Annotated in this window: 210 protein-coding genes (2 of these 210 only partly in view); 99 read left to right on the top strand and 111 right to left on the bottom strand. The window is 70.1% G+C overall.

Annotated features, from left to right (window positions below):
* The 4 genes from lanKC to QRN27_RS11405 form a co-directional block, all read left to right on the top strand.
* A protein-coding gene (gene lanKC / locus QRN27_RS11420) for a class III lanthionine synthetase LanKC (protein ID WP_285042348.1) crosses the window boundary here: on the top strand, positions 1–711 show its 3' end. The gene continues 1896 nt to the left of window position 1, outside the view; only the last 711 of its 2607 coding nucleotides appear in the window; its start codon lies beyond the left edge, outside the window; it ends in the stop codon at positions 709–711.
* A 145-nt stretch (positions 712–856) separates the two neighbouring features.
* Complete coding sequence (locus tag QRN27_RS11415; RefSeq protein WP_056780476.1) at positions 857–1579, top strand: ABC transporter ATP-binding protein; 723 nt, start codon at positions 857–859, stop codon at positions 1577–1579.
* Positions 1580–1581: 2 nt separating this feature from the next.
* The gene (locus QRN27_RS11410) at positions 1582–3504 is read left to right on the top strand and encodes an FtsX-like permease family protein (protein WP_285042347.1); all 1923 of its coding nucleotides are present in this window, start codon (positions 1582–1584) and stop codon (positions 3502–3504) included.
* Between the two features lie 59 nt (positions 3505–3563).
* Positions 3564–5231, top strand: coding sequence for an ABC transporter ATP-binding protein (locus tag QRN27_RS11405; protein ID WP_285042346.1), 1668 nt, complete (start codon positions 3564–3566; stop codon positions 5229–5231).
* A 178-nt stretch (positions 5232–5409) separates the two neighbouring features.
* On the opposite strand, the gene QRN27_RS11400 is transcribed toward QRN27_RS11405, so the two are convergent.
* Entirely contained in the window at positions 5410–6579 is a 1170-nt protein-coding gene (locus QRN27_RS11400; RefSeq protein WP_285042345.1) for a low temperature requirement protein A, read from the bottom strand.
* Positions 6580–6698: 119 nt separating this feature from the next.
* Here QRN27_RS11400 and QRN27_RS11395 point away from each other — a divergent pair, with 119 nt between their 5' ends.
* From QRN27_RS11395 to QRN27_RS11375, 5 genes are read left to right on the top strand one after another with little or no spacing between them, the layout of a single operon-like run.
* Entirely contained in the window at positions 6699–7787 is a 1089-nt protein-coding gene (locus QRN27_RS11395; protein ID WP_285042344.1) for an ABC transporter permease, read from the top strand.
* The gene (locus tag QRN27_RS11390; RefSeq protein WP_285042343.1) at positions 7784–8206 is read left to right on the top strand and encodes a hypothetical protein; all 423 of its coding nucleotides are present in this window, start codon (positions 7784–7786) and stop codon (positions 8204–8206) included. Before QRN27_RS11395 ends, QRN27_RS11390 begins: the two co-directional genes overlap by 4 nt.
* Positions 8203–8427 carry a helix-turn-helix transcriptional regulator gene (locus tag QRN27_RS11385; protein ID WP_285042342.1) on the top strand — a complete coding sequence of 75 codons (225 nt, stop codon included), beginning with the start codon at positions 8203–8205 and terminating at the stop codon, positions 8425–8427. The genes QRN27_RS11390 and QRN27_RS11385 overlap by 4 nt, the downstream gene beginning before the upstream one ends.
* Positions 8424–9383, top strand: coding sequence for an ABC transporter ATP-binding protein (locus tag QRN27_RS11380; protein ID WP_285042341.1), 960 nt, complete (start codon positions 8424–8426; stop codon positions 9381–9383). The genes QRN27_RS11385 and QRN27_RS11380 overlap by 4 nt, the downstream gene beginning before the upstream one ends.
* A complete protein-coding gene (locus QRN27_RS11375) occupies positions 9380–10177 on the top strand; it encodes an ABC transporter permease (RefSeq protein ID WP_285042340.1) in 798 nt (265 codons plus the stop codon). The genes QRN27_RS11380 and QRN27_RS11375 overlap by 4 nt, the downstream gene beginning before the upstream one ends.
* 10 nt (positions 10178–10187) lie before the next feature.
* On the opposite strand, the gene QRN27_RS11370 is transcribed toward QRN27_RS11375, so the two are convergent.
* The gene (locus QRN27_RS11370; RefSeq protein ID WP_285042339.1) at positions 10188–11153 is read right to left on the bottom strand and encodes a LacI family DNA-binding transcriptional regulator; all 966 of its coding nucleotides are present in this window, start codon (positions 11151–11153) and stop codon (positions 10188–10190) included.
* Between the two features lie 154 nt (positions 11154–11307).
* Between QRN27_RS11370 and QRN27_RS11365 the strand changes: the two genes are divergently transcribed.
* The 8 genes from QRN27_RS11365 to QRN27_RS11330 all read left to right on the top strand — a co-directional run bounded on the left by QRN27_RS11365 (position 11308) and on the right by QRN27_RS11330 (position 19662).
* On the top strand, positions 11308–12825 hold the full coding sequence (locus QRN27_RS11365; RefSeq protein ID WP_285042338.1) for a mannitol dehydrogenase family protein: 1518 nt from the start codon (positions 11308–11310) through the stop codon (positions 12823–12825).
* Complete coding sequence (locus QRN27_RS11360) at positions 12822–13826, top strand: L-idonate 5-dehydrogenase (RefSeq protein WP_285042337.1); 1005 nt, start codon at positions 12822–12824, stop codon at positions 13824–13826. The genes QRN27_RS11365 and QRN27_RS11360 overlap by 4 nt, the downstream gene beginning before the upstream one ends.
* 61 nt (positions 13827–13887) lie before the next feature.
* A complete protein-coding gene (locus QRN27_RS11355; RefSeq protein ID WP_285042336.1) occupies positions 13888–15279 on the top strand; it encodes an MFS transporter in 1392 nt (463 codons plus the stop codon).
* Between the two features lie 29 nt (positions 15280–15308).
* Positions 15309–16550, top strand: a complete 1242-nt coding sequence (gene manD / locus QRN27_RS11350; protein WP_285042335.1) for a D-mannonate dehydratase ManD — start codon at positions 15309–15311, stop codon at positions 16548–16550.
* Positions 16551–16712: 162 nt separating this feature from the next.
* Positions 16713–17804, top strand: a complete 1092-nt coding sequence (locus tag QRN27_RS11345) for a hypothetical protein (RefSeq protein ID WP_285042334.1) — start codon at positions 16713–16715, stop codon at positions 17802–17804.
* A 40-nt stretch (positions 17805–17844) separates the two neighbouring features.
* Positions 17845–18357, top strand: a complete 513-nt coding sequence (locus QRN27_RS11340) for a hypothetical protein (protein WP_285042333.1) — start codon at positions 17845–17847, stop codon at positions 18355–18357.
* A gap of 32 nt (positions 18358–18389) precedes the next feature.
* Complete coding sequence (gene rarD / locus QRN27_RS11335; protein WP_285042332.1) at positions 18390–19295, top strand: EamA family transporter RarD; 906 nt, start codon at positions 18390–18392, stop codon at positions 19293–19295.
* A gap of 85 nt (positions 19296–19380) precedes the next feature.
* Positions 19381–19662 carry a hypothetical protein gene (locus tag QRN27_RS11330; protein WP_285042331.1) on the top strand — a complete coding sequence of 94 codons (282 nt, stop codon included), beginning with the start codon at positions 19381–19383 and terminating at the stop codon, positions 19660–19662.
* 92 nt (positions 19663–19754) lie between these two features.
* Here QRN27_RS11330 and QRN27_RS11325 read toward each other — a convergent pair whose 3' ends face one another.
* Positions 19755–20369 (bottom strand): amidase domain-containing protein, encoded by a 615-nt coding sequence (locus QRN27_RS11325; RefSeq protein WP_285042330.1) that lies wholly within the window; start codon positions 20367–20369, stop codon positions 19755–19757.
* 267 nt (positions 20370–20636) lie between these two features.
* Here QRN27_RS11325 and QRN27_RS11320 point away from each other — a divergent pair, with 267 nt between their 5' ends.
* Positions 20637–21218, top strand: a complete 582-nt coding sequence (locus QRN27_RS11320) for a hypothetical protein (protein WP_285042329.1) — start codon at positions 20637–20639, stop codon at positions 21216–21218.
* Positions 21219–21223: 5 nt separating this feature from the next.
* Here QRN27_RS11320 and QRN27_RS11315 read toward each other — a convergent pair whose 3' ends face one another.
* Complete coding sequence (locus tag QRN27_RS11315) at positions 21224–22246, bottom strand: LacI family DNA-binding transcriptional regulator (protein ID WP_285042328.1); 1023 nt, start codon at positions 22244–22246, stop codon at positions 21224–21226.
* 151 nt (positions 22247–22397) lie between these two features.
* Here QRN27_RS11315 and QRN27_RS11310 point away from each other — a divergent pair, with 151 nt between their 5' ends.
* The 5 genes from QRN27_RS11310 (at position 22398) to QRN27_RS11290 (ending at position 29726) form a co-directional block, all read left to right on the top strand.
* Complete coding sequence (locus tag QRN27_RS11310; protein ID WP_285042327.1) at positions 22398–24407, top strand: beta-galactosidase; 2010 nt, start codon at positions 22398–22400, stop codon at positions 24405–24407.
* Positions 24404–25348, top strand: a complete 945-nt coding sequence (locus tag QRN27_RS11305; RefSeq protein ID WP_285042326.1) for a carbohydrate ABC transporter permease — start codon at positions 24404–24406, stop codon at positions 25346–25348. Before QRN27_RS11310 ends, QRN27_RS11305 begins: the two co-directional genes overlap by 4 nt.
* Positions 25345–26214, top strand: a complete 870-nt coding sequence (locus QRN27_RS11300; RefSeq protein ID WP_082456000.1) for a carbohydrate ABC transporter permease — start codon at positions 25345–25347, stop codon at positions 26212–26214. The genes QRN27_RS11305 and QRN27_RS11300 overlap by 4 nt, the downstream gene beginning before the upstream one ends.
* Before the next feature lie 79 nt (positions 26215–26293).
* Positions 26294–27616: an ABC transporter substrate-binding protein gene (locus QRN27_RS11295; RefSeq protein ID WP_285042325.1), complete on the top strand. Its 1323-nt coding sequence runs from the start codon at positions 26294–26296 to the stop codon at positions 27614–27616.
* 7 nt (positions 27617–27623) lie between these two features.
* Positions 27624–29726 (top strand): alpha-galactosidase, encoded by a 2103-nt coding sequence (locus QRN27_RS11290; RefSeq protein ID WP_350224096.1) that lies wholly within the window; start codon positions 27624–27626, stop codon positions 29724–29726.
* 66 nt (positions 29727–29792) lie between these two features.
* On the opposite strand, the gene QRN27_RS11285 is transcribed toward QRN27_RS11290, so the two are convergent.
* The gene (locus QRN27_RS11285; protein WP_285042324.1) at positions 29793–30206 is read right to left on the bottom strand and encodes a peptidoglycan-binding domain-containing protein; all 414 of its coding nucleotides are present in this window, start codon (positions 30204–30206) and stop codon (positions 29793–29795) included.
* 97 nt (positions 30207–30303) lie between these two features.
* Positions 30304–30843: a hypothetical protein gene (locus tag QRN27_RS11280; protein ID WP_285042323.1), complete on the bottom strand. Its 540-nt coding sequence runs from the start codon at positions 30841–30843 to the stop codon at positions 30304–30306.
* 81 nt (positions 30844–30924) lie between these two features.
* On the opposite strand from QRN27_RS11280, the gene QRN27_RS11275 reads away from it, so the two are divergent.
* From QRN27_RS11275 to QRN27_RS11265, 3 genes are all read left to right on the top strand, one after another.
* Positions 30925–31446, top strand: a complete 522-nt coding sequence (locus tag QRN27_RS11275; protein ID WP_285042322.1) for a GNAT family N-acetyltransferase — start codon at positions 30925–30927, stop codon at positions 31444–31446.
* A 1-nt stretch (position 31447) separates the two neighbouring features.
* Positions 31448–31867, top strand: a complete 420-nt coding sequence (locus tag QRN27_RS11270; protein WP_285042321.1) for a DoxX family protein — start codon at positions 31448–31450, stop codon at positions 31865–31867.
* An 86-nt stretch (positions 31868–31953) separates the two neighbouring features.
* Entirely contained in the window at positions 31954–32328 is a 375-nt protein-coding gene (locus QRN27_RS11265; RefSeq protein WP_285042320.1) for a hypothetical protein, read from the top strand.
* A 64-nt stretch (positions 32329–32392) separates the two neighbouring features.
* On the opposite strand, the gene QRN27_RS11260 is transcribed toward QRN27_RS11265, so the two are convergent.
* On the bottom strand, positions 32393–33742 hold the full coding sequence (locus QRN27_RS11260; RefSeq protein ID WP_285042319.1) for an MFS transporter: 1350 nt from the start codon (positions 33740–33742) through the stop codon (positions 32393–32395).
* 83 nt (positions 33743–33825) lie between these two features.
* On the opposite strand from QRN27_RS11260, the gene QRN27_RS11255 reads away from it, so the two are divergent.
* The 4 genes from QRN27_RS11255 to QRN27_RS11240 are packed head-to-tail and all read left to right on the top strand — an operon-like array spanning position 33826 to position 38891.
* Positions 33826–36252, top strand: a complete 2427-nt coding sequence (locus QRN27_RS11255) for an FAD-dependent oxidoreductase (protein ID WP_350224095.1) — start codon at positions 33826–33828, stop codon at positions 36250–36252.
* 54 nt (positions 36253–36306) lie between these two features.
* A complete protein-coding gene (locus QRN27_RS11250) occupies positions 36307–37089 on the top strand; it encodes an IclR family transcriptional regulator (protein WP_285042317.1) in 783 nt (260 codons plus the stop codon).
* 41 nt (positions 37090–37130) lie between these two features.
* Positions 37131–38099, top strand: a complete 969-nt coding sequence (locus tag QRN27_RS11245; RefSeq protein WP_285042316.1) for an acetylxylan esterase — start codon at positions 37131–37133, stop codon at positions 38097–38099.
* 48 nt (positions 38100–38147) lie between these two features.
* Positions 38148–38891, top strand: coding sequence for a YoaK family protein (locus QRN27_RS11240; RefSeq protein WP_285042315.1), 744 nt, complete (start codon positions 38148–38150; stop codon positions 38889–38891).
* Positions 38892–38903: 12 nt separating this feature from the next.
* Here the strand turns inward: QRN27_RS11240 and QRN27_RS11235 are convergent, their stop codons facing one another.
* Together QRN27_RS11235 and QRN27_RS11230 are read right to left on the bottom strand one after the other, a co-directional pair.
* The gene (locus tag QRN27_RS11235) at positions 38904–39305 is read right to left on the bottom strand and encodes a RidA family protein (RefSeq protein WP_285042314.1); all 402 of its coding nucleotides are present in this window, start codon (positions 39303–39305) and stop codon (positions 38904–38906) included.
* A gap of 37 nt (positions 39306–39342) precedes the next feature.
* Positions 39343–40224: an endonuclease/exonuclease/phosphatase family protein gene (locus tag QRN27_RS11230; RefSeq protein WP_285042313.1), complete on the bottom strand. Its 882-nt coding sequence runs from the start codon at positions 40222–40224 to the stop codon at positions 39343–39345.
* Positions 40225–40301: 77 nt separating this feature from the next.
* Here QRN27_RS11230 and QRN27_RS11225 point away from each other — a divergent pair, with 77 nt between their 5' ends.
* The 3 genes from QRN27_RS11225 (at position 40302) to QRN27_RS11215 (ending at position 44816) form a co-directional block, all read left to right on the top strand.
* Positions 40302–40781, top strand: coding sequence for a hypothetical protein (locus QRN27_RS11225; RefSeq protein ID WP_285042312.1), 480 nt, complete (start codon positions 40302–40304; stop codon positions 40779–40781).
* 70 nt (positions 40782–40851) lie between these two features.
* A complete protein-coding gene (locus tag QRN27_RS11220) occupies positions 40852–42255 on the top strand; it encodes a 3' terminal RNA ribose 2'-O-methyltransferase Hen1 (RefSeq protein WP_285042311.1) in 1404 nt (467 codons plus the stop codon).
* Positions 42252–44816 carry a polynucleotide kinase-phosphatase gene (locus QRN27_RS11215; protein WP_285042310.1) on the top strand — a complete coding sequence of 855 codons (2565 nt, stop codon included), beginning with the start codon at positions 42252–42254 and terminating at the stop codon, positions 44814–44816. The genes QRN27_RS11220 and QRN27_RS11215 overlap by 4 nt, the downstream gene beginning before the upstream one ends.
* 2 nt (positions 44817–44818) lie before the next feature.
* Here QRN27_RS11215 and QRN27_RS11210 read toward each other — a convergent pair whose 3' ends face one another.
* Entirely contained in the window at positions 44819–45250 is a 432-nt protein-coding gene (locus QRN27_RS11210) for an Lrp/AsnC family transcriptional regulator (protein WP_056010076.1), read from the bottom strand.
* A 162-nt stretch (positions 45251–45412) separates the two neighbouring features.
* On the opposite strand from QRN27_RS11210, the gene ocd reads away from it, so the two are divergent.
* Both ocd and ctlX read left to right on the top strand, forming a co-directional pair.
* Complete coding sequence (ocd, locus tag QRN27_RS11205; RefSeq protein ID WP_194668472.1) at positions 45413–46441, top strand: ornithine cyclodeaminase; 1029 nt, start codon at positions 45413–45415, stop codon at positions 46439–46441.
* Between the two features lie 7 nt (positions 46442–46448).
* Entirely contained in the window at positions 46449–47426 is a 978-nt protein-coding gene (ctlX, locus tag QRN27_RS11200) for a citrulline utilization hydrolase CtlX (protein ID WP_285042309.1), read from the top strand.
* A 10-nt stretch (positions 47427–47436) separates the two neighbouring features.
* Here the strand turns inward: ctlX and QRN27_RS11195 are convergent, their stop codons facing one another.
* Positions 47437–48219: a glucose 1-dehydrogenase gene (locus QRN27_RS11195; protein ID WP_285042308.1), complete on the bottom strand. Its 783-nt coding sequence runs from the start codon at positions 48217–48219 to the stop codon at positions 47437–47439.
* Between the two features lie 128 nt (positions 48220–48347).
* Positions 48348–49001 carry a GNAT family N-acetyltransferase gene (locus tag QRN27_RS11190; protein WP_285042307.1) on the bottom strand — a complete coding sequence of 218 codons (654 nt, stop codon included), beginning with the start codon at positions 48999–49001 and terminating at the stop codon, positions 48348–48350.
* A 145-nt stretch (positions 49002–49146) separates the two neighbouring features.
* On the opposite strand from QRN27_RS11190, the gene QRN27_RS11185 reads away from it, so the two are divergent.
* The gene (locus QRN27_RS11185) at positions 49147–50136 is read left to right on the top strand and encodes an aldo/keto reductase (protein WP_285042306.1); all 990 of its coding nucleotides are present in this window, start codon (positions 49147–49149) and stop codon (positions 50134–50136) included.
* Here QRN27_RS11185 and QRN27_RS11180 read toward each other — a convergent pair.
* Positions 50124–50831, bottom strand: coding sequence for an NAD(P)H-binding protein (locus QRN27_RS11180; protein ID WP_285042305.1), 708 nt, complete (start codon positions 50829–50831; stop codon positions 50124–50126). The two genes, QRN27_RS11185 and QRN27_RS11180, sit on opposite strands and share 13 nt — an antisense overlap.
* Positions 50832–50897: 66 nt before the next feature.
* Between QRN27_RS11180 and QRN27_RS11175 the strand changes: the two genes are divergently transcribed.
* The 4 genes from QRN27_RS11175 (at position 50898) to QRN27_RS11160 (ending at position 53377) form a co-directional block, all read left to right on the top strand.
* Positions 50898–51530, top strand: a complete 633-nt coding sequence (locus QRN27_RS11175) for a TetR/AcrR family transcriptional regulator (RefSeq protein ID WP_285042304.1) — start codon at positions 50898–50900, stop codon at positions 51528–51530.
* A 60-nt stretch (positions 51531–51590) separates the two neighbouring features.
* On the top strand, positions 51591–52127 hold the full coding sequence (locus tag QRN27_RS11170; protein ID WP_285042303.1) for an AAA family ATPase: 537 nt from the start codon (positions 51591–51593) through the stop codon (positions 52125–52127).
* 233 nt (positions 52128–52360) lie between these two features.
* Positions 52361–52813: an NUDIX hydrolase gene (locus QRN27_RS11165; RefSeq protein WP_285042302.1), complete on the top strand. Its 453-nt coding sequence runs from the start codon at positions 52361–52363 to the stop codon at positions 52811–52813.
* Positions 52814–52876: 63 nt separating this feature from the next.
* The gene (locus QRN27_RS11160) at positions 52877–53377 is read left to right on the top strand and encodes a GNAT family N-acetyltransferase (protein WP_285042301.1); all 501 of its coding nucleotides are present in this window, start codon (positions 52877–52879) and stop codon (positions 53375–53377) included.
* Here the strand turns inward: QRN27_RS11160 and QRN27_RS18375 are convergent.
* Positions 53305–54132, bottom strand: a complete 828-nt coding sequence (locus QRN27_RS18375; protein WP_502929519.1) for a MerR family transcriptional regulator — start codon at positions 54130–54132, stop codon at positions 53305–53307. The two genes, QRN27_RS11160 and QRN27_RS18375, sit on opposite strands and share 73 nt — an antisense overlap.
* Before the next feature lie 41 nt (positions 54133–54173).
* On the bottom strand, positions 54174–54671 hold the full coding sequence (locus tag QRN27_RS11140) for a CGNR zinc finger domain-containing protein (protein ID WP_285042300.1): 498 nt from the start codon (positions 54669–54671) through the stop codon (positions 54174–54176).
* A gap of 83 nt (positions 54672–54754) precedes the next feature.
* Between QRN27_RS11140 and QRN27_RS11135 the strand changes: the two genes are divergently transcribed.
* Positions 54755–55627 carry an alpha/beta fold hydrolase gene (locus tag QRN27_RS11135; protein WP_285042299.1) on the top strand — a complete coding sequence of 291 codons (873 nt, stop codon included), beginning with the start codon at positions 54755–54757 and terminating at the stop codon, positions 55625–55627.
* A 98-nt stretch (positions 55628–55725) separates the two neighbouring features.
* On the opposite strand, the gene QRN27_RS11130 is transcribed toward QRN27_RS11135, so the two are convergent.
* From QRN27_RS11130 to QRN27_RS11115, 4 genes are read right to left on the bottom strand one after another with little or no spacing between them, the layout of a single operon-like run.
* Positions 55726–57423, bottom strand: a complete 1698-nt coding sequence (locus QRN27_RS11130) for an endo-1,4-beta-xylanase (protein WP_285042298.1) — start codon at positions 57421–57423, stop codon at positions 55726–55728.
* Between the two features lie 36 nt (positions 57424–57459).
* Positions 57460–57924: a hypothetical protein gene (locus QRN27_RS11125; protein WP_285042297.1), complete on the bottom strand. Its 465-nt coding sequence runs from the start codon at positions 57922–57924 to the stop codon at positions 57460–57462.
* 56 nt (positions 57925–57980) lie between these two features.
* Positions 57981–58226, bottom strand: a complete 246-nt coding sequence (locus QRN27_RS11120) for a hypothetical protein (protein WP_285042296.1) — start codon at positions 58224–58226, stop codon at positions 57981–57983.
* Between the two features lie 10 nt (positions 58227–58236).
* Positions 58237–58848 carry a uracil-DNA glycosylase family protein gene (locus QRN27_RS11115; RefSeq protein WP_285042295.1) on the bottom strand — a complete coding sequence of 204 codons (612 nt, stop codon included), beginning with the start codon at positions 58846–58848 and terminating at the stop codon, positions 58237–58239.
* Between the two features lie 39 nt (positions 58849–58887).
* On the opposite strand from QRN27_RS11115, the gene QRN27_RS11110 reads away from it, so the two are divergent.
* From QRN27_RS11110 to QRN27_RS11095, 4 genes are all read left to right on the top strand, one after another.
* Positions 58888–60438: a deoxyguanosinetriphosphate triphosphohydrolase family protein gene (locus tag QRN27_RS11110; RefSeq protein ID WP_285042294.1), complete on the top strand. Its 1551-nt coding sequence runs from the start codon at positions 58888–58890 to the stop codon at positions 60436–60438.
* Between the two features lie 141 nt (positions 60439–60579).
* Entirely contained in the window at positions 60580–60912 is a 333-nt protein-coding gene (locus QRN27_RS11105; RefSeq protein WP_056010042.1) for a DUF7882 family protein, read from the top strand.
* An 88-nt stretch (positions 60913–61000) separates the two neighbouring features.
* A complete protein-coding gene (locus QRN27_RS11100; protein ID WP_285042293.1) occupies positions 61001–61372 on the top strand; it encodes a hypothetical protein in 372 nt (123 codons plus the stop codon).
* A gap of 76 nt (positions 61373–61448) precedes the next feature.
* Positions 61449–62402 carry a helix-turn-helix transcriptional regulator gene (locus QRN27_RS11095; protein WP_285042292.1) on the top strand — a complete coding sequence of 318 codons (954 nt, stop codon included), beginning with the start codon at positions 61449–61451 and terminating at the stop codon, positions 62400–62402.
* Positions 62403–62420: 18 nt separating this feature from the next.
* Here QRN27_RS11095 and QRN27_RS11090 read toward each other — a convergent pair whose 3' ends face one another.
* The 3 genes from QRN27_RS11090 to QRN27_RS11080 all read right to left on the bottom strand — a co-directional run bounded on the left by QRN27_RS11090 (position 62421) and on the right by QRN27_RS11080 (position 65862).
* On the bottom strand, positions 62421–62705 hold the full coding sequence (locus QRN27_RS11090) for a hypothetical protein (protein ID WP_285035315.1): 285 nt from the start codon (positions 62703–62705) through the stop codon (positions 62421–62423).
* A 104-nt stretch (positions 62706–62809) separates the two neighbouring features.
* Positions 62810–64498: an ABC-F family ATP-binding cassette domain-containing protein gene (locus tag QRN27_RS11085; protein ID WP_285042291.1), complete on the bottom strand. Its 1689-nt coding sequence runs from the start codon at positions 64496–64498 to the stop codon at positions 62810–62812.
* Positions 64499–64797: 299 nt separating this feature from the next.
* Positions 64798–65862 (bottom strand): phosphotransferase family protein, encoded by a 1065-nt coding sequence (locus QRN27_RS11080; RefSeq protein WP_285042290.1) that lies wholly within the window; start codon positions 65860–65862, stop codon positions 64798–64800.
* A gap of 70 nt (positions 65863–65932) precedes the next feature.
* Here QRN27_RS11080 and QRN27_RS11075 point away from each other — a divergent pair, with 70 nt between their 5' ends.
* From QRN27_RS11075 to QRN27_RS11065, 3 genes are read left to right on the top strand one after another with little or no spacing between them, the layout of a single operon-like run.
* Entirely contained in the window at positions 65933–66901 is a 969-nt protein-coding gene (locus tag QRN27_RS11075; RefSeq protein ID WP_285042289.1) for a DMT family transporter, read from the top strand.
* Positions 66902–66959: 58 nt separating this feature from the next.
* Positions 66960–67760 (top strand): carbon-nitrogen hydrolase family protein, encoded by an 801-nt coding sequence (locus QRN27_RS11070; protein WP_285042288.1) that lies wholly within the window; start codon positions 66960–66962, stop codon positions 67758–67760.
* Positions 67757–69085, top strand: a complete 1329-nt coding sequence (locus QRN27_RS11065; RefSeq protein ID WP_285042287.1) for a M20/M25/M40 family metallo-hydrolase — start codon at positions 67757–67759, stop codon at positions 69083–69085. The genes QRN27_RS11070 and QRN27_RS11065 overlap by 4 nt, the downstream gene beginning before the upstream one ends.
* Positions 69086–69290: 205 nt before the next feature.
* Here QRN27_RS11065 and QRN27_RS11060 read toward each other — a convergent pair whose 3' ends face one another.
* The gene (locus QRN27_RS11060) at positions 69291–69974 is read right to left on the bottom strand and encodes an NUDIX domain-containing protein (protein WP_285042286.1); all 684 of its coding nucleotides are present in this window, start codon (positions 69972–69974) and stop codon (positions 69291–69293) included.
* Between the two features lie 168 nt (positions 69975–70142).
* On the opposite strand from QRN27_RS11060, the gene QRN27_RS11055 reads away from it, so the two are divergent.
* Positions 70143–71558 carry a glycoside hydrolase family 30 protein gene (locus tag QRN27_RS11055; RefSeq protein WP_285042285.1) on the top strand — a complete coding sequence of 472 codons (1416 nt, stop codon included), beginning with the start codon at positions 70143–70145 and terminating at the stop codon, positions 71556–71558.
* Positions 71559–71656: 98 nt separating this feature from the next.
* Positions 71657–72226, top strand: a complete 570-nt coding sequence (locus QRN27_RS11050; protein ID WP_285042284.1) for a dihydrofolate reductase family protein — start codon at positions 71657–71659, stop codon at positions 72224–72226.
* A 27-nt stretch (positions 72227–72253) separates the two neighbouring features.
* On the opposite strand, the gene QRN27_RS11045 is transcribed toward QRN27_RS11050, so the two are convergent.
* Genes QRN27_RS11045 through QRN27_RS11035 form a run of 3 tightly spaced genes read right to left on the bottom strand, consistent with a single transcriptional unit; the run spans position 72254 to position 74846 of the window.
* Positions 72254–73426: an acetyl-CoA C-acyltransferase gene (locus QRN27_RS11045; protein WP_285042283.1), complete on the bottom strand. Its 1173-nt coding sequence runs from the start codon at positions 73424–73426 to the stop codon at positions 72254–72256.
* The gene (locus tag QRN27_RS11040; protein ID WP_056780312.1) at positions 73423–74115 is read right to left on the bottom strand and encodes a CoA transferase subunit B; all 693 of its coding nucleotides are present in this window, start codon (positions 74113–74115) and stop codon (positions 73423–73425) included. The genes QRN27_RS11045 and QRN27_RS11040 overlap by 4 nt, the downstream gene beginning before the upstream one ends.
* Before the next feature lie 5 nt (positions 74116–74120).
* Complete coding sequence (locus QRN27_RS11035; RefSeq protein WP_285042282.1) at positions 74121–74846, bottom strand: CoA transferase subunit A; 726 nt, start codon at positions 74844–74846, stop codon at positions 74121–74123.
* A gap of 160 nt (positions 74847–75006) precedes the next feature.
* Between QRN27_RS11035 and QRN27_RS11030 the strand changes: the two genes are divergently transcribed.
* Positions 75007–75792: an IclR family transcriptional regulator gene (locus tag QRN27_RS11030; RefSeq protein ID WP_285042281.1), complete on the top strand. Its 786-nt coding sequence runs from the start codon at positions 75007–75009 to the stop codon at positions 75790–75792.
* Positions 75793–75829: 37 nt separating this feature from the next.
* On the opposite strand, the gene QRN27_RS11025 is transcribed toward QRN27_RS11030, so the two are convergent.
* Positions 75830–76699, bottom strand: coding sequence for an aldo/keto reductase (locus tag QRN27_RS11025; RefSeq protein WP_285042280.1), 870 nt, complete (start codon positions 76697–76699; stop codon positions 75830–75832).
* Positions 76700–76820: 121 nt separating this feature from the next.
* Entirely contained in the window at positions 76821–77714 is an 894-nt protein-coding gene (locus QRN27_RS11020; RefSeq protein WP_285042279.1) for a LysR substrate-binding domain-containing protein, read from the bottom strand.
* Between the two features lie 88 nt (positions 77715–77802).
* Here QRN27_RS11020 and QRN27_RS11015 point away from each other — a divergent pair, with 88 nt between their 5' ends.
* The gene (locus QRN27_RS11015) at positions 77803–81276 is read left to right on the top strand and encodes a bifunctional proline dehydrogenase/L-glutamate gamma-semialdehyde dehydrogenase (protein ID WP_285042278.1); all 3474 of its coding nucleotides are present in this window, start codon (positions 77803–77805) and stop codon (positions 81274–81276) included.
* A gap of 240 nt (positions 81277–81516) precedes the next feature.
* On the opposite strand, the gene QRN27_RS11010 is transcribed toward QRN27_RS11015, so the two are convergent.
* On the bottom strand, positions 81517–82521 hold the full coding sequence (locus QRN27_RS11010; protein ID WP_285042487.1) for an aldo/keto reductase: 1005 nt from the start codon (positions 82519–82521) through the stop codon (positions 81517–81519).
* 97 nt (positions 82522–82618) lie between these two features.
* On the opposite strand from QRN27_RS11010, the gene QRN27_RS11005 reads away from it, so the two are divergent.
* Both QRN27_RS11005 and QRN27_RS11000 read left to right on the top strand, forming a co-directional pair.
* Positions 82619–83086 (top strand): NUDIX hydrolase, encoded by a 468-nt coding sequence (locus QRN27_RS11005; protein WP_285042277.1) that lies wholly within the window; start codon positions 82619–82621, stop codon positions 83084–83086.
* Between the two features lie 10 nt (positions 83087–83096).
* Complete coding sequence (locus QRN27_RS11000) at positions 83097–84197, top strand: hypothetical protein (protein ID WP_285042276.1); 1101 nt, start codon at positions 83097–83099, stop codon at positions 84195–84197.
* Here the strand turns inward: QRN27_RS11000 and QRN27_RS10995 are convergent.
* Positions 84115–85365: an acyltransferase family protein gene (locus QRN27_RS10995; protein ID WP_285042275.1), complete on the bottom strand. Its 1251-nt coding sequence runs from the start codon at positions 85363–85365 to the stop codon at positions 84115–84117. The genes QRN27_RS11000 and QRN27_RS10995 overlap by 83 nt on opposite strands.
* 129 nt (positions 85366–85494) lie before the next feature.
* Here QRN27_RS10995 and QRN27_RS10990 point away from each other — a divergent pair, with 129 nt between their 5' ends.
* The gene (locus QRN27_RS10990; RefSeq protein ID WP_285042274.1) at positions 85495–87228 is read left to right on the top strand and encodes a NosD domain-containing protein; all 1734 of its coding nucleotides are present in this window, start codon (positions 85495–85497) and stop codon (positions 87226–87228) included.
* 66 nt (positions 87229–87294) lie between these two features.
* On the opposite strand, the gene QRN27_RS10985 is transcribed toward QRN27_RS10990, so the two are convergent.
* The 3 genes from QRN27_RS10985 to QRN27_RS10975 all read right to left on the bottom strand — a co-directional run bounded on the left by QRN27_RS10985 (position 87295) and on the right by QRN27_RS10975 (position 92954).
* The gene (locus tag QRN27_RS10985) at positions 87295–89376 is read right to left on the bottom strand and encodes an ABC transporter ATP-binding protein (RefSeq protein ID WP_502929518.1); all 2082 of its coding nucleotides are present in this window, start codon (positions 89374–89376) and stop codon (positions 87295–87297) included.
* Between the two features lie 2 nt (positions 89377–89378).
* A complete protein-coding gene (locus tag QRN27_RS10980; RefSeq protein ID WP_285042273.1) occupies positions 89379–91115 on the bottom strand; it encodes an ABC transporter ATP-binding protein in 1737 nt (578 codons plus the stop codon).
* A gap of 273 nt (positions 91116–91388) precedes the next feature.
* Positions 91389–92954, bottom strand: coding sequence for a molybdopterin-dependent oxidoreductase (locus tag QRN27_RS10975; protein WP_285042272.1), 1566 nt, complete (start codon positions 92952–92954; stop codon positions 91389–91391).
* Between the two features lie 90 nt (positions 92955–93044).
* Between QRN27_RS10975 and moaA the strand changes: the two genes are divergently transcribed.
* Both moaA and QRN27_RS10965 read left to right on the top strand, forming a co-directional pair.
* Complete coding sequence (gene moaA / locus QRN27_RS10970; protein WP_056009996.1) at positions 93045–94112, top strand: GTP 3',8-cyclase MoaA; 1068 nt, start codon at positions 93045–93047, stop codon at positions 94110–94112.
* Complete coding sequence (locus QRN27_RS10965; RefSeq protein ID WP_056780293.1) at positions 94105–94362, top strand: MoaD/ThiS family protein; 258 nt, start codon at positions 94105–94107, stop codon at positions 94360–94362. Before moaA ends, QRN27_RS10965 begins: the two co-directional genes overlap by 8 nt.
* A 30-nt stretch (positions 94363–94392) precedes the next feature.
* On the opposite strand, the gene QRN27_RS10960 is transcribed toward QRN27_RS10965, so the two are convergent.
* The 5 genes from QRN27_RS10960 to QRN27_RS10940 all read right to left on the bottom strand — a co-directional run bounded on the left by QRN27_RS10960 (position 94393) and on the right by QRN27_RS10940 (position 98978).
* Positions 94393–94863 carry a BLUF domain-containing protein gene (locus QRN27_RS10960; protein WP_285042271.1) on the bottom strand — a complete coding sequence of 157 codons (471 nt, stop codon included), beginning with the start codon at positions 94861–94863 and terminating at the stop codon, positions 94393–94395.
* A 34-nt stretch (positions 94864–94897) separates the two neighbouring features.
* Complete coding sequence (locus tag QRN27_RS10955; protein ID WP_285042270.1) at positions 94898–95440, bottom strand: hypothetical protein; 543 nt, start codon at positions 95438–95440, stop codon at positions 94898–94900.
* Positions 95441–95475: 35 nt separating this feature from the next.
* Positions 95476–98076: an excinuclease ABC subunit UvrA gene (locus QRN27_RS10950; RefSeq protein ID WP_285042269.1), complete on the bottom strand. Its 2601-nt coding sequence runs from the start codon at positions 98074–98076 to the stop codon at positions 95476–95478.
* A gap of 130 nt (positions 98077–98206) precedes the next feature.
* Positions 98207–98644, bottom strand: a complete 438-nt coding sequence (locus tag QRN27_RS10945) for a GNAT family N-acetyltransferase (RefSeq protein ID WP_350224099.1) — start codon at positions 98642–98644, stop codon at positions 98207–98209.
* A 58-nt stretch (positions 98645–98702) separates the two neighbouring features.
* Positions 98703–98978 (bottom strand): type II toxin-antitoxin system TacA family antitoxin, encoded by a 276-nt coding sequence (locus QRN27_RS10940; protein WP_285042267.1) that lies wholly within the window; start codon positions 98976–98978, stop codon positions 98703–98705.
* 64 nt (positions 98979–99042) lie between these two features.
* Between QRN27_RS10940 and QRN27_RS10935 the strand changes: the two genes are divergently transcribed.
* The gene (locus tag QRN27_RS10935) at positions 99043–99615 is read left to right on the top strand and encodes a dihydrofolate reductase family protein (protein ID WP_285042266.1); all 573 of its coding nucleotides are present in this window, start codon (positions 99043–99045) and stop codon (positions 99613–99615) included.
* A gap of 95 nt (positions 99616–99710) precedes the next feature.
* On the opposite strand, the gene QRN27_RS10930 is transcribed toward QRN27_RS10935, so the two are convergent.
* The 11 genes from QRN27_RS10930 to QRN27_RS10880 all read right to left on the bottom strand — a co-directional run bounded on the left by QRN27_RS10930 (position 99711) and on the right by QRN27_RS10880 (position 107919).
* Positions 99711–100139 (bottom strand): molybdenum cofactor biosynthesis protein MoaE, encoded by a 429-nt coding sequence (locus QRN27_RS10930; protein WP_056011786.1) that lies wholly within the window; start codon positions 100137–100139, stop codon positions 99711–99713.
* On the bottom strand, positions 100132–101121 hold the full coding sequence (moaCB, locus tag QRN27_RS10925; protein ID WP_285042265.1) for a bifunctional molybdenum cofactor biosynthesis protein MoaC/MoaB: 990 nt from the start codon (positions 101119–101121) through the stop codon (positions 100132–100134). Before moaCB ends, QRN27_RS10930 begins: the two co-directional genes overlap by 8 nt.
* Positions 101118–102353 carry a molybdopterin molybdotransferase MoeA gene (locus QRN27_RS10920; protein WP_285042264.1) on the bottom strand — a complete coding sequence of 412 codons (1236 nt, stop codon included), beginning with the start codon at positions 102351–102353 and terminating at the stop codon, positions 101118–101120. Before QRN27_RS10920 ends, moaCB begins: the two co-directional genes overlap by 4 nt.
* 58 nt (positions 102354–102411) lie before the next feature.
* Positions 102412–103551 carry a ThiF family adenylyltransferase gene (locus QRN27_RS10915; RefSeq protein WP_285042263.1) on the bottom strand — a complete coding sequence of 380 codons (1140 nt, stop codon included), beginning with the start codon at positions 103549–103551 and terminating at the stop codon, positions 102412–102414.
* A 37-nt stretch (positions 103552–103588) separates the two neighbouring features.
* Positions 103589–103966 (bottom strand): VOC family protein, encoded by a 378-nt coding sequence (locus QRN27_RS10910; protein WP_056011783.1) that lies wholly within the window; start codon positions 103964–103966, stop codon positions 103589–103591.
* Between the two features lie 55 nt (positions 103967–104021).
* Positions 104022–104603, bottom strand: coding sequence for a TetR/AcrR family transcriptional regulator (locus QRN27_RS10905; RefSeq protein ID WP_285042262.1), 582 nt, complete (start codon positions 104601–104603; stop codon positions 104022–104024).
* Positions 104596–105432, bottom strand: a complete 837-nt coding sequence (locus QRN27_RS10900) for an alpha/beta fold hydrolase (RefSeq protein WP_285042261.1) — start codon at positions 105430–105432, stop codon at positions 104596–104598. Before QRN27_RS10900 ends, QRN27_RS10905 begins: the two co-directional genes overlap by 8 nt.
* Before the next feature lie 126 nt (positions 105433–105558).
* Positions 105559–105819 (bottom strand): DUF6510 family protein, encoded by a 261-nt coding sequence (locus QRN27_RS10895; protein ID WP_285042260.1) that lies wholly within the window; start codon positions 105817–105819, stop codon positions 105559–105561.
* Positions 105816–106544, bottom strand: coding sequence for a ferredoxin reductase (locus QRN27_RS10890; RefSeq protein ID WP_285042259.1), 729 nt, complete (start codon positions 106542–106544; stop codon positions 105816–105818). The genes QRN27_RS10895 and QRN27_RS10890 overlap by 4 nt, the downstream gene beginning before the upstream one ends.
* Positions 106541–107134 carry a sulfite oxidase-like oxidoreductase gene (locus QRN27_RS10885; RefSeq protein ID WP_285042258.1) on the bottom strand — a complete coding sequence of 198 codons (594 nt, stop codon included), beginning with the start codon at positions 107132–107134 and terminating at the stop codon, positions 106541–106543. Before QRN27_RS10885 ends, QRN27_RS10890 begins: the two co-directional genes overlap by 4 nt.
* 89 nt (positions 107135–107223) lie before the next feature.
* Positions 107224–107919: an HAD hydrolase-like protein gene (locus QRN27_RS10880; protein ID WP_285042257.1), complete on the bottom strand. Its 696-nt coding sequence runs from the start codon at positions 107917–107919 to the stop codon at positions 107224–107226.
* Positions 107920–108026: 107 nt separating this feature from the next.
* On the opposite strand from QRN27_RS10880, the gene QRN27_RS10875 reads away from it, so the two are divergent.
* Together QRN27_RS10875 and QRN27_RS10870 are read left to right on the top strand one after the other, a co-directional pair.
* On the top strand, positions 108027–108908 hold the full coding sequence (locus QRN27_RS10875) for a sugar phosphate isomerase/epimerase family protein (protein WP_502929517.1): 882 nt from the start codon (positions 108027–108029) through the stop codon (positions 108906–108908).
* A complete protein-coding gene (locus tag QRN27_RS10870; RefSeq protein ID WP_285042255.1) occupies positions 108905–109963 on the top strand; it encodes a Gfo/Idh/MocA family protein in 1059 nt (352 codons plus the stop codon). The genes QRN27_RS10875 and QRN27_RS10870 overlap by 4 nt, the downstream gene beginning before the upstream one ends.
* Positions 109964–109993: 30 nt before the next feature.
* Here the strand turns inward: QRN27_RS10870 and QRN27_RS10865 are convergent, their stop codons facing one another.
* A complete protein-coding gene (locus QRN27_RS10865; RefSeq protein WP_285042254.1) occupies positions 109994–111208 on the bottom strand; it encodes an ROK family protein in 1215 nt (404 codons plus the stop codon).
* A 147-nt stretch (positions 111209–111355) separates the two neighbouring features.
* Between QRN27_RS10865 and QRN27_RS10860 the strand changes: the two genes are divergently transcribed.
* From QRN27_RS10860 to QRN27_RS10845, 4 genes are all read left to right on the top strand, one after another.
* On the top strand, positions 111356–112855 hold the full coding sequence (locus QRN27_RS10860; RefSeq protein WP_285042253.1) for a glycoside hydrolase family 36 protein: 1500 nt from the start codon (positions 111356–111358) through the stop codon (positions 112853–112855).
* 95 nt (positions 112856–112950) lie between these two features.
* A complete protein-coding gene (locus QRN27_RS10855; protein WP_285042252.1) occupies positions 112951–113913 on the top strand; it encodes a helix-turn-helix transcriptional regulator in 963 nt (320 codons plus the stop codon).
* A 28-nt stretch (positions 113914–113941) separates the two neighbouring features.
* On the top strand, positions 113942–114319 hold the full coding sequence (locus QRN27_RS10850; protein ID WP_285042251.1) for a Rid family detoxifying hydrolase: 378 nt from the start codon (positions 113942–113944) through the stop codon (positions 114317–114319).
* Positions 114320–114452: 133 nt separating this feature from the next.
* Complete coding sequence (locus QRN27_RS10845; RefSeq protein WP_285042250.1) at positions 114453–115208, top strand: alpha/beta fold hydrolase; 756 nt, start codon at positions 114453–114455, stop codon at positions 115206–115208.
* Between the two features lie 36 nt (positions 115209–115244).
* Here the strand turns inward: QRN27_RS10845 and QRN27_RS10840 are convergent, their stop codons facing one another.
* The 8 genes from QRN27_RS10840 to QRN27_RS10805 all read right to left on the bottom strand — a co-directional run bounded on the left by QRN27_RS10840 (position 115245) and on the right by QRN27_RS10805 (position 122996).
* Positions 115245–115772 carry a GrpB family protein gene (locus QRN27_RS10840; RefSeq protein ID WP_285042249.1) on the bottom strand — a complete coding sequence of 176 codons (528 nt, stop codon included), beginning with the start codon at positions 115770–115772 and terminating at the stop codon, positions 115245–115247.
* The gene (locus QRN27_RS10835) at positions 115769–116851 is read right to left on the bottom strand and encodes a LacI family DNA-binding transcriptional regulator (RefSeq protein WP_285042248.1); all 1083 of its coding nucleotides are present in this window, start codon (positions 116849–116851) and stop codon (positions 115769–115771) included. The genes QRN27_RS10840 and QRN27_RS10835 overlap by 4 nt, the downstream gene beginning before the upstream one ends.
* 86 nt (positions 116852–116937) lie before the next feature.
* Positions 116938–117819, bottom strand: coding sequence for a sugar phosphate isomerase/epimerase family protein (locus QRN27_RS10830; RefSeq protein WP_285042247.1), 882 nt, complete (start codon positions 117817–117819; stop codon positions 116938–116940).
* On the bottom strand, positions 117816–118913 hold the full coding sequence (locus QRN27_RS10825) for a Gfo/Idh/MocA family protein (RefSeq protein ID WP_285042246.1): 1098 nt from the start codon (positions 118911–118913) through the stop codon (positions 117816–117818). Before QRN27_RS10825 ends, QRN27_RS10830 begins: the two co-directional genes overlap by 4 nt.
* 51 nt (positions 118914–118964) lie before the next feature.
* Positions 118965–119783 carry a sugar phosphate isomerase/epimerase family protein gene (locus QRN27_RS10820; protein WP_285042245.1) on the bottom strand — a complete coding sequence of 273 codons (819 nt, stop codon included), beginning with the start codon at positions 119781–119783 and terminating at the stop codon, positions 118965–118967.
* A 38-nt stretch (positions 119784–119821) separates the two neighbouring features.
* Complete coding sequence (locus QRN27_RS10815; protein WP_285042244.1) at positions 119822–120766, bottom strand: carbohydrate ABC transporter permease; 945 nt, start codon at positions 120764–120766, stop codon at positions 119822–119824.
* Positions 120763–121734, bottom strand: coding sequence for a carbohydrate ABC transporter permease (locus QRN27_RS10810; RefSeq protein WP_285042243.1), 972 nt, complete (start codon positions 121732–121734; stop codon positions 120763–120765). The genes QRN27_RS10815 and QRN27_RS10810 overlap by 4 nt, the downstream gene beginning before the upstream one ends.
* Positions 121734–122996 carry an ABC transporter substrate-binding protein gene (locus tag QRN27_RS10805; RefSeq protein WP_285042242.1) on the bottom strand — a complete coding sequence of 421 codons (1263 nt, stop codon included), beginning with the start codon at positions 122994–122996 and terminating at the stop codon, positions 121734–121736. The genes QRN27_RS10810 and QRN27_RS10805 overlap by 1 nt, the downstream gene beginning before the upstream one ends.
* A 190-nt stretch (positions 122997–123186) precedes the next feature.
* On the opposite strand from QRN27_RS10805, the gene uxaC reads away from it, so the two are divergent.
* From uxaC to QRN27_RS10780, 5 genes are all read left to right on the top strand, one after another.
* Positions 123187–124599, top strand: coding sequence for a glucuronate isomerase (gene uxaC / locus QRN27_RS10800; protein ID WP_285042241.1), 1413 nt, complete (start codon positions 123187–123189; stop codon positions 124597–124599).
* Positions 124596–126065, top strand: coding sequence for a mannitol dehydrogenase family protein (locus tag QRN27_RS10795; protein ID WP_285042240.1), 1470 nt, complete (start codon positions 124596–124598; stop codon positions 126063–126065). Before uxaC ends, QRN27_RS10795 begins: the two co-directional genes overlap by 4 nt.
* A 60-nt stretch (positions 126066–126125) precedes the next feature.
* Complete coding sequence (gene manD, locus QRN27_RS10790; protein ID WP_285042239.1) at positions 126126–127364, top strand: D-mannonate dehydratase ManD; 1239 nt, start codon at positions 126126–126128, stop codon at positions 127362–127364.
* A gap of 112 nt (positions 127365–127476) precedes the next feature.
* Complete coding sequence (locus tag QRN27_RS10785) at positions 127477–129066, top strand: NosD domain-containing protein (RefSeq protein ID WP_285042238.1); 1590 nt, start codon at positions 127477–127479, stop codon at positions 129064–129066.
* Positions 129067–129202: 136 nt separating this feature from the next.
* On the top strand, positions 129203–130426 hold the full coding sequence (locus QRN27_RS10780; protein WP_285042237.1) for an ATP-binding protein: 1224 nt from the start codon (positions 129203–129205) through the stop codon (positions 130424–130426).
* A gap of 19 nt (positions 130427–130445) precedes the next feature.
* On the opposite strand, the gene QRN27_RS10775 is transcribed toward QRN27_RS10780, so the two are convergent.
* From QRN27_RS10775 to QRN27_RS10765, 3 genes are all read right to left on the bottom strand, one after another.
* A complete protein-coding gene (locus QRN27_RS10775) occupies positions 130446–130850 on the bottom strand; it encodes a RidA family protein (protein WP_056009933.1) in 405 nt (134 codons plus the stop codon).
* Between the two features lie 94 nt (positions 130851–130944).
* Positions 130945–131709: an IclR family transcriptional regulator gene (locus QRN27_RS10770; RefSeq protein ID WP_285042236.1), complete on the bottom strand. Its 765-nt coding sequence runs from the start codon at positions 131707–131709 to the stop codon at positions 130945–130947.
* On the bottom strand, positions 131706–132755 hold the full coding sequence (locus tag QRN27_RS10765) for a sugar kinase (RefSeq protein ID WP_285042235.1): 1050 nt from the start codon (positions 132753–132755) through the stop codon (positions 131706–131708). Before QRN27_RS10765 ends, QRN27_RS10770 begins: the two co-directional genes overlap by 4 nt.
* A 154-nt stretch (positions 132756–132909) precedes the next feature.
* On the opposite strand from QRN27_RS10765, the gene QRN27_RS10760 reads away from it, so the two are divergent.
* From QRN27_RS10760 to QRN27_RS10745, 4 genes are read left to right on the top strand one after another with little or no spacing between them, the layout of a single operon-like run.
* On the top strand, positions 132910–134214 hold the full coding sequence (locus QRN27_RS10760; protein WP_285042234.1) for a type III PLP-dependent enzyme domain-containing protein: 1305 nt from the start codon (positions 132910–132912) through the stop codon (positions 134212–134214).
* Positions 134215–134238: 24 nt separating this feature from the next.
* A complete protein-coding gene (locus QRN27_RS10755; protein WP_285042233.1) occupies positions 134239–134898 on the top strand; it encodes a bifunctional 4-hydroxy-2-oxoglutarate aldolase/2-dehydro-3-deoxy-phosphogluconate aldolase in 660 nt (219 codons plus the stop codon).
* Entirely contained in the window at positions 134895–136535 is a 1641-nt protein-coding gene (locus tag QRN27_RS10750) for an N-acyl-D-amino-acid deacylase family protein (RefSeq protein ID WP_285042232.1), read from the top strand. The genes QRN27_RS10755 and QRN27_RS10750 overlap by 4 nt, the downstream gene beginning before the upstream one ends.
* Before the next feature lie 37 nt (positions 136536–136572).
* Positions 136573–138042, top strand: a complete 1470-nt coding sequence (locus tag QRN27_RS10745) for a GntP family permease (protein WP_285042231.1) — start codon at positions 136573–136575, stop codon at positions 138040–138042.
* 200 nt (positions 138043–138242) lie between these two features.
* Here the strand turns inward: QRN27_RS10745 and nucS are convergent, their stop codons facing one another.
* Entirely contained in the window at positions 138243–138938 is a 696-nt protein-coding gene (gene nucS, locus QRN27_RS10740; protein ID WP_285042230.1) for an endonuclease NucS, read from the bottom strand.
* Between the two features lie 115 nt (positions 138939–139053).
* On the opposite strand from nucS, the gene QRN27_RS10735 reads away from it, so the two are divergent.
* Positions 139054–139503 carry a hypothetical protein gene (locus QRN27_RS10735; RefSeq protein ID WP_285042229.1) on the top strand — a complete coding sequence of 150 codons (450 nt, stop codon included), beginning with the start codon at positions 139054–139056 and terminating at the stop codon, positions 139501–139503.
* 20 nt (positions 139504–139523) lie between these two features.
* On the opposite strand, the gene QRN27_RS10730 is transcribed toward QRN27_RS10735, so the two are convergent.
* Positions 139524–140765, bottom strand: coding sequence for an MFS transporter (locus QRN27_RS10730; protein ID WP_285042228.1), 1242 nt, complete (start codon positions 140763–140765; stop codon positions 139524–139526).
* A 124-nt stretch (positions 140766–140889) separates the two neighbouring features.
* On the opposite strand from QRN27_RS10730, the gene QRN27_RS10725 reads away from it, so the two are divergent.
* The 4 genes from QRN27_RS10725 to QRN27_RS10710 all read left to right on the top strand — a co-directional run bounded on the left by QRN27_RS10725 (position 140890) and on the right by QRN27_RS10710 (position 145060).
* Entirely contained in the window at positions 140890–141957 is a 1068-nt protein-coding gene (locus QRN27_RS10725; RefSeq protein WP_285042227.1) for a LacI family DNA-binding transcriptional regulator, read from the top strand.
* Between the two features lie 80 nt (positions 141958–142037).
* Positions 142038–143324, top strand: a complete 1287-nt coding sequence (locus QRN27_RS10720; protein ID WP_285042226.1) for an amidohydrolase — start codon at positions 142038–142040, stop codon at positions 143322–143324.
* Positions 143321–143722, top strand: a complete 402-nt coding sequence (locus QRN27_RS10715; protein ID WP_285042225.1) for a YbjQ family protein — start codon at positions 143321–143323, stop codon at positions 143720–143722. Before QRN27_RS10720 ends, QRN27_RS10715 begins: the two co-directional genes overlap by 4 nt.
* Before the next feature lie 33 nt (positions 143723–143755).
* Positions 143756–145060, top strand: a complete 1305-nt coding sequence (locus tag QRN27_RS10710) for a glycoside hydrolase family 125 protein (protein WP_285042224.1) — start codon at positions 143756–143758, stop codon at positions 145058–145060.
* 49 nt (positions 145061–145109) lie between these two features.
* On the opposite strand, the gene QRN27_RS10705 is transcribed toward QRN27_RS10710, so the two are convergent.
* The 7 genes from QRN27_RS10705 to QRN27_RS10675 all read right to left on the bottom strand — a co-directional run bounded on the left by QRN27_RS10705 (position 145110) and on the right by QRN27_RS10675 (position 153977).
* On the bottom strand, positions 145110–145739 hold the full coding sequence (locus QRN27_RS10705; protein WP_285042223.1) for a response regulator: 630 nt from the start codon (positions 145737–145739) through the stop codon (positions 145110–145112).
* Complete coding sequence (locus QRN27_RS10700) at positions 145736–146986, bottom strand: sensor histidine kinase (RefSeq protein ID WP_285042222.1); 1251 nt, start codon at positions 146984–146986, stop codon at positions 145736–145738. Before QRN27_RS10700 ends, QRN27_RS10705 begins: the two co-directional genes overlap by 4 nt.
* Positions 146987–147021: 35 nt before the next feature.
* The gene (locus QRN27_RS10695) at positions 147022–147912 is read right to left on the bottom strand and encodes an ABC transporter permease (RefSeq protein ID WP_285042221.1); all 891 of its coding nucleotides are present in this window, start codon (positions 147910–147912) and stop codon (positions 147022–147024) included.
* Positions 147909–148826 carry an ABC transporter ATP-binding protein gene (locus QRN27_RS10690; RefSeq protein ID WP_285042220.1) on the bottom strand — a complete coding sequence of 306 codons (918 nt, stop codon included), beginning with the start codon at positions 148824–148826 and terminating at the stop codon, positions 147909–147911. The genes QRN27_RS10695 and QRN27_RS10690 overlap by 4 nt, the downstream gene beginning before the upstream one ends.
* Positions 148827–148994: 168 nt before the next feature.
* Positions 148995–149570, bottom strand: a complete 576-nt coding sequence (locus QRN27_RS10685; RefSeq protein WP_285042219.1) for a hypothetical protein — start codon at positions 149568–149570, stop codon at positions 148995–148997.
* A gap of 99 nt (positions 149571–149669) precedes the next feature.
* Positions 149670–151010: an MATE family efflux transporter gene (locus QRN27_RS10680; protein WP_285042218.1), complete on the bottom strand. Its 1341-nt coding sequence runs from the start codon at positions 151008–151010 to the stop codon at positions 149670–149672.
* Positions 151011–151019: 9 nt separating this feature from the next.
* On the bottom strand, positions 151020–153977 hold the full coding sequence (locus tag QRN27_RS10675) for a VTT domain-containing protein (protein ID WP_285042217.1): 2958 nt from the start codon (positions 153975–153977) through the stop codon (positions 151020–151022).
* A 149-nt stretch (positions 153978–154126) separates the two neighbouring features.
* On the opposite strand from QRN27_RS10675, the gene QRN27_RS10670 reads away from it, so the two are divergent.
* Together QRN27_RS10670 and argG are read left to right on the top strand one after the other, a co-directional pair.
* Positions 154127–156106 (top strand): M13 family metallopeptidase, encoded by a 1980-nt coding sequence (locus QRN27_RS10670; protein ID WP_285042216.1) that lies wholly within the window; start codon positions 154127–154129, stop codon positions 156104–156106.
* Positions 156107–156459: 353 nt separating this feature from the next.
* Positions 156460–157899, top strand: a complete 1440-nt coding sequence (gene argG, locus QRN27_RS10665; RefSeq protein ID WP_056009903.1) for an argininosuccinate synthase — start codon at positions 156460–156462, stop codon at positions 157897–157899.
* Between the two features lie 395 nt (positions 157900–158294).
* Here argG and QRN27_RS10660 read toward each other — a convergent pair whose 3' ends face one another.
* From QRN27_RS10660 to QRN27_RS10640, 5 genes are all read right to left on the bottom strand, one after another.
* On the bottom strand, positions 158295–159431 hold the full coding sequence (locus QRN27_RS10660; protein WP_285042215.1) for an NAD(P)/FAD-dependent oxidoreductase: 1137 nt from the start codon (positions 159429–159431) through the stop codon (positions 158295–158297).
* The gene (locus tag QRN27_RS10655; RefSeq protein WP_285042214.1) at positions 159428–160513 is read right to left on the bottom strand and encodes a Gfo/Idh/MocA family protein; all 1086 of its coding nucleotides are present in this window, start codon (positions 160511–160513) and stop codon (positions 159428–159430) included. The genes QRN27_RS10660 and QRN27_RS10655 overlap by 4 nt, the downstream gene beginning before the upstream one ends.
* Positions 160513–161283, bottom strand: a complete 771-nt coding sequence (locus tag QRN27_RS10650) for an amino acid ABC transporter ATP-binding protein (protein WP_285042213.1) — start codon at positions 161281–161283, stop codon at positions 160513–160515. Before QRN27_RS10650 ends, QRN27_RS10655 begins: the two co-directional genes overlap by 1 nt.
* A complete protein-coding gene (locus QRN27_RS10645; protein ID WP_285042212.1) occupies positions 161280–162068 on the bottom strand; it encodes an amino acid ABC transporter permease in 789 nt (262 codons plus the stop codon). Before QRN27_RS10645 ends, QRN27_RS10650 begins: the two co-directional genes overlap by 4 nt.
* Positions 162069–162143: 75 nt before the next feature.
* Positions 162144–163013, bottom strand: coding sequence for an ABC transporter substrate-binding protein (locus tag QRN27_RS10640; RefSeq protein ID WP_235522597.1), 870 nt, complete (start codon positions 163011–163013; stop codon positions 162144–162146).
* Positions 163014–163222: 209 nt separating this feature from the next.
* On the opposite strand from QRN27_RS10640, the gene QRN27_RS10635 reads away from it, so the two are divergent.
* Positions 163223–164293, top strand: a complete 1071-nt coding sequence (locus tag QRN27_RS10635; RefSeq protein WP_285042211.1) for a LacI family DNA-binding transcriptional regulator — start codon at positions 163223–163225, stop codon at positions 164291–164293.
* A 354-nt stretch (positions 164294–164647) separates the two neighbouring features.
* Here QRN27_RS10635 and QRN27_RS10630 read toward each other — a convergent pair whose 3' ends face one another.
* A complete protein-coding gene (locus QRN27_RS10630; protein ID WP_285042210.1) occupies positions 164648–165292 on the bottom strand; it encodes an SAM-dependent methyltransferase in 645 nt (214 codons plus the stop codon).
* Positions 165293–165769: 477 nt separating this feature from the next.
* A complete protein-coding gene (locus QRN27_RS10625; RefSeq protein WP_285042209.1) occupies positions 165770–167314 on the bottom strand; it encodes a leucyl aminopeptidase in 1545 nt (514 codons plus the stop codon).
* A gap of 87 nt (positions 167315–167401) precedes the next feature.
* Here QRN27_RS10625 and QRN27_RS10620 point away from each other — a divergent pair, with 87 nt between their 5' ends.
* Positions 167402–168178, top strand: coding sequence for a hypothetical protein (locus QRN27_RS10620; protein ID WP_285042208.1), 777 nt, complete (start codon positions 167402–167404; stop codon positions 168176–168178).
* Between the two features lie 51 nt (positions 168179–168229).
* Here QRN27_RS10620 and QRN27_RS10615 read toward each other — a convergent pair whose 3' ends face one another.
* The 6 genes from QRN27_RS10615 to QRN27_RS10590 all read right to left on the bottom strand — a co-directional run bounded on the left by QRN27_RS10615 (position 168230) and on the right by QRN27_RS10590 (position 174713).
* Positions 168230–169369, bottom strand: a complete 1140-nt coding sequence (locus QRN27_RS10615) for a Gfo/Idh/MocA family protein (protein WP_285042207.1) — start codon at positions 169367–169369, stop codon at positions 168230–168232.
* A complete protein-coding gene (locus QRN27_RS10610) occupies positions 169366–170145 on the bottom strand; it encodes a ThuA domain-containing protein (protein WP_056009885.1) in 780 nt (259 codons plus the stop codon). The genes QRN27_RS10615 and QRN27_RS10610 overlap by 4 nt, the downstream gene beginning before the upstream one ends.
* A gap of 59 nt (positions 170146–170204) precedes the next feature.
* The gene (locus QRN27_RS10605) at positions 170205–171086 is read right to left on the bottom strand and encodes a carbohydrate ABC transporter permease (protein WP_056009883.1); all 882 of its coding nucleotides are present in this window, start codon (positions 171084–171086) and stop codon (positions 170205–170207) included.
* Positions 171087–171101: 15 nt separating this feature from the next.
* Positions 171102–172100: a carbohydrate ABC transporter permease gene (locus QRN27_RS10600; protein ID WP_194668563.1), complete on the bottom strand. Its 999-nt coding sequence runs from the start codon at positions 172098–172100 to the stop codon at positions 171102–171104.
* A gap of 5 nt (positions 172101–172105) precedes the next feature.
* A complete protein-coding gene (locus QRN27_RS10595; RefSeq protein ID WP_285042206.1) occupies positions 172106–173365 on the bottom strand; it encodes a sugar ABC transporter substrate-binding protein in 1260 nt (419 codons plus the stop codon).
* A 100-nt stretch (positions 173366–173465) separates the two neighbouring features.
* Entirely contained in the window at positions 173466–174713 is a 1248-nt protein-coding gene (locus QRN27_RS10590; RefSeq protein ID WP_502929516.1) for a Gfo/Idh/MocA family protein, read from the bottom strand.
* A 144-nt stretch (positions 174714–174857) separates the two neighbouring features.
* Here QRN27_RS10590 and QRN27_RS10585 point away from each other — a divergent pair, with 144 nt between their 5' ends.
* Positions 174858–175874, top strand: coding sequence for a LacI family DNA-binding transcriptional regulator (locus QRN27_RS10585; RefSeq protein ID WP_285042205.1), 1017 nt, complete (start codon positions 174858–174860; stop codon positions 175872–175874).
* 63 nt (positions 175875–175937) lie between these two features.
* Here the strand turns inward: QRN27_RS10585 and QRN27_RS10580 are convergent, their stop codons facing one another.
* Positions 175938–178403: a bifunctional lysylphosphatidylglycerol flippase/synthetase MprF gene (locus tag QRN27_RS10580; RefSeq protein ID WP_285042204.1), complete on the bottom strand. Its 2466-nt coding sequence runs from the start codon at positions 178401–178403 to the stop codon at positions 175938–175940.
* Between the two features lie 368 nt (positions 178404–178771).
* On the opposite strand from QRN27_RS10580, the gene QRN27_RS10575 reads away from it, so the two are divergent.
* Positions 178772–180163: a glycine--tRNA ligase gene (locus QRN27_RS10575; protein ID WP_056009877.1), complete on the top strand. Its 1392-nt coding sequence runs from the start codon at positions 178772–178774 to the stop codon at positions 180161–180163.
* Positions 180164–180260: 97 nt separating this feature from the next.
* Here QRN27_RS10575 and QRN27_RS10570 read toward each other — a convergent pair whose 3' ends face one another.
* The 10 genes from QRN27_RS10570 to QRN27_RS10525 all read right to left on the bottom strand — a co-directional run bounded on the left by QRN27_RS10570 (position 180261) and on the right by QRN27_RS10525 (position 196203).
* Positions 180261–181004, bottom strand: coding sequence for a dienelactone hydrolase family protein (locus QRN27_RS10570; protein WP_285042203.1), 744 nt, complete (start codon positions 181002–181004; stop codon positions 180261–180263).
* Between the two features lie 158 nt (positions 181005–181162).
* On the bottom strand, positions 181163–182794 hold the full coding sequence (locus QRN27_RS10565; protein ID WP_285042202.1) for a beta-N-acetylhexosaminidase: 1632 nt from the start codon (positions 182792–182794) through the stop codon (positions 181163–181165).
* Positions 182795–182819: 25 nt separating this feature from the next.
* Positions 182820–183170 (bottom strand): hypothetical protein, encoded by a 351-nt coding sequence (locus QRN27_RS10560; RefSeq protein WP_285042201.1) that lies wholly within the window; start codon positions 183168–183170, stop codon positions 182820–182822.
* 390 nt (positions 183171–183560) lie between these two features.
* Positions 183561–185303 carry a DUF5605 domain-containing protein gene (locus QRN27_RS10555; protein ID WP_285042200.1) on the bottom strand — a complete coding sequence of 581 codons (1743 nt, stop codon included), beginning with the start codon at positions 185301–185303 and terminating at the stop codon, positions 183561–183563.
* A 120-nt stretch (positions 185304–185423) separates the two neighbouring features.
* Positions 185424–188252: a family 78 glycoside hydrolase catalytic domain gene (locus QRN27_RS10550; RefSeq protein ID WP_285042199.1), complete on the bottom strand. Its 2829-nt coding sequence runs from the start codon at positions 188250–188252 to the stop codon at positions 185424–185426.
* Entirely contained in the window at positions 188249–190726 is a 2478-nt protein-coding gene (locus QRN27_RS10545) for a beta-glucosidase family protein (protein WP_285042198.1), read from the bottom strand. Before QRN27_RS10545 ends, QRN27_RS10550 begins: the two co-directional genes overlap by 4 nt.
* A gap of 176 nt (positions 190727–190902) precedes the next feature.
* A complete protein-coding gene (locus QRN27_RS10540; RefSeq protein WP_285042197.1) occupies positions 190903–191754 on the bottom strand; it encodes an ATP-binding cassette domain-containing protein in 852 nt (283 codons plus the stop codon).
* The gene (locus tag QRN27_RS10535; RefSeq protein WP_285042196.1) at positions 191751–193610 is read right to left on the bottom strand and encodes a dipeptide/oligopeptide/nickel ABC transporter permease/ATP-binding protein; all 1860 of its coding nucleotides are present in this window, start codon (positions 193608–193610) and stop codon (positions 191751–191753) included. Before QRN27_RS10535 ends, QRN27_RS10540 begins: the two co-directional genes overlap by 4 nt.
* Positions 193607–194548, bottom strand: coding sequence for an ABC transporter permease (locus tag QRN27_RS10530; protein ID WP_285042195.1), 942 nt, complete (start codon positions 194546–194548; stop codon positions 193607–193609). Before QRN27_RS10530 ends, QRN27_RS10535 begins: the two co-directional genes overlap by 4 nt.
* 134 nt (positions 194549–194682) lie before the next feature.
* The gene (locus QRN27_RS10525; RefSeq protein ID WP_285042194.1) at positions 194683–196203 is read right to left on the bottom strand and encodes an ABC transporter substrate-binding protein; all 1521 of its coding nucleotides are present in this window, start codon (positions 196201–196203) and stop codon (positions 194683–194685) included.
* Positions 196204–196451: 248 nt separating this feature from the next.
* Between QRN27_RS10525 and QRN27_RS10520 the strand changes: the two genes are divergently transcribed.
* Complete coding sequence (locus QRN27_RS10520) at positions 196452–197012, top strand: TetR/AcrR family transcriptional regulator (protein WP_235522595.1); 561 nt, start codon at positions 196452–196454, stop codon at positions 197010–197012.
* 8 nt (positions 197013–197020) lie between these two features.
* Here QRN27_RS10520 and QRN27_RS10515 read toward each other — a convergent pair whose 3' ends face one another.
* The 3 genes from QRN27_RS10515 to QRN27_RS10505 all read right to left on the bottom strand — a co-directional run bounded on the left by QRN27_RS10515 (position 197021) and on the right by QRN27_RS10505 (position 198936).
* A complete protein-coding gene (locus QRN27_RS10515) occupies positions 197021–198151 on the bottom strand; it encodes a VanZ family protein (RefSeq protein WP_285042193.1) in 1131 nt (376 codons plus the stop codon).
* 72 nt (positions 198152–198223) lie between these two features.
* Positions 198224–198619, bottom strand: coding sequence for a DUF7882 family protein (locus QRN27_RS10510; RefSeq protein ID WP_285042192.1), 396 nt, complete (start codon positions 198617–198619; stop codon positions 198224–198226).
* 2 nt (positions 198620–198621) lie between these two features.
* The gene (locus QRN27_RS10505) at positions 198622–198936 is read right to left on the bottom strand and encodes a DUF7882 family protein (RefSeq protein WP_285042191.1); all 315 of its coding nucleotides are present in this window, start codon (positions 198934–198936) and stop codon (positions 198622–198624) included.
* A gap of 214 nt (positions 198937–199150) precedes the next feature.
* On the opposite strand from QRN27_RS10505, the gene QRN27_RS10500 reads away from it, so the two are divergent.
* Positions 199151–199738, top strand: a complete 588-nt coding sequence (locus QRN27_RS10500) for an NAD(P)H-dependent oxidoreductase (protein ID WP_285042190.1) — start codon at positions 199151–199153, stop codon at positions 199736–199738.
* A 71-nt stretch (positions 199739–199809) separates the two neighbouring features.
* On the opposite strand, the gene QRN27_RS10495 is transcribed toward QRN27_RS10500, so the two are convergent.
* On the bottom strand, positions 199810–200547 hold the full coding sequence (locus QRN27_RS10495) for a FadR/GntR family transcriptional regulator (protein WP_194668585.1): 738 nt from the start codon (positions 200545–200547) through the stop codon (positions 199810–199812).
* 202 nt (positions 200548–200749) lie between these two features.
* Here QRN27_RS10495 and QRN27_RS10490 point away from each other — a divergent pair, with 202 nt between their 5' ends.
* The 8 genes from QRN27_RS10490 (at position 200750) to QRN27_RS10455 (ending at position 209717) form a co-directional block, all read left to right on the top strand.
* Complete coding sequence (locus QRN27_RS10490; RefSeq protein ID WP_235526781.1) at positions 200750–202129, top strand: MFS transporter; 1380 nt, start codon at positions 200750–200752, stop codon at positions 202127–202129.
* Positions 202126–203886, top strand: a complete 1761-nt coding sequence (locus QRN27_RS10485; protein WP_285042189.1) for a dihydroxyacetone kinase family protein — start codon at positions 202126–202128, stop codon at positions 203884–203886. The genes QRN27_RS10490 and QRN27_RS10485 overlap by 4 nt, the downstream gene beginning before the upstream one ends.
* On the top strand, positions 203883–204353 hold the full coding sequence (locus QRN27_RS10480; RefSeq protein WP_056009848.1) for a ribose-5-phosphate isomerase: 471 nt from the start codon (positions 203883–203885) through the stop codon (positions 204351–204353). The genes QRN27_RS10485 and QRN27_RS10480 overlap by 4 nt, the downstream gene beginning before the upstream one ends.
* The gene (locus tag QRN27_RS10475; RefSeq protein WP_285042188.1) at positions 204353–205135 is read left to right on the top strand and encodes a triose-phosphate isomerase family protein; all 783 of its coding nucleotides are present in this window, start codon (positions 204353–204355) and stop codon (positions 205133–205135) included. The genes QRN27_RS10480 and QRN27_RS10475 overlap by 1 nt, the downstream gene beginning before the upstream one ends.
* A complete protein-coding gene (locus tag QRN27_RS10470; RefSeq protein ID WP_285042187.1) occupies positions 205132–205929 on the top strand; it encodes a sugar phosphate isomerase/epimerase family protein in 798 nt (265 codons plus the stop codon). Before QRN27_RS10475 ends, QRN27_RS10470 begins: the two co-directional genes overlap by 4 nt.
* Positions 205926–206798 (top strand): phosphogluconate dehydrogenase C-terminal domain-containing protein, encoded by an 873-nt coding sequence (locus QRN27_RS10465; protein WP_082455984.1) that lies wholly within the window; start codon positions 205926–205928, stop codon positions 206796–206798. Before QRN27_RS10470 ends, QRN27_RS10465 begins: the two co-directional genes overlap by 4 nt.
* A 242-nt stretch (positions 206799–207040) precedes the next feature.
* A complete protein-coding gene (locus QRN27_RS10460; protein WP_285042186.1) occupies positions 207041–207793 on the top strand; it encodes an SDR family NAD(P)-dependent oxidoreductase in 753 nt (250 codons plus the stop codon).
* Positions 207794–207800: 7 nt separating this feature from the next.
* Positions 207801–209717: a D-apionate lactonase family protein gene (locus QRN27_RS10455; protein WP_285042185.1), complete on the top strand. Its 1917-nt coding sequence runs from the start codon at positions 207801–207803 to the stop codon at positions 209715–209717.
* A 7-nt stretch (positions 209718–209724) separates the two neighbouring features.
* Here the strand turns inward: QRN27_RS10455 and QRN27_RS10450 are convergent, their stop codons facing one another.
* Positions 209725–210240 carry a GNAT family N-acetyltransferase gene (locus QRN27_RS10450; protein WP_285042184.1) on the bottom strand — a complete coding sequence of 172 codons (516 nt, stop codon included), beginning with the start codon at positions 210238–210240 and terminating at the stop codon, positions 209725–209727.
* Positions 210241–210373: 133 nt separating this feature from the next.
* Between QRN27_RS10450 and QRN27_RS10445 the strand changes: the two genes are divergently transcribed.
* Together QRN27_RS10445 and QRN27_RS10440 are read left to right on the top strand one after the other, a co-directional pair.
* Entirely contained in the window at positions 210374–210652 is a 279-nt protein-coding gene (locus QRN27_RS10445) for a hypothetical protein (protein WP_139382353.1), read from the top strand.
* Positions 210653–210662: 10 nt separating this feature from the next.
* Positions 210663–211973 carry an MFS transporter gene (locus QRN27_RS10440; RefSeq protein WP_285042183.1) on the top strand — a complete coding sequence of 437 codons (1311 nt, stop codon included), beginning with the start codon at positions 210663–210665 and terminating at the stop codon, positions 211971–211973.
* A 24-nt stretch (positions 211974–211997) separates the two neighbouring features.
* On the opposite strand, the gene QRN27_RS10435 is transcribed toward QRN27_RS10440, so the two are convergent.
* Positions 211998–213008, bottom strand: a complete 1011-nt coding sequence (locus QRN27_RS10435; protein ID WP_285042182.1) for a diacylglycerol/lipid kinase family protein — start codon at positions 213006–213008, stop codon at positions 211998–212000.
* A gap of 170 nt (positions 213009–213178) precedes the next feature.
* Between QRN27_RS10435 and pdxY the strand changes: the two genes are divergently transcribed.
* On the top strand, positions 213179–214027 hold the full coding sequence (pdxY, locus tag QRN27_RS10430; protein WP_285042181.1) for a pyridoxal kinase PdxY: 849 nt from the start codon (positions 213179–213181) through the stop codon (positions 214025–214027).
* 243 nt (positions 214028–214270) lie between these two features.
* Here pdxY and QRN27_RS10425 read toward each other — a convergent pair whose 3' ends face one another.
* From QRN27_RS10425 to QRN27_RS10390, 8 genes are all read right to left on the bottom strand, one after another.
* Positions 214271–215779, bottom strand: coding sequence for a PucR family transcriptional regulator (locus tag QRN27_RS10425; RefSeq protein ID WP_285042180.1), 1509 nt, complete (start codon positions 215777–215779; stop codon positions 214271–214273).
* Positions 215776–216834: a DUF917 domain-containing protein gene (locus tag QRN27_RS10420; RefSeq protein WP_285042179.1), complete on the bottom strand. Its 1059-nt coding sequence runs from the start codon at positions 216832–216834 to the stop codon at positions 215776–215778. Before QRN27_RS10420 ends, QRN27_RS10425 begins: the two co-directional genes overlap by 4 nt.
* A gap of 9 nt (positions 216835–216843) precedes the next feature.
* Positions 216844–217992: an S-methyl thiohydantoin desulfurase family protein gene (locus QRN27_RS10415; protein WP_056009826.1), complete on the bottom strand. Its 1149-nt coding sequence runs from the start codon at positions 217990–217992 to the stop codon at positions 216844–216846.
* Positions 217989–219092 carry an S-methyl thiohydantoin desulfurase family protein gene (locus QRN27_RS10410; RefSeq protein ID WP_285042178.1) on the bottom strand — a complete coding sequence of 368 codons (1104 nt, stop codon included), beginning with the start codon at positions 219090–219092 and terminating at the stop codon, positions 217989–217991. The genes QRN27_RS10415 and QRN27_RS10410 overlap by 4 nt, the downstream gene beginning before the upstream one ends.
* The gene (locus tag QRN27_RS10405) at positions 219089–220642 is read right to left on the bottom strand and encodes a hydantoinase/oxoprolinase N-terminal domain-containing protein (RefSeq protein ID WP_285042177.1); all 1554 of its coding nucleotides are present in this window, start codon (positions 220640–220642) and stop codon (positions 219089–219091) included. The genes QRN27_RS10410 and QRN27_RS10405 overlap by 4 nt, the downstream gene beginning before the upstream one ends.
* Positions 220643–220699: 57 nt before the next feature.
* Complete coding sequence (locus tag QRN27_RS10400; RefSeq protein WP_285042176.1) at positions 220700–222052, bottom strand: purine-cytosine permease family protein; 1353 nt, start codon at positions 222050–222052, stop codon at positions 220700–220702.
* Between the two features lie 178 nt (positions 222053–222230).
* A complete protein-coding gene (locus QRN27_RS10395) occupies positions 222231–222959 on the bottom strand; it encodes an alpha/beta hydrolase (RefSeq protein ID WP_285042175.1) in 729 nt (242 codons plus the stop codon).
* 57 nt (positions 222960–223016) lie between these two features.
* On the bottom strand, positions 223017–223304 hold the full coding sequence (locus QRN27_RS10390) for a hypothetical protein (RefSeq protein ID WP_285042174.1): 288 nt from the start codon (positions 223302–223304) through the stop codon (positions 223017–223019).
* Between the two features lie 52 nt (positions 223305–223356).
* On the opposite strand from QRN27_RS10390, the gene QRN27_RS10385 reads away from it, so the two are divergent.
* Together QRN27_RS10385 and QRN27_RS10380 are read left to right on the top strand one after the other, a co-directional pair.
* Positions 223357–223914 (top strand): GNAT family N-acetyltransferase, encoded by a 558-nt coding sequence (locus QRN27_RS10385; protein WP_285042173.1) that lies wholly within the window; start codon positions 223357–223359, stop codon positions 223912–223914.
* Between the two features lie 189 nt (positions 223915–224103).
* Positions 224104–224307: a hypothetical protein gene (locus QRN27_RS10380; RefSeq protein ID WP_157580297.1), complete on the top strand. Its 204-nt coding sequence runs from the start codon at positions 224104–224106 to the stop codon at positions 224305–224307.
* Positions 224308–224333: 26 nt separating this feature from the next.
* On the opposite strand, the gene QRN27_RS10375 is transcribed toward QRN27_RS10380, so the two are convergent.
* From QRN27_RS10375 to QRN27_RS10365, 3 genes are all read right to left on the bottom strand, one after another.
* On the bottom strand, positions 224334–225314 hold the full coding sequence (locus QRN27_RS10375) for a cyclase family protein (protein ID WP_285035461.1): 981 nt from the start codon (positions 225312–225314) through the stop codon (positions 224334–224336).
* Positions 225295–226086, bottom strand: a complete 792-nt coding sequence (locus tag QRN27_RS10370) for an IclR family transcriptional regulator (RefSeq protein ID WP_285035463.1) — start codon at positions 226084–226086, stop codon at positions 225295–225297. The genes QRN27_RS10375 and QRN27_RS10370 overlap by 20 nt, the downstream gene beginning before the upstream one ends.
* 65 nt (positions 226087–226151) lie before the next feature.
* Positions 226152–226722, bottom strand: the 3' portion of a protein-coding gene (locus QRN27_RS10365) for an extracellular solute-binding protein (RefSeq protein ID WP_285042172.1). 560 nt of this gene lie beyond the right edge of the window; the window shows 571 of its 1131 coding nt (coding positions 561–1131); the start codon falls outside the window, past its right edge; its stop codon occupies positions 226152–226154.

Here is a 226722-nt window from a genome sequence, read left to right as displayed (position 1 = left end):
CTCGCCGCCCGTGTCACAGGCGGAGGGGACCTCCGTAGCCCTCACTCGGAAACCGGTAACACCATCGGGTTGTTCGACGGGTGGTCGGGTGTCGGAATGGTCTGCCGCCAGCTCGCGGAAGTCACCGGGGACGCCTCCTGGGATCACCTGATGCACCTCTGCTTCCAGCGCGAGCTGCAGCAGCTCACCGAAGCGGACAACGGGACCCTTCGAGTGGACTACTCGCGTGTCTCCTACGGCTACCTGTCGGAGGGTGCCGCGGGGATCGCGTTCGCTCTCGCACAGTGCGCGCCGACCCACTACCGGGACGAGATCGCACGACTCGCTCAGACGGTCGACGGCATCATCAGCATGAACGGCGGCCTGTTTCGGGGGACTGCTGGCATCGCCTGCGCGCTCCTGTCAGCTCCGCTCTCTTATGGGGGCAGCGAACGGGTCCGGTTGATGTCCTTCACCGCCGAGAACTTCCTCTTCCGTGGGAGCGACCCTGACGCGCTGGTGATGCTCGGAGACAACGGATACCACCTCTCCGCGGACTACTCCACGGGAGCTGCCGGCTACGTCGGCGCGCTCCTCGCCTTATTCGAAGAGAACCCGGACGACTGGTTCCCGGTGACTCTTCCCAGACCACTTGACGATGACATGGAAGGAGGTGAACACAATGAGCGCATTGCTTTCTTTGCAGGGCCTGTCGAACGAGTCCGGGCCTGAGGTCGGTGTCTTCGGATCCGGCATCAGCATGTGGTGTGACGGCGACAACAGCGGTATCAGCATCTCCTGCGGACCGAACTGATACACGGACGTGTGGGGCGCGCGGCGACGCGCGTCCCACCCTTCTTCTACGAAAGGGCAGCACATGCTCACAGCAACCGGACTCGGGCACACGTTCTCGAACGGGCGGGTGGAGACGCTCGCGCTTGACGGTGTCAGCTGCGCATTCGAGCCTGGTTCGTTCACCGCCATCATGGGCCCGTCTGGCTCCGGGAAGTCCACCCTCCTCTACTGCCTCGCCGGTCTCATCCGTGCGTCAGCGGGATCCGTCACCTTCGACGCCACGGAACTGACCACCGCGAAGCAACGTCAGCTCGATCTTCTCCGACGTGACGAGTTCGGTTTCATTTTTCAGAGCTTCAATCTCATCGATGCTCTGACAGCGTTGCAGAACGTCACACTGCCCTCCCTCTTTGGGGGAGCGGCGATACCGCGTGAGCAGGCCGTGAATGCCCTGGCCAACGTTGGGCTCTCTGAGAAGGTCAAGTCGTACCCGGCAGAGCTTTCCGGTGGGCAGCAGCAACGCGTGGCCATCGCACGCGCCCTCGCTCAGACCAGGCGCGTGATCTTCGCCGATGAACCGACTGGAGCGCTGGACCGCAAGAGCGGTTTCCTGGTGATGGACCAGCTTCGTCGGTTCCGGGACGTCGGCACTGCTGTAGTCATGGTCACTCATGATCCCCAGATCGCTGCATACGCCGACCGGGTCCTGTTCCTTGTCGACGGGCGACTCGTGGACACGATGGACGCCCCGACTGCGGAGGCCGTCAGCTCTCGCATGACGGGGCTGGAGAGCGCCGCGCGATGACTATGGCTCAGCAGCTGCCCGTCTCTCTGGCGTTCGTGCGTCGCCATCGAGCGGCGTATGTCGGGGTCGCCATCCTTCTCAGTATCGCCACGGTCGTCGCGACCGCGGAGATGGTCTTGTTCACCGGCCTTGCAAGCGGGCAGGCGGTCCGGATCGATTCGATGTCGGAGTTCGATGCCCGCGTCGTTCGGGCCGCTGTCAGCGCATCGCAGGGCATCCTGCAGGTCATGTGCTTCACCACGGTGGTGATCGCACTCGTGCTGGTCTACTTGGGCTTCCGGAACATGCTCGCCTTGCGGCGCAGAGAACTCGGCCAGCTTCGTCTCGCAGGAGCGAGTGTGTTGCGCGTTCGCGTATTGGTCACCGGTGAGGCGTTCGTCTTCGCCACGTTGGTCGTGATCCCGAGTGTCCTCATCGGTGGGCTGCTCGCCCACCCCTTCTATCTCCTGCTCCAGGCCGTGGGCGTGTTCGGGAAGACCCTGCGGGTGGATTTCGGTTTCCCGGTCCTCACTCTGGGCCTGGTCGCGGGAGGGATGATCCTCTGCTCTATGCTCGCCGCGTGGTTGAGTCTTCGCTCCAAGCAGACCAACGATGTTCTCGCCGCTCTCGAGGCGTCTGCGACGGGCACACAGGGCAAGAAGATGAGCGCGATTCGTATCGTCATCGCAGCCGCGTCCGTCGTCGGGCTCGCCGCATTCCTCATTTTCATGCCGGACACCGGGAGTGAGAACCCTGTCGCCTCAATCATCGTCCCGCTGCTGATCATCTTCCCCCTCGGCGCACTTGCACCAGTCCTCGTTCCGGTGGTCGCGCGAGCGTTGGGCTGGCTCCTCAGGCCCCTGATCGGCGGCTCGGGTGTCCTCGTCGCGCAGCGCGCCTCCCGCGACTCGCAACGGTTCGCATCCAACGTCCTCCCGCTGCTCATCCTGATGGGCGTCATGGGCGGGTTCGCCATCGGTGCAGGGCCTGATCAGGCGACCATGCAGGATGACTATCACTCCAAGCTGGATGCCGACCTCATCGTCGAGCCGTCATCCGTCAAGGATGCCGACACCGTCACCGGCGACATCGGGAATATGCAGGGCGTGAAGGCGGTGGTACGTTCCGCAGCAACTACCCGGCTCATCGAACAGGGGCGCGCGGACGGCACCTTCCTCACCGTTTTCAACTTCGTAGACCTCGACGCTTACCAGGACGTCTTCGAGACGGACATGACAACAGGCGACTTCGACAGCGCCGGTGGCGCGGCCGTCGTCTCCACACGGGAGAGCGACAAGGTCGGAGACACCGTCACGGTCGAGGCACCGAGCGGAACCACGGCCACCCTCACCGTCGCCGCCGTCATCACCTCCCGGATCTACACCGGACTCCTCGTCGACTGGGAGATGCTGCAGACCCTGGACCCGGAGGTGTGGGACATCCGTGTATTCGTGAGTGCGGACTCCGCCGCCGTCTTCGACATCACCGCGCGCGTCGACGACCTCGCCCCGACGATGACGAAAGACGAGTTCATCCAGACGCGTGTCGAGCTTCGCCAGAGTAACGCCGCCACCGGAAACATCGCCTTATTCGGCACCATCTATGGTCTCGCCATCGTCGCCATGATCCAAGGCCTCACCGCGTCCGTCATGAATCGCCGGGGCGAGTTCCGACTCCTGAGCCTGCTCGGGATATCCCGCGCTCGGACGATAGGCACACTGCTCTCAGAAGCCCTCGTTCTCATCGTGTCCAGCGGTGTGCTGCTTGCCGGCGCGTTCGCCTTCATTGCATGGCGATATCTCGCGCAAGACCCGACGAAGATGGCCACCGCTGTCGGCGCCATTCCATGGGGCGACATCGCTCTCGCGTTTGTGGGTATGGGTCTCCTTTTCACCGCCACAGTTTTCATCGCCGCAGTGGTCGCGACCAGGAACACCCAGCGATGATCCGAAGCAACACCCTCCGAGACTTCATCCGACGCCATCGTTGGCGACTCGGAGGACTGGTGGCGCTGTCCCTCGTGGGGGCGGGGCTGGGGCTTGCCCAACCGTTGCTGCTGCAACAGATGTTCGATGCCTTGACTTCCGGGTCAGTGCCGCTTCCTGCGGTGCTGATCCTGACTACGGTGGTTGTCGCTCAGGCGCTACTCGCCGGGGTGGAGTCGTATGCTCTTGCTCGCACCGCACACGACCTCATCCTCGAACTGCGGACACGCGTGTCGGCACGCATCGTGTCGTTGCCAATGAGTCGCGTGCAGCGGGTGCCACAGGGTGAGTTCCTCTCTCGAATGATCTCCGACACCGCCGCCTCATCATCCGTTCTGACGACGGGTGTATTCAAACTCCTCGCTGCGGTCGTCACCTTCGCGGTCGCGGCCGTCCTCATGGCCACCATCGACCCGATTCTGTTCGCTCTGTCGTTGGTGATCACCGTTGTTGCTACGGTGCTGTCCACCGTCATGGGGCGACTGGTGCGCTCAGCGTCCGGGAGAACTCAGGCGGCGACCGCGACGCTCGCAGGCAGCTTCGAACGCACGCTGACTGCGCTGCCGCTGATCCGAGCCTACGGAGTGGGCGGACAGCAGCTTGCCCTCATCGCAGCCGACGCCAGTGACGTCAGGACGAACGCAATCAAGGTGGCGCGGTTGGGTGCATACATGCAACCAGTCATGACCCTCGCCACCCAAGCACTCCTCATCGTCACGCTTGCTCTCGGCGGCGTCCGAGTCGCTGAGGGCAGCCTGTCACTCGGAGGGCTGATCGCGTTCATGATGTACCTCATGATGATGGTCGGACCGGTCTCTCAGGTCGGTTCGACGTTCGTGAGCATTCAGACGGGACTTGCGGCGATAGACCGCGTCGATGAAATTGTCTCCGCGCCGCAAGAGAGCGATCTCCTGTCGGATGGCACTCACGCCGACTTGGGGTGCGCGGGTGAGGTGCTCGTCGAACTCGAGAGCGTTACTTTCGAGTATCCGCAAGTGTCGGCCGGGTCGGCGACTCGCATCGGGCCGCTCGATGTCACGATCCGTGACGGTGAGCACGTCGCTCTCGTGGGCCCGTCCGGGTCTGGGAAGTCCACCGTGTTCGCTCTTCTCGAGAGGTTCTACGAACCCAGCAGTGGCACCATACGGATGCGTGGAGTGCCGGCTCACGACGGCCCGCTCGGCGATTACCGAGCTCGTATGGCGTGGGTGCCGCAGAACTCGCCTCCGGTGGGAGGAACCGTTCGAGACAATCTCGACATCGAGCACCGCGGCCTTCCGGACAGTGCGCTCTTGCAGACGTTGGCGGACGTGGGGCTGTTCGCCAGCATAGGCGGGGATGTCCTCGACCGACCTGTCGCAGTGTCAGGTAGCAACCTCTCAGGAGGTGAGCGGCAGCGGCTGGGTGTTGCCCGAGCGCTGCTATCGGACCGAGAGATGCTGCTCCTTGACGAACCGACATCGAGCCTTGACGCCATCTCCGCCGAGGGACTGTCGTCGCTGCTGCGGGAGCGTGCGCAGGCGAAGACCATCGTTATGGCCTCCCACCGTCTGGCGGAGGTACGCGACTTCGACAAGATCATCGTGATGGAGCACGGACGCATCGTGGACGTCGGTGCGCACGACGAGCTCCTCGACAGATGCGAGCTCTACCGGACACTGTGTGCGCAGCAACACGTTCCTGCGTGAAGGCAACGTTCATGGCAGCATGAGCACACGACCCGGGGCTTAGCGTGGAAAGCGCCAAAAACCCCCTTCTGCGAGCCCTACTCCCGACTGGGATCGCGGATTTTATGAACCCTCCCACCAGTGGATGTGACACGAAGGCCCCCGAGGAATCGGGGGCCTTCGTCGTGTCCGGGGTCGCTCAGCGAGCGGGCTCCCGTCGCTCACGGACGCGTTGCACCTCGAGGACGACGACCGCGATGCCGACCGCCGTAGCCGTCCCGAGCACGGTCACGATCGGGAGTGCCGCCGACGCGAGGACGATCGCCGCAGCGACGAGGAACAGTGCGGAGGCTCCGGTGGAGATCCGCCCGCGGAGGAGGACGAACCACACCGCGACCATGAACACGGTGACCGGCACCGTGAGCGAGAACGAGGCGTCGGCGGCGGTGAGATGTTCACCGGCCTCGGTCAGGAGGTCGAGCTCCACCTCGATCCCGGCTGAGACGGCGCCGGCGGCCGCGAAGACGAAGTAGTGCGCGTACCCGAAGGTGAAGCCCTGCCGTGCCGACGTCAGTCGATCCGCCTGCTCGCGACTGAAGTACATCCACCACATGCCGGCGGCGAGGACGATCCCGGCGACGGCGAGGCCGACGAGGCCGTCGATGCGGCGGTCGGCGTTGGCGGCGTCGATGATGGCGTTCGCCGAGCCGAGCAGGCTCTCACCGAGCAGGATCAGGGTGAAGAGGCCGTACCGTTCCGCAACGTGGTGGGGGTGCCACGGCGTGCGGTGGACCCGCTCGGCCCACACGGGCACCAGTACCTCGAGGAGCATCGCGGGCCAGAAGGTCCAGAACTGCCCCTCGACCGGCAGGGCCAGGCGGGCCACCCAGAGCACCTGCACCAGGCTGATGCCGATGGCGAACCGGAGGGCGACGGCCCGCTGCTCCGGGTCGGAAAGCGCGAGCCGGAGCCACTGCGCCACCATCGCGAGGCGCATGATGACGTAGCCGACGGTGATGATCGCCCAATCACCCTCCACCATGGCGTCGTGCACGCCGGCCGCGAGCACGAGGACACCCGCCATCTGCACGATGGTCGTCAGCCGGTAGAGCCAGTCGTCGGTGTCGAACGCGGAGGCGAACCAGGTGAAGTTCATCCACGCCCACCAGATGGCGAAGAAGATCATCGCGTAGGAGATGGTCGTCTCCGCGGCGTGGCCCTCGACGATGCCGTGGTGGAGGTTCTGCGAGGCCTGCGAGACGGCGACGACGAAGACGAGGTCGAAGAGCAACTCGAGCGGACTCGCGACGCGGTGGCCCTCGCCGGGGTCGCGGCCGGACATGCGGAGGAGGCCCAGTCGGTTCAACATGGTCTCAGTGTGCCGCCTCAACGGATGCCAAGGGGACTTGACACTCCCGGGGATGACAAGCACACTTGACGCATGTCAGGTTTCCTTGTCACTCCGGTCCTCGTCGTCGAGGTGCCCCGGTGAGGCCCGCGACCGGTGGACGCGAGGGTCACGGACGCGAGGCCTTCCTGCGGCTCGCGGCGATGAGCGCCCGCGACGTGCTCAGGAATCCCCTGACCGGGGTCTCGATGTGGTTCATGACCGGCATCATCCTCGTGATCTACGTGTCGATGTGGCTGGCGTTCGTCGTGCTCGGGCCCGCCCCTGTCGCCTCGGTGGACGCCGCCGACCCTCGCATCGCGTCCGCCCTCGAACGGGCCGGCGTCCGCGTGGTCGCCGAGGACGCACCCGAGCGGAACACCGTCGTGACGGTGGCCGATGGTCGGGCCCTGGTCGTCCTCGACGCGTCGGACCAGGCGGCATGGGATCCGATCTGGCTCGGCCTCCGCGACGCGGGCGTCCGTGCCGACGCCGTGACCGTGGTGGACGACGAGGGCGACGTCGAGCTCGACCCCCTGCAGGAGAACCTCGGGATCGTGGTGCTCGTCGGGGTCGCGAGCGTCGCGTTCATCGGGACGACCGTCCCGCTGGTCGCGATGCGGGAGCGCGGACTCCTCCGTCTGCTCGGGACGACACCGCTCCGGCGCTCGACCTTCCTGCTCGCGCAGCTCCCGCTCCGCGCGCTGGTCGCCGTCGGCGTCCTGCTCCTGACCGCCGGGATCGCGGTGTGGCGCCGGTACATCGACGGGCTCGACCTGCTGACCCTCGGCACGTCCTTCCTCCTGGGGACGACGATGCTGTTCGCCGTCGCACTGGTGTTCGCCGCCCGATCGCGGAACGCCGAGGCGACGCAGCAGACGATGGTGATGGTGACCCTCGGACTCGTCTTCGCGTCCGGGGGGCTGCTGCCTCAGGCGATCCTGCCCGCTGCCGTGCAGTTCGCCATGAACTGCTTGCCGACCACCTGGTTCGCGGCCGCCACCAGTGCCTCCCTGACCGGGGCCGAACCGTTCCTGCCCGTGCCGGCGCTGTGGGGGCTGATGGCCGTCGTCACCGTCGCCGCCGGGGCGCTCGCCGTCCGGCGGTTCGAGTGGGATCAATCCGAACGCCGGCCGGGCACGGACGACACATCCGAAACAGCCGACACACGAAGCGAGGTCACAGCATGAGAGCGAACACCGACCGGGGATCGACACCGCAGGAGCGACGAGCATCCATGCGGTACCTGTGGGAGATCGCAGCCGGAGCCGTCGGTTTCCTCGTGACCTTCCTCTTCCTGCCGGAGGTCGTCCCGACCGAACCGGGCTCCGCCGCAGGCGTGGTCGTCGCGCTCGTCCCACTCGTGCCCGTGATTTGGATCGCGGTCGCGCTGATCCGACACGTCGGCCGGGTCGACGAACTGCAGCGCGGGCTCCTGCTCCTCAGCCTCGCGATCGGGTTCGGCGCGGCGATGCTGATCAGCCTCGTGGTCGTGTTCCTCTCGACCGCGGCGATCGTCGTGGATCAGCCCGAGTGGTGGGTGTTCATCGGCGGGATGGCCGTGTGGGGCGTCAGCATCGGCGTCCTCTCGTTCCGGGCGAACCGATGAAGAACGACGTCCGTGCGTTGCGCACCGAACGCGGATGGACCCAGGTCCAGTTCGCGGAGGCCCTCGGGGTCTCCCGGCAGACCGTGAACGCCCTCGAGACCGGCCGCTACGACCCGTCGCTGCCCCTGGCGTTCCGTGTCTGTGCCCTCCTCGCGCGCCCGATCGAGGAGATCTTCTTCCCCGGCGAACACGATGCCCCGCCGTCTGGAGGACGACGATGAACGACCACGCCAAAGCCGTCATCACCGTCGATCGGCTCAGCAAGCACTACGGCGACCGGACCGTCCTGCGCGACGTCTCCCTGAGCGTCCGAAAGGGCGAGGTGTTCGGACTCCTGGGACCGAACGGAGCCGGGAAGACCACCACGCTGGAGACCATCGTCGGACTCCGTCGACCCAGCGCCGGAACCGTCCGGGTGCTCGACCACGACCCCGCGAGCGACCGCCGCTTCGTGACGGAGCGCCTGGCGGTGCAGCCGCAGGCCGCCACCCTCTTCCCGACGCTGACCGTCGTGGAGACGCTCGAGCTGTTCGCGTCGTTCCACGCCCGCGTCCGACCGCCCGAGGACGTCCTGGACGAACTCGAGCTCGGCGACGCCCGTCGGGTGCGGGTGAAGCACCTCTCCGGCGGTCAGGAGCGGCGCCTGCTCATCGCCATCGCCCTGATCGGCGACCCCGAGATCATAGTGCTCGACGAACCCTCCGCCGGACTCGACCCGCAGGCTCGCCGCAACCTGTGGTCGATCATCCGTCGACAGCAGGAACGAGGCACCACGATCCTGCTGTCGACGCACCACATGGACGAGGCCACGCAGGTCTGCGAACGGATCGCGGTGCTCGTGGACGGGTCGGTCGCCGCCATGGGGGAGCCGGAGACGCTGGTTCGGGAGCACGCCTCCACGGCGACCGTGACCTTCGAGATCCCCGGTACGACCACGGTCGCCGAGTTGCGGTCCCATGACATCGCCGGTGCGATCACCGTGACACCGAAGGGCACTCTCACCCTCGTCGAGGTCGTGACCGACGATCCCGACGCCGTCCTCCGCCGACTCACCTTCTCCACCGGCCTTCGGCCGCGGGGGTTCCGCGTGGCGCACGGCTCGCTCGAGGACCTCTTCATCGACCTCGCCAACCGACCGCGAGCCTCGGCTGAGGGCGAGCGGGCGCACGAGCGGTGAGCACGAGCGCGAGCACGATGCAGGCGTTCCGGTCGCAGCTTCGGAGCTTCACCGCGGCCCATGCGCGCGACCTCCTCCGTGACCCGAGCTCGGCCATCATCCTCGTGGCGAGCTTCCTCGGCTTGATCGGGTTGCTCTGGGGCGTCGACGCCATCGTTGCGGGAGCAGGCGGCGCCCCGGCCGGCGTGCTCGAGCGCGGGCTTCCCCTCGTGGCGACCACCGGGCTCATGGCGGTCGCGTTCACGCTCACCACCGTCCCGCTCGTCCGGCATCGCAGCACCGGCCTGCTCCGCGCCCTGTCGACGACGCCGGCGCGTCACGACGCGTTCCTGCTCGGGCACCTGCCGATCCGCCTCGCGGTGGTCGTGGGGCAGACCGTCGTGATCGTCGCCCTCGCGGCCTGGACGTCGCCGTCGCGTCCGATCGGTGACCTCGTGGCCGTCGCGGTCACGGTCCTGCTCGGAGGGTGCATGCTGCTCGGGCTCGGGTACCTGCTCGCCGCCCGGCTGTCGAACCCGGATGTCGCGATGCAGGTGGCGTACCTGCTGCCGATGCTGGCGCTCGTGACGTCGGGGGCGCTCTTCCCGCTCACGGTGCTCCCCGAGTGGGTCGCTGGCCTCTTCCGTGTCCTCCCCACGACCTGGATCGTCGGCACGCTCGACGCGATCCTCTCGCAGACGCCGCCACCGGCACCGCTCGCGCTGATGTGGGGGCTGCTCGCGGCCTGCGCGCTCGTGGCGGGTCTCGCCGTCGGACGACTCCACCGGTGGGGCGGGCGCGAACGCCTGGCGTGATGCCGGCGAGTCAGGACCGACGCGGTGGCGCCGTCGATTCGCGGACGATGAGTTGCGAATCGAGACTCGCGACCGACCGAGGAGCGGCGCCGGACATCGCTCGCACGAGGACTTCGACCGCGAGCGATCCGCACCGGTTGATCGCGAGCCGGACGGTCGTGAGCCCGGGCTGGCGGATCGAGGCCATCTCGATGTCGTCCGTGCCGATGATGCTGAGGTCCTCGGGGCAGCGCTTGCCCAGGGTCCTGACGCCTGATTCGATGCCGAGGGCGACGAGGTCGTTGTAGGCGATGACCGCGGTCGCACCGCTCGCGACGATCGTCGCCGCCGCGGCCAGACCACCCTGGATCGATGCCGCCTGATGACCCAGTCGGGTGAACTCGATGTCGAGGACGGCGCAGGCTGCGGCGACCGCGTCACCACGGCGCAGGTCCGCCCAGGAGTGCTCGGGCCCGGCGGCGTAGGCGATGTGCCGGTGGCCAAGCGCGGCCAGGTGCTCGACCGCCTGCCGCGGACCGCTCTCCGTGTCCATCACCACGTAGGGCAGGCCCTCGATGATGCGGTTGACGACCACGACGGGGGTGTCGCCCACGAGGGCACGGATCTCGTCGTCGGGGAGTCGGGGGGAGCAGAGGAGCATGCCGTTGAGCTTCCGCGCCAGTTCGAGCTGCTCGTGCTCCCGGTGCAGGTCCTCGTCGGTGTCGAAGAGCACAGGTCGGTGCCGCCCCTGCCAGGCCTGGGCGTGGACGCCTTTCAGGAGCGTCGCGTACACGGGGCTCGCGACGTCGGGGACGATGACGCCGAAGGTCTTCTCAGCCGTCGCGCCGTTCGGGTTGGCGTACCCGAGGTCCGCCGCCGCGCTCAGGACCCGTTCCAGCGTCGCGTCGGCGAGTCGGTCCGGTTCGCCGAAGGCCCGCGATGCGGTGGCGATGGAGACGCCGGCGTGACGGGCGACATCGGTCAGGGTGGCGGTCACGGTTGATCCTTCGCGGGGTCTGGTCTACTCATGATGCGGCATGCCCGCGCCATGAAACTACTTGACAAACTTTGTACAAACCAATCAGAATCGCTTTCATGACGATCGATGCGGATCTCCGCCAGCCGATGCTGCAGCGCCCCGAGGCTACGCGATGACGGGCCCGATCGGGCGACTCGGTGCCGGTTCCGCCCCGCAGCCCGGACACCCCGTACCCTCCGCCGCCGGTGTCCTGCACCTCGGCCTCGGCAACTTCCATCGGGCCCACCAGGCCGTCTACACGGCTGCCGCCCTCCGTGCCGGTGGCGACGACTGGGGCATCGTCGGCGTCGCCTCACGCTCCCGCACGGTCGTCGACGCCATGCAGGCGCAGGACCTCCGCTACACCGTCGCCGAGATCTCGCCCAGCGGGACGGCGATCACCGTGCCGGCCGTGCACACCGACGTCTTCGTCGCCGCAGCGGACCCCGACCGCGTCGTCGCCGGTCTCGCCGACGACCGCATCCGGGTCGTGACGCTCACCGTGACGGAGCACGGGTACAGCACCGCGCCGTCGACCGGCCTGCTGGACCTCGCTGACCCGCTCATCGCCGCCGACCTGCGCGGCGGTGCACCCCGGACCACCATCGGCCAGCTCGCGCGCGGACTGCAGCGGCGCGCATCCGGAAACGGTGCCCCCGTGACGATCCTCAGCTGCGACAACCTCAGCGAGAACGGGGCCCGCACCGAGGCGCTCGTCCGGACCTTCCTCGGCGAACTGCCCGGCTCGGAGGGTGCGGAGGCGCTCGCCTACCTCGACAGTGCCGTCGCCTTCCCTTCCAGCATGGTCGACCGCATCGTGCCCGCCACGACCGCCCAGCTGCGCGACCTCGTATCGGCGCGCCTCGGCGTCCGTGACGAATCGCCCGTCTCCGCCGAACCGTTCACCATGTGGGCGATCGAGGACCGTTTCGCCGCCGCACGCCCCGCCTGGGAGGCCGGCGGGGCGGTGTTCACCGACGAGGTCGGAGCGTACGAGCAGATGAAGGTGCGGCTGCTGAACGGGACGCACTCCCTCATCGCCTACCTCGGCGCGCTCCGTGGGGCCGCCACGATCTCGGAGGCGATCGCCATGCCCGACGTGGAATCGGCCGCGCGGTCGATCCTGCACCACGAGTACGAACCCTCGGTGCGGTTCCCCGCCGGGGTCGACGTGGACACCTACGAGGCGCAGCTCTTCGAACGATGGGCGAACCACGCCCTCGGGCACCGCACCGCGCAGGTCGGCACCGACGGCTCGGTGAAACTGCGCCAGCGCATCCCGGAGCCCGCCCTCCGCAGCCTCGACAGCGGATCGACACCGCATCTCATCGCGCTCACCGTCGCGGCCTACCTGTCCTGCATCGCCCCGATGCCCGGATTCGACCCCGGTCCGCACGCGCGGGCCATGGTCGACCCTGCCCGCGAGGAACTCGCCCGCCTCGCGGACGCCTCGACGGACGGCGCGCAGCTCGCCCACCGGGTCATCGCCGGGCTCCACCTCTTCGGGCAGGAGCTCGCCGAGCGACCGACGTTCATCGCCCGGGTCGGCGAGCTGATCGACACCATCGCGCGACACGGCGTCGACGCGGCGATCCAGGACAGCGTCGCCGCCACGGCCCGACCGACCACCACGACAGGAGCCCACCGATGAAGACGCTCGCGATCCACGGCGCAGAGGACATCCGCTGGGAGGACACCGACACCCCGGAACCCCGCGACGGCGAGGTCCGCCTCCGGGTGCGGTACGTCGGCATCTGCGGATCCGACCTGCACTACTACTTCCACGGCGCGAACGGCGAGTACGTCATCCGCGAACCCCTCACGCCCGGCCACGAACTCTCCGCCGAGGTCGACGCGGACCCATCCGGTCGGCTCGCCCCCGGCACCAGGGTCACCGTGCACCCCGCCCGCTACGGCCCCAGCCTGCCCGGGCTCGAGGAACGACCGCACCTGCGACCGGGCGGCGACTACCTCGGCAGCGCCGCGGCGAACCCGCACCGACAGGGTGGCGCAGCGGAGTACCTGATCGTCGAACGGTCCATGGTGCGGGTCCTGCCCGAAGCGCTCCCACTGCAGCGCGCGGCGCTCGCCGAACCCCTGGCCGTCGCCATGCACGCGGTCGGGCTCGCCGGGGACCTCCGCGGCGCCCGGGTCCTCGTCCTCGGCGCCGGCCCCATCGGCCTGCTCGTGATCGCCGCCGCCGTGCGTGCCGGAGCGACCGCGGTCACGGCGAGCGACATGCGGGAGGAGGCCCTCCACCGCGCCGCCACGGTCGGGGCGGAATCACTGCTCCTCGCGGGGCGCGACCCCGTCGCCGACGAGTCAGCCGATGTCGTCTTCGAGTGCTCCGGTGCGCCCGTCGCCCTCACCCAGGCGGTGCGTGCGGCGAAGCGAGCCGGAACGATCGTCCAGGTCGGCATGCTCCCCGACGCCGCCAGTGCGATCAACCTCGCGCCGATGCTCGCCAAGGAACTCACCATCCGCGGTGCGTTCCGGTTCTCGACCGAGATCGACGACGCGATCGCCTTTCTCGCCGAGGGCGACCTCCTCGACAGTGTCGTGACCCACGTCCTCCCTGCCGCAGAGGCGGTCGACGCGTTCGCCGTCGCCCGCGACTCCTCCCGTTCCGCGAAGGTGCTCCTCGCCTTCTGAGCCCCACCCCACCGCTCCACCCCCACTCCCGCTTCATCCCGTAGGTCCGAAGGAGTACCTCATGTCAGACCCGAAATCAGCAGTCGCCACCGGTGACCCGACCGCGAACCGTTCCGTCCGCGACCTCGTCCGAGCGGCCGTCTCCGGCTGGCTCGGCACCGCGCTCGAGTTCATGGACTACCAGCTCTACTCGCTGGCCGCCGCGCTCGTGTTCGCCGACCTCTTCTTCTCCAACGAGGACCCGGCCATGGCCGTCGTCGCGGCGATGGCGACCTACGGCGTCGGATACGTCGCCCGCCCGGTCGGCGCCTTCTTCTTCGCCCGGCTCGGTGACAAGACCGGCCGGACGAAGGTCCTCTTCTACACGATCCTGCTCATGGGCTTGTCGACGACACTCATCGGCTTCCTGCCCACCTACTCGCAGGTGGGTCTCCTCGCACCGATCCTCCTGGTGCTCCTGCGGATCGCGCAGGGCTTCGGAGCCGGCGCGGAGATCTCGGGTGCCGGCGTCATGCTCGCCGAATACGCTCCGGCGAAGCGACGCGGCATCATCGCCTCGCTCGTCGCACTCGGGACCAACTGCGGCACCCTGCTCGCCTCGGCGCTGTGGGCCGGCCTGCTCCTGGCGTTCAGCGAGGACGAGGTCATCGCCTGGGCCTGGCGCATCCCGTTCATCGGCAGCGTCGTGATCATGCTGTTCGCGGTCTGGGTCCGCTTCAACCTCAAGGAGAGCCCCGTCTTCGAGGAGCGCGACGACGTCGTCGACGGCAAGGCGCTCACCAAGCAGGAGACGATCGCGCTCGCCACCGAGACCGGCAACCTCCGGACCCTCGAGGCGATGAACCGCAAGCCGCTCAAGGCGTTCGCCATCGCGCTCCTCCTGCGCTTCGGTCAGGCGGGCAACTCGGGGCTCGTCCAGACGTACCTCATCAGCTACATCACCGTCGTCCTGCTGCTCGACCGGTCGATCGGTGTGAACGCCGTCATCGTCTCCTCGCTCGTCGCCTTCATCACCGTGCCGCTCTCCGGCTGGCTCGGTGACCGCTACGGACGGAAGCGCATGTACATGGTGTGGGCGATCATCGCGCTCATCGTCATCGTCCCGACCATGCTCATGATCCACAGCAAGGAGACCGCGCTCGTGTTCGTCGGCTATGTCGTCCTGCACAACCTGGCCGTGATGAGCTTCGCGTCGCTCGAGAACCTGACCCTGCCGGAACTCTTCGGCGCTCGGAACCGCTACACCTACACGGCCATGGCCCGGGAGATCGCGGCGATCGTCGCGACCGGCGCCGGCCCCGTCATCGCCGCCGCCTGGGTGTCCGCCGCCACCGGTTCGTTCATCCCGATCATCATCATGCTCGGCGTCTTCACCCTCTGCGCGCTGATCGCGTCCATCTGGATGCCGGAGGTCGCCGGTCGTGACCTCACCGATCCGCGCGACGCCATCTGAGCCGCCTCGACCTCCTCGAAAGGAACCCCATGAGCATCGAACGTGCGGACGTCATCGTCACGAGTCCCGGCCGGAACTTCGTCACCCTGAAGATCACCACCAGTGACGGGGTGGTCGGCTGGGGCGACGCGACCCTCAACGGGCGCGAGCTCGCCGTTGCGTCGTATCTCGGCGACCATGTCGCGTCGATGCTGATCGGGCGCGACGAGGACCGCATCGAGGACACCTGGCAGTACCTGTACCGCGGGCCGTACTGGCGGCGCGGCCCGGTCACGATGGCGGCCATCGCGGCGGTCGACATGGCCCTGTGGGACATCAAGGCGAAGAAGGCCGGCGTGCCGCTGTACCAGTTGCTCGGCGGGGCGAGCCGGTCGGGCATCCGGGCGTACGCCCACGCCTCCGGCACGGACTACCAGGCGCTCGCGAACGCGATCACCGGCTACCAAGAGCTCGGCTTCACCGCCGTGCGCGTGCAGACCGGCGTCCCGGGCCTCGGGCAGGTCTACGGGGTGTCCGCCTCCGGACCGGGCGTGCGTTACGACTACGAGCCGGCGAAGCGTGCATCTGACGGCTCGGCCGCGACAGCACCGACCGAGGAGTCCTGGGACACCGCCGGGTACCTCGCGCACATGCCGGGCGTGTTCGAGCAGATCCGTCAGGACTTCGGGACGGGCCTGCGGATCCTGCACGACGGGCACCACCGCATGTCGCCGATCGAGGCCGCACGGTTCGCGAAGGACATCGAGCCGTACAAACTCTTCTGGCTCGAGGACTGCACCCCGGGGGAGGACCAGACCGCCCTGCGACTCGTCCGCCAGCACTCGACCACGCCGTTGGCGATCGGTGAGGTCTTCAACTCGGTGTACGACTACCAGACCCTCATCACCGAGCGCCTCATCGACTACGTCCGCTCGGCGGTGACGCACACCGGTGGCATCACGGCGATGAAGAAACTGCTCGACTTCGCGGCGATCTACGGGATCCGGTCCGGCATCCACGGCCCCACCGACATCTCGCCCATCGGGATGGCCGCGGCCCTGCACCTCGACCTCGCGATCCACAACTTCGGGATCCAGGAGTACATGCCGCACAACGAGCAGACCCTGGAGGTGTTCCGGACGTCGTTCACCTTCGACGAGGGCTTCCTGCACCCCGGCGAGGAGCCCGGCCTCGGCGTCGAACTCGACGAGGAGGCGGCTGCGGCGTTCCCGTACACGAAGGCGTACCTCCCGGTGAACCGGCTGACGGACGGTACCGTCCACGACTGGTGAGTGGTGCCCTCGACCGCTCTGGCGCTTCGCGCACGCGAGGTGAGATGATGCGGTGCTGCCTCGAACGCGTGCGGATCTCCGCCACGTCCGTCCCGATGCGCGAGGCGCTGCGGATTCCGGGACGGCAGCTCCTCCCTGCGACCCGGAATCGAAGGATGCCCGGTGCACGAAGACCCGACCATCGGCATGGCCGACGCTGCTGGACCGGAGGCGCTCGTCGGTGATGGTGCTCCCGCCACGTCGCGGTCGCGCCGGCTGCATCCCGTCGCGTTCGGCGGCGTCATCGCCGCGACGATCGTCGTCGCGGCAGCCTGGGCGGTCGGGGCATCAGTGTCGCTGGCGGCGGCCACGGCACCGTCGGTGATGCTGCAGCCCTACCTGGACGCCCTGGAGGACGGGCACCTCGAACAGGCGATCGCGATGGACGGGACCGCTGCAGCGGCCGCCGAACTCGGCTACAGCGTCGACCTCCTGACCGATGAGCGGTATGCGCTCGCGACCGACCGCCCCACGGCCTATCGCGTCGGCGCGACCACCATCGAGAACGGGGTCGCGACGGTCGACGTCGCCTATGAACGCGGAGGTGGCGAGCGCCAGACCACGGCGTTCACGCTGCGTGCACGACCATCCGGCTTCCTGTGGTTCAGCGGTTGGCGCATCGAACCGTCGAGCCTTCCGACGATCACGGTGCCCACGGTCAGGTTCGGCTCGCTCGACCTCTCCGTCGCCGGAGAGCGCGTCGGCGAGGTGGACGAGACGACGGTCTACGTCGTCGGGCCGGGCAGCTACGACCTTGCGGTCGACTCGGCCACCGGGTTCTTCGACTTCGAGGTGCCTGGCGTCGACGCCGTCTGGGGCGGCAGGCCGACGGCGTTCCTGTATCCGACGTTGACCGCGCGCGGGCAAGAGGGAGCGACCGCCGCAGTCCGCGCCTACGTGGACGCCTGCGTCGCATCGACGTCCTACGAACCCGACGGCTGCTCGATCGCGATCGACAATGCGGAGGGCGACGAGATGACAGGCGTGACCTGGCTGTTGACGCGCGGTCCTGAGTTCGAGTTCGCGGAGTACTCGGCGACGGAGGGGTTCCTCGTGACCACCACCCGTCGGGGCAGTGCCGACTTCCTCGCCGCGTTCACCTCGGCGTCGGGCGAATTCGGCATCGTGACCGCGGAGGACTGCGAGGTATGGGTGGACGGCTCCGTCTCGCTGTCGATCGACGGCACCTGGACCTTCGTCCCGTACACCTGGTGAGGATGGGCGTTGTGATGCACCCGATGAAGGGAGGCGACTCGTGAAGTACGTGCCCGCGGTCGGCTTGAAGGCGCAGGTGTTGATGCTCTGTGCGGCGCCGCTCTTCCTCTTCCTGGTGACTCCGAAGGACAACCTGGTGTCAGCGACACCGGTCCTGCTCGGTATCGGTGTCATCCTCGCGGGTCTCACCTGGATGACACTGGTCTGGATGACGCACCGGTTCGTCGTGCTCGACGAGCACCTCGTCGCGTACACAGCCTTCCGATCACGGGTCGTCAGTCTCGACGACATCCTCTCCATCGGGCCGAGCGTGGCCGCTGGGAGGTTCCGGATCGCCGTGCGTGATCAACCGAGCATTCGGGGCTACCGGCGGAACGGCTACGGCGCCTTTGCGAAAGACCTGACCACGAGGCGGTCGTCGATCGAGTTCCTCTATTCACTCCGGAAACCGAAGACGGACCAGTTCGTGGAGTCGGGCTACTCAGAGCTGACCGAGGAAGAGCGCCTCGAAGCCGAGGCCCTCGTGCTGGCCGCACAGTCGGCCGCGAGCTGAGCTGATCACGGTCGACGATAGGGTGAGGACCCGTGACGGACGCCCTGCCCCCTGAGCACCGCGAGACGACGCCTCGCGGGGTCCTCGTATCCGTCGTCGCCTCGTTCCTGTTCGCCGCTCTGTTCTTCCTGCCGCCGCTGCTGGAGCCGTTCGAGGCGAACGAGATCTTCGCCTGGCGGGTGATCGCGACCGTACCGGTGCTCGCCGCACTCGTCGGGGTGTTCGGCTGGTGGCGGGACGTCCGCGACATCGCGGTCCGTCTCGCGCGTCGTCCGGCCTTGATCCTGGTGGTGGTGCTCGACGGGCTCCTGCTGTCGGTGCAGCTGTGGTTGTTCGGGTGGGCACCGCAGACCGGTCACGGACTCGAGCTCGCGCTCGGGTATCTGCTGATGCCGCTGGCGATGGTCGTGGTCGGCGTCGTCCTTCATCGGGAACGTCTCGCACCGCTCCGGATCGCCGCGGTGGCAGCAGCGGCCGTCGGGGTCACCGCGGCGATCGTCGTGGCCGGAGGACTGTCTTGGGCGACCATCGCGGTCGCGGTCGGCTACCCGGTGTACTTCGCGATCCGACGCCGGGCCGCACTCGACTCCATCGGCGCCTTCTGCTTCGAGCTGCTCGTCCTGGTGCCCGTCGCGGTCACGCTCGCCCTGCAACCGTCGTCGCTCGACGTCCTTGCTGCCCACCCGCAGCTGGGGTGGGGGATCCTGCTGCTCGGCGTGATCGGCGGCGTCGCCCTGGTGCTGTACCTCGTCGCGAGCCGCCTGCTGTCGTTCGGCGTCTTCGGGCTGCTCAGCTACCTGGAACCGGTGCTGCTGGTGCTCGTCGCGGTGCTGCTCCTCGGGGAGTCCCTGACGCTCACCGACGTCTTCGTGTACGGGCCGATCGTGATCGCCCTCGTACTACTAGGCCTTGAGACCGCGCGCCGTCCGAGCCGCTGAGCACCGCTCCGCCACCGGCGCGTCGCCGCGAACCTGTGAAGTCAAGCCTCCAAGGGCCTTCCACTCGGCCGCCTAGCCTGAGGGCATGGTTACGAAGCATGCTCCAGCAGTGTCGCTCGAGTCGCCGTTCCCACGTGTCGAGGACTCGACCGAGCGTCATCATGTCGTCCCGATCGGGACCCGCCAGTGGCGGATCTCGAACGACGCCGACCCGTCATCGCCCGAATGTCGTCTCGCCTACGTGGAGGCGCAGGGCACCGGGTACGACGTCCTCATCGTGGCGCCCAGCCCGCCCGAATGGCTGCACGTCGACACCTTCGACGAGGCGAAGCGGGCCGCCGTCCGGCGCCCGACGCTCCTGCTCTGAGTCGCTCCACCAACGTTCGTTCGCCCATTCTTGGGCGACTGAGTGCTCGTTCGCCCAAAGATGGCGAGCGAAGGGGATGCGCGAGCGGAGCTTCAGCTCGCGGGTGCTGCGAGGTGCCAGTAGGTCACTCGCGCTCCCGGATAGGTCTCCGTGATCGCGTTCGTCACAGAACGGTAGTGGCTGTCGAGCGTGTGGCCGGCGAAGTACACCTGCCGGTCGGCACCATCGCCCACGATCCTCGTCACGATGCCGGTGTGATCCTCGTCGCCGGAGTCATCCCAATCGAACTGGACGATGTCGCCGAGCTGCAACGCGCCGAGGTCGGTGGCGGCGAGTTCCGTCGCACGTTCGGGGTGGGCACGGAGATAGCGCTCGAACAGCGTCGAGCTCACCCACGCGTCCGAGTACTCGTGGTCGCCGTCGGCATCGGTGTCGAACGACCAGTCGTCGTCCATCTGCCACCCGCGAGCGATGAGCGACTGACTGGCGAAGTTGACGCAGTCGGAGTCCGGCAGCGCGCCGTACTCGGCGTCGTTGTACGAATTCCAGTGCGCGTGCACGTAGTCGAGCTGCGCCTGGATCGACGCGTTGTAGGAGCGCTGCTCGATCTGCTCGGGCGAGCATCCCGACAGGCCGATCGCCGCGGCCGCCACGGTGACCGCCGCGAGGATGGCGCGAAGGCGCCGCGTGATTCCCGAGGTGATCATCCGACCAACGTTAGGCGTGGCCTGCTGGGGGAACCGTGTGGGTCGGTCCGTCCGACATTAAGGCGCGGGGTCGTCGATCGGCCGCGGCGAGATCTGAGATCATGCGGTGTCGCCTGGACGGTACGCGATCCGTCGTGTCGCCATCCGCAGCACGACGCGGTTGCCTGCTCCGGGAGCAACCGCGTGAACCGGGCCCGGACGAAAGGGCACTCCGTGATCCAACACTCGCCGTCGTCGACGAATCGATCTCCGCTCGGTGAAGGCCTGGTGACCGTGATCATCGCGGCGTTCGTGCTGCAGCTCGTCGGCTACGCAGCGCCGCTCGCGATGATGATCGCCGGCGCCGCTCCATTCGCGGCGGCCGTCGAAGCCGAGCTGAACGCTCGAGGGTTCACCGGTGAAGACCTCCTCGAGGACGGGTTCATCGACGAGTCGATGCCCTCGCCTGCAGAAGCTCGTGCCCAGGCGAACGCCACGCTCACCGTGGCCTCGTCGCTCATCCCGTTCAACACGATCATCAGCGAAGAGGGCGAATGGGAGGAACTGGCGTGCTCTTCAGCTGCTTCGGACGGCAGCGAGGTCTCCTTCGCGCGCTCGATGAAGACGTTCGAGGTCGCTCCGGGCACGAGCGAGTCGAGCGAGCAAACGATCGCCGATTACTTCGCCGACGAAGGCTGGCCGGTCTACCTCGGTGGCACCGACGAGCCGACCTGGATCAGCTTCGACCTCTCGGATTCGGCCGATGCGATCGACCTGCAGAGCTTCGACGACGCCCTCGGTGTGCAGGCGTACACCGAGGGGGCCCGGGAGTACGTGGTGCTGATCTCCGATGAGGGCTGCTACCGCTGACGGGTTCAGACGCTCCCGCGACGCACGATCGACGTGGGGACGAACGAGCCGGTGGGGGAGATGGTCTCGCCCCGCAACTGCGCGAGCAGCACCTCGGCCGCGCGCTGACCGACGGCCGCCGCCGGCTGGTGGACGGTCGTGAGCGGCGGGTGACAGCGCAGGGCCCAGGCCGAGTCGTCGAAGCCGACGACCGACACGTCCTCAGGGACTCGTCGGCCGGCGGCGCGCAACGCCTCGAGCGCACCTGCCGCGACCGCGTCGGACGCGGCGAAGAGGCCGTCGATCTCCGGTGCTCGCGCGAGGAGCTCGGTCATGCCCGAGAAGCCGTCCTGGTGGGAGTAGAACGGGACCTCGACGACGAGTCGCTCGTCGAACCGGTCGCCGAGGGCGTCGCGGAAGCCGGCGAGCCGGTCTGAGCCGGAGTCGCGATCGAGCGCCGCCGCGATCATGCCGATGCGGCCTCTGCCGGCACCGATCAGCTCGCGGGTGATGTCGGCCGAAGCAGCACGGTTGTCGATCCCGACGAACGGGAGTTCGCGCAGGTCGGGCGGATGACCGACGAACGTCGCCGGGAGCCCGAGGCGTTCGATCACCCGGGTGATCGGGTCGTTCTCCCGGGCGGAGACCATGATGACCCCGTCGACGAAGCCGCCGGAGAGGTACCGGGTGATGCGGTCGGTGTCGCGCTCGGAGTCGACCACGAGGCAGACGAGCTGGTGGTCCGCCTGCGAGAGGGCCTCGTTCGCGCCGAGGAGGATGTTGCCGATGTTGGGGTCGTCGACGAAGAGGCTGTGGGGCTCGTGCACGACGAACCCGACAGCCTGCGTGCGCTGCATGACGAGGTTCCGGGCGGCTGTGTTCGGCACGTAGCCGACCTTCTCGATCGCGGCCTCGATCGCCTCACGGGCCTCGGCCGAGACGTACCGCTCGCCGTTGACGACCCGGCTGACGGTGCCGCGGGAGACGCCGGCCTCGACCGCGACATCGTGCACGGTGGCCCGTTTGCGTCGAGTCGGCGGAGGGGTCACGGCTCCACCCTAGCGCCGCGCTGAACGCGCCACGGCGCTCGTCGTGTTGACAGATTCTGAAAATCGACCGTACTCTGTGTACGTTCACAGACTCTCAACGTGGAGTTGTCGCTCTTCGATCTGTGCACGTTCACAGATCGCGGAAGGCATCATGAGCACCACCCCCACGTTCAGCTACAACGGCATCGCCTACGGCTGCGACTACAACCCCGAGCAGTGGGACCGGTCCGTCTGGCGCGAAGATGTCGCCCTCATGCAGGAAGCCGGCGTCGACCTCGTCGCCCTCAACATCTTCGGGTGGTCCCACCTCGAGCCGCGCCCGGGTGAGTTCGAGTTCTCCGGCCTCGACGAGATCCTCGACCTGCTCCACGCGGCGGGCATCCGGGTCAACCTCGGAACCGGCACCGCCTCAGCACCCCCGTGGCTCACCTCCCGCCACCCCGAGATCCTCCCCGAGACCGAGGACGGCACGACGCGCTTCCCCGGCGGCCGCCAGGCCTGGTGCCCCTCGTCCGCCGTCTTCCGCCGGTATGCGCTGGAGCTGGTCGAGCGGGTCGCCGAGCGGTACGGCGCCCACCCGGCCGTCGAGCTCTGGCACGTCTCCAACGAGCTCGGCTGCCACAACGCGCTCTGCTATGACGACGAGTCCGCCGAAGCGTTCCGCGGCTGGCTCCGCGCCCGCTACGGCACGATCGAACGCCTCAACACCGCCTGGGGCACCTCGTTCTGGAGCCAGCAGTACAGCGACTTCGCCGAGATCCTGCCGCCGCGTCTCACGCTGTCGAGCCGCAACCCCAGCCAGGTCATCGACTTCCACCGCTTCTCCTCCGACGAACTGCTCGACTACTACCGGGCCGAGCTCGAGGTCCTGCGCCGCCACAGCACCGTGCCGGTCACCACCAACTTCATGGTCACCGCGCACATCCGGAACATGGACTACTGGCAGTGGGCCCCCGAGATGGACGTCGTCGCGAACGACCACTACCTCGACAACCGGCTCGCCGACCCGACCGCGGAGCTCTCCTTCGCGAGCGACCTCACGCGCGGTCTGGCCGGCGGCGGCGCCTGGTTGCTCATGGAGCAGTCGACCGGTGCCGTCAACTGGCAGCCGCAGAACCTCGCGAAGGCGCCCGGCGAGATGACCCGCAACTCGCTGACGCACGTCGCCAGGGGAGCCGAGGCCGTCTGCTTCTTCCAGTGGCGGGCCTCCCTGCAGGGTTCGGAGAAGTTCCACTCCGCCCTGCTGCCCCACGCCGGCACCGACTCGGACGTCTGGCGGGAGGTCGTCGCGCTCGGCGGCACCCTCGATCGACTCGACGAGATCGTCGGGACGCGCGTGCAGGCCGACGTCGCGCTCATGTTCTCGTGGGAGAACTGGTGGGCCGCCGACGGTGAGAGCCGCCCGACCCACGCGGTCGACTACCTCTCGCAGGTGCACGCCGCCCACGCCTCGCTGCGTCGACTCGGCCACACGGTCGACGTCGTCCGTCCGGGAGCGGACCTCTCGGCGTACCGGCTCGTCGTCGTCCCCAACCTCTACCTCGTGCGGGACACCGAGGCGGCGGTCGTCTCCGACTTCGTCGCAGCCGGCGGTCACGCGGTGATCACCTTCTTCAGCGGGATCGCCGACGAAGCGGACCGCGTCCGCCCCGGCGGGTACCCGGGCGCGTTCCGAGAGCTGCTCGGTGTCAACACGGAGGAGTTCGCGCCCGTCCTGCCGGGGCGGACCCTCACGCTCGCCTCCGGGAAGACGGCGACCGCTTGGTCCGAGCGCACCCGAGCCCGCGGCGCCGAGGTCCTCGACACCTTCGCCGACGGCCCCTCGATCGGTCGACCGGCGATCACCCGCAACCGCATCGCAGGCGGCGGAGACGCCTGGTACCTCGCGACGAACCTCGACGCCGACGCGCTCGACGCCGTCCTGCGCGACGCCGCAGCCGGCGCGGGCGCCGTGCCGCAGGGCGACGAGCGGCTGCCGGGCCTCGAGGTCATCCGTCGCGTCGGCGAGGACCGCAGCTACCGCTTCCTCATCAATCACTCGACGCACGACGTCGAGCTGCCGGCGACCGGGCACGAGCTCGTCACCGGCGAACCCGTCGACTCCATCGCACGCGTGCCAGCCGGCGCCGTGCGCGTCATCAGAGAGGACCGCACGCGATGAGCGTCAAGATCGAGACGGCGGAGGCGACGTCACCACGTCCGTCCCGCCGGCGGACGGCAGCGCGACTGCCGAAGGCGGTGGTGCAGCACAAGCGGGCGATCGCCTTCTTCATCGTCCCGTTCGCCGTCCTGTTCGCCCTGTTCTACCTCGTGCCGATCGGCTACGCCGTCTACCAGTCGTTGCTCGTGATCGAGCGCGACGGCACCTTCGGCCAGGCCCGCGAGGTGTTCGGCGGCTTCGCCCAGTACGTGCAGGTCTTCCAGAACGGACCGTTCTGGCAGTCCGTCGGCCGGGTGCTCCTGTTCGGTGTCGTCCAGGTGCCCGTGATGCTGGGCCTCGCACTCCTCTTCGCGCTGCTGCTCGACTCGCCGCTGCTCCGCGGCAAGCGGTTCTTCCGCCTGGCCTTCTTCGTGCCGTACGCGGTCCCCGGCGTCATCGCCGCCATCATGTGGGGCTTCCTCTACTCGCCCAACCTGTCGCCGTTCACCGCGATCACGCAGAACGTCGACTTCCTCTCCGCCGACCTCGTGCTCTGGGCCATCGCGAACGTCGTCACCTGGGTGTTCGTCGGCTACAACATGCTCATCATCTACTCCTCGCTCCTCTCCATCCCGACGGAGATCTACGAGGCCGCGCGGCTCGACGGGGCCGGCCAGGCCCGCATCGCCTGGTCGATCAAGATCCCGCTGGTGATGCCCGCGATCGTCCTCACCGCGATCTTCTCGATCATCGGCACGCTTCAGCTCCTCGCCGAACCGCAGGTGTTCCGGTCCTTCAGCTCGGCCGTGAGCAGCACCTTCACGCCGAACCTCACCGTCTACACCACCTCGTCCATCCCGAACGTGAACCTCGCCGCCGCCTTCTCGGTCGTGCTCGCGCTGGCGACCTTCGTCCTCTCGTTCGGGTTCCTGAAGTTCACGCAGCGAAAGGAAGGCAAATGACCGCCATCCTGTCCACCGGCCGCGGCCCGCAGGAGAGCCGCCTGTCGCGTGCCGGCGCGCTCATCGTGATGCTCGTCTTCACGCTCTACTTCCTCATCCCCATCTGGTGGTTGTTCATCGCGTCGACCAAGTCGTCCTCGCAGTTCTCGAACACCGCGCCGCTCTGGTTCGCGGACTTCAACCTCTTCGAGAACGTCGGACAGCTCGTCGCCTACCGTGACGGCGTCTACCTGAAGTGGATGCTGAACTCGGTGCTGTACGCCGGGCTCGGCGCACTCCTCGGCACCCTGTTCGCGGCGATGTGCGGCTACGCGCTCGCCAAGTACCGGTTCCCGGGCCGCGACCTGATCTTCAACGTCGTGCTCGGCGGTGTGCTCGTTCCGGCCACGGCGCTCGCCCTCCCGCTGTTCCTGATCTTCAGCCAGGTGGGCCTCACGAACACCTTCTGGGCCGTGTTCCTGCCGTCGCTCGTCAGCCCCTTCGGCGTCTACCTCACCCGCATCTTCGCGGCGTCGAGCGTGCCGGAGGAACTGCTCGAAGCCTCGCGGCTCGACGGCGCAGGAGAGGTGCGGACCTTCTTCACCATCTCCGTGCGACTGATGTTCCCGGCGCTCGTCACCGTGTTCCTCTTCCAGTTCGTCGCGATCTGGAACAACTTCTTCCTGCCGCTCATCATGCTGCGCGACGAAGCGCTGTTCCCCGTCACCCTCGGGCTCTACTCGTGGAACTCGCAGGTGAACCAGATCCCCGAACTGCGCCTGTACGTCCTCGTCGGCGCGTTCCTGTCGATCATCCCGCTCGTCATCACCTTCCTCCTGCTCCAGCGGTTCTGGCGGTCCGGCCTCGGTGCCGGCGCCGTGAAGTGACCGCCCGCCGATCAGCACCTCCCGATCCACCCGCACCAGCAACACCATCCCTCACCATTCACAGAAGAACGGATTCGCAATGAACCTCAAGAGAACAGCGGTCGTCGCAGCAGTGCTGTCGGCCGTCGTCCTGAGCGGCTGCTCCTCCACCGGGTCGGACGGCGGCAGTGCTGCTGCGTCCTGTGCCCCGGCGGAGGGCAAGGTCGACCTCAGCTTCACCTCCTGGATCCCCGGCATCGAGGAGGTCGTGGACGTCTGGAACCAGGCGAACCCCGACATCCAGGTCAAGGTCCAGACCGGCCCGAACGGCAACAGCGGCACGTACCACAACTTCTTCAACCAGTTGAAGGCCGGCAACGCGCCCGACCTCGGTCAGATCGAGTACGACGCCCTCCCGAACTTCCGCGTGCAGAACGGCCTCATGGACCTCGGTGCGTGCGACGAGGTCATGGCCGCGAAGGACGACTTCGTCGACTGGACCTGGGGCCAGGTCTCGCTCGGCGAGTCCGACTCGGTCTACGCGGTCCCGCAGGACTCCGGCCCGATGGCCATGTTCTACCGTGCCGACCTCTTCGAGCAGAACGGGATCGCCATCCCGACGACGTGGGCCGAGTACAAGGAGGCCGCGAAGCAGGTGCGCGCCACCGGTGCCTACATCACCAATTTCTCGCAGGGTGACATCAACCAGTTCGCGGGTCTCGTGTGGCAGGCCGGCGGCAGCTGGTTCAAGAACGACGGCAGCGACTGGACGGTCGACCTGACCGACCCCGCCTCCAAGCAGGTCGCCGACTACTGGCAGGACCTGATCGACGAGGACCTCGTCTCGACCGTGCCGACCTGGACGACCGAGTGGGACAACGCCTACAACTCCAGCGCCGCCTGGACCTGGAACTCGGCGGTCTGGGGTGCGAACTCCATCGCCTCCGGTGCTCCCGACACCGCCGGCAAGTGGGGCGTCGCGAAGGCCCCGCAGTGGAAGGCGGGCGAGTCCGCCGCCGGCAACTGGGGTGGCTCGTCCACCGCGGTCTTCACCGGTTCCGAGCACCCCTACGAGGCTGCGAAGTTCGCCCTGTGGCTGAACACCTCCGATGAGGCGCTCACCATGCTCAACAAGAGCGCGAACATCTACCCGGCGACGAAGGACGGCCTGAACCTCCCCGTCCTCAAGGAGGGCGTCGACTTCTACGGCGGGCAGCCGATCTACGATGTCTTCGCGGAGGCTTCCTCCGAGGTGTCCGAGGACTTCGCCTGGGGTCCGACGATGACGCAGACGTACAACGACGTGTCCGACGGCTTCAAGGCGGCGGTGTCCGGCAACGGCACCCTGCTCGACGCCCTCACCAAGGGCCAGTCGGCGACGATCGACGCCCTGAAGGCGCAGTCCATCCCCGTCAAGGAGTAGTGCAACCGTGATCCATCACCTTCGTGCCGCGGGCGTCAGCCTGATCGTCGACGCCCGTGGCACGGAGGTGCCCACCATCCTCCACTGGGGAGCCGATGTCGGCGCACTCGCCGCCGACTCCCTCTCCGCACTCGCCGATGGCCTGACGCCCGCGATCCCGCCGTCGTCCATCGACGCCCCGCCGCGACTCAGCCTGCTGCCCACCGTGTTCGACGGTTGGAGCGGCCGTCCGGGCGTCGGCGTGCACCGGTCGGGCGGACCGGATGCGTCGAACCTGCTCGCGCTGCGGCTGCTCGACCAGCAAGCCACCGACACCTCCCTGATCCTGACGACGTCCGACGAGCGCGCCGCCGTGACGGTCGTCTCGACGATCGAGCTGACCCCGCAGGGCGTGCTGCGAGTCCGGCACGCGGTGCGGAACGACGCCGAGGTCGACCGGCCGCTCGCCGTGGATGCTCTCGCCGTCGTGCTGCCGGTCCCGGACCGTGCCACCGAGCTCCTCGACTTCACGGGCCTCTGGACCCACGAGCGCACGCCGCAGCGTCACCGCCTCGGCCAGGGCGCCTGGACCCGCGAACACCGTCACGGTCGGCCGGGGCACGACGCCGCCTTCCTGTCCGTCGTCGGCGCGCCCGGCTTCGGCTTCCGCACGGGTGAAGTGTGGGCGACCCACCTCGCCTGGAGCGGTGACCAGGTGCTCTGGACCGAGCGTTCGGCGCTCGGACCAGCCGCCACCGGCTCCGGCGAACTCCTCGCCCCCGGTGAGGTCGTCCTGGCGCCTGGCGAGCGCTACGAATCGCCGTGGACGGTCGCCGTCTACTCCGACGCGGGTCTCGACGGCGTCTCCGCGCGACTGCACCCCTGGATCCGCTCCTGGAGCACGATCACGAAGCCCCGCCCCGTGGTGCTGAACACCTGGGAGGCCGTGTACTTCGACCACGACCTGACCACCCTGCTGTCGCTCGTCGAGCAGGCGCAACGCGTCGGTGTCGAGCGGTTCGTGCTGGACGACGGCTGGTTCACCGGCCGGACCGACGACCGACGCGCACTCGGCGACTGGTTCGTCGACCCGGAACGCTGGCCCGGCGGGCTCTCGCCGCTCATCGACGCGGTCACCGGTGCCGGCATGGACTTCGGTCTGTGGGTCGAACCCGAGATGGTGAACCCCGACTCCGAGCTCGCGCGCACCCACCCGGACTGGGTGCTGGGGCACCCGGACGCCCCGACCTGGCGCTTCCAACGGGTGCTCGACCTCGACCACCCGGACGCGTTCGCCTACCTCCTCGGCCGTCTCGATGCGCTGCTGACCGAGTACGACATCGCGTTCCTCAAGTGGGATCACAACCGCGACCTCCTCGGCGGTTCGGCGCACCGGCAGACCGCGGCGCTCTACCGGCTGCTCGACCAGGTGCGGGCGTTGCACCCCGGGGTCGACATCGAGTCGTGCGCCTCGGGTGGTGCGCGGATCGATCTCGGCATCCTGGAGCGTGTCGAGCGGGTGTGGACGAGCGACACGAACGACCCGTTGGAGCGCCAGTCGATCCAGCGGTACACCGGCCTCGTGATCCCGCCGGAGTATCTCGGTGGACACCTGGGCGCAGCCCGCTCGCACACCACCTGGCGGACGTCGGACCTCGCGTTCCGGCTCGCCACGGCCCTCTTCGGGAGTGCGGGCATCGAGTGGAACCTCAACGAGGCGAGCGAGGACGAGCTCGACCTCATCGCGGCGTGGATCGGCCACTACCAGCGCCTCCGGCCGTTGCTGCACACGGGTACCGTCGTCCGCATGGACGGTGCGGACCCCGCGCTGCAGGCGCACGGGGTGATCGCCCAGGACCGCTCGTCCGCGATCGTCGCGCAGGTGGCGCTCGCCGCACCTCGGACGGCTGTTCCTGCGCCGCTCCGAGTGCCGGGCCTCGATCCCGAGCGTCTCTATCGCGCCCGCCCGCTCGACCTCGGTGCGCCCGCCCGGTCGATCCAGGACGCACCGCCGACGTGGCTGGCCGAGGGGTCGATCGTGCTCACCGGCCGCGCGCTGGCCGAGGTCGGGATCGCGATGCCGCTCCTCGCCCCCGAGCAGGCGCAGCTCTTCACGCTCGACGCGGAGTAGGCGCGGCGGACGAGGACTCCCTCGCCCAACCGTGGGCGAGGGAGTCCTCGATCATGTGCGCTTCGGTCAAATGTTGCAGCCGGAGGCGCGAGCCGCGTCGTAGGGGAACCAGTCGACCGGACCGGGTCCCATCTGCGGCGCGCAGAGGATGTGCCAGGTCTCGGCGCCCACGACGCCGTCGACCTGCATGCCCCAGTACGTCTGGAAGGCGACGACGGCTGCCCGCGTCTGGTCGCCGAACTGTCCGTCGACCTCCAGGTTGGACACGCCGCCGGGGATCCTGGGCCCGAAGGCGTTGAGGAGCGTCTGGATGTTGGCGACACACCCACCGTCGCCGCCGACGGAGTACTGGTACTCGACGCACTGGCCGGCGGCGGACGCCGGAGCGGCGCTTGCGACACCGCCCAGGGAGCCGGCGATCGCGAGGCCGAGGGCGGCACCCGCGAGGGCGATCCTGCTGCGCATCGTTCGTGTGGTCATGATGTTCCTCTCGTTCGACTGCTCGGACATCACGAGCGTAGGTCGAGCGCGTCGAACACCGAATGGGGAGGAGTGCCCATCCGACCGGCGTCACCGGTCAGTCGATGCCGATGTCCTCACCGACGACGGTGATCTGCGCCGGCACGGGCCACGGGTGGTCGCCGACCGGCGCGAGGCGCACGAGCTCGGTGACCCGAGGGGCCGGAGCGCCGGCTTCCCCGATGAGCCAGCCGCCGACGAGGAACGTCGTGCCGGGCACGGACCACACGGCGATGCCGGTCACCCCGAAGTCGCCGTAGGCGCCGTCGGAGAACCGCACCGTGACGAGGTCGCCGTGGGAGAGTTCGGCGAGCTGGGCGGCGACTGATCCTGGGTCGGGGTCGACAGGGTCCAGCTCGGGGATCGTCTCGAGCACCTGCAGGGGCTTCGTCGGCTTGCCGTTCTGATCGAGCGCCGTCCCCGCCAGCAGGAGGCCGCCGATGATCGGCGAGCGGCGGGCCCGGCCCACGAGGTCGAACACGCCGTACCGGGGGACACTCAGGCGCGCTTGGAGTGAAGCGGTGTCCTCGGCCGACTCGATGGCGGCCGTGAGGCCCTTGATGTCGCGGCGAGCAGGAGCGCTGAGGTCGTAGTTCACCCGTCAACTCTCGCAGATCACGGCCACCCGTGCCGGTCCGGCTTCGTCTCGCGAGGTCGCGGGAGGTGGGAGGCTGGGGTGGTGATCGCTGCACTCGAACTCCCCGCCACCCTGACCGCCCGCGAGCAGACGCTCGTCCTACGTCGAGCCGGTCTCGGCGACCTCGACGCCCTGATGTCGCTGCTCGCCGACGACCCGATCAGTGCCGCACGAGGCGACCAGGCCCAGGAGAGCGACCTGCCCGCCTATGAGCGCGCGCTCGCGGACCTCATCGGCGACCCGTCGAACGAGATCCTGCTCGTCGTCGACGCCTCCGACACCGTGATCGCGACGATGCAGCTGACGCGGATCCCCGGGATGTCCCGACGCGGCTCCACCCGACTGCTCGTCGAGGCGGTGCGGGTCTCCTCCGCGCTGCGGTCCGGGGGCGTCGGTTCGGCGATGATGCGGTGGGTGACGGACGTCGCGGCTCCGGCGACGGGATCCTCGATCGTGCAGCTGACGTCCGACGAGGCCCGGGTCGACGCCCACCGCTTCTACGAACGCCTCGGCTTCGTCGGCTCGCACCGCGGCTTCAAGTACGCCGTGACGGCGGCGAACTGAGATGGGCGTCGTCCGCACATTCGCCCGCTGGCTCCTCGGGGCGGCACTCGTCTTCGCCGGTGTCGGTCACCTCACCTTCGCCCGGCAGTCGTTTGTCGCCCAGGTGCCGCAGTGGTTGCCGCTGCCCGTCGACTTCGTCGTGCTGGCGTCAGGAGTCGTCGAGATCCTGCTCGGCCTCTCGCTGATCGTGCTCGCCCGCTATCGGGTGGTGGTCGGCTGGGTCGTGGCCGCCTTCTTCGTCGCCGTGTTCCCCGGCAACATCGAGCAGTTCATCCGCGGAACCGATGCCTTCGGGCTCGACAGTGACGTCGCCCGCGCCGTTCGTCTGGTCTTCCAGCCCGTCCTCGTGGTCTGGGCCCTGTGGTCCACCGGCGCTTGGCGCGCGTGGCGGGAGCGACGCCACCGCGACACCGCACGCTGAGGCGGGTCGCTAGCTCGCCTAGTCATCCACCCCGGTCGCCTGTCAAGGGGCCCTGGTTTCCAGGTACCCTCCGGCAGGGTTGAAGCATGCGATGCATTACCTACGCCGGCGAGAACGTCGTGACCACCGATGAGGTCGCGGGGCTCCTCGTCGAGCTGACCGCCGAACTGGCCAAGCGAGGCCGCGCTGAAGCGGTCACCATCCCGATCGTCGTCGAGCACGACGGCGACGAGGACGGCCCAGCCTCCGCGCAGCTCGTCATCGGACTCGGGAACGACGTCCTGTCCGTGCCGCACAGCTGGAACGGTGACGTCCCCGACTTCAGCGAAGGCCGCGACCGCCTCCAGGGCTACCTGGAGGACATCCGTCCTTCCACGGCGACGTACGAGCCGCGTGACTCCATCGAGACCTCCGACGTCCTCGAGGACCCCGACCTCGACCTGCGCGACTTCGCCCGCTGAGTCGTCCCCGCACGACGACGCCGGCGCCGACCCTCGGGTCGGCGCCGGCGTTTGCGTGGGTGGATCAGCGCGGCAACGGCAGCTTGGCCGTCTCCCGGGCTCGCAGCACGACGATCAGCGTGATGAGTGCCGCCGCCATCACGTAGAACGCCGGAGCGAAGCGGTTGCCGGTCGAGGCGATGAGGAACGTCGCGAAGTAGGGCGTGATCCCGCCGAACAGGGCGACCGAGAGGTTGTACGCGATCGCCATCGAGCCGTAGCGGATGCTGGTCGGGAACAGCTCCGCCATCGCGGCACTCGACGCGCCGTCGTACGCGGCCATGAACACGCCGAGGATGACCATCGCGACGGCGGCGGCGGCGAAGTTGCCGGCGCTCATGAGCATCAGCGTCGGGTACGTCAGGACGAGGAACCCGACGCAGCCCGCGATCATCACCGGCTTGCGTCCGATGCGGTCGCTCAACAGGCCCATGAACGGCACGAGGATCGCGATCGCGAGGAGCCCGAGGACCGTGACGCCGTAACTGAGCGGCTGCGAGTACCCGAGGTCGGTCTGCAGGTACGACGGCATGAAGGTCTGCAGGATCCAGTGGCCGACCGCCTTGATCACGACGAAGCCGACGCAGAAGAGCAGCGCCTTCCACGAGGTGCGCAACGACGTCCGCAGCGGTGACTTCGAGACGGCGCCCTTGGCCTGGATCGCCTGGAACTCCGGGGTGTCCTCGAGCTTGTTCCGCAGGTAGAGCCCAGCGAGCCCGAGGGGGAGTGCGAGGAAGAAGAGGGCGCGCCAGCCCCAGTCGTTGAGTGCGTCGGCGCCGAGTGTCGAGGTGAAGAGGAGTACGAGACCCGCACCGACGACGAAGGCCGCGAACCCGAACACGTCGATGAAGCTCGTCACGAAGCCACGCCGATTGGAGGGGGCGTACTCGGCGAGGAGCGTGGTGGCGCCCGAGCTCTCGCCGCCGGCGGCGAAGCCCTGGACGAGCCGGACGATGACGAGCAGGATCGGCGCCCACAGGCCGATCATGTCGAACGTCGGCAGGAGACCCATGACGACGGTCGCCCCGGACGTCACGAGGATCACCGTCGCGAGGATGGTCTTGCGTCCGATGCGGTCCCCGAGCGATCCCCAGAAGAGGCCGCCGAGCGGGCGCATCACGAAGCCGGCTCCGAACACCGCGAACGCGGACAGGAGCGCCGCCTGCGGATTGCCCTGCTCGAAGAAGTTGAGGCTGATGACGGTCGCGAGGGTGCCGTACAGCCCGAAGTCGAACCACTCCACGAAGTGGCCGGCTCCCGCGGCCCAGATGACCTTCCGCATGCGTCGCGAGCGCTCCGCGTCGTCGTAGGGGGTCTGCGCGCTGTGCGCGGCGGCCTCCGCCAGGGTTTCGGTCTGTGTCCTGCTGTCGTCCATCGGTCCTCACATCATTGTCGGGGTGTCTGGAAGTTCACCTGCTGACGTAGCATACCCACTGAATGGGAAACTCGTACCGCTGAATGGTAGCGTGGGGTGTGCCGCAGGTCGATACCAGTCCGACGGTTTCCAGGATCACGCATCACGAAGGAGTGACATCCATGCAGCACCGCACCCAGTCCGCCGACGTCGTCGTCATCGGCGGAGGTCTTGCAGGGGTCTCCGCCGCCGTCGCTGCCGCCCGCCTCGGTTCCCGGGTCTCGCTCATCACCAACCGGCCCGTCCTCGGGGGCAACTCCTCGAGCGAGGTGCGCGTGTGGGTCGTCGGGGCGACGGCGCACGGCCATCAGCGGTTCGCCCGCGAGACCGGCATCATGGGCGAGCTCTTCCTGGAGAACCAGTACCGCAACCCCGAGGGCAACCCGTTCTACTGGGACCAGACCGTCCTCGACCTCGTGCGCGCCGAGCCGAACGTGCAGCTGCACCTCAACACGGACGTCCGCATCGTCACGATGGCCGAGGCGACGGGAGCGGAGTCAGCGGACGCTCCGCGGATCGCGTCCGTCACCGGCTGGACGATGGGGAGCGAGATCGAGACCGAGTTCGTCGCGCCGGTCTTCATCGACTGCACGGGCGACGGACTCGTCGGCCATCTCGCCGGCGCGACCTCGCGGATCGGTCGGGAGGGCCGCGCCGAGCACGGTGAACCCTGGGCGCCCGAGGCGGCGGATGACGAGCTCCTCGGCAGCTCGATCTTCTTCTACACGAAGGACACCGGACGACCCGAGCGCTTCGTCGCCCCCGACATCGCCCGCGACATCCGCGACACCCCGATCCTCACGAACCGGATCATCCGCACCGGCGACAACGGTTGCAACTACTGGTGGATCGAGTGGGGTGGCGAGCTCGACACCGTCGCCGAGAACGAGCAGATCCGCGACGAGCTGTGGAGCGTCGTCTTCGGGATCTGGGACTACATCAAGAACTCCGGCGAGTTCGACGCGGACACCCTCACGCTCGAGTGGGTCGGGTCGATCCCGGGCAAGCGCGAGTACCGCCGGCTGTTGGGCGACCACACCCTCACGCAGCAGGACCTGCTCGACCAGGTCGACTTCGAGGACACCGTCGCCTTCGGTGGATGGTCGATCGACCTGCACCCGGTGGAGGGCGTCTACGCCGAGACCGCCGGCGCGCAGCAGCGCTTCAGCAACGGCACCTACGGCATCCCGTTCCGCAGCCTCTACTCACGGGACGTCGGCAACCTGCTCTTCGCCGGTCGCAACATCTCCGCATCGCACGTCGCGTTCGGGTCCACGCGGGTCATGGCCACCTGCGCGACCCAGGGCCAGGCGGTGGGAACGGCGGCGGCGCTCATCGCCCGTGACGGCCTGACCCCGCGTGGGCTCGCCGGTGAGGCGCTGCCGCTCCTGCAGCGCACCCTCCTCCGGGAGGACGCCCCCGTCATCGGCGTCACCGTCGACGACCCCGACGACCTGGCTCCGCGCGCGACCGTCTCCGCGTCGAGCGCGCTCGACACGATCTCGACGCTGGAGCACCTCGGCGACGGCCAGCGGTTCGCCCTCGACCGCGACGTCGCGATCCTCGTCCCGGTCGCCCCGACGCTGGACCAGATCACCCTGCTCGTCGACGCGGCGCACGACACGACCCTCCGCGTCGAACTGTGGAGCGCGGGGAAGCGCCAGAACGCCGTCCCGGTCGAGCACCTCCTCGACGGCTCCGTGGAGGTCGCCGCGGGAACCGGTGTCCCGGCGACCGTCCGGTTCGGGTGGACGCCCGAGGTGGAGCAGAACGCCGTGGTCGTCGTCCGCGCGAACCCCGACGTGAGCCTGCTGCTCACCGACGGCCACCCCTACGGGCTCCTCGTCCTGACGGCCAGGCACGCGTCGGACGAGGTGTTCGACGACCACATCCCCGAGGAGCAGGACCAGGCGATCCTCGACTGGAACGCCCGGAAGCTCCGGGGTCGGAGCGTCGCGCTGACGGCGGGCGGGGCCACGACGGCGTACCGACCCGAGCGCGTGCTCGACGGCTACCAGCGCCCCTACGGCGGCCCCCACCTGTGGTCCTCCGGCCGGCTCGACGAGGGCCGTGACCTGGTCGCCGAACCCGAGGTCCTCACCCTCCGGTGGGACGAGCCCGTGGACGTGGCCTCCGTCCGGATCGTCTTCAACGACGACGTGGACGCCGATCTCATCAACCTGCACCACCACCGCACCGACTTCGAGGCGGTGCCGGAGCTCGTCGCGGCCTACCTGCTCGAGGTGCGATCGGCGGGCGCGGCGGAGGGCGCGTGGACGGTCCTGGCCGAGGTCGAGGGGAACCGGCACCGACACCGGATCCACGACGTCGAACCCGTGCGGATCGACGCGCTCCGACTCGTCGTGACGGCCACGAACGGCTCGCCGTACGTCAGCGTCGCGAGTGTGAAGGTCTTCGAGCAGCCGAGCGGGCGCATCACCCGGCCGCGCCGAGCCCGACCGCTACGCTGAACACGGCCTCCCGAGGCCGGACCCCCGAACCGACAGCGACACCGTGGAGGACCCGTGGCAGGCGAGATCCAGCAGGGCATCGGTCGTGCGGCATCGGTGCTCGCCGTCCTCGGCGCCTCGACGACCGGGCCGTTGCGAGCGTCGGACATCGCGCGCGCGACCGGCCTCGGCACCTCCACGACCGCCCGGCTCCTCGGCACCCTCGAGGAGCTCGGCTACGTGTCCAAGTCGGCCGACAGCCCGTCGTACGCGATCGGTGCGACGATCCTCGCGCTGGCGAGCGAGGGGCTCAACCAGAACCCGGTGCACCGCGAGTCCCGCGCGCCGGCGCAGGAGCTCGCCCAGCGCATCGGCCTCAGTGTGAACGTCGGGGTCCTCGACGGCTTGAGCCTCATCTACCTCTGCCACTTCGAGGGCGCGCTCGCCCCCAAGTCGCACTCCATGATCGGGCTCCGACAGCCGCTGCATGCGTCAGCACTCGGCAAGTGCCTCCTGCTCGACCTCGACCCCGACGGCCTCCGAGCGCTGCTCGGCGAGGGACCGCTCGCCCGCTACACGGCCAACACGATCACCGAGCACGCGGCGCTCGTCGCCGAGCTCGCGGCGGCTCGGGAACGCGGCGTCTGCACCGAGGACCAGGAGCTCGCGCTGGGGCGTCTCGGCATCGCGGCGCCCATCCGCGACGCGAACGCCAGAGTGGTCGCGGCGATCTCCATCTCCGGCCGCCTGAGCCTCATGCGCGAACGCGATCTCGACGTACTCACCGAAGACCTCATCGAGGTGGCCGACCGCATCAGTGTGGGACTCGGACTCATCTCCGCGATCCCGTCCTCCTGACCCGTCCTCCCGTATCCGATCTCACGAACCGAAGGTGACCCGTGGCGCAATTCGACCTGCCCATCGCCCAGCTCCAGCAGTACCTGCCCGACCGCGAGGAGGCCGCCGACTTCGATGCGTTCTGGGCCGACACGATCGCCGAAGCGCATGCGCTCGCCCAGCCGACGCAGCGTGAGCGCTCCAACCCCGAGCTGACCGGTCTCATCGTCGAGGACGTCACCTTCTCCGGCTTCGGCGGCGACCCGATCAAGGGCTGGTTCATCCGTCCCGCGGGTGCGACCGGCCCCCTCCCGTGCGTCGTGCACTACATCGGCTACAGCGGCGGCCGCGGGTTCGCCCACCAGTGGACGATGCTCCCCTCCGCCGGGTACGCCGTGTTCGTGATGGACACCCGCGGTCAGGGCAGCGCGAACCTGCCCGGCGCGACCGCGGACCCCGTCGGCAGTGGACCCCAAGTCGCCGGCAAGATGAGCGCCGGGCTCGACAGTCGGGAGACGTACTACTACCGCCGGGTGTTCACGGATGCCGCGCTCGCCGTCGACGTGGTCCGCAGCTTCCCCGAGGTCGATCCGGCTCGCGTCGTCGTCGCCGGGGTCAGCCAGGGCGGCGGCATCGCGCTCGCCGCGGCCGGGCTCAGCGAGGGCCTCGCCGGCGCGCTCGTCGACGTCCCGTTCCTGTCGCACTACCGGCGTGCCCTCCAGATCACCGACGCGAGCCCGTTCGCGGAGCTGAAGACGTTCCTCATCAGCCGTCGCGGCCAGGAAGAGCAGGTGTTCCGCATCCTCTCCTACTTCGACGCGACGAACTTCGCTGCGAGGGCGACAGCCCCGACGCTCTTCTCGGTCGCGCTGTGCGACGCCGTGTGCCCACCCTCGACCGTGTACGCGGCGTTCAACCACTACGCGGGTGCGCAGAAGGACATCGCCGTGTACCCGTACAACGGGCACGAGGGTGGGGGACCGGTGCAGCAGCAGCGGCAGTTGGAGTACCTCGCGGACCTCTTCGTCTGACGCGTCGTCCGCCCGCCTCCGGGCGGACGGTCGTGGGACGATGTGCACGTGAGCGAGACCGACGGCACCGATCAGACCCTGCAGGCCGCCCGGCGTCGGACTCGGGCCGGCATGATCGCGGCGATGGCGCTCGTGCTCTCGTTCGCGGCCGGGGCGACCGACGCCTTCGCCTTCCTCCAGCTCGGCGGCGTCTTCACCGCGAACATGACCGGCAACTTCGTGCTCGCCGGACTCACGAGCCGGCCGGACTTCGCCGAGGTCCTCCTCGGGGCGTCGGTCGCGGTGCTGCTGTTCTCCGTCGGCACGTTCCTGGCCTTCCGATTCACGAGGCTCGTCACCGCCCCCGAGCGGACCACGCCGGAGGCGCCGCAGCACCGGCTCGTCCTCGTGCTCGGCGGTGCAGTGGTCGCGCAGTCGTGTGTCCTCATCGGGTGGATCGTGTCCTCCGATCACCGCACGATGCCCGTGGTCTGCGTCCTCATCGCCCTGTCCACGCTCGCGATGGCCGGGCAGACGGCCGTCGCGCGTCGCATCGAGCGGTCCGGCGTGACGACGACCTTCGTGACCGGCACCCTCACCAGCCTCATGCAGAACCTCGCCGACGGCGTGGTCGACCACCAGCTCATCCGCATCGGTGCGATCGTGCTGCTCGTGGCCGGCGCCCTCAGCGGCTCGCTCCTCACCGGCGTCGACCCGGTGTTCGGCGCGGCACTGCCCCTCGTCCCGTCGATCGTCGGGCTGGTGCTCCTCCGGCTCGCGCCCTCGGCGACGACTGGCCAGGAAGCGCGCTGAGCGGCGACCCGCTCAGGCGATCGCGGCGGTCGCCTCGATCTCGACGAGCTGATCGTCGTAGCCGAGGACGGTGACGCCGAGCAGCGTCGACGGCACGTCGTGATCGCCGAAGGCCGCGCGCACGACCTCCCACGCCCTCACGAGGTCGGACTGCTGTGACGAGGCGACGAGGACCCTCGTGCTCGCCACGTCGGCGAGGGTCGCCCCGGCAGCCTCGAGGGCGATGACGAGGTTCTCGACGCACTTCGCCGCCTGCCCGGCGACGTCACCGACGGCGGCCGTCGAGCCGTCGAGATTCAGCGGGCATGACCCGGCGAGGAACAGCAGCTTCGCGCTCGCCGGGACGGATGACGCGTAGGCGTATTCGGCCGCATCGGAGAGCTGCTCGGCTCGGATCAGGCTGACGACGGACATGGTTCCTCCTCGTGGTGCGGTTCGGTCGCGAGGCGACTCACGCTCCATCGTGCCCGGCGGCGTCGCCCGGCATCGATGCGGCCGCCACGGCGGCGAGCCGGGCTCCGCGCGCGAGCTGCGCCCGGATGACCACCGGGAAGTGGTCGCTCGCCTCGGAGGTCGGCGGCTGATCGTCGACGAGGGTGTCGATCGGCACCAGGTTGGCGTGCGGGCCGGGTGCGCCCGAACGGCCGAGCACCCAGTCGATCCGTGCGTTCCCGGGACGCTGCGGGCCGTACCCGTGGAAGGTGCCGATGTCGTCGCCGTCAGCCGCCGGCGACAGGTCGACGAACCCGGCTCGCTCGAAGGCGACGTGCGCCTCGGATCCGCGCGGGGTGTTGAAGTCGCCGGTCAGGAGGATCGGGGTGTCCACCTCGGCGAAGCGGTCAGCGATGAGTTCGGCGCTCTTCGTCCGGACGTCGTCGCCATGGGGCGTGGCCTCGTGGTCGAGGTGCGTGTTGGCGAAGACCAGCTCGTCCCCGGTCTCTCGTTCCCGCAGCCGCACCCAGGTCACGAACCGGGCATGCAGCGACGACCAGGTGTTCGAGCCGGGGGCGTCGGGGGTGCCGGAGAGCCAGAAGTCGCCGGCGTCGAGCCGTTCGAACCGTGAGCGACGGAAGAACACCGGCCCGTACTCGCCCGCGGTGCCGCCGTCGCGACCCTGCCCGAACCAGTCGTACTCGGTGAGGTCGGGGAGGAGGTCGCTGAGTTGGTTCCCACGGACCTCCTGCAGGCCGAGGAGGTCGGGCCCGTTGCGGGCGATGACCTGCGAGACGAGCGGAGCCCGGTCCACCCACTCGTGACCGGGTTGGGCGACGGCGGTGCGGATGTTGTAGCTCATGACGGTCAGGATGTGCCGGGCCAGGATGGTTTCGCTCACCCGGTCAGCGTAGGGGAGGTGGATGAAGGGGAGCTGTCCCCATGTCGTCGGCGCGTCGGTCTGCCTAGACTCACCCCATGACCTTCGACCTCCGCGATGCACAGGCCCGGATCCTCGCCCTCAACAGCGAAGACCTCCCCTTCATCTACGACCCGACGCCAGACGGCGTGGTCGCCCATTGGCGGTACGCCGACCAGCGGTGGCTCGGCTTCCTCGGTGCGGGGATGTTCAGCGCGGAGTACGAGCTGCGGGTGGAGCTGCACCCGGAGGACGGCGAGTGGGAGTTCCACGAGGAGTCCTCGTCCTCCAAGACGACGCTCGGGCTCGACGGCCTCTCCACGAAGCGCACCTGGCAGTCGGGGCCGCAGAAGACCTTCACCTTCGGGCGGGGCGTCGCACCGATCGCGCAGTCCACCGACCGAGACGGCACGACGACCGGCCACTTCATGGGCTACGACTTCACCACCGACGAGGTCAAGCAGCCCGTCATCGACGCCCTCACCGCGGCCGGCTGGCAGCCGCGCAAGGGGTTCTTCGGCAAGCTCTTCGGCGGCTGATCGTCGGTCCCGCTCAGGACGACCGCCGCTAGGCTTTCAGGAACCTCGACGCCGACCGGACGGATGGACCTTGCTCGTCACCATCACCTCGACCGCGCCGTCGGCCGCCGACCTCGGCCACCTCGTCCGGAAACACCCCGCGCGGGCGCAGAGCTTCGACCTCAGCGTCGGGCGCGCCCACGTGTTCTACCCCGAGGCGACCGACGAACGGTGCACCATCGCGCTGCTCCTCGAGGTCGACGCGATCGCGCTCGTCCGGCAGAAGCGCTTCGGCGGCGGCGACATCGCCTCGCTCTCGCAGTATGTGAACGACCGGCCGTACGCGTCGTCGTCGATGGTCGCCGTTGCGCTCGGGCAGGTGTTCCGCAGCGCCATGACCGGCCGCAGCGAGTCCCACCCCGAGCTCGCCGCCGCAGCCCTGCCGCTGACGCTCACGGTCGCGGCGGTACCGTCGCGAGGCCTGGACCAGCTGGCGACGCGGCTGTTCAGCCCGCTCGGCTGGGACGTCACCGAACGGGCGATCCCGCTCGACCCGACGGTCCCCGCCTGGGGCGACTCGCGCTACGTCGACCTCGAACTGACCGGACACCTGCGGCTCTCGGACGCACTCCGCCAGCTCTACGTGCTGCTGCCCGTCCTCGACGACGCCAAGCACTACTGGGTGTCCGACGACGAGGTCGGCAAGCTGCTCCGCGCGGGCGAAGGATGGTTGGCCGACCACCCCGATCGGGACCTGATCACGAAGCGCTACCTCGCGCACCAGTCACGGCTGTTCACCGAAGCGCAGGCGCTCCTCGACCCGGAAGCCTCGGTGGAGGGGACCGAAGGCGAGGAGGGTGCCGCGGCCACGCGTGCGACACGCTCCCCGGCGCTCGCCGGCCTCCGCGCCGAAGCGGTGCTCCAGGCGCTCGCCGACGTCCGGGCGCGCTCGGTCGCCGACGTCGGCTGCGGCGAGGGCGCCCTCCTCACCCGCCTGATCGCGGATCCGCAGTTCACCGCCGTGATCGGCACCGACGTCTCCGCCCGCGCCCTCACGACCGCATCGGAACGCCTCGGGCTCCGCGATGCGAGCGACCGCGTCCGCGAACGCATCCAGCTGCTGCAGTCCTCGGCGACCTACGCCGACTCCCGGCTGCACGGCCTCGACGCGATCGCCCTCATGGAGGTCGTCGAACACATCGACGCCGAGCGCCTCGACGCACTCGAAGCCTCGATCTTCGGCGCGGCGGCTCCCGAGACGGTGATCGTCACGACCCCGAACCGGGAGTACAACGCGCTCTACCCCTCGTTGCCGGCGGGCGGGTTCCGGCACCCCGACCACCGCTTCGAATGGGACCGACAGGAGTTCGCGAGCTGGTGCGCCGCTGCGGCTGAGCGGTACGGCTACGGCATCGAGTACCGCACGGTCGGCGACGTCGACCCAGAGCTGGGCTCGCCGACGCAGCTCGCGATCTTCCGGAAGGGCATCTCATGAGCGACCTCGAACAGCCTCACGTGGCGCCGCTCCCGATCCCCGAGCTGTCCCTCGTGGTGCTCATCGGTGTCAGCGGTTCCGGCAAGTCGACCTTCGCCGCGAAGCACTTCGGCCGGTTCGAGACGCTCTCGAGCGACTTCTTCCGCGGGCTCGTGTCCAACGATGAGAACAACCAGGCCGCCAGCGCCGATGCGTTCGCCGCCCTCCGCGACGTCGCAGCCCGTCGTCTCGACGCCGGACTCCTGACCGTCATCGACGCGACCAACGTCCAGCCCGCCTCGCGGAAGTCGCTGATCGACCTGGCGCGCAGTCACGACGTCCTGCCCGTCGCCGTCGTGCTCGACGTCCCGGAGCGGGTGTGCATCGAGCGCAACGAGGCTCGCCAGGACCGGTCGTTCGGGTCGGCCGTCATCACCCGCCAGCAGGACCAGCTGCGGCGGTCGCTGCGGCACCTCGGCAAGGAGGGGTTCCGGAAGGTCCACGTCCTGTCCGGGGTCGACGCGATCGCCGAGGCGTCGTTCGTCCGCGAACCGCTCCTCAACGACCGCCGTCAGGAGCGCGGCCCGTTCGACGCGATCGGCGACGTCCACGGCTGCCGGAGTGAACTCGAGACGCTGCTCACGAAGCTCGGGTACGTCATCGAGCGCGACGCCGAAGGGCGTCCGGTCGACGCGGCGCACCCCGAGGGACGACGGGCGATCTTCCTCGGCGACCTCGTCGACCGCGGGCCCGACACCCCCGGCGTGCTGCGCCTCGCGATGGGGATGGTCGGCGCCGGACATGCCCTGGCGGTGCCGGGGAACCACGAGTCGAAGCTCGTCCGCGCACTGCAGGGCAAGCGGGTGCAGACCACGCACGGGCTCGCCGAGTCGCTCGCCCAGATGGCCGAGGAGCCGGCGGCGTTCCGCGACGAGGTCGAGCGCTTCTGCCGTGAACTCGTCGCCCACCTCGTCCTCGACGACGGGAAGCTCGTCGTCGCGCACGCCGGACTGATCGAGCAGTACCACGGGCGTGCCTCCGGGCGTGTGCGGTCGTTCGCGCTGTACGGCGACACCACGGGGGAGACCGACGAGTACGGCCTGCCCGTCCGCCTGCCGTGGGCGGAGGACTATCGGGGCAAGGCGACCGTCCTCTACGGGCACGTGCCGACCCTCGAGGCCGAATGGGTCAACAACACGATGTGCCTCGACACCGGCGTCGTCTTCGGCGGCAAGCTGAGTGCGTTGCGATGGCCGGAGCGCGAGGTCGTCGACGTCCCGGCCGAGCAGGTCTGGTACGAGCCCGTCGTGCCGCTCGGCCGACCGACGGGGCCCGCCGGCGAACAGCGGGACCCGGGGTTGCTGCGCATCGACGACGTCCTCGGCAAGCAGATCGTGGAGACCCGGGTCTCGGGCCGGGTCGGCGTCCGCGAGGACGCAGCGGCGGGCGCGCTCGAGGTGATGAGTCGCTACGCGATCGACCCGCGCCGCCTCGTCTACCTGCCGCCCACGATGAGCCCACCGAGCACCTCGCAGCGGAAGGACCTCCTGGAGCACCCGGCCGAGGCGTTCGAGGCGTACCGCCGGGAGGGGCTCGACCGGGTGGTGTGCGAGGAGAAGCACATGGGATCCCGCGCCGTGGTCCTGCTCACGCGCGACCCGGCTCCCTTCGGTGCGCCCGCCGGTTGGCGCGGCACCGTCCACACCCGCACCGGTCGGCCGTTCTTCGACGAGGCCACGACGCAGCAGCTGTTGACCCGGCTCGATGCCGCCGTCGAGCGGGCCGGCCTGTGGGATGAACTCGACGCCTCGTGGCTGCTCTTCGACGGCGAGCTGCTCCCATGGTCGATCAAGGCGGAGCGCATGATCCGCGAGCAGTACGCCTCAGTCGGTGCAGCGGCGACCGCGGCGGTCCCGGCCGCCGTGCGCGTGCTGGAGCAGGCTGCGGCGACCGGTGTCGACGTCACCGGACTGCTCGACCGGACGCGTCGACGGGCGGAGAACGCCGAGGCGTATGTCGCGGCCTACCGGCCGTACACGGCGCCCTCGGACGGCCTGAACGGTGTGCAGCTCGCGCCGTTCCAGCTCCTCGCGTCCACGGGGACGAGTCACCTCGGTCGCGACCACACCTGGCACCTCTCGCTCGCTGACCGTTTGGCTGACGCCGACCCCGAGCTCATCCGCCGGACGCGGTCGATCGAGGTCGACCTCACCTCGCCGGCGTCGGAGGAGGCTGCGACCACCTGGTGGGAGGAGCTCACCGGCGCGGGTGGCGAGGGCATGGTCGTGAAACCGACGGCCGGCCTGCTCCGGGGCGGGAAGTCGCTCGCCCAGCCCGGCATCAAGGTGCGCGGGCGCGAATACCTGCGGATCATCTACGGGCCCGACTACACCGAGCCGGAGAACCTCTCGCGACTCCGGGATCGCGACATCGGGCACAAACGCTCGATGGCGCTGCGCGAGTACGCCCTCGGTGTGGAGGCGGTGGAGCGGTTCGTCGCCGGCGAACCGACCTGGCGAGTGCACCAGGCCGTCTTCGGTGTCCTCGCCATGGAGTCCGAGCCGATCGACCCGCGCCTCTAGGGTCAGCGCAGGACGGAACTCAGCAGGAGACTCGTCTCGCTGTTGACGACGCCCTCGATGCGGCGGATCCCGCCGAGGACCCGGTCGAAGTCGGTCAGGGTCTCGGTGCGGAGTTCCGCGACGAGGTCCCAACCGCCGTTGGTCGTGTGGAGCGCGCTGATCTCGGGGAAGCCGCGCAACTGCCGGATGACGTGATCGGTGGTGCGGCCCTCGACCTCGATGAACGCGATCGCGCGGATGGTGCCCGGGTCGAGTTCGTCGCGCACCCGGACGGAGAACCCGACGACGGTGCCCGAGGAGACGAGTCGCTCCAGGCGGCTGTTCACGGTCGCCCTGGCGACGTCGAGTGATCTGGCCAGACTCGCGACCGATGCGCGGCCGTCGGCTCGGAGCGCGGCCAACAGCCGTCGGTCCAGATCGTCGAGTGCCGCCATGCACACAATGTACAACGACGTTACTCACATTGTGCATAACCTGTGCACAAATCGCGCAGAGGTGGCGTAGAGAGTGCAGATCGACGAAACCTAGGCTCGAAGCAGTCGGGAGCACTCCGCTCCGGCCGGCTCCGAGCCCGACTCCGTCTGGAAGGGAACGTCATGACGCGTTTCGTCGATGTCCGCAACATGGTCCGCTGGACCGCCGACCGAGGCCCCGAGCGCATCATCGCCGGCATGATCGGCTACCTCGAGGCCGACTTCCGTCGCTGGCCCTCGTTCGACAAGAGCCCTCGCGTCGCGAGCCACACGCCGTTCGGCGTCATCGAGCTCATGCCGACGAGCGACCACGAGACCTACGCCTTCAAGTACGTGAACGGCCACCCCTCGAACCCGGCGCGCGGCTACCAGACGGTGACCGCGTTCGGCGTCCTCGCCGACGTGCACAACGGCTACCCGACCTTCCTCGCGGAGATGACGCTCCTCACGGCGCTCCGCACCGCCGCGACGTCAGGCATGGTCGCCAAGCACCTCGCCCGGCCGGACTCCACCGTCCACGCGCTCATCGGCGCCGGCAGCCAGGCCGAGTTCCAGGCGCTCGGCATGCGGGCCGCGCTGGGCATCAGCACCGTCCGCATCTGGGACGTCGACCCACTCGCGATGGACAAGTTCGCGCGCAATCTGGAGCCGCTCGGCTTCGAGGTCGTCATCGGGACGAGCGCCGCCGACGCCGTGGCCGGGGCCGACGTCATCACGACCTGCACGGCCGACAAGGCCCTCGCCACGGTGCTCACGAACGACCTCGTCGAGCCCGGCGTGCACCTCAACGCGATCGGTGGCGACTGCCCGGGTAAGACGGAGCTCGAGGCGTCGATCCTCGACCGCGCCGATGTGTTCGTCGAGTTCCCGCCGCAGACCCGCATCGAGGGCGAGATCCAGCAGATGGCGCCCGACTTCCCGGTGATCGAGTTCTGGCAGGTGCTCACGGGCGCCGTCCCCGGCCGCACCTCCCGGGAGCAGATCACCCTGTTCGACTCCGTCGGCTTCGCGATCGAGGACTTCACGGCGCTGCGGTTCCTGAACGACGCCGTCGACGGCAGCGAGTACTTCGAGGAGATCGACCTCGTCGCGGCCCCCGACGACCCGAAGGACCTGTTCGGCCTCGTCGGCGCGCTCTCACCGGTCGGCTGAGTCCGACATGTCCGTGCAGGCGCCGTCGGCCGTCGTCCTCATCCGGCCGCATCGCTTCACACCGAACCCGCTGACCGCGGTCGACAATGTCTTCCAGGTGGCGGATGGCGTCCCCTCGGCTGCGGCCGTCGGGGTGGCGCACGCCGCGTTCGACGAGGTCACCCGGGTCGCGCATGCGCTCGACGCCGCGGGTGTGCGGGTGCACCTCTTCGACGACGACGACCCCGACCGACCCGACAGCGTGTTCCCCAACAACTGGCTGTCGACACACGCCGGCGGGCATCTCGCCGTCTACCCGATGTACGCGGTCAACCGTCGTCGCGAGCGTCGCTGGGACATCGTCGAGATGTTGAAACGCGAGTACCGGGTGCAGGACGTCATCGACTACTCGGGGCTCGAACTCGACGAGGTGTTCCTGGAGGGCACCGGTGCGATGGTGCTCGACCACGCGGCGCGGGTGGCGTTCGTCGCCCGCTCGCACCGGGCCGACCCGATCGCGCTCGAACGCTTCTGCACCAACTTCGGCTACGAACCGCTCGTCTTCGACGCCGTCGACCCGCACGGGGTCCCGATCTACCACACCAACGTCATGATGGGCGTGGCGACCGAGTTCGCGCTCGTGGGACTCGACCTCATCGCCTCGCCCGCGCGACGTGATCAGGTCGTCGAACGGCTGACCGCCCACGGGCGCACGATCGTCGACCTCGACTACGGGCAGGTCTGCGATTTCGCGGGCAATGCGATCGAGTTGCGGTCGGCATCGGGGGAGCGGCTCCTGGCGATCTCGAGCCGGGCCGTCCAGAGCCTCCGCGCGGACCAGCTGGCGGTCATCGAGCGCAGCTGCCGGATCCTCCCGCTGGACGTCCCGACGATCGAACTCGCGGGCGGTTCCGTCCGCTGCATGATCGCCGGGGTCCATCTGGACCGGCGACCAGCAGCGACGGTGTCCGAACCGGGGTCGGGCTCTCAGCTCGCCCGATCGTGACCGCTGCCGGTCAGTACTTGTAGGACTGACCGCCGTCGATCGGGACCACCGTGGCGTTGACGTAGCTCGCGTCGTCGCTCAGCAGGAACGCGACGACCGAGGCGATCTCGGGGGCTTCGCCGTACCGCTTGGTGGGGTTCGTCTGGATGAACTCCTCGGCAGCGCCGCGCGGGTCCTCGGCGTTGAGCTGCTTCATCGAGTTCTCGACCATCGGCGTCCAGATCGCGCCGGGGGCGATCGCGTTGATGCGGATGCCGTACTGGCCGTACTCGATCGCGGAGTTGCGCGTGAGGCCGACGACGCCGTGCTTCGCAGCCGCATAGCCGGACTGGTTGCCGATGCCGCGGATGCCGCCGACGCTCGCCGTGTTGACGACCATGCCGGAACCCTGTTCGCGCATGACCTTCAGCACCTTCTCGAGGCCGAGGAAGACGCCGCGCAGGTTGATGGAGACGACCTTGTCGAACTCGGCGGCGGTGAAGTCCTCGGTGAGGTTCTGCTTGCCCTCGATGCCGGCGTTGTTGAAGAAGCCGTCGATGCGACCGAAGCGCGCAGTCGTCTCGGTGACGTAGCGGTCGACGTCCTCCTCCGTCGAGACGTCGGCGATCGTCGTGATGACCTCGGCGTCCGGGGTCGACTCGGTGACGGCCTCGACGGTCGCGGCGAGGCCGGCCTCGGAGATGTCGACGAGGGAGAGCTTGGCGCCTTCTGCTGCGAGTCGGACGGCTGCTGCACGTCCGAGGCCGGAGCCACCGCCGGTGATGAGGACGACGCGGTCGGAGAAGCGATTCATGGTGTGACCTTTCCAGGAGCCTGTCGCTCCGGCGGACACCGTGCCCGTCGCATCAGCGACAGTCCTTCAAACGTACATCTGTTGGATAGATGCACCCGCCGCAGGGCCCCGACGTTCGCGGAGGGCGATCAGTCCTCGCCGAGGAGCATCGGCCGTGCCGCCTCCAGACCGGTGACCGTCGCGGTCCAGTCGGGACGCACGAACTCCTCGCGGGTCACCCGGAGGCCCTGCGACTCGACGAGCTCGCCCGGACGCCCGACGAACCGGAGCACGCCGTTGTCCCGGTAACCGAGCCGACGCGAGACGCCGAGCGAGGCACCGTTCCAGACAGCGGCGTCGGACACCGCGACATGCGCGCCGAGGTGGTCGAAGGCGAACTGGAGCATGCCTGCCCGCATCTCGACGCCGAGACCCTTGCCCTGCTGCGACTGCGTGAGCCAGGATCCGCTGCCGACCGAGCGCGTGACGGCGAAGTCGCGGGCGCCGACGTCCTGCAGGCCGATCGGCACGCCGTCGAGGAGGATCGCGAGGTTGAGCGTCCAAGCCGCCGGGGTCACGCCGGCCCGCTGCGTCCAGAGGTGCTTGGCGGTCTCACGCATGAGCTGCTCGCGCGGCTGGTCGGTCCAGGGTGTGGAGAACGGCATGACGTCCGGGTCGTGGATGCCGGCGAGGGCGGCGTCGACGAGGCCGGGGAGGTCCTCGTCGCGGACCTGGCGCAGCACGAGGCGGGGCGTGCGGATCTCGAGGCCGAACAGCGGCCAGACGTCGGTGAGGCTGAGCATCCGCCCACGCTACCTGTCGGACACCGGATAGCGCTGTAGCCGGTCCGGGTCGAGCTGTCGAGCCGGTGTACGGCGCCCGGCGTCGGTGCGACACTCGTCGCGGTGCCGGTCAGCGGCCCCGTTCGACGACGAGAAGGGCTCACCCATGAAGTACACGCACCTCGGACGCACGGGGACGTCGGTCTCCCGGATCGTGCTCGGCACCATGAACTTCGGTGACCGCACGAGCGAGGAGGACTCGTTCGCGATCATGGACCGGGCACTCGAGCTCGGCGTCAACTTCTTCGACACCGCGAACGCCTACGGCGGCAGCGCGGGCCGTGGGGCGACGGAGGAGATCATCGGCCGATGGTTCGCGGCCCGGCCGGGCGTGCGCGACGACATCGTCCTCGCCACGAAGGTCCACTCGCCGATGGTCGCGCCGAACGACGACGGCTCGGACGTTGTGAACGCCCGCGGTGCGTCGGCGTGGCAGGTGCGTCGTGAGGCCATCGGTTCGCTCGGGCGCCTGCAGACCGACCGGATCGACCTCTACCAGTTCCACCACATCGACCGGCACATCTCGTGGCAGGAGCTGTGGCAGGCGATGGAGGTGCTCGTTGCACGTGGCGAGGTCGTCTACACGGGTAGCTCGAACTTCGCCGCCTGGAACATCGCGCAGGCGAACGAGGTCGCGCAGCAGCGGCACTTCCTCGGTCTCGTCAGCGAGCAGTCGCTCTACAACCTCGCGCAGCGCTCCATCGAACTCGAGGTCATCCCTGCGGCGCAGCACTACGGCCTCGGCATCCTGCCCTGGTCGCCGCTGTCCGGTGGTCTGCTGAGCGGTGGCTCGTCCGACAAGGGCGCGCGATCCGGCGAGGCCCGCATCACGGAGGCTCGCGCCAAGCAGCAGGACCAGCTCGAGCAGTACGACCGGTTCGCCGCCGACCGAGGGTGGTCTTCGGCGTCGCTCGGGCTCGCGTGGCTCCTGCACCAGCCCGGCGTGACCGGCCCGATCATCGGACCGCGCACGGTCGAGCAGTTGGAGTCCGCGGTCGCCGCGGTCGACATCGAGCTGAGCCAGGACGACCTCACCGCCCTCGACGAGCTGTTCCCTGGCCCGGGCGGCCAGGCGCCGGAGGCCTACGCCTGGTAAGAGCGAGCGACGCGGCCGACCGCCTCGGTGACGGCGGTCGGCCCTTCGTTCAGTTCGAGGATCCGTCGGCTGATGGTCGGCTCGAGGACGAGTGCTTCGAGGACCGCAGCCACGTCTTCGCGCGCGATCTCGTCGTGGAGTTCGGCGGGCCCCAGGGCGACCGTTCCCCGACCCGGGCCGTCGGTCAGCAGGGACGGTCGCAGGATGATCCAGTCGATCGGTTCGCGGGTGAGCGCCACCTCGGCGCGCTTCTTGACCGCGAAGTAGTGCTCCTCCTCGTCGCTCAGTGATCGCTCGCGCCACGCTTCGGGCAGCACGGAGAGCAGGATCAGGCGCGTCCGCGTGCCGCTGAGCGCCTCCGACACGCGGCCGAGGGCGGCGTCGTCGATGGCGTCCGTCACGTCCGGGTGTCCGGCGTTCGAGCCGGCAGTGAAGACGACGACGTCGAAGCCCGAGACCATCGCCGCGATCTCCTCCGTGCCGGCGAGAGCGAGCTCCCCTGAGACGGTCGTCACGCCGTCGGTTTGGAGGGCGGCGGCTTGCTGCGACGATCTCGTGAGGCCCGAGACGGTCATCCCTCGCGTGCGGAGGCGGCTCGCGAGGAGTCGCCCGACCCGGCCCGAGATCCCGAAGATGAAGACGCGCGGCAGCGGTTCTTCACTCGCGGCGGTGGCTGGGATGATCGGTGGCGTCATGGGTGGTCCTTCCGTTGTCGATCAACCTACCATTAGTAACTTACTATACGTAGGTAGTATCGAGGGATGGAATCCACCTCGAACGACGGCGCGTCGACGACGAGGCGTCGTCTCTCCTGGGACGACCGTCATGCCCAGTTGCTCGACGCCTTCCGCGATCTCGTCCGCACGCACGACATGGACGACGTGACGCTGGCGCGGGTGGCCGCGCACGCGGGGGTGACGAAGCCGGTGGCCTACGATCACTTCGGAGACCGTTCGGGTCTGCTGTCGGAGGCGTACCGGGCGTTCGAGGCTCACCAGCGGCACGCCCTGCTGGAGGCGCTCGCCCAGGCGCCGCGCGACCTCGCCGCGGTGTCGGACCTGGTCGCGGAGGCCTACATCGGCTGCTGCATCGCCGAGGGGATCGAGCTCGCTGCCGTGGTGTCGGCACTCAGCGGCTCGGCGACGTTGAGCGAGCTCCGGTCGGAGGCGGAACTGGCCTACCTCGAGATCTGTCGTGAGGCGCTGGAGCCCTTCACCGGCCCCCTCGAACCGGCGCCGTTGAGCGCCATCGTCGGCGCGGGCGATGCCCTCGCCCGGAACGCCATGTCCGGATCGATGACGACGGCTCGTGCCGGCGAGACCCTCGCCGTGGTCGTTCGAGCGGTCGCCCGGGCCTCGGCCATTCCGGGCGCTCGGCCGGGTCGCACGACCTGAACGACCGCTCCGAGGATGCTGCCCGGTGCGTCGGAGCGTATCGACGCCTAGCGTTGGGTCATGGCTTCGGACACCTTCGGCATCTTCTTGAACGGTTCGTACGGCGTGGGGAAGTCCTCGGTTCTGGATCATCTCGGCGACCACTTCGCCCGTGCGGGCCTGCCGTTCAGTCTGTTCGACGTCGACTGGTTCCACCGGTCGTGGCCGAGCGCGGGGGAGGACCCGGACAACGTGCTGACCGAGGCGAAGAACCTCCGGGCGGTCTGGCAGAACTACCTGGAGACCGGTCCGCGGACGCCGATCGTGGCGGGGGTGATCGAGTCACTGGAGGATGCTCGCAGGTACGAGGAGGTGTTCGGTCGTCCGTTGCGACTCGTCCACCTGGTTGCGTCGCCGGAGGTGGCCGAGCAGCGTCTGCGGAGTCGGTACGACGCCGACCGTGCCGATACTCTCGTCTGGCACCTCGCGAACCATCGACAGCTCGCAGCAAAGCTCGCTCAAGCCGACTGGCACACCCTCACGCTGGATACGGACGATCTGACGCCGGCCCAGGTGGCGGCGGCGGTCTTCACGACCTTCCCTTCGCGCGCTGAGTGAGGGAACGGAAGGTCCGCCGCCTCGTTCCTGCGCCAGGCGTGCGCCGGTATGGTCCCCTGGGACGACCCTCCGCAGGCCGCGCCGTTCCGCACCTCCGCATCGATGACGGTCGCGATCAGCCCGACGCAGCTTGTGTCGGGGAGGCGTCCGCGTACGTATTGGAAGTGGCCTGGAAAGCATCGCTTCCGGCGGATATGTCGACCTCCGGTCAGCGGCATAGGGTTTGACTACTCATGAGCCGTTTCTCCGTCGTTCCCGCGTCGTACGTCTTCCTGCGCCGCGATCGATCGGTCCTGCTGCAACGACGGCAGAACACCGGCTACATGGACGATTGCTGGTCCGCGGGTGCCGCCGGTCATGTCGAGCTTGGTGAAACTGCGGCGTCTGCCGCAATCCGCGAGGCGAGGGAAGAACTCGGCGTGCAGGTGACACTCGAGGCGCTCTCGGCGGTGGCTGTCATGCAGCGTACCGATGGTACGGAGAACCCGATGGAACAGCGCGTCGACTGGTTCTTCGTCTGCGACGTCTGGGGTGGCGAACCAGTGATCCGAGAACCGATCAAGTGCGCAGAACTGGCGTGGTTCCGCCTCGACGATCTGCCGGTCGACCTGCCCGCTCACGAGCGGCTTGCATTGGACGCCCTGCGCGAGGGGCACCGGTCAGCGTTCCTCACGTTCGGGTTCTGACCAGCTGCCCTCACTGATCGATAGCCATGGACGCCCACCGACCACCCGGGCAGACTGTCTTCGATGAGGCTGCAACCCACATCCGAGGACGATTTCGACGCGCTGCGTCGCCTGTTCGATGATCCTTCCTTCCATGGCTGGGGAGGACCGGGACGGCTGTCCGACGAGCTCATCCGCGCCAAGTACCTGGGCGCACGACTCCCTGCTGTCGAGTGTTTCCTCGTCCTGCTCGACGACGACGCGGTCGGACTCGTCCAGCTCCACACCGACGGCGCGGAGGGCGCCGGGATCGACCTCATCCTGTCGCCCTCCGCGCGAGGCCAGGGCACCGGTCGACGGGTGGTCGAGGCCATGCTGTCCCGCGCGCGAGCCAGGAACATCGCTCGACTCACCGTCGACCCGGAGGTCCGGAATGAGCGCGGCGTCCGGTTCTGGCGAGCCGTCGGGTTCGAGCCATACGCGACCGTCACCGACGACGCCGGACGGCCGCCCTATGTCCTGCTGTCGCGAAGCACCGAGGCGGCAGCGATCGGCTGCTGCAGTTCGGTGACCCAATCGGACTGATCCTCCGACACCGCCCGCACGTAGAGCTCGCGGCAGGGCCCCGCCGGCACGAAGCCCCGGGCGATGATCTCGGCGTGGATGGACTGCCAGCTCTCGGCGATGCGGTCCATCGACCCGAGGTGGATGCCACAGATCGCCAGGCGCTCGGCCGGCAGCTCGACGACCTCGAAGCCGTCACGGGGCGCGCCGTTGTAGGCGTAGCCGACGACGACCTCGGTGCCGTCCTCGCTCGCGTGGTACTGCGCGATCGGTGTGGTCAGCGAACCGCTCTCGTCGCCGATGATGGACGCGACCGCGTCGAACGAGGGGCCGACGAAGTCCGCGATGTCCGGCTGTGAGGGGACGACGCCACGGCGGGCGGCCAGGCGAACGGCGGGCAGGGGCTTCTCAATGATCTCGATCTCCGACATGTGATGCTCTCTTTCGATGAGGTGGAGCCGCCGTTCCACATCGATGAGTCGTGCGGCCGCGATGCGATGCTCGCGTTCGACCTCGGCTCGACGCACCTGCAACAACCGGGCGATGCGCGCGGCATCCACCCCTTGGTCGAGGATCAGGGCGATGTCTTCAAGACCGAAACCGAGATGGCGAAGCGCCACGATCCGATGCAGTCGTTCCAACTGTGAAGGATCGTACGAGCGGTAGCCGCTGGACTCATCCACATGGGCAGGCACGAGCAGACCTGCGGTGTCCCAATGCCGGAGCATCCGGTGGGTCACCTGGCCGATCTGCGCGAACGCTCCGATGGACAACATGTCTCAGTTCTCCCTCCTCACACGGTGTCAGAGTCAAGCGTTCAGTTCTGAGCGCGTCGCGCGTGGGTGCGCGCCTTCATCCGGTTGCCGCACACCGCCATCGAGCACCACTTCGCGGTTCCGGGGCGACTGTGGTCGACGAGGAACAGGCTGCACTCGTCGTTCGCGCACGGACGGAGTCGCCCGGGGAACTCCGCGACGACGCTCGACCACGCCAACACGACCCCCGCCACGAGGCGGTCGTCTTCGGGGACCTGCAGCTCCCAGACCACGCCGTCGGGGGTGACGCGCGGCGTCCGAACCGCATCCCCGAGGATGCCGGCGAGTTCTCTGGTCGCCCCGCCGTCCTCGCCGCGGACGACAGCCTGGAGCGCCTGCCTCGCACGTCGAAGGCGGGCCACCTCGTCCGCGGACCCGGTGCCACCCCAACTGCGCGCGAGGTCTCGCCCGGCTGCGCCCTCGAGGCGGTCGGTCGGGGCGCCCTCGATGACCGGCGCGCTGTTCAGCACGTTCAGCAGCAGCTCCTCGTCGCGAAGCATCGTTCTCCGTTCTCGCGCCGTGTGGCGCCATGAATCCATGCTACCGTCTGGCTAACCGGTAAAACAATCTAAAGGGGTTAGCAATGGTCACCGTCCACCACCGCACCGTCTCCGTCGATGGGCTCGACGTCTTCTACCGCGAAGCCGGCCCGGCAGACGCCCCCGTGCTCCTGCTCCTGCACGGGTACCCGAGCAGCTCGCACATGTTCCGCCACCTCATCCCCGCCCTGGCCGACCGCTACCGCGTCATCGCTCCGGACCACATCGGCTTCGGTCGCTCCGCCGCCCCCTCGGTCGACGAGTTCGAGTACACCTTCGCGGCCCTCGCCGGCGTGACCGGCCGGTTCCTCTCGACCATCGGCGTGACGCAGTACACGATCTACGTGCAGGACTACGGCGCGCCGGTCGGCTGGCGTCTGGCGCTCGCCGACCCCGCCGCCGTCGCCGGCGTCATCTCCCAGAACGGCAACGCCTACGAAGAGGGCTTCGTGCCCGGCTTCTGGGACCCGATCTGGGCCGACGCCGCCGAACGCACCACCGAGACGCGCGACGCGCTCCGTCCCGCCCTCGGCCGGGAAGCCGTCGAATGGCAGTACACGCACGGCGTGCCGGACCCGACCACCGTCGACCCCGACGCCTGGGAGCACGACCTCGCGCTCCTCGCCCGACCGGGCCAGGACGACGTGCAGCTGGCGCTGTTCCGCGACTACACGACCAACCGCGAGCTGTACCCGGCGGTGCACGAGTGGCTTCGCACCTCGCAGGTGCCGGTGCTCGCGATCTGGGGACGGAACGACGAGATCTTCGCCGCCGCCGGCGCCACCGCGTTCACGCGCGACGCCCCGCACGCTCGCATCGAACTCGTCGACGGCGGACACTTCCTCCTCGAATCCGACCTCGACCTCGTCGCCGACGCCATCACGAGCTGGCTCGCGACGAACGACCGCAGCGCATAGCCCGACGGATCGATCGATCCGTCTCCGACCACCCCGGCGGGCCCGGGCGGCCGTCCGCTCGAGCGGTCGGCCGCCTGCCTCCCGCCCGGTGTCGCTCCTTAGTTTGCGAGGACTTGCCGTAGCGCGTCGTAGGCGGGCGTCGGCTCGTCGTCGTCGAACAGGAGGTCGTGGCCCTGCCGCAGAGCGCCGTCGTCGTCGATGAACCAGTCGTAGGTGTCGTCCACGCCCCAGCTCGTGTACGACACGCAGGCGTCCGAGCCGAGGCACGCCGCGAGGACGGTGGCGTACTGCTCCGCCTGGACGTCCTGACCCTCGTCGTCCGGGACGTCGTTCTCGGAGATACGCACGGCCAGCCCCGCATCCGCGAAGGTGTCGAACGTCGTCGCGAGGTCCTCCTCCGAAAGCGCGTCGGTGGCGAGGTCGTAGACGTGGGCCTGCAGACCGACGCCGTCGATATGGCCACCCTGCGCGTTCGTGTCGAGGGCGAGCTGCAGCAGAGCGTCCTGGCGGGGACCCGGCACGTCGGCACCGTTCTCGTTGATGAACTGCCTGACGTCCGGGTCGGCGTCGTGGACCGCGGTCGAGACGACCACTGGGTACGACGGACCGAAGACGCGGTACCAGACGTTCTCCTGCAGGCTCGTGCCTTGATCGACGTCGAACGGTTCGTTGACGACGTCGAGCGAATCGAGCCGGCCGCGGAAGTGCGACACCACGGTGTGCACGTAGTCGAGCAGGACCGCGGCGCTCGCCTGACGCTGCTGTTCGGAGTCGGCGGGGAGGTTCCGCATCCAGCCGGGCATCGCCTCGGTGAACGCGATGGTGTGGCCGTGCACCGCGATCCCCGCGCTCGCCGCGAGGTCGAGGAGCGCGTCGGCTTCCTCGAAGTGGTACTCACCCTGCCTGGGGGAGAGCGCTTGCGGCTTCATCGCGTTCTCCGGGGTGATGAGGCCGACGTTGCCCACGAGGTTCTCCGCGTAGGCCGCGTCCGAGACGAGCGGACCGAGCGCCGCCGCCGCGCCGATCAGGAAGCCCGGCCGAGCGCGGGACGCGAGCGCCTGCAGACCCTCCGCAGAGCGTTCCGCCTCGCCCGCGACAGGACCTGCGGCGACCAGGGAGCCACCGGCCGGTGCCGTGGCGGTCAGCGAGCCGACCGTGAAGGATCCCTCCTCGCTCGACACCCCAAACCAGAGTTCTCCGGAGTCGAAGATGCCGCCGAGGGGCAGCGAGGACAGCGTCTCGCCGTCGCTCGCGATCTCGAGTCGGTCGCCGGAACGGTGCACGGAGAGTTCCGCCTCGGGGTCGGCGAGCGTCGCCTCCTCGTCCTGCACCGGCTCGGGGTCGGTCACGTCCTCCGGTGCGGAGCCGTCGAAGACCGTGATCCGGAGATCGTCGCCGCTGAGCGTGAGCGTGAGCCCCGCGGGCTGGATCAGGAACTCGTCGGCGATGACGGGTGGGCGGGCGAGGACGGCCAGGGTGGCGTCCGCGGTCACGTCCGTGAACGACGTCGTGAGGGTGAAGTCGTCCGTGGCCTCGAGGTGCACACCCGCGAGATTGACCGGCGGGTTCGGCTGGCCTCCACCGCCGTCCTGTTCGACGATGGTCCGTCCGGTCGCCGTCACCCGCAGCTCATCGCCGTCTGCGACGATGCCGGGCACGTGCTGCCAATCGTGCTCCAGGAGGTCGATGACCGTCTCCCGCTCGGAGGGCGAGCCGGTCGGCGTGCAGCCGACCAGGGCGAGGACGAGGGCGACCGCCGATCCGCTCGCGATACTCCGTCTGCTGGCGATCGACATGTGAGGAGCGTAAGCGACGGCGGGGACGCGTGCCGTTTACTGACCGCTCGCGAGGCTCACGGCTTGGAGTCCCACGACCACGGCATTGACCGGTACGGCGATGACCAGCACGGAGATCGCTCCGATGGCGGCGATGATCGAGTACCGAGGCGTCCGCTTGTGGACCTTCGCCTGGAGGACGAGCGTGACGACGGGCGGAGCGATCGCGATCACCGCGCCGAGGATGAACCCGCCGAGCATCCCGCCACCGCTCAGTCGGTCCTCGGACGGCCCGAACTCGCCCTGCAGGGCGAACGACAGTTGGACGAACCAGCTCACGACCAGCAGCGCGAACAGGAGCAGGGTGATCCCGATGCCGGCCGCCCGACCGGTGACCGGTCCCTCCTGCTCGGTGAGCCACGATGCGCCATCCGACCCGGCAGACGCGGTGCCGGAGCTCGACCCCGACGGCGGTTGAACGGTCGGCCGCGCCTCGTCGCCCGCGCGCTGGTCATCACTCACGGCTCACCCCTCGCCAGTCGATCACCGGCGTCCCGGCATCCTCGTCAGCCTATTCGTCACCCGTCGTCGACGGACTCGTCGGCGTGCTCCTCGGTCGGTTTCGGGGTGCGAGCGGCCAGGACCAGGATCGTGATTCCCATGCCGACCTCGACCAGCGCTATGGCGAGACTGAACCAGTCTCCCGAGGAATCCGACCAGTCCAGAAGCACGCGGAGTGCGATCTGCGTGAGGCCGAGCGTTGTGAGGAGTGCGCCGCAGGTGACCGCGAACGTCCTGTTGCGAGTACTCCGAGCTGCCCCCATGGCCAGGAGCCTACGCGGGACCGGGTCGCCCGTCGCGATGGTCGCCCGTCAACGCCGCCCGCACCTGCGCCCGCAGCAGCGGCACCGTCTCCTCCTGGAACCACGGGTTCTTCGTGCGCCAGCCGCGCGCGAGCGGCGACGGGTGCACGATGGGGAAGAACGGGAGGTGCGACTCCGCCGCCCGGACGTTCTCCGTGAGGGTGCGCCCGGCCCGCGGACCGAGGTAGGCGCGCTGCGCGTAGGCGCCGATGAGGATCGTGAGGCGCACCTCGGTCAGCTGCTCGAGGACGCGCGGATGCCAGCGAGCGGCGAAATCGCGGCGCGGCGGCAGGTCGCCGCTCGTCCCCTTGCCCGGGAAGTAGAAGTCCATCGGGACGATCGCCACGTTCGCCGGGTCGTAGAACTCCTCGGGCGTCACACCCATCCACGAGCGGAGCAGCACACCACTCGGGTCGTTCCACGGGATGCCGGACTCCTGCGCCAACCGCCCCGGCGCCTGACTGATGATGAGCACCCGAGCCTCGGGGGACGCGACGAAGAGCGGCTCCCACCCGAGCTCGCGCGCCCAGGCGTTCGACTCATGGGCGGCGACCTCGGCACGGAGACGATCGATCGGATGCATCCCTGCAGTCTTGCACCGAGTGCGCAATAGGGTGAGGGGATGGACGACGACCAGCGGCGACGGCGCCTCATCCCCGAGCCCGTGGACCGGTTCGCGACCGGCGAGGAGTACCCGGAGTACCGGGTCGACCTCGAACGGATCCGCTTCTCCCCGTACTTCGCCCGCCTGTCGGCCGTGACACAGGTCGTGTCGCCGTCCGGCGTCGGCCAGGTGGTGCACAACCGGCTCACGCACTCGATCAAGGTCACCGCCGTCGCCCGAGCGATCGCGATGCAACTGACGACGACGGACCCGGCGCAGGCCGCGATCGTCGAGCGCCTCGGCGGCTGCGACCCCGTCGTCGTGCAGGCCGCCGCCAGTGCCCACGACCTCGGCCACCCGCCATTCGGCCACCTCGGTGAGCAGGTCCTCGACCGCCTCGCACGGGAGCGCCTCGGTCTCGCCGAGGGCTTCGAGGGCAATGCGCAGTCGTTCCGCATCCTCTCCGCACTGGACGTGTGCGAGACGGTGAAGGAGGGCCTCAATCTCACCGCCGCGTCCCGCGCCGCCGTACTCAAGTACCCGTGGGGCCGCACCGTCCACCGCCCCGACCTCGACCCGGCGGACCCCACCCGCATGCCGCGCGGCTCGACCGCGAGTCGCTGGGAGACGGCGCCGCCGAAGTTCTCCGCGTACACGCTCGACCTCGACGACATGCTCGACGCCCGCGGCGCGTTCACGGCGATCGCGCCCTGGCAGCAGACCGTCGAGTGCTCCGTGATGGACGTCGCCGACGACATCGCCTACTCCCTACACGACCTCGACGACTTCTACCGGGCCGGCGTGCTCCAGCAGGCGGCCGTCGCCGTCGAGTTCCGCACCTTCCTGAGGGACCAGCGGGCCCTCGCCGCCCTCGACGCCGACGAGCTGTGGAACCGGGCGCCCGGCCACTCGCTCGAGCTGCTGCGCCGGCGGATCGTCTCACGCGACCCGTGGATCGCCAGCGATGAGCACTTCCGTGCCTCCGTGCAGCGGGTCGCGACCGAGCTCGTGGAAGGCCTCCTCGCCGTCCCCTTCGACGGTTCGAGCCGCACCGAGCGCGCCATCGAGTCGTTCGTCTCCTCCTGGATCGGCCGCCTGCAACGGTCCGTCCTCGTCGTCGAGGAGCCCAACGTGCGGTCCGGTCACGTGTCGCTCCTCCCCGAGGCCTGGCACGACGTCACCGTGCTCAAGTTCGTCCACACACGCTTCGTGATCGACCGACCCGACTTCGCCACCTATCAGCGCGGACAATCGCGTGTCCTCGACGTCCTCGTCAGCGAACTCGACCGCTGGCTCGACGATCCCCGCGACGGTCCGCGTGCCCCGCAGAAGCTCCTCGACTTCGTCGAACTGGCCACCGATGGCTACTTCCGCCTGCGAGCCGACAACCCGGACTGGCTGCCCGACGACCCGGAGACCGGACGCCCACAAGCCGACCCGAGTGCCTTCGGACGCCTCGGCCGGGCGCGCGGCATCCTCGACTACGTCGCCTCACTGACCGACGAACAGGCGACGGCGCTCGCCGCCAGATTGCGCGGAGACCGCGAGGCCTGGGCCTTCGGCAGCTGAATGTCAGCTGAGCGGCGCACGCCTATCCGGATGCCCCTGGCGCAATTCGGATAGTTCCGAGCGCGGGATTACTAGAACATCTAGCGTTATCCCCGGCACCGGGAATCACCTCGGTCCCGATACAGAAGGGATGGCGCGCTCATGGGAAACCTCCTCTACGGAACCCCTCCGACTCCGCACGAGATCGAAGACCGGCTGCTTGCGCACCTGCAGACGGTGATCTTCACGAAGTTCCGCCGCAACGAGAGCTTCGCGTTCCACCTCGAAGCCGTCCCAGGCCGTGGGACGGGTCGTCAGTCGCTGTGGCTGAACCCGATGATCCCCCTCCAGTTCTCCTTCTACGGCAGCCGTGCACCGGAGCTCAACCGGGAATGGCTCGCCGCGCTCCTCGAACAGGCCAACAGCGCGAAGGGTATGCGCGTCGTCCCTGAGCCAGCTGCCGGCGCCACGAAGCGCGTCGAGTCCGCAGCCTAGGCACGCGGCTCCGCGACCGCGGAACGAACACCGCCACGACGAGCTCCGGCCGTCCGGCATCCACGAAACACCAGTTGGGGGTGGGACCATGTCGACCTGGATCCCTGGCGCGCCCGACTTCTTCGAGTTGGACGACGCGCGCACCGTCGGGCGGTTGCTCGACCGCACCGACCTCGTCTTCGAGACCTCCCATGCCGACGCTGAAACGGCAGGTGGGTTGTCCCTCAGCCGGACCGCCATCGCCCTGGACGTCGGCGGCGACACCGTCCGCGTCCCGACGAGACACATCGTCGCCTGGTCGCTCCGCGCCGAGGGTGGGTTGACGGTGCTGACGATCTGGTCGGAGCGCCCGACCGCCGTGCACGAGACGACGATGCTGCCACGCTTCGCGCCGATGGCGTCGTCCGCGCTGACCGGTGTCCTCGGGGCCGAGCACGGCTTCCTGCAAGGGACCGCATGACAAGCGGTGGACTGCTCCGCCCCCGAACGTCCCGTTGAAGGTGACAGTTCGGGATCGGCGTGAGATTCTATGAACGATGAGCGAACACGGTGGGCCCGCTGAGCGGTCCGAGGTCGCAGGTCGAGATGTCGATGAGGCTCGAGACCTGTTCTCCGACGCGTACAACGCCGGCGAGATGGTCATCGAACCCACGGCATCCGCCTTCACCTTCCGGTACACGGCGATCGGCGACGACGAGCTGACGTTGCGCGCCACCCAGTTCGCCGGTCGCGTCACCGGGACGGTGCTCACGCAGGGCGAGTACATCGTGTCGTGGCTGACGGCCGGGCAGGGTGCGACCGATCTCGCCGGCGCACCGGTCAAGCTCGAGTACGGTCGGCCGGCGATGTTCGCGAACGATCGCCTCGCCGAGTTCGACTTCACCGACTACCGCCAGAACCTCATGCACTTCGACGGGTCGTTCCTGGAACGGGTCGCGGGGGAGGTCGAGGGGACCAGCGGGCCGATCCTGTTCGACACGACGGCGCGACCGAGCGGCGAGCAGCTCCGACGCTGGGCGGCCTCGGTCACCACCGTCGCGAGCGTCGTGTACGACGACACCAGCCCGGCGCTCCTCCGTGCGGAGGCGAACCGTGCTGCCGCGATCGCCCTGCTCGAGACCTTCCCGCACACCGCGCTGCACGCACCGGTCGAGATCGGGCTGCCGTCGGGCGGGAAGACCCGCGCCGCCGTCGAGTACATGATCGCCAACGCGCACCTGCCCATCCGCACCGAGGACGTGGCCGATGCAGTCGGGATGAGCCAACGGAGCCTGCAGGCGGCCTTCCGCCGCGAGCACGACATCACCGCGATCGACTACCTCCGACGGGTGCGACTCGACCGCGTGCAGGAGGAGCTCCGCAGGTCCGATCCCGGTCGTGCCACCGTCGCCGAGATCGCGCAGCGGTGGGGCTTCGCCCATCTCGGACGGTTCTCCGCCTCGTACACGAACCGCTTCGGCGAGTATCCGAGCACGACGCTCGGCTCCTGACCGCCGGCTCGCGCCGACTCAGAACTCGTCGAACTCGTCGTATTCGTCGAGACCAGACAGCGGCTCGGCCTCGAGGGACGGCACGATCTCGAGCGCCCGATGCGCGAACGACTCGACGCTGATGAGGAGGCCCGGGCTGACAAGGACGTTGACCGTGCGGTCGGAGGTGAGCGGAACCCGCACGAACCTGCCGCCTGCCTGGACGGCGGATTCGATCTCGGTCATGAGCTCCTGCACGTCGACGGCAGGATCGATGTCGTATGAAGCGCGCCCGATGGCGATGCTGTACTGCAGGACCATCACCTCCGGGATCGGTTCGTCCTGGCAAGCGTAGGCAACGCACCCTGGGATGACGGTGGGTTGACCAACCCCGCGACTCATGCAGGGGGTCCTGCACGAGTCGCCGGCTACCGTGCGCGATCGACCCGCGTCTCCTCCCAGACGGGCTCGTCGGAGGTCTGGACTCGACCGTCGGAGCCGAAGACGAGGAACCGGTCGAAGCCGCGCGCGAACCAGCGATCGTGGGTCACCGCGATCACCGTGCCCTCGAAGCCCTCCAGCCCCTGCTCGAGTGCCTCCGCCGAGACGAGGTCGAGGTTGTCGGTCGGTTCGTCGAGGAGGAGCAGCGTCGCGCCCGACAGCTCGAGGAGCAGGATCTGCAATCGTGCCTGCTGACCACCGGAGAGCGACTCGAACGACTGCTCCGCGGCGGCGGCGAGGCCGTAGCGGTCGAGGACCCGGCTCGCGGCCTCCCGCGGCAGGCCCGTTCGATGCTCGTCACCCCGATGCAGGATGTCGAGCAGGGTCCGGCCGAGAAGCTCCGGATGCCGATGCGACTGCGCGAACCACCCCGGCTGCACGCGGGCGCCCAGCTTCGCGACACCGTCGTGCAGGACCGGCTCGAGTGAGCCACCGGCCGCTGCCAGATGGCCGGCACCCGGATCCGGGTCGGTCCCGCCCCCGGCGAGCAGCCGGAGGAAGTGGGACTTGCCCGAACCGTTCGACCCCAGCACGCCGATGCGCTCGCCGAACCAGATCTCCGCGTCGAAGGGCTGCATGAGCCCGGTGAGTTCGAGCGAAGAGCACACGAGCGCGCGTCGACCGGTGCGGGCACCGCGCAGTCGCATCGTGACCTGCTGGTCCTTCGGGCGCTCCTCCGGCGGACCGACCTCCTCGAACTTCGCGAGTCGGGTCTGTGCGGCCCGGTAGCGGGAAGCCATCGAGTCGTTGAACTTGGCCTGCTCGCGGAGTCGAAGGACGAGAGCACGCAGCTTCACGCGGTCCTCGTCCCAGCGCCGGCGGAGCTCGTCGAGTCGGTCGAGCCGTGCCTCGCGGGCCTCGTGATAACTGCGGAAGCTCGCGCCGTGCGTCCACGTTGTGCTCCCTGCCGCTCCGACCTCGAGCGTGATGATCCGCGTCGCGGCCTGCGCCAGGAGTTCGCGGTCGTGGGAGACGAGGAGGACGGTCTTCCGGGTCTCGGCGAGCATCCCCTCCAACCAGCGCTTCGTGGGGACGTCGAGGGAGTTGTCGGGCTCGTCGAGGAGCAGCACCTGTTCCGGGCCACGGAACAGCGCCTCGAGGACGAGCCGTTTCTGCTCGCCGCCGGAGAGCGTGCCGAGCGTCCGCCACTGCGCGCGATCGTAGGGGACGCCGAGTGCGGCCTCGCTGCAGCTGTCCCAGAGCACCTCCTGGTCGTAGCCGCCGGCGTCGGCGTACTCAGCGAGGGTCGTGGCGTACGCCATCTGCGTGGCCTCGACGTCGTCCTCCATGAGTGCGAGCTCGGCACGGTCGACCGCTTCGGCAGCCGCCCGGACCCGCGGCGGCGCGACCTGCACGAGGAGGTCGCGCACCGTACGGTCGTCGTCGCCCCGCCCGACGAACTGGTCCATGACCCCGAGCCCGCCGTCGATGGACACGACGCCGGAATCCGGGTGCAGTTCGCCGCGGATGATCCGGAGGAGGGTCGTCTTGCCGGCACCGTTCGCCCCGATGAGCGCGGCGATCGCGCCTTCGCCGACGCGGAACGACACCTCGTCCAGCAGCGTCCGCCCGTCGCTCAGCGTGTAACTGAGATCGCTGACGTCGATGTAGCCCATGGTGTGCACTCCCCGGGGAGCCGATCGCTCCCGAACGGACCCCGCGTCGATGTGCGAGGCCGCCCACCGCCTGGCGAGCCGACCAGTCTAGCCGGGGCGATTCGGCCGCGCGCAACTCCTGGTCACCGAGCTGGTGTCCCGGTCACTGAGCTTGTCGAAGTGCACGCGCGCCCTTCGACAAGCTCAGGGACCGAAGGGGGAGGCTCAGGGACCGCCCTTCGACAGGCTCAGGGACCGAAGGGGGAGGCTCAGGGACCGCCCTTCGACAAGCTCAGGGACCGAGGGGGGCTCAGGGACCGTCAGGCGAGGGAAGCGGCGATGTCGACGATCCAGGTGCGGACGGTGGCGTCGTGCTCGACGAACCAGTCGCCCTCGTAGCCGCGCGGGACGCCCTCCACCACCATGATCACCGCGAGGTACAGCGACCAGAGCCGAGCGCGGGTCCACGCCGACTCGTCGGGGAGGAGCTCGTGGCCGGACTCCTCCCGGTAGGTGCGGAGCAGCTCGGCGTCGTCGGCGATCGTCGCGGGGACGTCGGTGAACAGGGCGAGCGAGACGAGGTCGGCGGTCGGGTCCGCCCAGTGCGCACGCTCGTGGTCGATGACCCCGGTGAGCTGGGCGGCCTCAGCGCCGTGCTCGGGCATGATCAGGAGGTTGCCGTCCCAGAGGTCGAAGTGCACGAGGGTCGCCTCGGTCACGGCATCGAACGCCGGGAGTGCCTCGTCGACGAGCCCGATGAGCCGAGCGGCGTCGACCGGCAGATCCACCTCGAAGCGCGCGGCGTCCGCGAGGACCGCGTCGAGGAGGGTCCGGTACGCCTCGCCCGCCGTCGGCGCCTGCAGCTCAGGGCGGAACGGATACCCGAACCGGTTCCCGTCCTCGAGTCCGTTGGCGGGGGAGAGTGCGGCATCCTCGTCGTCGCCTGGTTCCACGTGGAACGGTGTGCGACCGGCGGCATGGAGGCGGGCGAGGGTCCGTCCCATCACGTCGCGCGCGAGCGGGACGGTCTCGGTGCTGTTCGCCGGACGGCCGGTGAGTTCGGTCATGATGAGGGCGTCGCGGCCGTCGAGGTCGGTTGCGAGGACGATCTCCGGTTGCGGGACGTCAGCGCGGCCGAGGATGCGGAGCGCAAGGGCCTCCGTGTGCATGAGCTTCCGCTCGTAGGTGAGGCCCTCGGCCTCCGCGGGCGAGACCTTCACGATGGCGCGCTCGCCGCCGTCGAGTTCCACGGCGGCCACCTCGTTCGCGGTGCCCTCCCCGAGCATCGTGATGGTGGGGCTACCCGGCTGCATGGCCGGCCGCTCGGCCGCCCAGTGCTCTGCGAGGGCGACCAGGGTGGAACTGGGGGAGGGGGAACGGCTCATCCGCCCACGGTAGCGCCACGCGGCGTCGGCGGCTCGTGCCAAGCTGAGTCGTCCGACTCGAGGGAGCACGATGAGCAGCGCCGCAGCACCGACCACCCGCGTCACCGTGCTCGTCGCACCGGGATCCCGCAGGGTGCTGTTCGCCTATCTCGGCGCCGCGCTCATCTGGGGGTCCAGCTTCCTCTTCATGAAGACGGGGCTGACCGGCCTCTCGCCGTCGCAGGTCGCGCTGTCCCGGGTGCTGCTCGGCGCCATCACGCTCTGCATCATCATGACCGTCACCCGACGACGCTGGCCGCGCGAGCGACGACTGTGGGCGCACCTCGCGGTCGTCTCGGTGTTCCTCTGCGTCGCCCCCTTCCTGCTGTTCTCCTGGGCGGGGCAGTTCCTGCCGTCCGGGCTCTCCAGCATCCTCAACGCGACGACGCCCATCATGACGCTCGCGGTCGGCGCCCTGTTCCTCCCGAAGGAACGGCTCAACGGCTTGCAGGTGTTCGGCATCTTCGTCGGAGCGCTCGGCGTCGCCATGGTCGTCGGCCCCTGGCGGGTGCTCGGCGACCCGGCGATCCTGGAGTCCGTGCCCGCGCAGCTCGCCTGCCTCGGGGCGACCCTCTGTTACGGCACCGCCTTCGTCTACCTGCGCAAGTTCGTCCTCGGCACCCATAACTACGACGCCGTCGTCATCTCGGCGATGGAGATATCCCTCGCCGCCGTCATCATGCTCGTCCTCTCCCCGTTCATCGCGATGCAGCCGGTGTCACTCGACCTCCCGGTCGTCGCCAGCATGCTCGCGCTTGGCGCGCTCGGTACCGGCGTCGCGTACATCTGGATGACGATGATCGTCGATTCCTGGGGCGCGACCGCGGCGTCGACCGTCACCTACCTCACGCCGCTCGTCGGCGTCGTGCTCGGCATCCTCGTGCTCGGCGAGGTCCTCCACTGGAACGAACCCGTCGGTGGCGTGATCGTCGTCCTCGGCATCCTCGTGAGCCAGGGCAGGCTCCGGATCAGGCGGCGCCCCGCACCGATCTCGGCATAGGGTGGCTGGACGGCCGCACCCCGCCGGTCGGCGTCCCCACCACGGAACGAGGATTCACATGCGCATCGCATCCGGGCAGTTCTCCGCCGGAACGGACACCGACGAGAACCTCGCCAGCGTCGTCGCGCTCCTCGGCGAAGCCGCCGCCGGTGGAGCCGAGCTGCTCGTGCTCCCGGAGATGAGCGGGTACGCGACGTCCGAGCCGCCGAGCGTGCTCGCCGCGATCGCTCAACCTCTCGACGGGCCGTTCATCACGGGTGTCGCAGCCGCGGCAGCCGCGCGCTCCCTCCCGACCGTCGTCGGCACCATCGAGGCGAACCCGGGCGGGCTGCCCTACAACACGCTCGTGGCCATCGACGCGGAGGGCGAGATCGTCGCGACGTATCGCAAGGTGCACCTCTACGACGCCTTCGGGTACGCCGAGAGCGACGGCATCGCCGCCGGCGAGATCACCGAACCGTTCGTCCTCGAGCTGGGCGGCCTCCGCTTCGGCGCCTTCACCTGCTACGACCTCCGCTTCCCCGAGAGCGCCAGACGCCTGGTCGACGCCGGGGCCGACGTCATCCTGCTGCCCGCCATGTGGATCGTCGGCCCGGGCAAGGAGGACACGTGGACCACGCTCGTCCGCGCCAGGGCGATCGAGAACACCGCCTACGTCGTCAGCGCCAACCAGACGGGGCCGCTCGCGACGGGCAACTCGATCGTCGTCGACCCCGCGGGCGTCGTCATCGCGTCAGCCGGCGAGGCACCCGGCGTGATCTTCGCCGAGCTCGACCCGGCCAGACTCGACGACGTCCGGGCGCGAGTGCCCTCGCTCGCCAACCGCCGGTTCACCGTGGTCCCGCGGACCGCGGAATGAGCCCGGACGTGCGCGTCGCCGACCCTGCCGCCCTGTCCGAGGTCGTGTCGATCACCCGCGACCTCATCAGGATCGACACCTCCAACTACGGAGGCGGGCGCGCGGTCGGCGAGTCCCGCGCCGCTGACCTCGTCGAACGCCTGCTCGGTGAGGTCGGGATCGTCTGCGAACGCTTCGAGGCGGAACCCGGCCGGACCAACCTCATCGCCCGCTGGCCGGGCCGGGACCGCAGCCTCCCAGGCCTGCTGCTCCACGGACACCTCGACGTCGTGCCCGTTGACGCGGCGGCGTGGACCGTCGACCCGTTCGGCGGAGAGATCGCCGACGGCATGCTCTGGGGCCGAGGCGCCGTCGACATGAAGAACATGGTGGCGATGATCGTCGCCGCGGTGCGACGCATGGTCACCGCCGGCGAGCAGCCCGAACGGGACGTCGTCCTCGCGTTCTTCGCCGACGAGGAGGCCGGGTGCGTGCTCGGCTCGCAGTGGATGGTCGAGAACCACCCCGAGCAGTTCGCCGGGGTCGGTCACGCGATCAGTGAAGGTGGCGGGTACAGCGTCGCACTCGGAGCCCGGGCCGACAGCCGTGCCTACCTCCTCAACACCGGCGAGAAGGGCGTCTTGTGGCTGCGGTTGACGGCACACGGAGCCGCCGGTCACGCGTCCCTCGCGAGCCGCGACTCGGCGATCGTGAAGCTCGCCGCCGCCGTCGGGCGCATCGGTGCGCTCGACTGGCCGGTGTCCTTCACCGAGACCACGACGCACCTGTTCCAGCGACTCCGGGAACTGACCGGTGCCGCCCCCGAGCTGTCGCCCTTCGACCTGGCCGCGCTCGTCGGCCCCAGCGCGTCGCGGCTCCGCGCCGGCCTGCAGAACGTGGCGAACGTCACGATGATCTCCGGCGGCTACAAGGAGAACGTGATCCCCGAGTCGGCGACGGCGACGGTCGACGCGCGGTTCCTGCCCGGCCAACGCGACGAAGTGCTCGCGCGTCTCCGGGAGGCCGCCGGCGCCGAGGTCGAGATCGAGGTCGAGCTGGAACTCATCGCGATGGAGTCACCGAACGACGGGGAGCTCGTGTCCGTCATCGAGGCCGCCATCGAACGCCACGACCCCGGCGCGACCGTGCTGCCGCACCTCATCCCCGGAGGCACCGACGCGAAGGCTCTCAGTCGCCTGGGGATCATCGGGTACGGGTTCATCCCGCTCCGGCTCCCCGCGAACTTCGACTTCCCCGGGATGTTCCACGGGGTCGACGAGCGCGTGCCGCTCGACGCGCTGGACTTCGGCTGTGCGGTGCTCACGGACATCATCCGCTCGGCCTGACGGCCCGCTGGGCCCATCGCGGTCCCTGAGCTTGTCGAAGGGCGGTCCCCATCTCGGTCCCTGAGCCTGTCGAAGGGCGGTCCCCATTCCGGTCCCTGAGCCTGTCGAAGGGCGGGGCGGATGGGTGCCCTTCGACAAGCCCAGGGACCGGCGGAGTGCGGCTCTGGGACCGGCGAGGTGCTGCTCAGGGGCCGGGCACCGCTGCTCAGCGCTCGGCGAAGGGGCCGGTCAGCCTCGCCCACTGGAGGAGCATGATCGTCTTCGCGTCGATGATGTCGACACCGATCCGTGCGATGGCGTCGTCGATGTCGAGTTCGAGCAGCTCGATCTCCTCGCCCTCCTCGGCGAGCCCGCCCCAGTCGCCCGAGCGGGCGGCCGGGTCGTACTCCGCGGCGTAGAAGTGGAGTCGTTCGGTGACGGAGCCCGGGCTCATGAAGGCGTCGAAGACGTGCTCGACGGCCTCGACCGCGAACCCGGTCTCCTCCAGCGCCTCGCGGGCTACGGCGGTCTCGGGGTCGTCGTCGTCGAGGAGGCCGGCGGCGGTCTCGATGAGCTCGCCGGTCGGGTGGCCGTTGACGTACGCCGGGTACCGGAACTGCCTGGTGAGGAGGACCTTCCGCGAGTCCCCGTGGTACAGCAGGATGGTCGCGCCGTTGCCGCGGTCGTAGGTCTCCCGCTGCTGGACGGACCAGGCGCCCGAGCGGTCCTGCACTCGGAGGGTGGTCCGGCGCAGCACGTGCCATGCGGCGGCGACCAGCTCGACATCGGTCACCTGGACCCGCGGGTTGCCGGTGAGGTCGAGGCCGGTGCGGTGCAGACCGGTGCGCCCGCGGGCGTCGGGGAGCTCGGCTCCGGGTTGCGGCGGGCGGGGTGCGGGGGAGTCGGGCATGTTCCGAGCCTAGGGCGGTTGCGCGAGTCGTTCCACGGGCGCCGAGCCCGCGTGCGCTGCGCCGGCGGCAACCCAATGCAGAACACTCTTCGGTTTTCGCGGATTCTGCAACATACTGGTGTGAGCACCGGTCGTGGTCCATGGGGGACCCCCGTCGAAAGGCACTCGATGACGAGCAGCAGCCCCGCCAACCCCGGAACCGCGGTCACGGACGCGCGGGCGGTCTCGTGGGTCGTCACCACCCAGGACGCACCCTGGCAGGAGCAGCCGCCGCTCGCCTTCGGCCGCGTGACGGGCATGCCGAACGTCATCGTCGACACGACCTCGCCCAGGCAGACGGTCGACGGCATCGGCGGATGCTTCAACGAGCTCGGCTGGACGGCGCTCGGGCTGCTGTCCGAGGAGGACCGCGAAGGCATCCTGTCGGACCTCTTCACCCCTGGCGCCGGGCTCAACCTCTCGCTCTGCCGCATGCCCGTGGGTGCCAACGACTTCTCCACCGACTGGTACTCCTACGACGAGGTCGACGGCGACTTCGCGCTCGAGCACTTCAGCATCGACCACGACCGCGCGACGCTCGTGCCGTTCATCCAGGCGGCACAGCGGTACCGCGGTGACCTGCGGCTCTGGGCGTCGCCGTGGAGCCCACCGACGTGGATGAAGACGAACGGTCACTACGCCGCCGCGCGCCCCTGGGACGGGTCCGACGTCGACAACGGCATCCGCGACGACCAGCTGGGTGCCGAGGGGACGGACATGTTCATCCTCGAGGACCGGTACCTCGAGGCGTACGCGCGCTACTTCGCCCGCTTCGTCGAGGCCTACGGCGAGGAGGGCATCCGGGTCGAGATGGTGATGCCGCAGAACGAGTTCAACTCGGCGCAGGTGTTCCCGAGCTGCGTCTGGACGGCGGAGGGACTCGCCCGCTTCATCGCCGTGCTCGGGCCGGAGATGGACCGGCTGGGGGTGCGCGTGTTCCTCGGCACCGAGGAGCGGCCGCACGACGCGCAGATCGAGACCGTGCTCGCCGACCCCGCGGCAGGCCCGTGGGTGCAGGGGGTCGGATTCCAATGGGCCGGCAAGGGGGCGATCGCCGCCGTGCACCACGCGCATCCCGAGTTGGCGCTGTACCAGACCGAGCAGGAGTGCGGCGATGGTCGAAACGACTGGCGGTTCGCCCGGTACAGCTGGGGGCTCATGCGTCACTTCTTCACGCACGGCGCGCAGGCTTACACCTACTGGAATCTCGCGCTCACCGAGGGAGGCGTCAGCCGGTGGGGGTGGGCGCAGAACTCGCTCGTCGTCGTCGACCCCGAGCAGGGCACGTTCCGGTACACGCACGAGTACTTCCTCATGCGGCACCTGGGGCACTTCCTGCAGCCGGGCGCGCAGCGTCTCGCGACGATGAGTTGGACCGGGCACGAGAACCTGCTCGCGTTCCGCAACCCGGACGGCGGTGTCGTGCTCGTGATGCAGAACGACCTCGCCGAACCGCTGCCCGTCCAGATCGTGATCGGCGGCGACGTCATCACCCCGACACTGCCGGCCGACTCCTTCGCGACCCTCGTCATCCCGTCGGCCTGATCGGCGCGAGCACACGGATCGGCCGGTGCGGAGACCCTTGTGCTCGGTCGTGACGGCGGCCTAGCCTCTGGCGTACCGGCATCGGCGACGGAGGACTCATGGGCAGGCTCATCTACTCGGCGATCAGCTCGCTCGACGGTTACCTCGCCGATGAGGAGGGTCGCTTCGACTGGAGCGCGCCCGACGCCGAGGTGCACGCCTTCGTCAACGAGCTCGCGCGACCGATCGGCACCTACCTCTTCGGTCGTCGCATGTACGAGATCATGACGTTCTGGGAGACCGCGGACGAGCTCCCGGATGAACCGGCCGAGATCACGGACTTCGCCGCGATGTGGCTGGCCGCGGACAAGGTCGTCTACTCGACGACGCTCGACGCGGTCTCCACGAGCAGGACCCGCCTTGAGCGGTCGTTCGACCCCGAGGCCGTGCGTCGCTGGAAGGCGGAGTCGGACCGAGACCTCAGCGTCGGTGGCCCCAACCTCGCGGCGGAGGCGATGGCCGCCGGGCTCGTCGACGAGGTGCAGCTCTTCCTCACGCCGGTGATCGTCGGCGGCGGCCTGCATGCGCTGCCGGCCAACCTCCGGCGGCGTCTGGAGCTCGTCGACCAGCGCCGGTTCGCGGCCGGTGTCGTCCACCTCCGCTACGCCGTCACCGGCGATCCCGTCTGAGGAGACCGAGCCGGCCGCACGCTCCGGCTAGACGGCCTCGAGGACGATCGCGGAGCCCTGGCCGCCACCGCCGCAGATGCCGGCTGCACCCACGGCACCCGGCCCGACGGCCGCGAGCCGGCGGGCGAGGTGTCCGACGATCCGCGTGCCGGACGCACCGATCGGGTGACCGAGGGCGATCGCGCCGCCGTTCGCGTTCACGATCGCCGGGTCGACGCCGAGCTCCGTCGTCGAGTACACCGACACGGCGGCGAACGCCTCGTTGATCTCGACCGCGGCGAGGTCCTTCGTCGTGAGCGCGGTCTTCGCGAGGGCCGCGAGGATCGCGTTCGACGGCTGGGCGTGCAGGCCGACGTCGGGACCGGCGACGAGCGCGTGCGCGACGACCCGGGCGATCGGGGTGAGCCCGCGGGCGGCGGCCGCCTCCTCGCTCATGAGGACGACCGCAGCGGCACCATCGGTGATCTGCGAGGAGTTGCCCGCGGTGATGGTGCCTTCGCCACCGAACGCCGGCCGGAGTCCAGTGAGCGATTCGGCGGTCGTGTCGGCACGGAGGCCGTCGTCGGCGCTCACGACCGTCGGACCCTTCCGGCCAGACACGGAGAACGGTTCGATCTCCTCGGCCTGGATGTCCGCGGCGGCCGCCAAGCGCTGGTGCGACCCGGCCGCCCACGCGTCCTGCTCGGCGCGCGCGATGCCGAGCGAGCCGTTGCGCTCCTCCGTCGACGACCCCATCGAGCGGTGCTCGAAGGCGTCGGTCAAGCCGTCGTGGTCGAGGGTGTCGATGAGCTCGATGGCGCCGTACCGCTTGCCGGCGCGCGAGCCCGACCAGGCGTGCGGGGCGAGGCTCATCGACTCCTGGCCGAGTGCGACGACGACGTCCACCTCGCCGGCGTCGATCAGGCGCGTGCCCGTGACGATCGCCTCCATACCGGAGAGGCACACGGCGTTGACGGTGATGGCGGGGACGGTGAAGGGGATGTCGGCACCGACGGCGGACTGCCTGGCGGGGTTCTGGCCCGCGGCGCCCTGGAGGACCTGCCCGCCGATGACCTGCTGCACGTCGGTGGCGTCGACCCCCGCACGGGACAGCGCGGCACGGATCGCGTGGGCACCGAGCTCGGTGGCGGGGACGGACGCGAGCGCGCCGTTGAACTTCACGAACGGGGTGCGGGCGTACCCGACGATGACGGTGCTCATGCGCGTGCCTCCTGAGGCGTGGCGGGTGCGGTCGGCACGCCGCCGGTGGTGGTGGGATCGAGTTCGACGGTGAACTCCGCGCCCGTCAGCGAGCGCAGTTCGTCGACGCTCGTGTCGGGGGCGAACGCTCGCAGTACGAGCGCCCCCTCGACGATATCGAACACGGCACGGTCGCTGATGATCCGGTCGACGACACCGACGCCGGTCAGGGGCAGATCGCACGCCGCGACGATCTTCGGACTGCCGTCCTTCGCGACGTGCTCGGTCACGACGACGACCCGCGGCGTCCCGGCGACGAGGTCCATCGCGCCGCCCATGCCCTTGACGAGCTTGCCCGGGATGGTCCAGTTCGCGAGGTCCCCGGCGCCCGAGACCTGCAGCGCCCCGAGGATCGCGAGCTGCACATGGCCGCCGCGGATCATGCCGAACGAGGTCGCCGAGTCGAAGTAGCTGCCGCCGTCGAGCAGCGTGACGGTCTGCTTGCCCGCGTTGATGAGGTCGGCGTCCTCCTCGCCCTCGATCGGGAACGGGCCCATGCCGAGCAGGCCGTTCTCGCTCTGCAGGGTGACGTGCACCCCGGGCGGGACGTGGTTCGCGACGAGCGTCGGGATGCCGATGCCGAGGTTCACGTACTCGCCGTCGTGGAGTTCGGTCGCCGCGATCGCGGCCATGTCGTCTCTCGTCCACATGATGATCAGTTCCTCGCTGCTTCGCTCGTCGCGGCGGCGGGTCGCACCGTGCGCTGTTCGATGTCCTTGACCCGCGGCGTCGCCGTCACGAGGCGCTGGACGTAGATGCCGGGGGTGACGACGGCGTTCGGGTCGAGGTAGCCGTCCTCGAGCACCTCCTCCGCCTCCGCGATCGTCAGGCGGCCGGCGGTCGCGACGATGGGGTTGAAGTTCCTCGCCGTGTGCCGGAAGACGAGGTTGCCCTCGCGGTCGGCGCGGAAGGCGTGCACGAGTGCCACGTCGGCGACGATGCCCCGTTCGAGCACGTAGGTCTCGCCGTCGAAGACCTCCGTCGGCTTGCCCTCCGCGACGGGGGTGCCGACGCCGGTCTTCGTGTAGAACCCGGCGATGCCCGCACCGCCCGCGCGCAGCCGTTCGGCGAGGGTGCCCTGCGGCGTGAACTCGACCTCCAGCTCACCGTCGAGGAACTGCTTGGCGAAGAGCTTGTTCTCGCCGACGTAGGAGGCGACCACCTTCCGCACCTGACGGTTCTCCAGCAGGATGCCGAGGCCCTTGCCGTCGACGCCCATGTTGTTGGAGACGATCGTGAGGTCGGTGGCGCCGGTGTCCCGCAGCGCTTCGATGAGGTCGATCGGGTTGCCGCTCAGACCGAACCCCCCGACCGCGATGGTGGCGCCGTCCTGGACGACCTCGTGCAGCGCTTCTGCGGCACTCGACCAGCGTTTCGTCATGTCACTCCTTCGTGGATGGCGGACCGGCCTGCCCACATGGTGGTGGTGGCCGTTCGTCTCTCTGGTAGTCAGTCACAGCCGTCCTGCGCTGTCAAAGGTGGTGTCGGGCCCGATCCCGGATTCGCTCATGACGTGGTCCCGACTGCGGCGTAGGCTCACCATGTGGACAATCGGGTGGTGCGAGGTGGCTGAGGCGATGCGCGGCGCGCAGGTCGTCTCACGCGTGAGCCGCATCCTGAAGATCGTGTCGGAGCACCCCGGTGGGGCGTCGTCCTCGGCCGTGGCGGCGGCGGCCGGCCTGACGAGGCCGACGGCGCACCGCCTGCTCGCCTCGCTCGCGGCCGAAGGGTTCCTCGATCACGACGCCCGGGCGGCGCGCTGGCACCTCGGACCCGAACTGTTCCTCCTCGGCTCGCTCGCCGCCGAACGCTACGACGTCGCCGAGCTCGCCCGGGAGAGCGTCCGCATCCTCGCCCACGAGAGCGGGGAGAGCGCGTTCCTGTCGGTGCGTCGCGGCTTCGAGACCGTCTGCCTGCTGCGCGAGGAGGGCAGCTTCCCGGTGCGCTCCTTCGTGCTCACGGAGGGGGTCCGGTTCCCGCTAGGCGTGGCCTCGGCGGGGCTCGCAATCCTCGCGTTCTCGACCGACGCGGAGATCGACGACTACCTCGCGCGCGCCGACCTCGTCGAGCGATGGGGCGAGGCCCACGCTGCCGGCCGGGTGCGGGAGCGGATCCAGGAGACGCGGGAGCGCGGGTACGCGGTGAACCCGGCACTCATCCTGGAGGGCAGTTGGGGCATGGGCGCCGCGGTCTTCGATGCCGCGGGGAAGCCCGCCTGGGCGCTCAGTCTCACCGGGATCGAATCCCGGTTCCGGCCTGAGCGCCAGGCGTTCCTCGGCGGGCTGCTCCTCGAGCAGGCCCACGAGCTGTCGAAGCGGCTGCGCTGACCCCGGTCCCTGAGCCTGTCGAAGGGCGGTGGGAGCGCTACTCCGAGACGGCGGAGAGTTCCTCGAACTCGTCGTCGGTGAGCTCGATGGTCGCGCCCTGCAGGTTGTCCTCCAGGTGCTCGACACTCGAGGTGCCGGGGATCGGCAGCATCACGGGCGAGCGCTTCAGCAGCCAGGCCAGCGCGAGCTGAGAGGGCGTCGCGTCGTGGCGCTCGGCGAGCTGCGTGAGCGGGCCGTCCTGCTTGCTCAGGGCGCCGGTGGCCAGCGGGAACCACGGGATGAAGGCCACGCCGTGCTCGGTCGACCAGTCGAGGAGGTCCTCGGAGGAACGGTCCGTGAGGTTGTAGAGGTTCTGGATCGACGCGATCGGGGCGATCTGCTGGGCGGCCTCGACATCGGCCACGCTCACCTGGCTGAGCCCGATGTGGCGGATCTTGCCCTCGTCCTGGAGCTTGCGGAGTTCGCCGATCTGGTCCTCGAACGGCACGGTCGGGTCGATGCGGTGCAGCTGCAGGAGGTCGATGCGGTCGACCGCGAGGCGACGGAGGCCGAGCTCGACCTGCTGGCGGAGGTACGCGGGGACGCCGGTGGGCGTCCATTCGCCGGGGCCCTGACGCGTCTGGCCGACCTTCGTGGCGATCACGATGTCGTCGTAGGGGTGCAGTGCCTCGCGGAGGAGGGTGTCGGTGACGTCGGGGCCGTACGCGTCGGCGCTGTCGAAGAAGTTCACGCCGAGCTCGGCGGCTCGCTTGATGAGACGGATGGCGCCGTCGCGGTCGTCGGGTTCGCCCCAGACGCCCTCGCCGGTGAGCTGCATGGTGCCGTAGCCGAGGCGGTTGACCGTGAGGTCGCCACCCAGGTCGAAGGTGCCGGCGGCGGTTGCGGGACGAGCGGTGGTGTCGGTCATACGTGTGCTCCTTCGGAGAATGCGGGAGTTCCAGCGAAGCACCGGAGGCTGGGAGTTGCACCCCCCTTGCGTGCACGGCTCCTCCGCGCTCGCTGTCCGGTCCCTGGGCTTGTCGACGGGCTCAGTTCGTCGCGGCGGCCTCCAGGGCCTCGCGGAAGGCGACGATCGCCGGCCTCGCGACACCCGACTCGCGCGCCGAGGTGAAGATGGTGCGCTCGGGGAGGTCGGGCAGGTCGACGAGGCGGCAGCTCGCCTCGCGCCCGGCCCACTGGAGGTCGGGGATCAGGGCGACCGCGTTCCCCGATTCGATGAGCCGGATCTGCGCCTGCAGGTCGGCGGTCTGGTAGCGGACGTCGGGCTCGAATCCGGCGCGACGGCACAGCTGCTCGGCGAAGTGGCGCGACGCGGCGCCGTGCGGCTCCATCACCCAGGGCAGGTCGGCGGCGTCCTCGATGCGAAGAACCGGGTGGATCTCGTTCGCGACCGGTGGGCAGGCGAGGCGGATCGGGTCCGTCGCGAGCTGCCGGCGGTCGAGACCGGGGTGCCGTGGGGCGGCGTGCGCGGGGTACTGCTCCGCGACGACCACGTCGAAGTCGCGCGCCCAGGTCTCCGCGAGAGCCGTCTCCGGTTCGTGCTGCACCATCTCGACCCGCACCTGCGGGTGATCCCGGCGCATGGCGCTGAGGGCCACGGGCATGAGCGCGAGTGCCGCCGATTGGAACACGGCGACGCGGATGGTGCCCGACACCGTCGTGAGCGACGCGCCGAGGTCGGCCTCCGCCCGTTCGAGGGTGTCGAGGAGGGCGTCGGTGTGTCCGACGAGGATCTCGGCCTGCGGTGTGAGCTGCACGCGGCGACCGACCTTGCGGAGCAGCTCGACGCCCGTCTCCTGTTCCAGCACCGACAACTGCTGCGACACCGAGGACGGGCTGAAGTTGAGGGCCGTGGCCACTTCGGCGATGGTGCCCCGGATCCGCAGTTCGCGGAGGAGTCGGAGGCGGCGGACGTCCAGCACGGCGGACTCCAATCCATCGGCTCAGCCGATGCGTATCGTTCGAAAACCTTCGCTGTATCTTATGCGTCCTGCCACTGATACTGGCACCATGACCGACACTCTTGCATCGACGCAGCAGCTCGACCGCGACGCCCTCGCAACCGACGCGATCGCCCTCGTCCGCCGCTGGCTCCAGACCGCCTCGACGATCCCCGCCGACGCCTCAGCCCAGCAGCTCGCCGGTGTGCTGAAGGACCCGACCGGTCTCGAGTTCACCGTCGGGTTCGTCGACGGTGTCGTCCGCCCCGAGGACCTCCGCGTCGCCGCCCGCACCCTGCAGACCATCGCGCCGAAGGTGCCCGCGTTCCTGCCCTGGTACCTCAAGGCGGCCGTCCGGTGCGGTGGCGCGTTCGCCCCGATCCTCCCGGGCGTCGTCATCCCCATCTCGCGCAAGGTGCTCCGCAATATGGTCGGCCACCTCGTCGTCGATGCGACGGACAAGAAGCTCGGTCCGGCGATCGCGAAGATCAAGACCCCCGGCACCCGCCTGAACGTGAACCTGCTCGGCGAGGCCGTCCTCGGCACCGGTGAGGCGGCGCGTCGCCTCGAGGGCACCCACAAGCTCCTCGCGCGTCCCGACGTCGACTACGTGTCGATCAAGGTCTCCTCCACGGTCAGCCCCCACTCGGTGTGGGCGTTCGACGAAGCCGTCGACCACGTCGTCACGAGCCTCACACCCCTCTTCGAGCGTGCCGCCAAGGCCAGCCCGAACAAGTTCATCAACCTCGACATGGAGGAGTACAAGGACCTCGACCTCACCATCGCGGTCTTCACGAAGCTCCTCGACCTCCCGCAGTTCCACGACCTCGAGGCCGGCATCGTGCTCCAGGCCTACCTGCCCGACGCCCTGTCGGCGATGATCCGACTGCAGGAGTGGTCGGCCGGTCGTCGGGCCGCGGGCGGCGCGGGCATCAAGGTGCGCATCGTCAAGGGCGCCAACCTGCCGATGGAGCAGGTCGAGGCCTCCCTCCACGATTGGCCGCTCGCCACCTGGTCGACGAAGCAGGACTCCGACACCAACTACAAGCGCGTCGTCGAGTACGCCCTGCACCCCGACCGCATCGACAACGTGCGCATCGGCGTCGCCGGCCACAACCTGTTCGACATCGCGTTCGCGTGGCTGCTCGCGAAGCAGCGTGGTGTCGAGCGCGGGGTCGAGTTCGAGATGCTGCTCGGTATGGCGCAGGGCCAGGCCGAGGCCGTGAAGCGCGACGTCGGCGAGCTGCTGCTCTACACGCCGGTCGTGCACCCGCAGGAGTTCGACGTCGCGATCGCCTACCTCATCCGCCGCCTGGAGGAGGGCGCGAGCCAGGACAACTTCATGTCCGCCGTGTTCGAGCTGAGCGAGAACGAGACCCTGTTCGCCCGCGAGCAGGAGCGGTTCCTCGCCTCCCTCGCCGAGCTCGACACCACCGTCCCCGCGCCCAACCGCCAGCAGAACCGCACGAAGCCGGCCGAGGCCTCGCCCGCCGACGCGTTCGAGAACACCCCCGACACCGACCCCTCGCTCCCCGCCAACCGGGTGTGGGGACGCGACATCCTCACCCGCGTCGCCGACTCGCGGCTCGGGAACGACACCGTCGCAGCCTCCATCCTCGACAGCACCGAAGCCCTCGACGCCGTCATCGACGGTGCGACGGCTGCCGGCGCCGCGTGGGGATCGCTCTCCGGAGCCGAGCGCGCGGTCATCCTGCACCGCGCCGGAGATGTGCTCGAGCAGCGCCGCGCCGACCTCATGGAGGTCATGGCCGCAGAGACCGGCAAGACCCTCGACCAGTCCGACCCAGAGGTCTCCGAGGCGATCGACTTCGCCCACTACTACGCCGAGCGGGCGCGCGAACTCGACCACGTCGACGGCGCGACCTTCACCCCGGCGAAGCTCACGGTGGTCACCCCGCCGTGGAACTTCCCCGTCGCCATCCCGGCCGGTTCGACCCTCGCGGCGCTCGCCGCAGGTTCGCCCGTCATCATCAAGCCCGCCCGCCAGGCCCGCCGCAGCGGTGCCGTCATGATCGAGGCGCTGTGGGAGGCCGGGGTGCCGCGTGAGGTCCTCCGCTTCGCGCAGCTGGCCGACAACTCGCTCGGTGAGCGCCTCATCGCCCACCCCGCTGTGGAGCGCGTCATCCTCACCGGTGGCTACGAGACGGCGGAGCTGTTCCGGTCCTTCCGTCCCGAGCTGCCGCTGCTCGCCGAGACCTCGGGCAAGAACGCCATCATCGTCACGCCGAGCGCCGACCTCGACCTCGCCGTCAAGGACGTCGTCGCCTCGGCCTTCGGTCACGCCGGCCAGAAGTGCTCGGCGGCGTCGCTCGTGATCCTCGTGGGGTCGGTCGCCTCCTCGCGCCGGTTCCGTCACCAGCTGGTCGACGCGGTGACCTCGCTGAAGGTCGGCTACCCGGTCGACCCCACCACGCAGATGGGCCCGATCATCGAGCCCGCGAAGGGCAAGCTGCTCGGCGGCCTGACCACGCTCGGTGCCGGTGAGTCGTGGCTCGTCGAGCCGAAGCAGCTCGATGACAGCGGCAAGCTGTGGAGCCCGGGTGTCCGTGCGTGCGTCGCGCGCGGCTCCGAGTACCACCTCACCGAGTACTTCGGCCCGATCCTCGGCGTCATGACGGCCGAGACCCTCGAGGAGGCCATCGCGATCCAGAACGAGATCGACTACGGCCTCACCGCCGGTCTGCACTCGCTCAACCCCGCGGAGCTGCGCGTGTGGCTCGACGGCATCCAGGCCGGCAACCTGTACGTGAACCGCGGCATCACCGGCGCGATCGTGCAGCGGCAGCCGTTCGGCGGGTGGAAGAAGTCGGCCGTCGGTGCCGGGACCAAGGCCGGTGGGCCGAACTACCTCATCGGGCTCGGCTCGTGGTCGAGCGCCGAGAGCACGGCCGAGCGCACCGTCGGTCGCTCCGCGGAGCGTCGCGGCCCGAAGCCCGTCGTCGCCTCGCTGCTGCGTGCCGCCGACGCGGTGCTGCCCGCCGAGGAGTTCGCGTTCCTGCGTCGGTCGGTCGTGAGTGACACGGCGGCGTGGGCCGAGGAGTTCGGTGTCGCGAAGGACGTCTCGAAGCTGACGGCTGAGCGCAACGTGTTCCGCTACGTCCCGCGTGAGGTCCACGTGCGCTTGGTCGACGGCGGGTCCGTCGCCGAGCTGCTCCGTGTCGTCGCCGCCGGTGCGACCGCTGGTGCGACCGTGCACGTGTCGTCCGCCGTGGCCCTGGCACCGAAGCTCGTGCCCGCCGTCGAGGCGATCACCGGCACGATCACCGTCGAGAGCGAGGACCGCTGGTACGTGACGGCCTCGTCGCTCGTCGGGACGAAGGCGGGTGCGCGGGTGCGGATCATCGGTGGCACCACGGAGGGCGTCGCACACGCGACCTCCGGCAGCCCCGACGTCGCGATCTACGCGGGCGACGTCACCGAGGCCGGCCGCATCGAGCTGCTCCCGTTCCTCCAGGAGCAGGCGGTCTCGATCACGGCGCACCGCTTCGGCACGCCGAACCACCTCTCGGACGAGCTCATCTGACCCGACCGCTGCTTCCCCAACTCAGGAACGCCCCGGCGTGTCATCTCGACACGCCGGGGCGTTCTGCGCGACACACCGCGACCGTCCTGAGTTGTGGACGGAGGACCCGTCGCGTCGATCTTGTCCCTAACTCAGGACGAGCTGGGCGTGTTGGCGCCGGGCGTGCTCGGATGGGCGCGACACGCCGGGGACGTCCTGAGTTAGGGACACGGTGAAGGGGTCAGGGAAGGGGAAGTGGCGTCAGCGGAGGGTGCCGTGGACGGCGAACTCGTCGATGCGGGCGAGCTCGGCGTCGTCGAAGTCGAGACGGTGGATCGCCGCGTAGTTGCCCTCGAGCTGCTCGACCGAGCTGGCACCGATGATCGCGGACGTCACCGTGTTCCGACGCAGCACCCACGACAGCGCGAGCTGCGCGAGGGTCTGACCGCGCTCCTCAGCGATCGCCTGCAGGCCGCGGGCGCGCTCGAGGTACGTGTCGGTGATCGACTCCTCGTTGAGGAAGTGGCTCGTCGCCGCACGCGAGTCCGACGGCACCGAGCCACCGAGGTAGCGGTCGGTCAGCATGCCCTGCGCGAGCGGGCTGAACACGACGGCACCGAGACCGAGGCCGTCAAGGGTGTCGAGCAGGCCGTCCTCGACCTCGCGGGAGAACATCGAGTACCGGGGCTGGTGCACGAGCAGCGGCACGCCGAACTCGCGGATCGCGGCCGCTGCGGCGACGGTCTGCTCGGGCGAGTAGTTCGAGATGCCCGCGTACAGGGCCTTGCCCGACTGCACGGCCGACGCGAGCGCGCTCATGGTCTCCTCGATCGGCGTCTCCGGGTCGGGACGGTGCGAGTAGAACACGTCGACGTACTCGACGCCGATACGCGTGAGGCTCTGGTCGAGCGACGACAGCATGGTCTTGCGGGAGCCCCACTCGCCGTAGGGGCCCTGCCACATGTAGTAGCCGGCCTTCGAGGTGATGATGATCTCGTCGCGGTGCGCGGCCAGGTCGTCGGAGAAGATCTTGCCGAAGGCGGTCTCGGCGGAACCGGCGGGCGGGCCGTAGTTGTTGGCGAGGTCGAAGTGGGTGATCCCGAGGTCGAAGGCGCGACGCACGATCGCGCGCTGCACCTCGATGCTGCGGCTCTCGCCGAAGTTGTGCCAGAGGCCGAGGGACAGCGCGGGGAGGCGCAGTCCGCTGCGGCCGACGCGGCGGTAGGTCATGTCGTCGTATCGGGTTTCGGCTGCTTCGTAGGGCATGGTCTGCGCTTTCATCATCGAATCGTCGTGGTGCCGGTGTCAGCGTACCGTGACCGTTCACGGTGACGACAGGGGCGACGTGGACTAGCGTGAGCTGATGCCGTCCACCTCGTCGCCAGACCCGATCGCGCCCGCGCCCCAGCCGCAATCCGGATGCGGTGCGGCCATCGTCCGCGACGGCCGGATCCTGCTGCTCGAACGCCTCCGGGAGCCCGAGGCCGGGTCCTGGGGCATCCCGGGCGGCAAGGTCGACTGGATGGAACGCCTCGAGGACGCCGTCCGCCGCGAGACCCGCGAGGAGACCGGCCTGGAGCTCGGGCCCGTCGAGCTGCTCTGCGTCGTCGACCACTTCGAGGAACGGCTGCAACAGCACTGGATCTCGCCCGTGTACCTCGCGGAAGCGTCGCAGGGGGAACCGGAGCTCCGCGAGCCGGACAAGCACGGCGGCTTGCGCTGGTTCCCGCTCGACCACCTGCCCGAGCGCGTGACGGTCTCCACCCGGGCGGCGGTCGAAGCGATCGGCCGGCGTCGGGGAGCCGGGCGGCACGGCGACACCGACTCGTAGACTCGGGCGCGTGACCGATTCACGATCGTCCAACGCCCACAACGAGTTCGTGACGTTCGACGCGCTCCGTGCGGAGGCGGTCGAACGACCCGTGCGGCGCGGCGCGGGAGCGTGGGGTTTCTTCGGCACCGTCGCGATCCTGATCGGCGCGCTGCTCATCCCCGTCGCCCTCATGAGCACCTGGGCCGACACCCTGCTCCGGGACACGGACGCCTTCGTCGACACCCTCGCCCCGCTCGCCACGGAGCCGGCGGTGCAGGCCTTCGTCGGTGAGCAGGCGCTCGCCGCGCTCGAGAGCCAGGTCGACCTCGATGCGGCCGCGGCGAATTCGTCGGACCTCGCCGCAGCGCTCGGCCTCCCGCCCGCGATCTCGGAGGTTCTCGGCGCGATCGGCGGCGACACCGCCGACGCGTTGCGCGAGGTGCTGCGGCGGAACGTGGCCGAGTTCGCGGCGTCACCCGCCTTCGCGACCGCCTGGACGGACGCCCTGCGGGTCACCCACCAGCAGCTCGTCGCGGGGGTGTCCGGAGCCGACGGTGCGGTGATCGACGTCTCCGCCGAGCAGGGGCTCGGGATCCAGCTCGGTCCGATCGTCTCCGCGACGCGCGGCTGGCTCGTCGACGCAGGCTTCGGGTTCGCCGCGCAGATCCCGGAGGTCGACCGTGTGGTCGATGTCGTCCCGGCCGATCAGGTCGCGCCGGTGCTCGGCGTGGTCCGGGCGATCGAGACGACCGCGGGATGGTCGCCGTGGCTCGCCCCCGGGCTGCTCGTGCTCGGGGTGGTCCTCCTGCTCCTCGGGCGTCGCGACCCGAGCCGGACCGTGGCAGCGGGGGCCATGGGTGCGGTCGTCGGAGCCGGCGTGGCCCTCGTCCTGCTCGGCGCGGCCCGACTCGCGTTCATCGTCGCGATCGCGACGGTCATCTCCGGCGGGGTCGGTGAGGCCGCGGCGTCGTTGCTCCTCGGCCCGTCGACCGACTCGGCGTGGATCGTGCTGTGGGTGTCGCTCGGGGTCGCCGTGCTCGCGTTCGTCAGTGCCGCGCTCCGTCTCCCTCAGCGAGTCGCCGGTGGCGTCCGGGCTGCGAGGCGTCCGCTCCCTCGTCCGAACGCCTGACCGACCGCTGCCCGCCGGACGGGCGCTCGAGGTTGCCATCGTGGTCTCGCCGGGGCGCCGCGAGCTTCCGATGGGCTGGTGCCTCCACGAGGGTGTGGAGGAGCCATGACGCGCCGAGGATCGACCCGAACCAGACCAGGAGGACGATCGCGCGGAGGAGGAGGGGGAACGCGCCGACCGCTGCCGGCGTGATCGTCTTCGCCAGCAGGATGAGCACGAACACGTGCACGAGGTAGGTGCTGAACGACAACCGCCCGAGCACCTGCGCCGGTCGACTCCGCAACGCGGCGGTCGTCCGGGGACTCGCGACCGCCAGACCGCCGACGACGATCGCAGCGAAGGTGATCGCCGCCCACGCGCGCGGGGCGCCGGGTTCGAGGACGACTGCGGCGATCAGGAGCCCGAGGCCGCCACCCGCGGCGACCCACGCCGCGTGGACGGTGGCCGGGAGCCGTGAGGTCAGCTGCGCCACGCAGACGCCGAGCGCGAAGCCGCACAGCACGCGGACGACCGGGGGCGCCATGCCGTTCATGGCCGACGGCGCGAGCCCGGCCATGAGCGTCGACACCGCGATCGTCGCGCCGGCGAGGACGAGCAGGGCCGTGGTCGATCGACGCCTGGACCGACCGCGGATCGCCAGGGCCATCACCGGGAACAGGAGGAAGGCGAGGAACTGGGCGGACAGCGACCAGGCCGGCGGGTTCCACCACAGTGCGTCGCCGAACCAGGCGCGGGTCAGCGTGAGCTCGGCGAGGATGCCGACGGGCGGGAACGCGCCGGGTTCGGAATCGATGCCGACGAGTGCCCCGCCGAGGCAGAGCGCCAGGAAGGTGAGGAGAACCGCCACGTGTGCCGGGTACAGGCGCGCCAGGCGGTTCCGGAGGTAGCGGCCGTAGCTGCGCCAGGTCCAGCGCCTCGCGCCGTACGCCTGGGCGATCGAGTACCCGCTGAGCACGAAGAAGACGTCGACGGCGAGGCCGGTGTGCGCCAGTGGGGCGAGCCAGGAGAGTTCCGGCAGCACGCTGAACAGCCAGTCGGCCGAGTGGGAGAAGACCACCCACCAGGCGGCGAGAGCCCGGGCACCCGCGAACGCGGTGAGGTCCGCGCGTGGCGTTGCGACCTCGAGGCTCGGGTCGGGTGGGGGCTCGCGGTCCGCGGTCGAGGTCATGGTGCTCCTGGTCGGTCGTGCGGCGACGTTCATCGCAGGAATGTCAGTCTAGAGTGCTTCTGTGCCTCATGTTTCTGTACTCTATGAACTGTGAAGACGATCTCGACGAGCGGCCGCGCGGATCGGCGGATGGACGCGGTACCTCCCGAACCGACCCCCGAACCGACGAACACCCCCGAGCCTCCGGACACCCCGGAACCAGCGGATCCGCTTCCGACCCCTCCCGGCGAGGATCCGTCGCCCGAGCCGGCTCCCGCCCCCGCCGCCCCCGACGCGGTTCCGGCCTCGTCGCCAGCCGAGCTCGTCCTCGAAGGGCCGGGGATCGACCCGACCGGCGCGACGGTGAGCACGGCGGCGGTTCTCGCGTGGTTCGCCGCGGCCCCTGCCGGAAGCGCCGTCGTGGTGCGCGGTGGCGACGTCATCGCCCTCGACGCGACGCTCCGGATCCCGCGTCGCATCCATCTCCGCGGGCATGGCGAGCTGCGGTTCGTGGGTGGCGTCAGCGCCGCGCCGGCACTGAAACTCGTCGGCGACGGCAGCACGGTCACCGGCATCCGGATCACCTACACCGGGCCGGCCGTTCCAGCCACCGGCGGCCGCAGCACCGGCATCGGCATCTGGGCCGACGACGTGACCGTCAGCGGGGTCACCGTCGACGGCTTCCAGAACGGGGTCGCCGTCCAGCCGACCGGTGAGTTCGAAGGGGTGATCGTCTCCGGGTGCCACATCCTGAACGTCACCGGCTCGGGCGGGGGCCGTGGTTCCGCCTCATCGGCGGGAGAGGACCGCGGCGACGGCATCACCGTCTGGGGAGCTCGAGCCACCGTGGTCGGCAACGTCGTCTCGGCGGCGGCCGGGACGGACGCCCGCGTCGGCATCCACGCCGAGAGCCTGCCCGCGTATGCGGCCGAGCCTGGTGACTGGGCGGACTCCCTGGTCACGATCGAGGGGAACGTCGTGACCGGGCCGTTCCGGCGGTCCATCGCCGTGGAGGGCATGGCCCACACGGTGGTCACCGGCAACACCGTCTCCGACGCGACCTGGTGGGGCATCGCCGCCATCGACAGCCGCTCCGTCGCCCTGGTCGCCAACACGGTGCGCTGGACCCGCGCGGCCGCCGACGACCAGGGGTCGGCCTGGACGCCGAAACGCGGCCCCATCATGATCTACCGGAACGCCCGGGGGACGGTGGTCGCGAACAACGTCATCGACGTCCGTGGGGTCGCGAGCGCCGCGATCATGGCTCAGGCGGCGGGGGCGCCCGGGTCGGCCACCGTCGTCGGGGCCAGCGACGCCCTCATCACCGACAACGTGGTCCGCATCGCCGACGGCACCTGCCCCGTCGGGATCTCCCTCGATCGGGCGAGGCAACCGGTCGTCACGGGCAATCGCATCACGGTCACCCGCGGGTCGGGCTCCGTGGGTGGCATCGTCGCCTACTTCGCCGAGGACGCCGTCATCGCCGACAACTCCATCACCGGCTCCGCGACCTCGCACGGGTTCGGCGTGCTGCATGAGGGGCCCGGCTCCGTCGTGATCACCGGGAACCGGATCGACCACATCCGGGTCGCCGTCTCCGTGGCCAACTGCAGCGGAGGCGCCACGATCGCCACCAACACCGGCCGCGACTGCGAGTACGGACTCGACACCTTCGGGTCGACCGGGCGCTCGGTGGTGTACGGCAACCGCTGGGAGGTCACGAACACCGCCCACGCCAACGCGCAGCCCAACACGAGCTACCTGTCGACGAGGCACATGGGGCTCGCCCGTCCGTACGGCGGCGCGTCGGGCGACCTCCTCGTCGGGAACGGCCGTCTGTGGGTGAACGACCAGGGCACCTGGCGCTCGGCCACCCTGAGCTGAACAGACGGGCGGGCCCTCGGTGTTCGAGAGCCCGCCCGTGGTGGTAGCAGTGGTGGTGGTGTGGCGTCAGCTGCGGGGTGCGTGCGTCGCGTCGGCTCCGTCCGGCACGGCTCCGTCGACCGCCGACGCCTGCTCCCCACCGCGGAACTGCGTGCGGTACAGCTCCGCGTACGCGCCGTCGACCTCGAGCAACTGTGCGTGCGAACCCTGTTCGACGATGCGGCCGTTCTCCATCACGAGGATCGTGTCGGCGTCGCGGATCGTCGAGAGCCGGTGGGCGATCACGAAGGACGTCCGGTCGCTCCGCAGCGCCGCCATGGCGTGCTGCACGAGGAGCTCCGTGCGGGTGTCGACGGACGAGGTCGCCTCATCGAGGATGAGGAGTTTCGGCTTCGCGATGAAGGCACGGGCGATCGTGATGAGCTGCCGCTCACCGGCCGACACGCTGCCGCCGTCGGCGTCGAGGACGGTGTCGTAGCCGTCGGGCAGCTGCCGCACGAAGCGGTCCACCATCGTCGCCTCGGCAGCTTCGACGACCTCCTCGTCGCTCGCGTCGAGGCGGCCGTACCGGATGTTCTCGCGGATGGTGCCCTCGAACAGCCAGGCGTCCTGCAGGACCATGCCGACCTGTGACCGCAGCTCGGCACGCGTCAGCGCGGTGACGTCCACGCCGTCGAGGAGGATGCGCCCGCCGGTCAGCTCGTAGAACCGCATCACCAGGTTGACGAGGGTCGTCTTGCCGGCGCCGGTCGGGCCGACGATCGCGACCGTCTGGCCCGGCTGGGCAGAGAAGGAGAGGTCCTCGATGAGGGGCTTCTTGGCGTCGTAGCTGAAGGAGACCCCGTCGAACTCGACGTGGCCGTCGGTGTGCTCGGGCAGGTGCGCCGTCGCCGTCTCCGGGTCCTGTTCCTCGGCGTCGAGCAGCTCGAAGGTGCGCTCGGCGGAGGCGACACCGGACTGCAACTGGTTCGCCATGCCGGCGATCTGGCCGAGCGGCTGCGAGAACTCGCGCGAGTACTGGATGAACGCGGTCGCATCGCCGAGAGTCATCTGTCCGGAGGCGACGCGCAGCCCGCCGACCACGGCGATGAGCACGTACGACAGGTAGGAGACGAAGGTCATCGCCGGCATGATCATGCCCGACACGAACTGCGCGCCGAACGCGGCCGAGAAGAGCTTCTCGTTGCGCTCGTCGAACTCGGCGAGCATCTCCTTGTCGCGACCGAACACGCGGACCAGCTCGAGGCCGGAGAACGACTCCTCGATGTGCCCGTTGAGCGAACCGGTGTTCTTCCACTGCGCGGTGAACAGCTTCTGCGAGCGGGAGCCGATGACCCCGGCGATCAGCGCCGACAGCGGTAGGGCGATGAGCGCGATGAGGGCGAGCTGCCACGACACGATGAACATCATCGCCGTGATGCCGAGGACGGTGAGCGCCGACTGGACGAGCTGCGAGAACGCCTGCTGGAGCGCCGTCTGGATGTTGTCGACGTCGTTCGTGACGCGCGACATGAGGTCGCCGCGCTGCCGGGTGTCGAAGTAGCTGAGCGGGAGGCGGTTGAGCTTCCGCTCGATGTCCTGGCGCAGGTTGTAGACGACCCGCATGACGAGGCCGTTGAGGATGTACCCCTGCGCCCAGTTGAGGATGGAGGCGATGACGTACATGGCGAGCACGATGATGATGAGCCGGCCGAGCAGGGTGAAGTCGATGCCCTGACCGGGCGTGATGTCGGACTTCACGAGCATGTCGGCGTACTGGTCGTTGCCTGACGCCCGCGCTTCGTCGACGATCTGGTCAAGCGGCACACCCGTCGGCAACTGCGAGCCGATGACACCGTTGAAGATCGCGTCCATCGCGAGCCCGAGGATCTTCGGCGCGATGACGGTGAGGACGACCGACAGCACGACGAGCCCCACGACGAGGCTCATCTTCAGCTTCTCGGGGGCGAGCAGCCCGACGAGCCGCTTCGCGGACGGCCAGAACTGCTCCGCCTTCTTGGAGGGCGTGCCACCGAACATGTCGCCGTCGGCCTCGCTCGGCGTGAACTCCGGCGAGAGGGCTTCCTCCTCGACGGCGTTCAGCTCGGGGGCTTGCGCGGTGTCCTTCGACGCGCCGGAGGAGCGCTTGTCTCGTGGTGAACGGGCCATGATCACGCCACCCCTTCCACAGCGAGCTGCGATTGGACGATCTCGCGATACGTCTCGTTGGATTCGATGAGGTCGTCGTGGGTGCCGCGGCCGACGATGCCGCCGTCGTCCATGACGATGATGTGGTCGGCCTCGCGGATGGTGGCGATCCGCTGGGCGACGATGATGACCGTCGCGTCGGCGGTGCTCTCGCCGAGGGCCGCGCGGAGGCGGGCGTCGGTCGAGACGTCGAGGGCCGAGAAGGAGTCGTCGAACAGGTACACGCGGGGCTTCGCGACGAGCGCGCGGGCGATGCAGAGGCGCTGCCGCTGACCACCGGACACGTTCGTGCCGCCCTGCGCGACGCCGTCGTTCAGCATCTTCGGCTTCGCCCGGACGAAGTCCTCGGCCTGGGCGACGTCGAGTGCGCTCCACAGCTCCTCGTCGGTGGCGTCGGGGCGGCCGAAGCGCAGGTTCGACGCGATCGTGCCCGAGAAGAGGTAGGGCTTCTGCGGGACGATGCCGACCACGCCGGCGATCTGCTGCCGGGTGAGCTGCGAGACGGGCACGCCGTCGATCGTGACGTGTCCCTGCTGCGGGTCGTAGAGGCGGGGGATGAGCGACAGCAGGGTCGTCTTGCCGGAACCGGTGGATCCGACGATGGCCGTGGTCTTGCCGGGTTCCGCGGTGAAGGTGATGTTCGACAGCACAGGGCGCTCGGCCCCCGGGTATCCGAAGGTGACGCCGGTGAACTCGACGCGACCGACGGACGGCACGCGGATGTCGGTGCTCGTCGGGACGGCGAGGCTCGGTTCGGTGTCGAGGACGCTCTGGATGCGCTCGGCGCAGACGACGGCGCGCGGGATCATCATCACCATGAACACGCCCATCATCACCGAGGTGAGGATCTGGAGCAGGTACTGCAGGAAGGCGGTGAGCGAGCCGACCTGCATCTGACCGGCGTCCACCCGGTGGCCACCGAACCACAGCACGGCCGCGGTGGCGAGGTGCAGGACCATCATGATGACGGGGAACATGAGCACGAAGATGTTGCCGACCTTGACCGACACCCGGGTGAGGGACTCGTTGGCCCGGTTGTAGCGCTCGGACTCGAACGGCTCGCGGACGAAGGCACGGACGACGCGGATGCCGATGATCTGCTCACGCAGGACGCTGTTGATGCCGTCGATGCGGTCCTGCATCTGCCGGAACAGCGGCATGAGCAGGTAGACGAGGAAGCCGACGATGATGAACAGCACGGGCACCGACACCCACACGAGCCAGGAGAGCCCGGCGTCCTCGCGGAGGGCCATGATGATGCCGCCGACGCACATGATCGGCGCCGACACCATGAAGTTGAGGGTCATGAGCACGAGCATCTGGACCTGCTGCACATCGTTCGTGCCGCGGGTGATGAGCGTCGCGCTGCCGAAGCCGCTGATCTCGAGCGCGCCGAGCGAGTCGACCTTGCGGTAGAACTCGCGGCGCAGGTCGCGGCCGATCGCCATCGCGGTGCGTGCGCCGAAGTAGACGCCGCCGATGGCCGCGGCCACCTGCACGAGACAGACGACCAACATCGTCATGCCGGTGGACCAGATGAAGTCGGTGTCGCCGCGCGAGACGCCCTGATCGATGATCTGCGCGTTCAGGCTGGGGAGGTAGAGGGCCGCGATCGTCGAGACGAGTTGCAGCACGAAGACCGCGACGACCCACGCCGCGTACGGCTTGGCGTGTCGGAGCGCGAGGGCGAGGAGGGCCATGTGAGGTCCTTTGACGTTTCGTGTCCGGTGCGCGGGAGGGCGCGCGGACGGAGGAGAGGTGGAGCCGGCCTGGCGAGGACGCCAGTGCTCCCGGCGATGCACGGTCGGCGGGAGAGGGTGGTGCCCGTGTGACGATACTCCGCGCCGGTGACACGGTGGTGTCCTGGTTCGGAATCGTGATCATCGCCGATGCGGCCGTCGATCAGCGAGCGACGGTCCAGCATATATTCCAGATGATCGGCCGGCCAATCGACCGGGTTCGAGCGGCTCGGCTCAGTCGACGCCCACGGTGATGGTGTGCCAGCCCTCGGCGCCGTTCGGGACCACGTCGACCGGGGTCTCGCTCTGCGTCTTCCCGCTCGCGTCGGTGGCTCGGACGGCGATGGTGTGATCGCCGGCCGGGGCGTCCCACTCGAGCACCCACTGCACCCAGGTGTCGTCGGAGATGGCCGTCGCGAGCGTCGTGTCGACCCAGTCGCCGTCGTCGATCCGCACCTGGACGCGTTCGACGCCGGTGTGCTGGGCCCACGCGACACCGGCGACCGCGACGGTGCCGGCCGCGACCCGTCCGCCGTTGCGGGGGACGTCGATGCGCGACTCCGTCTTGATCGGTCCGCGCTCGGACCAGCCGCGGTCGGTCCAGTAGGCGCGGGCGTCGGCGTAGCGGGTGACCTCGAGCTCGACGACCCACTTCGTGGCGGAGACGTAGCCGTAGAGGCCGGGGACCACCATGCGCACGGGGAAGCCGTGCTGCAGCGGCAGCGGTTCGCCGTTCATCCCGACGGCGAGGAGGCTGTCACGGTTCTCGTCCTGCAGCACCTCGAGCGGAGTCCCGGCGGTGAAGCCGTCGATGCTTCGCGACAGGACCATGTCGGCGCCGGCCAGCGGCTTGGCGCGGGCGAGCAGCTCGCGGATGGGGTGGCCGAGCCACAGCGCGTTGCCGATGAGGTCGCCGCCGACGGGGTTGGAGACGCAGGTCAGCGTGATGATCGACTCCTGCAGGGGGAGGGCCAGCAACTCGGCGAAGTCGATCTCGAGTTCCTGCTCGACCATGCCGGTGATCTTGAGGCTCCACGTCGAGGGGTCGACGTTGGGCACCTGCAGGGCGGTGTCGATCCGGTAGAAGGAGTCGTTGGCGGACACGACCGGGGTGAGCCCGTCGATGCCGAGTTCGGCTCCAGCCGGGACCGGCGGTGCGGCGACGGCCGCCTTCGGGAGTTTCAGGGCCTTCCGGAGGGTCTCCACGGCGACGGCTCCGGCCGACGCCACGCGTGCACCGACTCCCACGACGAGAGCGCCCACGGCCGTGCCGCCGAGCAGGACGAGGAACGAGCGCCGGGGGAGTTCTGCGCGGGAGGCGCCCACGACCGGGCGGGCGGCGTCGGTGAGGGTCGCGTCGTCCCAGGTGCGGAGGCGGGCCACGAGGAGCCGCAGGATCAGGATGCCGACCGCCGTGCCGACGATGCTCGGGAACGCCCAGTTGAGCCCGGCGTCGGCACGGGTGACCGCCGCGACGACCGAGACGCCGCCGACCAGGGCGAGCGCGATGCAGCCGACAACCGGACGGCGCTCCTCGAGGACGCCGATGCCGACCGCGAGTGCCGCGACCAGGACGCCGAGCACGAGGAGCAGCACGAGCTTGTCGTTCGTGCCGAACAGGGCGATGACGAGGTCCTTTACCCAGCCGGGCACGAGGTCGATGACGAGGGAGCCGACCGCGAGGAGCGGCGAACTCGCCGGCGCGACGAACGCTGCGACGGCCTCGGCCGACCCGAGGGTGGCGACGGCTGCGACGATGCCGGACGCGCCGGCGAGCAGGGTACGACGGCGAGGCTCCATGCCGGTCATGCTACGCGCGCCCGCTGGACATTCCTCCCGGAACCGGCCCTAGAGGGGTGACTCGGGCGTCCATGCCCGTAGCCTGGGGGGATGACCGCAGTCGGGCTCGGAATCCCTCGTATCGGGTCGCCACTCAGGCGCATCCCGGACGCTGCCGGACGCCCTGACGTCGACGGCCTCATCGACCGCTTCGGACGCGTCGCCCGCGACCTCCGGGTGTCGATCACGGAGAAGTGCTCCCTCCGTTGCACCTACTGCATGCCGGAGCAGGGGCTCCCGGCGATCGCGCGCGAGGACCTCCTCACCCCGACGGAGATCGGTCGCCTCGTCGAGATCGCCGTCCGCGACCTCGGCGTGCACGACATCCGCTTCACCGGTGGCGAGCCGCTCATGCGCCCCGACCTCGCCGAGATCATCTCCCGCAGTTCCGCCGTCGCCGGCGACGCGTCGATCTCCATGACCACCAACGGCATCGGCCTCGACAAGCGGGTCGACGAGCTCGTCGCCGCCGGTCTCACGCGCGTCAACATCTCGCTCGACACCGTCGACCGCGACCACTTCGCCCGCCTCACGCGTCGCGACCGTCTCCCGGCGGTGCTCGCCGGGATCGAGGCCGCCAAGCGGGCCGGGTTGACGCCGCTGAAGATCAACGCGGTCCTCATGCGCGACACCCTCGACGGCGCGGTCGCCCTGCTGTCCTGGGCCATCGAGAACGGGTGCCGCCTGCGGTTCATCGAGCAGATGCCGCTCGACGCCGATGAGCAATGGGTGCGCGAGAACATGGTCGACGCGGCCGAGCTGCTCGACGTGCTCGGCTCGCGCTTCACGCTGACGGCCCCGCACCGCGAGGACCCCTCGGCTCCGGCCGAGGAGTGGCTCGTCGACGGCGGCCCGGCGACGGTGGGCATCATCGCCTCGGTCACGCGCTCGTTCTGCGACGACTGCGACCGCACGCGGCTCACCGCAGAGGGCACGATCCGGTCGTGCCTCTTCGGCGACGACGAGACGGACCTCCGCGGCATGCTGCGCTCGGGCGTCGAGGACGTCGAGATCGCCGACCGCTGGCGCGCCGCCATGTGGCACAAGCAGGCCGGGCACCGCATCGCGTCGGCCGACTTCGTCCGCCCGGAGCGGAGCATGGGGGCGATCGGTGGCTGAGACCACGACCCAGCAGGTGCTCGTCCGCTACTTCGCCGCGGCCGAGGAGGCCGCCGGTGTGCCGGAGGAGTCCCTCCCCGCGGTGGCGACGGTGGGCCAGCTGAAGTCGGTGCTGTCGGAGCGCTACGGCGACGCGATGGTGCGGGTGCTCGCCTCAGGGTCGTTCCTCGTGGACGGGGTCGTCAGCCGTGACGACGAGCGTCCGCTCGGTGCACGCGTGGACGTCCTGCCGCCGTTCGCCGGCGGCTAAGAGGGCGACGCCGCTAGGAGAACGACGCCGCTAGGACGACGCCGACGAGGTGTCGCGTTCGGAGCCCGCACGGGCGGCCCGCTGTTGGAACCATCGGACGACGCTCCGGATGCGGTGGTGTTTCGCCGTCGCGTCCTCGCGGTCGTCACCGGGCTCGTCGTATCCCGGGATCGGTCCGTCCGGGTAGTCGGCGAGCCGTTCGGAGCGCATCGTCCAGTCGGGGAAGCGACGGTAGGGGATCTCCTCCTCGAGCAGGATCCGCATGTCGCGGTGCCTCCGGTCCCTCAGCAGCTTCGCCAGCACGTCCTGGACGACCACCGGAGGGCCCTCGATCACCTGGAAGAAGTCGTCGGCCTTCACGGCGAGCATCCCGGTCAGGCCGGAGCGCTCGTTGTTCTCCCGCGATTGTCGAAGCAGCGCGTCCAGGGTCGCCCGGGTGAGCGGGGTGGACGAGGTGCTCACGTACGTCACGGAGAGCAACGCGGTTTCGGGCTGCGTCATACTCCGTGACCTTACACGCCAGGTGTCGGATAAGTCACCGGGATGCTTGCCATGCGCGGCGCGCGACCCCCGCTGATCGGAACGCGAGGACGAGCGAGGCGATCGCGCCGACGACGGTCGTCAGGAAGGCTGCGAAGGCGAGGATCTGGAGGAGTTCGCCCACCGACGACGATCGGCCGATGTACGGCGGGATCTCGTCCGACACGGTGTTCCCGACCCCGAAACCGGCGAAGAACATGGCCAGGAGCCCCAGCCAGACGAGCATCGATCCGAGGGTAGCGACGTGGACCCAGTGGGTGCCGAGGCGCCCGCGCCATCCGAAGGACGTGAACACCAGGATGGCGGTGAGGCCGAGGAGGAACGCGATCGCGACGCCGACGAGACCGACGGCCAAGGCGGTCGGCGTGAAGACGCCGTAGATCGCCTCGAGGCCGTACGAGTCGTCCGTCATCGCGAGCGGCGCCCAGATGAGTTCCTCGATGGGGGCGAGCACCAGCATCACCGTCGCGGCGACCGCCCACACGATCACGGCGATGCGCTGCGGGCGGAGGTCGCGGCGTGCGTCGGGCGTCTGCATGGACTCCACGCTAGGCGCTCGACGACGCCGGGGCGTCATCCTGCCGAGGTGTCCTCAGGCGACGGTGTATCGCCGAGGAGGGCCAAGCGCTTCGCGAGGTAGGGCGCCGTGCGGCTGGCCGGGTCCGCGGCGACAGCATCCGGGGTGCCGGCGGAGACGATCCGTCCGCCCGCGTCGCCCCCGGACGGCCCGAGGTCGATCACCCAGTCCGCCGCGGCGACGACGTCCATCTCGTGCTCGACCACGACGACGGTGTCACCGGAGTCGACGAGCGCGTTCAGCTGCGCGAGCAGCCGACGGACGTCTGACGGGTGCAGACCGGTCGTCGGCTCGTCCAGGAGGTAGAGGGTGTGTCCGCGGCGCACCCGCTGCAGTTCCGTTGCGAGCTTGATGCGCTGCGCCTCGCCGCCCGACAGCTCGGTGGCCGGCTGGCCGAGGCGCAGATACCCGAGCCCGACCTCAAGCAGGGTACGGAGGCTGCGTGCCGCCGCCGGGACGGACGCGAGGAAGTCCGCCGCCTGCTCCACCGTCAGCGCGAGCACGTCGGCGATCGACTTCCCGTCGTAGGTGACCTCGAGCGTCTCCGCGTTGTAGCGCGCGCCACCGCACGTCGGGCACTTCCCGTAGCTACCGGGGAGGAACAGGAGCTCGACGGAGACGAACCCTTCGCCGAGGCAGGTCTCGCAGCGCCCGCCCGCGACGTTGAACGAGAACCGGCCGGCCGTGTAGCCGCGCTCGCGCGCCAGGTCCGTGGCGGCGAAGGCCGCGCGGACGGCGTCGAAGAGCCCGGTGTAGGTCGCGAGGTTCGAGCGCGGCGTGCGTCCGATCGGCTTCTGGTCCACTCGCACGAGGCGGTCGATGTGCTCGAGGCCCGTCGTGCGGCGGACGGACAGGGTGTCAGCGTGCCCGTCGGGGACGGTCGCCTCGGCCAGGCCGGCGCCGGTCGCATCCGGCTCGTCCGTGGCGTCGTCCTCGTCGAGCACGTCGTCACGGTCGCCGCCGGCCCGGAGGTGGTCCCGGACGACGTCGCGGAGCACCCGGCTCACGAGCGTCGACTTGCCGGACCCGGAGACGCCCGTGACCGCAACGAAGGTGCCCAGCGGGATCTCCGCGTCGACACCGGCGAGGTTGTGCAGCGTGATGCCCTCGACGCCCAACCATCCGCGCGGTTCCCGCAGCGCACGACGAGCATCGGCCGACCCGTCCGCTTCGGGGAAGAGGAAGGGCCGCGTCGCCGAGGCCTCGACGTCGGCGAGCCCTGAGACCGCACCGCTGTAGAGCACCTCGCCGCCGCCCTCGCCCGCGCCCGGTCCGACGTCGACGATCCAGTCCGCGTTCCGGACGACGTCCATGTTGTGTTCGACGACGTACACCGAGTTACCCGAGCGCTTGAGCTGCTCCAACACGTCGAGCAGGGGTTCCGCGTCGGCCGGGTGGAGGCCCGCCGACGGCTCGTCGAGCACGTAGACGACCCCGAAGAGCCCGGACCGCAGCTGGGTCGCCAGGCGGAGCCGCTGCATCTCGCCCGGGGACAGCGTCGTCGTCACGCGGCCGAGCCCCAGATAGCCGAGGCCGAGGTCGGTGAGGACCCCGATGCGCGCGAGAAGGTCGGTCGTGATGGCGACGGCCACGTCGGTGCGCTCGCCGGAGAGCGTCGTCGGGAGCGCCGGTGCGGCGTCGGTGAGCTCGGTCGTCGGCCGGATGACTTCGGCGAGTTCCGTCATCGGGAGGGCGTTGAGCTCGGCGATGGTCCGGCCGGCGAAGGTGACGGCCAAGGCCTCACGGCGGAGCCCGGTGCCGTGGCACAGCGGGCATGGGCCGGAGCGGACGAACTGGAGGACCTTGTTCCGCATCATCTGGCTCTTCGAGTCGGAGAGGGTGTGGAAGACGTACTGCTTCGCGCTCCAGAACATGCCGTTGTACGGCTTCGCGACCCGATCGCGTTGGGGCGTGATCTGCACCACCGGCTGCTCCTCGGTGAAGAGGATCCAGTCGCGATCCTCCTGATCGAGCTCGCGCCACGGCCGGTCGACGTCGTAGCCGAGCGCGATGGTGATGTCGCGGAGGTTCTTCGCCTGCCAGGCGCCCGGCCAGGCGGCGATCGCGCCCTCGCGGATGCTGAGCGACGGGTCGGGCACGAGGGAGTCCTCGGTGACCGTGTGCGCGACGCCGATCCCGTGGCATTCGGGGCAGGCACCGACGGCGGTGTTCGGCGAGAAGGCGTCGGAGTCGAGCCGGGTCGTGAAGCCCTCGGGGAACGTACCGGCACGCGAGAAGAGCATGCGGAGGGAGTTCGAGAGCGTGGTGACGGTGCCGACGCTGGAGCGCGAGCTGGGGGCACCGCGGCGCTGCTGCAGGGCGACCGCGGGCGGGAGGCCGGAGATGGAGTCGACGTGCGGGTCGTGGCCCTGCTGGATCAGTCGCCGGGCATAGGGAGCGACGGACTCCAGGTACCGGCGCTGCGCCTCGGTGAAGATGGTGCCGAACGCGAGGGACGACTTCCCGGAACCGGAGACGCCCGTGAAGGCCACGATCGCGTCGCGGGGGACGTCGACGTCCACGTTGCGGAGGTTGTTCTCATTGGCTCCCCGGACGCGGACGAACGGGTCGGATGCTTCGGGGGCGTGTTCGGGCATCAGATCACCCTACGTCGCCCGCCGCTCAGGCGAGGGGTGGTTGACGCGTCTGGGCAGGTGTGCGGGCACGCTTCGTCAGACGCGCCGCGGGCCGTGGACGCGCTTCGAGCCGTGCGCCGTCGGGCGGGGATCAGCTGTCGAGGGTCGCGCGCGCATCGGAAGCCAACAGGTACAGGGCACGACTCGAGCCGGGGAACCGTTCGAAACCGAATCGTTCGTAGAACGGGATGACCTCGTCGGTGAGGGCGTGGACCAGGATCGCTCGCATTCCGATGATCTCCGCCGCGCTGATCGCCTGGAGGACGGCATGCTGCAGGAGGGCGGTTCCGAGGCCGTGGCCGGCGAAGTCCTGATCGATGGCGAGCCGCCCGATCAGCACGACGGGGATCGGGTCGGGCGCTCGTCGCGCGAGCGGCTGTGGCGCCTCCTCCCGGACGAGCGAACTCGCGGAGAGGCAGTAGTAGCCCGCGACTCGACCCTCGGTCGTCACTGAGACCATCGTCCTCGACCCGCCACTGCGGTCGTTGTTCCGCGCGTATCCGCGAAGCCAGCTGTCGAGGGCTTCCACGCCGCACCGGAACTCCGAGAGGACGTCTCCGGTGGCGAGAGGCCGTGGCGTCCGGAACTCAGTCAACGAAGATCGAGGGTCGGTTCAGGAGGTCGCGGAGCCCGTCGATCGAACGCGCTGGGCGTTCCAGGATCGCTTCGAACTGCTCGAGGGCAGCCGCGTCGACGCGGATGTCGCGCTCACGCCTGATGACGTCCGCCGCCCGTTCGGTCGCTGCAGACGTGGTGAAGTCGGTGATGGAGCGCCCTTCGATCGCGGCAGCCGCAGCGATCGCGTCCTTCTGCGCGCTGGTCACGCGGACCTCGATGCGCTTGTCTTTGAGTGGGCCAGGCATATCCCCAGTGTACGGCAAATATCCGTACGGGAGCACTGTCGGTGGCCGACGGCAGAATCGACGCATGACTCGTGAACATTCCTGGCGCGGCTGCGTCTTCATCGGCGTGAGCCTCGACGGATTCATCGCCAAGCCCGACGGCGACCTCGACTGGCTCACCGGACTCGCGCCGCGGGGGCACGCCGCGGATGCGCCGGGGGAGCACCCGGCACTCGTCTGGGAGACGTTCTTCCCGGACGTCGACACACTGGTCATGGGCCGGACCACCTACGAGACCGTCCGCGGCTTCGACGACTGGCCCTTCGAGGGCAAGCGGGTCATCGTGCTGAGCACCACGCTCGAGGCCGGGGATGACCGCGTCACGATCGCCGGGTCACTCGACGATGCCGTGGCCTTGCTCGACGAGGCCGGTGCCGGGCGTGTCTACATCGACGGTGGCAGGACGATCCAGGCGTTCCTGGGCGCCGGCCTCGTCGACGAGCTGACGGTGTCGGTCGCCCCGGTGCTCATCGGTTCAGGCGCACGCCTCTTCGGCGACCTCGACGCCGACGTCCTCCTGCGGCTTCGCGGCACCCACGCGACGCCCGAGGACGGCCTCGTGCGCATCACCTACGACGTGCTGGCGAAGGACGCCTAGGCGCCGTCACGATTATTGCGTTTTTTCAATACAGCCCAATACAGCCCAATACAGCCCGATACAGCCCGATACGACGCGATTCGCGGGCGGGCCCTCTACAGACCGACCCACTCCGTCTCGCCGTCGGCGAGGTGCTGACGCTTCCAGATGGGGACGGTGCGCTTGATCTCCTCGACGAGGCGCTCACACGCGGCGAAGGCTTCGGCACGGTGGGCGGCGGCGACGGCGGCGACGAGCGCCAGGTCACCCACGACGAGGGAACCGACCCGGTGGGCGGCGGCCACCCGCAGGCCGGTCTCCGCGGCGACGGTGCGGCAGCAGTCCTCCAGGAACCGCTGGGCGTCCGGGTGCGCCCGGTAGTCGAGCGCATCGACCGCCTCACCGTGGTCGTGGTCGCGGACGATGCCACGGAACGCCACCAGCGCACCGTTCGCCGGGGCGGCGACGAAGTCCTCGATCGCATGCGCGTCGAGAGGTGACTCCGAGATGAGGGCGAGGACCTCGGGAACCGTCGACTCACTCATGAGCGCCACCTCCGGCGATCTGGGCGACCAGATGATCGAGCAGGCCGTCGAGGACGCTGAGTCCGTCCTTCACGCCACCGGTCGACCCGGGCAGATTCACCACGACGGTTCCGCCGGACACCCCGGCGAGCCCGCGGCTGAGCGCCGCGGTCGGGGTCTTGGTCGAACCGAGCGTACGGATCGCCTCCGCGATGCCGGGCAACTCACGATCGAGATGCGGTCGGGTCGCCTCCGGGGTCCGGTCACTCGGCGAGAGGCCGGTTCCGCCAGTCGTGATGAGCACGGCGGGCGCGGCGTCCAGTGCCGCTGCGATCGCGACGTGCACGTCGGCGTCCGACACGACCGTCACCGCGTCGACCGCGTATCCGTGATCGGCGAGCCAAGCCGAGATGCGCGGACCGGTGAGGTCCTCACGCGCGCCCGCCGCACCAGCGGTTGAGGCGACGATGACGGCTGCAGTCCCCGGACGGACCACGCGCTCCGTCGGCGCTGCGACCGTTGCCGAGTCCTGCGCGTCGGGCGTCCAGTTCCCGCGTTTGCCGCCGGATTTCTCCACCAGGCGGATGTCTCCGAGGACCGATGCGGGATCGACGGCCTTCGTCATGTCATGGAGGGTCAGGCCGGCGATCGAGGCGGCGGTGAGCGCCTCCATCTCGACGCCCGTCTGCCCGGTCGTCTTCGCGGTCGCGGTGATGACGATCGAGTCCTCAGTGAAGGCGAAGTCGAGGCTCACGGAGGAGAGCGCAAGCTGGTGGCAGAGCGGGATGAGTTCGCTCGTCCGCTTCGCGCCGGCGATCCCGGCGATGCGCGCGGTCGCGATGACGTCGGCCTTCGGTAGACCGTCGGCCCGGACGAGCGCGATGACGTCCGGCCTGGTCGTGAAGGTCGCCGTCGCCGTCGCGACCCGCTTCGTCGTGGCCTTGTCGCCCACGTCGACCATCCGTGCGCGGCCGTCGTCGTCGAGATGCGTGAGCCCGGTCATAGCGTCCATGCTTCCACAGCGTCCCCGGCCTCGAGCGCGAGGACGTCCTCGGGGATCACGAGGAGGACGTCGGAGGCGGCGAGCCCGGCGACGAGATGCGAGCCGGGACCGGCGACGGGTTCGACACGACCGTCGTCGAGCCGGCGCCCACGGAGGAACTGTCGCTTGCCCGGCACCGACTGCACCGCGACGGCGAGCTCCGCCGGCCCGCGAGCCGCCTGGAGTAGTCCGGCCGCCCGACGCAGGACCGGGGCGACGAAGACCTCGAACGAGAGCTGGGTGCTGACCGGGTTGCCGGGGAACGCGATGATCGGGACGCCACGGTACGCGCCGAGCGCCTGTGGCCCGCCCGGCTGCATCGCGACCGATCCGATCCAACCGTCCAGCGGTCCGAGCACGTCGCGGACGACCTCGTGGTCGCCCATCGAGATGCCGCCGGAGGTGAGGATGAGGTCGGCGTCGCCGTGCAGCTCGTCGAGGAGCGCGAGCAGGGCGTCGCGGTCGTCGACCACCCGAGCCCGCCGGACGACCTCGGCCCCGGCCGCGACGACGGCGGCCGCCAACGCGGTCCCGTTCGAGTCGAAAGTCTGGCCGAGCGTGGGCGTCTCACCGGGTTCGACGAGTTCCGCACCGGTGGTGACGATCGCGATGCGCGCCCGCCGCCGTACCTCGACCGTCGTGATCCCGGCCGCGGCCAGGACGGCCAGGTGCCGCGAGGCGAGACGGATCCCGGCGGGGAGCAGTTCGTCACCTGCGTGGACGTCACTGCCGCGTTCGCGGACGAAGAGCCCTGGTCGGCGCTCGCCGCCGGAGCGCGGGGCCCCGAGGACGACGGTCTCGGTCCCGTCCGGCGAGGTCTCGACGGTCGACTCCTCGACGGGCACCACGATGTCCGCGCCGGGCGGCACCACCGCCCCCGTCATGATCCGCACCGAGGTGCCAGCCTGAAGCTCGGCCGGTTCGATCGGCCGCGCGGCGATCTCCCCGACCACCCGGAGTCGCGTCTCTCCATCCTCGAGATCCGCGGATCGCACCGCGAAGCCGTCCATCTGCGAGTTGCGGAACAGCGGCAGCTCGACGGGGGAGGTCACGGCGACCGCCGTCACCCGACCAGCGGCGTCGTCGATCGGCACGGATTCGGTGCCGGTGCTCGTCACGGGTCCGAGGATGGCTGCGACGTCGGAGGCATGCTCCTCGACCCGCTTCCGGCTCGGGGGCGGTGGCGTCGTCATGGTGGATCCCGTCGTCGAGGTCGGTCGGTGGGGCTGCACGGGGTGTTCGGAGCGGTGGTCAGTACCGGGGGACGGTCGGGTCCACGAGCCGCGACCAGGCGTCGATGCCGCCCTCGAGGTGGACGGCGGAGTAGCCGCGCTCGAGCAGCAGCCGGAGCGCGGACTCGGAACGGATGCCGTGGTGGCAGTAGACGACCACCGGTGTCTGCGGGTCCAGGCCGTGGAGTGTCTCGGGCAGGGAGCCGAGCGGCATGAGCGTCGAACCGGGCAGGCGCGCGATCTCCGCCTCCCACGGCTCCCGGACGTCGAGGAGGACGGCTTCGTCGTCGCTCGCGGCCAGCTGCTCGGCGGTGATCGTGCGGCCGGCGTGCCGGGGAGTGTGTGGCGCTGCCGACGTCGTGCTCGCCGCATCCTCCCCTGGCGTTCGATGCAGATGTTCGTCGAGCGACACCTGTCGTGCACCGGCGGGGTCGCGCTCGTAGCGGAGTTCGCGGAAGCCGCCGCTCAGGCCGTCGAACATCGTCACGCGCCCGAGCGACGGCGTCCCGACGCCCGTGAGGACCTTGATCGCCTCGGTCGCCATGATCGAACCGATGATGCCGACCGTGGTTGGCAGGACGCCGCCCGCTTCACAGGAGAGGATCGAACCGTCGGTGGGCGGGTGGGGGAAGAGGTCGCGGTAGCGGGGGCCGCGGCTCGCCCAGCTGAGCCCAGCCTGCCCGCCGTACTGCGACACAGCGCCCCAGACGAGCGGGACGTCCGCGAGGGTGGCGGCGTCGTCGACGAGGTACCTGGTCTCGAAGTTGTCACTGCCGTCGATGACGAGGTCGATCCGCGCGTCGGCCAGGAGCCCCATGATCTCGCCCGGCCCGAGTCGGAGCCGATGGCGGACGATCGTCGCGTCGGTGTTGATCGCCAGCGCGCGGTCGGCGGCGGAGTCGACCTTGGGGCGGCCGATGTCGCCGGTGCTGTGGACCGTCTGCCGGTGCAGGTTGCTGAGCTCGACCTCGTCGTCGTCCACGAGGTGGATCGCGCCGTCGCCGGCGCCGACGCCGGCTGCGGCGAGGGCGGGGATCACGATGCTGCCGAGGCCACCCGCGCCGACGATCAGGACGCGGGCGTCGGCCAGGCGTCGTTGCGCCGCAAGCCCGAAGCCGGGGAGGGCGAGCTGCCTGGCGTACCGCGCGGTCGAGGACATGCGCCGATTATCCCACCGGCTCCGTGACCGCCGCCCCTCAGACCGGGTTCACGCGCGTGCGCAGGAGGCAGAAGGCGTTGCCCTCGGGATCGGCGAGCACGTGCCAGGACTCGTCGCCGGTCTGCCCGATGTCGGCCGGGCGTGCCCCGAGGGCGAGCAGTCGGGTGAGTTCCGCGTCCTGGTCGCCGTCGGTGGGGCTGACGTCGATGTGGAGGCGCGACTTCTGCTGCGGTGGGTCGTCGCTGCGGCTCAGGATGATCGTCGGCTGCGATCCACCGAAGCCGTCGCGCGCTCCGATCTCCACGCCGTCCTCATCGCGGTCGAGCACGACGAAGTCCAGCACCTCGCACCAGAAGCGGGCGAGCGCCTCCGGGTCGCGGCAGTCCAGGACGAGTTCACTGATTCGACATGACATGGCGGCACTGTACCGAGCCGCCTGGATCCAGTGGAACCCGTTGCGCATCCGGCCGTCACTCCTCGACGACGGTCTCCGCCCAGCGTTCGAGCGTCATCGTGAAGCCGCGGACGAGTCGGTCGAAGCTGCGATCGAGGTCGCGGTCGAGCCCGAACGAGCCGGCGGCCTCGAGGGAGACGAAGCCGTGCAGGGTGGAGCGGAACGCGCGGATCGCGTCGATGGCGTCGTCTCCGCCCAGTTCGTAGGCGGTGAGGACGTCGGAGATCACCTGGATGGCGTCGAGCGATGCGGCGGCGTCCTCCTCGTCGTCCGGCCCCGCGATCCACTGCGCCGCGGTGTAGCGGGCCGGGTGGTCGAGCGCCCACCGTCGGTACTCGAGGGCCATGCCGTGGATCGCGTCCGCGCCCGAGCGGCCGACCGCAGCACGGCGGAGGACGTCGCCCAGCTCGGCCTTGGCCTGCAGCGAGATGCTGCGACGCAGGCCGGCCAGGGAGTCCAGGTGCTTGTACAGCGACGGTTGCCGGACGCCGAGGCGCTCGGCGAGTGCCGCGAGCGTCAGGGACTGCAGGCCGACCTCGTCGGCGAGCACCGCCGCCTCGTCGACGACCCGCTCCCGGCTGAGCCCCGCCCTAGGCACGGTGCAGCGCCGACTGGAGGAAGCCGAGGACGGCGCGCGAGGTGACCTCGGGCTGCTGCGCCTGCGGGTAGTGTCCGGCGTCCTCGACCAGGACGACCTCGGCGTTCAGGGTGTCGCCGATCCACTCGGCCTCGCCCGTCGGGTCGGAGAAGTCGGGGTCCTTGACGCCCATGATGACGAGGGTGGGTGCGCTCACGCGGCCGAGGACCGCCTCGGCCGGGGCGTGGTCGGTCTGCCGCGTGGTCAGCGAGAACGCCTTCCCGTAGGCGGGTCGGCGCAGGCTCGTGTAGACGGCGTCGCGGTAGTCGTCGAAGTCGACCGGCTTGCGACCGGCGTTGAGCGTGGGGAGGTAGGCCTTCCAGACCCGCGCCACCCAGAGTGGTGCGGTCATGGCGCGGAAGAGCGCCTGCAGGACGGCGCCCGCCTTCGGGTTGCGGACGAACGGCCCGACGAGGACGAGGGCGCTGACGTCTTCGGGGTGCTCGGCGGCGACGATCACGCCGGCGCCGGCCGCGAGGGAGTTGCCGACGATGACCGCCGGTGCGCCGAGCTCGCGGATGAGGGCGTGGATGTCCGAGGCGGTCGCGACGTCGCCGTAGCTGGAGAACGTGGTGTCGCTGTCGCCGTGACCGCGGAGGTCGGTGGAGGCGACCCGGTAGCCGGCGGCGACGAGCTCGGGTGCGAGGAAGCGGTAGGAGGAGCGGAGCTCGCCCATACCGGGGACGAGGATGACGAGGGGGCCTTCGCCCTGCAGCTCGTAGGCGATCTTGCCCTCCGGACGGTGGAGGTGGCGGGTGGCGGATCCTGCGGACGCCGGGTTCGTGTTCATGTAGCTATCTTGACTCGCCGTTTGGCTAATGTCAATAGCTTTCGTGGTGTGGTTCATTCGCCCATGTTTGGGCGACCGGATGTTCGTTCGCCCGAAGATGGGCGAACGAACCGGGGGAGCGACGAGTCAGCCGAGCTCGGTCCACCACCGCACGCCGTCGAGGGTGACCAGCGTGGTCTCGCCGTGATGGAGGACGACGAGGAGGACGTCGTCGCAGTGACGGCAGCGCAGCACCCAGGCGTCAGGCGTGCCGAACACGAACTCGGCGGCGAGCGGGGCGACGTCCTCGCAGCCGAGGCACTGCGACATGGTGTCGGTCGGATCGGTGCCCGTCAGCTCGGACAGGGTGCCGGCGAGGACGTTGCCGTCGAGATGGGTGGTCATCATGCCCCTCCGAACCGCTCGGTCTTGATGCGGGCGGGGTCGTGGCCGATCGTGACCAGGGTGTCGGCGACGGCCTCGACGAAACCGGTCGGGCCGCAGACGAACACCGACGGCGCCTCACCACCGGCCGCCTCGAGGGCCTGCAGATCGGCTGCCGCCAACCGCCCTGCGGGACGCGGCCAACCGTCGGGCGCTCGCCGCGTGTAGATCCAGGTGACCTCGACCCCGGTCGCCGCAGACAGTTCCTCGGCGAAGAAGGCGTCCTCGGGGGAGCGCACCGAGTACACGAGGCGGAACGGGGCCGTGCTCCCGGAAGCCTCGTGGGCGCGCACCATCGCCATGAGTGGCACGATGCCCGAACCGCCGCCGACGAGGAGGACGGGCTCGGTCTCCTCCGGCCGCCAGACGAACCACCCGCCGAGCGGTCCGCGGACCTCGACCTGGTCACCGACCTCGATCGCGTCGACGAGGAACGGCGACACCTCGCCGTTCGGCACGCGGTCGACGGCGATCTCGAGGCGGTCACCGGCGTCCGCCGAGGCGATGGAGTACGAGCGCACGGCCTGATACCCGTCCGGCGCGGTGAGTCGGACGTCGGCGTGCTGCCCGGCGAGGTTGCCGCCCCAGCCAGGCACCTCGAGCACGAGGCTCCGTCCCGAGGGTGTCAGCTGCGTCGCCGAGACCACGGTGGCCGTCTTCCAGACGTCGACATGACCCGTGCGCCTCACGAGTAGCGCTGCTCGAGCCAGGGATCGCCGTAAGCGTGATACCCGTTCTGCTCCCAGAAGCCCGGTTCGTCATCCTGCTGCATGACGAGGCCGCGGACCCACTTCGCGCTCTTCCAGAAGTAGAGGTGCGGGATGAGGAGGCGTGCCGGTCCGCCGTGTTCGGCTTCGAGGGGTTCGCCGTTGAAGCCGGTGGCGATCCAGGCCTTGCCGTCGAGCAGGTCGTCGAGCGGGATGTTGGTCGTGTACCCGCCGTAGGAGTGCGCCATGACGAAGTCGTAGCTGCTCTCGACGTCGGCGAAGAGGGTGTCGAGCGAGACGCCCTGCCAACTGGTGCCGAGCTTCGTCCAGCGGGTCACGCAGTGGATGTCGCGGGTGATGTCGTCCTGCTGCAGCGCCTGGAGCGCGTCCCAGTCCCAGCGATGGGTCTCACCGGTTTCGGTACGGATCTGGAACTCCCACTCCTCCGTGTCGATCCGCGGCGTGGGGCCTGCGGAGAGGACGGGGAAGTCCTCGGTGAGGAACTGTCCGGGTGGGAGCCGGTCGTCCTGCTTCCGTGCCCGACCTCCGAAACCGCGCGTGAACACCGCCATGTCGACCTCCTCAGGATGGTCATCACCCTAGTGAGCAGGTGTCGATGAAGCCAGGCCCTCCTGGGGCCACCAAGCGGCTCCGGCCTCGGTCAGCCGGTGATGAGGCTCGACAGCGCGTCGATCGAGTGCACGACGGCGAGGGCGTCCGCCGCCTCCGCGGGTGAGCCGTACCCCCACTCGACGAGGATGGTCGGGATGCCGTGCGCCGTCGCGCCCTCGATGTCGTGGAGGCGGTCGCCGACGAGCACCGTCCGCGAGGTGTCGACGCCGGCGGCCGTGAGGCGCCGCAGCGCCTCGCCGATGACGTCGGCCTTGCTGCTGCGGACCTCGTCCTCGGATGCGCCCGTGACGACCGTGAAGTACTGGCTGAGGCCGAAGTGGTCGAGGATCGTGTTCGCCTGCGACTCCGGCTTCGAGGTGGCGAGGCCGAGCGGGATACCGGCCTCGGAGATGCGGGCGAGGAGCCCGGCGATCCCGGGGAACACGGCGGTCCCGACCTCGGCGCCCTCGATGGCGACCTGGCGACGGTACTCGGTGAGGGCGAGTTGCGACTGCAGCGGGTCCATCCCGGCGAAGTCGCGGAAGGAGTCGAGGAGCGGTGGACCGACCCAGCGCAGCAGCGATTCGTCGGAGGGCACGGCGGCGCCGACGTTCGCCAGCGTCGTCTTCATGCGGGAGATGATGCCGGGGGCGGAGTCCACGATCGTGCCGTCGAGGTCGAACAGCACACAGGACCAGCTGCGATGGAAGGACACGGTCGTGCTCGCGAGATAGAGGTCGGTCACGCCGTCCATCCTAAGGTCCGCCCGTGAACGGTCTCGCTGGCAGGGTTGTCAACCGGTTGCCAACGTTCTAGGCTGGCACGACCGGCAGTGCGACTGCCCGGTTCCCGATGACGAGAACGAACGCGAAGGCGGAAGCGCACGTGAATGCACAACACCCGGTGACTTGGACCCTGTCAGGCTTCGGCGACGAGATCGACGCGGACCCGACGACGCAGATCGCGGTGCTCGAAGCTCTCGGCGCCTCTCACATCGAGGTGCGGAGCGCCTGGGGCACGAACGTCATCGACCTCGACACCGAGCAGTCGGCCCGCCTCGCCGCCCAGCTGGAGCAGGCGGGGATGGGGGTCTCCGCGATCGGCTCGCCCATCGGCAAGGTCGACGTGGCCCTCGACGCGGAGCTGGAGGTCGCCCGCCTCGCCCGCGCGATCGCCGTCGCCAACACGCTCGGAACCACCAACATCCGCATCTTCTCGTTCTTCCGCGGTGCGGACGTCCGCGTCGAGGACATCCGCGACGACGTCCTCCTGCGCATGCGACTGCTCGCCGAGCTGGCGGAGCGCGAGGGGGTCGTGCTCCTCCACGAGAACGAGAAGGACATCTACGGCGACGTGCCCGAGCGGATCCTCGACCTCGTCGAGTCGGTCGGATCGCCGGCGCTCCGCCTCGCCTGGGACAACGCGAACTTCGTCCAGTGCGGTGTCGCGCCGTTCGACGACGCGTACGCGATGCTCCGTCCCTACGTCGACTACCTGCAGGTGAAGGACGCGGTCGCCGAGTCGGGCCAGGTGGTCCCGGCGGGGGAGGGCGACGGTCAACTCCGCGAGACGCTCACCGCCCTGCGCGACGACGGCTACACCGGCTTCGCCTCGCTCGAACCGCACCTGTCCGAGACGCATGCGCTCGGCGGCTTCTCCGGGCCGGCCTCGTTCGGCGTCGCAGCCCGCGCGTTCCGCCGACTCACCGACGAGCTGGGGATCGGGCTGCGATGAGCCGCGAGCCACAGCCCCTCGTCCGCCGCGTCGCCGTGGTCGGGTGCGGGGACATCTCCGCCCTCCACCTCGCTGCCATCGCGACGGTGCCTGGCGCCCAGCTGGTCGCGGTGTGCGACGTCGACGCCGGCCGGCTCGACGCGGCGAGCACGGCGACCGGCGTCCCCGGGTACACGGACCTCGACCGCCTCCTCGATGAGGCGCGACCGGACGTCGTCCACCTCTGCACGCCCCACCATCTCCACGCCGCCCAGGCCGTCCGTGCGCTCGAACGGGGGATCGACGTCGTCCTCGAGAAGCCGCTCGCCCACACGCGTGCAGAGGCCGACCGGCTCGTGGCGGCCGCGGAGCACAGCCGCGCCAAGATCGCCGTGTGCTTCCAGAACCGGTACAACCGACCGGCGGAACGCGCCAAGGAACTCCTCGATTCCGGTGAGCTCGGGGCGGTGCTCGGCGCCTCGGCGGTCGTCCCCTGGCATCGCACGGCCGCCTACTACGAGGATCGCCCGTGGCGGGGCCGCTGGGCCACGGGTGGTGGCGGGATGCTGATGAACCAGGCCATCCACACGATCGACCTCGTGCAGTGGCTGGTGGGCGACCCGATCACCGCGACGGGATCGATCGCGACCCGCGCGCTCGCCGAGGTGATCGAGGTCGAGGACACGGCCGAGCTGCGTATCATGCACGCGGGCGGCGCGACGAGCACCGTCTACGCGACGGTCGCCGGCGTCGCGAACCTGCCCGTGACGATCGACGTCGTCTGCGAGCTGGGGACGTTGAGCCTCGGCGCCGAGCTCACGGCGCGCTTCGCCGACGGCCGGGTCGAGACCACGGCCGAGCGGGCCACCGCCAGTGGCGAGCGCGCGTACTGGGGGGTGTCCCACGAACGACTGATCCAGGACTTCTACGCCGGACTCGATGAGCCGGGGGCCTTCTGGCTCCACCCGGCCGAAGCGCGGAAGGCCTTCGACGTGATCCAGGACGTCTACGACGACGCGATCCCGGACCGTGTCACGCCGGCCACGGATCTGCCCGCATCGGCTGCCACCGCCTGACGACGCGCTCTGGGCGGGCGGGGCGGAGGCTCAGGAGACCGGTACCTGCCGTGCGAGGCGGCGAGCCTCCTCCGGGCCGGGGAACCGCTCCCGCTCGCGGACGGCGACTTCGAGCACGTGGTCGAGTCGCTGCGACGCCAGGCTGATGCCGCCGAGCGCCACCGCCTCGGAGCCCAGCGCTGAGACGACCACCTCCGGCGGGAGCGGGCAGATCGTATCGAGTGTCTGGATGAAGCGCGGGAGGAAGACGTCGGCACCGGGCGCGCTACCACCACCGATCACGAGCAGCTCCGGATCGACCGCCAGGGTGAGGGCCGCCGCGCCCGTGGCGAGGTCGTCGGCGAACTCCGCGACGGCGATGCCCGCGATCCGGTCGCCGGCACGCGCCGCGTCGAAGATCTCCTCGCGGGACGGCCGCGGCGTGCCGAGGACCGAGCCGCCGTACTCCTCGTTGAGCCGGGACCAGCGGAGTTCGGGCATCTCGCCGACGATGCCCGCCGCGCCGTGCACGCCGCGGTGCACCCTGCCGTCGATGATCGACGAGCCGCTCGTCCGCACCCCGCAGAGCAGGTAGACGACGTCGCGTCGGCCCCGTGCCGCGCCGAGGGCGAGCTCCGCGTGGGCGCCGAGGGCGACGTCGCCCTCCACCAGGACGGCTCCGTCGAACTCCCGCTCGAACCAGTCGCGGAGGTCGAGTCCGACCCAGCCGGGGAGGCCCGTTCCGCCGAAGTACAGCACCTCGCCGTTCCGCCCGATCGCGCCCGGCGAGCCGATGGTCGTGACCCAGACCGAACGGCGGTCCAGACCGAGGTCGGCGAGGGCCGCATCGCCGGTCGCGAGCGCCGTCGCGAGGCGTTCCGCGGCCTCGGTGTCCTCGTCGAGGTGCGCGGTGCGCTGCCCGAGCACGGCACCCGAGAGTTCGGCGACGACGACCTGGATGTGGTTCGCGCCGATGTCGATCGACAGGAGGTGCCCGAGTCCGGCGCGGATCCGGTAGGCCGCGGCCGGCCTGCCGATCCTCGAGGTCGCGGTCGCCTCAGCGGGTTCCAACCACCCGAGCCCGACGAGGTCGGTGACGATCGCGTCGACGGCCGTCCGGGAGAGACCCGAGTCGTTCGCCAGGGTCCGCAGGGTCGAGGGGGCCTGGAGGACCGCCCGCAGGATCCCGAGGGAGTTCATGCGGCGGAGCAGGGAGCGACTGCCCATCGACCCGCCGGTCGAATCGATCATCGCCTCGGGAGCCATGGCCGTCCTCTCTCTCGATGTCCAGGGACCTCTTGCGACTTATCACGCCACGTTGCAGTATTAACTGCTCGTCGGTCCGACTCTACCCACGTCGACCGACCGGAAGCCGCCGTCGGGCGGTCGAACACCCACGAGAGGGCACCCACCATGCTGCACACCTTCACCTTCGGCGACCTCCGCGTCCCCGCGAACCTTCCCGGTGCACCCGTCGCGACGCGCACCGGCTTCATCGTGCCGGCCGGCCCCGTCGCGCTCCTCCACCCGTTCGGCGACACCGGGTTCTACCGGCACGGCTGGAACTCGTGGAGCCCGAGCGGCTGGACCACGACCGACGGCGAGACCATCGGCATCAAGAACAGCCCGAACCGACTCCTCACCGCCGACGACGCGCTCAACGAGACCCCGCATCACCATTCCGGCAGCGGTGTCGGTGCCATCGCGGGACCCGACGGCACGGTGCTGCTGATCGGCACCCTCGGCCTCGGCAACCCACGCGTCGGCGCAGACCGCAACACCATCTGGGCGCGGAGCGAGACCGACGAAGCCGAATGGTTCGTGACCTTCGGGCCTGAACGGCAGGCGTTCGCCGACTATGCCGCGGTGCTGTCGGAACGCCTCGGGCGGCGCACGCAGCGGGCCGGTCGGGTCTGGAGCAGCTGGTACTCCTACTACGAGGGCATCGACGAGGACCTGATCGCCCGCACGGTGACGGACCTCGCCGGCTACCCCGTCGACGTCTTCCAGCTCGACGACGGCTGGGAGCCGATCGTCGGCGACTGGACCGCCGGACCGGACTTCCCGTCCGGCATGCAGGCGACAGCCGAGCGGATCTCCGCGGCCGGCTTCCGCCCGGGGCTGTGGCTCGCACCGATGATCGCGCTGCCGGATTCCACGATCGCCCGCGAACGCCCCGACCTCCTCGTGCAGGATGACGCCGGTCGGCCCCTCGCGACCGGATACAACTGGGAGTCGCACTACTACTCGCTCGACACCACGCAGCGTGAGGTGCAGGACCACCTCCGCGAGGTCTTCGAACGCGTCACCGGCTGGGGCTTCAGCTACCTCAAGCTCGACTTCATGTACGCGGGTGCCGTCGCCGGCCGTCGCCACCAGGACGTGCACCGCGAGACGGCCTACCGCGACGCGATCTCGCTCATTCGCGAGACCGTGGGCGACGACGTGTACCTGCTGGGCTGCGGGGTGCCGATGATCCCGTCGGTCGGCGTGTTCGACGGCGCCCGCGTCGGCCCGGACGTCGGACCGTTCTGGGACAACGCCGAACGGATCGGCGACCCCTCCGGTGTCGGCGCCTGGAACTCGATCGTCGACTCCGTGAACCGCGTCTGGCTGAAGGACGTCTACGAGGTCGACCCCGACGCCGTCTACTTCCGCAGCGCCCGGAACCTCCTCGACCCCACCGAGCGCGGGATCCTCCAGGACGTCGCCGCCATCCTCGAGTTCAAGTCCACCTCCGACCCGGTGAGTTGGTTGCAGGAGGACGAACGCGAGGAGCTTCGGCGGTACCTGTCGGAGACGCCGGTCGTCGAGCAGACGGGCCGGTTCACGTTCCGTCTCGACGGCCGGGACGTGGATCTGACGGCGATCGTGGCCGGTGAGCCTGTCTCCGACACCTCGTTCATCGGCTGACCCCAGCCGGCCGTCGGCCGCCACCCGTTATCCACAAAACGAAGCGTGGTCGCCCGATGGAGGACCTGCGCCCGAGTCGTGAGATTCTGGGCAGGATGAGCGCGAAACCAGGGTCCGCGCAGCGGTTCGAGGCCGCCGGGACCGATGTGGATCAGGCTCGGGAGCTGTACGGTGCCGCCTACAACATCGGCCGGATGACGGTCGAACCGACCGCCGCCGAATTCCGGTACCGCTTCACCTCCGTCGGCGACGACGATCTCGCGCTGCGTGCGTCGCAGGTCGAGGGACGGATCACGGGGGCGTCGTTCACGCAGGGCGAGTACGTCGTCGCCTGGATGACGCGCGGCGAAGGCGTCTCGGACCTGCTGGGTTCGCCGATGACGTTCCTGCAGGGGCAGCCGGCGATGTTCGCGAACGACCGCCCCGCGCAGTTCGACCTCATCGACTATCGGCTCAACATGATGCACTTCGGCGGAACGTACCTCGAGGGTGTCGCCGCCGAGCTCGAGGGCTCGGTCGGTCCGATCACCTTCGACACGACCTTCCGGCCGTCGGGCGATGCGCTGCGGCGATGGACGGAGGCGGTGGCGAGCGTCGGCCGCGTGCTCTACGACGACGGCAGTTCGGCCGTCTTGCGCGCCGAGGCGAACCGCTCGGCCGCGGTCGCGTTGCTCGAGACCTTCCCGCATCTGGCCGTGCAGCCACGGCGGGATCGCGTCGTGGCGTCCGGTCGGAAGACGGCGGCTGCGGTCGAGTTCATGATCGCCAACGCCCACCGCCCCATCCGGACCGAGGAGATCGCCGCTGCGGCCGGGCTCAGCCCGCGCAGCCTGCAGACGGCGTTCCGTCGGGAATACGACCTCACCGCCACCGACTACCTCCGCTCGATCCGCCTCGACCGGGTCCGGCAGGAGCTGCGGGACGCCGAGCCCGGCCTGGCGACCGTCGCCGAGCTCGCCCGACGGTGGGGGTTCTCCCATCTCGGACGGTTCGCGGCGTCCTACGCCAGCCGCTTCGGCGAGTACCCGAGCGTCACCCTGGCGTCGAGCGCCCGCTGAATCGACGGTCCTCCCTATGCTGAGGCCCATGACACGATCCACGGTGACCGACCTGAACGCCCCGAAGCCCGTCGGGCCGTATTCGCACGCTGCGGTCGCCCCGAGCGGAGCGCTGTACCTCTCCGGGCAGACGCCCATCGACCCGGCCACCGGGGCCCTCGTCGAGGGTGATGTCGGCGAGCAGACCCGCCGGGTGTTCGCCAACCTCGAATCGGTGTTGACGGCCGCCGGTCGCGGGTTCGGCGATGTGGTCAAGGTGAACGTCTACCTCGTCGACATGGCCGACTTCGCGGCGATGAACCGCATCTACGAGACGGTCTTCTCGGCGCCCTACCCTGCGCGCACCACGGTCGCGGTCGTCGGTCTGCCGCTCGGTGCGCGCGTGGAGATCGAACTGGTCGCCTGAGGTCACCCGAGGGACGACGGTACGTGTCCCGGGCGGTCGTCGGGGTGCGCAAGGGGTCATGGGTGGGCCCGACCGACCGGTACCGTGTCCGCATGACGACAGAGCGACACGGCGATTCCCGATGCGGACAGGGGTGACGCGTCGCGACGAGCAGTTCGTGCTCGACGACCGCTCCTACCGGGTCATCTCGACGACCGCGGAGCGCGCCCCCGGGGCCGCCCGCTTCGTCCTCGTCCACGGGGTCGGCACCTCGCACCGGTACTTCGCCAGGCTGCACGACGAGCTCGCGGCCGACAGCGACACCGTCTCGGTCGACCTCCCCGGGTTCGGTGGCGTGGCGAAGCCGGACCATGCGCTCGAGGTCGCCGAGACGGCCTCAGGGCTCGCGCGGGTGCTCGACGCGCTCGGTGCGGGACCGTACATCCTCGTCGGCCACTCCATGGGGACCCAGTGGGTCGTCGAGCTGGCGGCGCAGCGACCGGACCTCGTCCAGGCCCTGGTGCTCATCGGGCCGGTGACCGATCGTCGTCGCCGTTCGATGCCCCTGCAGGCCCTGGCGCTGTCACGCGACACGGTCGGCGAGACGCCGGGCGTCAACCAGCGGGTGTTCACCGACTACCTGCGCGCCGGACCGTCCTGGTACCTGCGGCAGGTGCGGCGGATGATCGATTACCCGATCGAGGACCGCCTCGCTGAGGTCGCCGCTCCCGTGCTCGTCCTCCGCGGCGGGAACGATCCGATCGCGCGTGCCGATTGGAGTCGTCTGCTCCGTGACCGCGCGGCGCGGGGTTCGATGGCGGTGGTGCCCGGTCACCGCCACGTGGTGCAGCACACGGCGCCGCGGGCGGTCGCGTCGGCGATCCGCGCGTTCGTCGACGGGTCCGGCTGACGCGTCGCCCCAGGCCGGGGCGGTGGACCGCAGGCGCTACTTGTCCCAGGCGGTCGTCGGCGGGAGGCCTCGCGCCGCGCGCTCCTCGTTCAGCAGCTCCTCGATGAGGGGGAGCTTCGCCGCGGTGTAGGCGCGGCCGTCGTCGTTCGCCGCGGCCAGGCCGAGTTTGAGGTCTTGATAGCGGCGCACGGCGGACGCGTCGTGCAGCAGCTTGTCGCGGAACAGCCGCTGGTTGCAGTGCTCCCAGTCGTCGGCGGTGAAGACGTGGAGGAGATGCGTCCGCCTGCTCCCGTCAGAGCGGGCGTAGACGGCGTGCGTGGTGGGGCCGGCGGGCTTCGGGTCGTAGCCGAGTGCCACCAGCAGCGGACCGAGGGAGCGGGGATCGGTGCCGTCCGACGCCCGCGCGGCGAGGTCGATGATCGGCTTGGCGACGAGTCCCGGAACGGCGGTGCTGCCGATGTGCTCGATCGCGTCGACCTCGTTGTGCAGGGCCGCGGTGAGCCGCGCCGCCTCGAGTCGGAACGCTTCGGCCCATTCCGTCTGGTGCCCGCTCAGCTCGATCATCGCGGCGGGGCGGTCGATTCGCGCATGATGAGCGTGGTCGCGAGGTCGGTGATGACCGGGACGTCGGTGCCCCCGAGGTGCGCGAAGAGGGTCTGCACAGCGTAGGAGCCGGAGGCGATGTGCGGGCTGCGGATCGAGGTGAGCGCCGGTGTCGTGAAGTCCGAACCGAAGATGTCGTCGAAGCCGATGAGGCTCAGCTGGGCGGGCATCTCGACGCCGCGGGAGCGCAGTTCCAGCATGATGCCGATGGCCAGGAGGTCGTTGTACGCCAGGACCGCCGTGGCACCCGTCTCGAGCACGGCCGTGGCCGCCGCCCTGCCCGCGGCCATGTCGGGCTGCGTCGACGGCACCCGCACCGTCTCGATCCCGCGCTCGGCGCACAGCTCCCGCGTCCGGTTCCACCGGTGCCGCGACATCCAGGACCGACCTGGGCCGGAGACGAACGCGAGGCGGCGGTGCCCGAGCGCGACGAGATGGTCGATCGCCGCCGTGAGGCCGGGGCCGATGTCGGCGACGATGCTGTCGACGTCGTCGACCTGACGGTTGATCACGACGACGGGCTTCTCCTGGCCCAGCGTGCGGACGTCGTCGGGGAGGAGCCGCGAGGTGGCGAGGATGAGCCCGTCGACCGAGGGCATGAGCCGTCTGGCGGTCAGCAGCTCCATCTCCGCCGACTCCTTGAACTCCGCGAGCACGAGCGTGTAGTTGCGCTCAGCCGCCTCGCGCTCAGCACCGCGGACGACGTCGAAGAACATCGGGTTGGTGATGTCGGCGACGATGAGGCCGAGCGTGCCGGTGCGTCCGGTGGGGAGCGCGCGAGCGGCCGGATTGGCGACGTAGTTGAGCTGCTTCGCGGCGTCGTGGATCTTCTGCGCCGTCTTCTCGTTGATCCGGCCAGGGCGGCTCAGGGCCCGCGACACCGTCGACGGGTTGACGCCCGCGAGCTGGGCGATGTCGTAGATGGTGGCGGCGCGCTTCGCCTTCGCGGGCGCGGTGGCGGCTTCGGGCGCCCTGGCCTCGGTTGCTTCGGTGTCGGGTGCCGGCAGGACGACGTCGGGCGACGCATCAGAGGTGCTCATGGTGCTCGCTCCTCTCGATCGCCGCCGTCGGCGACCTGAGCCATCGTACTGCCGCGGTCACCGCTCGCGGGCTCACCCCGGAGCCCTCAGCGGCTCCCGACGTCGAGCGCGTGGCTCGCCCATTCGTAGGACAGACGGTGAGACTCGAAGACGCTCTCGACGCTCGGGAAGTCGACCTCGATCATGTAGTCGCCGTCGTAGTCCGCAGGCATCGCCGCGACGATGGCGTCGAAGTCGAGCACACCGAGTCCGGGCTCCGCCCACAGGCGTTTCGTCTGCGAGGTCTCGTGGTACGACAGGGTGCCGTCGCCGGCCCCGTCGAGGTGGTCGGCGTAGACGTCCTTGATGTGGATGCCGCCGACCCGGTCGCGGTAGTCGGTGATCATGGCGACGGGGTCGGCACCCGCCCAGCGCAGGTGACCGGTGTCGGGACCGAAGCCGATGAGGTCCGGTCCGAGGGTGTCGAGGAGGCTGCGGATCTCGTGCTCCGTCTCGAAGACCCCGCCGACGTGCGAGTGGTGCAGTGGACGGATCCCCTCGGCGAGCAGGACCTCGCAGGTGCGGCCTGCGTACTCGATGGCGCGGTCGAGGCGCTCCTGCGAGAAGTCCGCGCCGACGGCCGGCGTGACCATGCGCGCCGGGACCGACATGGAGGAGATCATCGTCCGGTCGAGTCCGAGCGAGGCCTGCGCGGCTCCGAACGCCTTCGCGGCCTCCAGGACCTCGTCCAGCTCGACCGTCTCGTCGAACGGGTTGCTGAACAGGCTGAGCGACGGCGCCAGCCCGTAGCCGTCGATCCAGGACCGGTACTCGTCGGCGGTCATGCCCTCAGGGATGTCGGCCTTCACGGCCGTGAACCCGATGCGCTGGAAGTCGGCGAAGGCCTCCTCGAACACCTCCCGCGTCTTGCCGCGGGCGCTCCAGTACGGGATGGGGTTCGCCGCCACCCGGGGCGTCCGGGCGGTCATCGGGCCACCGCCGGCACGGTGTCGAGGCGGACGGGTGCACCGGTGCGGGCCGATTCGTAGAGGCCGGTGATGATCGAGATCGCCTGGCGGTTCTCCGCGAGGGTCACCCGCAACGGCTCCTCGCCACGGATCGCCGCGAGCACGTTGCGGTACTGCCGCAGATGCGCGTCCGACATCTGGCCGGCGACGCTGGAACCGGCCTGGGTCTGCTCGGTGAACTGCTCGGCCTGGTTCGTACCGGCGCCCTGCGAACCGAAGAAGGCCTCGGCGCGCTCCGTGCCGGCTGGGGTGGCGTGGAAGTAGGTGAGTTGGTCGTTCTCGATGACCGCCGACCCGCGATCGCCGTGCACCTGCAGCCTGGCCATGAGTCCCGGATAGACGGCGGTGGAGCCGTGGAGCACGCCGAGCGCACCGGAGGCGAACCGCAGGACACCGACCGCGACGTCCTCGGTCTCGATCCGTTCGTGGGCGAGGAGCGCGGTGTAGCCGAAGACCTCGACCGGACGCCCGAGCACCGCGACGAGCAGGTCGACGGTGTGCACACCCTGGTTCATGAGTGCACCACCGCCGTCGAGCGCCCACGTGCCGCGCCAGTCGCCGGAGTCGTAGTAGCTCTGACCGCGCCACCAGTCGACGGAAGCGATGCCCGAGGTGAGCCGACCGAAGTCGCCGCGCTCGACCGCGTCGAGGATGATCTCGGTCGAGGGGTCGAACCGGTGCTGCGAGATGACGGTGACGAGCGTCCCGGCTCGCTCCTGGGCGGCGATGATGTCGTCGGTCCGCGAGACGGTGACGTCGGCCGGTTTCTCGATGATGACGTGCTTCCCGGCCTCGAGCGCTTCGATCGCGAGATCGGCGTGCAGCCCGGTTGGCGTGCAGACGACGACGATGTCCGGGTCGGTCTGCGCCAGCGCCTCGGTGAGGCTCGCGAACGCTCGCCCGCCGCGCTCGGTGACGAGGGCATCCGCCTTCGCGAGTTCGGGGTCTGCGACGGCGACGAGCTCCAACTCGTCGCGCAGCTGGTCGATGACGATGCCGTGCTGCTTCGAGATGATGCCGGCGCCGGCGATGGCGATGCGGTGCGGTCGGGTCATGCGGGGGTTCGCTCCAGTTCGGTGGGTGATGCGGGCTGCGGTCGCGCCGGTTCAGGCGAGGCGGCGGAGGTGTGCAAGGGCGGCTTCGAGTTCCGGTTGGAAGTCCTCGAAGAGGCACTCGACGGTGACGGGGCCGTCGTAGCCGCCCGCCCGGAGGGCCTCGATGAAAGGCGAGAGCGGCCAGTCGCCCTGCCCAGGGGGTCGTCGATCGGCATCGGCGATGTGCGCGTGACCGATGCGCGGCCCGAGGTCCCGGACGACCGACAGCGGCTCGGCCTCGAGCATGATGTGGAAGAGGTCGGCGACGACGGGGACCCGCTCGATGTCGAACTCGTCGAGGAAGGCGACCGTCTCCTCGAGGGAGTTCAGGAGGTTCGTCTCGCGTCGGTTGAGCGGTTCCAGGACGATCTGCAGCTCGTTCCGCTCGGCGGCGTCACGGGTCTCGACGACCACTTCCGCGAACCGTTTCCGGGCGGCCGCGAGGTCGACCCCGTCGGGGATGGTCCGCGCGGTCCCGCTCCCGAAGACGATCTTCGCGCCGGGCTCTGCGACCGAGCCGATGATGGGCATGGCGGCGTCGAGGTAGGCGGTGACGCGGTCCGCCGGGACGCCCGGGTCCGCCAGGGACAGCTCGGCGGGGAACAGGATCGCGAAGGAACCGCGGCGGACCGTGGCGTCGTACGCCGGGTTGCGCACCCAGCCGTCGCCCTCGGCCACGACGAGGTTGCCGACGATGGTCGATTCGGCGTAGTCGGCGCCGGCGGCGAACGCTGCGGCGATGCGCTCGCTCGGCACGATGACGCCGTAGCCGCTGAGCGGGTACCGCTGGGCCGTCGGGTTCGTGGCGGATCGCGTGTCCGTGTCGGACATGGGGGTCCTTCCGTTCGTGGGGTGGAGGGTCGTCATGGCTACTTCAGGCTTCCTGAGATGAGGTCCAGGCGCCAGAAGCGCTGCAACACCAGGACGAAGATCACGACGGGGATGACCGCGACGAGCGCGCCCGCGATGGCCACCGAATAGAGCACCGGTTCGCTGCCGCCGCGGTTGAGCATGAGGAACATGGCGACGGTGATCGGGGAGAGTTCCGACTTCGACTGCATGATGTACGGCAGTAGGAAGTTGTTCCAGGCGCCGATGAACTGCAGGAGGAACACGGTGACGAGGCCGGGGAACAGCAGCGGGAGGCCGATCGAGACGAAGGTGCGCCCCTCGTTCGACCCGTCCACCCGTGCGGCCTCGAGGAGCTCCTGCGGGACGGACCCCCGCGCGAACACGTAGGAGAGGTAGATCCCGAACGGCGTGATCGAGATCGGGATGAGCACCGCCCAGTAGGTGTTGGTGAGGTTGAGCTGCGCGAACAGCATGTACTGCGGGATCGCGAGCGTGATCGTCGGCAGGAGGACACCGGCGAGCAGCCCGACCATCACGGCCTTCTTGCCGGGGAACCGGTAGAGCGCGAGCGCGTACCCGGCGGCCGCCGAGACCACCGTCGACAGCAGCGCTCCACCGATCGAGTAGATGAAGCTGTTGCCGAGCCACCGGGTGAACGAGCCGTTCTCGTACTCGAACAGGTCGACCAGGTTGTCGACGAGGCTCGACCCGACGGAGAAGGCGCCCGTCGAGAACAGCTCACCGGTGCTCTTCGTCGCGGCGAACACGACCCACACCATCGGGAGCAGGAAGTAGACGACGGCGATGAGCAGGACGATCGTGGGCAGGAGGCCGCCGAGCTTCCGGACGAGGCTCGGACCACCCTGCGGCTTGCGGTCGTGCTCGCGGTGGCTCCGGCGCGAGGTCTCCCTGGCACGTCGGTCCTCCTCGACCCGTTCCAGGGTGCGTGCGGTGGTGGTCATGCGTTCCTCCGAGCGGCGAGGCGTTGCCCACCGAGCACCAGGAGCGACAGCAGCACGGTGGCGAGGGCGAGGATGATGGAAGCCGCCGACGCCGAGTTGAGGTCGTCGTGGGCGAAGGCGTCCCGGTACACCCGCATGAGCGGGAAGTAGGTCGAGTTGATGGCCGGCGTGAGACTCGAGAGCATCTGCGGTTCGCTGTACACCTGCAGCGCGCCGATGATCGAGAACAGGCCCGTCAGGATCGTCGCCGGCACGATGTGCGGCAGCTTGATGTACCAGGCGATGCGCGGCTCGTCGCAGCCGTCGATGCGGGCGGCGTCGATCTGCTCCTTCGGCAGCGACTGCAGCGAGGTGTACAGGATGATCGTGTTGAACCCGATCCCACCCCACAGCACGACGTTGATGATCGCCGTCATGACGAGGTCGCCGCGCAGCAGCGTCGGGAACTGCAGGCCGAAGGTCTCGGCGAGCTGGTAGATGGGGCTGATCTCCGGCACGTACAGGAAGCCCCACATGAGTGCCGCGATGACGCTCGGGACACCGTACGGCAGGAAGATCGCCATGCGGCTGAACGCCCGGAGGTGGGCGCGCGGCAGGTCGAGGAGGAGCGCCAGCAGCATGGCCGTCAGCATCATGATCGGGACGAGGAACAGCGCGTACACGGCGAGGTTGCCGAGGCTGGTCCAGAACGTCGGGTCCTCGAGGACCTTCACGTAGTTGCCGAGCCCGACGAAGACCTCCTCGCGGACGCCGTAGGCGCTCGCCCCGGCCGCCGTCCCCATGAGGCTGAGGCCGCCGGAGTAGACGATCGGGATGATGAAGACGAACACGAAGAGCACGACCGCGGGTGCGATGAGTCCCCAGGCGAACAGGTGGTGCGGGCGCGTCAGGGAGGCGCGCCGTCCGGTGGGAGCCGTGCCCGCGGCGGTGCCGCGGGCACGGGGCTGCTCGATGGTCGGCGCGGTCATCACCCGGCAAGGTCCTTCTGCACGATGTCCTGCACCTTCGGGAGGACGTCCGCCCACGGGCTCGTCCCTTCGATCGCGTTGCCGAGCTCGTCGGTGATCGCGGTGAAGGCGACCTGCGTGTTCGGTCCCCACTGCACGGACACGAGCTTCGAGGCGGCCTCGGTGGCGCTCGGCCAGTACGTGGTGTCCTCCGGCATGAGGTCCGGCGGCGTGCGGTCGATCTCCTGGCCGTGGAGTGCCCCGGTGAACTTGTTCACCTCGACGAGCCCCTCGGCGCCCTCCTCGGAGGCATTCAACCAGGTGATGAATTCGAGGGCCTGCTCGTAGTGCGGGCTCTCCTTGAGGATGACGTTGGCCGAGCCGCCGCGGGCGAAGACCCTCGGGTCGGCGGTGTCCCACTGCGGGATCTGCGCGGCCGACCACAGGCCCACCGTGTCGGGGTACTGGTTGAGCAGTGGCCCAGGCGCCCACGCCCCGGCGATGGTGCCGAGCACGCGGCCGCTCGCGGTCGCCTCGATCTGCTCGGGGCTGCCGGTCTGGTAGGTGCTCACGAGGTCGTCCTCGACCATGCCCTGCCAGAAGTCGAGGACCTCCTGCGTCTGGGCGCTGGCGATGTCGACGCTCCACTCCTCGTCGGAGTAGTCCCACCACTCGGCCCCGTTCTGCAAGGCGAGGCCCATGAATTGGTCGGCGTCGATGGAGCTGAAGTTGAAGAGGTACCGGTCGCCGTCGAGCGTGCGGACCTGCTCGGCGAGGGCGCGGAAGTCGTCCCAGCTGGCCGCCGGTGTGAGGCCGTACTGGGCGAAGAGGTCGTTGCGGTAGACGAACAGCGCCGGCCCGAGGTCCTGGGGGACGCCGTAGACCGTGTCGTCGAAGGAGACGGTGTCGAGCACCGTGGGGGAGTAGGCCTCCTCGAGCTCCGCCTTCGCGCTGTCGAGCGGGGCGAGCACGCCGGCGGAGACATAGGTGGGCATCTGCGTGTACTCGGCCTGGGCGATGTCGGGTCCGTCGCCGGCGCGGACGGCGCTCAGCACGCGGACGGGCATGTCGGCGCCACTCGCAGGTGCCGAGATGTTGACCTGGATGTCGGGGTTGGCCTCGTTCCACACCTCGACGCGTTTGTCGATGTTGGAGCCCCAGGCCCAGAACTCGAGCGTCACGGGGCCGTCGGACGAGTCGTCGCCGCCCGGCCCTGAGCAGGCGGTGAGTGCGAGGGCGAGGATTCCCGCGGTCGCGATTCCGAAACGAATGCTGCTTGCCACTGCAATCTCCTTTGATAGCGGGGGTGCGCTCCTCGCGGCAGTGAAGCGTTTCAGCGGTGGTCGGCCGTGACGTCCTGGGCGGAAGCGGGATCAGTCTCGCAGAAGGTCCGCGACGTGGCAAGCGATTGCCACCAAGTAGTGGCAATCGGTTGACACGGTGTCGGTCGCTGGCTTCAATGGAGGCGTGCCAATGACGCTGCAGAACGATCCAGACCGCCTGCTCCCCGCCGATCCGGGGACGCGCGACGTCGCCCGAGAGCTCTACCGCTCCGTCGCCGAGCTGCCGATCATCTCCCCCCACGGCCACGTCGACCCGGCGATCCTCGTCGACGACACCCCGTTCACGGACGCCACCCAGCTCTTCCTCCGTCACGACCACTACGTGACCCGCCTGCTGCACGCCTCCGGTCACGCGCTCGCCGAGGTCGGCGTGCCCGACGCAGCCGACGGCGGGGCCGTCGCCGCCCCGCGCGACGCCTGGCGTCGGTTCTGCGAGGAGTGGCCCCGCTTCGCCGGCACCGCTTCCGGATACTGGCTGAGCACGATCCTCAGTGAACAGTTCGGTGTCACGGAGCAGCCCGACGCGGCGAACGCGGACCGACTCTTCACCACGATCGAGGACGCCCTCCAGCAGCCGGCGTTCCGCCCACGTGCGCTCTTCGACCGCTTCCGCATCGAGGTGCTCGCGACCACCGACGACCCGATGGACGACCTCGCGGCCCACGCCGCGCTCGCGGCCGATCCCGGCTTCCGGGGGCGCGTGCTCCCGACGTTCCGTCCCGACGCCTACCTCGACCCGTCGAAGCCCGGCTGGTCGGAACGCGTCGCCGCGCTCGCCGCCTGGAACGGGACGCCCGAGGGCAGTCACCGCGGCTACCTCGAGGCCCTCGCCGGCCGTCGTCGGCACTTCATCGAGCACGGGGCGGTGTCCGCCGACCACGGGGTCCTGGAACCGCGCACCGCGGAGCTCGACGCCTCCGAGGCGCAGGCCCTCTTCGACCGGGCGCTGTCGGGGACCGCCGACGCGGCTGAGCTGGAGCGTTTCGCTGCCCACATGCTGTTCGAGAGCGCTCGGATGAGCGTCGAGGACGGTCTCGTCATGACCGTCCACCCGGGCGTCTTCCGTGACCACCACTCGGCCACGCGCGGACGCTTCGGGCCCGACACCGGCCACGACCTGCCGGTGCGCACCGACTACGTGCAGCCCCTCCGCCCGCTGCTCGAACGCTTCGGGACGGCTCCCGGATTCCACCTCGTCCTCTTCAGCGTGGACGAGACGAGCTACTCGAGGGAGATCGCCCCGCTCGCCGGGTTCTACCCGAGCGTCTTCATCGGCGCACCGTGGTGGTTCCTCGACGCACCCGACGCCGTGCTCCGGTTCCGTGCTGCCGTGACGGAGACCGCCGGCTTCTCGCGCGGGTCCGGGTTCATCGACGACACCCGGGCGTTCCTCTCGATCCCGGCACGTCACGACATGTCGCGCCGCCTCGACGCGGCGTTCCTCGCGCGGCTCGTCCGCGAAGGACGGGTCGACCAGGTGACGGCCGAGCGGACCATCGTCGACCTCGTTGTCGACCAGCCGCGACGGGTGTTCAAGCTGTGAGGGCGCCAGCGGCTGAGCGTCCCGTCGACGCGGACCACGGAGCGGAGACGGCCCCGCGCCTGTCGCGCGCGCTGCTGCCCGGGTTCCCGACGGCGCCGGTCAGGATCGTCCACCTCGGACTCGGCGCCTTCCACCGCGCGCACCAGGCCTGGTACACGCAGCTCGCCGACCCCGACCACGAGTGGGGCATCGCCGCGTTCACCGGCCGAAGCCCACAGGCCGCGACCGAGCTGAGCGCCCAGGACTGCCTGTACACCGTCGTCGAACGGTCGGCCGTGGGCGATACGGCGACCATCGTCGGCTCCATCGTCGAGGCCAGGGACGGCACCGACCTCCCACGCCTGCTCGACCTCCTCGCGCTGGAGTCGACCGCGATCGTCACGCTCACCGTCACCGAGTCCGGGTACCGGCTCGACGCCGACGGTCGACCGGACGCCTCGGACCCGGCGGTCGAGCAGGACGTCGCCATCCTGTCCGCCGCCTGCCGTGCCGGAGCGGCGCTCGAGGACGCCCGGCCGACGACGGCCCTCGGTCGGCTGGTGCTGGGTCTCGAGGTGCGCCGTCGCTCCGAAGCCGGCCCGATCGCGATCGTCCCGTGCGACAACATCGCCGACGGCGGCGCGCTCGTCCGGGGTGCGGTGCTCGCGCTCGCCGAACGGGTCCACCCGGAGACCGCGCGCTGGATCGCCGAACAGGTGTCGTTCGTCTCGGCCTCGGTCGACCGCATCACGCCGCGGCCGACCGCCGCGGACGAGGTGGCGGCCGCCGCGCTCACCGGCTGCTCCGACGCGGTGCCCGTCGTCACCGAGCCCTTCACCGACTGGGTGCTGAGCGGCGACTTCCCCGCCGGACGACCGGCCTGGGAGCGAGCCGGCGTCCGGTTCGTCGACGACCTCGAGCCCTTCGAGCAACGCAAACTCCGCCTGCTCAACGGTGCCCACAGCCTGCTCGCCTACGCCGGACCACTCCGCGGGCACGCGACGGTCGCCGAGGCCGTCGGCGATCGCGCCTGCCGAGCCTGGGTCGAGGAGTACTGGGACGAGACGGAGCGCCACCTCCCGGAGGACCTCGACCTGGCGGCCTACCGGCGTGCGCTGCTCGAGCGCTTCGACAACGCCCGCATCGAACACCGGCTGCAGCAGATCGCGCTCGAAGGGGTGACGAAGCTGCGGGTCCGGATCGTCTCGACCCTCCTCGGCGAGCTGGCGGCTGGTCGCCCAGGAACCGGATCGCTCCGCGTCATCGCCGCCTGGATGCTCGCCGTGCAGGCGGACGACCGGCCGGGTGACGCAGCCGCGGACGCCATCGCCGAGGCCCTGCGCGCGCAGGGCTCCGAGCGCACGACGGCGCTCGTCCGCCTGATCGATCCACGTCTGCTCGACCCGTCGACGGGTGGTGGCCCGGCGCTGGTCACCGAGGTCGAACGCCTCGGTGCAGACCTGGTCCGAACCCGCCCGCGGCCCTGACGCCGCATCCACCCGACCCGCGCGGCCACTTCGGTCGCACCGTACGAAGGAGTAGCACCGATGAACATCGACAAGGCCGAGGTCATCGTCACGAGTCCCGACCGGAACTTCGTGACCCTGAAGCTCACGACGGATGACGGGCTCACCGGGCTCGGTGACGCCACCCTGAACGGTCGCGAGCAGGCGGTCGTCGCGTACCTCGCGGAGCACGTCGTGCCGCTGCTCCTCGGGCGTGACGCGGCTCGGATCGAGGACACGTGGCAGTTCCTGTACCGCTCGGCGTACTGGCGTCGCGGTCCGGTGACGATGGCGGCGATCGCTGCGGTGGACATGGCGCTGTGGGACATCAAGGGCAAGGCGGCGGGCATGCCCGTGTACCAGTTGCTCGGCGGGGCGTCGCGGACGGGTCTGCTCGCCTACGGGCACGCGTCGGGCAAGAGCAATGAGGAGCTGTTCGACAGCGTGCGCGAGCACCAGGCGCAGGGCTACAAGGCGATCCGTATCCAGACCGCGGTGCCCGGGCTGAAGTCGATCTACGGGATCGCCTCCAACGCCACCTTCGAGGGCAACACGGGCGTGCGCTACGACCACGAACCGGCCCAGCGCGGTGGCCTGCCGAACGAGGAGGACTGGGACACGCGCTCCTACCTCCGGCACCTGCCGACGGTGTTCGAGGCGGTGCGGAACGAGTTCGGTCCGGAGCTGCCGCTGCTGCACGACGGGCACCACCGGATGACGCCGATCCAAGCGGCGAAGCTCGGCAAGAGCCTCGAACCGTACGACCTGTTCTGGTTGGAGGACTGCACGCCGGCGGAGAACCCGGAGGCCCTGCGGCTCGTCCGGCAGCACACGACGACGCCGTTGGCGATCGGCGAGATCTTCAACACGGTGTGGGACTACCAGCAGATCATCCGCGAGCAGCTCATCGACTACGTCCGCAGCGCCGTCACCCACACCGGTGGGATCACGCATCTGAAGAAGGTGCTCGACTACGCCTCGCAGTACCAGATCAAGTCGGGCATGCACGGGCCGACGGACATCTCGCCGGTGGGCATGGCGGCTGCGATGCATCTCGGGCTCGCGATCCACAACTTCGGGATCCAGGAGTACATGAAGCACGGCGAGAAGACCGACGCGGTGTTCCAGCAGTCCTACACGTGGACCGACGGCTTGCTGCACCCGGGCGAGGCGCCCGGTCTCGGCGTCGAGCTCGACGTCGACGAGGCCGGGAAGTACCCGTACCAGCGCGCCTACCTGCCCTACAACCGCCTGGCCGACGGCACCGTCCACGACTGGTGACGGTCGCGGCGGGTGGAGCCGCTGGCTGACCTTCGGCTCCATATGCTGGTATTCTAAGTTCCAGTGGACTAGTCTGGATCGCTGGCGAGGGGCGCCAGGTTCGGGGGAACGCATGGCGATCGACGACGGCACGATCGTCCTGGCCGGCCCCGGCATCGATCCGACCGGGGCCACCGTCTCGACCGCGGCCGTGCAGGCGCTGCTTGCGGCCGCACCCGACGGCGGCACCGTGATCGTGCCGGGCGGAGCCGTCCTGCAGCTCGACGCAACCCTCCAACTCGATCAGCGGCTCGCCCTGCGGGGCAGTGGTGAGCTGCGGTGGACGGCCGGGATCGCCAATGCGCCCGCGCTCCGCGTCATGGCCCCCGGCTCGACGGTGCGGGAGGTCCGGCTCACCAACCCCGACCATCTCGGCTCGGCCACCGGTGCCCGCAACGTCGCGATCGACATCCGGACGAGCGACGTCACGGTCGACGGGGTGCGCATCGTCGGGTTCCAGAACGGCGTCGTCAACGAGCCGACCGGGGAGTTCGAGGGCGTCATCGTCACCAACTGCCACATCGTCGACATCGTGGGCGCGGGCGGCGGACGCGGTTCGGCCTCCCGCGCCGGCGAGGACCGCGGTGACGGGATCACCATCTGGGGTGCGCGCGCCCTCGTGTCCGGCAACGTCGTGAACGCGCTCGCCGGAACGGACGCACGGATCGGCATCCACGCGGAAGGCCTGTCGGACTACGAGGTCGACCCAGGTCAGTACCCGGACGCCATGTTCTCGATCAACGACAACGTGGTCAGCGGGCCGTTCCGCCGGGGCATCGCGCTCGAGGCGGTGTCGCACGCGACCGTGTCCGGGAACACCGTCACCGGCAGCACCTGGTGGGGCATCGCCGCCATCGACACCCGCTCGACCGGCATCTCGAACAACACCGTGCGGTGGACCAGGGCCGCCGAAGACGACCAGGGCTCGGCCTGGGGTCCGTCGCGCGGGCCGATCATGGTCTACCGCAGTGCGGAGGCCACGGTGCTCGACGGCAACGTGATCGAGATCCGCGGGGTGGCTTCGGCGGCCATCCGCTTGCAGGACGCCGCGATGCCCTCCGGTGACACCACGACATCCGTCGGATCGACCGACACGGTGATCACCGACAACGTGATCCGGCTCGCGGGAGGCACATGCCCGAACGGTGTTGTGCTGCAACGCGCCGTCCGTCCGCTCGTCATCGGCAACCGCTTCAGCGTCACCACGCCGAGTGGCGCGGCCGGCGGCATCGTCTCGTACCTGAGCGCAGACCTCGTCATCGCCGACAACTCCCTGCTCGGCGCCGGGGAGGCCAGCGGGTACGGGATCCAGCATCAGGGTGCCGGGACCGTGCAGGTCACCGGCAACCGGATCGAGGGGTTCCGCATCGGGATGGGCATCACGAACGCGTCCGCCGGCGTGACGATCGTGGGCAACACGGTCCTGGCCTGCGCGACCGGGATCGACACCTACGGATCCAGCGGTCGCTCGGTGGTGGCCGCCAACCGCCTGTCCGTCTCGGGCACGCCGCACATCAACGCCCAGCCCGCGACGAGCTATCTCACGACGCGGCACATGGGGACGGCGCGCCCGGCCGGCGGTGGATCCGGTGACCTGCTCGTCGGTGACAAGCTCCTGTGGGTGAACGACCGCGGGACCTGGCGTTCCCTGCCGCTTCCCTAGCCGACTGCGGGAGCATCGTGCGGGGCGGGCAGAGTGCCGACTAGGGTTACGCAGAACCCCATTTTGCAATGACCTGGTGCTTTAGGTGACTTTATAAGGAATGGCTAAACCATCCTAAACTGCCTAACATGGGGCCATGGACAGTGTGAGCAATCCCTATACGCCGAACGCCGGGGCGGCGCCGGAGATCGTCGTGGGCAGAGACGATCAGACGGACACGTTCACGGTGCTGCTGCAGCGGCTTGAGCGAGGCCGAACGGAGCAATCGATGATCGTCACGGGGTTGCGAGGGGTCGGAAAGACAGTGCTCCTCGGGCGGTTCGGCGATATCGCACGCGCTGCTAATTGGGAGATCATCGAGATCGAGGCGAGCAAACACGATGATTCGCATTTCCGCCAGACCATGTTCTCTCAGCTGAAGTCAGCTCTTCTCCGGTTGTCCCCACGAGCACGATGGACCGACCGCGGCCGCCGAGCGGCCGAGGTGCTCAGCGCATTCGCGCTGTCGGTGACCGCCGATGGGACGTTGGCTGTCGGCTGGGATGTGCCTGCAGCGGAAGGCCTCGCGGATCACGGTGACCTCGGCATGGACCTCACTGACGTCTTCGTCGCCCTGGGGGAAGCCGCGAAAGAGCAGGGGCGCGGGGTCGCGCTGCTGATCGATGAGGTGCAGTTCCTGCGCACGACGCAGCTGGAAGCCCTGATTCAGGCGGTCCACAAGACCGTGCAACGCAAGCTTCCGATCACGTTCGTCGGGGCAGGGCTTCCTCAGATCGCAGAACTCGCCGGCGACGCGAAGTCCTACGCAGAACGACTGTTCAAATTTCCGACCATCGGATCGCTTGCTGGGGAGGATGCGCGGAAGGCCATCACCGAACCAGCGGCAGGCGAAGGCGTGCAGTTCGAGTCGGACGCTGTGGATCTGGCGATCGAGATCACCAAGGGCTACCCGTACTTCATCCAGGAACTCGGCTACCAGGTGTGGGGGATCGCAACAGACGGGGTCATCACCGCAGCGGATGTCGAAATGGCGAGGGAGGCGTACGAGTCGAAGCTCGACAGCTCCTTCTTCCGAGTGCGTCTGGATCGTTCCACACCGCTTCAGACCGCGTACATGCGGGCGATGGCCGAACTCGGGCCTGAGCCGCAGAAGGCGTCTGATGTTGCTCAGGTCATGAAGCGGGAGTCAACCCAGCTCGGCCCCACGCGCGCCGAACTCATCGACATGGGTCTGCTGTACACACCTGAGCACGGCTACGCGGCATTCACGGTTCCGGATTTCGACAAGTTCATGTTGCGAGCGGTGCCTGAACTGCTGGTGCCGGAGATTCGTCGCCGCGCGCCGCGCAAGGCGGAGTGATCCGGGCGGTAGAGCGGGGTCAGTCGACGATGGCGATCGCGTCGATCTCGACGAGCATCTCCTCGCGGGGGAGGCCGGTGAAGACCGTGGTGCGCGACGGCAGGACGCCGCTCTTGACGCGCGAGCCGACGAACTCGCCGTAGGCGTCGTTCATGATCGCGAAGTCCTCCCGCTTCGTGAGATAGACGCGCAGCATCATGACGTCGTCGAAGGTCGCGCCGCCGGCCTTGAGGATCGCCTCGACGTTCTGCAGCGTACGGGTGGTCTGCGCGGCGACGTCACCCGGGAACAGGTATTCATTCGTCGCCGGGTCGACGGGGCCCTGGCCGGAGACCTGGACGAAGTTGCCCTTGCGGACCCCCTGCGAGAAGGTGTGCGCGGGAGCCGGAGCGTCGGTCGTGGAGATGGCGGTGCGTGCGGTCATGGGGGTGTCCTTCGTGTGGGTGGCCCTTCGACAAGCTCAGGGACCGGGGTGGATGGTCAGGGACCGGATGGATGGTCAGGGACCGGGGTGATGGTCAGGGACCGGGGGTGGGTGGGGGAGGCGCGTAGCCGAGCTCGGCGGAGATCGCCTCCGTGGCGGCGAGCAACTGCGGCAACAGGGCGCGGACGCCGCTGTGGGGGAGCACCATCGTCGGGACCGAGATCGACACGGCGGCGGCGACGCGGCCGTCCGGTCCGAACACCGGCGCGGCGACGCAGTTCATGAAGCTCTCGTGCTCCTCGTGGTCCTCGGCCCACCCGCGCCCGTTGGAGCGTTCGATCTCCGCGAGGAGGGCGTCGGCGTCGGTGATGGTCTTGTCGGTGTACCGCTCGAAGACGATGCCGGTGACCACGCGGCGGCGCTCGGCCTCGTCGAGTCCGCCGAGCAGCACCTTGGCCACCCCGGTCGCGTACAACGAGGCGGGCAGGCCGACGCGCGAGTACATCCGGAGCGGTTGGCGCGACTCGACCTTGTCGATGTAGAACACGGAACCGTTCTCGTACGCGGCGAGATGGACCGTCTGGCCGGTCGCCGCGCCGAGTGCGCGGATGTGCGGGGCCGCGACCCCACGGACGTCCTGTTCGTCGAGGGCGGTCTGGGTCAGTTCGAACATCGCCCGCCCGAGGTGGTAGCGGTACGAGGCGTCACGGGTGACGAAGCCGTGCTCCTCGAGCGTGTTCAGGAGGCGCAGCACGGTCGTCTTGTGCACACCGGCCGTCGCCGCGAGGGCGTCGAGGGAGTTCGTGCCGGAGACGATCTCGCGGAGGAGGTCGAGTGCACGCGAGAGCGACTGACTCATGCGCCCACCGTCCCCGGTGATCCGGCCGTCGACCAGGGCAGCGGCCGGTCCGCGGCGATGCGCCACGACGCCCATGCCGTGTCGTCCGCCTCGACGATGGCGCGCACGCCGGGTGCGTCGGGGACGAGTTCCGGGCGGTCGCCGTGACAGATGAGGGTCGATGCCGCGACCGCGTGGCCGAGCCGCGTGCAGGCGGTGTCGTCGAGGCCATCGGCCAGGCCGGCGAGGTATCCGGCGGCGAACGCGTCGCCCGCGCCGACCGTCTCGACGACGTCGACCGAGAGCGAGCGCACCACGCAGTGCTCCCCGACGCCCCGGTGGACGGTCGTCGCGGCGTTCTCCTCGTCCTTCAGGACGATGCGCTGCAGGGTGGGCAGATCCGCGAAGAGCCGCTCGGCGTCCGCATGCCCGAAGAACAGCTCGGCTTCGTCGGTGCCGAGGAAGAGGACCGACGCCTGGTCGAGCAGACGGTGGAGAGCGGCCGTGGACCGGCGTTCCCACAGGCGCGGCCGGAAGTTGAGGTCGACGCTGAGGACGGCGCCGTCGGGGAGGGCCCCACCCAGCTCGCCCACGAGTTCCGCGGTCGAGTCGGACAGCGCGGGCGTGATGCCCGAGGTGTGCACGATGGCCGACGCGGTGACGGCCGCGCGGGTCGCGTCGTGCCGGAGGGTGTCGGCACCGAGCGCCGACGCGGCCGAGCCGCTGCGGTAGTAGTGCATCCGCGGTCGTCGATCGCCGTCGGCGCCCACGACCGTCTCCTTGACGTAGAGCCCGGTTGGTCGGTGGTCGTCGCGTTCGACGGCGTCGGTGAGCACGCCGTCGTGGCGGGCCGTCTCGAGGATGTAGTCGCCGAAGCCGTCGTCGCCGACACGGGAGATCCAATGGGTGGGGACGCCCAGGCGCGCGAGGCTGGACGCGACGTTGAACTCGGCACCCCCGACGCCCGTGCGGTACTCGCGCGCCTCGGCGACGGGGAGCTGCCCCTCGGGGAGGAGGACGACCATCGCCTCGCCGATCGTGCTCACGGTGGACGGTGACGTCGTCATCACGGTTCCCCTCGAGTCGCGGCCCTGTCCGGTTGACGGCCTGTGGTCGCAATGCTAGAACAGACGTAGCGATCGGTGCAATACACGTTGCACATGTTGCAACGCGACCCACCGATTACGGTGGTGCGACGCTCGGACCCGAAACGAGGAGACCATGACGGACGACTTCGACGCCGCCGACCTCGGGGTGCTCGACGGCAGCCTCAAGGGCTTCCCGCCGGCCTCCGTCGGAACCCATGCGGCCACGTTCCTCGGTGCTCGCCCGGCGCTCGCCGACTTCACGACACCCCTCGTCACGCTCGACCGCTCGGCGGTTACCGACAACGTCGAGACCATGCGGCAGTGGTGCGAGCGCGCCGGTGTCGGGCTCGCCCCGCACGGCAAGACGACGATGAACCGTGCCCTCTGGCGACGCCAGCTCGACGCCGGAAGCTGGGGTGTCACCGTCGCGACGCCGTGGCAGCTCTCGATCGCCCTCGATTGGTCGATCCCCCGCGTCATGCTCGCCAACGCACTCGTGCAGCCCGAGCACCTCCGCGCCGTCGGGCGCGCGTTGGACGAGGGCGACACCGAGATCGTCGTGTGGGCCGACTCGGTGCGCGCGGTGGAGATCATGGCCCGCGTGCTGGCCGAGCAGCCGCCACGTCGTCCCTTGCCTGTGCTCGTGGAACTCGGAGCACCGGGCGGCCGGACCGGGGCCCGCGACCACGCCACCGCTCGGGAGATCGCCGACGCCGTCGTCGCCTCGCCAGAGCTCGCGCTCGCCGGCGTCAGCGGGTACGAGGGCGCGCTCGCGCACCACGGCGACAAGGGTTCGCTGCGGATCGTCCGCGACTACCTCGAGTCCCTCGCGGCGCTGCACACCGAGCTGCTCACCGGTGGGCGCTACGACGAGCGCGTCGACACCGTCATCGTGACCGCCGGCGGCAGCGCCTACTTCGACGTCGTCGCCGAGGTCCTCGCCGGCCTGCGCGACCTCGACGGTGCACGCGGGCGGCGCGTCGACGTCCTGCTGCGCTCCGGCGCCTACATCACCCACGACGACGGCTTCTACCGCGGGATCACGCCGCTCGCGCGGCACGAGGGCGTCGGTGCGTTCCGCTCGGCGATCCACGGCTGGGCCACGGTCGTGTCGCGCCCCGAGCCCGGTCTCGCGCTCATCGACGGCGGCAAGCGCGACTTCCCCTTCGACGAGGGGCTGCCCGAGGTGCAGGGCGTCCGTCGTGCCGGCTCCAGCACCGTCGAACCGCTGGCGGGTGCGACGACCACAGCCATGAACGACCAGCACACCTTCGTCTCCCTGCCGCCCGGCAGCGACGTCGAGGTCGGCGATGTGATCCGCCTCGGCCTCTCCCACCCCTGCACCACCTTCGACAAGTGGCGTGCGCTCATCGTCGTCGACGACGTCCGTCTCGCCGAACCGCACGCCGTCGACGCCGTCACCACGACCTTCGGCTGAGCCGACCCCGAACAGGAGACCCGCATGACGCTCGAGACCCCTCCCTCCACCCCGCACGCCCTCGACGCGCTCTACGCCGACCGCGCCATCGCCGTCGTGCGCGTGCCCGCCATCCCCGACCCGGTCGAACTCTGCCGGGCGCTCGCCGCGGGCGGCATCCGCAGTGTCGAGTTCACCTTCACCACCCCCGGTGTCGAGGCGCTGATCCGGGCCGCGGCCGATGCGACGGCCGACCACGGGGCGGTGATCGGTGCCGGGACGGTCGTGGACCGCGACACCGCGCAGCGTGCCATCGACGCCGGCGCGCAGTTCCTCGTCACCCCCGGTCTGAGCGAGGAGGTCGCCGAGGTCGCCACGGCCGCCGGTGTCCCGTTCCTGCTCGGCGCGATGACGCCCAGCGAGGTCATGCGTGCGGCGGCACTCGGCTCGCACGCGGTGAAGATCTTCCCCGCCGCCGCCATGGGCCCCGGGTTCCTGAAAGACCTGTCCGGCCCGTTCCCCGGTCTCCGGCTGGTCCCCTCCGGCGGCCTGCACGCCGGCAACGCCCGTGAGTACATCCAGGCCGGTGCCGCCGCCGTGACCGCGGGCTCCAGTGTGGTCGGAGCGGCCGACGTCGCCGCTGCGGATTGGGCGGGCGTCACCGAGCGCGCGGCCGCCTTCACCGCGGCGGCCCTGCTGCCGTGACCTCGCTGCCGACGAGTGCTGCGCGCGCGGTGCTCCTGCGCGACGCTCGCATCGTCGACGGCACCGGTGGCCCGAGCTCGCTCGGCTCGGTGCTCATCGAAGGCGGCCGCATCGTCGCGATCGGTCCTGACGCCGCCACCGGCGCGCCGGCCGATGCGCTCGTCATCGACGCGGAGGGGCTCGTCGCCGCACCGGGGTTCATCGACATGCACGCGCACTCCGACCTCGCCGTGCTGCGCGACCACGACCACCTCGCGAAGGTCTCGCAGGGCGTCACCACCGAGGTCCTCGGGCAGGACGGCCTCTCCTACGCGCCGACCGACGACCGCACGATGGCGATCGTCCGACAGCAGATCGCCGGCTGGAACGGCCAACCCGACGACGTGGACTTCGCCTGGCGGAGCGTCGGCGAATACCTCGACCGCGTCGACCGCGGGGCCGCACTGAACGTCGCCTACCTCGTCCCGCAGGGCTCCGTCCGCATGCTCGTGGTGGGCACCGAGAACCGGGCTGCGACCCCGGACGAGATCGTGCGCATGCAGGAGCTCGTCGCCGTGGGGCTCCGGGAGGGCGCCGTCGGCATGTCCTCCGGCCTCACCTACGTGCCCGGCATGTTCGCCGACACCGACGAGCTCGTCGCGCTGTGCCGAACGGTCGCGGAGCACGGCGGCTTCTACGCGCCGCACCAGCGCTCCTACGGGAAGGGTGCCCTCGAGGCGTACGCGGAGATGATCGACGTCAGTCGTCGCTCCGGCTGCGCGCTGCACCTCACGCACGCGACGATGAACTTCGGCGTCAACGCCGGTCGTGCCGCGGAGCTCGTCGCGCTCATCGACGACGCCATCGCCGACGGTGTCGACCTCACGCTCGACACCTACCCCTACCTGCCGGGATCGACCACCCTCTCGGCACTGCTCCCGAGCTGGGCGGCCGTCGGCGGACCGAAAGCGACGCTCGAGCGTCTGGGCGACGACGACGTCCGCGCGCGGGTGCGGTACGAGCTCGAAGTACTCGGCACCGACGGCTGCCACGGCGTCGTCACCGACTGGGCGACGATCGAGATCTCCGGCGTCGCGAACCCCGAGCTCGCCGGCTACGTCGGTCGGACCGTCGCCGCCATCGCCGCCGAGGAGACCGGCCACGCTTGGTCGGGTGACCCCACCGCCCTGTTCTTCGAGCTCCTCGAGGCCGACCGCCTCGCGACCGGCATCCTCCAGCACGTCGGCGACGAGGCCAACGTGCGCACGATGATGGTGCACCCGGCCCACACGGGCGGCAGCGACGGCATCCTCATCGGCGCGAAGCCCCACCCGCGCGCCTGGGGCACCTTCCCGCGCTACCTCGGGCACTACGTCCGCGAGGCGGGCGTGCTCGGACTCGAGGACGCCGTCGCCCACCTCACCTCCCGTCCCGCCGCCCGACTCGGACTCACCGACCGCGGCGTCCTCCGCGTCGGTGCCGTCGCCGACGTGGTCCTCTTCGACCCCGAGACGATCGCCGACCGCGCGACCTTCGCCGAACCGCGGCAACAGACCGCCGGCATCCCGTGGGTCTTCGTGAACGGCGCCGCCGTCATCGCCGACGGTCGTCGCACCGATGCCGTCCCCGGTCGCTCGCTCCGGCGACGCCCGTCCTGACCCGTCCCTCCTCCCCGCCGACACAGAAGGTCCTCCCATGCCCATCCACGCCCTCGCGAGCCGCGTCGCCGCCGCCGCACCAGCCCCGAGCGACCCCATCGGCTGGTTGCAGCAGACCACCCCGGGCCTGCTCATCCTGTGCGCCGTCGCCATCGCGGTGCTGCTGTTCCTCATCATCCGGGTGAAGCTCGAGCCCTTCATCTCGCTGTTCATCGTGGGCATCGGCCTGGCACTCGCGACCGGGACGAGCATCTACAAGATCGTCGGCGTCGCCGTCCCCGACCCGTTCGACGACGAGCAGATCAAGCCGGGTGCGTCACTCCTCGAGACCGGCTTCGGCGGGATCCTCGGGCACATCACCATCATCATCGGCCTCGGCACCGTGCTCGGCGCGATCCTGGAACGCTCCGGCGGCGCCGACGTCCTCATCCGCAAGCTCCTCGGCCGCTTCGGTGAACGTGGCGCGCCGGTCGCGATGGGGCTCACCGGGCTCATCTTCGGCATCCCCGTGTTCTTCGACGTGGGCATCTTCGTCCTCGCGCCCCTCGTCTACATCACCGCACGCCGCGGCGGGAAGTCGCTCGTGCTCTACGCGCTCCCGATGCTCGCCGGCCTCTCGATGACGCACGCGTTCCTGCCCCCGCACCCGGGACCGACGGCGCTCGCCGGCACCTTCGAGGTCGGGCTCGGCTGGCTCATCCTCATGGGCTTCCTCTGCGGTATCCCCGCGTTCATCGCGTCCGGTATCGCCTGGCCGCTGTGGATCGGCAAGCGCGTCATGGTGTCCGTGCCCGAGGAGTACGTGCTCGAGCCCGAGGACGACGCCCCGGAGCGCAAGGACGTCTCGCTGTGGGCGGTCGGGCTCATCATCATCACGCCGATCCTGCTCATCCTCGCCGCGACCTTCGGCGCCCTCGCGCTGCCGAGCGGCCCGCTGCTCGAGGCGCTGACGCTCATCGGGAACCCCGCGGTCGCGCTGACGATCGCCGTGTGCCTTGCCTACTACGTCCTCGGTGTGCGGCGCGGCATGACGCTCGCCGAGCTGGGTGAGCTCTCCGGGCAGTCGCTGCGTCCCATCGGCATGATCCTGCTCGTGGTCGGCGCCGGTGCGTTCTTCGGTGCCGTCATCTCGGCGACGGGTGTCGGGGCGGCACTGGCCGAGGTGCTCGGTTCGCTCGGCCTGCCGATCATCGTGTCGGCGTACCTCATCAGCTCCGGACTCCGCATCGCGCAGGGCTCGGCGACGGCGGCGATCGTCATCACCGCGGGCATCCTGCAGCCGGTCGTGCTGGCGGGCGACTACTCGCAGCCGCAGTTGGCGCTCATCGGCATCGCGATCGCGGCCGGATCGATCACGCTCTCACACGTCAACGACGGCGGGTTCTGGATCATCTCGAAGTACTTCAACATGTCGGTCAAGCAGACGCTCGCGACCTGGACCGTCCTCGAGACGATCCTCTCGGTCGTCGGCTTCGGGATGGTCGCCCTGATCTGGCTCTTCGTCTGACCGTCCCTCACTCAGGACGGCCCTGGTGTGTCCGGGTGGGGTCTCGGCCTGTCGCGTCCGACGCGCCGGGCCCGTCCTGAGTGAGGGACAGAGCCGACGCGAGATGGTGCCGTTCGCAATTCAGGACGGGTGCGGCGTGTCCGCGAGCGGCCTCGGTGTGTCGTGTCCGACGCGCCGAGGCCGTCCTGAATTGCGGACGATCAGAAGAGGCGGGACTCGCTGTCGTCGAGGCCGCGCATCGCGTCGTAGTCGAGGACGACGCAGCGGATCCCGCGGTCCTGCGCGAGGGTGCGCGCCTGCGGCTTGATCTCCTGTGCGGCGAACACACCCTGCACGGGGGCGAGGAGCGGGTCGCGGTTCATGAGTTCCAGGTAGCGGGTGAGCTGCTCGACGCCGTCGATGTCGCCGCGGCGCTTCAGCTCGACCGCGACGGAGGCGCCACTCGCGTCGGTGGCGAGGATGTCGACCGGACCGATGGCTGTCATGTACTCGCGACGGATGAGCCGGTAGCCGTCGCCGAGGAGCTCGATCTGTTCGGCGAGGAGCTTCTGCAGGTGCGCCTCGACGCCGTCCTTCTGGAGGCCGGGGTCGACGCCCAGCTCGTGGGCGCTGTCGTGCTGGACCTCGTGGATCGAGACGATGAGCGCGTCACCCGTCTTCTTGTGGGTGACCTTCCAGAGTTCGGTGATCCCGGAGGCCGCCTGCGTCTCGTCGGGTTCGACGGTGGTGAGGGTGCAGGGCGGACTCATCCAGTTGAGCGGCTTGTAGGAACCGCCGTCGGAGTGGACGAGGAGGCTGCCGTCGTTCTTCACCATGAGGAGCCGGGTGGCGAGGGGCAGATGGGCACTGAGGCGTCCGGCGTAATCGACGGAACAGCGGGCTATGACGAGACGCACCAGACGAGTCTAGAAGGCGAGCCGCGGAAGCGGGTGACTCGATGGTGGCGAACCGCGTTCGAGCCGCCCATGCAGCTGGTCGGGCGGCATCCGGTTCGCCGTTAGAGTGAGCCGGATGAAGCCCCTCCTCTCGCACGACGTCACGATGTTCCGCGGCGTCACGCAGATGAGCGGGGTGCCGGCCCGGATCGAATTGCACGACGACCGGTTCGTGCTCAGCGTCCTCGACCGGACCGGCCAGCCGTCCGAGACCGTGATGGACACACCTCTCAGCGCGCTGCAGGTCGGCGGTTCGATGGCGCTCCTGACCTTCAAAGTGGGTGACCTCAAGCGCCGGGTCGACTTCTCGTTCGCAGCGCGTGCGGCGATGGTGCGTCCCGGCGGCGTGTTGGCGGTCGGGCCGATCCTCAAGGAGAGCGGCATCTACCCGTGGCTGGCGGCGTTCCGTGCCCGAGGCGTGCGGGTGCGGTACTTCTCCCTCGGGCACATCTGGCTGGTCTCCCTGGGAGCGGTCGCGATCATCGTCGCCGTCGTGGCCGCCATCGGCGTCGCCAGCGTCACCTGAGCCGAGACGACCGACGGGTGTCAGCGCTTCCGGCGGCTGCTCTCGCGCGCGGCGGGGGAGGCCAGGCCGGCGAGCACGATGAGGACGAGGACGACGAACAGGGCGTTGAGGAGTCCGATGCTGTCGCCGAGGATGCCGATGAGCGGTGGCCCGACGAGGAACGCGCAGTACCCGATCATCGCGACGGCGCTCACCCGTGCCGCGGCGTGCTTGGAGTCGTCGGCCGCGGCGGACATGCCCACCGGGAAGCCGAGCGAGGCGCCGAGCCCCCACAGCACGGTGCCGAGGACCATGAGGCCCGTCACCGGCGTCAGGATGAACAGCACGAGCCCGGCGATCGCGGCACCCGCCGACACCTGCAGCACCGGCACGCGGCCGAAGCGGTCGATGAGCGGCCCGCCGACGATACGGCCGACGGTCATCGCGGTGACGAACACGCCGTAGACGAGCGCGCCCGTCGTGTTGCTCTGCTCGTGGCCGTCGACCACGGCGAGGGCGAGCCAGTCGTTGGCGCTGCCCTCGGCGAACGCCATGCCGAGCATGATGACGCCGATGAGGATGAGTCGGCCGTCCGCCCAGACGGACAGGCTCTCGCGCAGCCGTTCGCGCCAGGGCGTCTTCGGGGTGTCGTCGAGGCCGACGGCCGCCTGCTCCGTCGGGACGAAGCGGACGGCGATGACGGCGGCGACCGCGATGGCGATGGCGAGGATCAGTGCGTGCCAGATGACCTCGACACCGGCGGCCGACGCGAGGGCGCCGAGCCCGGCACCCGCGACGGTTCCGAAGCTGAAGCACGCGTGCATGAACGGCATGACCGTCTTGCCGAGTTCCTGCTCCGCCGCCGCCCCTTCGACGTTCATCATGACGTCCAGGGCGCCGTTGCCGAAGCCGAAGATGACGAGCCCGACGAGGACGATGCCCGCCATCGGGACGAGGCTCGCGCCGATGCCGATGAGGAGCAGCCCGACGGAGATGAGTCCGAGCGTCAGCTGCATCCCGTGCCGCGGGCCGAGCCGGCCGAGGATGTGCTGTGAGGCGATGAGGCCGAGGATCGACCCGATCGACATGCCGAGGATGAGGAGCCCGACCGTCCCGGTGGTGAGGTCGAGGTTGTCGCGGATCGCGGGCAAGCGCGCGACCCAGGTGGCGATGCTGAGGCCGCTGAGCGCGAAGATCACGAAGATCGCGTTGCGCCAGGCGAGGAGTTCGCGGCGGGGACGCACGGCGACGGGTGCGGTCGGCGGGGTGGTCGGCTCTGACACGGGGTCCTCGGGATCGGTGCTTCGGGCGCCGGAGCGCTGGGTGGAACGGGTGGGTCGTCGTCGGATCGGCGTCGATCCGAGCAGAGTCGAATCGATTCGATTCCGTCGACTAAGCTAGCAGATCGTGGACCAGGAATCACGCCCCTCACGACCGACGCTCGCCGATGTCGCCGAGCGCGCCGGGGTGTCCCAGTCGACCGCCTCCCTCGCGTTCAGCGGCGCCGGGCCGGTCTCCGAGGCGACCAAACGACGCGTGCTGCAGGCCGCGGCCGACCTCGACTACGGCGGCCCGGACCCCCGCGCCCGCTCGCTGCGTCAGGGTAGGAGCGGCATCGTCGGAGCCGTCGTCGCCGGTCGGATCGGGCACTCCTTCCGTGACCCGGTCATGGTGCAGACGCTCGACGGGCTGGCCGACGAGCTGGGTGCAGTCGGTGCGGGTCTCCTCCTGCTGAACGACGCCCAGGAGGGCACCCTCCAGCTGAGCAACGCGCCGATGGACGGGGTCGTGCTCATCGGCTGCAGTCCGAACCTCGACAGCTCGGTCGCGGTGCTCAGCCGCCGCGGGATGCCGATCGTCTCGATCGAGGGGCTCGCCGCACTCGGGGTCCCCGACATCGCCGTCGACAACCGCGGTGGCGTTCGGCAGGAGGCGCAGCACCTCGCCGAGCTCGGGCACGAGCGCGTCGCCGTCGTCACCCTCAACCTCGATCCGACGGAACGGCGGGGGCCGCTGACGCCCGAGTGGGAGCGCGGCGCGACGACCGTCCCCGCCATCGAGCGCCTGCAGGGCCTGCGCGACGTCTTCCCCGGCGCCAGCGGCTTCGTCTCCACGGGGTCGTCGCTGGAGGAGGGGCGCATCGCCGGCCACGCGATCCTCGACGTCCCGGTGGGTGAGCGCCCGACGGCCGTCGCCGCGCAGAGCGACCTCCTCGCTGCCGGGGTGATCCGTGCGGCTGAGGAGCTCGGCATCGCCGTGCCGAGCGAGCTCAGCGTCGTCGGGTTCGACGGCATCCGGGTCGAGGGGCTCGACTACGACCTGACGACGGTCTGGCAGCCCTCCCGGGAGAAGGGCTCGGCGGCCGGCCGGGCGATCGTCGCGATGCTGGACGGCCGTGAGCCGGACTCCGAGCAGTTCGCGGTCCGCTTCCACCGTGGCGCGACGACGGCGCCGGTCCCCGCTCCACAGGGCTGAGGTCGACCCGAGGTTTCCCGGGCCCCTGCCGCGCGGCGGACCAGGCCCGTAGGGTTGAGGACGACGCTCGAAGGAGACCCATGACCGACCAGCCCATCGCCACCGCAGCACTCGTCCAGCAGGAGGCGGCATCGCTGGCCGTCGCCCTCGCCCCCGTCTACCAGGACCTCCACGCCCACCCGGAGCTCTCCTTCGCGGAGCATCGCACCGCGGCGCTCGTGGCCGATCGGATCACGGGCCTCGGGTACGCCGTCGCGACCGGGATCGGCGGCACGGGCGTCGTCGGCGTCCTGGAGAACGGTGCTGGGCCGACGGTGCTCCTCCGTGCCGACATGGACGGTCTGCCCGTGTTGGAGGAGACGGGCCTCGACTACGCGAGCGTCGTGCGCGGGGTCGACCCGGAGGGCAACGACGTCCCCGTCATGCACGCCTGCGGTCACGACGTCCACGTCACCTGCCTGCTGGGCGCCGCCGAACTGCTCGCCGCCCGGCGGGCAACCTGGTCGGGCACGCTCGTGGTGCTCTTCCAGCCGGCCGAGGAGGCCGGGGGAGGCGCACAGGCGATGGTCGACGACGAGCTGTACACCCGGGTGCCGAAGCCCGACATCGTGTTCGGTCAGCACGTCGGACCGCTGCCCGCCGGTGTGGTCGGCACGCACGCCGGCCCCTCGTTCGCCGCGACGGACGCCTACCGCGTCACCTTCCACGGCCGAGGCGGGCACGGCTCCCGCCCCCAGTCCACGATCGACCCGATCGTGATGGCGGCGTCGGCGGTCGTCCGACTCCAGTCGATCGTGTCGCGCGAGGTCGCCGGCACCGACACCGCGGTGCTCACGGTCGGCACCATGCACGCGGGGACGAAGAACAACATCATCCCCGACACGGCGCAGATCGGCGTCAACATCCGCAGCTACGAACCGCACGTGCGCAACCGCGTCGTGGGGTCCATGGAGCGCATCATCCGCGCCGAAGCGGCGGCGTCCGGTGCCGAACGCGAACCGGTGATCGAACACACGGAGGCCTTCCCGGTGCTCGTCAACGACCCGGCCGCCACCGCAGAGGTGACGGCGGTCTTCGGTGAGGCGTTCGGCGCCAACCGAGTCGTCGACCCGGGGGTCGTCACGGGCAGCGAAGACGTCGGCATGCTGGCGACGGCCGCCGACGCTCCGATCGTCTACTGGATCCTCGGCGGAGCCGACCCACAGGCCTTCGCCGCGGCCTACGCGTCCGGGCGCATGGAGCAGGACCTCCCCGGCAACCACTCCGCGAAGTTCGCGCCGCTCATCCACCCCACCCTCGACACCGGCATCGCGGCGCTCTCGCTCGCCGCGTTGTACCGCCTGACTGGAACGGAGGCCGGCGCATGATCGTCGTCACGACGGACACGGTGGCCGGCCACCGCATCGACGCCGTCCTCGGTGAGGTCGTCGGCCTCACGGTGCGGGCCCGTGACTGGGGCTCCTCGATGTCCATCGGGTTCTCGGCACTCGGCGGTGGCGAGGTCCCCGGCATGACGCAGCTGCTGTTCGAGTCCCGCCAGGAGGTCATGCGGCGCCTGGTCGCGGACGCGGAGCAGCGTGGTGCCAACGCGGTTCTGGCCATGCGTCTCGAGACGACCGACATCGGCGGCGCCTGGACGCAGCTCACCGCCTACGGCACCGCCGCGTACCTCGTCCCGATCCCCGAGGGGGAGCCCGGCGCGACGGGGCAGTCGGCCTACGCGGCGGCGCAGCCCGACGCGCCCAAGCCCCGCGGCAGCGTCTGATCGCCGGCCGGCCGTCACCGAAGAGGGATCACCATGACCGCGTGGATCGATGAGCTGATCGCCGAGGCGACCGCGGCCGTGCGCGAGCGCAGCGACCAGCCGGTGGCGGAGCGGTTCGAACGCTGCTTCGCCGACACCCTGCACAGCACCATGACGCCCATGCCGGACGGCACCGTGTTCATGCTCACCGGCGACATCCCCGCGATGTGGCTGCGAGACTCGAGCGCGCAGCTCGCGCCGTATCTCCACTTCGCGGCCGACCGGCCCGAGCTGGCCGACCTCCTCGTCGCGGTCAACCGCCGCCAGCTCGACGCGATCGCTCTCGACCCCTACGCCAACGCCTTCAATGCCGAACCGAACGGCCACGGCCACCACGACGACCGCACGGATGCGTCACCCTGGGTGTGGGAACGCAAGTACGAGATCGACTCGCTCTGTTACCCGCTCCAGCTCGCACACGACCTCTGGCTGGCGACGGGTCGTTCCGACCACCTCGACGAGCGGTATCGCGCCGCCGTCACCGCGGCGATCGGCGTCTGGCGCACCGAGCGGCACCATGAGGAACGATCGCCGTACCGGTTCCAACGGTTCGACGCGCCGCTCTCCGACACCCTGGTCCGCGACGGACTCGGCCCGGAGACCACGTTTACGGGGCTCTCGTGGTCGGGGTTCCGACCGAGCGACGACGCGACGCGGTACGGCTACAACGTGCCGGGCAACCTCTTCGCCGCGGTGACGCTCGCCGGGGTCGAGACGATCGCGGTGGACGTGCTCGACGACGAGGCGCTCGCCGCGGACGCCCGCTCGCTCCGCCTCGAACTCGAGACGGCGGTCGACGCCCACGGGGTCGTGTCGACCGACCGGTACGGCGACGTCTACGCCTACGAGGTCGACGGATTCGGAAACGCCCTGCTCATGGACGACGCGAACGTACCGAGCCTCCTCTCGCTGCCGTTCCTCGGCTGGTGCGCGCCGGACGACGCCCGATACCTCGCCACCCGGCGGTTCCTCCTGAGCGAGGACGACCCGAGTTTCTTCGTCGGCTCCGCCGCCCGCGGGATCGGGAGCCCGCACACGCCACCCGACCACATCTGGCCGATCGCCCTCGCCATGGAGGGGCTCACCTCGACGGACGACGCGGAGCGCGCCCGGCTCCTCGACACCCTCCTGCGCACCGACGCCGGCACCGGGGTCATGCACGAGTCCTTCCACAAGGACGACCCGGTCACCTTCACCCGCCCGTGGTTCTCCTGGGCCAACGCGATGTTCTGCGAGTTCGTCCTCGACGTCGTGGGTCTGCGCACCCACATCAGGCGTCCCGTCCCGCGCGGAGCCTGAGCCGGCCACCGAGACCCGCGCACCGGGCTGCGAGCTCGGAGCTCAGGGCTCAGAGCAGCCGGAGCTCCTGCGCCCGGGTGACGGCGCGGGTGCGGTCGGCGACTTCGAGCTTCTCGAACACGTGGAGCAGGTGGGTCTTCACCGTCGACTCCGAGATGAAGAGTCCGGCGGCGATCGCCCGGTTGCTGTTGCCGGCGGCGACGAGCGCGAGGACCTCCAGCTCCCGGGCGCTCAGCTGCGGGCGCGGTGACGAACCGCCCTGGACGCGGCCGACGAGGGTCGCCGCGATGGTGGGCGCGAGGACGGTCTGGCCCGACACGACCGAACGGATGCCGGCGAGGATCTCCTGCTCGGGAGCCGCTTTCAACAGGTACCCGCTGGCACCGGCCTCGATGGCGCCGAGGATGTCGTCGTCGGTCTCGTAGGTGGTCAGCACGAGTACCCGCACCCCGGGCAGGCGCTGCACGATGCGGGCAGTCGCCTCCACGCCGCCGAGGACCGGCATCCGGAGGTCCATGAGGACGAGGTCGGGGTGGTGTGCTTCGGCCGCCTCGACCGCGGCGGCACCGTCGGCGACCTCGGCCACGACCTCGAGGTCGTCGGCCCGACCCAGCAGGGCGACGATCCCCGACCGGACGATGGGGTGGTCGTCGGCGACGATGATCCTGATCCGCGTCATCGTCCGACCTCCGCGGTCCCTGTGCGTGTCGACGGGCCCGCTTCGATCCTCACGGGAACCCGCACGACCACGGTCGTCCCCGCTCCGGCGGCACTCGTGAGGTCCACCGTCCCGCCGAGGAGCGCCACGCGGTCGTGCATGCCGTGCAGCCCGAAGCCCGCGCCCGGGCTGGTTCCGAGGAGCGCTCCGTCGGGGTCCGCGATGCCGACCCCGTCGTCGGAGATCCGGAGTTCCGCCCAGCCGTCGTCGACGGTGAGCACCAGCTCGGCGCGGTCGGCACCGGCGTGTTTCCGGATGTTCGCGAGACCCTCCTGGGCGCTCCGGAGCAGCACGACCTCCGGTGCCCGCTCGAACCGATCGGATGGCGCGTCGATCTCCACCGCGACGCCCGTCTCCCGGGCGAACCGCTCGCCCAAGCGGCGGAGACTGTCGCCGAGCGTCGTGTCGGCTGCCGGCATCGCCGCCATCGTGGCCACGAGGGTCCTCGCCTCACGGAGGGCGTCGCGCGCCGTCCCCTCGATGAGGTCGATGCTGTCGAGCGCGGCGTTCGGGCGGCCGTCCAGCGGAGCAGCGTCCGGGGTGCCTGCGACGGTCACCCCGATCTCGGATCGGGCACGTTGCGCGAGCAGCACCACGCTCGTGAGACTCTGGGCGATCGTGTCGTGGATGTCGCGTGCCATGCGCTCGCGTTCGGCAGCTGCGCCGGCCTCCCGGCTCGCCCGTTCCGACTCGGCCTGAGCCGTCTGCAGGCTCACCAGGAGTCGTGCCTTCTCATCGCCGAGTTCGGCGATCCGGGTGATCCACAGGCCGAGCGACAGGGCGAAGACGAGCGAGACGCTCTGGATCGCGAGCCCCTGCACGATGGCGTCCGGTGTGGCGCCCCGACCGACGATGAAGCCGATGGCGAGCGTCGCGGCGCTCGCGACGTTGAGGACGATCGCATTCCGCGTCTCCGGGGTCAGCACCCACAGCAGCGGGAACACGAGGCACTGCAGGGTCAGGACGTTCGGTGAGAACGCCGTCCCGACGGCGGTGAGCGCGATGAGGGTGATCGCGAACCAGAGCCCGCCCTGTGGACGCTCGAGGGTCCGTCGCCCGGCCGTGTAGTAGACGAGGCAGAGCACCGCCAGCACCACCCAGACACCGATCACCCGCTCCGGCGCTTCGGGCGCGCTGACGCTCACGAGCGCGCCCACGATCACGCACCCCGCGCCGAACGCGACATCCCACCACCGTCGTCCGTCCATGTCCTTACCCTCCCACTTCCGCGCGCCGGCCGTCGTCAGGAGCGACGGACCCAGCGGAAGGAGAGGCGCGTCAGGACGAGGCCGACGACCGCCCAGACGACGAGGACGAGCGCGACCGTCGTCAGGTCCCAGCCGCCCGACTGCTCCTGCGCCGCGAAGGAGTCCGGGAGGAACACGGACCGCATCCCCTGCGCGATCCACTTCACGGGGAACACGCTCGCGACGTTCTGCAGCCAGTCCGGGAGCATCGCGAACGACAGGTACACGCCGGAGATGAACTGCAGGACGAGCACGATCGGGATGATCACGGCCGTCGCGCTCTTCCCGCTCCGTGGCACCGCCGACAGCGCGATGCCGAGGACGGCCGACGTCGCGATCCCGAGGAGGTAGATCCAGGCGAAGGTGACCCACCGTTCGGGTTCCGTCGGCAGCGCGACGCCGAAGACGAGGTTCGCGACGAGCAGGAGCAGGGCGAGCTGGAGCATCGAGGTCACGAGGACCTGCCCCATCTTCCCGAGGAAGTAGCTGACCACGGGAAGCGGGCTGCCCCCGAGACGCTTCAGCGTGCCGTCGCTCTTCTCCGTCGCGATGTCCGTCGCGAGGTTCTGGACGCCGGAGAGGAGGATGCCGGCGGCGATCATGCCCGGGAGGGTGTACGCGGCCTGGGTGGCCCCGCCCGTCCCGTCGGGTGCCTCGCCGACGTTCCCCATCGCACTGAACGCGGCGGAGAAGATCGCCAACATCACGACGGGGAACAGGAAGGTGAAGAACACCTGGTCGCCGGAACGGAAGTAGATGCGCGTCTCGTACCCGATCCGGCTCAACCCGAGGCGGAGCGTCCGGCCACGGGGCAGCGGCGGGACGAACGGCGAGACAGCGCGATCGGTGGATGTCGTGGATGTGTTGGTGCTCGTGGTCAGGCTCATGCTCCTGCTCCCGTCTGGAGGGTGACGCGCGGATCGGCGGAGCCGGCGGTCGCCGTGGGAACACCGGCGCTCGCCGCGTGGACGAGGCCGAGGTAGATGTCCTCGAGGCTCGGGCGGATGACCTCGAGGTCGCGTGGTTCCCCTCCGGTCGAGGCGGTGAGTTCGGCGACCCGTGCCGCCGGCGTCTGGGTGCGCTCCTCGTGGAGCCCGTCGCCGTCCCGCCACCGGACCACCGGGATCCGTGCCGCTGCACCGCCGATCTCGTCGACCGCGCCGATCTCGACGAGTCGTCCGCCGGCGATGACGGCGACCCGGTCGGCGAGCTGCGCGGCCTCGTCGAGGTAGTGCGTCGTGAGGAGGACGGTGGTGCCGTCCCGCTTGAGGGAGCGGATGAGGTCCCAGAACTGCCGCCGGGCCTCGGGATCGAAGCCCGTGGTCGGCTCGTCCAGGAAGAGGAGCGCGGGGCGGCCGATCACGCCGAGCGCCACGTCGACCCGTCGGCGTTGACCGCCGGAGAGCTTGCCGATGCGCGTGCCGGCGGCCGCGGTGAGGCCGACGGCGTCGATGACCTCGTCGACGTCGCGCGGTTCGGGGTAGTACCGGGAGAACTGGGTGAGCTGTTCCCGGACGGTGACGTTCGAGGCTTCGGCGCTCGACTGCAGGACGATGCCGAGGCGGGCCTTCCAGTCCAGGCCGCCGTGTGCGGGGTCGACGCCGAGGACGCTCGCCGACCCGCCCGTGCGGTGCCGGTACCCCTCGAGGACCTCGATGGTGGTGCTCTTCCCGGCGCCGTTCGGGCCGAGGAGCGCGAAGGTCTCGCCCTCCTGGATGTCGAAGCTGATGCCGTCGACGGCGGTGAAGTCGCCGTACTGCTTGCGCAGTTCGCGGACCTCGATGATCGGTCGTGTGCTCATGGTGTCCATGCTCGTCCGGGTCGTCGGCGGCCGGTAGCGGTGGAGCGGTTGATCCTGGCATCCACCGATCGGTTGATGCCGTGACGCTGATGCCGTGACGCACCTGCGCCCACCCGCCCGAGCAGGGCGGATGGGCGCAGGTGGGACGGGCCGGTGCGGAACCCGGTCTTAGCCGAGCGCCGCCGTCGAAGCGATGACCACGAGGTCCTCGACGTTCTCGAACCCGGCGGTCTCCTTGGTGAGCTGGGTGAACGGGACGCCGACGATCGTCAGGTCCTCGAGGGATCCGGTGAAGGTGCCGGCCGCCTCGGTGATCTGACCACCCGCGTTGGTGGCGTTCGCTGCGGCGGCGGTGAGGCTCGCGGCACCACCGGAGACGACGGCGTAGCTGCCGGACACGGCACCCGCCTCGAAGCTCAGCACGCACACGGTCGTCAGCCCCTCGATGACGGATGCGGGCGCGAACGAGGCCTTCGCGGCGGCGACACCGGCGGCGGGGACCGCGACACCGCTGGCCGCGCTGAGCGTGTTGACCTGCTCCTCGGTGCACTTGGTCGCGCCGGACCCTGGTGCGTCCTCGGTGGTGTCCTCAGTGGCCTCCGCCTCCGAGGTCGCGCTCGCCTTCGGCTCGGAGTCGGCGGGTGCCGATCCGCTGCTGCAGGCGGCGAGCCCGAACAGTCCCAGGACGGCGACGGCGGTCACGGTCGAGACGCGGAGACGGTGGCTGGCGGTGGCGATGGTCATGGTGGTTCCCCCTGGAATCGTGAGCGTGGATGGATGCTCACAGGCCAGGATCGTGGACGGAGGCCGCCGATTCAATGGGGAGGACTCCCCAATCGTCGGTCAGATCCCGGTGCGCATCCAGCCGCTCGTGCGGGCGCGGAGTCCGAGTGTGGTCGCTCGGGCGCCGAGGTATCCGACGAAGAAGGCGAGGGCCAGCCAGGTGAGTCCGGTGGGTCCGCCTGGTGCCCAGGCGAGCACGGCGAGGGCGAACGGGAGGAACACGACCGTGTTGAGCAGGCCGGTGATCGCGAGGTACTTCGCGTCGCCGGCGCCGATGAGGACGCCGTCGAGGACGAACACGATCCCGCCGAGTGGCGTGGTGACGGCGAGCACGACGAGCGCGGGGACGATCAGGGCCGCGAGCTTCGGGTCGCTCGTGAAGACGAGACCGATGACCGGGCTCGCGAGTGCGACGACGAGGCCGAGGACGATCCCCGATCCGACGCCCCACTGCAGGCATCGGACGAGGACGGCGCGGACCCCGCCCACGTCGCCCGCGCCGAGGCCTTTGCCGACGAGCGCCTGGGCGGCGATCGCGAGGGCGTCGAGCGCGAAGGCGAGGGTGGCGAAGAGCGTCATGACGAGTTGGAAGCCGGCGAGCTCGTCCGTGCCGAGGTCGGTCGCGACGAACACGGCGATGAGCATCGCCGCGCGGAGGCTGACGGTGCGGAGGAACAGCCAGCCGCCGGAACGAGCCGCCCCGCCGAGCCCGGCGCGGTGCGGGCGCAGGCTGGCCCCGGTCCGCCGCGCGTGGCGCAGGACGACGACGAGGTAGGCGACGACCATGCCCCACTGGGCGATGACGGTGCCGATGGCCGAGCCGGCGATCCCGAGGCCGAGACCGTAGATGAAGAGGAAGTTGAGGCCGATGTTCGCGGCGAAACCGGCACCGGCGACGACGAGGGGAGTGGTGGTGTCCTGGAGGCCGCGCAGCAGACCGGTCGCGCCGAACACGAGCAGCATCGCGGGGATGCCGAGCATGGAGATGCCGAGGTAGGTGTCGGCCTGCTGGGCGACGGCGTCGGTCGCGCCGAACAATCCGACGAGGGTGGGGGAGAGGAACCAGCCGGCCACGCCGATCACGACACCGAGGCCGAGTGACAGCCAGAGTCCGTCGACGCCGAGCGAGACCGCGCCGCGTTCGTCGCCGTGGCCGAGCCGGCGGGCGACCGCGGGGGTCGTCGCGTAGGCGAGGAACACCATGAGGCCGATGACCGTCTGCAGGACCGCGCTCGCGACGCCGAGGCCGGCCAGCGGGACGACCCCGAGGTGCCCGATCATCGCCGAGTCGGCGAGGAGGAACAGCGGCTCCGCCATCAGCGCTCCGAGCGCCGGCACCGCGAGCCGGAGGATGTCGCGATCGACCGGCCGGAGTCGTCGCCTGTCCTGTCCCGTGGTCACCCGCCGAGCCTAGTCGTGGCCACCGACCCGGCTGCTCGCGTCGTCGGGCAGCGCTCCGGAGCGCCCGTCCGACTCCCGCACGAGGAGCGAGCCGCTCAGTGCGGGGAGGTCGCGCAGGCGGATGCCGGTGAGGAACCCGGCGGCAGCGGCGTAGGCGACCCGCGGCTGGTCGGCGTCCTCACGGCAGGCGAGGAACAGCGCGACGGGCGCGGCACCGAGCCGTTCCGTGACAGCGGCGATCTCGGCGAAACCGTGCAGCGGATCGACGCGGTGGGCGATGCCGGCCACCGTGCGCACGGCGACACCGTCGGGCTCCGAGCCGTCGCGCGCCAGGCCAGACGCCGCGAAGGAGACCGTCGACGCCCCCTCGGCGGCGAACCGACGGCAGGCGTCGGTCAGTGCCCGCTCGACGGCGCGGCCGACGTCCGAGGAGGACGGCGCGTCCGAGGTGTCCGGCGCGTCGGTCGTCACTGCGCGCAGGACCGTGTCGAGGGCCCAGCCGCCGACCGTGACGCCGGGTCCGGGGATCGGCAGCCACGTCAGTGCCGCCAGCACCGCACCACGGGCGTCGGTCACGACGGAGCTCCGAGCCGCTGCCTGACCCTGCCCTGCGCCACGGGCGGTCTCGACACTCGTGCCCACGGTGAGCCCCAGTTCGGGCACCCGCCGGTCCGAGACCCACACCGAGGTCAGCGCACGGATCTGGCTGCGCAGCTCCCAGGGCAGCTCGTCCGATGGCAGCAGGATCGACAACCACGCGGGCTCCGCGATGGCACCGTCGTCGGCCGGCTCGCCGGCACTGTCGCTCTGGTCGGCCGCCTCGTCCACCGCAGACAACTCGAGCACGAGGTCCCGCCCGAGCGGCGACACGCGCCACCCATCGGGCACGATGCCCGGCTCCCGCACCGCGAACGCGGCCGGGGTCAACCCTGCCTGCTCGGCCGCCGCCGCGAACGCCAGCACCGCGTCCGAGGCACCATCGCCTGCGCCGATCGGTTCACCGAGTGCCAGGGCGACGCCCGCGTGCTGTTGGTAGACCACGGCATGACCGCCGTCCGTCGTGACGAAGATCCGGTTCTCCGGTCGGAGCGCCGACGCCGACAACGGTCCGCCGCCGTCCTCGCGGAGCAGCTCCGCGGCTCGCGCCCTCGCCCGCCGTGCTCCCGGCCCGACCGCGCCGGGCAGTCGCCGCCTGGTCTGGTTCGCCGCCACCCGGAAGGCGTGCCGCGAGAGCACGAGCACCACCGCCTGCCCCACCCAGAGCACGCTCGCCGAGATCCAGATCGTCGACGCCACGAGCGGCACCATCGCAAACCAGGTGAACGCCACGAGGGCGAGGGTCGTGAGCAGGTTGCCGACGGTGAGGACCATCGCCGCCCACCACGCCCAGCGGTGCCCGCGCCGGAGCCAGTTCGCGATCAGCAGGATCGCGACCGTGTCGAGCCCCACGTCGAGGATGGAGCCCTGCGTCAGGGTGGTGGAACCGAGCGGCCCGTCGAGCGGCACGAGGGTGACGAGCAGCTGCACCGCGCCGATGACGAGCAGCCCGGCGACCGCGAAGAGCCGCCAGTCCCGCATCGTCGGTCGCGGTGTCGAACGGTGTTCTCCGATGAGGAGTCGGGCGACGACGACGAACACCACCGTCGCGATCCAGTGCTCGAGGTCGTCGATCTTCCCGACGTAGAGGAGGGCGATCGACACCCACGACAGCAGGAGGAGCCGCCAGCGCAGCCGGTACGGGGACCGCATGAACGCGGTGGCGGTGGCAACACAGGCGAGGATGCCGCAGCTCGGGCCCACGTCGAGGGTCGTCGTGAGCGACTGCGCCCACGGCCAGTCGAGCTGCGCGAGCGCGGTCGCCGCCCCGAGGGCTCCGAGGATGCCGACGAGGTGCCCGGACAGGAAGATCGCCGACGCACGCAGCGTGCCGAACCGAGCCTCGACCCATCCGCCGAACACCGCGGCTCCGAGGATCGCGATGAGATAGGTGAGCGGGTCGGCGGTGATGAACATGCCCGTGAGCACCGTCCACCAACGACCGGCCTCGAGACTCGGGACCCCGTAGGCGAACGACGGGTACCAGGCGGCCTGGTCGATCGGGCGCCACAGCCCGCCGGTGACGACCCCCAACGCGACGAAGACGGTCACGAAGGCGGTGGTCGCCGGCGTCGTCCTCAGCGCCCAGCGGAGCGGGGTGAAGACCGCGGCGATCGCTGCGCGCAGGTCGGTCCGGATGGGAGCGGCGCTCGACGTCGGAGCCCTCGGCGTGGTCTGCTGCGCCTCTGATGCCAGGGCCGCCGAGCCGGACGGCGACAGCAGCTCGTCGAGTTCCGCCTCGGTCAGCGAGACCGGGGTGCGTTCCGCGACCGGTCGGGCGGCGCGCCGACGCGCGCGGAAGACGAGGACGACGGCGATCACGACCGCAGCAGCACCCGCGAGGGCGAGGGCCGCCCAGGAGAAGCGGTGCAGGAACTCGGTCGCCGCACTGCCGAGCAGCGTGACCACGGTCACGACGAGCGATGCCCAGGCGATACCACCGGCGGCGTTGGCGAGCAGGAAGTGCGGGTAGGTCATCCGGAACATGCCGGCCAGCGGTCCGGAGAAGATGCGGAGGACGGCGATGAACCGTCCGACGAACACCGCCCACGGCCCCCAACGACGCATGAGGTGCACCGCGGCACCGAGCCGTTTCGGGCCCACCTGCTTCGGGAACCGACGGTTGAGCACCGAGAGGAGTCGCCGCCCGTAGCGCTTGCCGATCCAGTACCCGATCGAGTCGCCGAGGATCGCCCCGCCCGCGGCGGCCGCTGCGACGAACACGGGGTTCAGACCGCTCGTCGCCGCGAGGAGCGTCGCGCCGATCAGCACCGTCTCACCCGGCAGGGGGACGCCGAGGCTCTCGACCGCGACGACCAGGAAGACGACCAGCAGCAGGACTCCGGGCGGGAACTCGGACAACCAGTCCACGCGGGCTCCTTCCGACCGGTGCGTCCACGGTAGTCCCTCACCCGTCGACCCACGTTCGACACCGCTCCACCGATGGTGGACCCGAGCCGTCTTCCAGCTCTGAGAGAACTCCCGACCCGTCGTCAGGAGCCGTCGCTAGGCTGAACCGCATGACTGACGCGCAGCTCGCCTCCGGCATCGACCGCTCCGAACTCGACCCGGCCGTCCGGCCGCAGGACGACCTCTTCCGGCATGTGAACGGCAAGTGGATCGACCGGACCGAGATCCCCGACGACAAGGCCCGCTGGGGGTCGTTCCACCAGCTCGCGGAGGACGCGGAGAACGCGGTCCGCGCCATCATCGAGGAGTCGCAGTCGAACCCCGATGGCCCGGAGGGCGTGAAGATCGGCGCCCTGTACGCCAGCTTCATGGACGTCGACCGCGCCAACGAACTCGGTGCCGCCCCGCTCGCCGACCAGCTCGCCCGCGTCGCGGCCGTCGACTCCATCGAGGCCTTCCTGCGGCTGTCGGGTGAGTTCGAGGCCGAGGGCGTCGGCGGCTTCCTGCAGCTCTTCGTCGACAACGACCCGGGCAACCCTGAGCGCTACCTCGTCTTCGCCGAGCAGGGTGGCATCACCCTCCCCGACGAGTCCTACTTCCGTGAGGACACCTTCGCCGAGATCCGTGACGCGTACCGCGCCCACCTCCAGACGATGTTCGAACTCGCCGGCCTCGACGACGCCGCAGGGCGTGCCGACCGCGTCTTCGCGCTCGAGACCGCGATCGCGTCCAAGCACTGGGACAACGTCGCCACCCGCGACAGCGAGAAGACCTACAACCTGTACGGCTGGGACGAAGCGGCGGCCCTCGCGGCCGGTGCCGATCTCGACGGCCCGAACCTCGCCGTCTGGCGCGACGCGATCGGCGCCGCGGACGAGGTGTTCGCCGAGCTCGTCGTCCGCGAGCCGAGCTTCCTCGAAGGCCTCGGTGAGCTCCTCGTCGGCGAGCAGCTCGAGTCGTGGAAGGACTGGCTGGCCTGGAAGGTCGTCCACGGTGCCGCCCCGTACCTCTCGGAGGAGTTCGGCCGGGCCAACTTCGACTTCTACGGCAAGACGCTCACCGGCACGCCGCAGCAGCGCGAGCGGTGGAAGCGCGGCGTCTCGCTCGTCGAGGGCATGCTCGGTGAGGCCGTCGGACGCATCTACGTCGACCGCCACTTCGGCACCTCGGCCAAGGACGAGATGGACGTCCTCGTCGGGTTCCTCGTCGAGGCGTACCGCGACAGCATCGAACACCTCGAGTGGATGAGCCCCGAGACCCGCACCCGTGCGCTCGAGAAGCTCGACAAGTTCACGCCGAAGATCGGCTTCCCCGTGAAGTGGCGCGACTACTCGGCGCTCGAGCTCGACGCCGACGACCTGCTCGGCAACGTCCGTCGCGCCAGCCGCTTCGAGATGGACCGGGAGCTCGGGAAGATCGGCAAGCCGCTCGACCGCGACGAGTGGTTCATGACGCCGCAGACGATCAACGCTTACTACAACCCCGGCTTCAACGAGATCGTCTTCCCCGCCGCCATCCTCCAGTACCCGTTCTTCGACGCCGGCCGCGACGCCGCCGCCAACTACGGGGCCATCGGGGCGGTCATCGGTCACGAAATCGGCCACGGCTTCGACGACCAGGGCTCCAAGTTCGACGGCGACGGCCGACTTACCGACTGGTGGACCGAGGCCGACCGCGCCGCCTTCGAGGAGCGCACCGCGTCGCTCATCGAGCAGTACAACGCCCTCGCGCCCGCACAGGTGCCCGACCACCACGTCAACGGTGCGCTCACGATCGGCGAGAACATCGGCGACCTCGGCGGGCTCGGCATCGCCTGGAAGGCGTACCTCCTGTCGCTCGAGGGCGCGGAGCCGCCGGTCGTCGACGGCCTCACGGGTGCGGAGCGGTTCTTCCTCTCCTGGGCCCAGGCCTGGCAGCAGAAGGGCCGCGACGCCGAGGTCATCCGCCTCCTGTCGATCGACCCGCACTCACCGAACGAGTTCCGTTGCAACCAGATCGTCCGCAACATCGATGCCTTCTACGAGACGTTCGGCGTGACGGAGTCCGACGCAGCCTGGCTCGCCCCCGAGGAGCGCGTCACCATCTGGTAGCACCGGCACGCGGCACCTGGCCCCCGGTCCCTGAGCCTGTCGAAGGGCAGGAACCGCGCGTCGAAGGGCCACCCACGCCTGTCGCCCCTCCCCGATGTCCCCTCTATTGGGACCTGTGGAGGGGCGTCGGTCGCTGTCAGAATCGCTCTGGAGTCGACGAATCGTCATCCCGATGCACCCGTGAAGCCCGCGGCGCGAGACCCGAACAGCGCCTGGGTGGACCTGGTCCGATCCGTCCGGTTCACAGCAGCGTCACCGTCGATGCCGCCTGAACGCCCGCCGTCCCCCGGCGGGCGTTCGGCGGTACCGGCGGTGACGTGCTCCGCTCCCCGCGAACCCGTAGAATCGCAGGCGTGTCTAAAGTCTTGAGCAGCCTCCCCGTCGGCGAGCGCGTCGGCATCGCCTTCTCCGGAGGTCTCGACACCTCCGTCGCCGTCGCCTGGATGCGCGAGAAGGGTGCCGTCCCGTGCACCTACACCGCCGACATCGGCCAGGCCGACGAACCGAACATCGGTGCCGTGCCCGATCGCGCGAAGGAGTATGGCGCGGAGATCGCCCGACTCGTCGACGCGAAGTCCGCGCTCGTGGAAGAGGGGCTCGTCGCGCTGCAGTGCGGTGCGTTCCACATCCGCAACGCCGGCAAGACGTACTTCAACACCACGCCCCTTGGCCGCGCGGTGACGGGCACCATGCTCGTCCGCGCCATGAAGGAGGACGGCGTCGACATCTGGGGCGACGGTTCCACCTACAAGGGCAATGACATCGAGCGGTTCTACCGTTACGGCCTGCTCGCCAACCCGCGCCTGCGCATCTACAAGCCGTGGCTCGACGTCGACTTCGTCAACGAGCTCGGTGGCCGCAAGGAGATGAGCGAATGGCTCGTCGCCCGCGACTTCCCGTACCGCGACTCCACCGAGAAGGCGTACAGCACCGACGCGAACATCTGGGGCGCCACCCACGAGGCCAAGCGTCTCGAGGAGCTCAGCTCCGGTATGGAACTCGTCGAGCCGATCATGGGCGTGCCGTTCTGGCGTGAAGACGTCGCGATCGCCTCCGAGGTCGTCACCGTCACGTTCGAGGCCGGTCGTCCGGTCGCGCTCAACGGCGTCGAGTACGACGACGCGGTCGCGCTCGTCCTCGAAGCCAACGCCATCGGTGGTCGTCACGGTCTCGGCATGAGCGACCAGATCGAGAACCGCATCATCGAGGCGAAGAGCCGCGGCATCTACGAGGCTCCCGGCATGGCCCTCCTGCACATCGCGTATGAGCGTCTGCTCAATGCGATCCACAACGAGGACACGGTCGCGAACTACCACAACGAGGGTCGCCGTCTCGGCCGCCTCATGTACGAGGGCCGTTGGCTCGACCCGCAGTCGCTCATGCTCCGCGAGTCGATCCAGCGCTGGGTCGGTTCCGCCGTCTCCGGTGAGGTCTCGATCCGTCTGCGCCGCGGCGACGACTACACGATCCTCGACACCTCGGGCCCCGGCCTCAGCTACCACCCCGACAAGCTCTCGATGGAGCGTGTCGGCGACGCCGCGTTCGGTCCGGACGACCGCATCGGGCAGCTCACCATGCGCAACCTCGACATCGCCGACTCGCGTTCGCGGCTCGAGCAGTACGCGGCCGCCGGCATCGTCGGTGGCGCGACGGCTGAGCTCGTCGGCAAGCTCGAGCAGGGTGAGGCGCAGGAGATCCTCGGCGGCGAACTCCTCGACCCGACCGCCGATGCCCTCGAGCGCGCGACGGACCTGGCGTCCGAGGGTGCCGCGTTCGACTCCGGCACCGACTAGTCGCACCCCGCAACGTCGAACGCCCGCCGCACTCCAGGAGTGCGGCGGGCGTTCTGTCGCGGTCCCTCCCGTCCCTCACTCAGGACTTCGGCGGCGTGTGGGGCTGCTGCTCCCGCTACACGCCGGAGGACTCCTGAGGTAGGGGCGCAGGAGGGAGGGCGCCCCGGGTGCCCGGCAGGTGTGGTTCTGTCCCTAACTCAGGACCGCTGCCGCGTGTCGGGAGCGACACGCGGGTGGGGCGGCGCGACACGCCGGAGGTCTCCTGAGTTAGGGCGATCGGGCAGGGGGGGCGACACGGGGTTCACAACTCAGGACCGGTGCGGTGCGTCGCACCGGACACGCCGGGCGGTTGACGTGACCCGCCGGGGCCGACCTGAGTTGTGAACCGACCGGACTTACGCGGGTACGGGCGACTCGGCGTACCGCTCCGGGCGGAACGTCGCGAGCAGCGGCGACGGTTCGCCGTCGACGATCTCGTCGGCGAGGAGTTCACCGGCGATGAGTCCGAGCGTCGCCCCGCTGTGGCTGAACGCCGTGAACAGCCCCGGCAGCTGCGGGACCGCCCCGAAGACCGGCTCGCCGTCGCCCGGGATCGGCTTGTACCCGGCGCCGATGTGGTCGAGCTCGAGGCTCGGGTTGCCGGCGAGCACCCGCGAGCCCTCGGCCAGCAGCCGCTCCACCGTCGAGTCGGCGATGTGCAGCGATCCGTCGTCCCGGACCTCGATCTCCTCCTCCGACCACGCGGAATCCAGCGCGAAGCCGCCGTCCCTCGTGCGGCGGACGGCCACGTTCGGCGTGTTGAGCACGGCGACGAGCTCGGACGCGGCCGGCTTCGTGAACGCGACGAACGCGGCCGGGCTCTGGTCACCGATCGTGATGCCCAGCGCGGCGAGCTGGGCCGGGACGTCCGGACCCGTGGCGAGCAGGACCGCGTCGGCGTCGATGCGGTCACCGTTCGCGAGGACCGCACCCACCGCGCGGCCACCGGCGGAGGCGATCTCGGCCCCGGCGTCCGTCACGATCCGTCCGCCACGGGCGACGAACTCGCGGGACAGGACCTCGATCACCGACGGCAGTTCGACCCACCCCTCGCCCGGGTTGAAGATCGCGCCCTCAGCAGCCACGGCGGCCGGGTCGACACCGGGGGTGACCGAAGCGATGTCCTCCGGCGCTAGCCACCGGGCGTCGTAGCCGATGCCGCGCTCGTACGCGAAGGTGTCGGCGTAGGACTCGCCCTCAGGCGCCCACATGAGCCCGCCGTCGAAGCGGAGGAAGTCCGCACTCGGCACCTGCGCGGCGAAGGTCCTCCAGCGGTCGATGCCGAGGACGCGGAGCGCGTGGTACTCGCTCGAGCGCCGAGCCGCGGAGTTCAGCCAGGCGAGCGACCGCCCGGAGGCCCCGCTGGCGAGTGACCGGTCGGTCACGAGGGTCACCTCGGCGCCTCGGCGGGCGAGGGCCACGGCGCTGGACGTTCCGAGGATGCCTCCGCCGATCACGACGACGCGACGGCTGGTCTGGGTGCTGGTGCTCATGCTGTCTGCTCTTTCTGTTCTGGAGTGCTGCGTGGTGAAGCTGTTGCCGCCGCGTGGACGGCTTCGATGATCTCGAGGACGGCGATCGCGTCGGCCGGATCGACCGGAGGTGGCCCGCCGTCGTCGAGCGCCGTCGCGAGGAGGCGCGTGAACGCGGCGTAGTCGCCGTCGGCCATCGGGACGCGCTCGGTGGCGCCGTCGACGCCGATCGAGCCCCAGCCCGACGGGTCGCGGCGGCCGAACCCGTCGTCGCGGGGATCGGCGCCCGCCTTGAGCGACGGCTCCTGGCCGTCGAGTCCCCACGAGGTGTAGGCGCCGGAGGACCCGAGGACGCGGAACCGCGGGCCGGCCTGGGCGACGAGCGACCCCATCCACAGGTGCGACCGCACCCCCGAGCGGTGGCGGAGCGCGACGAAGGCGTCGTCGTCGGCGACCGCGCCCGGCCGGACGACCCCGAGCTCGGCGTGGACGTCCTCGACCTCCCCGAACAACTGGATCGCCTGATCGATCACGTGCGTGCCGAGGTCGTAGAGGATGCCGCCGCCCTCCGCCGCGGTGGCGGCCGTCTTCCACGATGCGGGCGGGTCCGGCTTCCACCACTCGAACCGCGACTCGAAGCGATGCACGCGGCCGAGCGCGCCGTCGTCGAGCAGCCGCCGCACGGTCAGGAAGTCGCCGTCCCATCGGCGGTTCTGGAAGACGGTGACGAGCCGGTCCGCCGCAGCCGCGCGGTCGACGATGGCGCGACCCTCGGCAGCGGTGACGGCGAACGGCTTGTCGACCACGACGTGCAGCCCGGCGTCCAGAGCCGCCGTGGCGAGTGCGGCGTGCGTGCCGGACGGCGAGCCGATGACGACGAGGTCGAGCTCGTCGGCTCGTGCGAAGAGCTCCTCCGTGGTCGACACCACCTCGACACCCGGGTACCGGCGGAGCGCCTCGGCGCGGCGATCCGCGTCGGAGGTCACCACGAGGTCGAGCGAGTAGTCGGGATCCGCCGCGAGGAACGGTGCGTGGAACACCGCGCCGGAGGTGCCGAAGCCGATGACACCGGTCCGGATCGCGCCGGCGACGCGCGCCGCCATCAGAGCACCTCGGAGAGGAACCGCTGCAAGCGCGGGCTCTGCGGTGCGTCGAACAGCTGCGAGGGGGTACCCGACTCGACGACGCGACCCTCGTCCATGAACACGACCTGGTCGGCGACCTTGCGCGCGAAGCCCATCTCGTGGGTGACCACGAGCATCGTCATGCCGCGCTGTGCGAGCCCGGCCATGAGGTTGAGGACGCCCTTCACGAGCTCGGGGTCGAGCGCGCTCGTGGCCTCGTCGAACAGCATGACTTCGGGTTCCATCGCGAGGGCCCTGGCGATCGCGACCCGCTGCTGCTGGCCGCCCGACAGGTCGCGCGGCCGGTGGTCGGACCGTTCGCCGAGCCCGACGTCGTCCAGTCGTGCAGCGGCGACCCGGAGCGATTCGCTCTTCGACATCCCCTTCACGTTCCGGAGCGCGAGGGCGACGTTCTCGAGTGCGGTGTGGTCGGGGAACAGGTTGAAGTGCTGGAACACGAGCCCGACCCGTGTCCGGAGCCGCTCGGGCTTCATCTTCAGGGCGCTCTCTCCGGCGAGGAGCACCTCGCCGGAGGTGGGCTCGTGCAGCCGGTTCACCCCGCGGAGCAGCGTCGACTTCCCGGAACCGGACGGCCCGATGATGCACGTCGTGGTGCCCGGCTCGACGTCGATGCTGACCTCGCGGATGACCTCGATGTCGCCGTACGCCATCGAGACGTCGCGGAGCTCCAGGCTGGAGCCGCGGTAGAAGTGTCCGTCGGTGACGGGCAGGGGAGAGGTGTAGGTCATGTGTTGCTCCCGGTGGTGGCTGGCAGGGGTGGCTGCACCTCGTCGAGCTCGTCGAGGCCGCTCTTCGGCGGGGTGGCCTTGCGGCGCCCGGTGCGGAAACGGTTGTCGAAGAAGTTGACGAGGTGGGTGAGGGGCACGGTGATCACGAGGTAGAACAGACCCGCCATGACGAGCGGCGAGAGGTTGCCGGTGAGGACGGCGGCGTCCTGGCCGACCCGGAACAGCTCCCGCTCGCTGACGAGGAGTCCGAGGAAGTAGACGAGGCTCGAGTCCTTCACGATGGCGATGAACTGGTTGACGAGCGCCGGCAGCACCCGGCGGATGCCCTGCGGTACCACGACCAGTCGCATGGCCTTGCCGTAGCTCATGCCGAGCGCCCGGCAGGCCTCCAGCTGGCCACGGTCGACGCTCTGGATGCCGGCGCGGAAGATCTCGCCGATGTAGGCGGAGGCGATGAGGCTGAGGGCGAGGATGCCCAGGGGGTAGGGGGAGGGGCCGAACAGCTGCTGGCTGAACCGGGCGAAGCCCTGGCCGATGAGGAGGATGGTGAGGATCGCCGGCAGGCCGCGGAACACGTCGGTGTAGATCCGCGCGGGCACCCGGAGCCAGCGCGAGGACGAGATGCCCATGATCGCGATGATCATGCCGAGGACGACGCCGATGACCGTGGCGGCGATCGAGATGACGAGGGTGTTGACGAGTCCCACGCCGAGCAGCTGCGGGAACACCTGCCACATCGCGTCGAAGTCGAAGAAGGTCTTGATGATGCTGTCGAGCCAGTCCATGCTGTCTGCTCCTGAGGGGTGGGATGGTGTGGTGCGGGCCGGTGTGCGACCCGCACCACGAGACGGGGCTGGGGGCTACTCGGACGCGCTCGGGCTGGGGCTGGACGTCTGCTCCGCCTTGGGGAGGTACTGCTCGGGCATCGGGGAGCCCGGGAACCACTTCTGGTAGAGCTTCTTCCAGGTGCCGTCCTCCATCGCCTCGGCGAGGGCCTTGTCCAAGGCCTTCTTGAACTCGGGCTTGTCCTTCGCGATCGCGAAGCCGGCCGGTGCGTCGAAGGACGGGATGTCGATGGCGTTCACGAGGCCGTACTGCGCCGCGTACTCCTTCGCCGCCTCGTAGTCGAGGAAGTGGGCGTCGATGCTGCCGCTGTTGACCGCGGAGATCGCCGAGTTGTTGTCGGGGAAGCGGACGAGTTCGGTCTTCGTGAAGTTCTTGACCGCGTACGCCTCCTGGAGCGTGCCCTGGACGACGCCGAGGCGCTTGCCCTCGAGGCTGTCCGCATCCGTGATGCCGGAGTCCTTCGACGCCATGACCGTGAGGTACCCGGCGAGGTAACCGTCGGAGAAGTCGACGGTCTGCTCGCGCTCCTTGGTGATGCCGATCGCGGCCACGCCGACGTCGAACTGGCCGTTCGCGACGGCGGAGAGCAGACCGGAGAAGTCCTGACCGGTGAAGACGACGTCGTCGATCCCGATCCGCTTGGCGACGTCGGTGAAGAGTTCGACGTCGAATCCGGTGAACGTCCCGTCGGCGTCCGTGAAGGTGTACGGCTTCGAGTCGCCGAGGCTGGCGACGCGGATCTGTCCGGGGGTGATGAGCCCGTAGGGGTTGTCCTCGGTGCTGCTCGCGGCGCCGGCACCACCGGAGCACGCGGAGAGGATGAGGGCGGTCGCCGCAGCGACGGCCAGGAGGGCCGTCCTGCGGAGGGTGGAGCGATTCGTCACGGCGAGTCCAATCGTGGGGAGGAGTTCTTGGTGCGTGGAGGGAACCGTCGGCTCGTGTCTTGTGGACGCCGTCAGCTCCATTGCTGTCGTTCTGCTGGTGAGACCGGTCTCAATCGCGTAGGTTGAGACCGGTCTCAACAGGTTGTCCAGGACAGTACCCTGGTTCCGGAACGACGTCAACGACGAAGCAGAACCCCATCGGAGGGCACATGGCAACGGATCCGGCTACCGGACGGCGCGAGACGACGGTGTCCGACGTCGCGAAAGCCGCCCGGGTCTCCAAGGCCACCGCGGCCCGAGCGCTCGGCGACTACGGGGCCGTGAGCGACGACGTCAGGGACCGCGTGCAGGCCGCCGCCGAACGCCTCGGCTACCGCCCCAACGCCCTCGCGAAGAGCATGAACACGGGGAAGTCGAACACCATCGGCGTGGTCATCGGCGACATCGAGAACCCCTTCTTCGCCCGCGCCACCCGGGGCATCTCCGACGTCGCGCAAGCCGCCGGATTCGACCTCATCCTCGCCAATTCCGACGAGGAGGTCGACGCCGAGACGGCCGCGATCGAGCTCCTCCTCGACAAGCGGGTGGACGGGTTCATCGTCACGCCGGCGTCCTCGATCGAAACGAGAAGTTTACAAACGGCGCTCGCGGAAGGGCGTCCCGTGGTGCTCCTCGACCGGCGCGCGGCGGGCATGCAAGCGGACACGGTCGTCGCCGACAACGCCTCCGGAGCGGCGATGGCGACCCGGCATCTCCTCGCCACCGGTCACCGGCGCATCGCCTTCGTCTCGACGCTCGCCCACGAGCACCCCTACGTCTCCGGAGACGACGTCGGCTCCTCCTCGGTGGGAGACCGCATCGACGGGTTCACGGCGGCGCTCGGTGAAGCCGGGGTCGAGGATCCCGCCGCCTTCGTCCACCTCAACGCTCGCGCGGAGGGGATCGACGTCATCACGCGGAAGGTGCTCGGTGGTCCAGACGCCGTCACCGCGATCGTCGCCTCAGACAGCCTCGTCGGCTCCGCCGTGTTCCGGACCATCCGGGAACTCGGCCTGTCGATCCCCGGCGACGTGTCGCTCATCGTCTTCGACGACGCCGACTGGACGAGCCTCACGACGCCACCGATCACGGTCGTGTCCCAACCGATCTACGAGCTCGGTGCCGAGTCCGCACGCCGGTTGATCGCCCGGATCGGGGGGACGGGCTTCGATGCGGAGGAGTTCGTGCTCGCCCAGACGCTCATCGAGCGCGGATCGGTGGGCGCGCCCCCGCGTCGGTGAACGCTGCCGTTCTGTCCCTAACTCAGGAGTGCTGCGGCGTGTCGGATGCGGCGCGCCGGTCGGGCGACGCGACGCGCCGGGGGTGTCCTGAGTTAGGGACGGTGGGAACGGGTGTCGGTCCGGGTGCCCGGCGGGTGTGGTTCTGTCCCTAACTCAGGAGTGTCGGGGCGTGTCGGGTGCGGCGCGCCGGTCGGGCGGTGCGACGCGCCGAGGGTCTCCTGAGTTAGGGACGGTGGGAACGGGTGTTGGTTCGGGGTGCCCGGCGGGTGTGGTGCTGTCCTAACTCAGGAGTGCTGCGGCGTGTCGGGTGCGACGCGCCGGTCGGGCGGTGCGACGCGCCGAGGGTGTCCTGAGTTAGGGACGGCGGCGGAGGTGGAGGACGCTGTCGTCGAGTTCGGCCGGTTCGCCGTCGGGCCCGGCCGCAGCGCGCGGGACGAGGGCTGCGATGACGACCTCCCAGTCGCCCGCCTCCAGCTCCAGGGAGGTGCGCACTTCATCGGGTGTCGGGAAGTGCGCGTGTGCGATGTGCTCGGTCGCCCAGGGCGGCGGGCCGGCATGACCCACGACGAGCAGGGTGCCGCCTGGCGCGACCGCTGCTGCGGCACGACGGAGAACCTCCTCGCGCGGGAACGCGACCGGGGAGTGGAGGAACGTCGCGGTCACGAGGTCGAAGCCGCCGGACGGTTCCCACGCGGCGAGGTCGGCCTCGATCCAGGCGATGCGGTCAGCGACCCCGGCGGCCTCCGCGGTGGAGCGGCCGAGGGCCAGCGCGGTCGGGGAGATGTCGACCGCCGTGACGGACCAGCCCTGCTGCGCGAGCCAGACCGCGTCGGCACCCTCACCGCTGCCGAGTTCCAGCGCGGTGCCGGGGTGGAGGTCGGCCACCTCGCGTTCGAGGGCGGCGTTCGGCCGACCGCTCCACACCTGGCCGCGGCTGCGGTAGCGGTCCTCCCAGAACTCGGCGGGATCGGTGAGGGCGGGCTCGTGTGCGGAGGTCATCCGCCCAGCCTGCCCTGCGGCGGGCATCAGGCGGTGGTTTCTTGCCGGAACAGCAACGCGGGCCCTTCGACAGGCTCAGGGACCGAGGTGCGGGTGGGCGGGTTTGGTCACTGAGCTTGTCGAAGTGGGAGCGGGGAGGCGGGTCGTCAGTGCCCTTCGACAAGCTCTGGGACCAGGGTGTGCTGGGGTGAGGCGGGTCCGGCCAGGGCCCTTCGACAGGCTCAGGGACCGGGTGGACGCCGGGGGAGGCGGGCTCGGTCGCTACCCTTCGACAGGCTCAGGGGCCGGGCGGGGTGCGGGGGCTCTGAGCCCTTCGACAGGCTCAGGGACCGAGGTGGAGGCTCAGGGACCGGGGGTGAAGCTCAGGGACCGGGGTGTGGGTGGGGTCGGCGGGTCCCTGAGCCCTTCGACAGGCTCAGGGACCGAGGTGGAGGCTCAGGGACCGGGGGTGAAGCTCAGGGACCCGCCGCCCGCGGGTCAGGCGCTGAAGTTCAGCGCCAGGTCGACGAGGAGACGCGTGCCGTAGCCGGTCGCACCCTTCGAACGCCACGACTCGTCGGACTCCACGAGCATGGTCCCGGCGATGTCGAGGTGCGCCCACGGCACGTCACCGACGAACTCGGCGAGGAACAGCGCGGCGAGCGTCGAACCGGCGTAACGACCACCGATGTTGGCGAGGTCGGCGACATCGGAGTCGAGCTGCTTCCGGTAGCTGCGTTCGAGCGGCAGCTGCCACAGCTGCTCGTCGGTGGCCTTCGCCGAGGCGAGCGTCCGGTCGACGATCCCCTGCTCGGTCCCGTGCACCGCGGCGGTCTTCGTGCCAAGGGCCATGATCGCGGCACCCGTCAGCGTCGCGATGTCGACGATCGCGTCGGGGCCCTCCTCGACTGCCAGGCTCAGTCCGTCGGCGAGGACGAGGCGACCCTCGGCGTCCGTGTTCTTGATCTCGACGGTCGTGCCGTTGCGGAAGGTCAGCACGTCGCCGAGCATCGTCGCCGAGCCGGACGGCATATTGTCCGTGCACATGAGGAACGCGGTGACGCTGCTCGCGCAGTGCAGCTCGTCCAGCGCGGTCATGGCGGAGAGGATCGCGCCGGCACCCGCCATGTCCATCTTCATCGCGGCGTGCGACGGGTCGGACGGCTTGAGCGAGATGCCGCCCGAGTCGTACATGATGCCCTTGCCGACGAGCGCGAGGTGCCCGGCCGGTTCGACCGGCGACCCGTCGGCGTCCTTCGGCGTGTACCGCAGCTTGATCATGCGGGGCTCTTCGACGCTGCCCGCGTTGACGCCGAGCAGGCCACCGAGGCCGAGCTCGATGAGCGCGTCCCTGTCGAAGACCTCGACATCGAACCCGTTGGCGGCACCGAGCAGCTGCGCGACCTCGCCCAGGTCGGTCGCCGTGAGGTGACCGGGCGGGGTGTTCGCGAGGTCGCGGGCCAGGTTCGCCGAGCGGGCGAGGACCTCGCCGCGGTGGGCGCCGGTCGCGGTCTCCGCGAGGTCGTCGCCGGCCGCGACGAGGTGGAGCGCGACGAGCGGCGTGCGCTTCGCCTCGCGCTTGAGTTCGGTGTAGCGGTAGCGGGCGAGCAGCGCGCCCTCCACGACGAGCTGTCCGGCCGACGCCGCGTCGAGGTCGAACGCGTGCGCGACGTCGAGGCCGATGGTCGCGAAGGACGAGGCGGCGCGGGCGAACGCTGCGGCGACGTCGCGGAGTGCGGCGGCGGTGCGCTTCTCGGGTGCGCCGACGCCGACGGCGATGAACGTCGGTGCGTCCTGGCTGGGGATCACGAGGGTCTGGCCGAGCTCGCCGGTGAATCCGGCGCGGGTCAGGGCAGCCCGGTCGAGGCCGAGGGCCGCGGGGATCTCGTCGTCGACGCCGTCGAGCGCGGGGGCGACGGCGAGACCGATGGCTTCGACACCCTCGGGGAAGTCGATCGCCACCTCCAACTCGACCGTCTCGGCGTCGAGCGACGGCGTGCGGGAGAAGGTCGGCGGGATCAACTTGGTGGGTCGGGATGGCATGCAGCGTCCTTCGTCTCGGAGTCGGGCTCCGTCCATCGTATGGGCCCGACCTGGCCGCGGATGGGCGTGGTCTGCGAGGATGCCGGGATGGGCGCATGGGGAACCGCGATCTTCTCGAACGACACGGCGTCGGACATCCGCACGGAGTACCGCGAGTTCGTGCAGGACCGGGTGCCCGACGACGACGCGACGCGACGGACCATCGCCTCCTTCGCCCACCTGGTTGACCGCGACGACGGCGAGCTGTGGATCCCGCTCGCGGCCGCGCAGAGCGAGGTGGGCCGGCTCGATCCCGACGTGCAGGCGCGGGCGATCGCGGCGATCGACCGGGGAGCCGACCTCGAGCTGTGGGCGGAGGCGGGCCGGACGGAACTCACCCGCCGCACCGCCGCGCTCCAGCGCCTGCGTGAGCAGCTCCTCGGCCCGCAGCCCGCGCCGAAACGCCTCCGCCGATCGTGGCGCCATGTGGAGGACGACCTGACGCCGGGCGACGTCCTCGCGTTCACCGCACCGAACGGACGGACGGCGCTGTTCCGGGTGGTCGGCATCCACCGGTCCCGGTACGGTGACTCGCCAGAGCTCGACGTGCTCGACTGGGTGGGCGAGCGCGTGCCCGAGCCGGAGACCCTGTTCGGGCTCCGGGCGAAGCGTGCGCCGGCCTCGGGCAACCTGCCGGAGCGCCCGGTCGTCTGGCAGCCGAATCGGTTCCGCAAGACCGACCCGGTGTGGCACGAGGCCGGCTTCGTCCGTGTCGCGCGCTTCGCGGGGTGGCCGAGCCGGTCCGCGCGGACGCCGGGTCACTCCGGCCTCTGGCGGGCGTTCAGCCTGAGTGTGGCCCGCAACCTCGACGACGGTACGTGGTGAGCTGAGGCGGATCGTCGTCCGCAGCACGCGATGACGACGATCCGCCCCACCTCAGCTGGTGGGGACGAGCGCCGCTCGGACGTCGTCGCGCGGTTCGACCTCGATCGCCTGCGCGTGCGCCTGCGCGAGCACGTCCGCGATGGACACCCGCTCGCCCGTCTCCGCGGACCGCACGGCGGCCTCGACCATCGCGAGGCTCAGGACGTTCGTATGGACTTCGCCCGAGGGCACCCGTCCCGTCCGGATCGCTTCGACGAACTCGACGAGCGAACCGGCGATCTCCTCCGGCACGTCGGCCTCGAGCGTCGCGGTCTCGACCTCGGCGGCCACCCCGTCCGTCGGCGCGAGCTGTCGCCGGGGCGCGGAGTCGCCGTCCCAGACCGCGGTACCGTGCTCGCCGTTGACGCGCCAGCTGCCGTTCCAGGACGTCTCCACGCCGTCCGCGCACCAGCTGCCGCTGTAGGTGTACCGGACACCGTCTGCGAACTCGAAGACAGCGGTGGCGGCGGCATCGGCCGAGAACCAGCTCCAGGCGGGGTTGAACTCCTCGCAGTACACGGCGATCGGGTCGCTCCCGAGGACGTAGCGGGCGGCGTCGAAGGCGTGGATGGCCATGTCGACGAGCAGCACGTGCGGCATCTCCTCGCGGAACCCACCGAAGTGCGGCGCCTTGAAGAACTCGGTGGTCGCGGACCCCAGGCGGCCGAGCGAGGCGACCTGCTCCCGGAACGCGGCGATCGACGCGTAGTAGCGGCGCGACTGACTCGTCATCAAGAGCTGTCCGCTCGCCTCCGCCGTCGCGGCCAGGGAGAGCGCCTGCGCCACCGTGGGCGCGATCGGCTTCTCACACAGCACGGGCAGCCCGGCGAAGAGCGCCTCGGTGTTCACCGGGTGGTGCGCGGCGGGCACGGTGACGTTCACGACCGCGTGCGCCCCGGCGGCCTCGGCGACGACCGACACGCTGGTCCCGACGACGACACCATCGGGGCCCACCTGCAGCCCGGCCTCGAGGACGGCCGACTCGGCAAGTGCCGTGTCGAGGTCGACGACGCCGACGAGCTCGGTCTCGGGGTTCGCGAGGATGGTCCGCAACCAGGCCCTGCCCATCCCGCCCGCGCCCACGAGGACGAGCCGCACCGGCGCGGTCGCGTCCGAGAGCACCGCGAAACCACCGTCGACAGGCGCACTCATCGTTCGAGCGCCCCCTCGTAGCCGCGACCGTTGTAGAAGTCCTCGGTCTCGTACCGGAGCAGGACCGGCACCGCGCGCTCCGGCCGCAGGGTGTGCGCCCACCGGACGCCGTTCGCGAGGACGCGCCGGACGTGCTCGTGGTGGTAGACGGGGTAGTCCTGGTCGCCCGGGGAGAAGAAGAAGATCTTGCCGAAGCCGCGCTTGTAGGTCATGCCGGAGCGGAACACCTCGCCACCCGTGAACGTCGAGAGGAAAATCAGCTCGTCGGGGGCCGGGACGTCGAAGAACTCGCCGTACATCTCCTGCGCCGGGATGATGAACGGGTGGGGGACACCCTGGGCGATGGGGTGGGTCGGGTCGACCGTCCACACGATCTCCCGGTCCTCCTCAGACCGCCACCGCAGCGTGCAGGTGGTGCCCATGAGCTTGCCGAAGATCTTCGACCAGTGGCCCGAGTGCAGCACGAGCAGGCCCATGCCGGCGAGGACGTGCTGGTGGACCCGCTCGACGACCTCGTCGGCGACCTCGTCGTGCGCGGCGTGACCCCACCACACGAGCACGTCGGTCGCGGCGAGGACCTCCTCGGTCAGGCCGTGCTCCGGCTCGTCGAGCGTCGTGGTGGTGACGACCGCATCGGCGCCGAGGTGCTCCTCGATGCCCTCCTTGATGGTGGTGTGCATGCCGTCGGGATAGATCGCGCGGACCTTCTCCTCGATCTGCTCGTGACGGTTCTCTCCCCAGACGAGGACGCGGACGGGGGTGGTGCTGTCGGACATGGTGGTGCTCCTTCGAGGATGCGTTGCGTGGTCGGTGATGGTGTCTGGGTGCTGGTCGGTCATTTGACGGCGCCGCCCGTCGCCCCGGCGGCGATGAAGCGTTGGGCGATGACGAGCAGGATGATGGCCGGCAGGGACGAGAGGACCGCGGTCGCCATGACCGCGCTCCAGTTCGACACCTGCGAGCCGAGGTACTGGTAGATCCCGAGGGTCACGGGGCGCACGTCCTCGGTCGTCGTCAGGGTCAGGGCGAACAGGAAGTCGCTCCAGGAGAACAGGAACGCGAACAGCCCGGCGGTGATGAGCACGTTGCGGCTCACCGGTAGGACGATCGAGACGAACGCCCGCACGAGCCCGGCGCCGTCGACGCGGGCGGCCTCGACGATCGAGGGTGGGATGGTCTGCATCGACGCCCGCAGGATGAGGATCGCGAACGGGATGGCGTGGGACGCGTCGGCGAGGATCAGTCCGGGGATCGAGTTGAGCAGGCCGAGGTCGTTGTAGGCGGAGTAGAGGGCGTTGGCGATCACGATGCCGGGGATCATCTGCGCGATGAGGATCACGAGCAGGGCGATGCTGATCCACCGGAACCGGAACTGGGCGAGCGCGTAGGCCGCGGGTGCGGCGATCGCCAGGGTCAGCACGACGGTCCCGAGCGAGATGACGAGGCTCGTCACGAGGTGCCCGCCCTGGTCGGCGATGGCCTTCTCATACCCGGCGAAGCTCGGATTCACGGGGAAGAAGTCGCCGGTGAGGGTGTTGCCCGACGGCTGGAGCGACGCGTTCACCATCCAGTAGACGGGGAAGAGCATGATCGCGAGGATGAGGACGCCGAGGACGGTGGAGCCGAGGCGTCGTCGGTCGCCACGGCGGCGCGACGGGCCGACCGGGGCGAAGCGACGGGTCTGTCGGCCGCCGGTCACGATGCTGGTCGTGGTCATGAGGGGTCGGTGTCCTTACTCGTCGACCGCGCGTCGGTTGACGCGGAGGTAGACGATCGCGAAGAGGAGCGAGATGACGATCAGGATGTTGCTGAACGCGGCGCCGACGCCGAACTCGAAGTTCACGAACGACTCCTGGTACGAGCGCACGGACAGCGTCTGGGTGGCGTTCGCCGGCCCGCCGTTCGTCAGGCCGAGGATGATGTCGAGCACCTTGATCGTGTAGACGACGCCGAGCACGAGCACGACGCTCACCACCGGGCGGAGGTTCGGCCACGTGATGTGGCGGAAGGCCTTCCACCCCGTCGCGCCGTCGAGCGCACCGGCCTCGTACAGTTCGTCGGGGATGTCCTGCAGACCTCCGTAGAGGATCGTGACGTTGAACGGGATACCGATCCAGATGTTCACGAGCACGACCGCGAACAGGGCGACCGAGGGGCTCGTGAGCCACGGGACCCCGCCGAGGCCGATGGTGCCGAGGGCGGTGTTCAGGACACCGCTGTCCTGATCGAGGATCGACCGCCAGGTGGCGCTCGACACGATCAGCGGGAGGAGCCAGGGGAGCAGCAGCATCGCCCGGAGGAACGAGCTCAGGGGGAAGCGTCGCTTGAAGAACACCGCGAGGGCGAGCCCGATCACGAACTGACCGGCGATGGAGCCGATCGTGAACAGCGCCGTGTTGAGGAGCGCCGGGGTGAACAGCTGGGAGCTGAACACGGTCACGTAGTTCGCGAACCCGACCCACGGTGCCTCGCCCGTGAAGAAGGTCTTCGTCGTGTACTCCTGGAAGCTCATCGTGACGTTCTTGACGACCGGGTAGCCGAAGAACAGCACGATGTAGAGCGCTGCCGGGGCGACGAAGCCGAGCTTGACGAGGTCTTCCCGACGGACGCGTCGGCGCCGGCGGGCGGCCCCGGCGGGGGTGCGCTTCAGGGGCGCACCCCCGTCGGTGCCATCGGGCCGTCGGTCGGTCTTCCGGTCCTGGAGCGAGGCTCCGGCGATGCCGCTGCTCATCGGGATCAGCCCGCGGCCGCCTGCTTGAACGCCTCTTCAGGCGTCGCCTGCCCGGTCAGGGCGAGCTGGATGGCGGTGTAGATCTCGGTCGCGGCCTCGGGCCATTCCTCACCGAGTTCACCGGTGCGCGAGCGGGCGTTGGCGACCTGCTCGGTGAACGCGGCCATCTCGGGCACCTTGGCGACGTACTGCTCGGCCAGGGCCGTCTTCGTCGGGACGGTGAAGCGTGCCTCGGCGAGGGCGAGCTGGTTCTCGTCGCTCGAGATGCACTCGACGAACTTCGCGGCCTTCGCCTGCTTGTCCTTGTTGCCGGTCACCGGGACGGTCCAGACCTCGCCACCGAGCGGGGCGACGGGCGTCTGCCCGGCCTTGTTCACCGGAACCTGCACGCTGCCGTACTTGAGGTTCGTGTCGGCGCTGAGGGCCGGGATCTGCCACGGGCCGTTGATCATCATCGCGGCCTTGCCGGCCATGAACTGGTCGTTGACGTCGGCCTGCGACCAGTTGATGACGCTCTTCGACGCGGAGCCGGAGTTCACGAGGTCGACCTGCAGCTGCAGGGCCTCGGCGACCGCCGGCGTGGTGAGGTCGGTCTCGTCGCCCCCGTTGGTCCACATGAACGGCAGGAACTGCCAGCTGCCCTCGTAGGTGGCGATGGAGCTGAACGCGAGCCCGTAGGTGTCACCCTCGGTGAGTGCGGCGGCCGCCGTCTTCAGTTCGTCCCACGTGGTGGGCGGGGTGATGCCCTTCGCGGCGAGGAGGTCCTCGTTGTAGAAGAGGCCGAGGGTGTTGACCGTCGGCGCGAGGCCGTACACCTCGCCCTCGTAGCTCGCGGCGTCGAGGATGCCCTTCGCGAAGCCGGAGGTGTCGACGTCGTAGTCGCTGAGCGGCGAGAGACCGCCGGTCGCCGCGATCTCCTGCACGTCCGGGTTGTCGAGCATGAGCACGTCCGGCAGCGTCTTGGACGACGACTGCTGCAGGACCTTCTGGATGAGGTCCTTGCCGGGGACGTTCTCGCGCTTGATCTTCACGTCGAGCTCCGTGGCGCAGCGGTCGAGGGCTTCGCCGACGAGGGTCTTGTCGGGCTCGTTGTTGTAGTAGTCGAGGATCGTCAGGGTGTCGGCGTCGCCGCCGGCCGCAGCGCCACCGCCGCCGCTGCACGCGGTGAGGGCGAACGGGGTGATCGCGAGGATCGCGAGCGAACCGAGCACGTGCGGCCGCCGGATGAGGCGCTGCTTCGTGTCGCGGGTGGTCGTGGATCGCATGTCATGGCTCCTTTGCCTGGTGAGTGGTGATCGTGGTGCGGTGGTGATCGTGGTGCGGTGGATGGTGGTCGGATCGGTCGGTGGTGGTCGGGCGGGGTGGTCAGTGGTCGAGGGCGACCCAGTCGGCGTTCGCTGCGGCGCTCTCGGCGACGGCGGTGAGGATGCGCTGGACGCGGAGGCCGTCGGCGAAGCCCGGCTCCGGCCGGCGGCCGGCCGCGAGGTCGCGGGCGAGGTCGGCGACCTCGTGGACGAAGGTGTGCTCGTAGCCGAGGCCGTGTCCGGCCGGCCACCAGGCGCCCGCGTAGGGGTGGCCGGGCTCGGTGACGAGGATGCGCCGGAAGCCCGCCTCCTCCGCCGGGAGGGTGTGGTCGTGGAACTCCAGTTCGTTCATGCGCTCGAAGTCGAACGTGATCGAGCCGTCGGAGCCGTCCACCTCGAGCCGCATCGCGTTCTTCCGGCCGGTGGCGAAGCGGGTGGCTTCGAAGGTCGCGAGCGCCCCGCCGTCCGTCCGGCCGATGAATACGACCGCGTCGTCGACGGTGACCGTGCCGGTGCGAGGGGTGGCGGCAGTCGAGGTGGCGCTGAGTCCGCTCGACGCGTCGGGGAGTGGACGTTCGGTGATGAAGGTCGAGCTGAGGGCGCTGACCCCGGTGAGCTCCTGCCCGGTCACGAAACCGACGAGGTCGATGATGTGGGCGCCCAGGTCGCCGAGCGCTCCGGAGCCGGCCTGCTCGGCGTCCAACCGCCAGACGAGGGGGAAGTCGGGGTCGACGATCCAGTCCTGCAGGTACTGCGCGCGGATGTGACGGATGGTGCCGAGTCGGCCGTCGGCGACGAGGCGCTGCGCGTAGGCGAGCGCGGGGGTTCGGCGGTAGCTGAAGCCGACCATCGCCTGGACGCCTCGGGCGGCAGCACGCTCGGCGGCCGCGACCATCCGCTCCGCCTCCTCGAGCGTGTTGGCGAGCGGCTTCTCGCAGAGGACGTGGATGCCGGCGTCGAGTGCGGCGATCGCGATCTCGGCGTGGAGGTGGCCCGGCGTGCAGATGTCGATGACGTCGACGTCGCCCCGGGTGAGGAGGGCGCGCCAGTCGGTCTCGACGTCGGCGATGCCGAAGCGGTCGGCGAAGGCACGGGCGGCTTCGGCGTCCCGACCGCTGACGGCGACGAGTTCGACGCCGGGGCCGAGGTCGAAGAAGCGCGGGGCAGTGGTCCAGGCCTGCGCGTGGATCGACCCCATGAAGCTGTATCCGACGATTGCGACGCGGAGCGGCTGCGCCGGACGGTCGTCGACGGTGGTGGCTGCAGGCATCTTCGCGGCTCCTTCGCCGGTCGAGGTCGGATCGCGCATCGCCGAAAGTTAACCGGTTTACTACGCGCTTCGGGAACCAGCATGCCTGCGTCTCCGCCCGCCGTCAAGGATGAATTTAACCGGTTTACCGAATCGTGATCCGTGAGAGACTTGCCGGACACCAGAGCACGTGAGCGGGGATCCATGGCAACGATGCGTGACGTCGCGCGGCTCGCCGGAGTCTCCGTCGCCACCGTCTCGTTCGTCGTCAACGACTCCAAGCCCGTGTCTCCCGCCACCCGCCTCCGGGTCGAGTCGGCCATGGTCGAGCTGGACTTCCGGCGGAACGCGGTCGCCAGGGCGCTCGCGAGCCGCCGCACCCGCATGATCGCGCTGCTCTTCCCCGTCCTGCAGCACCGCCTGTCGGACACCGCGGCCCGCTTCTTCACCGGCGCCGCCGAGGCGGCCTCCGAGCTCGGGTACACCGTGGTCCTCTGGCCGGAGCCGAGCGACCCCGGAGCGCTCCGTGAACTCACCTCGGACGGCCTCATCGACGGCGTGATCCTCATGGAGGTGCGGCTCGACGACCACCGGGTCGACCGGTTGCTGGCGGCGCGGACCCCGCTGACGCTCATCGGCCGCACCCGCGACCCCTCCGGCCTCGACTACGTCGACGTCGACTTCGAGGGCATGGTGGAGCAGTCCATCGACCGGCTCCAGGAGCTCGGGCACCGGGAGTTCGTCCTCGTCGAGGAGGTGGAACGCGAGGGGCTCGACGGCTACGGCCCGGTCGTGCGCGTGCAGGAGACGTTCCACGCCGTCTGCGACGAGCGCGGCCTCCGCGGCCGCACCCTCCGGTGCGCCCCGGACCCCGCCGGTGGTCGCGCGCTCGCGGCGACCCTCGTGGCCGAGGCCCCCGAGGTCACGGCGATCCTCGTCCTGAACGACCGGGCGGCCCTCGGCCTCGTGAGCGAACTCGGCAAGCTCGGCGTCTCGATCCCGGATGAGCTGTCCGTCGTCCTCATCGGCTCGACGCGCGAGGTGTCGGAGGCGGCCGATCCGGCGCTCGCCGTCACGCTGCTCCCCGCAACGGAACTCGGACGGATGGGCGTGGAGACGCTCGTCGGTCGCCTCGACGGCACGCTGGGCGAACTCCGCCACGAGCTCGTGAAGGGTCCGTTCCTCGAGGGCGAGTCACTCGCTCCGCCACCGGTCCGTTGACAGACGGCACTGTGCATACCCGTTTTGGGTATACCCGGTGCAGTCTGACGCCGGGTCCAGCACTCAGCGGCTGAGGGTCCGGACGAGCGCGATGGCCTCCTTCGGGGAGACGTCGGGGAGATAGGCCTTGCCGACGGCCGTGCCGATGAGCGGGAGCGCGAGCGGGTCCGAGTAGGTCATGTAGATGGTTTCGTACGTCGGGTTGAACTTCGCCTTGAACCGGAACAGCGAGGAGAACCCGTAGGCGGGCTCGAGGGTCTTCGCGAGGAAGTCCATCAGGCGCGTCATCGTGGTCGCGGGCGGTGGCGTCTCACCCGGCCCGAGCGGTTTCGTGGCCAGCGGGGCACCGGAGAGCGACAGCACCTCGACGCCCGTCTCGCGCATGTGTAGCGCGGCCGAGGCGATGAGGAACTCCATGACGCCGTTCAGACTGCCGTCGGCGCGGCGCATGAAGTCGATCGTCCAGCCGACCACGCGCCCGTCGCGGTACGACGGCAGCCAGCTCGTGATCGCCTGCAGTCGTCCGTCGGGCCCGATCGCGAGCATGAGCGCGACCTCCGGGTCCTTCAGCTCTTCCATGGCACCCAACGTGAAGCCCATCTCCGGGAGCTCCTTCTCAGCCACCCACTGCTCGGAGATCGACGTGATCTCGTTCACCATCGCCAACGGCAGCTCGTCCCAGGTGGTCCAGAGCGTCGTCAGCCCCTCCTTGATGCCCCGGTTGAGCGCCTGCCGCACCTTCTGCCACGGCTTCCCCGTGAGCTCGAAGGTCGGCGGGTGCATGAGCGTCTCCTCGCCGACCGACATGACCTGCCAGTCGAGCTCCGCGAATACCGGCAGGTACTGCTCGTGCACGCTGTAGAACACCGGGATCCAACTGTTCGCGTCGCAGAACTCGGCGAACCCGCGGATCGTTGAGCGGCCGTCGGAACCCGGCGCGATCGGATCGGACATCGTGATCGCGATGCCGTTGATCACCCGGTAGGCGACCGCGCTGCGGCCGTCCTCGGCGAACCAGTAGTCGTTGCCCGGCCACGTCGCCATGAACCCCATGGTGCCGCCGCCACCCTGCCTGAGCAGCTGCCGGATGCGGGCGCCGTCACCCTGGTGCGACGTCGGCCCGGTCGCAGCGAACAGCCGGAGCATGGCGAGCAGGAACACCGCCCAGAAGATGGGTCCGACCCACTCGAACGCGAACACGGTGAGCCCGTCCGTGGGGAAGGTGGGGCTCCCGAGCGAACCGAGGAACACTCCGGGCAGGAACCGGCGCGGCACGTCGGAGAGGAGGGTGGCGACACTCGCCGGCTCCGGGAGGAACGTGGCGCGGTTGATCCACCCGATGAGCAGCTCGCCGACGAGCAGCACGACGAACGCGAACACGACGGTGAACACGAACTCGCGACGGGCGTCGCGGGGTGCACGCACCTGGAAGTGCCGGCGTTGCGCGACGAGCAGGAGGGCGAGCGCCAACGGGACGACGAGCGCGGCCGCACCCCAGAGCAGGATCTCCCACAGGTCCGTCCCGTTCTGGTCGAAGCGGAGCGCGTACACGAACGCGAACGCGCCGATGACGGCGAGCGCGAACTTCACGACGATCGTGAGGATGAGTGCGAACCGCCGGCCGTTGCGCAGGCCGATCGCCGCGACGACGAGGAGCACGAGCGGCACGAAGGTCAGCACGAGGGACCCGGTTCCGGCCTGGCTGGCGATCGCGATCTCGCGGTTGCACTCGTCGGTGAAGCTCGCGGCACACCGGCCCATGACCTCGTCGTAGTCCGGGACGGTGTCGCTGAACACGTTCCCGAGGTAGGAGAGCAGGCCGATCGCGTTCGGGGAGATGATCGAGATGAGCGGCCCGATCGCCGACACCGAGATCGTCGCCGCCAGCAGGGTCCTCGTCTCCTGGTGCGAGCTGCGGTTCCAGCGGGTGCGCTGCCGCCCCAGGGCCCGCGCGAGCACCCGGCCGAGCACGAGCCCGAGCATGGCGGCGATCAGCCGGTACACGTCGGTCGTGTCGCCGTTGTAGAGCACGAACATGAGGATGAACCCGATCGTGATCACCCGGATGCGTCGCCGCCAGAGGGGGAGGGCGAAGGCGCTCGCCGCGAGGAGGGCGCCGACGATGCCGACGAAGGGGTCGAGGGTCAGGTCCAACTCGACGGTGATCGCCCAGAGCTCGCCGATCGCGGCCCCGATCGCCTGCAGGCCGATGCCCACGAGGGTGCCGGCGACCCCGAGGACGAGGAAGATCCAGAGGGTGCGCCGCGAACCCATGAGGCGTTCGGCGACCCCGAGCAGCCCGACGGCGCCGAGGACGGCGAAGACGAGTTGGAACGGGTCCCAGGCGATGACGAGGGCGCTGAGCGGCGTCCACCAGTGCCCGGCCTCGATGGTCGTCGCGAACCCGGCGGCCCACTGCTCCTGGACCGCCGTGGAGGCCGGCCCGGTCGCCGTGCCGGTCAGGATCGCGAGGACGAGGATGATCGCCGCGAGCCCGAAGCTCACGGGTGTCCCGCGGACGAATCGCACGGCCGACGTCTGGAAGCCCGCGAGCCGTGCGGCGGTGCGTGATCGCCGCGACTCCGTCGATGTCGTGCCCGTCGATGTGGAAGGTGTGCCCGTCCCCGGTGTCTCGCTCGAGCTCATGATGTCCCTTCCGCCGTGCTGTCCGGCGTGCCACTCCTCATGATCATGGCCTGCGGGGAGCTGACTTGGCGAGTCCGCCGGGCGGCTTCACGGCGGACGTGCCGGCCGCTGCACTATGGGGCGCCCCCGCTCGTGCCCGGTTTGGTGGTGCTCAGCGACGCGCCCGTAGGATTGGAGGGTTCCGGGAGCGGGCGCCAGCCAGGCGTCAGCACCGAAGGCACCGCCGCGATCCGCGGCATGGAGAGGTCCACATGGCAGAGCAGTCCCGACTCGATTCCGTCGTCACCCTGGCGCAGCACCGAGGGTTCGTCTTCCCCTCCGGCGACATCTACGGCGGAACCCGATCGGCGTGGGACTACGGGCCCCTCGGCGTGGAGCTCAAGGAGAACATCAAGAAGCAGTGGTGGAACGCCTTCGTGCGCGGCCGCGGCGACATGGTGGGTCTCGACTCCGCCGTCATCCTCCCCACCGCCGTCTGGGAGGCGTCCGGCCACGTCAAGGTCTTCAGCGACCCGCTGACCGAGTCGCTCATCACCCACAAGCGCTACCGGGCCGACCACCTCTTCGAGGCGTACGAGGCCGAGCACGGCCACCCGCCGGAGAACGGCCTCGCCGACATCCCCGACCCCGAGCACCCGTCGAAGATCGGCCAGTGGACCGAGATCCGTCAGATGTCCGGTCTGCTGAAGACCTTCCTCGGTGTCGTCGACGACGAGTCCGGGCTGCACTACCTGCGCCCGGAGACCGCGCAGGGTATCTTCACCAACTTCTCGAACGTGCTGCAGACGGCGCGCAAGAAGCCGCCGTTCGGCATCGGCCAGATCGGCAAGGCGTTCCGCAACGAGATCACCCCCGGCAACTTCATCTTCCGGACGCGTGAGTTCGAGCAGATGGAGATCGAGTTCTTCGTCGAGCCCGGCACGGACGACGAGTGGCAGCAGACGTGGATGGACCTCTGCTGGGCGTGGTTCATCGACCTCGGCATGACGCCCGACAACATCCGTTGGTTCGAGCACCCGCAGGAGAAGCTCGCACACTACTCGAAGCGCACCGTCGACATCGAGTACAAGTTCGGCTTCGCCGGCAGCGAGTGGGGCGAGCTCATGGGCGTCGCGAACCGCACCGACTACGACCTCAAGGTGCACGCCGAGAGCTCCGGCAAGGACCTCAGCTACTTCGACCAGGCGAAGAACGAGCGGTACATCCCGTACGTCATCGAGCCGTCGTTCGGCCTGACCCGTGCGCTCATGGCCTTCCTCGTCGACGCCTACGAGGAGCAGGAGCTGCCGCCGAACGCCAAGGGCAAGATCGAGAAGCGCACCGTGCTGCACCTCGACCCGCGCCTCGCGCCCGTGAAGGTCGCCGTGCTGCCGCTGTCCCGCAACGAGGCGCTCTCGCCGCTCGCCCGCCAGATCGGCGACGAGCTGCGCGGCTCCTGGAACATCGACTTCGACGACTCGGGGGCCATCGGTCGCCGCTACCGCCGTCAGGACGAGATCGGTACGCCGTTCTGCGTCACGGTCGACTTCGACTCCCTCGAGGACAACGCGGTGACGGTCCGCGACCGCGACAGCATGCAGCAGGAGCGCGTCGCGATCGACGAGCTCTACGCCTACCTCGCCACGCGCCTCAAGGGCGCGTAGGCCTCCACCGCTCCACACGAACGCCCGCTCGCCCATGTTTGGGCGAGCGGGCGTTGCTTCGCCCAAGAATGGGCGAACGGAAGCGGATCGCTCGGGGCTAGGCGTTGCCGAGCGAGGTGTCGAGGAACGCGAGGGTCTTGACCCAGGCGTCGGCGGCCGCGTCCTCGCGGTAGGTGATCGTGTTCGTGTCGTTGAAGAACGCGTGTCCGGCCTCGGGGTAGACGGTGGCCGTGAACTCGACGCGGGCGTCCTCCATGGTGGTCGTGAGGTCGGGGAGGCTCTTCATGAGGTCCTCGTCCTGGTCGCCGTAGAACGCGAGCACCGGGCAGGCGATCGACGTGACGGCCTCGGGCTCCGGCGGGTACCCGTAGAACGGGACGGCGGCACGGATGCGGCGGTCGGCGGCCGCGAGCGCGAAGCTGTACCCGCCACCGAAGCAGAACCCGACCACGGCGACGCGCCCGTCGACACCGTCCTCGTCGAACAGGACGTCGACGGCCTTGCCGAGGTACCCGAGTGCCTCCTCGGCGTACTCCGGCGACTTCGCCACCGACAGCGCCTCGCGGAACCGCGGCTGCGCGGCCGTGCGGGTCGCCTCGTCGCCGCTGAAGACGAGCTCCTGCAGCTCCGTACCGATCTCGGGCGTGACGCCGGCACCGCTCAGGATGTCGGGTGCGACCACGATGTAGCCTTCCGCGGCGAAGCGGTCGGCGACGTCGATGATGTGCGGGACGAGCCCCCAGATCTCGTGGATGAGGACGAGCCCGCCGCGGAGGTCGACGCCCTTCGGCGGATCGGCGCGGTAGGCGGTGACGCCCTTGGTCAGCGTGATGGTGGTCATGTCGCCAGTGTTCCAGCCGACCCTCCGCGACACCTGGGGGTTGCGCTGGGTGGACAGCGGGCGCCCTTCGACAGGCTCAGGGACCGAGGTGCAGGCTCGGGGACCGGGGTGCTGGCTCGGGGACCGGGGTGCAGGCTCAGGGACCGAGGGACGGGGCCCTAGGCGCGGATGTCCTTCGTGAGCTCCTCGACGAGGGCGGCGCGCTGCTCGCGGGTCGACGGCCGTCCCTCGGCGTCGGGACGCTCCTGCCACGGCAGTGGACCCGACGCCCGCCGGTACTCGACCCCGAGCGCGTCGAGTCGGGCCAGGTGCTGCCCGAGACGCTCCTCGAACCCCGCGAGGTCCCGGTCGCGCCCGACCCACGCCACCTCGGCGAGGGCGCAGAGGCGCGGATACGCCTGATAGTCGATGACCCGCGCCGAGTCCATGTGCTCGGTCCAGATGTTCGCCTGCACCCCGATGACGTGCGCGCCCTCCGCTTCCGTCAGCTCCGCGGGCACGGGCTCGAAGGTGTAGACCTCGGCGACGGTGAGTGGCGGACCGACCGGGATGGGTTCGCGCGGGTCGTCGGACTCGCGGTAGTCGAGGTACACGCGGTCGTCCGGGCAGGCGATGACGTCGTAGCCCTGGCGCGCGGCCACGACCGCACCGAACTCACCACGCCACGAGGCGACGGTCGCGTCCTTCGGCAGCCCGCCGCCCTCGAGGATCTCGTCCCAGCCGTAGAGCCGCCGGCCGGCGGCGGACAGGTGCGTCTCGAGCTGGCGGATGAAGCAGGCCTGCAGCTCCTCGACGGAGGCGAGCCCGCGCTCGTCCATGAGGGCCTGCGTGCGCGGGCTCGCCGCCCAGCGGGCCTTCTTCGCCTCGTCGCCGCCGACGCCGATGAAGGTGGAGGGGAACAGCTCCATCACCTCGTCGAACACCGTGCGGAAGAAGTCGACGGTCGCCTCGCCCATGTCGAGGATCGCCTCGTTGATGCCCCAGCGCGTCCACACCGACGGCTCGTCGGGGTCCTGGGCGACGTCGGGCACGGCGAGTTCCGGGTAGGCGGCGATGATGGCTCGTGCGTGGCCGGGCAGATCGACCTCGGGGACGACCGTGATCGAGCGGGCTGCGGCGTAGGCGACGATCTCGCGGAGATCGTCCTTCGTGTAGAAGCCGCCGTGCGGTCGACCGTCGCCAGGTGCGTGCCGCGCGGCACCGTGCTGGCTCTCCGTGCGCCAACCGCCCACCTCGGTGAGCTTCGGGAAGGCGTCGATCTGGATGCGCCACCCCTGGTCGTCGGTGAGGTGGAAGTGGAGGACGTTCAGCTTGTGTCGCGCGGCGAGGTCGATGAAGCGGAGGACGTCGGCCTTCGGCAGGAAGTGCCGGGCGACGTCGAGCATGACCCCGCGCCAGCCGAAGCGGGGTGCGTCCTCGATCGTCGTGGCCGGGACGGTCCAGTCGACGCCCGGCACGAGCGCCCGGCGGTTGACGGCGGGCGGCAGGAGCTGGGTGAGGGTCACCGCTCCGGAGAAGGCGCCGGACGGGTCGGACGCGACGATCCGCACACCCTCCTCGCTCACCGTCAGACGGTAGCCGCCGGCGGCCAGGCCGTCCTCGTGGATGAACGCGATGCTGTCGGTCCGCAGATCGATGCGGGCGTCCAGGTCGTAGCCCGTCGATGCCTGCAGGACCTCGCGCAACCAGCGGCTCGCCGCCGTGAAGCGGCGGTCCCCGCCGAGGCCGGTCGTGTCGCGGAGCGTGAACGCGCCGTCGTGCTGCTGGACGGTCGTTGGCAGTGGCAGCATCGGTGGTCTCCTGGGGTGGACGGGCTCAGCCGCGGGTGTCGACGAGGGTGGTGAGGCGGTCGGCGATCAGCGTATCCGAGACGACGGTGAGCGGCGTCTGGCCGGCTTCGGCCGCGAGGTCGGCGATGCTGCGACCGACGAGCTCATGCAGATCGGGGTGCGAGACCTGGGCGATCCGGACGGTCGACCAGTCGATGCGTTCGGCGACCGGCGGTTCGGCGAAGGAGCGCTCGAGCTCGGCGACCACGGCGTCGTCGCGCAGGCGGTCGAGGACCGCGTCGCCCCCGCCACCGGTCACCCAGCTCGGCAACAGGGCGGTGAGCGCCGTTCCGCGGAGGACGCTGCGCAGCAGGATGGTGCCGGTTCCGTCGTCCATGGGTCGCACTCCAGTCGTCGAGCGGTTGCGCATGCCGCAACGTGGGTTGCGCGAATGCCCGACAACTGTAAGTGGTCCGAACAAACCTGTCAACGGGGGCACTTCGACAGGCTCAGCGACCGGAGGAGGGGCGGCTCGGCGACCGGGGAGGTGCACTTCGACAGGCTCAGTGACCGGAGGAGGGGCGGCTCGGCGACCGGGGAGGTGCACTTCGACAAGCTCAGTGACCGGAGGAGGGGCGGCTCGGCGACCGGGGAGGCGCACTTCGACAGGCTCAGTGACCGGAGGAGGGGCGGCTAGGTGGGCGGGAGTGGCACTTCGACAGGCTCAGTGACCGAAGGGGCGGCTCAGTGACCGAAGGAAGGGGCGGGGCGGCTCAGCGACCGGGGGTCACTCCACGCGGCGGAGGCGCACCGCCATGAACTGCCGGCCGGGGAGGTCGACCCGGACGGTCCCGGAGAACGTGCCGGGCAGCGTCTCCACGGTCATGTTCCAGGTGTCGAGCACGTCGACGTGGAACTCGCCTTCCGGAAGGAAGACGTTCCGGAACCGCGGACGGTTGAACCCGAAGTACCCGATCACGTAGCGCCCGGCGACCCCACCCCACGGCACGTCCCAGTCGCCGGGGAGCGGGTCGAGCACGCCCGTCGGGGACTCAGCCGAGATGCGCTCGAGGAAGGCGATGCGGTCCGGGCTCGAGCCGATGAGCGGTCCGCCCTTCGACCAGAACAGCTCCTCGCGCTCGTTGAGGTACGTCTCCCCGTGACCGACGTAGCCGCCGCGGATCGCGCCCTCCCAGAACCGCCGCACCATCTCCTCGCCGGTGATGTTGCCCCAGCCCTGGTCGATGTCGCCCTCGTAAGCGCACTCGTCGATGACGATCGGCTTGCCCCACTGCTGCCGCCAAAGGTCGGTGTTCTCGGCGGTGCGGTACACGTCCACCCGCTGCACGCTGCAGTGCGTGATCCACGGCTTCGTGTAGTCGTAGAAGCCCTGGCAGTTGTGGATCGAGTTGAGGTGCCCGTGCGGGTCCTCGTCGCCGACCACCGCGGCCAAGCGCTCCCAGTCCTCGGTCGTCTTCGCCCACAGCAGGTCGTATTCATTGGCCATGGACCACCACACGTTGGCGAAGGCGGCGAGTCGGCGGACCGCGTAGCGGAGGTACCGCTCGTCGACGGCCGGGCCGAGGTCGGCGAAGCCCCACCGGTCGTAGGCGTGGAAGAGGATGAGATCAGCCTCGATGCCGAGTGCCCCGAGCTGGGCGATGCGGTGCTCCAGATTGGCCCAGTACGCCGGGTCGAACCGCTCGACGTCGAAGCCCTCGGCCAGTGAACCGACGAAGGGGAACGACGTGGGTTCGTTCGCGTTGTAGAGGTACGACTTCGGGAACACGCACATGCGGATCTTCGTGAACGGCGCATCAGTCAGGGCGGCGAGCGTCGCCTCCTGCAGGTCCTCGGTCTGGTGCGTCCAGGCGTACGCGGTCGTCCCGAGCGGGCGGTGCCGGGTGCCGTCGGCGTGCGCGAAGTGGAACCCGTCCACCCGGACCGGACCGTGCTGACCCGGTTCGGCGGCGCCGACCGTCACCATCCCGGTGATCCCGTCGAGCGATCGCGCGGTCGAGGTCGTGGTGAACGTCCACTCGCCCGGCTCCTCGGCGAGCAGCCGAACGAGGTACCGGCCGTCGCCATCGTAGAAGCCGCCGACGGTGAACTCACGCGAGCCGTTCGTGAACGTCGCGCCGAGCTCGACGTCGACGAACGGGTTGCCGTGCGACGGACCGTCGAGGCGGACCTCGACGACGCCGTACTGCGGGACGGTGCCCGGCACGGTCACGACCGCCGAGCCGCGTTCGACCTCCTCGCCCTCGTACCCGGTGTCCGGCTCGATCGCCTGACCGTAGGGGGCGCGGGCCTCCGGGCCGTCGTCGACCTCGGCCAACGCGGCCCACAGGCGTTCCTTCGCCTCGTCGTCTGCGAGTTCGGGGACGATCGCCGAGAGCTGGCCGAGGCGGATGCTCGTGAACTGCTTCGCCATCGGCGATGCCGCGATCCCGGGCAGGAACACCTCCAGGACGGCTCGGCCGGCCGGGCTGGTGAGGACGTCTCCGAAAGCTGAGCTGCGGTCGAACATGGATCTCCAGTGATCAGCCGAACGGGTCGGCGGTGGGTGAACGGTGGTGCGAGTGGTGGTGCTGTCGATACGGGTGGTGCTGGCGGTGCGAGTGTTGCACGTGAAACAGCCGAGTGGCGTTTATCGCGCAACCCCCGCGGCTGACGCGGCGGCCAGGGCAGCCGCGACGTCGTCGAGCATGGTCGGCGGCGTGAACATGAGGAGCTGCCGGACGGTCCGACCGCGGCTCCACTGCGTGCCCCGTCGGATCTCGTCGGCCTTGCCCTGGTCGTGCCGGGCTACGGACGCCAGGAGTGCTTCGTAGGCGGCCGGTCGGTCGATGATCTCCGAGAGCGGCGATTCGAGGTCGAGTTCGACGGTGTCGTCGACCGCGGCCGTCTCGACCACCGGCACCGCCCACTCGTGCCGGCCTGAGCCCACCGTCTCCACCGGTGCGCCGGGCAGCTCGACCGTCGCGGTCGTGTTCGGCGGGACCTCCGCCGTGACCACGAGCGACGAGCCCTCGCGGCGCCAGGCGACGGACGCCGGTCCGTACGGGGTGAGGTGTCGAGCTTCGGCGTGGTCGAGCCCGTCGATCGGCTGCGGGGCGATGCGCAGCTCCCGATAGCCGGGAGCTGCGGGAGCGAGCCCCGCGACCGTGCGGTGCAGCCAGTCGGCGACGGCACCCAGGGCGTAGTGGTTGAAGGAGGTCATTTCGCCGGGGTTCACCGAGCCGTCCTCCAGCAGGCTGTCCCAGCGTTCCCAGACCGTGGTCGCGCCCTTCGTGACGGGCGACAGCCACGACGGGTTCTCGGTCTGCAGCATGAGGCGGCCGGCGGCACGGAGGTGACCGCCGTCGGTCAGGGCGTCGGTGATGAGCGGTGTCCCGACGAAGCCCGTGCCGATGCGGTAGCCGTCGGCGCGCACGAGGTCGGCGAGCCGGTCGGCGAGCCGCTGCCGCACCTCGGGGTCGTCGACGAGGTCGAACCGGAGGGCGAGGGCGTACGCCGTCGGTGCGTCGGACATCATGCGACCGGCCGGCGTCACGTACTCGGCGGCGAAGGCGGCGCGGCTCCGGTCGGCCAGGGCGCCGTAGTGCTCGGCGTCCGCCGTCTCACCGAGGAGGGCCGCGGTGTCGGACAGGATCCGCAACGACCTCGCGTGGTAGGCGCTCGCGACGATGTCGGAGTCGACCCGGGCCTTCGCGGGCTGGTCCGGCGGCGCGCTCGGGTCGAGCCAGTCGCCGAGTTGGAAGGTGTTCGACCAGAGCCCGTCGGTGCTGACCCGGAGGACGGCCTCGACCCACGACCGCATGGACGCGTACTGCTCCCGGAGCACACCGACGTCGCCGTAGCGTTCGTGGAGCACCCACGGGACGACGGTCGCGGCGTCACCCCACGCGGCGGTCGGGCCACCGCCGGCGAACCCGGAGAGCGCCGCCGGCACGACCATCGGGACGACGCCGTCCGCGTGCCCCTGCTCGAGCGCGAGGTCGCGCAGCCAGGAGTCGAGGAAGGCGGAGCTGTCGAAGAGGAAGCTCGCGGTGGGCGCGAAGACCTGGAGGTCGCCCGTCCAGCCCAGGCGCTCGTCGCGCTGCGGGCAGTCGGTGGGGATGCTGAGGAAGTTCCCGCGCATGCCCCAGACGACGTTCTCGTGCAGACGGTCGAGCAGCTCGTGCGACGACGAGAACCAGCCGGTGCGCGTGAGGTCGCTGTGGAGGACGACCGCGGTGACGGACGCCGGGTCCAGGTCGCCCGGCCAGCCGTCGATCTGCGCGTACCGGAAGCCGTGGAAGGTGAAGCGGGGCTCGATGGTCTGCTCACCGTCGCCCGAGAGGGTGAGGTGGTCGGTGGCCGCGGCGTTGCGGAGCGGTCGGAGGGCGAGCTCGCCCTCGTCGAGGACCTCGGCGTGCCGGAGGGTGAGGACCGTCCCGCGCGGACCGGAGACCGTGATGCGGAGTCGGCCGACGAGGTTCTGGCCGAAGTCGAGGATGGTCGCGCCGGACGGCGCCGTGAGCACCTCGGCCACCGCGCGTTCCTCGATGCGGCGGACGGGCGCGGCGATGCGGGCCTCCGGCACGGGGTGCGCTGCGTCGTCGACCAGGGCGGCGGACCACCCGGACGCGTCGAAGCCCGTGGTGGCCCAGCCGGGTTCGGCGAGCGTCGTGTCGATCGCCTCACCGGCGTAGATCCCGCTGTCGACGAGGTCCGCGCCGTCCGCGGCCGACCAGCTGTCGTCGGTGACGATGGTCGCGGAGGTGCCGTCGGCGTAGTCGAGCTGCAGCTGGGCGGCGACGAGCGGCTGCTCCCCGTAGATCCGCTTCGCGAACTGGAAGAAGCCGTACCGTTCGGTGTACCAGGCACCCGCGACGGTCGCTGCGACGACGTTCTCGCCCGGCTCGATGAGCCCGGTGACGTCGACCGTCTCGTGCACGAGCCGGTCACCGTAGGCGGTCCAGCCGGGGGAGAGGACGTCGGCCGAGACGAGGGTGCCGTTCAGTTGCGGTTCGGCCGCCCCGAGTGCGGTCCAGTACAGGCGGGCACGACGGACGGGTCGGTCGACGGTGAACGATCGACGGACGCGCATGGGCTGAGCGGGTCGTTCCGGTGCGGCCAGCCCGATGAAGCCGGCGGCCCAGGCGCCGTCCGCGAGGAACGCGGCCTCGACGGAGAGCGGTGCGCTCCACGGGGTCTCCTCCCCGCTCGTCGAACCAGCGCGGACCTCGAGGGTTCGGATGGTGTCCGGTGCCAGCGGCTCGAACGGCCAGGAGACGAGGACCGACTCGCGACCCTCCACCCGGGCGGTCGCGCCGGTATCGTCGCGCAGCTCGGCCCAGGCCTGCACCCAGTCGGTGCCAGGCGTCTCGACGGTCCAGCTCAGCCGCGGGGTCGGCGTCGCGACCGCTGGGCTGTCGTCGCGGGCCTCCGCCCGCAGCCGCGCGATCCGCGCGCCGGTCGCCGCGGCCGTCATCGGACGGTCCCCGTGGCGATCGGAACGACCGTCTCGTGGACGAGGTCGACCACCGAGGAACCGATGCGGAGCGTGACGTCCCCGGCCTCGACCTGCCAGCCGTCGGCCCAGTGCGCGAACACCCGCGCGGGCAACGGGACCTCCCAGGAGACGGTCTCGCCGGCCTCCGCACGGACCACGGCGGATCCGACCAGCCAGCGCACCGGGCGGTCGACCGCGGAGTCGGCGCGCTCCGCGTACACCTGGACGATGTGCTTGCCGGCGCGCTCGCCGGTGTTCGTCGCGGTGCCGGCGAGGCGGGCGGTCCCGGCGTCCACCGCACCGGAGACGGTGCCTTCGTCGATGGTCCAGCTCGTGTAGCCGAGGCCGTGACCGAACCAGAACGCGGGCTGGGCGCCGGAACGCAGCCACGCCCGGTACCCGATGTGGATGCCCTCCTCGTAGCGGAGCACACCGTCCACCGGCGTGACGTCGAGGACGGGGACGTCGTCGAGTGACGCGGCCCAGGTCGTGCTCAGGCGCCCTCCCGGTTCCGCGACACCGAGGAGGACGTCGGCGAGGGCGTTGCCCATCTCCTGGCCGCCGAACCACCCGAGGACGACGGCGGCGACGTCGTCGCTCCAGGGGAGCAGGACGGGGGCGCCGGAGTTCACGACCACGACCGTGCGCGGGTTCACCGCGGCGACCGCGCGCACGAGCTCGTCCTGGCGGCCGGGCAGGGAGAGGTCGCTGCGGTCCCAGCCCTCGGACTCGACCTTCGCGTTGGTGCCGACGACGACCACCGCGACGTCCGCGGTCCGCGCCGCCTCGACGGCCTGTGCGATGAGGGCGTCGGGGTCGGAGTCGTCGGGGGCGCGACCGACGGTCACGCTGATCGCCCCGAGGCCGTTCTCGCTCGGGGTGAGGTCGAACTCGGCTCGGATCTCGACCGGCACCTCGGCCTGCGCGGAGAAGGCACCGGTCGCCGAGGGCGGAGCGAGGAGTGCCGCACCGAGGTCGTTGCCCACGATGACGGGCTGCTCGTCGACGAGGAGGACGCCGTCGACGAAGAGGCGGCCGTGGAGTCCCGTGGCGAAGCCGAGCTTGAGCTGCTCGGAGGTCTCCGGGGTGTACGTGGTCGTGAGCACGAGCTGCGCCGCGGTGCCGATCGGGGCGTCGCCGCCGAACCAGACGAGCGCGGTGGAGCGGCGGTCCTCGGCGAAGAGCTCGGTCCCCTCCGCATCGACGAAGGAGGCGAGCAGCCCGGGCTGGCCGGTGCGCGGGTTGGTGAGGCGGTCGAGCGGCAGCTCGGCGACGCCCTCCTGCACGATGGCCCCGACGGCGTAGTCGATCGTCGCGTCGGGGAGGGCGAGCGTCAGGCCCTCGAGCGGGCTGACCGTGTGCTCGGGGAGCACCGTCGCGCTGCCGCCGCCCTGGGTGCGGGAGTCGCGGGCGTTGTGCCCGATGACGGCGACCCGGCTGAGGGAGGCGGCGTCGAGCGGCAGGCTGCCGTCGTTGGTGAGCAGCACCACGCCCTCGGTCTCGGCCTCCCGGGAGAAGGCGACGCCGTCGACCGGGGCAGGGGCGAGCGCCTCCTCGCCGAGCGCGCCGACCCGCACCGCGAGCGCGAGGAGTCGGGCGACCTTGCGATCGACGGCGGCCTCCTCGACCCGGCCGTCCCGCACGGCGGCGACGAGGGCGTCACTCCACGCGGGGGCTGGGCCGGGCATCGCGAGGTCCTGCGAGGCCGGCGCGGAACCGAGGCTCCGCACGCCGGTCCAGTCGCTGACGACGACGCCGTCGAAGCCCCACTCCGAGTTGAGCGGCGTCTCGAGGAGGTCGTTCTCGCTCATCGTGACGCCGTCGACGGAGTTGTAGGCACTCATGATCGCCCAGGTGCCGGCCTCGGTGACGGTGCGCTCGAACGGCGCGAGGTAGAGCTCGCGGAGGGCGCGCTCACTGGCCCGCACGTCGACGGTGAACCGGTCGGTCTCGGAGTCGTTCGCGACGTAGTGCTTGGGGGTCGCGGCGACCCCGTTGTCCTGCAGCCCGCTGACGTAGGCGGCGGCGAGCGAACCGGTGAGCTCCGGGTCCTCGCTGAAGGCCTCGAAGTGCCGGCCGCCGAGGGGCGAGCGGTGGAGGTTGATGGTCGGGCCGAGGACGACGTCGACGCCCTTCCGGCGGGCCTCCGCCGCAGCGACCGCACCGTAGCGGTAGGCGAACGACGGGTCCCAGGACGACGCCAGCGCGGTGGCCGACGGGAGGTTGATCGAGGGCGAGCGCTCGTCCCACACCGGCCCACGGACGCCGGCCGGCCCGTCGGACAGGACCATGGCGCGCAGGCCGATCTTCTCGAGCGGCACCGTCGTCCAGAAGTCGGCACCCGAGGCGAGCGCGACCTTCTCCTCGAGGTCCAGGCGGGCGACGAGGGCGTCGATCGCGTCGGTGTCGACGGGCTTCGTGGCGGCGGCGTGCCGGGGAGTGGTGATGGTCATGCGATGTGGGTCCGTTCTGGGGTGGCCCTTCGACAAGCTCAGGGACCGGATGTGGGTCTCAGGGACCGGATGGTGGGTCTCAGGGACCGGATGGTGGGTCTCAGGGACCGGTGGTGCGCCCGGCCGGCCAGGTTCCTGGCCCCGGCCGACCGGGCGGTCGTGGTGATCCGGACGGATCAGGCGGCGGACTCGGCGGCCCGCTGCTCGTCGATGAGGCGGCGACGCTCGACGCGGCGGTCCTCCTGACGGTCGGGGTCCGGGATCGGCGCGGCCATGAACAGGCGCTGCGTGTAGGGGTGGGCAGGGCGCGCGGTCACCTGGTCGCCGTCGCCGGACTCCACGATCTCGCCGTGGTACATGACCGCCACGCGGTGGCTGATGTGCCGGACGACCGCGAGGTCGTGCGAGATGAAGAGGTAGGCGACGCCCGTCTGCTCCTGGATGTCGATGAACAGGTCGAGCACGCGGGCCTGCGTCGACAGGTCGAGCGCCGACACCGGCTCGTCGCAGACGATGAGCTTCGGGTCGAGAGCCAGGGCACGGGCGATCGCGATGCGCTGCCGCTGCCCGCCGGAGAACTCCCGGGGCAGGCGGGACGCGGCACCGGTGGGCAGCTGCACCTGGTCGAGCAGCGTGCCGACGCGCTTGCGGGCGTCCGCTCCGGAGACCCCGCGGACGGTGAGCGGCTCCGTGAGGATCTGCTCGATCGTGAGCGAGGGGTTCAGCGAGGAGTACGGGTCCTGGAACACCACCTGGATCTCCGAGCTCAGCGCCCGACGCTCCTTGCGCTTCAGGTGACCGATCTCGCGGTCGCGGTAGCGGATGCTGCCGCCCGTCACCGGGGCGAGGCCCAGCACGGCACGACCGAGGGTGGTCTTGCCCGAGCCGGACTCGCCGACGAGGCCGACGGTCTCGCCGGGCTTGATGTCGATCGAGACCCCCTTGAGCGCTTTGAAGGACTGGGCGCGGAGCCCCTTGCCCGGGTATTCGACTTCGAGGTCCTTCACCTCGAGCAGTGACGTCGTCATCGGGTCTCTCCTGTCAGGTTCGTCGCGAGCGCCGGTCGGGCGGGACCCTCGTCGAGGATCGCGCCGAGCAGCGACTGGGTGTACGGGTGCTGGGCGTCGTTGAAGATCGAGCGCACGGGCCCTGTCTCGACGATGAGGCCGTTCTGCATGACCGAGACCCGGTCGCAGAGGTCGGCGACGACCCCGAAGTTGTGCGTCACGAGGAGCATGGCCATGTGCCGCTCGGCCTGCAGGTCGCGCAGCAGGTCGAGCACTTCGGCCTGCACCGTCACGTCGAGCGCCGTGGTGGGCTCGTCCGCGATGATGATGTCCGGGTCGGTGGACACGGCGCCGGCGATGAGCACGCGCTGGGCCATACCGCCGGACACCTCGTGCGGGTACGCGGCGAAGGTGCGCTTCGGGTTGGGGATGCCGACCCGCTCGAGGAGGGCTAGGGCCTTGTCGGTCGCGTCCTTCTTGCTGAGGCCGAGGGCGACCCGGAGCGGTTCGACCAGCTGGCTGCCGATCGTGAACGCGGGGTCGAGATTCGACATCGGCTCCTGCGGGATGTAGCCGATGCGCTTGCCGCGGATGGCCGTGTACTCGCGCTCGCCGAGGGTGTCGAGGCGCGTGCCCTCGTAGCTGATGGTGCCGTCGGTGACCCGGCCGCCACGGGGCAGGAGTCCGAGGACACCCCACGCGGTCTGGGTCTTACCCGAGCCGGATTCGCCGATGAGGCCGTGGACCTCGCCGCGACGGATGTCGAGGTCGACGCCGTGGACGACCTCGGTGACCCGGCCACCCTCCTGGTCGTACCCGACACGCAGGTCGCGGACGCTGAGGACGAGCTCCTCGGCACGGACGGCGGCGCGGGCGTCGTCGTCGTGACGGATGGGCGGCACCCCGACGATCTCGTCCTCCGAGATCCCCGACGTGCTGATCGACTGGGTGACGATCGTGTTCGAGCCCGTCTTCGACGTCGTCACGATCTTGCGACGACGGCGGCGCACACTGACGGTGCGCTCCAGCTCGTCGCGCATCGCGTTGGCGAGCAGGGTGAGCGCGATGCAGGTGAGGGCGATCGCGAGCGACGGCCACACCATGAGGATCGGTGCCTTGTAGATGTTCGTGAAGCCGTCGTTCAGCATCGAACCCCAGGTGGGGACCGACAGGTCGCCGAGTCCGAGGAACTCGAGGCCGGACTGGATGGCGATCGCGATGCCGGCGATGATCGCCGACTGGATGATGATCGGCGCGCGGACGACCGACAGGATGTGCTTGCCGATGATGCGCGGGTCGCTGAGGCCGGAGACCCGGGCGGCGTCGACGTACAGCTCGGACCGCACCGCCGTGACCGCCGCGTACACGAGCCGGAAGTACGAGGGCGAGAGCAGGATGCCGAAGATCGCCATCGAGATCCACACCGACGGGCCGAGGACGGCGCGGGCGGCGAGGAGGACGACGATGCCGGGCAGCGCCATGATGAGGCCGGTGAACCAGGACGACACCGAGTCGAACCAGCCCTGGTAGTACCCGGCGATCAGGCCGGCGACGACACCGATGACGATCGCGACGACGAGGGCGAGGAGCGCCGCGGCGACGCTGATCTGGGTCGCCGCCAGCAGCCGGGAGAGCACGTCGCGTCCGGCGCTGTCCGCTCCGAGGAGGTGGTCGGCGCTCGGCGGTGCCAGCACGAGCTGCAGGGAGGCGAGGTTCGGGTCCTGCGGGGCGATCAGCGGTCCGAAGATCGCGATCACGCCGACGATGGCGAGGAACACGAGCGACGCGGCGCCGATCGGGCGCTTGAGGAGCCGGCGCAGGAGGTTGACGCGGACCTGCGGGGTCGGGACGGTCAGCGGGGTTTCGATGGCGGTCATGACAGTCGCACCTTCGGGTTGAGCGCAGCCTGCGCGAGGTCGATGAGCAGGTTGACGACGACGACGATGATCGCGGTCGCGATGACGACGCCCATCACGATGGGGATGTCACCGGAGGTCGTCGCCTGCACGGCGAGCTGACCGATGCCGGGGAGGGCGAAGATCTGCTCGATGATGACGGCGCCGCCGAGGAGACCGATGAACTGCACGGCGAGGACGGCCAGGGCCGGGCCGCCGGCGTTCCGGAGCACGTGCTTGTAGATCACGCGGTTGGTGCCGAGGCCGCGGCTGCGGAGGGTGCGCACGTAGTCCTTCGACATCGCGTCGACGACCGAACCGCGCACCTGCTGCGACACCGTCGCGATGGCACCGATGGCGAGTGCGATGATCGGCAGCGTCACCGAGGCCACCCACCCCGGGAAGGAGGTGGTGATCGGGATGTACCCGGTCGCCTTGAACAGGCGCAGGTTGATCGCGAAGGTGATGACGAGCACGAGGGCGATGAGGAAGCTGGGGATCGCGAACCCGATGACGGAGATGAACTGGACGACGTTGTCGATCCATCCACCGCGTCGGGCGGCGAGGACACCGAGGATGACCGAGACGATCGCGGCGATGATCGTCGCGCCGAGCACGATGGACAACGTGACCGCGAGGCGACCGGAGACGCCGGAGGAGACGAGCTGGCCGGTGAACCAGGACCGGCCGAGGTCGCCCTGGAAGGCCGAGGTCAGCCAGTCCACGTACTGCACGGGGAGCGGGCGGTCGAGGCCGAGTTCCGCGGACTTCTTCGCGACGGTCTCGGCGGTCGCGCTCTGGCCCAGGATGCGGCGGGCGATGTCACCGCCGCCGAGGTAGAGGAGGGAGTACGCGATCACGGAGATCACGAAGATGAGGACGACACCGGAAACCAGGCGTCTGAGGATGAATCCGAGCATGGGTCACTCCAGGAAGTGGGTGAGCGAGGAGAGGGTGTGGACCGAGGTGCGGCCGGGGTTCCGGTCCCTGACCAGGTCCCGGTCCCTGAGCCTGTCGAAGGGCGGCCCCCCTCGACAGGCTCAGGACGAGCGGACTACTTCGGCTGGATGTCGTAGATCGACGGGTACGCGTTCGTCGGGATCATCTTCACCGTCGTGTTCGCGTCGGTGGCGAAGCTGCCCTGCACCCGGTAGAAGGGCGCGAACCAGGCCTGCTCGACGATGTACGCGTTGAGCTCCTTCGCGACCTTGCCCTGCGTCGCCTCATCGCCGTACTGGATCTGCTTGATGTACTCGTCGACCTTCGGGTCGGAGTACTTGAACGGGTTGAACACCGCGTTCGGGGCGATCATGAACTGGATGAGCTGCCAGTCGGGGTTCTGCTCGAGCGCCATGAACGACACGGGGAACTTCGGGGCCAGGAGGTCGGCGATGAAGTTGTTGCCCGGGTCCACGTACTCGGCGGTGATGCCGACGTCGGCGAGCTGCTGCGAGATGAGCGTGTAGGTGGTGGCACCCAGCACGGCGGAGGACGGCATCGAGAGGGTGAGGCCGTCGGCGTATCCGGCCTCGGCGAGGAGTTCCTTCGCCTTCTCGGGGTCGTAGCCGTAGCGGTCGTCGAGCGCCTTGTCGAAGGCCGGGGAGTTCTCCGGGAAGACCTGGCCGGTGACGGTGCCGTTGTCGCCCTGCAGCGCCTTGAGCAGTGCCGGGCGGTCGAACGCGTAGTTGATGGCCTGGCGGACGCGGACGTCGGCGATGGCCGGGTTCATCGTGCCGGCGCGGTCGAGGAGGAGCATGCCCTGGAAGTCGAGCTCGTTGGCGTTGACGGTCCAGCCGGCGCCTTCGACCTCGGCGAGGTTGTCGTTGTTGGCGAGCTTGATGCCGTTGACCTCACCGGACTTGACGGCGTTGAGGCCGGCGGTCGCGTCCTGGAGGACGTTGATGGTCAGCTTGTCGTAGTGCTGCCAGTCCTTGTTCCAGTAGTCGGGGTTCGCGGTGTACGTGTAGCTCGTGCCGGTGACGGTGGCCGCGGTGTCGAGGACGTAGGGGCCGGAGCCGACGGGGTTGGTCGCGAGGTCCGGGCTGTCGAACGACTCGGCGCTGGCGACGAGCCCCGGGTCGCGGGTGAGGTAGTTGAGCATGGCCGGGTCGGGAGCGCTCAGGGTGATGACGACGGTGGTGTCGTCGGGGGCCTCGACGGAGGCGACGCCCGCGAAGTAGCCGGCGTCGGGGGAGGTGCCGGTCTTGAAGCGTTCGAGGTTCTGCTTGACGACGTCGGCGGTGAGCTTCGAGTCGTCGGTGAAGGTGACGTCGTCGCGGATCTTGAGCGTCAGGACGGTGTTGTCCTCGTTGTACTCGTAGGAGGTCGCGAGCGAGGGGACGATCTTGCCGTCGGCGGTGGCGACGAGCAGCGTGTCGAAGACGGCCTGGTAGAAGGGCGAGCGGTTGCCCCACTCGGAGCCGGCGGGGTCGAAGGTGGTGGGGGGAGTGATCGCACCAATGATCAGGGTGCCACCGGAGCCGCCGTCCGAGCCGGAGGGGCTACCGGAGCATCCGGTGAGCACGAGTGCAGCGGCGGTGACCGCGACGGCTGCGGTCGTCTTCCATCGGAACATCTTTGTCCTATCGCTGTGAGCAATCCCTCATCGGATCGCTGGTGATTGAGGACGCTAGCACGAAACCCGAGTGGTCACTAGCTTTTTGTTTTCGCCCATGTCACAGTTGGATCACGACCAGGCCGCGGGTGTTCGACGACGAACGCGCTATCGTGAAGCCGTCCGAAGGGGGAGGTCGTCCGATGACATCGGCCAAGACCGGGAACAAGCCGCAGGGGAAGCCACGCGGTGCATATGCCAAAACGGGGATGAAGCGCGTCGCGATCCTCGACGCCGCGCTCGCGGTGTTCGCGAACGGGGGCTACCGCGCGGGTTCACTGCGCGAAGTGGCGGCCCAGGTGGGCATGAGCGAGGCCGGGCTGCTGCACCACTTCCCGAACAAGAGCGCACTGCTCGCCGCCGTGCTCTCGCACCGTGACGACCTCTCGGCCACCCTCGTGCCGATGGACGGCGACGACCCGATCGAGACGCTCCGGGGGTTGGTCGCACTCGCCCGGTACAACGCTTCCGTGCCCGGCGTGGTCGCGCTCTACTGCACGCTCTCTGCCGAGGCCACCTCGCCCGACCACCCGGCCCACGACTACTTCGTCGACCGCTATGAGAGCACCCGCGGGCGGCTGGAGCGGACCTTCGGCCTGCTCGTCTCCGCCGGTCGGGTCCGTGCGGGCTTCCCCGTGACGAGTGCCGCCTTCATGACGCTCGCCCTCATGGACGGCCTCCAGGTGCAGTGGCTGCTCGCGCCGGAGTCGGTCGACATGGCGGACGAACTGCACGCGTTCCTCTCGGGGCTCCTCGGCTCCGAGCTGTAGGCAGCGAGCTACGGCTTGGGCGAGCGCGCGTCGCGCAGTTCCGCGCCGACCGACGCGTAGGAGACTCCTCGTCGGGCCCGCGTGAACGGGACCGACACGACGGCGACCGTCACGATGATCGCGCTCAGGAGGCCGACGACGCCGACGATCGTCTGCGCGAGGCCGCTGGTGGCATCGGGTGTCTGCGCCGCGGTCGTGGTGGCGATGTACGGCAGGGCGACGATGGACCCGCGGTAGAGGCGGCGGAGGGCCGACCCGCGGCCGTCGGGCCACTCGGGCGTCAGCCAGACGAGTCGCTGACCGATCGAGGCACCGCTTCCGATGAGCGCCGGGAGGACGATCACGAGGACGACCGTGCCCGCACCGATACTGAGCACCTCCGCGAGCGTCGGGTCGTTCGCGGTCCCGGTCGCGCCCGTGAGCAGCACGCGCGGGACGACGAACACCAGCGACAGCACCGTGATCGACAGGTTCACGGCGACCGCGTCGAGGACCATGCCGAACCACCGGCGCCAGACGGTCACCGGGCGCGCGCGGTCGCGGGTCGCCCGCAGTGCCCGGGCGCTCGGCATCCAGCCCAGCACGATCGGTGCGATGAGGGCACCGATCGCCGCGCCCATGGTGTTGGTGATGACGTCGTCGACGTCGGCCACCCGGTAGGCGCACTCGTAAAGCCCCCAGATGCCGGTGTACTGCGTCGACTCGATGAGCAGGGAGACGAGCGCGCCGAGCAGGATCGAGACGCCGAGGCCGCGGTTCCAGTACCGACGGGCGATGGCGCCGAACGGGATGAACAGGACGACGTTCAGGACGACCTGGAGGAACGCGTGGCTGGTGAGCGTGCTGAGGACCGAGAAGCCCGCGGTCTCCCGCGCGATGTCGCCGATCGAGTGCCCGGGGATGAGCTCGAGTGCCCCGTGGGCCGTGGCGCAGTTCGCGCGCTCGTCGGGCAGTGGGAGCAGGGTGTAGGCGACGAGCGCGACCGCGTAGATGCTGACGGCCGCCGCCCCGAGGACCCGCGGGAGGGACATCTGGCCGTACCGGCGCACCTGCACGAGCAGGATGGGCCCGAGCACGGCGAAGAAGATCGCCGTGCCGCCGACGAGTCCGATCCACGCCTGCCAGGTCCATCCGCTCATTCCGACAACAGTAGGGCGAGCCCGGGGTTCACGGCATCAGTCGTCGGATTGACGCGCCCCGGCCAGGGTCGATCAGAGGTCGTAGGTGCCGCTGCCCTCGGCGTACCGTTCCTCGCGACCACACCGACCGGAGGTCGACATGGGCAAGCTCATCTCCGACACGGTCCCTCGCGCGCCGGGTTCCTGACTCAGGAACAGGCCGGCCGGAGAGGACGCGGCGTCGAGCAGCTGCGCGATCCACTCGGGGTTGATGTCGTCCGAGACGTTCGCATCGTCGATGACGAAGTGCAACGGCAGCGCCGGATGGATCCAGATGGTCTCCCGCCCCTCGCCGACCGTGTGCACCCGCCACGTGAAGAAGAACGGCTCCGCACGGCGGAGCTTGACGCCGGTGACGATCTGCAGGTGGCGCAGCGCGCGGTCCGGGATCGTGATGCTGAACTCGGAGCCGTAGATGAGCCTGCCCATGATCAGCTCGGGGCCGCGGCCGAGCAGGTGATCGTCAGCTCCCCACTGTTGGCCTTGTGCATGAGCGACTCCAACAGCGGGCGGTCCAGTTCGCTGCGGTCGTCGGCGTCGAACCGGAACTGCAGCGGGATCGCGGGGTGCAGCCACAGCGTGGTGCGGCCCACGTCGCTGTCGCCGAAGCGGATCATCAGCGCGAAGGACTCGTTCCTCCGCAGTTTCATCAGCGCGATCGCCTTCACCTGCGCGAGTTCCGGGTCCGGGATCGGCACCTGAGCGCTCGAGATCCCGTAGACGAGTGTCCCCATGGTCGTGTTCATCCCCTCGAACCCCGATGAAGTCGTCGACGGGTAGCCGAACACACACGCACGGTCCGACGGGGTCCGGGTCGAAGGCACGTGTTCCCAGGGTAGAAAGCGCGGAGGTTCTTCGTGCAACTCTGGCTACGCGACCGTAGCGCGACTACACTTCGTGGCCGGTGCTGCGACGGCAGGTGCGGCTCGCGAGCCGTCCCCATCCAGGCGATGATGGAGTGTGCCGACGCTCATCGTGACCGCCCATCCCGACCCCGACTCCCTCGTGCAGCACCTCGCCGAACGGTTGGTGGCCGCGCTCGACGCCGACACCTCCGAGCTTGCGAACCTGTCGGCCGAGGGCTTCGACCCGCGGTACACGCTAAGCGACCGGCACACGTACCGGGTGGCTGGCGACTACACGCCCGACGTCGCCCGCGAACAGGAGCGGCTCGACCGGGCCACCGACCTCGTGCTCGTGTTCCCCGTGTACTGGTGGTCGATGCCCGCCCTCCTCAAGGGCTGGTTCGACCGCGTGTTCGTCAACGGATGGGCGTTCGGCCTCGACGCCGACGGCAGGATCGTGCGGCAGCTCGACCGGCTGCGGATCCATCTCGTGCCGGTCGCCGGCGACGATGCGGGCGTCTACGACCGCCACGGGTACGAGCAGGCGATGCGGACGCAGATCGAGCACGGCATCGTCGACTTCTGCGGTGCCCGCCGCGGCGTGACGGCCTTCGTGCACGACTCCGAGCGGGAGGATGCCGAGGGGCGTGCGGCCGCGGTGGACGTCGCCGTCGCCGCGGTTGTGGAGGCTATCCGCGCCTGACCGCCCTTCGACAAGCTCAGGGACCGGGGATTTGCCGCGGAGCCAGTCCGGTCCGTGAGTCTGTCGAAGGGCTACGCCGTGAGCGTCCGGTTCAGTCGCTCGGTCGCGGTGTCCATGTGGTGCTGCATCGCGGCCGTCGCGGCGGCCGGGTCGCCCGACATGATCGCTTCGTAGACGGCCTCGTGTTCCTCGAAGGCGAGCCGCGCGTCGACGTCCTCGTGGATGCCGCGCTCCACCCAGATGCGCAGCAGGGACCGGATGCTCTGCAGGAGGTCCGACAGCACACGGTTCCCGGTGGCGGCGGCGAGTTCGAGGTGGAACTTGAGGTCGGCCTCGATGAACTTCGTACGGTTCGCGCCGGCCTCGCGCATGGCGGTGAGGTGGTTGCGCAGCCGGTTGCGGGCCATGTCGTCCATGCGGGTCGCGGCGAGCCCGGCGGCGAACACCTCGAGCTGCCCGCGCACCTCGATGAGTTCGCGGGTGCGCGGCTCGCCGAGCATGAGGCCCCAGCTGAGGGTCTCGGGGAGGAGCTCGGACACGCTCCCGCGCAGGTAGGTGCCGCTCCCGGGGCGGACGTCGACGACGCCGAGGATCTCGAGGGCCGCGAGCGCCTCCCGCACGGCTGAACGTCCGATGCCGAGCGACGCGGCGAGCTGACGCTCCGGAGGAAGGCGGGTTCCCGGCGCGATGTCGCCGCTCGTGAAGTGGTCGAGGAGCCGTTTCGCGACGGCCGAGACCGCGGATCCGACGGCGACGGGACCGAGGCTGGACGAGATGTCGTCGGTCGGCCGATCCGGGAACGCAGGCATGGGTTCACTGTATCGCGGCCCTTCGACAAGCTCAGGGACCGGGAGGGGCGCTCAGGGACCGGGAGGGTGCCGGGACCACCTCGGTCCCCGAGCCTGTCGAAGGGCGGTTGAATTGGTCAACCGGTTGATGTATCGTTCATTCCGGTCCGGACCGGACCACGCCCTGCCCGCGGCATCGATGCCGCCCAGACGAGGAGTCATAGTGGACACCACCGCCCCCGCGGCCAATCCGGCTGTCGAGCGATCAGCCATCCGGAAGGTCTCGATCCGCCTCGTGCCGTTCGTGGCGCTGATGTTCTTCATCAACTACCTGGACCGCACTGCGATCGGCTTCGCCGCCCCCAACGGCATGAACGACGACCTCGCGCTCTCCGCCGCCCAGTTCGGCTTCGCGTCCGGCGTGTTCTTCATCGGCTACATCCTCTTGGAGGTGCCGAGCAACCTCGCGCTCAACAAGTTCGGTGCACGCCGCTGGCTCGCGCGCATCATGGTCACCTGGGGCATCGTCGCGGTCCTGTTCACCTGGGTCGCCAACTTCGAGCAGCTCGCCATCCTGCGCTTCGTGCTCGGTGTCGCCGAGGCAGGCTTCTTCCCGGGCGCCATCCTCTTCCTGAGCCTCTGGGTCCCGGCCAAGCACCGCAGCAAGATCCTCGCGCTCTTCTACCTGGCGCAGCCGCTCACCACCGTCATCGGTGCCCCGCTCGCCGGGTGGCTCATCGGCCAGCACGGCGTCTTCTTCGGCCTCGAGGGCTGGCGGTTCATGTTCCTCGGCGTCGGTCTCCCGGCCATCCTGATCGGTGTCATCGCCTGGTTCTACCTGAAGGACCGCCCGGCCGACGCCAAGTGGCTGACCACCGAGGAGCAGGTCTGGCTCACGGCCGCCCTCGCCCACGAGAAGGCGACCACGGAGCAGAAGCAGGGCCACGTCAGCCTCAAGCACGCCTTCACGAGCGGCCGCGTCTGGATGCTCGCCTTCATCTACTTCGGCTTCATCTACGGTCTCTACGCACTCGGCTTCTTCCTGCCCACGATCATCGAGGGCTTCCAGGCGAGCTTCGGCGTCGAGTTCAACGTCATGCAGAAGGGCCTCATCACGGCGATCCCGTACGTGCCGGCCGCCATCGCCCTGTACTTCTGGTCGCGTGACGCGACGCGTCGTGGCCTGAAGACCTGGCACATCGTGATCCCCGCGATCGTCGGCGCCGTGAGCATCCCGCTTGCCCTCTTCGCGAACTCGCCCGCCCTCACGATCGCGATCATCGCGGTCACCGCCATGGCGATCTTCGCCGCGCTGCCCAACTTCTGGACGCTGCCCACGCAGTTCCTGACGGGTGCTGCAGCCGCCGCCGGTATCGCGCTCATCAACACCGTCGGCAACCTCGCCGGCTTCTCCGCGCCGTACATCACCGGTGCCGTCGCGGACCTCACGAAGGTCGGCGACACCCCGCAGTACGTCGTCCCGATGTTCATCGTCGGCGGTTTCATGATGATCTCCGCGACGCTCATGGTGATCCTGTCGAAGCAGCGCAGCTCGAAGGAGCTGCGGGTCTCGCACGACGACCTGACCGGTCAGACCCGATGACCCGCCTCTTCAACGACCCGGCGGACTTCGCCGACGAGATGATCGACGGCTTCGTCGCGGCGAACCGTCACCAGGTCCGGCGCGTGACCGGCGGGGTCGTGCGGAGCACCCGCACCCCCGAGGGCACCGTCGCGGTCGTCATCGGCGGCGGCTCCGGGCACTACCCGGCTTTCGGCGGCATCGTCGGCCAGGGCCTCGCGCACGGTGCGGCGATGGGCAACCTGTTCGCCTCGCCATCCGCGCACCAGGTCGAGTCGGTCGCGAAGGCCGCCGAACGCGGCGGCGGCGTGCTGCTCAGCTACGGCAACTACGCCGGCGATGTCCTCCACTTCACCCAGGCGCAGGACGCCCTGAACGCGGCGGGGATCCCCACCCGCAGCGTCGCCGTCACCGACGACATCTCGAGCGCGCCGCTCACCGAGCAGCACAAGCGTCGCGGGATCGCCGGCGACCTCACCGTGTTCAAGTCGGCTGCCGCCGCGGCCGAGGCCGGCTACGACCTCGACGAGGTCGTCCGCGTCGCCACCCACGCGAACGAGCGCACCCGGTCCTTCGGCGTCGCCTTCAGCGGCTGCACCTTGCCGGGCGCGACCGAGCCGCTCTTCTCCGTACCCGAGGGCCGCATGGCGGTCGGGATGGGCATCCACGGCGAGCCCGGCATCGACGAGACCGACGTGCCGACGGCCGACGGACTCGCGACGCTGCTCGTGTCCTCCCTCCTCGCGGAACTGCCCGAGGGTGTGACCGAGGCCGCAGGCGCGCGCGTCGGCGTCATCCTCAACGGACTCGGTTCCGTGAAGTACGAGGAGCTGTTCGTCGTCTACCGTGCGGTCGCCACGCAGCTGGAGGCCGCGGGCATCGAGATCGTCGACCCCGAGGTCGGCGAGCTCGTCACGAGCTTCGACATGGCGGGCGTCTCCCTCACCCTGTTCTGGTTAGACGAGGAGCTCGAGGCCTTCTGGGCGGCCGGCGCCGACACGCCCGCGTACCGCAAGGGCGTCGTCGCGGCGGCCGAGCAGCTCGACCCCTCGGAGCTCGTCGCCGAGGTCGCCGCAGCGATCCCGGCGTCCACCCCGGCCTCACGCGAAACCGCCACGACCGTCGTCGCCGCCCTCGACGCCCTCGTCGAGGTGATCGAGACGAACGTCGAGGAACTCGGCCGGATCGACGCGGTGGCCGGCGACGGCGACCACGGCATCGGCATGCAGCGGGGCGCCCGCGCCGCCGTCGCCGCGGCTCACGCGGCCGCCGACGCCGGAGCCGGTGCCCGCACCGTCCTCCACCTCGCCGGCGACGCCTGGGCCGACCGCGCCGGCGGCACCTCGGGAGCCCTCTGGGGTCTCGCGCTCCGCTCGGTCGGCACGTCCCTCGGCGACGAGACCGCTCCCTCCCGCAGCGACGTCGCGGCCGGCGTGCAGGCCGCCGTCGACGGCATCATGTCGTTCGGCAAGGCCGAAGTGGGGCAGAAGACGATGGTCGACGCCCTCGTGCCGTTCACGACGACGCTCAGCGCCTCGATCGCCGACGGGGCCGATCTCCTCACCGCGTGGACGACCGCTGCCGCTGCCGCCTCCACGGCCGCCGCGGAGACCGCCGACCTCCTGCCGAAGATGGGCCGCGCCCGTCCGCACGCCGAGAAGAGCCTCGGCACCGTCGACGCGGGTGCATACTCGTTCGGCCTCATCGTCCAGGCGATCGTCCCCGTCCTGGGGTCCGCCGCATCCACCAGCACCACCGCAGAAGGAGTACCCGCATGACCGACCAGTTGCGCATCGTCATCGGCTCGGATGACGCCGGGTTCGACTACAAGGAGATCGTCAAGCGCGACCTCGAACAGCACGACGGCGTCGCCTCGCTCGTCGACGTGGGGGTCGACGCCGACGGCCACACCGCCTACCCGCGCGTCGCCATCGCCGCCGCCGAGCTCGTCGCTTCCGGGCAGGCCGACCGTGCGCTGCTCTTCTGCGGCACCGGCCTCGGCGTCGCCATCGCCGCCAACAAGGTGCCCGGCATCCGTGCCGTCACCGCCCACGACAGCTTCTCCGTCGAGCGCGGCGTGCTGAGCAACAACGCCCAGGTGCTCACCATGGGCCAGCGCGTCATCGGCATCGAGCTCGCCCGCCGCCTGGTGCGCGAGTGGCTGACGTACCGCTTCGACGAGTCCAGCGCGAGCGCCGAGAAGGTCGCTGTCATCGGCGAGTACGAGGCGACGGGCTCCTGCTGATGACCGCCTCCCCGTCGACCGCGAGCACGTCGACCGCGCCCCGCGTGGTCGGTGTGAGCCTGAAGATGTACTTCGGCCACGCGCAGACCCTCGACTGGATCGAGCAGGTGGGCGCCCTCGCCCGCCGGCACGAGGCCGTCGTCGACGGTCGGGTGCGGTTGTTCGTCATCCCCGGCTACCTCTCGATCGCCGCCTCGGTGGCGGCGCTGGCGGGGACGGGCGTGCTCGTCGGTGCGCAGGACCTCGCGAGCGCCGACCGCGGCGCCTTCACGGGTGAGGTCGGCGGGCCGGAGCTCGCCGAGGTCGGTGTGACCGTGGTCGAGGTCGGCCACGCGGAGCGCCGGTCGCTCTTCGGCGAGACCGACGAGGTCGTCGCCGAGAAGACCGCAGCCGCCCTCCGCAACGGCATCTCGCCCGTGCTCTGCATCGGTGAGCGGGAGCGGATGGCGCCCGAGGACGCCGCGGCGGAGTGCCTGCGTCAGCTCGACTCCGCGCTCGCGGACGCCGTCGCCGGCCCGGTCATCGTGGCGTACGAGCCCGTGTGGGCGATCGGCGCGGCGGAACCGGCGGAGCCCGCGTACGTCCGAGCCGTGGGTGCGATCCTCCGGACGGCGATGGCCGGTCGCGGTGACCGCGCGGGCAGTTCGGTGATCTACGGCGGCAGCGCCGGACCGGGCCTGCTCACCGCACTCGGCGACGACGTCGACGGCGTGTTCCTCGGACGCTTCGCCCACGACGTCGCGGCGCTCGAAGCCGTGCTCGACGAGGCGGCCCGCGCATGATCGGCTTCGGCACGTACACCTTCTTCTGGGAGGGCTCGGAACTCGCCCCCGAGCGCCTGAGCGTCATCGGCATGATCGAGCGCACGGCCGAGGCCGGCGTGGGGCTCTTCCAGATCTGCGACTACGCACGCATCGAGACCATGTCCGACGACGAACTCCGTCAGGTCGCCGAGGCCGCCCGCTCGCTCGGGGTGGTGCTCGAACTCGGCACCAAGGGGATCGCGGTCGCGCACCTCGAACGGTTCCTCCACATCGCGACCCTGCTCGGTGCGACGCTTCTGCGCAGCATGGTCACCTCGGGCGACGACCGTCCGACCCACGACGAAGCCGTCGAGCGCCTCCGCCAGGTGCTCCCGGCGTTCGAGGCCGCCGGCGTGACCATCGCGCTCGAGACCTACGAACAGTTGTCGTCGCAGGAGCTCGTCGACCTCGTGACCGCCGTCGACCACCCGAACCTCGGGATCTGCCTCGACCCGGCCAACACCGTCGCGCGACTCGAACACCCGAGCGACGTCATCGCCCGCACCGCCCCGCACGTGCGCAACATCCACGTGAAGGACTTTGCATTCACCCGCCGGGGTGGCTGGGTCGGGTTCACCCTCGAGGGTGCGCCGCTCGGCACCGGCCTGCTCGACTACCCCGCCCTCACCGCCGCCGTCCGTCCGGACGAACGCGGCGTCAACCAGATCATCGAACACTGGCTCCCGCTCGGCGACTCCATCACGGAGACCATCGAGCTCGAGCGCACGTGGACCGCACACAACCTGCAGTACCTGAGAGAAGGAAGATCATGACCGACACCACCACCGTCGCGGACCAGCTCACCATCGCCGTCATCGGCGCCGGCGGCAAGATGGGCATGCGCGTCTCCAACAACCTCGTGAAGACCAGCCACACCGTCTTCTACAGCGAGGTCTCGCCCGCCGGCCAGGAGCGCGTGACCGAAGCCGGTCGCGAGCTCACCGAGACCGACGCGGCCGTCACCGACGCCGACGTCGTCATCCTCGCCGTCCCCGACCTGGCCCTCAAGGCCGTTTCCGCTGGCGTCGTCCCGCTCATGAAGTCGGGCGCCGTGCTCCTCACGCTCGACCCGGCCGCCGCCTACGCGGGGCTGCTCACCCGTCGTGACGACGTCATCCAGGCCGTCACGCACCCCTGCCACCCCTCGGTCTTCGTCGAGCGCCACACGCCCGAGGAGTACGCGGACACCTTCGGTGGCATCGCGGCCCTGCAGGACGCCATCGCAGCGATCGAGTCCGACGACGCCGCCAAGCAGGCGCAGGTCGAGGCCGTCGTCCGGGCGATCTTCGCCCCTGTCGGCGAGGTCCACTGGGTCACGGTCAAGCAGCTCGCGCAGCTCGAGCCGACCCTCGTCGAGACCATCGCCTGCATGATCGGCGCGCTGCTCAAGGAGTCGCTCGACGAGGCCGTGAACACGATGGGCGTGCCGGAGCCGGCCGCTCGGGCGATCCTCCTCGGCCACACGCAGGTCGCGCTCGCGAACTCGCTCAAGGGCGACAACCCGTTCTCCGACGCGTGCCTCATCGCGATGGACTACGGTCGCAGCGCCATCATCAAGGACGACTGGAAGAAGGTCTTCCAGGACGACGAGCTCGACAAGAACCTCGCCGCCATGCTGCACCTCGACAAGATCGAGCGCTAGGCCCCGGCTCCACCTCACCCCCTTCTCGTTCCCTTTCTCAGGACTCCTGCGGCGCGTCGGTCACTCCGGCGGACGGCGCGCCGGGCATGTCCTGAGAAAGGGAACCGGACGGGACAGGGCTCAGCACATGCGGTCAACCGGTTGTGCCGGATAGGCTGCAGACGACCCGACACACCACCTCTGACACCCACTGCGACACCCGAGACACCACCCCCGCAGCACCGCACGAGAGACAGGCGACGATGACTGGACGACTTGCAGGAAAGACCGCGCTCGTGACGGGCGCCGGATCGGGGATCGGCCGTTCGGTCGCCGAACGCTTCGCGCGCGAGGACGCCGTCGTGATCTTCTCCGACCGCGACATCCAGGCCGCGCGGGAGGCCGCCGCACCTTTCCCGTCGGCCATGGCCGTGCGTCTCGACATCGCCGACGAGGCGAGTGTCGAAGCCGCCTTCGCCGTGATGGACGCGACGGGCAAGACACCGGACGTCGTCGTCGCCAACGCCGGCGTGCAGCTCTTCGGTCAGGACGCGAGAATCGCCGACCTCGACCTCGAGGTGTGGCGGCGCACCGTCGACATCAACCTCACGGGCACCTTCCTCACCACCAAGCACGCCGTCCGGGCGATGCTCGGCAAGGGCGGCTCGATCATCCTCACCGGCAGCCCGACCGGGCTCAACGGCGAGGGCGCCGACTTCACCGCCTACAGCTCCACGAAGGCCGGCATCCACGGCCTCGGGCGCACCGTCGCCGCGGCCTACGCCGACCAGGGCATCCGCGTGAACACCGTCGTCCCCGGCTACACGGAGACCCCACTCGTCACCGCGATCTCGGACGACCCGGAGTCGCGCGCCGCGATCGTCGGACGCATCCCGCTCGGTCGACCCGGCCGGGCCGAAGACGTCGAGGGCATCATGGTCTACCTCGCGAGCGACGAGTCGAGTTTCGCCACCGGAGCGACCTTCCGGGTCGACGGCGGCATGACGAGCCTCTGAGCCGACGATGACCTCGCGCTTCGGAACCACCTTCCGCGTCGCACCGGACCTGCTCCTCGAGCAGGAACGCGCCGCCCGTGCCGTGACGCGAGGGCCCTGGTCGCTGTCGCTCCGCGGCTCGGACCTCGACGACATCGCCTTCGACGGCGAGACGGTGCTGCGCAGCATCCGCTTCGTCGTCCGCGACCAGGACTGGAACACGCTGCCCGTCATCGTGGACGCCGTCGACCAGACGACCAGCGGCCTGCAGCTGCGCGGCAGGGTCGGCGACGACGGCGAGACGGTCGCCTGGTCGCTGTCGATCGACCTCGGCGCGTCGACCCTCCGGGTGGCCGTCCGGGCCGAGGTGACGGCGGCGTTCCGACGTGCGCGCATCGGGCTCATCGTGCTGCAGGCCCCGGCGCTCGCGGGCACCGAGCTCGTCGTCGGCCACCCCGAGGGATCCACGACGACGACCCGCCTGCCGGAGCACATCGCGCCACACCAGCCGGCGATCCGCATCGAGTCCCTCACCTGGACCGGCGACCGGATCACGACCACCGCCCGCTTCGCCGGTGACGTCTTCGAGATGGAGGACCAGCGGAACTGGACCGACGCCTCGTTCAAGACGTATTCGACGCCGCTCTCGCTGCCGTTCCCGGTCGCGCTGGCGGTCGGCGACGTCGTGGAGCAGTCCGTCGAGCTCTCCTGTGCGCGCGCCGACGGTGTCGAACCCGCCGCCCCCCTGGCCACGCCGCTCGCCGTGACCGTCCTGCCCGAGACGGACCTCGAGCGCCCGGCCGCCGAGCCGGTCGAAGCACGGGTCGGTGCGCCGCTCGACAGCCTCGTCCCCACGATCTCGACCTCGGTGTCGAGCGACCCCGACGGCGGACGGTCGGGCGCGTCGGTCCCCGACGCGATCACCGAGCTCCTCGTCGAGATCGACCCGGCGGTCGTGGACTGGCCGGCCATCCTCGACCGCGCGGTCCGGCAGGCCGGCACCCGAGCCCTCGACCTGCGACTCGTGCTCGGCACCGGTGACGAGGCCGAGCCGGTCCTGCGGCGGCTCCGCGACGCGGGCGTCCCCGTCGTGCGCGTCGGGGTGTTCCACCGCCGGACCCATCTCTCGGAGAGCGCCCTGCTGACCGCGCTCGGCGACCTCCTGCGGCGCCTGTGGACGGATGCCGAGACACCGTCGCCCGTGCTCGTCGGCGGCACGCGGGCGCACTTCACCGAGCTCAACCGCAACCACGCGCGCCTCGACCGTTGGACCGGCCCGGTGGGCTTCAGCGTCACGCCGTTCATGCACGACCGCGCGGGCCACCAGCTGGTCGAGTCACTCGACATGCAGGCCGTCGTCGTGGCCGACGCCGTCCGGATCGCCGACGGCCGGCCGCTGCACGTCGGCCCCGTGACGCTGGGCGCCCGCTACAACGCGGTCGCCACCACGAGGGCGGGCGCGGGAGCCACGGCCGACCCGGACCTCCGCGCGGGGTTCGGCGCGGAGCTGGTGCCGGGCGCCACCGACGACCGGCAGTCGGCGGAGGCCCTCGGCGCGTGGGTGGTCGCGAGTGTCGCCGCGCTGGCCGTCCCCGGCGTCGAGTCGCTGTCCTACTTCGAGGCCACCGGGCCGCGCGGACTCGTCGCCGCAGACGGCACGGTCACGGCCGCCGGTCGGGCGCTCGGGTGGATCGCGGAACTCAGCGGACGTCCACGCTCGGCGGTCGTGATCGGGGGTCGTCGTCTCGACGTCGGCTCGCCCGTGTCGACGGAAGGTGTGATCGCGATCGCCGCCGTCGATGCCGCGGGCGAGACCGTCGTGATCCTCGGCAACCTCGGCGAGACACCGGTCCGGGTCCTCCTGGCCGGCGCGTCCGACCCGCACACGGTGGACCTCGGTGCGGGTGCGGTGGTCCGGGTCGTGATGGCCGGTTCGGGTTCGTAGCTCCTGCTCAGGCGAGCGGGCGCCGGAGGATGGCGAGGTCTAGCCAGCGACCGAACTTCGTCCCGACCTCCGGCAGGAGGCCGACCTGCTCGAAGCCGAGCTTCGTGTGCAGGGCGATCGACGCCGTGTTGCCGGCCTCGACGAGCGCGAGCATGACGTGGTGCCCGTCGGCGGTCGCGCGGTCGAGCAGTTCGACGAGGAGCGCCTTGCCCAGACCGCGTCCCTGCGCGTCGGGGTGCACGTAGACGGAGTTCTCGACGGTGTGACGGTAGCCCTCCTTCGTCGCGTACGGACCGTAGCTCGCGTAGGCGAGGACGCCGCCCTCGGGGAGTCCGTCGTCGGGGCCGTCGGCGACGGCGACGAGCGCGACCCGACCGGGCTCCTGATGGCGGGCGAGCCACGCCTCACGCTCGGCGAGGTCGGGTGCGACCTCGGTCCAGATGGCGACACCGTTCGCGACGGCGTCGGAGTGGATGGCGAGGACGCCAGGCAGGTCGGCGGGTTCGGCGAGACGGATGCGCATACATCGATCGTAGAGCGCCCTTCGACAAGCTCAGGGACCGGCGGTGTTGGGATCGGTGGGCGGGGAGCCGGGGCGCCCTTCGACAGGCTCAGGGACCGAGGACCCGGCGGCCCGCGGAGAGTAGATTCGATGCATGTCCTCCTCCACTCCGCTCCCGATGGAGCAGCTCACCGCCGTGCTCAACGCCGAGGTCGCCCGCTACGCGGCCCGAGGCTGGTCGGTGTCGTCGGTCCAGGGGCAGCAGGCGGTCCTGCAACGGCAGAAGCGCATCGGCTGGTTCTGGAACCTCATCTTGACGCTCATCACCGGTGGGCTCTGGCTCATCGTCGTGATCATCCGCGTCGTGAACCGGAAGGTCGAGTCGCTGATCGTCACGGTCGACGCCTACGGCCGCATCTCCACGCGCCGCTGACGGCCGGAGCATGACCGACAGCGCCGAGTCCGACACGAGCAGGGCGGCGACGACCGCGCGCATCGGCGCCGAACGCGCGCGGGTGCAGCGGCGGACGCTCACCGTCGTCGTCATCAGCCAGGTGCTCGGCGGGGCCGGCCTCGCTGCCGGAGTGACGGTCGGGGCGCTGCTCGTGCAGGACGTCCTCGGGAGCACGAGCCTCGCGGGTGTCGCAGCCGCGCTCCTCACCCTCGGTTCGGCGCTCACGGCGTTCCTGGTCGGCCGCGTCACACAACGCCTTGGCCGACGGATCGGACTCGGACTCGGATTCGCGGCGGGCGGCGTCGGCGCGATCGGTGTGGTCGTGGCCGCCACCACCGCCCTGGTGCCGCTCCTCTTCGTGTCGCTCTTCGTCTACGGCGCGGGAACCGCCACGAACCTCCAGGCGCGCTACGCCGGCACCGACCTCGCGACCCCGGCACGCCGCGGGACCGCCATCAGCGTCGCCATGGTGTCGACGACGCTCGGTGCCGTGGCCGGTCCGAACCTCGTCGAGCCATTGGGAGCGTTCGCGACCGGCCTCGGGCTCCCGTCGCTCGCCGGGCCGTTCCTGCTCGCCGCGGTCGCGTACCTCGCTGCTGGCACGGCGTTCCTCGTGCTCCTGCGTCCGGACCCGTTCCTCCTCGCGCGCCGACTGGACGCGGAGCTCGCGCAGCTGGACGCGGTCTCGGAGGAGGCGACGACCGGCCAGGACGAGCCGGCCGAGGGTCCGCGCCCACGTCCCGGCGTCGGCGCCTATGTCGGTGCCGCGGTCATGGTGGTCACGCAGATCGCGATGGTCGCGGTCATGACGATGACGCCCGTGCACATGCGAGCCCACCACCACGGACTGGGGGAGGTCGGGCTCGTGATCGGCATCCACATCGCCGCGATGTACCTGCCGTCGCTCGTGACCGGCGTCCTCGTCGACCGCATCGGCCGCACGCCGATGGCGATCGCCGCCGGCGTGACCCTCCTGCTCGCCGGTGTCACGGGAGCTCTCGCGCCGGCGGACTCGCTCGGCCTGCTCATCCTGGCGCTCGCCCTCCTCGGACTCGGCTGGAACTTCGGGCTCATCGCGGGTACCGCGCTGGTCGTCGACCACACCGTGCCCGCCAACCGTGCACGCACGCAGGGCACCCTCGACGTCCTCATCGCCCTCGCCGGCGCAGGTGCGGGCGTCATGTCGGGCGTCGTGATGGCGGGCGTCGGTTACGGTGCGCTGTCGATCGCGGGCGGCGTGCTCGCCCTCCTGCTCATCCCCGTGCAGCTCTGGGCCCGGCGGGTCACCCCACGGGGGTGAGCCCGCTCGCGAGTCCGCTCGCCGCTACTCGGCCGCAGCCGGAACGCGGACGGTGAGGGCACCCGGCTCGATCCAGGTGTTGATCGCGACGGCCTTGCCGAAGCCGTCGCCGTCGAGCTCGATCTCCTCCGGCTTCGACATGCGGGCGACGAAGCGCTTCGCCGTGCCGTAGCGGAGCTCGCCGTCGTCCTTCTGCTTGCCGGCGAGGGCCCGGCCGGTCTTGGTCCGGCGGAGGACCCCGTTCACCCAGGCGACCTTCGCCCAGATGCGGATCCAGCCGAGGACCCCGCCGGGGCGCATGAACATGAGGTCGAAGAGGCCGTCGTCGACGACCGCGTCCGGCAGCAGCAGGATGTTGGCCGGCAGCGAACCGCAGTTGCCGATGATGACCGTGTGCACGGTCGCGCGGATCTGCGGCTCGTCGTCGATGCGGAAGCGCAGGTGCAGTTCGTCCGGGTCGCGCAGCGACTTCACGATCGCGTCGACGTAGGCGGCCCAGCCGGCCTTGGCCTTGAGGTCGTCGTCGGTGTTCTTGATCATCTTCGCGTCGATGCCCATACCGGCCATGACGACGAACACGTGGCGGTCGCGCGAGTGGTCGGCGCGCTCGATGTCGATCACGCCGAGGTCGATCGGCTTGTCGTCACCGGTGAACGCGGTGATGACGGAACCGGGCAGGTCGTTGAGCGTGAGGTCGAGGTTGCGGGCGAGCAGGTTGCCGGTGCCCGAGGGCAGGAGTGCAAGGGGGATGCCGCTGCCGCGCAGCGCCTCGGAGACCGCACGGACCGTGCCGTCGCCGCCGGCCGCGATGACGAGGTCGACCTTCGCGGCGATCGCCTCGGCGGTGACGCCCTGGCCGACGTCGTCGACGCTCGTCTCGAACCAGAGCGACTCGCCCCAGCCCGCGTCGGCGGCGGAGCGGTCGACCGACTCGCGGAGCGCGTCGAGGTCCACCTTCACGGGGTTGTAGATGACGGCGGCGGTCTTGGTCGCCGTGGTGTCGCTCGGCGTGGTCGTGCTGTCAGGAGTCGTCATCCGATCAGCATAGGAGCGGAGGCGCGGGGGAGGGAGATCCCGCTCGCGGGTTGACGCGGCACGTGGGTTCTGCAGGCGGCGGAAGAGTATCGTTGAGTCCTTGCAGGCACCGTCCATGCCCGCCACGAACGCAGTGTCCGCGGCGGCCTCCCCATCGTGATTGCGACATCGTGAAGATCCTCAGCATCCAGTCCGCCGTGGCCTACGGGCACGTCGGCAACTCCGCAGCCGTGTTCCCCCTCCAGCGCATCGGCGTCGAGGTGATCCCGGTGAACACCGTGAACTTCTCGAACCACACCGGCTACGGCGCGTGGCGCGGCCCGCTCATCTCGCCGGAGCAGGTGGGCGAGGTCATCACCGGTGTCGAGGAGCGCGGCGCGTTCCCGCAGATCGACGTGGTGCTCTCTGGGTACCAGGGCGGCGTCGGCATCGGCGACGTCATCGTCGACGCGGTGCAGCGGGTCAAGGCGGCGAACCCCGACGCCCTGTACGCGTGCGACCCGGTCATGGGCAACGCGAAGTCCGGTTGCTTCGTGGCCCCGGATATCCCCGTCCTCCTGCGCGACCGCGTCGTCCCGAACGCCGACATCATCACGCCGAACCAGTTCGAGCTCGGCTTCCTCACGGGTACCGAGCCCGGCTCGCTGGAGTCGACGCTGGCGTCCGTCGAGCTGGCCCGCGCGATGGGCCCGTCGGTGGTCCTGGTGACGAGCGTCGAGCGACCCGACCGCGACCCGGAGACCATCGAGATGCTCGTCGTCGACGACGCCGGCCGGTGGATCGTGCAGACCCCGTTGCTCCCGTTCAAGGCGAACGGTTCGGGCGACGTCACGGCGGCGCTGTTCGCCGCGCATTACGGCGAGACGCGCGACGCGAAGCTGGCGCTGGAGCGGACGGCGTCGAGTGTGTTCGACCTGGTCGAGCTGACGTACCGCTCGGGCCAGCGCGAGCTGCAGCTCGTCGAGGCGCAGGAGTTCTACGCGAACCCGCGGATGCAGTTCACCGCGACGGCGGTCTGAGGAGGGCGCGCGCCCGGTCCCTGAGTTCCCGTTCCGGTCCCTGAGTTCCCGTTCCGGTCCCTGAGCTTGTCGAAGGGCGGCGTTGTCCGTGTGCACTTCGACAGGCTCAGTGACCAGTGTCGGTGTCGCGAGCAGTTTCCGGTCCCTGAGCTTGTCGAAGGGCGGCACTTCGACAAGCTCAGTGTCCAGGGTGGCTCAGTGACCAGGATGGCTCGGGGACCAAGGTGGCTCAGTGAACCACGCTCAGCGCACCGCGCGGCAGGCGAGGTGCAGCGCGAGGCGCACCTCCGGGTCGGCCATGTCGACGCCGAGGAGCTCCTGCGCCCGGGTGATCCGCGTGGCGACGGTGTTGCGGTGGAGCCCGAGCGCGGCGGCCGTCGGCCCGACCGCCGACTCGTGGTCGAGGTAGGCGGACAGCGTCGTCAACAGCTCGCCCTGCCCGGCCTGCAGGGGCGCGAGCAACGAACGCGCGGCCGGCACGAAGATGTCGTTGCCGGTCCAGGCGAGGAGGAGTTGCTCGAGGCCGAGGCCGTCGACCCGCACGAACCACCCCGTCGTCGACCGGTTCACCGCGATCCGGACCGCGTCCGCCGCCTCGCTGAGTGACGAGGTGAGTCCCGCCGAACCGCTCGCCAGTGAACCGATGGCGGTCGCCACATTGAACGACCGGCGCGCCTCGACGTGCAGCTCGCGCAGGGCGCCGACGTACCGCTCGACCTGGGACGGCGGCGGAGGCTCCCTGAAGGTGAGCCACCCGCTCACCCCTCGGCCGCTGGTCGTCGCGTGGGAGTCGGCGGCGATCCGACCGAGCGCGCTCGTCACGAACCGGAGGAGTTGGAGGGCGTCGACCCGGCTCCGCCCGACCGTCCGGAACGCGAGGTGGTACCCGGTGGTCCGCCAGCCGCGTTCGAGCATGCGCCGCTCGACGTCCGGATCGGGCCGGCCGCGCAGGTCGACGAAGTCGCGGAGGACACCGGAGGACACCGAGGCGTCGCTGACCTCCGCGACCTCGTCGATGAGGATCCTGGCGGCGACGGCGGGCATGGCGACCTCGGCCGCGACCGCGAGTGCGCTCACCTGCCGTTCGTCGAGCCCGTCGCCGAAGAACGCGAGCCGGAGCCCCTCGCGGCTGGGGCTGTCGACCCGGACGGATGCCGCAGTGCCCGTCCCGGCGCGGGTCAGGTCCGTCCAGGGGGAGAAGTCGATCGCGGCGTGCACCTCCGGCGTCAGCCGCCCGCCCGCCTCGAGCAGCACGCCCTCGCTGTCGATGAGCGCGATGCCGTGGCCGACGCTGGACGAGAGGTGCCGCAGCAGGTCCGGGAGGCCTTCGGCGTGGTACTCGATGGACTGCGCCACCTTCCGCACGTAGCCGAGCGTCAACGAGTCGCGTGCCTCGACCAGCTGCCAGCACGCCTTCGCGAGCAGCATCGGCCGGTCGACGTGTAGGAGCGTGAACCCGAGGCGGTCGGCGAGGGCGCGCGTGCCCGCGCCGAAACCGTCTGCCTGCTGCATCGCGAGTGCCCGGTACCCGCGGTCCCTGATCCGACGCACGAGCGCGTCCTGCTGCCAGGGGCGCGTGGGTGGGACGCCGGTCAGCACGGCGAGTCGGCCGGCGTCGTCGTCGGGGAGAGCAGCCTCCTCCGTCTCGACGACCACACCGGCCCAGTTGGCGTCGGCCGGGCCGGCGACGAGCCGCACGCCGCCGTTGTCGGGGTGCGCGAGGAGGGCGCCCGACTGCAGGCGATCGCTCATACCGGGACCCTGTCGTCGGTGTGGACCTCGTCGAGTTCGTCCAGGCCGTAGGCCGAGGGGAGCACCCGACGGAGCCGCTCCGGCGTCCTCGACCACCAGTCGGGGCCGTCGATGCGGATGACGGCGACCTGCCTGGCCATCGAGATCGCGGGGACCTCGAGGATGTCCCGGGAGACGGTGTCGAGGACGACGATGAGGTCCGGCGCGGCGGCCTCGACGCGGCCGTCGGTCATGAGGGCGAGCGTCTCCGACCTCGCGACGAGCCGGTGCACCTGCCCTCCGCTGCCGTCGATGGCGAACGCGAGCACGTGCGGGTCGTTCCGGTCGGCCTCGATCGCGCTGACGCGTCCCTCGGCGAGGAGACGACCACCCATGGAGCCGGCCAGCTCATCGAGGGAGCCTGATGCGGCACCGAGGAACGCCGCGCCGAGCTGCACGGCACGGGTGGCGTTCCCGACGATCGCATGCTCCCGGAGGTCGCCGACGGTGAACCCGGCGTAGACCATCCCACCGCTCCCACCCGCCTGCACGATGGCGGCGCGCACGACCCGTTCGATGTCGAGGGCGCGTTCCGTCTCGACGAGGGCGACACCCCCGCCGCCCGTGTCGCAGGTCACGACGATGCCGGGGACCTCGTCGACGAGCAAGGACATCTGGTCGAGCGACGGCACGGCGCGACCGGTGAGGTCGGCGTCGACGATGAGGCGGTCGGCGGCGAACGCGAACGGGGTGAGTCCGTTGACCCCGCCGCCTTCGAGGGAGCAGATCGCCGGGATCCGGTGGCCGAGCCAGCGTTCGGCGGCGCCGATCAGGCGCCCGAACGGGTCGGTGCCCGGCAGCCGTTCGCCGAGGAGCAGCGTGGAGCCGACGAAGCCGAGGGCGAGGCACGGCGTCGCCGGGTCGAGGTCGTCGACCGCGTGCAGCTCGAACGGCCAGACGCCGGGGTCGGACAGCACCAGTTCGAGCATCGTGGTCGCGCCGCCGCCACCGGAGCCCAGGATCGCGAACCCCGTCGCCAGCGCGCGGAGTCGATCGTGCTCGAGGGTGGTCGGCATGGCACCAGCCTAGGCTCGGACCGCCTGCCCGCCTCCGAACGCCTCAGCCGCTTCTGCGGCAGCCGCCTCGCCCTCCACGGGGACGAACGGTTCCGACAGCCCGAAGGCACTCGGACCGAACGCGCGGAGGGCGTCGGGGGTGCGCATGAGCGCCGGCGTCGAGATCCCGAGCACCCGCACCCGTTGGCCGTAGCGCAGGCCCTCCGTGGTGATCGGCTCCGCGGTCTCGTGGTCGACGATGCAGATGAGGTCCGGCACGATCGCCACGACCTCACCGTTCCACCGAGCGATGAGGTTCTCGTTCTGGAAGGAGATCTCGAGACGTTCGGAGCTCGCCGGGTCCGTCGACCAGATGACGGCCGTGCCCTTCGCGAAGCCCTCCGTGGTGCGGCGCTCCACATCGGCGACCTTCCCCACGAACAACTCCCGCATGTGCGAGTAGAGCGTCGTGGACAGCGTGTCGGCGATGGCGGTGAACGGCGACCGGTGCTCCTCCCGCGCGACCCGGATCGCGCGGCCGAGGGCGAGCGCCATCGAGATGGTCCTCGGCACCGCCGTGCGCCGGACGTCGGCCCCGCTCATCGCGTATTCGGCGATGTGGGCGACGCCACCGAGCCGGATGGCGATGCCCCGTGCCAACCACTCCATCTGCCGGTCGTCGTCGCCGGTGTCGATGATCACGCGCTCGCCGCGCTCACCGGCGATGGCCAGCGGCGACCCGTGCACTCCGTAGACCGCGAAGGTCTCCATCGAGAGCTCCGGGAACGCCCGACCCATGCCGTCGGCGTCGACGACCGGCAGTCCGGTCTCGGCGGCGACGATCAGCGGGATCATCGAGTTGATGCCACCGCACTCGATCGGCATGGTCGCGTCGGCGGTGCGGCCGAGGTGCTCCTCGAGCGTGCGGAGGGCGAGCGTCGGCTCGAACCCCGCGGGGATCTTCTCCACCATGACGGTCGGTGCGCCCATCTGCGCGGTGGGGATGACGAACAGGTCGTCGTCGAGCTCGTCGGGGTCGAGGATCGTGATGCTGCGATCGCCGAGCACCTGCTTGACGAGCATCATGCCGATGTACGGGTCGCCGCCGCCGCCCGTGCCGAGAAGCGTGGCGCCGCGGGCGAGGTCGGGGAGGTCTGCGGCGGTCAGGGTCCAGCTCATGCGGCGACCTCCGGAGCCTCGTCGACCGGGGTCTCCGTCGTGCCGTCGAAGCGGTGCGAGGCCACGTCGTAGCCGAAGTAGCCAGGACCGACCATCGCGAGGGCCGCCGGACTGTGCCAGCGTTCGTCGCTCGGCGCGGCGATCACCCGGACGCGCTGGCCGTAGCGCAGGCCCTCCGTCGTGATCGGCTCACCGGAGTCGTGCTCGAGCACCATGATGAGGTCGGGGGTGGTCACGAGCGTGACGCCGTCCAGGGCGGCGATCAGGTGCTCGTTCTGGAAGGAGAGCTCCAGGCTGGCATCCGCACCGTCGATCCGCGCGCGGCCGCGGGCGAACCCCGTCGTGGTCGCACGCTCGACGTCGACGACCTTGCCGGAGAACAGTTCGCGGCCGCCGAGCAGCTCGACGGTGCGCGTGACGGCGTCGGCCTTCTCCTCGCGGGCAGCCGCGATGCCGTCGCCGATCTCGCGGCACAGCGACAACGAGTCGGCGACGAGTGCCTCGCGGGCCTGGGCGCCGGACATGGGGAAGCCGGAGATCATCACCGAGCACCCCATCTCCACGCAGGCGACACGGGCGATCCGCTCCGTCCAGCTGTTGTCGACGGTGGTGAGGACGCCGGTGTTGCCCTTCTCGTCGCTGAACGCCAGGGGCGAGGCGTCGATCCCGTACAGGGTGGGGAGCACCATCTGCAGTTCGGGGAAGGCCCGGCCCATGCCGTCGGCGTCGATGAGCGGGAGGCCGAGGGCGGCCGCTGCCGCGATCGGGATGGTCGAGTTGACGCCGCCGACCTCCGCGCAGGCGACGTGGGTGACGGGGCGTCCGAGCGAGGCGCTCAGGGCGTGGACGGGCGCGACCACCTCGGTGAGGCTCGGCAGCTTCTCGACCATGACGGTCGGTGCGCCCATCATCGCGACGGTGAGGACGAGCGCGTCGTCGGGGACCTCGTCGAGGGTCACGACCGTGACGTCGCCGTGCTCGCGCAGGGCTTGGGCGGCGAGCAGGGCGCCGATGTACGGGTCGCCGCCGCCACCGGTGCCGAGGACGGCCGCCCCACGGGCGAGGCCGGGGATGAGCTCGGGGGTGATCGTCCAGCTCATCGGAGGCCTCCCATGTCGAGGTCGCCGACGGCCTTCACGCGGATCCGGGTCGCGTTGCCCGGCAAGTACGGGATGGGGACCTCGTCGAAATCGACGATCGCGACCGACGCGGGGGAGGCGCCGGCCGCGATCGCCTTATCGATCGCCTCGGTACGGACCTCGGCGATCGCCTCCTCGCGCCGACCGGGCTCGATGGCGTAGACCTTGTCGATCTCGCCGCCGACCTGCGCGATGGAAGCACCGATGGCATTGGCCACGGCGTAGTTGTCGGGCCGGTGGACGGCGCCGAAGATGGGGAGTTCGTCGGACAGCAGGATCGACCCGCCGCCGACCGCAACCACGGGGATGGGCTCGGGGGAGGTCCGCATGCGGTCCACGGCCTCGGCGATGCGCTCACCGATGCGGGCGAGCACGCGCTCGACGAAGTCGGGATCGAGGTGCGCGACCTTCGAGGCGTCGCCGATGGAGGCGCGACCGGCGGCCACCGCGATGTCGGTCGCCGTGAGGGTGTCACCGCCGAAGACGAGGGCCTCCGTCATGAGCTTGTAGCCCACGGACGCCGGCCCGACCTCGGCCGACTCCTCGTCGACGATGCTGCCGCCGCCGATGCCGATCGAGAGGACGTCGGGCATCCGGAAGTTCGTGCGGATGCCCGCGACCTTGACCTCGTTCGCCGTCTCGCGGGGGAAACCGTTGATGAGGAGGCCGATGTCGGCCGTAGTGCCGCCGATGTCGACGACCGCGCACGTCGCGAGGCCGCTCGTCAGGGCGGCACCGCGCATCGAGTTCGTCGGGCCGGAGGCGAAGGTGGCGACCGGGTAGAGGCGCACGTAGTCCTCATCCATGAGCGTGCCGTCGTTCTGGCTGAGGAAGATGGGCGCCTCGATGCCCTGCTTCCGGACGGCGGCGGTGAGGCCGTCGACGATCTCCGAGGCGAGTTCGCGCAGCGCCGCGTTGATGATGGTCGCGTTCTCCCGCTCCAGGAGGCCGATCCGCCCGATCTCGTGGGAGAGCGAGATGGCGACGTCGGGTCCGAGGACCTCGCCGACGATCCGTGCCGCCTCGACCTCGAGGTCGTGGTTGACCGGACTGAAGACGGAGGAGATCGCGACGGAGCGGATGCCGTTCGCGCGCATGTCCTCGGCGTGGGCCCGCAACTCGTCGGGGTCGATCGGGGAGATGGGGCGCCCGTCGAACTCGTAGCCGCCGTGCGCGAGGTAGCTGCGGGCGCTGATCGCCTCGACGAGCTCGGCCGGCCAGTCGACGAGCGGCGGGAGCGCCCGCGTCGCCGGCAGGCCGAGCCGGAGCGCCGCGGTCGGTGCCAGGCGCTTGGCCTGCACGAGGGCGTTGATGAAGTGCGTCGTCCCGATCATCACCGCGGTGATCTGTTCACCGTCGAAGTGGTGGCCACCCCGCAGTTCGCCGATCGCCTGGACGATCCCGTCGGTCACGTCCGGTGTGGTCGCGTGCTTCACGGCCGCCAAGGTGGTGGTGCCGTCCATGAGCACGGCGTCGGTGTTGGTGCCGCCGACATCGATACCGATGTGCATATGAGGGGTTCGCTTTCTGTCGGTGCGGTGGAACGTGCGCGGTGGGTGCGCGGTGGGTCAGTTGGAGGCGTTGGCGGGGCTGTCCGTCGGCACGTCCGCTGCGATCTGCGAGGTGTGGGCGACGCCGACCCCGCGGACCCAGCCGAGCTTCCCGGCGGCGATGTACAGCACCATCGAGAGGATGAGGGAGAGGACGGCGGGGATGCCCCAGGTGACGAAGTAGCCGGTGATCGCGGACACGGCCCAGATGATGATCGTCGCGGGGACGATGCGCGGCGCCGTCGTGGGGAGGCGACCGGACGCGCGGGTCTCGTCGAGCTCGCCGCGCCAACGCTTCACGATGAAGTACTCGGCGACCATGATGCCCGCGATGGGCGGGAACGCGACGCCGAGGATGATGAGGAAGCCGGAGAACTGGCCGAGGATGCCGACGGCGGCGAGGATCGAGCCGACGACGCCGAGGACGATCGTCGTGGTCACCCGGTTGAGGTTCTTGCCGAAGGCCGTGGAGATGAAGTTGACCAGGCCGAGGGTCGAGGAGTACAGGTTCCAGTCGTTGATCTTCAGCGTGCCCGTGATGACGATGATGAGCCCGATGAGGCCGACCGACGACGTGACGATCGCGACGACGTTGCCCGAGGCGGCGGCGTGGGCGAGCAGGACGCCCGAGAGGCCGATGACGAACTCGCCGAGCGAGACGCCCACGACGGTCTGCTTGATGACGTCGGCGCGGGAGCGGTTGAAGCGGGTCATGTCGGCGGTGATGATCGCGCCGACGATGAGGCCGCCGGCGACGATCCCGGTGCCGGCCCAGACGCTCATGGTCGGGCCGGGGGCCGGGCCTGTGACGAGCTCCATGAAGTCGTGCTTCGTGAGTTCGCTGATGATCGACCAGCCGACGAGGATGAGGAAGAGCGGCACGGTGATGTTCGCGAGCCACTGCATGCCCTTGAACCCGTAGGCGACGATGGCCGTGACCGCGAGGCCGAAGATGAGGCTCCAGGCCCACACCGGCATGAAGCCCGGCAGGAGGGCGTCGAGCGACTCGGCGGAGATGGCGCTCTGGATGCCGAACCAGCCGATGAGGCTGATGCCGATCGCGAGGCCGACGAGCGACGCGCCCACCTCGCCGAAGCCGGTCCATCGGGCGAGGAGGGCGGTGTTGAGGCCCTCCTTCTGGCCGATGATGCCGACGATGCACATGATGACCTCGAGGATGATCGAGCCGAGGAGGAGGGCGAGGAAGGCCTCGCCGAAGGTCATGCTGTAGCCGAGGGTCGCGCCGAGGAGGAACTGGGACAGGGCCGACACCTGGCCGAACCGCTGGACGGCGATGCCGAACCAGGGCTTTTGTGCGTCGGGTCGGACGCGGGACAGGGCGAAGTCGTCTGCGTGTGCCATGCGAGCCATGGAGGTCTCCTGAAGGTGGGGGAGGAGCGGTGCGGGTTGCCGCAACGGTACTGACGTCCTGATCGCAGCACGATGTGCATCGTGCAGGAATTACCTCCTGAAATCAGCACTCTGCACAATCCGAGCCCGGACCGGTCCCCGCCCGGTCCCTGAGCTTGTCGAAGGGCCCGCCTCCAGTTCAGAGCGCGCGCTGGATGACGTCGAAGGTGCGTGCCCCGTCGAGCCCCATCATGTCGTGGCGGATCGCCGGGAACCGGGTCACCGTCCAACCCAGCTGCGCGTAACGCGGGACGTCCCTGCTCGGGACGACGAGCTTGGCGTCGTCGGACAGCACTAGCGTCGAAGGGACGACCGGCGCGGCCGGCGTCACGGGGTTCGCGGCGACGTCCTGCAGCACCTCGGCGACCATCGACCGGTCCCACGCGGCGTGGGCGGCCTCGGCGAGCGCGACGTTCGCCGGGCCTGTCGCGGGGTCCGTGCGGTCGTAGAGCCAGGCCAGGAGCCAGGGCAGCCCGGGGATGCTCCAGAACAGTCGGGCCCCGAGGCCGCGGCCGGGGAGTTTCAGCCCGAATCCCGGATCGAGGTAGATCGCGCGTGCCGGGCGGAGCGGTTCCACGATGTCGGCGAGGACCCGGCCGCCGAGCGAGTGGCCCACGATCGCGTCGAGGCCGGTCGGGAGCGTTTCGACGAGGTCGGCCGCGAGAGAGGCGAGGTCGTAGCGCCCGCCGCGTGCCCGATCGGCGCGAGGGCTGGCACCGTGGCCGCGCAGATCGACGAGCAGGAACGTGTACTGCTCCGGATCGGAGGCGGCGACGACGTCGGTCCAGGCGGCGCCGTCGGCCAGGAACCCGTGGACGAGGGCGATGCGGACGGGTCCGTGCCCGCGTTCCTCGACGTGCAGACGCATGGCCCTCTTTCGATGGTGGTGGTGACGGTGGGACGACTCTACGCGGCGTCGCTGCGCTCAGGAGCGCACGAGCAGCCAGGCGAACGCACCGAAGGAGACGAGCCCGAGGATGGCCCCGAGGATCGACCCGATCAGACTGAAGGTGGGCCAGCGTGCGCCGGGTTGGCGGCTCATCCTGATGCCCTGGGCTGCGAACAGCAGGGGCACGAAGCAGGCGAGCACCGAGAACGTCCACGATCCGCCGTCCCTCGCCGTCGAGGCGACGAGGAAGATGGAGATCGCGGCGATGGCGACACTGAGGATCGCACAGGCACGTGCGGAGATCGGTTCATTCTTCGCGGCCATGCGCTCAGGGTATCGAGTCGGGGTGGACACCGACCAGAGCAGAATGGACGGCATGACCGACGCGACTTCGCCGACCCTGACGGAACGATTGACGCTCGCGCGTCCCTCCGAGCACGATCTGCCGGAGCTCCACGAACTCCACGCCGACCCCGCGGTGTGGACGCACCTACCCTCCGCTCGCCACACCTCGCTCGCGGAGACCCGGGAACTGATCGACCGCTATCAGACCGGATGGGAGGCCAACGGGCTCGACGTGTGGGTGGCGCGTGACACCACGACGGGTTCGCTGGTCGGCATCGGCGGCCCGAGTCTTCGCGGTGGGCTCGCTTGGAACCTGTACTACCGCCTGGCGCCCGCTGCTTGGGGGCGCGGATACGCCCAGGAGCTCATCTCGGCAGCGCGGGCTGCAGCGTCGGCGTCGGCGCCGGATCCGCCGGTCGTCGCCTTCCTCCTGGAGCACAACGAGGGGTCCCGGCGGGCCGCAGAGCGTGCCGGTCTGGAGATCGTCTGGCGCGGCCCCGACGCGGGCAACCCGGATCCCGATGCCGTGCGCGTCGTGTTCGCGGACCGCCCGCTCACCGACGAGGCGCTGCGGGTGTTCCTGAACTGAGCCCTGAGCCGACGGGCCCGATGGTCGGATGGTCGGTTCGGGAGCTCCGAGCGGTCTGCTGCTTCCGGGCGCGACCGGGCATTTTCGGCCAACCGGCCCGGAAACGCAAGGAGCTTCACCGAGTCTGTTCACCGACGGCATTCCTCGATACGGTGGGGAGATATGTCAGCCACCGTCGAGATGGAACACATGAGTCAGGTAGAACGCGAACGTCCGCTCCTGCGCAAGGGCAGCGAGGCGAGCTTCGTGCGGTGGGCGTTCGACGGACGCGCGTGGTGCGCGGACCTCGTGAGCGGCCAGTACCGCGGCGCGACGAAGACCGGGTGGCTCCTCCAGACGGACGACGAGCAGCGTGAACTCTCCAACCAGGAATGGGCTCCCTGTATGGCGTGAGTGCTTCCTCCTGAAGCACGCGAGCTTTACTTGAAGGCGATCGCGTTCGGCGGCGAGCCGACACCGCCCGGCACGTAGAGCGGCTTGCAGGTGACGAAGCACTCGTAGACGCCGTCGGCCGCGCAGTCCTCGGCGAGCTCGTCCAACCGCCACAGCTCACCGAGTGCCATGCCCAGCAGGGCGATGAGCGGCCGGTGGAGCATCCCGCTGTGGTCGACCCCGCGCTCCGGCGGCCGGTCGTCCGGCGATCGGAAGTCGCTGTCGACGACCGGATCCGCCTCGACGGCGAGGTTGTCGGCTGCGACGAGGGCGATCTCGTGATCCCACAACCACCGGAGCACGGATTCGCGCTGCGCCAGCCCGGGCGACTGCCGCCACGGGGTCGCCAGGCGCTCGGCGGGCGTCTTCGCGAGGTACTGCTCGGCCCAGGCGGTCCGGAGGAGCAGCAGCTCGCCGCCTCGCCAGGTCACGCCCTGGTGTTCGGCGATCGCGTCGAGGAGCGGAGCGTCGATCGGGATCGTGGACGACGGGTCGTACGGCTCGCCGACCGCCGCGAAGTAGCGCGGTACGTCGAGCAGGACCCCGCGGCCGGCGATACCGGCGTCGGCCCAGGTGTGCACACCGAGCCGGTTCGACGAGGCGTCGTTCGCCGCCGTGCTCAGCCCGTTGTAGAAGCCGTGCTCCGGGTGGCCGATGTGGCGGAGCGCGTCGATCTGCGACGACGACTGCAGGTAGAAGGAGTCGAGGTAGTCGTCGCGGTGCGAGGGGTTGTTCGAGAACACATGGTGTTCCAGTGCCCGGCGGGTGCCGGTCGGGTAGGGCTCGAAGGCGGTGATCGCGTGGTCGAGGCCGAACCGCCGGCCGGTCCTGACGAGGGCTGCTGCGGCGGCGACGCGTTCGGCGGTCAGGAAGTTGACGGTGCCGAGTTCGTCGCCCGGGCCGAAGACCGCCCAACTGGATCCGGGCGGGGTGGCTGCTGCGAGCTGGTCATAGCTCGGAATGGTCATCGGTCGGTCCGTCCGGTCTGCCGCGGAGCTCGTTGCTCAACACGGTCGTCGTGCGCAGGAGTGCGCGGATGATGGGGGAGTCCGGCGTGAGGTCCGCCTGGGGGTCGGCGCCGAGGAGCCCGACGGTCGCGGCGATGCCGTACTCGTCGAACACCGGTGCCGCGGCGGTGAACACGCCGCCGGACTGGGAGGCGATGCAGTAGCCGGAGCGGCGGGCGGTGTAGACCGCCGCCTCCAGCTCGGCCCGCTGCGCCGTGGTCGAACCCGCCGCCGTCCAGTCGAAGGCCCGGGCGTCCGTGAGGTGCGCGAGGAAGACCCGGGTCTGGGCGGCCGTGGCGTCGAGCTGGGTGCCGGCCCGGACGGTGACGACCGCTGAGCGGGTCCGGTCCTCCTCGACGAGCGTGACGATCGGACCACGAGCGCCCCAGAGGCTGAGCACCGCCGTCATGCGGACGGCGGCGCTCAGCTCGGCGAGGTGCGGCGGGGCGATCTCGGTGACCCGCCGGCGGCTCAGTGCGTGGATGCCGAGCTGGAGCATGAGTCCACCGAGGACGAAGGTGCTGCGACGCGGCCCACGCTCGAGGATCCCGGCCGACACCATCGACGCGCAGTAGCGGTAGGCGGTGGTGCGGTTGAGTCCCAGGCGTTCGGCGACGTCCGCCGCCGTCAGCTCCGTGGTGTGCGGACCGAACAGTGAACAGATCTGTCCGACCCGGTCCACCGCCTGGATCTCGGACCCGGATGCTTCGCTCGTGCCGTCCATGTTCGCCATGACTGAAGCGTAGTTCAGCTGGAGAACACGGCCGGTCGAGCGCAGCCTCGGCTCGGGCGGGCTGATCACCCGGCGAGCCAAGTGGTCAGCTTGGTCGTCGTGTCGTTGAAGTTGTCCGTGTACCAGTCGATGTCCTGGAGCACGGTCTCGCCGGTGTTGGCCGGCCCGTACACCTCGACCTGCTTGGTGAACTCGTCGAGTTCCGGCTTCGCCGCCGTGTTGACGGGTGCGACCCCGAGCAGTTCGGAGATCTTCGCGACCTGCTCCGGTTCGACGACGCTCGAGATGAAGTCGACGGCGGCCTGCTTGTTCGGAGCGCCCTTCGGGATGGCGAAGGCGTTCAACGAGGCGACGGTGACGTCCCACACGATCGTCATGTCGAAGCCGCTCTGGAGCAGTGGCACGAGCCGGGAGTCCGGCAGGAGGAACATGTCCACCTGGTTCGCCTCGACCGCCTGCTGCAGAGCCCCGACGTTCGGGGCGAAGGTCGTGACGTCGCGGATCTCGTCGAGCTTGTCGAGGGCGCGGTCCACGTCGAGCGGGTACAGCTCGTCGGGCTTCACCCCGTCGGCGAGGAGCGGGTACTCGAGGATGCCGTTCTGCAGGTTCGTGACGATGCCGCGTTGGCCGGGGAAC

The organism is Plantibacter sp. LMC-P-059a, assembly GCF_030209505.1.
Lineage (GTDB): Bacteria > Actinomycetota > Actinomycetes > Actinomycetales > Microbacteriaceae > Plantibacter.
This window is presented reverse-complemented; position numbering and strand designations above follow the sequence as displayed.

What these genes read in the sequence shown, in the direction of transcription:
- QRN27_RS10835 (WP_285042248.1), bottom strand. Translation starts at nt 116,851, where the DNA reads ATGAGCACCTCTGATGCGTCGCCCGACGTCGTCCTGCCGGCACCCGAC.
- QRN27_RS10445 (WP_139382353.1), top strand. Translation starts at nt 210,374, where the DNA reads ATGTCCTCCTCCACTCCGCTCCCGATGGAGCAGCTCACCGCCGTGCTC.
- QRN27_RS11065 (WP_285042287.1), top strand. Translation starts at nt 67,757, where the DNA reads ATGAGCCCGGACGTGCGCGTCGCCGACCCTGCCGCCCTGTCCGAGGTC.
- moaCB (WP_285042265.1), bottom strand. Translation starts at nt 101,121, where the DNA reads ATGACCGGGCTCACGCATCTCGACGACGACGGCCGCGCACGGATGGTC.
- QRN27_RS11195 (WP_285042308.1), bottom strand. Translation starts at nt 48,219, where the DNA reads ATGAATCGCTTCTCCGACCGCGTCGTCCTCATCACCGGCGGTGGCTCC.
- QRN27_RS10960 (WP_285042271.1), bottom strand. Translation starts at nt 94,863, where the DNA reads ATGACGCAGCCCGAAACCGCGTTGCTCTCCGTGACGTACGTGAGCACC.
- QRN27_RS11295 (WP_285042325.1), top strand. Translation starts at nt 26,294, where the DNA reads ATGAACCTCAAGAGAACAGCGGTCGTCGCAGCAGTGCTGTCGGCCGTC.
- QRN27_RS10655 (WP_285042214.1), bottom strand. Translation starts at nt 160,513, where the DNA reads ATGGCGGCGCGCGTCGCCGGCGCGATCCGGACCGGTGTCATCGGCTTC.
- QRN27_RS11260 (WP_285042319.1), bottom strand. Translation starts at nt 33,742, where the DNA reads ATGGACGACAGCAGGACACAGACCGAAACCCTGGCGGAGGCCGCCGCG.
- QRN27_RS10955 (WP_285042270.1), bottom strand. Translation starts at nt 95,440, where the DNA reads ATGCAGACGCCCGACGCACGCCGCGACCTCCGCCCGCAGCGCATCGCC.
- QRN27_RS11415 (WP_056780476.1), top strand. Translation starts at nt 857, where the DNA reads ATGCTCACAGCAACCGGACTCGGGCACACGTTCTCGAACGGGCGGGTG.
- QRN27_RS10875 (WP_502929517.1), top strand. Translation starts at nt 108,027, where the DNA reads ATGACGAGAACGAACGCGAAGGCGGAAGCGCACGTGAATGCACAACAC.
- QRN27_RS10455 (WP_285042185.1), top strand. Translation starts at nt 207,801, where the DNA reads ATGACCTCGCGCTTCGGAACCACCTTCCGCGTCGCACCGGACCTGCTC.
- QRN27_RS10745 (WP_285042231.1), top strand. Translation starts at nt 136,573, where the DNA reads ATGCCCATCCACGCCCTCGCGAGCCGCGTCGCCGCCGCCGCACCAGCC.
- QRN27_RS10475 (WP_285042188.1), top strand. Translation starts at nt 204,353, where the DNA reads ATGACCGCCTCCCCGTCGACCGCGAGCACGTCGACCGCGCCCCGCGTG.
- QRN27_RS10755 (WP_285042233.1), top strand. Translation starts at nt 134,239, where the DNA reads ATGACGCTCGAGACCCCTCCCTCCACCCCGCACGCCCTCGACGCGCTC.
- QRN27_RS10650 (WP_285042213.1), bottom strand. Translation starts at nt 161,283, where the DNA reads ATGACCTACACCTCTCCCCTGCCCGTCACCGACGGACACTTCTACCGC.
- QRN27_RS10995 (WP_285042275.1), bottom strand. Translation starts at nt 85,365, where the DNA reads ATGACCTCGACCGCGGACCGCGAGCCCCCACCCGACCCGAGCCTCGAG.
- QRN27_RS10505 (WP_285042191.1), bottom strand. Translation starts at nt 198,936, where the DNA reads ATGAACACGACCATGGGGACACTCGTCTACGGGATCTCGAGCGCTCAG.
- QRN27_RS10710 (WP_285042224.1), top strand. Translation starts at nt 143,756, where the DNA reads ATGACCGCGTGGATCGATGAGCTGATCGCCGAGGCGACCGCGGCCGTG.
- QRN27_RS10375 (WP_285035461.1), bottom strand. Translation starts at nt 225,314, where the DNA reads ATGACCATTCCGAGCTATGACCAGCTCGCAGCAGCCACCCCGCCCGGA.
- QRN27_RS10830 (WP_285042247.1), bottom strand. Translation starts at nt 117,819, where the DNA reads ATGACCGCCCGGACGCCCCGGGTGGCGGCGAACCCCATCCCGTACTGG.
- QRN27_RS11235 (WP_285042314.1), bottom strand. Translation starts at nt 39,305, where the DNA reads ATGTCCGTCGTCAGCCTGATCCGAGCCGAGCAGCTCTCCGATGCGGCC.
- QRN27_RS11175 (WP_285042304.1), top strand. Translation starts at nt 50,898, where the DNA reads ATGGAATCCACCTCGAACGACGGCGCGTCGACGACGAGGCGTCGTCTC.
- QRN27_RS11165 (WP_285042302.1), top strand. Translation starts at nt 52,361, where the DNA reads ATGAGCCGTTTCTCCGTCGTTCCCGCGTCGTACGTCTTCCTGCGCCGC.
- QRN27_RS10465 (WP_082455984.1), top strand. Translation starts at nt 205,926, where the DNA reads ATGACCGACACCACCACCGTCGCGGACCAGCTCACCATCGCCGTCATC.
- QRN27_RS10660 (WP_285042215.1), bottom strand. Translation starts at nt 159,431, where the DNA reads ATGAGCACCAGCACCCAGACCAGCCGTCGCGTCGTCGTGATCGGCGGA.
- QRN27_RS10910 (WP_056011783.1), bottom strand. Translation starts at nt 103,966, where the DNA reads ATGTCATGTCGAATCAGTGAACTCGTCCTGGACTGCCGCGACCCGGAG.
- QRN27_RS10585 (WP_285042205.1), top strand. Translation starts at nt 174,858, where the DNA reads ATGGCAACGATGCGTGACGTCGCGCGGCTCGCCGGAGTCTCCGTCGCC.
- QRN27_RS11185 (WP_285042306.1), top strand. Translation starts at nt 49,147, where the DNA reads ATGAAGTACACGCACCTCGGACGCACGGGGACGTCGGTCTCCCGGATC.
- QRN27_RS10470 (WP_285042187.1), top strand. Translation starts at nt 205,132, where the DNA reads ATGATCGGCTTCGGCACGTACACCTTCTTCTGGGAGGGCTCGGAACTC.
- QRN27_RS10540 (WP_285042197.1), bottom strand. Translation starts at nt 191,754, where the DNA reads ATGACGACGTCACTGCTCGAGGTGAAGGACCTCGAAGTCGAATACCCG.
- QRN27_RS11100 (WP_285042293.1), top strand. Translation starts at nt 61,001, where the DNA reads ATGTCGACCTGGATCCCTGGCGCGCCCGACTTCTTCGAGTTGGACGAC.
- QRN27_RS10815 (WP_285042244.1), bottom strand. Translation starts at nt 120,766, where the DNA reads ATGACCACCACCGCACGCACCCTGGAACGGGTCGAGGAGGACCGACGT.
- QRN27_RS10415 (WP_056009826.1), bottom strand. Translation starts at nt 217,992, where the DNA reads ATGAGCTGGACCCTGACCGCCGCAGACCTCCCCGACCTCGCCCGCGGC.
- QRN27_RS10530 (WP_285042195.1), bottom strand. Translation starts at nt 194,548, where the DNA reads ATGCTCGGATTCATCCTCAGACGCCTGGTTTCCGGTGTCGTCCTCATC.
- QRN27_RS10395 (WP_285042175.1), bottom strand. Translation starts at nt 222,959, where the DNA reads ATGCGTCTGCACGTCGAGGAACGCGGGCACGGACCCGTCCGCATCGCC.
- QRN27_RS11140 (WP_285042300.1), bottom strand. Translation starts at nt 54,671, where the DNA reads ATGCTTCGCGACGAGGAGCTGCTGCTGAACGTGCTGAACAGCGCGCCG.
- QRN27_RS10700 (WP_285042222.1), bottom strand. Translation starts at nt 146,986, where the DNA reads ATGGACGGACGACGGTGGTGGGATGTCGCGTTCGGCGCGGGGTGCGTG.
- QRN27_RS11390 (WP_285042343.1), top strand. Translation starts at nt 7,784, where the DNA reads ATGAGAGCGAACACCGACCGGGGATCGACACCGCAGGAGCGACGAGCA.
- QRN27_RS10565 (WP_285042202.1), bottom strand. Translation starts at nt 182,794, where the DNA reads ATGCTGCCACTGCCAACGACCGTCCAGCAGCACGACGGCGCGTTCACG.
- QRN27_RS11255 (WP_350224095.1), top strand. Translation starts at nt 33,826, where the DNA reads ATGGTAGCGTGGGGTGTGCCGCAGGTCGATACCAGTCCGACGGTTTCC.
- manD (WP_285042239.1), top strand. Translation starts at nt 126,126, where the DNA reads ATGAACATCGACAAGGCCGAGGTCATCGTCACGAGTCCCGACCGGAAC.
- QRN27_RS10420 (WP_285042179.1), bottom strand. Translation starts at nt 216,834, where the DNA reads ATGCCGACCACCCTCGAGCACGATCGACTCCGCGCGCTGGCGACGGGG.
- QRN27_RS10920 (WP_285042264.1), bottom strand. Translation starts at nt 102,353, where the DNA reads ATGACGACGCCACCGCCCCCGAGCCGGAAGCGGGTCGAGGAGCATGCC.
- QRN27_RS10825 (WP_285042246.1), bottom strand. Translation starts at nt 118,913, where the DNA reads ATGACCCGACCGCACCGCATCGCCATCGCCGGCGCCGGCATCATCTCG.
- QRN27_RS10780 (WP_285042237.1), top strand. Translation starts at nt 129,203, where the DNA reads ATGGACAGTGTGAGCAATCCCTATACGCCGAACGCCGGGGCGGCGCCG.
- QRN27_RS11170 (WP_285042303.1), top strand. Translation starts at nt 51,591, where the DNA reads ATGGCTTCGGACACCTTCGGCATCTTCTTGAACGGTTCGTACGGCGTG.
- QRN27_RS10600 (WP_194668563.1), bottom strand. Translation starts at nt 172,100, where the DNA reads ATGAGCAGCGGCATCGCCGGAGCCTCGCTCCAGGACCGGAAGACCGAC.
- QRN27_RS10885 (WP_285042258.1), bottom strand. Translation starts at nt 107,134, where the DNA reads ATGGCGGTGTTCACGCGCGGTTTCGGAGGTCGGGCACGGAAGCAGGAC.
- QRN27_RS10980 (WP_285042273.1), bottom strand. Translation starts at nt 91,115, where the DNA reads ATGGCCCTCCTCGCCCTCGCGCTCCGACACGCCAAGCCGTACGCGGCG.
- QRN27_RS11040 (WP_056780312.1), bottom strand. Translation starts at nt 74,115, where the DNA reads ATGTGGACGAGAGACGACATGGCCGCGATCGCGGCGACCGAACTCCAC.
- QRN27_RS11210 (WP_056010076.1), bottom strand. Translation starts at nt 45,250, where the DNA reads ATGGCGGCACTCGACGATCTGGACCGACGGCTGTTGGCCGCGCTCCGA.
- QRN27_RS10370 (WP_285035463.1), bottom strand. Translation starts at nt 226,086, where the DNA reads ATGGCGAACATGGACGGCACGAGCGAAGCATCCGGGTCCGAGATCCAG.
- QRN27_RS11030 (WP_285042281.1), top strand. Translation starts at nt 75,007, where the DNA reads ATGTGGACAATCGGGTGGTGCGAGGTGGCTGAGGCGATGCGCGGCGCG.
- QRN27_RS11360 (WP_285042337.1), top strand. Translation starts at nt 12,822, where the DNA reads ATGAAGACGCTCGCGATCCACGGCGCAGAGGACATCCGCTGGGAGGAC.
- QRN27_RS10705 (WP_285042223.1), bottom strand. Translation starts at nt 145,739, where the DNA reads ATGACGCGGATCAGGATCATCGTCGCCGACGACCACCCCATCGTCCGG.
- QRN27_RS10550 (WP_285042199.1), bottom strand. Translation starts at nt 188,252, where the DNA reads ATGACGGCCGCGGCGACCGGCGCGCGGATCGCGCGGCTGCGGGCGGAG.
- uxaC (WP_285042241.1), top strand. Translation starts at nt 123,187, where the DNA reads ATGACGCTGCAGAACGATCCAGACCGCCTGCTCCCCGCCGATCCGGGG.
- QRN27_RS11330 (WP_285042331.1), top strand. Translation starts at nt 19,381, where the DNA reads ATGGTTACGAAGCATGCTCCAGCAGTGTCGCTCGAGTCGCCGTTCCCA.
- QRN27_RS11115 (WP_285042295.1), bottom strand. Translation starts at nt 58,848, where the DNA reads ATGCATCCGATCGATCGTCTCCGTGCCGAGGTCGCCGCCCATGAGTCG.
- QRN27_RS10760 (WP_285042234.1), top strand. Translation starts at nt 132,910, where the DNA reads ATGACGGACGACTTCGACGCCGCCGACCTCGGGGTGCTCGACGGCAGC.
- QRN27_RS11160 (WP_285042301.1), top strand. Translation starts at nt 52,877, where the DNA reads ATGAGGCTGCAACCCACATCCGAGGACGATTTCGACGCGCTGCGTCGC.
- QRN27_RS10440 (WP_285042183.1), top strand. Translation starts at nt 210,663, where the DNA reads ATGACCGACAGCGCCGAGTCCGACACGAGCAGGGCGGCGACGACCGCG.
- QRN27_RS10775 (WP_056009933.1), bottom strand. Translation starts at nt 130,850, where the DNA reads ATGACCGCACGCACCGCCATCTCCACGACCGACGCTCCGGCTCCCGCG.
- QRN27_RS10720 (WP_285042226.1), top strand. Translation starts at nt 142,038, where the DNA reads ATGACCGACCAGCCCATCGCCACCGCAGCACTCGTCCAGCAGGAGGCG.
- QRN27_RS11355 (WP_285042336.1), top strand. Translation starts at nt 13,888, where the DNA reads ATGTCAGACCCGAAATCAGCAGTCGCCACCGGTGACCCGACCGCGAAC.
- QRN27_RS11120 (WP_285042296.1), bottom strand. Translation starts at nt 58,226, where the DNA reads ATGGGGGCAGCTCGGAGTACTCGCAACAGGACGTTCGCGGTCACCTGC.
- QRN27_RS10495 (WP_194668585.1), bottom strand. Translation starts at nt 200,547, where the DNA reads ATGCCTGCGTTCCCGGATCGGCCGACCGACGACATCTCGTCCAGCCTC.
- QRN27_RS10900 (WP_285042261.1), bottom strand. Translation starts at nt 105,432, where the DNA reads ATGAACACGAACCCGGCGTCCGCAGGATCCGCCACCCGCCACCTCCAC.
- QRN27_RS10895 (WP_285042260.1), bottom strand. Translation starts at nt 105,819, where the DNA reads ATGATGACCACCCATCTCGACGGCAACGTCCTCGCCGGCACCCTGTCC.
- QRN27_RS11385 (WP_285042342.1), top strand. Translation starts at nt 8,203, where the DNA reads ATGAAGAACGACGTCCGTGCGTTGCGCACCGAACGCGGATGGACCCAG.
- QRN27_RS11215 (WP_285042310.1), top strand. Translation starts at nt 42,252, where the DNA reads ATGAGCGACCTCGAACAGCCTCACGTGGCGCCGCTCCCGATCCCCGAG.
- QRN27_RS10610 (WP_056009885.1), bottom strand. Translation starts at nt 170,145, where the DNA reads ATGTCCGACAGCACCACCCCCGTCCGCGTCCTCGTCTGGGGAGAGAAC.
- ocd (WP_194668472.1), top strand. Translation starts at nt 45,413, where the DNA reads ATGACGCGTTTCGTCGATGTCCGCAACATGGTCCGCTGGACCGCCGAC.
- QRN27_RS11265 (WP_285042320.1), top strand. Translation starts at nt 31,954, where the DNA reads ATGCGATGCATTACCTACGCCGGCGAGAACGTCGTGACCACCGATGAG.
- QRN27_RS10575 (WP_056009877.1), top strand. Translation starts at nt 178,772, where the DNA reads ATGGCAGAGCAGTCCCGACTCGATTCCGTCGTCACCCTGGCGCAGCAC.
- manD (WP_285042335.1), top strand. Translation starts at nt 15,309, where the DNA reads ATGAGCATCGAACGTGCGGACGTCATCGTCACGAGTCCCGGCCGGAAC.
- QRN27_RS10625 (WP_285042209.1), bottom strand. Translation starts at nt 167,314, where the DNA reads ATGCCATCCCGACCCACCAAGTTGATCCCGCCGACCTTCTCCCGCACG.
- QRN27_RS10525 (WP_285042194.1), bottom strand. Translation starts at nt 196,203, where the DNA reads ATGTTCCGATGGAAGACGACCGCAGCCGTCGCGGTCACCGCCGCTGCA.
- QRN27_RS10390 (WP_285042174.1), bottom strand. Translation starts at nt 223,304, where the DNA reads ATGGCCGCGAAGAATGAACCGATCTCCGCACGTGCCTGTGCGATCCTC.
- QRN27_RS10480 (WP_056009848.1), top strand. Translation starts at nt 203,883, where the DNA reads ATGACCGACCAGTTGCGCATCGTCATCGGCTCGGATGACGCCGGGTTC.
- QRN27_RS10940 (WP_285042267.1), bottom strand. Translation starts at nt 98,978, where the DNA reads ATGCCTGGCCCACTCAAAGACAAGCGCATCGAGGTCCGCGTGACCAGC.
- QRN27_RS10690 (WP_285042220.1), bottom strand. Translation starts at nt 148,826, where the DNA reads ATGAGCACACGACCGATCATCGAGGTCCGCGAACTGCGCAAGCAGTAC.
- QRN27_RS10630 (WP_285042210.1), bottom strand. Translation starts at nt 165,292, where the DNA reads ATGACCTCCGCACACGAGCCCGCCCTCACCGATCCCGCCGAGTTCTGG.
- QRN27_RS10715 (WP_285042225.1), top strand. Translation starts at nt 143,321, where the DNA reads ATGATCGTCGTCACGACGGACACGGTGGCCGGCCACCGCATCGACGCC.
- QRN27_RS10425 (WP_285042180.1), bottom strand. Translation starts at nt 215,779, where the DNA reads ATGAGCGATCGCCTGCAGTCGGGCGCCCTCCTCGCGCACCCCGACAAC.
- QRN27_RS10405 (WP_285042177.1), bottom strand. Translation starts at nt 220,642, where the DNA reads ATGCACATCGGTATCGATGTCGGCGGCACCAACACCGACGCCGTGCTC.
- QRN27_RS11035 (WP_285042282.1), bottom strand. Translation starts at nt 74,846, where the DNA reads ATGACGAAACGCTGGTCGAGTGCCGCAGAAGCGCTGCACGAGGTCGTC.
- QRN27_RS10820 (WP_285042245.1), bottom strand. Translation starts at nt 119,783, where the DNA reads ATGTCCGACACGGACACGCGATCCGCCACGAACCCGACGGCCCAGCGG.
- QRN27_RS10560 (WP_285042201.1), bottom strand. Translation starts at nt 183,170, where the DNA reads ATGGACGACGGAACCGGCACCATCCTGCTGCGCAGCGTCCTCCGCGGA.
- QRN27_RS11365 (WP_285042338.1), top strand. Translation starts at nt 11,308, where the DNA reads ATGACGGGCCCGATCGGGCGACTCGGTGCCGGTTCCGCCCCGCAGCCC.
- QRN27_RS10810 (WP_285042243.1), bottom strand. Translation starts at nt 121,734, where the DNA reads ATGACCGCGCCGACCATCGAGCAGCCCCGTGCCCGCGGCACCGCCGCG.
- QRN27_RS11010 (WP_285042487.1), bottom strand. Translation starts at nt 82,521, where the DNA reads ATGCCCTACGAAGCAGCCGAAACCCGATACGACGACATGACCTACCGC.
- QRN27_RS11130 (WP_285042298.1), bottom strand. Translation starts at nt 57,423, where the DNA reads ATGTCGATCGCCAGCAGACGGAGTATCGCGAGCGGATCGGCGGTCGCC.
- QRN27_RS10645 (WP_285042212.1), bottom strand. Translation starts at nt 162,068, where the DNA reads ATGGACTGGCTCGACAGCATCATCAAGACCTTCTTCGACTTCGACGCG.
- QRN27_RS11285 (WP_285042324.1), bottom strand. Translation starts at nt 30,206, where the DNA reads ATGACCACACGAACGATGCGCAGCAGGATCGCCCTCGCGGGTGCCGCC.
- QRN27_RS10990 (WP_285042274.1), top strand. Translation starts at nt 85,495, where the DNA reads ATGGACGCGGTACCTCCCGAACCGACCCCCGAACCGACGAACACCCCC.
- QRN27_RS10695 (WP_285042221.1), bottom strand. Translation starts at nt 147,912, where the DNA reads ATGAGCCTGACCACGAGCACCAACACATCCACGACATCCACCGATCGC.
- QRN27_RS11325 (WP_285042330.1), bottom strand. Translation starts at nt 20,369, where the DNA reads ATGATCACCTCGGGAATCACGCGGCGCCTTCGCGCCATCCTCGCGGCG.
- QRN27_RS10950 (WP_285042269.1), bottom strand. Translation starts at nt 98,076, where the DNA reads ATGCCCGAACACGCCCCCGAAGCATCCGACCCGTTCGTCCGCGTCCGG.
- QRN27_RS10450 (WP_285042184.1), bottom strand. Translation starts at nt 210,240, where the DNA reads ATGCGCATCCGTCTCGCCGAACCCGCCGACCTGCCTGGCGTCCTCGCC.
- QRN27_RS11300 (WP_082456000.1), top strand. Translation starts at nt 25,345, where the DNA reads ATGACCGCCATCCTGTCCACCGGCCGCGGCCCGCAGGAGAGCCGCCTG.
- QRN27_RS10860 (WP_285042253.1), top strand. Translation starts at nt 111,356, where the DNA reads ATGCTGCACACCTTCACCTTCGGCGACCTCCGCGTCCCCGCGAACCTT.
- QRN27_RS11305 (WP_285042326.1), top strand. Translation starts at nt 24,404, where the DNA reads ATGAGCGTCAAGATCGAGACGGCGGAGGCGACGTCACCACGTCCGTCC.
- QRN27_RS18375 (WP_502929519.1), bottom strand. Translation starts at nt 54,132, where the DNA reads ATGTTGTCCATCGGAGCGTTCGCGCAGATCGGCCAGGTGACCCACCGG.
- QRN27_RS11400 (WP_285042345.1), bottom strand. Translation starts at nt 6,579, where the DNA reads ATGTTGAACCGACTGGGCCTCCTCCGCATGTCCGGCCGCGACCCCGGC.
- ctlX (WP_285042309.1), top strand. Translation starts at nt 46,449, where the DNA reads ATGTCCGTGCAGGCGCCGTCGGCCGTCGTCCTCATCCGGCCGCATCGC.
- QRN27_RS11015 (WP_285042278.1), top strand. Translation starts at nt 77,803, where the DNA reads ATGACCGACACTCTTGCATCGACGCAGCAGCTCGACCGCGACGCCCTC.
- QRN27_RS10535 (WP_285042196.1), bottom strand. Translation starts at nt 193,610, where the DNA reads ATGACCGCCATCGAAACCCCGCTGACCGTCCCGACCCCGCAGGTCCGC.
- QRN27_RS10590 (WP_502929516.1), bottom strand. Translation starts at nt 174,713, where the DNA reads ATGCGCGATCCGACCTCGACCGGCGAAGGAGCCGCGAAGATGCCTGCA.
- QRN27_RS10385 (WP_285042173.1), top strand. Translation starts at nt 223,357, where the DNA reads ATGACCGACGCGACTTCGCCGACCCTGACGGAACGATTGACGCTCGCG.
- QRN27_RS11410 (WP_285042347.1), top strand. Translation starts at nt 1,582, where the DNA reads ATGGCTCAGCAGCTGCCCGTCTCTCTGGCGTTCGTGCGTCGCCATCGA.
- QRN27_RS11270 (WP_285042321.1), top strand. Translation starts at nt 31,448, where the DNA reads ATGGGCGTCGTCCGCACATTCGCCCGCTGGCTCCTCGGGGCGGCACTC.
- QRN27_RS10485 (WP_285042189.1), top strand. Translation starts at nt 202,126, where the DNA reads ATGACCCGCCTCTTCAACGACCCGGCGGACTTCGCCGACGAGATGATC.
- QRN27_RS10380 (WP_157580297.1), top strand. Translation starts at nt 224,104, where the DNA reads ATGAGTCAGGTAGAACGCGAACGTCCGCTCCTGCGCAAGGGCAGCGAG.
- QRN27_RS11380 (WP_285042341.1), top strand. Translation starts at nt 8,424, where the DNA reads ATGAACGACCACGCCAAAGCCGTCATCACCGTCGATCGGCTCAGCAAG.
- QRN27_RS10605 (WP_056009883.1), bottom strand. Translation starts at nt 171,086, where the DNA reads ATGACCACGACCAGCATCGTGACCGGCGGCCGACAGACCCGTCGCTTC.
- moaA (WP_056009996.1), top strand. Translation starts at nt 93,045, where the DNA reads ATGACCGCAGTCGGGCTCGGAATCCCTCGTATCGGGTCGCCACTCAGG.
- QRN27_RS11025 (WP_285042280.1), bottom strand. Translation starts at nt 76,699, where the DNA reads ATGACCGACACCACCGCTCGTCCCGCAACCGCCGCCGGCACCTTCGAC.
- QRN27_RS10410 (WP_285042178.1), bottom strand. Translation starts at nt 219,092, where the DNA reads ATGAGCTGGACGATCACCCCCGAGCTCATCCCCGGCCTCGCCCGTGGG.
- QRN27_RS10735 (WP_285042229.1), top strand. Translation starts at nt 139,054, where the DNA reads ATGAAGCCCCTCCTCTCGCACGACGTCACGATGTTCCGCGGCGTCACG.
- QRN27_RS11225 (WP_285042312.1), top strand. Translation starts at nt 40,302, where the DNA reads ATGACCTTCGACCTCCGCGATGCACAGGCCCGGATCCTCGCCCTCAAC.
- QRN27_RS11135 (WP_285042299.1), top strand. Translation starts at nt 54,755, where the DNA reads ATGGTCACCGTCCACCACCGCACCGTCTCCGTCGATGGGCTCGACGTC.
- QRN27_RS10985 (WP_502929518.1), bottom strand. Translation starts at nt 89,376, where the DNA reads ATGGCCCGTTCACCACGAGACAAGCGCTCCTCCGGCGCGTCGAAGGAC.
- QRN27_RS10975 (WP_285042272.1), bottom strand. Translation starts at nt 92,954, where the DNA reads ATGGAGCCTCGCCGTCGTACCCTGCTCGCCGGCGCGTCCGGCATCGTC.
- QRN27_RS11180 (WP_285042305.1), bottom strand. Translation starts at nt 50,831, where the DNA reads ATGACGCCACCGATCATCCCAGCCACCGCCGCGAGTGAAGAACCGCTG.
- QRN27_RS10615 (WP_285042207.1), bottom strand. Translation starts at nt 169,369, where the DNA reads ATGAGTGCGCCTGTCGACGGTGGTTTCGCGGTGCTCTCGGACGCGACC.
- QRN27_RS11050 (WP_285042284.1), top strand. Translation starts at nt 71,657, where the DNA reads ATGGGCAGGCTCATCTACTCGGCGATCAGCTCGCTCGACGGTTACCTC.
- QRN27_RS10685 (WP_285042219.1), bottom strand. Translation starts at nt 149,570, where the DNA reads ATGACCATCGCCACCGCCAGCCACCGTCTCCGCGTCTCGACCGTGACC.
- QRN27_RS10915 (WP_285042263.1), bottom strand. Translation starts at nt 103,551, where the DNA reads ATGTCCTCGACCGCGCGGTACGCCAGGCAGCTCGCCCTCCCCGGCTTC.
- QRN27_RS10840 (WP_285042249.1), bottom strand. Translation starts at nt 115,772, where the DNA reads ATGATCGAGCTGAGCGGGCACCAGACGGAATGGGCCGAAGCGTTCCGA.
- QRN27_RS10595 (WP_285042206.1), bottom strand. Translation starts at nt 173,365, where the DNA reads ATGCGATCCACGACCACCCGCGACACGAAGCAGCGCCTCATCCGGCGG.
- QRN27_RS10935 (WP_285042266.1), top strand. Translation starts at nt 99,043, where the DNA reads ATGACTCGTGAACATTCCTGGCGCGGCTGCGTCTTCATCGGCGTGAGC.
- QRN27_RS10515 (WP_285042193.1), bottom strand. Translation starts at nt 198,151, where the DNA reads ATGAGCGGATGGACCTGGCAGGCGTGGATCGGACTCGTCGGCGGCACG.
- QRN27_RS11075 (WP_285042289.1), top strand. Translation starts at nt 65,933, where the DNA reads ATGAGCAGCGCCGCAGCACCGACCACCCGCGTCACCGTGCTCGTCGCA.
- QRN27_RS10460 (WP_285042186.1), top strand. Translation starts at nt 207,041, where the DNA reads ATGACTGGACGACTTGCAGGAAAGACCGCGCTCGTGACGGGCGCCGGA.
- QRN27_RS11080 (WP_285042290.1), bottom strand. Translation starts at nt 65,862, where the DNA reads ATGAGCCGTTCCCCCTCCCCCAGTTCCACCCTGGTCGCCCTCGCAGAG.
- QRN27_RS11105 (WP_056010042.1), top strand. Translation starts at nt 60,580, where the DNA reads ATGGGAAACCTCCTCTACGGAACCCCTCCGACTCCGCACGAGATCGAA.
- QRN27_RS10570 (WP_285042203.1), bottom strand. Translation starts at nt 181,004, where the DNA reads ATGACCACCATCACGCTGACCAAGGGCGTCACCGCCTACCGCGCCGAT.
- QRN27_RS10620 (WP_285042208.1), top strand. Translation starts at nt 167,402, where the DNA reads ATGGGCGCATGGGGAACCGCGATCTTCTCGAACGACACGGCGTCGGAC.
- QRN27_RS10635 (WP_285042211.1), top strand. Translation starts at nt 163,223, where the DNA reads ATGGCAACGGATCCGGCTACCGGACGGCGCGAGACGACGGTGTCCGAC.
- QRN27_RS11310 (WP_285042327.1), top strand. Translation starts at nt 22,398, where the DNA reads ATGAGCACCACCCCCACGTTCAGCTACAACGGCATCGCCTACGGCTGC.
- QRN27_RS11190 (WP_285042307.1), bottom strand. Translation starts at nt 49,001, where the DNA reads ATGCTCAGCCTCACCGACGTCTGGCCGCTGTTCGGCCTCGAGATCCGC.
- QRN27_RS10555 (WP_285042200.1), bottom strand. Translation starts at nt 185,303, where the DNA reads ATGTTCGACCGCAGCTCAGCTTTCGGAGACGTCCTCACCAGCCCGGCC.
- QRN27_RS10865 (WP_285042254.1), bottom strand. Translation starts at nt 111,208, where the DNA reads ATGGCTCCCGAGGCGATGATCGATTCGACCGGCGGGTCGATGGGCAGT.
- QRN27_RS10435 (WP_285042182.1), bottom strand. Translation starts at nt 213,008, where the DNA reads ATGACGACTCCTGACAGCACGACCACGCCGAGCGACACCACGGCGACC.
- QRN27_RS11110 (WP_285042294.1), top strand. Translation starts at nt 58,888, where the DNA reads ATGGACGACGACCAGCGGCGACGGCGCCTCATCCCCGAGCCCGTGGAC.
- QRN27_RS11070 (WP_285042288.1), top strand. Translation starts at nt 66,960, where the DNA reads ATGCGCATCGCATCCGGGCAGTTCTCCGCCGGAACGGACACCGACGAG.
- QRN27_RS10545 (WP_285042198.1), bottom strand. Translation starts at nt 190,726, where the DNA reads ATGACCATCACCACTCCCCGGCACGCCGCCGCCACGAAGCCCGTCGAC.
- QRN27_RS10855 (WP_285042252.1), top strand. Translation starts at nt 112,951, where the DNA reads ATGAGCGCGAAACCAGGGTCCGCGCAGCGGTTCGAGGCCGCCGGGACC.
- QRN27_RS10930 (WP_056011786.1), bottom strand. Translation starts at nt 100,139, where the DNA reads ATGAGTGAGTCGACGGTTCCCGAGGTCCTCGCCCTCATCTCGGAGTCA.
- QRN27_RS10850 (WP_285042251.1), top strand. Translation starts at nt 113,942, where the DNA reads ATGACACGATCCACGGTGACCGACCTGAACGCCCCGAAGCCCGTCGGG.
- QRN27_RS11085 (WP_285042291.1), bottom strand. Translation starts at nt 64,498, where the DNA reads ATGGGCTACATCGACGTCAGCGATCTCAGTTACACGCTGAGCGACGGG.
- QRN27_RS10770 (WP_285042236.1), bottom strand. Translation starts at nt 131,709, where the DNA reads ATGAGTCAGTCGCTCTCGCGTGCACTCGACCTCCTCCGCGAGATCGTC.
- QRN27_RS10670 (WP_285042216.1), top strand. Translation starts at nt 154,127, where the DNA reads ATGACTGACGCGCAGCTCGCCTCCGGCATCGACCGCTCCGAACTCGAC.
- QRN27_RS11060 (WP_285042286.1), bottom strand. Translation starts at nt 69,974, where the DNA reads ATGCCCGACTCCCCCGCACCCCGCCCGCCGCAACCCGGAGCCGAGCTC.
- QRN27_RS10765 (WP_285042235.1), bottom strand. Translation starts at nt 132,755, where the DNA reads ATGACGACGTCACCGTCCACCGTGAGCACGATCGGCGAGGCGATGGTC.
- QRN27_RS10785 (WP_285042238.1), top strand. Translation starts at nt 127,477, where the DNA reads ATGGCGATCGACGACGGCACGATCGTCCTGGCCGGCCCCGGCATCGAT.
- QRN27_RS11055 (WP_285042285.1), top strand. Translation starts at nt 70,143, where the DNA reads ATGACGAGCAGCAGCCCCGCCAACCCCGGAACCGCGGTCACGGACGCG.
- QRN27_RS10400 (WP_285042176.1), bottom strand. Translation starts at nt 222,052, where the DNA reads ATGGCTCGCATGGCACACGCAGACGACTTCGCCCTGTCCCGCGTCCGA.
- QRN27_RS10870 (WP_285042255.1), top strand. Translation starts at nt 108,905, where the DNA reads ATGAGCCGCGAGCCACAGCCCCTCGTCCGCCGCGTCGCCGTGGTCGGG.
- QRN27_RS10520 (WP_235522595.1), top strand. Translation starts at nt 196,452, where the DNA reads ATGAAGCGCGTCGCGATCCTCGACGCCGCGCTCGCGGTGTTCGCGAAC.
- QRN27_RS11005 (WP_285042277.1), top strand. Translation starts at nt 82,619, where the DNA reads ATGCCGTCCACCTCGTCGCCAGACCCGATCGCGCCCGCGCCCCAGCCG.
- QRN27_RS10510 (WP_285042192.1), bottom strand. Translation starts at nt 198,619, where the DNA reads ATGGGCAGGCTCATCTACGGCTCCGAGTTCAGCATCACGATCCCGGAC.
- QRN27_RS11095 (WP_285042292.1), top strand. Translation starts at nt 61,449, where the DNA reads ATGAGCGAACACGGTGGGCCCGCTGAGCGGTCCGAGGTCGCAGGTCGA.
- QRN27_RS11045 (WP_285042283.1), bottom strand. Translation starts at nt 73,426, where the DNA reads ATGAGCACCGTCATCGTCGGGTACGCCCGCACCCCGTTCGTGAAGTTC.